We start from the raw sequence: 191,560 nt of genomic DNA, 5'->3' as shown, positions 1-191,560 counted from the left end.
CGTCGAAGGGCAGGGCGGGCGGGTCGCGCTGGTGATGATCGGCTTCACTGAAGCCGACCTTGCCCGGAACGGATTGTCAAAGGCCCTTGGCTCCGATCCCGTGATCTTTTGCCCGGGCGGACATGACGTCCACGGAGATCCGCGTGAGCTGGTGCTCGACGCTCTCGTGGCTGCGCTGCCGTTTCTCGCCGACACGGTTTCAGGCGTCGCCGTGGCCTCCTATTTTGCCGTTCGCAATCCCGAACACGAAATCGCGGTACGTGACGTCATCCGCGAGCGCATCGGGCTCCCGGTGACCTGTTCGCATGAATTGTCGTCGAAACTCGGCGGCCCGCGTCGGGCGCTGACCACGCTTCTCAACGCCCGGTTGATCTCGATGATCGATCGCCTTGTCGACGCCACGGAGGGATTTCTGGCAAGACGCGGGATCGTCGCTCCGCTCATGGTCGTGCGCGGCGACGGCGCGCTCATTACCGCAGAATTCGCCCGCGCTCGGCCGATCGAGACCATTCTGTCAGGACCAGCGGCAAGCCTGGTGGGCGCGCGGTACATGACCGGCATCGATGATGCGGTGGTGTCCGACATAGGCGGCACTACCACCGACATCGCAGTTCTGGATGGTGGCCGCCTGCGGCTCGATCCGGAAGGCGCCACCGTCGGCGGAATGCGAACCATGGTGGAAGCCGTCGCCATGCACACCTTTGGCCTTGGTGGGGATTCGGAAGTTTCGCTTCATGAGCAGTCGTTGGCTTCGACGATCGTGCTCGGGCCCCGGCGGCTGGTACCGCTGGCGCTCGCCGCGGTGAAACACGGCGATGCCATATGCCAAGGTCTCAACCGGCAATTGCTCAGTCCCAACACCAGCCGGCTGGACGGCCGCTTCGCATTGCGCACAGGTGTGCCCGAACGTCTAACCGCAGGCCTGACGGTTACCGAGACGCGGCTCTATGCTGACATTTCGGCAATTCCCGCCGCGCTCGACCGGCTGCTCGTATCGACGTCACAGGTCGCGACGCTCAATCGCCTCGTCGCACGTGGCCTGGTGCATATCGTCGGCTTCACGCCATCCGATGCAGCCCATGTGCTCGGCCGGCAAGGGAACTGGGATCCTGTCGCGGCTCGACTGGGCGCCGAATTGTTCTCACGCAAGCGCGACGGCCAGGGGCATCGTGTCGCCAAAGGCGCAGAAGCGTTTTCCGAGATGGTTCTTGCCTCCGTCACCCGGCGTTCTGCCGAAGTAATTCTTGAATCGGTATTTGCCGAGGACGGGCTGGAGGGCGGCGTCTCCGTTGCCAACCCGCTGGTTCAGCGGGCGGTTGGCGGGCGAGGCGGCATGGCGCGGCTGTCGATCGCGCTCGACCGGCCGGTGATCGGCCTCGGGGCGTCGGCTTCGCTGCACTTTGCCGGGCTGCCGCAATTGATCGGCAATGAATGCAGCATTGCCGAACACGCCGATGTCGCAAATGCGTTGGGCGCCGTGGTTGGACAGGTGCGAATGTCAGCGGAAGCGCGCGTCAGCCAACCGGAGATCGGGCTTTTCCGTCTCAATTCCGGCGAGCGGCTGGACGACTATGACACCGAGGACGAGGCGATGGCCGCAGCCGAAGCCCACATTCGAGTCTTGGCGGCAGGTCTTGCCGAGCGCGCCGGGACCGATCAGGCTCGGATCGAGATCGCACGCGACATAAGAGTTGCTACAATCGAAGGCGAGCGCAGTTTCGTGGAAGCCATCGTCGTCGCGACAGCCACCGGGCGGCCGCGAATCGCGTCGTGACATGCACGCGTTATTGTGGTGGAGCGTTGTCGAGTGACAATGCTCTGACAGTATTTTTTCCTGAGGCGGCGATCGCCTCGTCGAGATCGCGACCTTGCCAATGTTCATCCGCAGCCGCCCGTTCCGCACCTGCTGGACGATCTCGCTCAACTGGCCACGACCGGACTCGACGACGAAATCGACCGCCAAGCCATCCGCGGGCTGCGCCTCGGCTGGTCCGACGACGGTCACCAGCATACCTCGCCCCGGATCAGGGCTGCAGACCGCTTCTGGATGTTGCCACCGATGACATCGAACACCAGATCGATGCTGCCGATGTCTTATCGGTGCCTTCCACGACAATATCGGTACTGAATTGCTTTGTGATTTGCACGGCCGCGGTGTGCGCCTGCAGTTACAAGTCTATCGACACCGCTCCCATGGGATGTGTGCAGCAGGCGAGCACATATCCGGCGTCCTTCTCCTGTGCGCTGAGTCCGCCGAAATCAGCCATTTCCACGTCGCCGCTGACCTTCAGCACACGACAGGTCCCACAAATCCCTTGCTGGCAAGCGCTTGGCAGGTACAGACCAACGCTCCGAGCGATTTCGAGCAGGGTCTGTGTCGAACGGCATTGGTGGGTGACACCTGTGCGAGCAAAACGCACGGAAGCGGCCTGGGCTGTTTGCAACACCGGTGCAGGCTTCAGCAGGCCGCCAAAGCTCTCCTCATGATACCGACCAGGATCCAAGCCGATGCTGTTGAGGGCGTTCCGGACTGCGTTCATGTAAGGCTCGGGCCCACAGGCATAAACGGTGCGCTCCCTAATGTCGGGAGCAAACTTCAGCAACATGGACTCACCAACCAATCCAGTTGGACCGGCCCAATTATGCACAGCTTCGGCGCAGACGACATGGACGTGAAAATTGCGATGGTCCCGTGCCAGGTTGTCAAGCTCGTCACCGAAGATGATGTCCTTCGGCGAGCGTGCGCTATGAATGAAGCAGACATCCTTGTCGGAGCCACTGTCGGCGAGCGTGCGCAGCATCGACATCACCGGTGTTATGCCGCTGCCGCCGGAGAGGAAAAGCGGCCGGTCGCTCCGCAGGTCATCCCAGTTGAAGCTGCCGGACGGGCCGTCGATCTCTATTTCGCTTCCCTGTTCGAGATTGTCATGCAGCCAATTGGAAGCGAGGCCGCCGGGGACGCGCTTGACGGTTATCCTGAGGTCTCCCACCCGGGTTGGCGGCGAAGAGATCGAGTAAGTCCGGACGGCCGGAGCGCCGTCGATCACGAGGTTCAGAGTGATAAACTGCCCGGCTTTGAACTGGCCGGCCTGCCCGCGCTTTGGACAAAAGACGAAGGTCTTCACGTCGTGCGTCTCCTGAACGATGCCGCGACAGATCAGCGTGTGACGTCCGCTGACGCGGTCGGATCGGCAGGAGGGAGGGAAAGAAACGAGGGCGTTCATCATCTGGCTCCCATTAAGGGGCCAAGAATGCCAGCAGGCCTACGTTCGATACAGGAGGAACCTCAAGCATCTATGATCGACAATATCGATCAAGCTTCCAGCGACATGACCGCAAGATGAAGCGCGCGAATGCCTTTCTTTATGTTTGGCTCATGCCGGCGTCGCGCGAGAATTGCGGTGTAGACGGGCTGATGCAGAGTTGGAGCACCTTCCACAATGTGGGAGGGTTGCTCGGCGGCGAAGCGACGCGCATCGTCGGCGCGCATGTAGCAGGTGCCGCCTGCGCGCCTCAGCATATTGTCGGCCAGCGTTTCGGAGCCCATCGAAAGCCGGCACGCAGTCAGATTTGGCAACGCCTCGGCATGAGCCTTCTCGAGCGCAACGGTGTAACCCGGCCGGATGTAATTGTCCGGGCTTACATCGCTAAGCCGGCGTGCCTTGGTCGAGACCATTGTATATTCCTCGACCATCAGTTGGTCATATGTGATCTCGGGCAGGTAGCGTGGAGCATAAACAACAGCAATATCGAGGTTTCCCAGGCTCAGATCAGATATCATCTGCGGCGAGTAGTCGGATTCGACATGGATCGAGGACCGCGGCAAGACTTGCAGCAGCATTTCCAACCAACCCGGCAGGATCGAGCGGGTCATTCCAACCTGGGCAGCGATCCGAAGGCTGCCTTCGAATCTGTTAAAGGCGCGCACGTCGTGACGGGCCTGGGACCAGGTCGACAGCATTGACCGTGCGTAAACCTCAAACCGCCGCCCTGCCGCAGTCGGCTCGGCACCGGCGCGGCCGCGATGGAAGAGTTCTGACCCCACGGCGGCCTCCAGGTTCTTGACACGGGTGCTGACCGTCGATTGCGTCAGTCCGAGGCGCTCCGCCGACCGGTTGAAGTTTCGCGATTCAATGATGTCGAGAAACGTCTCTATTTGTTCCAACTGCATAGGCGAGCCATCGATTTTTGCGATCGTATCTAGCTGTTCATACGCTTGATCCGAGCACTATCAAAGCGGAAGTTCGGTGCAGAAGCCACGGTCTGTGACGGCCGCATCAAAGGAAGAGGGAAAAGTGTTCATAGTCGATTGCGATTGCCACAACTATTGGTCCAACGCGACGGTGCTGGAGCCCTACCTGTCCGGTGTCTGGAAAGACATGTTCATCGAGGGCGAGAAGACCGGCCCGGTCGGCGCTTTTCCGCACGGCCATCGCCCCTGGTTTCATCCGCAGGATTTCTCCCGCAAGGATGTGCGACCGAAGGTGGAGGCGGACAACTACCTGATCATGAAGGAGAAGCACCTCGATAAATACAATGTCGGAGTGGCAATCCTAACTGGCGACGAGCCCATCGAAGCGTCGACACTGGCAAATCCCTATTACGCTAGCGCGCTGGTAAGCGCCTACAACGACTACCAGATCAATGAATGGCTGCCGAAAGACAGCCGCTTCATGGGCTCCATCATCATCGCACCGCAAGACCCGCGCCTTGCGGCGGCGGAGATCCGGCGCCTCGGCGCGCATCCCCGGATGGCGCAAGTTCTGGCCTCCCAAGGCTCTGTGCGGCCGTATGGCGACCCGTTCTATCACCCGATCTTCGAGGCCTGTGCCGAGGTCAGTTTGCCGTTCGCCATACATCTTGGTGGACATGGTGGCATCAACTGGAACGCTGTCGCGCCAGCGCCCACCACTTTCTTCTGGGAGACCCATGCGATCCTGCACATGTCGGCCATGTCGCATGTGGCAAGCATGATTGCCCATGGCGTTTTTGAGAAATGGCCGGACCTCTACTTCGTGATCATCGAGTGCGGCGTCGCCTGGGTCCCGTCGGTCCTGTGGCGCCTGGATGCCGACTACAAAGCACTGCGAAAAGAGACGCCATGGCTGAAAATGCTGCCGTCGGAATATTGCCGGCGCAACATACGTTTCTCCACCCAACCGCTGGAGCAGCCTTCGAATATCAACCACCTCTGGGCGATCCTGGAGGCCATGGACGGGGAGAACACGCTGCTGTTTGCGTCCGACTACCCCCATTGGGACTACGATGACGTCAACACTTTGCACATCCCGCCGGAGTGGCGCCGCAAGGTGCTCGGCCAGAATGCGCTAGACGTTTACAAGCGCATTCCCCGCCCGCAAGCCGCTGCCGCAGCGTGACGACCTGAGATGGCTGAGAAGACGTATATTTGTCGCGCCGACGAGATCCAGGTCGGAACGCCGTTCATCGCCAAGGTGCGCAGCCTGTCGATCGGCGTGTTCCGGATCGGCGATAGTTTCCATGCGCTGCTGAATGTATGCCCGCATCGAGGGGCCCCCCTTTGTGAGGGGCCGCAATGCGGAACGACTGCTCCCGTCGAGCGAGCCGAATTCATCTATCACCGTGAGAATGAAATCGTTCGCTGTGCCTGGCACGGGTGGGAATTCGACATCAGGTCGGGCGCAGCATTGGTCAACCCGTCCGTTCGCGCGAGGACGTTCCCAGTCTCCGTCGAGGCAGGGAGCATATACGTGACGGCCTGAGCATGGAGACACCCTCTGTCTACAGAGCGGGTATCGGAATCTCAACGACCGCCTAATGCGCTTCATCGTTTTTGCTAATGCGGCACAATTTGGGATGGATTGCCTGCACGTTTCGCTAACTTGACCAATAAGCTGAGAAAAATCAGCGCAACTCAACTGGGGAACGATATGAAAAACCGACTTCTTGCACCATCTCTGGGCGTTCTATTGTTGGCGCCGGTATCGTCGGCGTTCGGTGCAGACGTGACTATGCCGGATCCAAACTATGCTACCGCAACGGCGGTCATGAACGTCATCAAGAACGCGGCCGAACAGGAGCTTGGGCTCGACGTTTCCACCGTCACCACCACCGCAGTCCCAGTCATTTGGGAAGCCATGGATCGCAACAAAGGGGAGGTCGACATCTGGCCAGATGTCTGGCTGCCGAACCAGCAGGGCCTGGTAGACAAATATGTCAAAGGCGCCGGCACGGTGAAACTCGCGCAGAACGGCTACGAAGCCAAGCAAGGCTATTGCGTCACCCAGGTCACGGTCGACAAATATGGCATCAAGGATGTCGCGGATCTCACCAATCCGGACAACGCCAAGATCTTCGACACCAATGGCGACGGCAAGGGCGAAATCTGGATCGGCGCGTCAGGCTGGCAGTCGACAAACATCGAAAAGGTGCGGGCCCGCGACTATGGATTCGCCGATTTCTTCGATCTCCAGGTGACCGACGAAGCGGTGGCCGCGGCATCGCTCGACCGGGCCGCGAAGGCAGACAAGCCATGGGTCGGCTACTGCTACGGCCCACACCAGAATTTCGCCCGCTACAAGCTTGCCTTTCTCACAGAACCGAAACACGACCCAGCCAAGTTCGTGATGCTGCAGCCGAGCGAGGATCCTCAATGGTTCGAAAAATCGAAAGTGTCGTCGGCATATGCTGACACCACCGTGCACATCGCCTATGCTGCTTCGCTGGCCCAGCGGCAACCGGAACTGACCGCCGCCCTGGATCGGATTACTTTCAATCCGGACGACATCAGCAAATGGGCCTATGCAATCATCGTCGACAAAAAGCCGGCAGGCGATGTGGCGAAGGAATGGATCAAAGCCCACCCCGACGACGTGGCGAAGTGGTTCGGTCATTGAAGTCCAGGGCCGGCATTGCAGGCTCTGAACCGGCCTGCACTGTTGCCCGGCCGCTCAAATCCGTGATCGGACGGGAGCGGTAGACGGTGGACACCGCACCGATCATTGCGCCGGGAGGACCCGGCCTGGCGGACTGCGGAGACGCGGCAAGCCATGGTGCCGCCATCATTTTGAAGGGCGTCTGGAAAATCTTTGGCGCCCGCGCGCCAGTGGCGATGATGGCGATTTTGCGCGACCGCCTGGACAAGGACGAAGTGGCCAGGCGCTTCGGATGTGTCGTGGGCGTCGCCAACGTCAACATTTCGGTTCGGCCGGGTGAAATCTTCTGCGTCATGGGCCTGTCGGGCAGTGGCAAATCGACATTGATCCGCCATATAAACCGCCTGCTCGAGCCGTCCGCCGGCGAGATTTTCGTCGACGGTGAAAACGTCATGGCCAAGTCGCCCGCTGAGTTGAGGGCATTGCGGTCTCGCAGGATCGCCATGGTGTTCCAGAGCTTCGGTCTGCTTCCGCATCGCACCGTACGCGACAACGTCGCGCTCCCGCTGGAGATCCAAGCCGCGACCAAGCAGCGGAGATTTGACGCGGCCGAGGCGGCACTTGCCAAGGTGAACCTGTCGGGCTGGGGGGATCGCTACTGCCATGAGCTCTCAGGCGGCATGCAGCAGCGCGTCGGCCTCGCCCGCGCTTTGGCTGCCGATCCAGCGATCCTGCTCATGGACGAGCCATTCAGCGCGCTCGATCCCTTGATAAGGCGGCAACTTCAAGACGAGTTCCTGGCCCTCTCGCGCTCGATGGGAAAGACAGTGATCTTCATCACCCATGACCTCGACGAGGCGATCCGGATCGGCGATCGCATCGCGATCATGAAAGATGGCGTCATCGTCCAGACCGACACGCCCGAGGAGATCGTCACATCTCCGAAGCACGACTATGTCGCGAAATTCGTCGCCGACATCTCGCGCCTGAAGGTGATCACCGCCGGGCGCATCATGGAGTCGGTCGAGAGTTTCAAGAGCCGGTCTCATCCGGAATTGGACGTCGAGCGGTTGCGCAGGGTGGATTCTCGAGAATCCCTGGCCGAACTCGTCGAACTCGCGGCACGGGATGCCGCACCGCTTGCTGTGACAGATCCCGGTGGGTCTGTCGTCGGCATCGTCGACAGGCAGATACTGCTTCACGGTCTGCGAAAGGGCGAAATCCGTGAACGCCCATGATCCTGTCGCTGTGCAATCGATAGAGCACGCCCAACCGGTAGAGGAAGGACTCGTACGAGAATTCGTCCTCCGCAACCCCGATTATTATATCGATGTGTTCGCCCGCATCCGGCGGGCTTCCGGTGCCGTCTGGCCGTTCAACCTGGCGGCCGCGCTGCTTGGACCGGTGTGGGCCGCTGCCCGAGGCATCACACTTCTGTTCTGGCTCATCTTCTTCCTGGAGACGCTTGCGGTAGTTCAGATCGGCGTCGGCGCGGCTGGCAACCTCGGCGCCGGGGAGCAAGCACGCGCCGAACGCGTCACCAAGCAGGCACAGGCGCGCGCGGAACAGGCAAAGGCCGCCGAGGCAGCGGGGGTGGACAATGCAGCTGGCCTGAAATCATCAGCGGCCGCTCTGGAGAAAGCTGCCAACACGGCCAGAATGCGGGCCGACGCCGCAAAGGCGAAGGCGCCGGTTGTAATTGGGTCCGGCATTGTCACTTTGCTCTTCGCCAGGTTGATCGCCGGTTTCCTCGCCAACCGGATGCTGGAGCGGCGCTTCGCGCGCTGGCGTTCGAACCCGACGCTTCAGCGCGGGCACAATCATCCGCTGGCGCTATGCGCCCTTGCCTTCTGCATCGCAGCCTATGGGCTTTCGGTCTATCGCTTCGCCGCGCCGACACCAGCCGTCTGGCTGACTGCCGCGCCCTCGAATCGCGAGTGGCAGGCCGCGTTGTCATCGGGTCTGGACAGCCTGATGGGAGCGGTGTCGCATCTCGGGGAGGGCTTTTTCGGCGGCATCACAGGCGCAATATCGTTGGTGCTCGATGCCTTGGCCTATGGACTGACGGGCATGCCCTGGCCAGTGACAATGGCGATCATTCTAGCCCTGGCCTGGCAACTGGCGGGGCCGCGCGTCGCCATCTTCACCGCGGCTGCGCTCGCCTATCTTGCCGTGCTTGGCTTTTGGGAAAAGAGCCTGGAAACAGTCGCCCTGTTGGGCACATCGGCCATTATCTGCCTCGCGATAGGAATTCCGCTTGGGATATGGTGCGGACGCCGACCGCGCGTCTATGCCGCCGTGCGGCCGGTGCTCGACTTCATGCAGACCATGCCGGCATTTGTCTATTTGATCCCGGTGATCGCATTGTTCGGCATCGGCAAGCCGCCCGGCGTCATCGCCACGCTGATTTTCGGTACTCCGCCAGTGGTGCGCCTGACTGCGCTCGGTTTGCAGGGTGTCCCGCCGGCCATTAGAGAGGCCGCGCAAGCCTATGGTGCAACAAGATGGTTTCTCCTGACCCGGGTCGATCTCCCGCTAGCGATGCCTTCCATCATGGCCGGCATAAACCAGACCATTTTGATGTGCCTTTCAATGGTGGTCATCGCTTCCCTGATCGGCGCCAAAGGGTTGGGAGAAGATGTCCTCAATGCGCTTCAATACGCAGCTGTCGGGCAGGGACTGCTCGCGGGCTTCGCCATACTTCTCTGCGCCATGATCATCGACCGTATCGTGCAAGGACGAACCAGATAAAGCCGTTTGGGAACGATCTTCTCGCGGAGCTCGGCCGGTCAACATTCCACGAACGGGCCATCAAAGATGCGGTACCGGCTCTAGAAATAAGCCTGGTCCGGCTCGCTGGCCTTGCGGTTGGCGATGAAGGCCTGGAGCGCTTCGTCGATCGCCGGATCGAGCCCCGGATCCTGGTAGTCGTCGAGCAGCCTCTTCCATTGCCGGTTGGCGCGTTGCGCGGCGTCGAGCCGGCCGTCCTCGTTCCATTGCTCGAAGGAATTGTTGTCGCTGCTGGTGGAGCGATAGAAGGCCGAGAGGAAATTGGACTGCGTATGCGCACTGCCCAGGAAATGCGATCCCGGCCCGACCGCTTCGATCGCCTCCATCGCCTGCGCATTGAGCGACAGATCGATGCCTTCGAACAGGCTGGCGACCTTGCCGCAGAGATCGGCGTCGATGACCGTCTTTTCGAAACCGGTGACCAGTCCGCCCTCGAGCCAGCCGGTGGCGTGGTTGATCACGTTGGCGCCGGCAAACATCGACATCAATATGCCCCATGTCGCTTCCTGCTCGGCCTGTGCGTCGGGAAGCTTTGAGGCCGACAGCGAACCGACGGTGTGGAACGGCACGCCGACGCGACGCGCCAACTGCCCGCAGGCGAGCACCATCTTGCCCGCTTCCGGCGTCCCGAATGTCGGCGCTCCACTCTGCATCGAGATCGTGCTGGCAAAGCTTCCCATCAGGCAGGGCGCGCCGGGGTTGATCAGCTGTACGAGGCTGAGACAGGCGAGCGCCTCGGCCAGCACCTGCGCCAGCGTGCCGGCGACCGTGCACGGGCTCATCGCGCCGGCCAGCGTCCATGGCGTGCAGGCGACCGGCTGGTTGTTGCGGGCGCAGACCTTCAGCGAACCCGACATGTTGGCGTCGAGCACCAGCGGCGCATTGGTGTTGGAGACGTTGTAGAGCACAGCGTTGTTGGCGACGAACTCCTCGCCGAAGACGATCTTGGCCATGTCGACCGCGTCCTGTGCTCGCCTCGAACCGATGAACGCGCCCATGAAGGCACGGTCCGAATGGCGGATGTGGGTGTAGAGCATGTCGAGATGACGCTTGTTGGCCGGCAGGTCGACAGGCTCGCAAACGACGCCGCCCGAATGATGTAGATGCGGGATCATCTGATGGATCTTCACCAGATCGCGGAAGTCCGCGATCGTGGCGTAGCGCCGTCCGCGATCGAGATCGTGGACGAAGGGCGGTCCCCACGACGGACACAGCACGGTGTTGTCGCCGCCGATCACCACCGTGTTGGCTGGGTTGCGAGCGTGCTGCTTGAATTGCGAAGGCGCGGTGGCGCGGATGATCGTGCGGCACATGCCGGGCTCGAAGCGAACCCTGGTGCCCTGCACGTCGGCGCCTGCATCGCGAAAGATGTCGAGGATCTCGGGATCGTCATGGAACTCCATGCCGACCTCCTTGAGCAGCCGGTCGGCATTCGCCTCGATCAGGCTCAGGCCTTCCTCGTCGAGGATATTGAACGTGCCGATCCGCCGGCTGATGTAGGGACGCCGCGGCGCCTGCTGGGCCAGGCGCTGGCCTTGCCTTCCCGCTCGGCCCCCGCTTCGTGGCGCTGGAGCGTCGATCATCGCGTCCTTGTCCATTTTCGTCTCCGTGATCAGGCAGGCATGAAGGCGGCCGGCGCATCGGCCTGAAGGCCGCGCAGCCGCAGATTGTCCGGATCGTAAGGCGCTTTCTTCAGCTCCCGCGCCGTCAGATCCCTGCCGAGGATCGAGACGGTCAGGCCTTCAGCCGCAACACCGGGTCGCAGATAGGCGAGCGCAACGGTCTTGCCGGTGCGGAAGCCGTGGCTGCCGGAGGTAACGACCCCGACCGGGCGCCCCGCCTGCATCACGGCGTGGGCGTAGAACGGCAGCCTCTCGCCGTCGTCATCGATCTCGAGCAGCAGCATGGACCAGGCGCTTTCGCCGATGCGCTCCAGCATCGCCTCACGGCCGACGAACGTCCGGTTGTCAGTCTTGACCAGCGCACCCAGCCCAGCCTCCAGCGGCGTACGTTCGGTGGTCAGGTCGGCGCCCCAAGCACGATAACCTTTTTCCAACCGCATCGCGTTGAGCGCGTAGATGCCGAACGGACGCAGGTCGAACTGCGTTCCGACCTTGGTGATCGCTTCGTAGAGCTTGCCGAACTGCGCCAACTGAACGTGCAGTTCCCATCCGAGCTCACCGGCATAAGAGACCCGGAGCGCTGCCGTCTTGATGCCGGCCACGCGGATGATCTGCGCGGAAAGCCAGGGGAATGCAGCATTCGATAGATCGGCTTCGCAGATCTTTCCCAAGAGGTCACGGGCACGCGGCCCCATCACGCCGAGCACGCCGCGCCTTTCGGTGACGTTGTCGATCGTCACACCTGGAAAGGCTGCGGCGCGTGAGCGTAGCAGACCTTCGTCATGTCGCTCCGCAAGTGCTGCGCTGGTCAAGTAGAACCCATCGTCGCCGAGTCGGGTCACGGTAAATTCCGACGCCACGCCGCCCTTTGCCGTCAGCGCGTGAATGAGCCCGATGCGGCCGTGACGTTCCGGTGGTCGGTTGGCGCCGAGCGAAGCCATGAAGGCGCTGGCGCCTGGTCCGCCGATCTCGAATTTGGAGAAGGCCGAAAGGTCGATGGCGCCGACGCTGGCCTGCACGTCACGGCACTCGCCGCGCACCGCGTCGAACCAGCCGGGCTTGCGGAAGGTCAGTGGCGGGTCACGGTCGGCGCCCTTGGCAGCGAACCAGTTCGGCCGCTCCCAGCCATAGGCGGCGCCCAGCACTGCCCCCTGGCTTCTCTGAAGTTCGAGCGCCGGCGTCGTGCGGCGCGGGCGGCCGGCCTCGCGTTCCTCGTTGGGATAGTGGATGCCGAATTGCAGGCCGAACCCTTCCACCGCCTTGTCGATGCGATAGTCGCGGTCGGCATAATTGCCGAAGCGGCGTGGGTCGATGGCAAGCGCATCCATTGGCGGTGATCCGTCGACGATCCAGTCGGCGAGAAAGCGACCGGCGCCGCCGCCTTCCATCACGCCCATGCTTGAGCCGGTGAGCAGCCAGGCATTGCCGAGGCCGAATGCCGGACCGACCAGCGGATTGGCATCCGGCGTGAAGGTGATCGGCCCGTTGACCACCGTCTTGATGCCGGCATTGGCGAGTGCCGGGACACGCTCCATCGCCAGCGCGATGATGTGCTCGACCCGATCCAGGTCTGGCGGCAGCAAGTCCATGCCGAATTCTGGTGGCACGCCATCGACCGCCCAGGGGTGAGCCGACTTTTCATAGGGGCCGACGATAAAGCCGTCGCGCTCCTGGCGCAGATACCAGCTTTCTTCCGGATCGCGGATGATCGGCAGTTCCTTGGCGCCGGCGGCGATCCGGTCGGCAATCTCGGGGACGGTATCGGTCACGACATATTGGTGCAGCATCGGCACCACGGGCAGGTCGAGCCCCATCATGGCGCCAATCTCGCGGCACCATGTGCCGGCCGCGTTCACCACATGCTCCGCGACAATGTCACCCTGTTGTGTGCGGACCAGCCACTCGCCCGATGGCTTGCGCTCGATTGCCAGGACCGGATTGTGGCGCACGATCTCGGCGCCGCGCGAGCGCGCGCGGCTGGCCATTGCGTTGGTCGCCAGCGTCGGATCGACATGACCGTCATTGGGCTCGTAGATCGCGCCTATGATGCCGTCGGTATGGCAGAGCGGATAGATCTGCTTGAGCTCATCGGGACTGAGAATGTGGAAGTCATGGCCGACGAACCGGCCAAGCCCCTGCACATGGCGGAATTCGTCCATGCGCTCCGGCGAGCGCGTAATGCGCAATGCGCCGCTTGGGTGGAAACCTGTCGGCAACCCGGTCTCGGCGGTCAGGATTTCGCGATAGAGCCGCACCGAATGCGCGCGCATCTCCATGATCGTCGCATTGTGGGCGAAATGCGTGCAGAGCCCGGCGGCGTGCCAGGTCGAGCCTGCTGTCAGCTCCTGCCTCTCGACGAGCATGACATCGCTCCAGCCGCGCTTGGCTAGGTGATAGAGCAGCGACACGCCCATGGCGCCGCCGCCGATAACGACCACGCGGGCCTGTTGTCTCATGAATTTTCCTCCGCGCTTACGCGCATGCGCGATCCGGTTGGGTCATAGGGTGGCTTGTCGAGTGGGCGCAGCCTGTAGCGCGCACCGGCCACCGCGATCTGGTAGTCGCAGGCAAGCAGCTGCGTTTTCGTCTCGCCTGGATCACAGGCAACGTAGCCCAGGCAAAGGCTGAGCCCCGTGCGAACGCCGAGGCCACCTGACGTCGTCAACCCGGCAAGTTTGCCGTCGCGATAGATCGGTTCGTCATGCAGCAGAAGCGGATTGTCGCCGTCGACGGCGAAATGCATGAGCCGGCGCTTCAGGCCATCGGCCTTCTGCTTCAGCAGGGCATCGCGGCCGATGAAATCATCCCTCTTCCAGGACACCGCGAAGGAGAGGCCCGCCTCCAGCGGCGTGTCCTTCGGCCCGATATCATGGCCCCAATGGCGATAGCCCTTTTCTAACCGGCAGCCATCCAGCGCGTAGTGGCCACAAAAGGTCAGGCCATGGGCGCCGCCCGCTGAGACGATCATGGCAAGCAGGCTCTCGGCGTGTTCGACCGGCACATAAAGCTCGAAGCCGAGCTCGCCGACAAAGCTGACTCGGGTCGCCCGCACATTCGCGGTGCCGATGTCGATGCGGCGCGAAGTCGAGAACGGGAAGGCTGCGTCCGAAAGATCGACGTCAGTCAGGCTCTGCAGCAGCGCCCGCGAATTCGGCCCCATGACCCCGAGAACGGCCTCCGCGGACGTGGCGTCGAAGACCGAGACGTTGAGACCAAGATCCTCAGCATGGCGCGCGATCCAGGCAAAATCTTTCTGTCTGGTCGCGGCACCTGAAATAACCCGGAAGCCGTGCTCGTCGACTCGCGTGACCGTCACATCGGCCTCGATGCCGCCGCGTGCGTTGAGCATCTGCGTATAGACGGCGCGGCCTTCGGGCCTGTCGACGTCCCCCGCGCACAGGCTTTGCATCAGCTGGATCGCGTCGCGTCCACGCACATCGATCTTGGTGAAGGGCGAAAGCTCGAACAGGCCAACGCCTTGCGCCATTCGCTCGGCTTCGGCCTTGGCCGGGCTCCACCATTTCTGAGCGCCGACGGAATAGCCGCGCGTCTCCGTGCCGCCGAACCAGAGCGGTCGCTCCCAGCCGGTCGGCGCGCCGAACACAGCACCCGCTTCGGCGAACGTACGGTGAAAGGCGGAACGCCGCACCTCGCGCCCGGCGGCGGCCTGCTTGTAAGGCCAATGCATGCGGAAGAGGTCGGCAACCGCTTCCTCCATCCTGGCGCCGACGAAAGAGCGCGCCGCGGCGGCGCGGTCGAAACGGGCGATGTCAAGCGCCCACAGATCGAGGCTGGGCTCGCCGTCGACGATCCATTCGGCCATGGCCTTGCCGGCGCCGGCCGACGACATCATGCCTGTCGAGTTGAAGCCGGCGGCGACATAGAAGCCGCGCAGATAGGGCGACTCGCCCATCAGCGGCCGCGTGTCGGGGGTAAAACTCTCCGGGCCATTCATGAAGTGCCTGATGCCGGTCTGCGACAGCGCCGGCAGGAGTTTCAGCCCGGCCGACATGAAAGGCTCGAACTGCTCCCAATCCTCGGGCAGTTCGAGGAATGGCCTGTCGCCAACCGGTCCGCGAACGTCGAAGAGCTTGGCGTTCGGCTCGAAGCCGCCCAGCACCAGCTTGCCCGAATCACCCTTGATGTAGATGCCTTCGTCGAGGTCGCGCAGGATGGGAAACGGATCCTGCAGGCCGGCGATCGGCTCCGTCACGACATACATGTGCTCGACGGCCTGCAGCGGCACAGGAACGCCGGCGAGCGCGCCGATATCGCGCGCCCAGGCGCCGGCACAGTTGACGACGGTCTCGCAATCGATGGTGGCGCCGGAGGCCAGCTTGACGCCAGCGACCCGGCCGTTGCGGGTCACGATGCCCGAACAGGCTAACCCCTCGAGGATGCGGATACCGGCGGCGCGGGCCCGTTTTGCATAGGCCGCACAGATATCAACTGGATTGGCCTGGCCGTCTTCCTCGACCCACAGCGCGCCCTCGACGCCATCGGTGACGATGCCGCGCACGTGCTCGGCCACGCCCGCCTGATCGACAATCCCAACGGTGAGGCCGCAGACATTGCCCAAATGCGCGATGCGCTTCAGTTCGTCCATGCGCTCCGCACGTCGCGCCAGCCACAGGCCGCCGGTGCGGCGGTAGCCGGACGCCTGGCCCGTCAGTTCCTCGAGGCGTGGAAACAGCTCGGTCGCATATTGCGCCAGCCTTGTCAGGTTGAGGCTGGCGCGTAACGGACCGACGATTCCGGCGGCGTGCCAGGATGTGCCGCTGGTCAGTTGGTGGCGCTCCAGAAGGACGACATCGCTCACGCCCAGTTCGGCAAGGTGATAGGCTATGCCGAGGCCAATGACACCGCCGCCAATGATCACGATGCGTGCGCTGCCATTCACCTTGTGGGATACCTTCGCTGGATTGGAACAGCGCGATCTTTTCCCGCTAAACTACTTGCGCTCAACCCAAATTTCGCAACATTAGGAAAACTTATGATGCTTCACGGGCGGAGTTGCGGGTGAAGAGCGGCAGTTTCGATTTCAACCTTTTCCGATCGATCGAGGTTTTCGTCGCCATCGTCGAGACCAGGCACGTCACCCAGGCGGCACAGATGCTGGGCATGACGCAATCGGCCGCTTCGCAGCATCTGAAGAACCTGGAAAGCGCGCTCGGCGTCAGCCTGATCGATCGCAATTTGCGGCCGATCGAGCTCACCAAAGCCGGCATCGCGCTGCATCGCCGCGCCGTTGCCATACTGGCCGAGGTCGAGGGCCTGCGCACCGACGCGCGGCGCGTCAATGCAGCACCGCTGCCGCTGTTGCGCATCGCGCTTCTGGCGTCGATCGCGACAACGCTGGCGCCGGCGCTTTCGGTCCTTGCCCGCAAGGGTTTCGGCATTCCCGAGCTCAGCCTGTTCGCGGGTTTGGCGACCGACCACGTCGCCTTGCTGCGGGCCCGCCGCGCCGACCTCGCCGTCACCTCCGGCGAGCTGTTCGAGATTGAGGGACTGACACGTTATCCTGTGATGACCGAAAAATTCCTGCTGGTGACGCCAAAGGGTTTTGCCGGCGATGTCGGTGACATCGTCAAGCTCTCCAAGAAGCTCGCCTTCGTGCGCTTCTCGCGCGAGACGCCGGTTGGCCTGCGCGTCGACCAGCATCTGAGCCGCCTGCGCATCGAGATCCCGCGTGCTATGGAAGGTGACCGCTCCAGCGTGGTGATGGCGCCGGTCGCGGCCGGCATGGGCTTTGCGATCCTGACGCCGACCCTGCTCATCGACGGGCTGGCGGAGGGTATGGAGATTGACGTCCATCCCTTGCCGTTCACCGGGCTGTCGCGCAACATCCTTCTGGTCGCGCGCGAGCGGGAGCTCGGAAACCTCCCCGAGGCTTTCGCCACGCGTACCGCGGAAGTGCTGACCAACGCGATCAGCACCCGCCTGCCTGGCCTTCCCGCCGACTGCTATGCCGTCGATCGCCCCTCGTCGCATGACTAATCAACTCCATCAGTTATCCTGATAAGGAGGTTTGGCGGTGTGCGCGCCGCGCATTCCGTGTTTTCAATCCAGGAGTTCGCAACACGGGAGACACGGCATGAACGCTCCGCACGTCCATTCCAACCTGGACATCGACTGGTCGACCGAGGCCATCGTCGATCGGCGGAACCGCTTCTATTCGGCCACGCAGCGCAAGTTCGTTCCTTACAAGGACCCGCTGATCCTCAAGCGCGGCAAGGGCCAGTATGTCTGGGACGAGAAGGATCGTAAATACATCGACCTGCTCGGCATGAACCTTTGCATCTCGGTCGGCCACGCGCATCCGCAGGTGGTCAAGGCGGCCACCGAGCAACTGGCGGAACTGACGCATTGCACGACGATGTTCTACCACCCGGTTCCGGCTCAGTACGCCGAGGAACTGGTGGCAACGATGCCGGCCGGTCACGATTGGGTCGTACATTTCACCAACAGCGGGGCCGAAGCGATCGATCTTGCGCTGCTGATGGCGCGCTCGCATACCGGCAACATCGACATGCTGGCGCTTGCCTCGAGCTATCACGGCGCCACTTTCGGCGCGCAGTCGGTGACCGGGATAGCGGGTTTTCGCCATCCCGTGCCCCAGCTTGGCGGGGTCACTTTCGTGGCCGAGCCCAACCAGTATCGCGGCATTCATGGCGAAGGCTTGCAGCCCTATCTCGACGAGGTCGAGCGCGCCATAGCGAGTTCAACCAGCGGCGGGCTGGCCGGCATGATTATCGAGCCGGTGCAGGGCTATGGCGGCATCGTGCCGATGCCGCCGGGCTACATTGCCGGCGCTGTCGAGCGTGTCCGCGCGGCCGGCGGTCTCTGTATCATTGATGAAGTGCAATCCGGTGTCGCCCGAACCGGCGATGCCTTCTGGGCGTTTGAATCCCATGGCATTGTGCCCGATATCGTCGTCATCGCCAAAGGTGTGGGCAACGGCATCCCGCTCGGCGCGGTCATCGCCAAGCGAGATGTCGCTGAATCCATGGCCGATAAATTTCTGTTCCACACCTATGGCGCCAATCCGGTGGCATGCGCGGCCGGCCGAGCCGTGCTAAAGGCCATAAAAGAGGAACGACTCCAGGAGAACGCCCGGGATGTCGGCGCGGTGCTCAAGGGTCGCCTTAACGACATGAAGGAGCGCTTTCCAATCATCGGCGATATCAGGGGCCGTGGGCTTATGCTTGCGATCGAACTCGTCAAGGACGGCGCGACGAAAGAGCCGGCGCCGGAGGAGACGCTCGCCGTTTTCGAGGAAACGCGCCGCAACGGGCTCGTCGCCAGCCGCTCGGGACCGTACCGCAATGTCATCCGCATGTGTCCGCCGCTTTGCTTAGCAATGTCCGATATCGAGGATGTCGTCGACCGCTTCGAAAAAAGCTTTGCGGCATTCAGCGGTCAATAACGGTTCCTGTGCTCGGAGGGGCACAAACCTTTGGCGGCGGCTGAGCAGCAGAGAGAATCATTCGGAAAGGACCGGGCCCGCCCAAACCGGCTCTGTCGACGTGCGGAGGCTGAGCTGTCAGAAACATGCTTGTTGGATTGAGGTCAGTTATCCTCTGGGAGCCATCCAGACTTGCTCGGTCATAGCAAGATCGTGAACACGGTCCGCTATCTGGGAGTCGATGTAGAAGATGCTCTCGAACTTGCCGAGGCAACTGAGGTGTGATCAAGAGCGGCTCCACTTCACGAGTGGAGCCGTGAACAATTTGCGCGTGCATCTCGGCCATTTGGCGCACGCTGCCAGTGGCTGAAAGCTGGCATTCGACGCATGCAGAGAAGGCTTTCTGCTCATCGTTCGTCATGTGATAGGGTGATTTCAATTCGATAGGAAGATCATCCTTATGGCTGCGTCGCCGCTCGTGAGGTCCCGCCGTAGCCGGTGAACAGACATGCACGCTTTCAACTATCCCAGCTGGAACAGGATCGTCTTCGACCGCAGCCGTGGCACGCCGTTGAACGAGCAACTTTTCGAGCAGTTGCGCCGCTGGATACGGGATGGCATCGTGGCGCCAGGAGCGCGCCTGCCGCCAAGCCGCGTCATGGCCGAGGAACTCGGGCTCTCGCGCAACACCGTTGTCCTCGCCTATGAGCGACTTGCCACGGAGGGCTATGTCGCACGTCGGATCGGCGCCGGCACCTTCGTCGAAACCATGCTGCCGGAAGACAATCACCCCCGAGCCGAGACGGCGGTCATACCGGTGTCAGGTCCAAATGCGCTCCCGGCACCCTCGCGCCGCGGCCAGGCGCTGCTCGACATGAACCTGCCAGCCGAACGCATCGAGACCTACGATCTCAGCGCCGGCGTGCCGGCGCTGAACGAGTTCCCCTATGACGAGTTCGCTCAGATCGCTAGCCGCCGCTGGCGCGAGCACGCCAGCGCCCACACCGGCTATGACTATTCGCGCGGCGCGCCACTGCTGGCCACCCGCATCGCGGGCTATCTGGCGGAGGCTAAAGCGATCAACTGTCGTCCCGAACAGATCATCGTCATCGGCAATACGCTGCAAGCGGCCGCTCTCGCGTCTCATGTTCTGCTCGACCGCGGCGACACCGTTCTGGTCGAAGATCCTTGCCACATGCCCGAGATCGCCACGCTGGAAGCCTTCGGCCTTGTCACCGTTCCCGCCCCGCTCGACAGGCAAGGCTTCGATACAGAAGCCGCCGGCGTGATGGTCCGAGAGGCGCGTATGGCCGTTGTCTCCCCGACCGAGCAATGGCCGTTCGGCTGCACGATGACGGCGGATCGCCGGCAAAAGCTGCTTGATTGGGCGGCGGACCGGCCCGGCTGGATATTCGAGGATGATTCCAATAGCGAGATCCGCTGGTCGGGCGAAGCGCAGACGACGCTCTACGCGCGCGATCCGCGGCGGGTCATCTATGCCGGCTCGTTCAACCGCATGCTGGCGCCCGGCCTGCGGCTCGCCTATTTGATCGCGCCGATACCGCTGGTCGAGGCGTTCGCCCTCGCCCAGCGTATTTTCTCCTTCTACGCACCGCTACCGGACCAGGCGCTGGTCGCCGACTTCATGGACCAGGGGCGACTCGCCTCGCACCTTCGGCGTATGCGCACCATCTACCGCGATCGCGCCGCCTGCCTGACACAATGCCTGCGCGCAAAGCTGCGAGACGGCTTCGACGTTCCCGACGTTCACGCCGGCCTACACCTGACCGTCCACGCACGCGAACCGTTTGACGACGTGGCCGTATCGCGAACACTGCTCCAGAAGGGGCTGGACTGCCCACCACTCTCGCGCTACGCACGCCGGGAAACCAAGCCGAAGGGTCTTGTGCTGGGCTTCGGCAACACGTCGGTCCGCCGCATCCCGCGTTGCGTCGACATCCTCGCGCAGACTATCCTCGAACACGGTTGACGACGCATTCACAGCCCACGGGACTGGAATTGGTCCGCTGCCCGTCGGCGAAATTGGCTCTTTGGGCAGCCGCGCTTCCGGGACAATCTCCGTGTCCAGCCGATCGGGAGGCAAGGGCACCAAGTGGACATGGACCAAAACACCGTTCTGCGGGCAAATAACATCCGTAAGAGCTTCGGCGCTCTGGAAGTCTTGAAAGGCGTCGACCTGGTCGCCCATGCCCATGACGTGATCACCATGATCGGCGCCAGCGGGTCGGGCAAGAGCACCTTCCTGCGCTGCATGAATCTTCTGGAAATTCCCGACGCCGGCACGATCGCGGTGGAAGGCGAGGAATTGACGCTGGATCGCAGTTCGGGGCGCGCGAAGCTGAATGCGCGCCAGATCAATCGCATCCGCAGCCGCATCGGCATGGTCTTCCAGAGCTTCAATCTGTGGAGCCAGCGCACCGTGCTCGACAACGTGATGCTTGCACCGATGAAGGTGCTCGGCCTGTCCAAACAGGAGGCCCGGCAGCGAGCCGGGGCCTATCTCGCCAAGGTCGGGCTGTTCGAGAAGCGCGACCACTACCCCGCGCATATTTCCGGCGGCCAGCAGCAGCGCGTCGGCATCGCCCGCGCGCTGGCGATGGAGCCGAAGCTGATGCTGTTCGACGAGCCGACCTCCGCGCTCGACCCGGAACTGGTCGGCGAGGTGCTCTCGGTCATGCGCACGCTCGCCGAAGAAGGACGCACGATGATCGTCGTCACCCATGAAATAGGTTTCGCGCGCGAGATCTCGCGCGAGGTGCTCTTTCTCCACCAGGGCATGGTGGAGGAGCGCGGCCCGCCGGGACAGGTTCTCGGCGATCCGCAATCGGCGCGCTGCCGGGCCTTCCTGCAGCGCGTTCTTTGAACAGGACAAACAACAGGGGAACATGATGAAAAAACTTGTCTTGGTGCTTGCGGCCGGCCTCGCCGCCTTCGCCACGCAGGTCTCGGCGCGCGACCTGCGCGTCGGCAGTGAATGCACATACCCGCCGTTCAACTACAAGGACGCGAACGGCGAGTTGCGCGGCTTCGACATCGATGTCGCGAAGGAAGTTGTCAAGCGCCTCGGCGCCGACGCCTCCTTTGTCTGCATGCCTTTCGATTCGCTTATTCCGGGCCTTGTCGCCGGCAAGTTCGATCTTCTCGCCGCGTCGATGTCGATCACCGACGAGCGCAAGAAGAGCATCGACTTTTCGATCCCGTACCGCTCCTCCACCGCCCGGTTCGTCGGTCCGGACGGAAGCGATGCCAAGCCGCTGACGGACGACGGCAAGCCCAACCCCGATGGTCTCAAGGGCAAGACCATCGGGATCGAGCGTGCCTCAACTTACGAGAACTACATGCGAGACAACTTTCCTGAGGCCACGATCCAGCTCTACGACACGGCCGACAACATGCTGCTCGACCTGACCTCCAAGCGGACCGATCTCGTCTTCGCCGGCCCGATCAAGCTCGCCAACGACTTCCTCAACAAGGACCGAGGCAAGGGTTACAAATTCATCGGTCCGGAGATCAAGGACGTGAAGTATTTCGGGCCAGGCGTGGGCATCGGCATGCGCAAGGACGATGCCGGCCTGCGCGACGAGCTCGACAAGGCGATGAAGGCCATGATCGACGACGGCACGTTCAAGACCATCAACGACAAGTACTGGTCGTTCAGCGTGCTGCCGGCATCGAACTAGGCCGAGCCGTACGGTTCATCGCCGGCCATTTCACCCGATGGCCGGCGTCTTTCTTCTTGCCACCGCAGGAGCGGCAGATGGACATTTTCCAGGGATGGGGTTTGGAGGTCGCGAGCGGGCTCATGACCACCGTCGAGGTCGCGCTGCTGTCGCTGGCGGTCGGCCTCGTTTGGGGCATTCTCGGCGCGCTGGCACAGCTCTCCTCGAACTGTGTGCTGCGCGCCATCGGCCGGGGCTTCACTCTGGTCGTGCGCGGCACGCCCGAACTCCTCATCATCCTCATCGCCTATTTCGGCGGCACGGTGGCCCTGACCGGCTTGGCGAAGATGATTGACCCCAGCATCCACTTTCTCGAAGTGCCGGCGATGCCGGCCGGCGTCTTCGCGCTCAGCCTGGTCTTCGGCGGCTACGCGGCCGAGGTGCTGCGCGGCGCCTATCTCGCCATTCCCAAGGGCGAGATCGAGGCGGCAGATGCCTTCGGCATGTCGGCCGCGACCAGCTTCATCCACATCCGCCTGCCGCTGATGTGGCGCTACGCGCTGCCCGGCCTCGGCAACAACTGGATCTCGCTCATCAAGGACACGTCGCTTATCTCCATCGTCGGGCTGGAGGAGCTGATGCGCATCTCCACCATGGCGACGCAGGTCAATGGCGAACCCTTCCGCTTCTACCTCGCCGCGGCGCTGATCTACCTCCTGCTCACCATACTGAACACCTCGATTGTCGACGCGCTGGAACGGCGTGCGACGCGCGGCGAGAGGAAGCTGGCGCGATGAACTTCGAGCTTATGGTCGAGAGCTTGCCGGCGCTGCTGTCGGCCACCGTCACGACGATCGAACTGCTCGTCGCCTCACTCTTCTGCGGCATGGCGGTGGCACTTCCCGTCGCCATCCTGCGCGTCAGCGGCCCGGCGCCGGTGCGCCTCCTGCTGCACTGGTACATTTACTTCTTCCGCGGCACGCCGCTCCTGGTCCAGATATTCCTTGTCTATTACGGTCTCGCCCAGCTCGACGTCGTTCGCGACAGCTTTCTGTGGCCATATCTGCGCCAGGCCTGGGTGTGCGCCATTCTGACCTTCAGCCTGAACACGGCCGCCTACACCGCCTACATCCTGCGCGGCGCCATCGAGGCGGTGCCAGCCGGTGAGATCGAGGCGGCGCGTGCCTGCGGCATGTCGACGGCGTTGACCTACCGCACGATCATCCTGCCGGGCGCCTTCCGCATCGCCCTGCCGGCTTACGGCAACGAGGTGGTCAGCATGCTGAAATCCACATCACTCGCCTCGACCATCACCGTCATGGAGCTGACCGGCGCCGCCAACACGATCGTCGCCCGCACCTTCGCGCCCTATGAGCTCTTCATCACCGCGGCGCTTATCTACCTCACCATTACCTACGTGCTCACCACGGCGTTGCGCGCCCTCGAATACAGGCTTTCACGACACACGCGTCCTCTGGACGAACCCGCAACCCCACTCATAGAGGGAGCCGACAATGCCGGCATCTGACCCCAAGACCTTTACGGCTTTCGCCGGTTCGCTGGCAGACGTCAGCCGGGCGACAATCCAGGAAGCGCTCAGCGAGCAACACGGCTTCGTTTCCAAGGGCGATGCAAGCCCTGTCACCGCGGTAGACCGGGAGGTCGAGGAGAGGCTGCGCGCGCGCATCCAGGAGGCGTATCCCGACCACGGCATCCTTGGCGAGGAATTTGGGTCCGTCGGCCTCGACGCGGAATGGGTCTGGGTCATCGATCCGATCGACGGCACCAAAGCCTTCATCACCGGCATTCCGACCTTCGGCACGCTGATCGCGCTGGCCCGCAACGGCGTTCCCATGCTCGGGGTCATCGACAATCCCGTCACCAACGAGCGCTGGCTGGGCGCCGACGGTTCGCCGACCACCCTCAACGGCAAGCCCGTACGCACGCGCGCCTGCCAGGACCTTAGCGAGGCCCTTGTCGGCAACGGCAACCCGGAATCCTTCGACGACAAGGATACGGCCGCCTACAAGAGGCTGCGCCGCCAGGTGCGCTGGAGCGTCTATGGCGGCGGTTGCCATGCCTATGGCCGCGTCGCCGACGGCGCGCTGGACATCAATGTGGACGGGGGGCTGGACGCCTTCGATTATTGCGCACTGATCCCGATCGTGCGTAACGCCGGTGGCGTCATGACCGACTGGCAGGGCGGCGAGCTGACGATCCGTTCCGGCCGCCGTTCCGTCGTGGCCAGCGCCACACCTGAGTTGCACAGAACTGTGCTAGGCATCCTGGCCAACGCGACCTCACCGGCCCGCGCGGCTTCCTGAAGAAGAGGAATCGTACACACATGCAGATCGAAGAATTCACCCTCGAACGCATCCAGTCGCTCTACGAGAACATCGTCGAGTACAACCTCTCCGATAGCGGGGTACACCCCTATTCGCTCAACGAACTGCTGAGCCCGGAGGAACGCGAAAAGGTGCTTGCCGCCGAACTCGGTTACGGCTGGACGAACGGTGCCGTCGTCCTTCGCGAGGCGATCGCGGCCACATACAAGAATCGTACGGCCGACGAGGTGATGGTCACCAACGGCTCGGCCGAAGCCAATTTTCTGATGGCGATGACGCTGCTGGAGCCGGGCGACGAGATCATCGTCGTCGTCCCCAACTACCTGCAGATCAGGGGATGGGCGAAGGCGCTCGGCGCGGTGGTACGTGATGTGCCGCTGCGCGAGGAACTGGGCTGGCTGCCCGATCCGGCCGACATCCGCGCGGCGATTTCGCCCCGCACCAAGGTCATCACGCTCTGCACGCCCAACAATCCGACCGGACGCGTGGTGCCGGCGGACCTGCTCGGGGAAATTGTGGCCATCGCACGCACCAACGGCATCTGGCTACATACGGACGAGGTCTACAAGGGAGCCGAATACGGTACCCTCGAGCCGCCGAGCAGCGTCGACCTTTATGAGAAAGCCATCGTCACCAGCGGCTTGTCGAAGGCGATGGCGATGCCGGGCCTGCGCATCGGCTGGCTGGTCGGCCCCGCTGCCGAGATCTATGCCTCCTGGCAGCGCAAGGACTATACCTCCATCACTACCGGCGCGGTCAGCGAACTGGTCGCGTCGATGGTGTTGCAGCCGGCGCGCCGCAAGGCGATCCTCGACCGCAGCCGGGACCTCCTGTCACGCAATGTCGACATGATGGTGCGCTGGGTCCGCGCCAACGAGGGGCTGGTCTCGCTGGCGCCGCCGCAGGCAGGCGGCATGGCATTCGTGCGCTATCACTTGCCGATAAATTCGACCGAGCTGGCGCATCGCGTCAAGGACGAGCAGGGCGTGCTTGTCGCGCCGGGCGACGTCTACGGCATGGACGGCTATTTCCGCGTCGGCATCGGCGCGCCGGCGCATGTCCTGGAAGGCGGGTTGGAACGTGTGCAGCTCTTCCTGCGCGGCCTTGCCCGCTCGGCGGCCTGAACGGAACGACCATGGCTAGGCCAGCCGCAAACATGCCGCTCATCCTCGACCGGGCGGAGATCCTGCGGCGGCTCGACCACGCCGCCGGTATTGCGGCCGTTCGCGAAAGCCTCGTCGCCTACAGCGCCGGGGCAGTCCAGCAGCCGCCCGTCGTCCACATGGGATTCGCGGCGGCGAACGGCGATTGCCATGTGAAATGCGCCCATGTATCGGGCGCGTCGATCTTCGTCGTCAAAGTCGCGACTGGGTTCTACGACAATCCGACCAAGGGCCTTCCAAGCGGCAACGGCATGATGGTGGCGCTGTCGGCCACGACAGGCGAACCGGTAGCGCTGCTGTTCGACCAAGGCATGCTGACCGACTGGCGCACTGGCTATGCCGGCGCGCTGGCGACCCGGCTGTGCTGGCCTAAGGGCGCGACGCGCCTCGGCATCGTCGGCACCGGAACCCAGGCACGCATGCAGTTACGCGCGCTGCGAGCGCTGGCTCACGGCGAGCCGCTTTCGGTCGCGGTATGGGGCCGCTCGCCAGCGGCGGCGGGACGCTTCGCCGCCGACGTGGCCGACCTTGGCCTCCAGGTATCGCCAGTCGGCTCGCTCGCCGACCTTTGTTCCGATTCACAAGTGATTGTCACCACGACGCCCGCGACCGCGCCGCTGGTGCGCGCTGAATGGATCGCGCCCGGCACGCACATTACAGCCATCGGAGCCGATGCGCCCGGCAAACAGGAATTGGAGAATACGCTGGTCGCGCGCGCCAACACGTTGCTCGCCGATTCGGCCCTGCAGAGCATCGACCATGGCGAGTTCGCTCATGCCATCGCGGCCGGCCTCGTCGAGCCAGAGCGGATCGGTGAGATCGGCGTATCGCTGCGGACTGGCTCATTGACGCGCAAGCCTGGTGACATCAGCATCGCCGACCTGACCGGCCTCGGCGCAGAGGACGCGGCAATCGCCAGCGCCATCCTCGCGAGCGCCGGCACAGCCGCAAACTCTTGACCCAGGACAGAACCATGTCGAACGAAGGTGACATCGCCGCCGCTGCCGCGCGGTCCGTGCGGGCGCATGCCCGCATCCGCGGCCACATCGCGAAGACGCCGCTGCTGGGCGCGTCCGCCGTCGGCGACGCGATCGGTAGCACCGTTTTGTTCAAATGCGAAAATTTCCAGTTCACCAACTCCTTCAAGGCGCGAGGCGCCTTCTCGAAGCTGACCGCGATGGACGATGCGACCGGGGGCCGGCCGTTCGTCACCGCCTCGTCCGGCAACCACGGCATAGCCTCCAGCTTCGCGGCGTCGCGCCTGTTCCGAAAATTGTCGGTCGTGCTTCCGCACAATGTCACGAAGGCCAAACTGGCGCGCATACGGTCCTTTGGCGTCGACGTGATCCTGCATGGCGACGAAAGCGGCCAGTCCGAGGCGCACGCGCGCCGCCTGGGCGAGGAGAAGGGACTCGTCTACGTATCTCCGTACAACGATCCCGACGTTGTTGCTGGCCAGGGCACGATCGGGCTCGAACTGCTGGAAGAGCATTCGCGTATCGACAATGTCTTCATCGCCATGGGCGGCGGCGGGTTGATCGGCGGCATCGGCGCCGTGATGAAGGCCTTCAGTCCGCGCACGCGGATCATCGGCTGCGCGGCCGCCAACAGCATGGCGCTGGCAGCGTCCATGGAAGCGGGCAAGGTGATCGATGTCGAGCACTTGCCGACGTTGGCCGACGGCGTCGCCGGCGGCATGGATGAGGATTCAGTCACGCTCGGCCTCGCCCGGTCGGTCGTCGACGATGTGGTCATCTGTTCCGAAGCCGAGATCGCCGGCGCGCTCGCCCGTCTCGCGATCGAAGAGCATCTATTGGTCGAGGGTGCAGCCGGCCTAGCGCTGGCAGGGCTGACGAAGCACCCGGAACGGTACCGCGGCCAAGTCAATGCGATCGTGCTGTGCGGCGGGAATTTCGACTACGACGAACTGACGGCCGCGATCGCGGCGGTGCGACCGACCTGAAAGGGAATTCCATGACGACTGGACGATGGGACATCGAGGCGGTGCGCGGGGCCTTCCCGGCGCTGGCGATCACCGACGACGGCAAGCCACGTATCTATCTCGACGCGCCGGGCGGCTCGCAAGTACCGGCACGCGTGGTCGAGCGCATGAGCGAGGTGATGCTGCGAAGCTGCGCCAACGAGGGCGGTGCCTTCCACACCTCGCGTGATAGCGACCGCATCTTGGTGGGAGCGCATGCAGCGGCGGCCGCCTTGCTCGGTGCACAGCCGGACGAGATCGTCTTCGGCCTCAACAGCACCTCGCTGATCTTCCATTTTTCGCGCATGGTGGCACGCGACTGGAAACCGGGCGACGAGATCGTGCTTACCCGCATGGACCATGATGGCAATGTCGGCCCGTGGATCATCGCAGCCGAGGAACGTGGCGTCACCGTCCGCTGGCTCGAGTTCGATACCGAAACCTTCGAATATCGCTACGACATGCTGGACGAACTGATCGGCCCGCGCACGCGTCTGGTTGCCTGCAATCACGCGAGCAACATTTTTGGCACCGTCAACGACGTTGCCCGTATCGTGGCTGCTGGTAAAGCTGCCGGCGCCGTCACCATGGTCGATGCCGTGCAGTCGGCGCCGCATTTGGCCCTCGACGTGTCGGCGATCGGCTGCGACCTGCTCGCATGCTCTGCCTACAAGTTCTTCGGTCCGCACGCCGGGGTCATGTATATACGGCCGGAGCTGCGCGACCGGCTCACGCCGCTCAAGGTGCGGCCCGCCTCCTTCGACATGCCGTGGCGCCACACCCCCGGCACTCCCTCCTTCGAGGCGCAGGCCGGCACGCAGGCGGCGATCGAGCACATCGCTTGGCTCGGCGAGCAGTGCGCCGGCGTCGACGTTGCCGCGCCGCTGCGCCAGCGCATCGTGGCGGGATTGGAGGCGGCGACCGACTACGAAGCCGGACTGATGGACCGGTTCCTGGCGGGTGTTGCCGGCATTCCCGGTTTCAAGCTCTGCGGCATCGCCAGCCGCAACCGGCTGGACGCCCGTGTGCCCACCTTCAGCTTCCGACTGGCCAAGAGGTCGCCGCAGGAGATCGCAGCCGCGCTGGCGGGCGAAAACATCTTCGGCTGGGCCGGCGATTTCTACGCTTATGAAGCCTCCGGCCTGCTCGGCCTGCGCGAGCAAGGCGGCGTCGCTCGGCTCGGCCTATCGCATTACACCACAGCAGACGAGGTCGACCAGGCCGTTTTGGCCGTCGCCCGGCTGGCAGCCTGACGGGGGAAAGCATGGACTACGCACGCATGGTGATCGAGAAGGAATCACCGGAGGAATACGGCTATGACCGCATTCGCTTCAACCTGTCGGAAAGCTCCGTACGAGACCGTAAGCTGTCCGATTTCCATCTCTCCGTCCCTGACCTGCTGCTGCCCTATGGCGAGCATCGCGGCGACCCTGAGCTTCGGGCGTTGGTAGCCGCGCAGGGCAAGGGCCTCGGCCCCAACAACGTTTTGGTGGCCGCCGGCGCCGCTGGCGCGCTGTTCATCATCGCCACCACGCTTCTATCGCGCGACGACCATCTTGTCGTGGTGCGGCCGAACTATGCCACTAACATCGAGACGCCGCGCGCCATCGGCTGCGGCATCACCTTTATCGACCTCAAATTCGACGATCGGTTCGGCCTCGACATCGATGCCGTCGCCAGCGCTCTGCGCCCGAACACCCGCTATGTCAGCATCACCTGCCCGCATAACCCAACCGGCACGATGATCGGCCGCCCTCAACTGGACGCGCTGATCGCCTTGGTCGAAAAGGCGGGATGCAGGCTACTGGTGGACGAAACCTACCGCGACCTGACCCATGGCGAGATGCTGCCCCCCGCCGCCTCGCTCAGCCCCGCCGCGATCAGTGTGGCTTCGCTGTCCAAGGCTTACGGCGCGCCGGGCATCCGCGTGGGCTGGATCATGACGCGCGACGTGCACTTGATGGAGCGCTTCCTGGCGGCGAAGGAGCAGATCGGCATCTGCGGCAGCGTCGTCGACGAGTGGATCGGCGCCCGCATCCTGGAAGGCCGCGACGCCTTCCTCGCCGCGCAGGCGCCAGTGCTAGCCGGACGCCTTGCCATCATGCGCGATTGGATTGAGAGCGACGAGCTGATCGAATGGGTCGAGCCCCAGGGCGGCGTGGTCTGCTTCCCCCGTTTCCGTCATGGTCCGGGATTCGATTTCGACGACTTTTACGCAGACCTGCTGGAAAGCTATGGCACCTATGTCGGTCCGGGCCACTGGTTCGAGATGCCGCGCAACCACATGCGTGTCGGCTTCCTCTATCCTCTTGAGGACGAACTGCGGGGTGGCCTGGCGGCGATCTCCGCAGCGATTCGCAAGCATTCTTCCCGGCAAAGGTCGTGACATATACGGCGATGTCCTGCCGCTGAAGGCGGCCGTCGCCGGGGCACCGGGTGAGGCCGACGCGCGCCCTTCGACGATGGCAGTAAGGTCTATCTGGAAATTCCTGTGCCGCATCGATCAGGGCGAGGCACCCCCGCTCTTCATCATCGGGCGGGCGGAGGCAGCCAGCGACAAAGCGGCGCCTGATCCTGGGCTGCAGATCACGCTCGCGCATCAACCGCTTGACCTTCTTGGGGCTGACGACGATGCCGCGCTGCCAGCGCCGCCTGCATGCGGCGATAGCCGTAAGCTTCGAAGCTGTCGGAGATTTGACCCATCGTCTCGACGAGCGCTGTGTCATCCACGGCGGTGTCGGGCTGATCGTAGTAGGTTGATCGCGCGCCATCAGCCGGCAATCCTGCTTGTTCAATTTGTCCGGTCCCAGGGGCGAACTCCAGATGGAAGGCGAATTTCCGCAGTCTTGGGTGCGATTCAGTCAGCTCGTGACATTCGTGAACGCGCGCAGCAAAGAGACCGTTTATTCTCGCGGCATCCCGAAACGGTCGCGAATTTTCCTTAACGGGTACCGCTTTTGACGATCTATCTACTCGCCATCCAGGGGCATAGATTGCAGGAAACAGCAGATACTCTCGGATCCGCCACTCTGCGTGGGCGGCTCTACGCACGGGCGAGATCATTTCGGGTCACTTAGTCAGGGTGCAGCGTGGGCTATTGCGTGAGTTTTCGAACCCCAAGTCGGCCAGGGGCGAAAGGAAAATACGCTATGGGCTGTGGCACAAAGAGAATGGATCGGCCACCTAAGAAGGCCGCGCGAGGGCCGTCCAGTGTGCGTGGCCCCAAATGTTAGTGAGCCGGACAGCGGCCGTTTAGCAGTACATGCAGAGCTCAGAGGCCGGGTGACAGTGAAGGGAAGTGGCCGCACCAAGGGGAGTTGTTCTACGAGCAACTCACAATGTCCTACTCACGCATTCGTGGCTGTCATTATCCCTGCCTACAACGCAGAACAATTTATCGAACGCACCTTGGCGTCGGTGATAAACCAGACCTACAGAAACATCGAAATAATAGTCGTTGATGACGGTTCGACTGATGAAACTGCATCAATCGTCCGCCGACTATCCAATGACGACCCGCGTATCAAGCTGCTCCAACAGAAGAACAGTGGCGTCGCGTCGGCGCGGAATACGGGGATACGTGCAAGCAAGGGCATCTATATAGCACCTATAGACGCCGACGATCTCTGGCACCCAACCAAACTCGAAAAGCAGCTGCGTGTTTTCGCTGCAGCAGGCAATGATGTTGGGCTTGTCTATACGCTTTACCGGACGATTGATGCCGATGATAAGGCGATCATTACGCCTAAGCGCATGCACCCGCACGGATGGGTATTCATGCAGCATCTCGGACAGAACTTTATCGGTCACGGAAGTTCGGCAATGTTCCGGCGCGATGTCTTACTCGAAATGGGTGGCTATTCCTCGCGACTGCGCGAAAACGGTGCGGAGGGTTGTGAGGACTTCTTCCTCCAATTGAGTATCGCCTCGAAATACCGATTCGATGTCGTCAAGGAGCACTTGGTCGGATACCGCCGAACGCCAGGAGCCATGTCGCAAGATTTCGTCCGAATGCTCATCTCGCGTCGGATGGTGCTCGAGAGCCTCTTTGCTCGCTGCAGCGAGATGGTGAGCCCGATCCTATCGGATGTGATGTTCCGTAACGATGTCGAGATCGCCAGGCTCGGGCTTAAAAGGCGCCGCTTTGCTGCCGTCGGCATGAACTTCGCCAGAGTGCTCTGGCGATCGCCCTCGCAGTTCGCGAAAGTCGTCGGTGCGACGCTTGCCATTTTCCGGCGCAAGGCGAAACAAGGAACCAAACTGGAACGCGAAGGCCGCAGCTCGGGGATCGGGAAACCGTTCTGGGACTACGCTGTCGATGAGCTTTTCGATCGCGGCGAGAATACCGATTACCGTGCCTTGCTCAACAATCTGGCTGCAATGGACAGCAAACTTGGACCCTGCGGAGGCTATTTGGCGCAGCATCCCGAACGAGGAACCTTTGCAATGCCCCAAGAGGGCAGCGGCTCAGACAGCCCGTTTCTCCTTAGAGGCTTGGAATGAAGAAGCTGCTGCTGTCGGAAGAGCAGATGTCGTCGGGCCGCAATTTGGCTCAGAGGGCAGAATGCACTTTTGAGCGGACAGTGAATGAACCGACGGTCAGTGTGACCGTGCTCATTGTCACCTACAATCACGCTCGCTACGTAGCGGCAGCGATCGACAGCGTTCTCATGCAAGATACGGAATCCGGTGTCGAGATCCTGATCAGCGAAGATTTTTCGACGGACGGTACCCGGGAGATCGTGGAGCGGTATGTATCCGATTATCCCGAAAGACTATCGGCGATCTATTCTGGCAGCAATTTGAGATCCAACGAGGTCGTTGCGAGAGGACTCCGGGTTGCGCGCGGGCGCTATGTCTCGATCCTTGATGGCGACGACCTGTGGACATCCAAGACCAAGCTGCGAGATCAGGTGGCCCATCTTGACGCGCATCCTGAGCTCTCGGCCATATTTTACAATGCGCTCGTGGCGCACGGCGACGAGATCACGTCGCGGCGGTGGACGCCACGGGATCAGAAGCCCTTAATCACACAAAGGGAAATTTGGGAAGGCAATCCCTTCGCCACTTGCGGCGGTATGATGCGAACCGCGTGCGTTCGGGATGTACCGTCTTGGTATGCAGATTTCTTTCCGATTACTGATTGGCCGCTGTATGTGCATTGCGCAAAGACAGCAGACCTCGCCTTTGTCGACGAGGTGGCAGGTATCTATCGTCTGCACCCGGGTGGGCTTGTATCGGCGCTGCCAAGCCCGCTCAGGCTTGATGCGATCGAGGGATTCTACCGGCGAATGGCGAATGTCATGGATGCCCGTGGGGCACAGTTTGCCCGTGGCGGCTGTTCCCGCTACTTTTACGAATGGTCGAAGCAGTATCTGAACGGAGGTGACTTGCCGTCGGCCAGATCGTGCTTCCTACGATTGCTGCGAAGCGGCACTGGCGGAAACAACGTGCCGAAACGCGATATCGCGCGGTTGGCACTGCTCCTGCTGAAATCCTCGGTGCTCGGGAGATGACGGCTTTCCGCAACTTCGAGAATCGCGATCCGGTCCCGTCATTGCCACAGGCGGCTGTTCGTCCGAAGTGGTCGGTGATGATCCCCGTCTATAATAGCGCCCGCTTTCTTGCCTCAACGCTGCAAAGCGTGCTCGCGCAAGCCCCTGACCCGGCTCATATGCAGATCGAAGTGGTTGACGATTGTTCGTCCGACGATCCGCAAAAAGTCGTGAACGAAATCGGGGGAAGGCGCGTCGGCTTTTTCCGCCAGCCGCAAAACCTCGGCCACATCGGCAACTTCCATACCTGTCTGAGCCGAGCCCAGGGGGAACTTGTCCATCTCCTGCACGGCGACGATGCCGTCCGACCAGAATTTTACGAATTGCTCGGTCGGGGTTTCGATGCGGATCCGAGAGTAGGAGCGGCGTTCTGCCGGACGGTCTTCATGGACGCCCACGGACAGGAGTTGTCGATCGAACCTGCAATGCAGTCAGTCTCCGGAAGGCTTGAGAATGCGGTGATCCGATTGGCGCTCGAACAGCGCATCATGACGCCGTCCATCGCGGTCCGACGCGCGGTCTACGAAGAACTCGGCGGCTTCGACCGGCGGCTGAAATGCAGCGAAGACTGGGAGATGTGGATACGCATCGCTTCTCGTTTTCCTGTCTGGTACGAACCGCAAGCCCTTGCGCTTTATCGGATGCACCCGCAATCGAACACAGGGCGCCATATCCGGAATGCCGCGGACATGGCCTACACGCGAATGGCGATTGATATTTTCAAGAGCTATCTTCCAAGCGAACTCGCGGACGATGTCGCCGCATCGGCTCGGCGGACTTATTCGCAAAGCGCTCTCGAAACCGGACGGCGGCTGCTTGGCTCTGGTGATTGGGCTGGATGCCTCGCGCAAATGAGTGAAGCCTTCCACCTCGATCCGTCGCTCAAGACAATTGGACGTATGCTGTGGCTCGTTGCGAAGCAGGGAGGCGAGATTGTCCGCCCAAATTGAAACTGTGCAACGGCAGCCGGCACGGCTGCGGCAAGGTGAGCCTGTCCGTCTCGTTTTGGCCGGATGTGGCGCCGTCACGAAGCTCTACTATGCGGAAGCGCTGTCGCGCCTTCAAGGCAGAGGCCAGATCGCAGTCGCAGCCATCTTTGATCCCGAAGCGAAATCCGCCGCGGTCGTACAGGCGCGGCTGCCCGGAGCGAAGGTTGCAGCCAGTTTCGACGGCCTTCTGGTTGTGGGCGCCGATGTGGCGATCATCGCTTCCCCGCCTCGATACCATCTTGATCAGTCGATGCAGGCGTTGCGGGCCGGCATGCATGTTCTGTGCGAGAAGCCGATGGCCACGAGCAGCTCCGACGTAGACCTTATCCTGGCGGTAGCGGCAGCCAACAATCTGCATGTGGCAACAGGCCTCGTCAGAAGGCAGTTCCCTGCCACCCGATCGATAAAGGCCATGGTCGAGGGCGGATTGATCGGAAAAATTCAAGGTGTCTGTTGTTTTGAGGGTGGCCCTTTCCAGTGGCCTGTCGCTTCGACGAGCTATTTCAGCCGCGCGGAATCCGGCGGTGGCGTGCTTCAGGACATAGGCACGCATTGCCTTGACCTCCTGACCTGGTGGTTCGGAGAGCCCCATGAAATCCACTACGCCGATGACGCAATGGGCGGCGTCGAGGCGAACTGCCTTGTCCGGTTAGGTTTTGGCGGCTTCGAGGCAACGGTCCGGCTGAGCCGTGATTGGGCTCGTCCGAACCTTTACCGTCTTGAGGGCGAACGTGGCTCGATTTCTTGGGCAGTCAATGAGACGGAGCTTGTAGAGATCGCCTTGAAAGGATGCCGCACGGCAGCCACCGCCTCCTTCACCAACACCGACGACCGGTCGCGCGATTTCGTCGACGCGTTCTGCGATCAGATTTCGGACTTGGTCGACACGGTCCGAAATGGAACCCTCCTTTCCGGGTCAGCCACAGCGGGGCGCAACGTGCTCAAGCGAATCGAGGAATGCTATGCCAGACGGAAACGGCTGGACATGCCTTGGCTCGGAGCAGAAGACTTTCGCCACGTCATTGCTTCCGCCGAGACCAGACAATGACCGGCACTGTTGCCGTGCTTGGCGCCAACGGCTTCATAGGTTGCCGGACAGTGGAGTTGCTGCATCTTTCCGGCTGGGCTGAGGTGAGGCCGATCGTTCGCAGGCCGAGTGCTTTCGCCAGCCTGTCCCGCTTTGCGATCGATGGAAGGGTGGCGGACGCGCATGACGTTCCGGCTCTTACTGCGGCCCTTCTTGGCTGTCAGTCCGTTGTTCATGCAGTTGCCGGTGATAGTCGCACGATCGTCGATGCCGTCGAGCCTGTCTATCTTGCCGCCGCCGCTGCGGGCGTCGTTCGCCTGGTCTACCTCAGTAGCGCATCCGTTCATGGCCAATCGCCGCTGCCCGGAACGGACGAAACGAGCGCGCTGCACGACGGCCAGACGGTCGAGTACAACAATGCCAAGGTTCGTGCTGAACGTCGTCTCGGGGAATTGTCACGGGACGGTGCAGTCCAGGTGGTGGTGCTGCGGCCCGGAATTGTCTTTGGCCCGCGCTCCAGCTGGACGGGGGGCTTCGCCAACGATCTCCTCGACGGCTCTGCCTATCTGGTGGATGGCGGCCATGGCATCTGCAACAGCGCTTATGTCGACAATGTCGTTCATGCGATCAAGCTTGCCATCGAAGTGCCCGAGGCGGCTGGGCGAACTTATCTGGTCGGGGACCGCGAAAGGATAAGTTGGGCAGATCTTTGCCGCCCGATAGCCGAGGCATTGGGCTTCGACCTGGCTGCGATTTCGGTTTCCGCGCCATTGTCATTCGCGCCGAACTGGACACAATGGCTGAGAGATGGCGACCTTTACCGGCGGCTTGTCCGAAGCCTCCCGAGACCCGTTCGTAGCGGACTAAAGGTAGGCTATGCCGAGTGGCGGAAATCAGGGCTCGATCAGAGGCCGCCTATGGCTCCAAAGATCAAGGTATCTGAAGAACGTGCGCTGTTGCACCGGTGTCGGGTGAAACTCCCGTCGGCCAAGGCCGAGCGCGAGCTCGGATACCAGCCGGTGGTCGGCTTCGAGGAGGCATGTCGGCGCTCAGTCGCATGGCTAACCTTTGCCGGCTACCCGACTGCGCAGAGCCAAGTGGGCGAAAGATGACCGTCAGACCCGCCGCAGCCTGTGTCTCGGTTGTCATTACGACCTATAACCATGCTCGATTTCTCGCGGAAGCGATCGACAGTGTCCGGAACCAGAGCGTGCGGCCCGATGAGATCATCGTTGTGGACGATGGTTCGTTGGACAATCCCGAAAATGTTGTTCGCCGGTATGTCGACGTCCACTACATCCGCCAAGAAAACCAGGGTTTAGCCGCTGCCCGCAATACGGGAATGAAGGCAGCACGTGGCGAATTCATCGCGTTCCTGGATGCCGATGACAGGCTGCGCCCGACGGCGCTCGCTACCAATCTTGCTTTGTTCCATGACAGTCCGGATTGCGCCTTTGTCTATGGAGCCTATTGCTACATCGATGAGGCCGGCGCAGTCAGGAATTCAGTTCCGCTGAGGCCGGTGGGAGAGGACCCGTATGCCGGATTCTTGACCGGCAACCTGATTGGAATGCATGCGACAGTGCTCTATCGGCGTAGCACATTGGAGGCTGCTGGCGGATTTGACCGATCCCTGCGGGCTTGCGAGGATTACGACGTCTACCTTCGCCTGTCTCGGGCAAACAAGGCCGCATGCACCCCGGAGTGTCTCGCAGATTACCGCAGGCACGCAACGAATATGTCCAACAGCAATCCGATGATGTTGCGCGCGGCGCTCAAAGTCCTTGGCCGGCAGAGGAATCTTGCGCGGACCAATCCAGACTGGACGGCCGCCTACCATCAGGGCGTCGAAAATTGGAAACGCTATTATGCGCACATGCAACTGGGACAGCTTAGTACAGCGGTTCGATCCCGTTCTTCGCTCGGCGGTCAGCTCCTGAACACCATTGCCGTTTCGCTCGCAGCGCCATTGCAGACCACCATGATGCTGCGGCAGCGTTTCAAGGGCTGGTCAAGTCGGCGCCGATCGGGCGTCCGGTTCGGTGACCTCAGCCGCCCGCTGCCCTTCAGTACAAATTTCGGTTTTGATCGCGGCAAGCCAGTGGACCGCCGCTATGTCGAGACTTTCCTCGCATCATGTTCGCTGAACATATCCGGCAGGGTTCTGGAGATCGGGGACAACGCCTATACGACCCGCTTCGGAGGCAGTCGAGTTGCCAGGAGCGACGTTCTAAACCGATATGAAGGCCACCCGCTGACGACCTTCGTTGGCGATCTGGCCAACGGCGACGACCTGCCGCTCGAGACATTTGACTGCATCGTGCTCACCCAGACCCTGCACCTCCTTTTCAACATGCCTGTCGCGGTTGCAACCCTATGGCGGATGCTGAAACCGGGAGGCGTGCTTCTGGTCACGGTCCCTTGGGTAAGCCCGATTGACCGAGGAGAATGGGGCGAGAGCTGGTTCTGGTCGATAACCCCGGCGGCGCTGGGCCGGCTTCTCTCAGACAGGTTCGGGGTGGAGAATGTCGAAGTCCGCCACTATGGAAACGCCTATTCGGCTACCGGGTTTCTCTATGGCTTGGCGGAGCATGAGCTGAATTCGGCAATGCTCGATGTGCATGACCCATGTTGCCCGGTGATTGTCGCCGCGCGCGCTTTCAGGCGACGAGCGGCGTGACAGTGCGTCAAGCTCTTAGCAAGCTCCTGCGACGGGGCCGATTGCTTGCCGGTTACAACCGGCCGCTCGTGCTGATGTATCATCGCGTCGGAGAACCACGCGTCGATCCTTGGGAACTCTCGGTCTCGCCACAAAATTTCGCACGCCAAATCGAAATCCTGACAAAGGCGCGCGATATTGTTCCCCTGCAATGGCTGGCACAACGGCTTCGGGACGGAAAGCCAGCGAGAAATGCCGCGGCAGTTACCTTTGACGACGGTTATGCGGATGTCGTGCAAAATGCCGTGCCGGTCATGCTACGCATGAACGCTCCTGTGACCGTCTTCGTCACTACCCACGCGCTCAGCGACCCCTCAGTGTTCTGGTGGGATATTCTGTCGCGCATCACTTTGGAAACGCCTGCTCTCCCGGAGAGGCTCGCGATCCAGATCGCAGGCCGAAACTATGATTGGCTCGTGACGGAGGACGCCACGCGCGCGAAATCGAATCTCGTCATCAGCCGCACGGCGCTCCATTTCGGCTTGCACGCACTGCTGAAGCCGTTGAGAGTACACGAACGGAGGAGGGCGCTGCAGCAGCTGGCAAGATGGGCAGGAACCGACGCCAGCCCCCGAAGGCGTGACCGCGCCATGACTCATTCGGAGCTGCGGCATCTCGCCGACACCGATGGCGTTTCGATCGGTGCCCACACCTGCACGCATCCATCCCTGCCGTTGCTGAAACGGGACAGTCTTGAACGCGAGATCTCTGCTAGCCGTCAACAATGCGAAGAGATTACAGGGCGGAGGGTGGCGGGATTCGCATACCCCTTCGGAGACTTCGACGACAGCACCGCCGAAGCGGTAAGATCTGCTGGCATGGACTATGCAGTAACCACCCTGCCGCGTGAAGCTGGGCTCAGGGTCGACCCTTTCCGACTGCCGCGGGTCACGGTCGCTGATTGGGGTGAGATAGAGTTCCGGCGCGCGGTCCTTTGCCATGGCTGACCATGCATGCCGAGAACCGCGCGTCACGGGAATCATCGTCGTGTTCAACGGCGAGAAATATCTCCGAGAAGCTATTGACAGCGTTGTAGGTCAAAGCTTCACCGACTGGGAACTCCTCGTCGTCGACGATGGCTCGACGGACCGGTCATCTGTCATCGTGCGCGACTATGCGCAGCGCTTGCCAGGCAAGGTGCGACTACTCTCCCATCCCGATAACGGCAATCATGGTATCAGCGCGTCGCGCAACCGCGGGCTGGCCGAGGCGCGGGGCGCCTATGTCGCGTTTCTCGATGCAGACGATACATGGCTGCCCGAAAAGCTGTCCGAACAAGTCTGCATCATGGAAAACGATCCGGCGCTCGGTCTAATCTACGGCCGGACGTTGATCTGGCATAGCTGGGCAAAGCTTGCTGGTCGTGCGGACTACTATTACCCGCTCGGAGTCGAACCGAACGCCCGATACGATCCGCCCGTGCTGCTGGAACTGCTGCTGCAGAACCAAGCCCAGACGCCGACAACTTGCAACGCCCTGATGCGTTCAAGTTTGTTGGCAACGCTCGGGGGATTCGAGAACAGCTTTCGCCTGATGTTCGAAGACCAGACATTCTTTGCGAAGGCGCTCGCATTCGCGCCCGTCTACGTGTCCGGCCAGACCTGGGCGAGATACCGCCAGCACGTCGAAAGCTGCTCTGCCGCTTCTGCCAGGGCAGGCGCTGACGAAGCCGCGCGTATCACGTTTCTCAGATGGCTGAATGGGGTGATGGCGGATCAGGGCGCCTCCTTCCGCATTCGTTCCGCAATCTGGAAAGTGCTCGCGCGCGAAACCTGGAAGACGAGCAAGCGAAGCATCGTAAGACGGCTGCAGCGATGACTTCCGTGCCGCGGGTGACGATCATAACCCCCTTCCTCAATGCGGCGTCAAATCTGGGTGAAGCGATCGCCAGCGTCCGGGCCCAGACGATTGCAGATTGGGAGCTCTTGCTGGTTGACGACAATTCGACGGACGACAGTATCAGGATCGCCAATGATGCCGCGGCAATCGATCCTCGAATTAAGGTGCTGCGCAGGCCTCCCGGATCCAAGCGTGGCGCCGCGGCAGCGAGAAACGCCGGAATAGCGGCCAGCTGCGGCGATTTGCTTGCCTTCCTGGATGCAGATGATTTGTACGAGCCGCATATGCTGCAGACGGTCCTGGCGGCAGCCGATGCCAACCCGGATGCCGCAATGATTTTCGGGCCGACCAAATGGTGGTACCCGGATGGAGCGCGCTCCGACTGGGTCGAGCCGACGGATGGACTTGCCGCACGCTTACATCAGCCCCCCCGGCTTTTGGGTCGGCTGCTGCTGATGCAGGACGGCCACGTTCCGTGTACCTGTTCCGTGCTCTTGCGGAGAAGCGCGGTTAGCACGGTTGGTGGCTTTGAGGAGCACTTTGAGCTCTATGAAGACCAGGCTCTGTGGGCGAAGCTATTCCTGCGATTCCCAGCCTTTATCACTCCTGTAACTCTCGCACGTTACCGGCAGCATTCCAGTTCGGCCTCGGCGATTGCCACTCAGCGAGGGCTCTACGATCGGATGGGGAAACACCCCGCCCGCGCCGCTTTTCTGGACTGGATCGCGGAGCATATGATGGAAAGTGGAACGCGGGATTTCCGCCTCCAATTGGCGCTGCGGCTGGCACGCGCGCCCTATGTCACGCCTGCAACGATCGGAAGCAAAGCCGAACGGCTTGCCCTGAAGATCATGATGTGGACAGCAAAGCAGCGGCGCAGGGTTTGGCGACAGCTTGCGCACGTGGCCAGGTGAAAACAGGCGTCACTTCCTGACCACCCATCGATGCGGGAAGCTGACATTGCCAAAGCCAGGCTGGGCGCTGACCGGTCGATCGTCGAGCAAACCGGGCATGACATCGAACACAGCGGCCGTCTCGACATGGTCTTCGACCACCCTGTCGTCCGCCACCAGCGCTACGTCAATCCTGTAGCGCCCTGGTCTCAGCATAAGGCTGTCCACATGTACCGTGTAGACTTCGCCGTGACGGTCATGCAGGGAATGCTCCCGGCTATCAAAGGAGGTCACAGGATCCCCCAGATCATCAATGATAGTCACAAGGCACTGCAATGTTTCGCGCGGCCCATCAACCTGAAGCCGAAAAGTTGCCGGCTGCCCGGACGCGACGGGACCCATTTCATTGAAAACTTCGATGCCGACCACACGGAGGCGGCCGCGCCCGGTGCGCGTGGATCGCACACTCAGATCGGTTCCTGCGCGGGCCTCAAGCGTCTGGAGATAATCCCGGACCACGTCCTGAGTCGGACCGTCCGCCTGGATCGTCCCGCCGTCGATAAGGATTGCGCGGGTGCAAAGTCGCTGCAGAACCGGCATCTGGTGACTGACGATCAGCACGGTGCGGCCTGTCCCGGCGATGCTCGCTGCCTTGGCGATGCATTTCTTCTGGAACGTGGCATCGCCGACGGCCAAGACCTCATCGACCACCAGAATGTCGGGATTGACGTGGGCGGCAATCGCGAAGGCCAGACGCAAGTACATGCCGCTTGAGTATCGTTTGACAGGCGTATCGAGAAACGGCTCGACCCCGGAGAAATCCACGATCTCGTCAAGCTTGGAATTGATCTCGATGCGCCGCATGCCGAGTATGGCCCCGTTGAGATAAATGTTCTCACGGCCGGTCAGTTCGGCATGGAACCCCGTGCCGACCTCCAGCAAAGCTCCCAGCCGTCCATGTATCGTCGCGCGGCCGGAAGTCGGCTCCACGATATTCGCCAGTATCTTGAGAATGGTGCTCTTTCCTGCACCGTTGGGACCGATCACGGCAAGGACTTCGCCTGCGTGCACCTCGAAGGAGACGTTTTTCAACGCCCAGAACGGCTCGTCCGCACCTTTGCGGTGGCTTGTATCGGCCTCCCCGCGAAGACCCCGCCTTTTGCTGGCGAGCGCGTCTCGCAGCGTGGGGAAACTGTTGTTCGCCACACCAAGTCTATACGCCTTGGAGAGATTGGCAGCCTGGATCACGATGTCGGTCATCACTCAGATCAGGTCCGGAAACGCGCGTTCGGATTTTGAGAAGATAGTCAGTCCGGCAACGAGAAGGGCTAGCGAGGAGAGCGTTGATATCGAGATCATGAGCCAGTCCGCAGGCGTGCCCAGCACGCTCCAGCGGATGGCCTCGACTGTCCCAACCATTGGGTTCAGACTATAAAGCGGCCGCCACAATTGAGGGACGAGATTGGCTGGATACACGATCGGGGTCATGAACAGAAGTATCTGAAGGCTGAACGGCAACAGATAGCCCACATCGCGAAAGCGAACGTTGATCGCCGACAATGCCACGCCCACTCCAGTCGCTGACGCAGCCATTACGAGCACGAACAGCGGCAAGAAGACTGCTTGTGGTGCCGGCCAGCTTCCGAATGCCAGCATGGCGGCGAACAAAAGAGCGAAGCCGACGAGCATATCGGTCAGGCATGAGGCCATCGTGGAGATGGGAATGATCAGACGCGGGAAATAGACGCGTTTCACCAGTTCCTGGTTTCTGACGAGGCTGCCCGTCATGCTGGCGACGGCTCGCGAAAAAAAACTCCATGGCACAAGCCCACACAGAACAAATAGCGGGTATGGCGCGCCGTTGGACGAAATGCCTGCGAGCTTGCCGAAGAAGATGCTGAAGACCGACATAGCAACGAGCGGCTGCAGCATTGCCCAAAGGATGCCCAGATAAGTCTGCCGGTATTTGACCTTGAAATCACGCCAGGCCAGGAAGAACACAACTTCCCGATATCGCCAAAGCTCGGAAGGTTCGAACAGTCCTCGCTTGCGGGACGGATCGATGATTGTCACGACAGCTGATTGCGCGCCTGTCCGATCTGACACGATGATGGCGTCCGCCTCCCTTGACAGCCCCATTGAGGCCTACATTTCCGCGCAGTGCAATCAGCACTTTTGATGGTGCCTGCCGTTCCACGAACCTCACCATTCGAGAGCGCAAGCAGCCGCCCTTAATGCTCGACCAGATCCTCCGGGGGCGCGAGATCGCGCCACATATCCCCGTTGTTCGATAAGAAGGAGGGCATTTCTCGCACACGGACTTTACGTTCGATCCGGATGCGAACGAACACCTGCCCGGGCCGTCTGAGTTTCTACCGCTACTCTCCCACCTGTGCTGGGTTTGTCGAGGATACATTTCCCATTGAACTTGTGGTGATGTTATGCCCATCGAAGATAGTCAGGCTACAGAAATCTGTCGTTTTTACAGTGTAGTGTATGCACTGCACCGCTGGTGACAGGGTCCTTAAGATGTGCCATTGTCCAATGGGGTGGTACTATTTGCGCGGATTAGGGTTGTTCGGGCGATGCGCGTTGCGCGAACCATCATTGCGTGGAGGGAGTGACATCTCATTGGCAATTCAGACGGCTTGACGAGTCAGCGTTCATAGCTCCTGAGCAAGCTGCAAAGCTTTGGGTCGGAAATGAAAAGTGTTCTTGTCGCGGGAGCAGCCGGGTTCATCGGATCCCACCTGGTTGATCGACTGTTGTTAAGGCAAGAAATCAATCGAATTGTTGCTGTTGACAATTTCTGGACTGGTACGCGTGCCAATCTGGATCATATCGCCGACCCTCGCTTGGTCGTGGTAGATGTGGCTGTTGAAGATTTTCAGCAGGGGAGCCTTTTTGACGAGATCTATCATCTCGCCTCGCCTGCTTCGCCTCCCTGGTATATGCAAGATCCGGTACGAACCATCTCGGCCAACGTAATAGGAACTATGCGACTTCTGACCCTTCTTCGCGCCGGGGGCCGCTTCTGTTTCACGTCCACGTCTGAGGTTTACGGCGATCCGCTGGTAACGCCGCAACCGGAAACTTATAGGGGCTCCGTTGATTGCACCGGCCCGCGTTCATCGTATGACGAAGGTAAGCGTTGCGCCGAGGCCCTGCTTTTTGAGAGTAACCGATTGAGCGGGCTCGACATTCGAGTTGCAAGATTGTTCAACGTCTACGGACCTAGGACTCGACCTGACGATGGACGTGCAGTATCAAATTTCATCACGAATGCGCTGTTCGGCAAACCTATAATCGTTTTTGGCGACGGCTTGCAGTCGCGGAGTTGGGGATACGTCAGCGATATCGTGGACGGCCTAGAACAATTCTTCTGGGGGGAGGAGCATGGTTATATTGGTCCCCTGAACATCGGAAACGATCGTGAGATTTCCGTTGTCGATGTTGCCCGTTACGTCGCGGGCTTGGTGCCAGGCACCAAAATCGTGCATGTTGATCCGATCCCCCAGGATCCGACGAACCGCTGTCCGGACTTAACCCTAGCGCGGAGGATCATCCCCGGCTGGGCCTGTCAAATACCTCTTGAAGAGGGTGTGCGCCTCACCCTGGATTGGTTTCGCCGCCAGCAACAGAACGACTTGTCCAGTGTGTCCTCGGACTCGATGGTTGCCGCATCGGTGTGAGTGGGATCCGCCCCGATAAAATGTGACCGAAAAAGGGGAGAAATGTGCTCGCCGCAATCCGGTTCCTTCGACCAACGTCGCGGTATGCTCACCGTCCAGTTCGATGCTGTGAACGCGCGCTTCCGCGCATCGTTCAGGGCCCACCGAAGGCGACATACAAGTGCGGAAGGCTCCTCCCGCGGCATTGCATGGTTCCCCGGCAACTCCTCCAACGCGTGGTCGGCAGCCTTATGGGTGTTCGAGCGGCGCGGATGGCCTGCACGCTCTCGCTCGGCGACGATCCGTGATGGTCACTCACATCTTGCGCTGGCAGGTAATAAAGCCCGTACGACCGGAAGGCTGGGCGATCAGAGGCAGTGGCATGTCTTGATCAGGAAGATTACTCCCACGGAGTAAGGCAGGGCTAAAAGCCCCAAGGCGATCCAGAAGCCGGGTTCGGCCATTGCGGCGAGATCTGACAGAAGTTGCTTCATGTCGCCTCAGTCCACGCCCCTGATCGCTCCGCATCGATCCACAAGGAAAGAGCCCGCTCTTGAGGGAGGGGGAAGCGGGCTCTTGGCTGGGGCTTATGACCCAGCAGCACGGCGGACTTGAATTTGTACTGCGCCGGCTGCTGTCCAAACCATAATCGGGCAGCTTTGTTCCCCCGTCGGTCGGCTATGGTCCTGGGCGCAGCCCGTGGTCCCGCCGAGGCGGCGGTCTATCTCAAAGCATAGAGATAGGCGGCGATGTCACGCGCTTGCTGCTCGGTGATGCCGGTGGAGGGCATGGCGGTGTGCGGATTAACGTCCCTTGCTGATCGTATCCAGCGGATCATGTTCTCCGGATTGTTAGCCAGCACGCCGCCAACATAGATCCTGTCAGATAGACTGGCGTCTAAGCGCGGGCCGACGTGGCCTACCGCACCGGGTACACCGGTGATGGTGTGGCAGCCGGCGCAGCCATTCGCCAGCATGATCGGTACCGCACGTGCACCGACGCCGCCGGTAGCGGCGTCCGCCTCTTGCTGCACCCGACGGGCTCGGTCGGCCCACAATGCGAGCGCGCCGCCCGCGACGACCAGCAGAATGCACACGGCGATGATCAATTTAGATGGGCCAGGGCGCATGCGCGACCTTCCTGGTTCCGCTCGTCGTTATCCAGAGGCCGGCCAGCAATAGCGCTGCCCCGCCATAGATAAGGCCGGCCGGGACCCACATAACGAGCCCGGCAAGCTGCTGGTCTTCGATCGGGCTTAAATTCCACACTGCCGCCCCGGCAGCATTCTCCGGGTACCAGAGCTTCGGCGATAGAAGAAGCAGGACGCCGAGCAGGCCGGTGTGCAGGGAGGTGAAGAAAAGATGCATCACGGCACTTCCATAGGCCTGCTGTTGGCCTTGGCGCGGCAGCAACGCCCACCAGAAGAGCAGGCCGGTGCCGAGGAAGCTCGCATGTTGCGCATAATGCAGCACGCCGTGCTCGAGCACTGCGTCAAACAGGACCGGAATGTGCCACACCCATATCGCGATCCCGTGAACAATCGTTGCGGTGACAGGCCGGCTCGCAAAGGTCCAGAGCGTTCGCAGCGATTTGCCATGCCCAACCATACCCAGGGCACGCCGAAAAGTTACGGGAAATGCCCACAGCAGAGCCGGAGCGGGGCAGGCAGTGACCAGCAGCGGCGCCGCCACCGCCATTAGCAACTCGTGCTCGATCATGTGCGCGACAAACAGCCGCTCGCCGAGAGCATGGATCGGACTGACCAACGCTGCCGTCAGTACGCTCCAGCCGGCGGCAAACAGCAGCGCCTGACGCATCCGTAGCGGACGGCCGCGAGTGCTGCGGCGCCACAGCCGCATCGCACCGGCCATGTAGATGAGCGCGACGGCCGTCAGCGGGACCGTGATGGGAAGCGCAAGTGTCCATCCGGCCTCGGGCGCGCCGGAGCCATAGCAGATCGAGGTGGAGAAGAGCGTGGCCAGGTTCATCGCAGACACTCGTCCAGGATAAGTGCGGCGCTTCCCTGCATGATGATGACCAGTGCAAACAGGAGAGCCGCCAGCATGCCGAGATCGGCGACGAAATGCTCGGTACCGCGCGTGCGTTCTGCTTTGAAAGCAGCGCCGCCTTGCCGCTTTGCCTGCCAGGACAGAGCACCGCCCAGAAGCGAGAACAAGGCGAGCAGCAACGCTAAGGGAAGCACGACCGGCACCTGGTGATTGCATTGCCAGGGAACCAGCGAGTAGTTCAGTTGCGTCGAGACCGCCCAAGCCAACGGGCCCGACAAAAGCCCACCCCAGGAAGTTCCCAACCGCACCGCGCGCATGTCAGCCGAGCCTCGGTACCCAGTAGATCAGCAGATAGATCGGAAGCCAGGTTGCGACCACGAAATCCCAATAGAAAACATTGTCGCCGACGTCGCCGAAGCGTCGCCCGCTATAGCCATGGCGCGTGAACATCAGCACCGTCAGCACGATCGTATCGCCGACATCTGTTATCAGATGCGTGGTGTGGAGCCCGAGCAGCACCCAAAGCATCGAGCCGTAGGCGTTCGTATCCCAGTAAACGTTCAAGGCCGGAAACTCGAACCAGCGCACAAGGAGCGGGGCGAGGCCGAGCAGCGACATGACAACCAGTCCGATCCGCACCGGCACGATGGCGCATTGCTTGGCATAGCGATCGAGGATGTGGTTCGGCACCAGGCTGGCGATCAGCAGCAGCGTGACGATCGTTCCTGGCCAATGGTTCGGCTGCGGTGCACTCAACGGCCATTCAGGCCAAGAGACCGCCAGGTAGAGATAGGCGGCTGCGGCGAGCGCAAAGCCGGTGCCCTCCAGAGCCATGAAAGCGAGCGTGCCCCACCAGGTCGGGCTGCGCGGACCATGCCCAAAGGTGGGGAGACCGGAAACATCTGTGACGGGACGCTCGTTCATTCCTCGTCCTCCGGATCACCTTTTGGCCAGAACCAGCCGATCAAGGTGACGGCGATTGGCAGGGCGCCCCACACGATGGCCCAGGGGGTGAAGATCGAATAGAGAAACGTGCCGCCTACGGCGAACGCTGCAAAGAGCGGCCAGATCGACGGTGTCGCCGATTTCTCGCGAATGTCGGGATGGGCTTCAGCGACTGTCGAGACCAGCAGCTCGCGCGCGTCGACGCGAAGCCCGGTCGCTACGGGAAGAGCGTCGCGCTCGGCCCAGAGTGGCTCCGCGTTGGTGACGACCGGAATGCGCGCGAAATTATAGCTCGGCGGCGGCGAGGGCGTTGCCCATTCCAGGGTGCCGGCCTCCCAGGGATTGTTGCCTGCCGCTGCGCCTTTCAACGCGCCATGCACAAGATTGAAGGTGAACAGGACGAAACTCAGGAAGAAGACCACCGCGCCTGCTGTTATGAACAGGTTGATGTTCCCCCAGCCAAGCTCGGCCGGATAGGTGTAGACCCGTCGCGGCATGCCCCACAGCCCCACGATGTGCATCGGGAAAAAGGCGGCGTTGAAGCCAATGAAGGCCAGCCAGAAATGCAAGCGGCCCAGGCGCTCGCTCATCATTCGGCCGGTGATTTTAGGAAACCAGAAATAGGCCGCACCCAGCAGCGGGAATACCGATCCGCCGATCAGCACATAGTGGAAATGCGCGACGACGAAGTAGGTGTCGTGCACCTGCAGATCCAGCGGCACGGAGGCCAGCATGACGCCGGTGAGACCGCCGATGACGAAGATGAAAAAGAAGCCGAACACGAACAACATTGGCGTGCGGATCACCGGTCTGCCGTCCCACATCGTTGCCAGCCAGCAGAAGATCTGTACGCCGTTGGGAATAGCGATCATCATGCTGGAAGCGGTGAAGAAGCTGGCGCCGAGCTTGGGCAGGCCTGTCGCGAACATATGGTGGACCCACAGGCCAAAGGACAGGAAGCCGACCGCGATCAACGACAGAACCATGCCGAGATGGCCGAACACCGGTCGGCGGGCGAAAGCCGGGATGATCGAGGAGACCATGCCGGTCGCCGGCAGGAAGATGATGTAGACCTCGGGGTGACCGAAGAACCAGAACAGATGCTGGAACAGCAAGGCATCACCGCCTTCGGCCGGGTTGAAGATGTGTGTGCCGACCAGCCTGTCGAGGATCAGGAATGTCGAGGTGATCATCACCGCCGGCATTGCGAAGACGACGACAAAGGAGGTGACCAGCATCGCCCAGACGTATAGCGGGATCTTGTCCAGCGACATGCCGGGAGCACGCTGCTTCAAGATCGTGACGATCGTCGCCACTGCCACAGCCAGTGAAGACACCTCGGTATAGGTAATCATCTGCGCCCAGACGTCGGCGCGCTTGCCAGGGGCGAATTCGGGACCGGACAGCGGCACATAGGCGAACCAGCCGACGTCCGGCGCCATGTTGAGAGCGAAAGACACCCAGGCGAACAGGCCGCCCGAAACATAGACCCAGTAACTGAACGCATTCAGCCGCGGAAACGCAATGTTGCGGGTGCCGACCATCAGCGGCACGAGATAAATGCCGGTCGCCTGCACGATCGGTACCGCGAACAGGAACATCATCGTGACGCCGTGCATGGTAAACAGCTGGTTGTAGAGGTCCGGCCCGATCAGCCCACGCTGTGGTCCCGAGAGCTGAACACGCATAGCCACTGCGTTGAGCCCCCCCATACACAGAAAGATAAAGGCAGTGATCAGATAGCGCCTGGCGATCACCTTGTGGTCGACGCTCGAAAGCGCGCCGACGATGCCGGGGGGCGTACGCCAGGTGCGCTCCAGCCGCCGCTGGAGATCGGCTTGCGCCATGCCGGTATCGCGCGGTCCGTCATGCTCGGGAGCGAGATCTCCCTTTGCTTGCGCCTCCGCCCGCAGGTCACGTCCGCTCGTCAGGTCGGCGCTGGTCATTTCAGCCCCTCGAGGTAGGCAATGATGGCATTGAGCTCGTCGCCATTGAGAGCCGTTACAGGCATGTGGGAGCCGGGCTTGATGCCTTGCGGGTCGGCGATCCAAGCGGCGAGATTGCCGCGGCTCATCGTCAGCGTTCCGGCTGCGAGAGTTTGCCGGCTGGCTATATGGGTAAGATCGGGCGCTACCGTGCCACCTGCGGGTGTGCCGCCGATCCTGTGGCACATCACGCAGGGCCGCTGGAGGAAAAGATCCGCGCCGGCCTTGGCTTCGGCATTGGTCGGAGCGGCGGCAGGCCGCAACTGGTCGTCCAGCCAGGCATCGAACTGCGGCCGCGGCTCGGCAATGATGAAGGTGCCCATGTTGGCGTGCTGCGCGCCGCAGAACTCAGCACATTGACCACGATAGACGCCTGGCTTGTCAGCCCTGATGTCCAGCACATTCATATGTCCGGGGATGAGGTCGAGCTTGCCGGCAAGGCTCGGCACCCAGAAGGAGTGGATTACGTCTGTTGAAGTCAAAAGAAGCCGAACCGGCTCGCCGGCCGGAATATGGATCTCGTTCGCCGTCGTCAGGATGCGGCTTGGCTGAGCATTCTCGTAGCGCACTTCCCACCACCATTGGTGGCCGATCACGCGGACCGTCAGCGCCTCGTCCGATCCGATCCCGGCAAGGGTCCGGTTGGCGAAGAAGCTCAGCAGGGTCAGCCCAATTAGGATCGCCGCAGTCACCCCAACCGCGGTCAAGACCACGCGCATTTTGCGATGTTCGGAAGCGAGGTCGAGCACGAGCGGATCTTTTCCTGTTCGAACTCGCTGGAACAGGGTGGCGACCAGCACGACCATCACCAGCATCCACACGGCCGCGCACAGGGCAGTGAAAAACCAGATCAACCAGGCGAGCTCGCCCGCGGCCGGGCCTTTCGGATCGAGAGCGGACTGCCAGCCGCTGCAACCTGAAAGCGCCAGGAGAGCGGCTGCGCAACTCGCTTTGGGAAAAAATCGTTTCACGGCGATTTCCCCAGCGTCGCGGCATCGGGGAGGCGATTTTCCGACGGATGGACCATCATGTCGTCGTTACGCTGCGGTGCGGCGGAGGAGGGGGCGTTGCCGCTCAGCGAACGTACGAAGGCTGCAAGCTCCCAAATCTGATCATCGGGTATCTTGTTTCGGAAGCTAGGCATGCCGTTAGGCCGCCCGTCCCGGATCGTTGCGTGGATACTCTCGATCGAGCTGCCGTAAACCCACTTCTCATCCATCAGCGCCGGTCCCATGCCGCCGCCGCCATTGGCATGGCACCCCGAGCAATTGAACCAGCTGAACAGGCGCTTGCCCTCGCTGAGATGAAAGGCGTTGGCCTCGAAGCTGGCAGCCTTGTTGTCGCTCGGGAGCGGCCTTTGGCCGCCTGGCTCCAGCGCAGTCACCGGCGTTGGCTGTTGGCCGGACCCAAGGGCCGATTGCGGACGTGTGTCGCGCTCTTCCCGCTGGCAAGCGGCAAGGGCCAGCATCGCCGACAAGAGCACGGTGAGGTTCCGCCTCATCGGTCCGCGCTCCCGCCGATATCAAGGCGCGGCACACCGTATCGGGCCAGGGTCGCGTCGATCTCAGCCTTGTGCTTGGCAAGGGCTGCATCCACTTCGTCGCGCAGCGCGTCGTCCCCGCGTCGGACGCCCATGGAGATGTCGTAGACCATTGGCAATTGAGGCCCGTCGATTCGAGGTGTCACGGGCGTGATGCGCAGCGGTGTCTTCTGCTTGGCGGCGAAATAACCGGCGAGCGGGCCCCAGACGACGGCAACATCGATCTCGCCGCTGGCCACCGCCTCGACAATGCGCGCGGGCGGGTTGGGAGCCGAATAGTCGCCATAGACTGGATAGCCGACGAGATGACCGACAATGCCGCGGCGGCCGAGTGCCTGGGCCGGTGGGGAGTTGGCCCCGTCATCGCCGATGAGCTGCACGCCGATGCGCAGAGTGCGCAGGCGTGGATCGTTGAAAGACGTGATCTCGGGACTGTCCCGCCGCGTCACGAAGACATAGGTCGAGCGGTAATAGGGAGCGGTGGCGCGGAGAATTTCGAGATTGGCGGGAGTGCCAGGTATGAGATCGCACAGGCCTGCCTTGAGCGTGTTGCGAACGAAACCGCGGCGTTGGGCCCACCAGGTATAGGAAAGTCTTGCATCTAGCTCTTTGGCGATGATCTGGGCAATCTTGTTTTCGAAGCCCTGTCCAGCGGCGTTGGAAAACGGCATGTTGTTAGGGTCGGCACATACCTTGAGTTCACGTGCGTCGGCGGCAACCGCGAAGAGCAGCGAGGCAAACGCTACCACCGCGACCACAAGACGCCCGTTCGCCTCGCGTCTTCGAACTGCCTTCAACTCGAAAGCATCAGGGGAGCCGGAACACATAGAGCGTGCCTCCCGCCGTGGTCGCGTTCTTCAGGTCTTTCATCGCATTGACGAAGCCGAGCGCGGCGGTAGCGTCGCGCGGGTCGAGGTCGCCCGATACGATCGCGCCGGCCCAACCGCCGACGCCCGACAGGATCGCGACGTATTGGTGCCCGTCGGGGCCGCGATAGGTGACCGGCTGGCCGATGATCCCGGACGAGGTCTTGAACTGCCAAAGCAATTCCCCTGTCCTTGCGCTCACAGCTTTGAACCAGCCCTCCATTGTGCCGTAGAACACGACGTTGCCGGCGGTGGCGACCGCGCCACTCCACACCGGAAAATTCTCTTTAAGGTTCCAAGCTGGCTTTGCGGCCGCGATGTCCCAGGCGGTGAAGGCACCGCGGTTGCCACCCGGGCCCGGGATCATGCGCACATTCATGCCGACATAGGGGGTGCCGGCGATGTAGTTCACCTCGAGGCCTTCTTCGTCCATGCACAGATTGTTGTGTGGGATGTAGAGCAGTCCTGTCTTCGGCGAGAACGCAGATGGCTGCCAATCCTTGAGCCCGGATGCTGTCGGGCAGATATCCCGGATCACCCTGCCGGTGCCGGTTTTCTTGTCCGGGTTTTCGATCAGGCGCCCGGTTTTCAGATCGACGCCCTTGCTGGAATTGACGGCCCCATAGGGTGTCGCCGACAGGACTTCCCCGGTGGTCCGATCCAGAATGTAGAGATAGCCGTTGCGCTCCGGGCGGACGAGCACTTTGCGCGGCTTACCCTGCCAATTCATATCGAGCAGGATCTGCTCGTTGATGCCGTCGTAGTCGTGCAGGTCGTGCGGGCTCCATTGGTAGAACCATTTCGCGGCTCCGGTATCGGGATCGCGCGCGAAAATCCCGGAGGTCCATTTGTTGTCGCCGGGCCGAAGGTCCGGATTCCACGGCCCTGGATTGCCGGTCCCGTGATAGATCAAGTTGAGGTCCGGATCGTAAGAGATCCAGCCCCACATGTTGCCGCCGCCGATCTTCCAGGCTTCCGGCGGCCATGTGGTCACGCCAAGGTCCTTGCCCTTGTCCATGTCGTAATGCGGCTTGAAATCCGGCCCGATCAGCACGTCCTTGTCCGGTCCGGTGCCGTAAGCCGTCCAGACGACATGTCCGTCGCCCGCGTCCAGCGCCTTGACCCAGCCGCGCACACCCATCTCGCCGCCGGAATTGCCGACCAGCACTTTGCCCTTCACCACAAGCGGCGCCATGGTTATGGTCTCGCCGATATTGATGTTGCCGACATGCGCGTTCCAGACCGGTTGGCCAGTGGCGGCATCCAGCGCGATCGTGTGACCATCCAGCGTGTTGAAGAAGAGGCGCCCGTCGGCGAAGACCGCACCGCGGTTGACGACGTCGCAGCAGGCAACGCCCTGCGCGGCAGGCTCAGGATTTGGCTCGTACTTCCATTTCATCGGCGCGCCCGGTTTGGAAAGATCGAGCGCGTAGACGATGTTTGGAAAAGGCGTCACGATATACATCGTGTTGCCGACGACGAGTGGCGCCGCTTCCTGACCCTTGTTCACTCCGGTCGAAAAAGTGAAGGCAACTTGAAGGTTCTTGACATTGTCCTCGTTAATGTCCGCCAGTTCGCTGTAGCGCGTCGAGGCATAATTCTTAGCCGGCATTGTCCATTGGCCGTCATCAGGTGGCGCGGCCGCGGCGGGCGGTGTGATGGCGGGTGTCACCGCGGACTGCGCGGCCGCGGCGTTCAGCAATGAGCAGCCTGCGGCCAGCACCAGCCACTTCAACGGCCTAAAGTCGAAACCGCGGCCCCTTTCCGCTCCTCGGCCGTCTGGTGTCGCAGATGCGTATTTCCCCGCCAGTTTCAGAGATCCCCTCATTTGCGGATCGAACCTCCCACTCCGGCGCCGAGTTCGGCCGCGACGTCCGCCTCGGTTCCCGCGCACAACGGATGACCCCAGCCGGAGGCGCTCTTTCCGCCAGGATCGAGATCGTAGACGATGGCGTCCTTGGCGTTGGGGTTGACGCCCGCCGGAACCTTGTCCAGGCCCAGGGCCGCACGCAGGCGCCAAGCGACATTGTGATCGGCGCAGGAGGAGTCGCCGCTGATGCCAAGCCCGCCGACAATCGTTTTGCCGTCGTAGAGAGCAAGGCCGCCGCCAAATGCCACGACGCCGCCGATCGGCTTGCCAATCAGCGGATCGCTCGCACTCCCAAAGGTCTTGCTGTCGCCGGCATAAGCGGCTGCCTGGTTGACAGGATTGGTAAGCTGCAAGCCGAACAAGGGGCCACCCGGCTGAACAGAAGCATATAGATTCGCCGTCGAGAGAGCCATCTGGGCAATGCTGAGCCCGTTGGCCGTGCTGGCCTTTTCGGCTGCGATCAGCCGGCTGCCGGGCCACTGCGCATCGCTGGTGGGGCCGCTGAAAGCAACGGCGCAAACTGTCCCGTCACGCGTAACGATCGCCGCCCATTCATTGGTCTCGAAGCCGCCATTGGCGGGGCCTCCGCTTGCTTTGACGTTTGCCTTGAGGGCAGCCAGGAGCTTGGCGTGGTCGGCGGGGCAGGGTAGCTGTGCCCAGGCCCTGCTTTGCAGCAATGCACAATTAACGAGTACCAGGAGGCTGAAAGCCAGGGAGGAAAGCTGTGGGCGACCCATGATCCGGAGCATTCGTTGAACACAATGTGGAAAGTGGGAGCGCTCACAGAGCAAGGAATCCCCTGGCAAACTGAGCTATGTTCCCACACTTTCAATGGAACTCGGACGAGGCCCCTATGTTCCTAGTTCCTGAAATTATGATGGAAGGCACAGACGTTGCGACCATGGGCAGCAGCTCATTCTGCCGCCGACCGTGAGCGGGCCGATATAGACATTGCCGGGCCAAACAGCTCGACCAGCTCCTCACCGCTCTCCGCACCTATGGATTTTCGACGCCTGAAGTGCAGACGCTATGCGCAAGATAACCGAACCGATGGACAGGCGGTTTTGCGCCCAGGCCACAGACCTGGAACAGCGTTATGGCATCATGTGGGCCTGATGCGCATCCATCGCTCCCATGTTCTGGCTGAGATGGTTCATGATCCACACCGAGCCCAAAACGACCAAGGTCACGATCAGCACACCGAAAGCGAGCGCGAGCACGTTGTTGGTGTTGTCAGGTCCTGTCGTCAGGTGCAGGAAAAAGACGAGATGGACGCCCATTTGTGCGATGGCAAGCACCGTCAGGGCCGAGATCACGGCCGGCTGGTAAATTAGGTCGGTTTGTGCCGCAATGAAGGACGCCACCGACAACAGGATCGCCAGGCCAAAGCCCAGCAGATAGCCGGAAAGGCCTCCCGCCACCTCGTGTTCCTCGCTGCGTTCTTCGCCTGGTGCGGAATCGCGGCGGTCAAGCATGTCCTCGTTCCGGCTGTCCATTTCGCTCATGATGACGCTCCCAGCAGATAGACCAGGGTGAAGATGGCGATCCAGATAATGTCCAGCGCGTGCCAGAACAGGCTGAAGCAGTGAAGCCGGCGCAATATGTCGGGACGAAAGCCTTTTATCCAGAGCTGCGCCATCATGGTGCCGAGCCAAAGCAGGCCAAGTCCAACATGGGTTCCGTGGCAGCCCACAAGGGCGAAGAACGCGGACAGGAAGGCGCTGCGTGATGGGCCCGCCTGCTCATTCACCATGGTCGCGAATTCCTGCACCTCCAGGAACAGGAAGGCCGCACCAAGCAGGCCGGTCACCAGCAACCAGAACTGGGCGGCGGCCATTGACCGGCGGTGGGTCGCGAGCATCGCAAGGCCGCCAGTGAAGCTCGAGGTGAGCAGCAGCGCCGTCTGTGCCGCGACGCGCGTCAACTCAAACAGCTCCTTGCCTGTTGGCCCGCCCGCCGCCGAATTGGACAGGACGGCATACGCGGCGAAGAAAGCCGAGAACATTATGATGTCCGACAACAGGAAGATCCAAAAGCCGTAGGCAACCGTGACGAACTTCGAGGCCGGGCCACCCTCGCCGTGGCCGGTCGCCGAGAATACGTGGTGGCCATGCCCTGCGGTGCGACCCAGCCGGTAGGGATCGCGCGTTGCGGTGCCGGCGGGGATGTCGCTCATGCCACACGCTCGCGTCTGCGCATCCAGGCACGCTGGGCTGCCTTTCGGTCAAGATCGATGCGGCCGACCTCGTCGGCAGGGATCTCGTAATCGCCATGCTCGCGCCAGGCGAATACAACGAAGGTGGCATAGGCCCCGATGAAGCCGACAACCGCCAACCACCAGATGTGCCAGATGAGCGCGAAGCCAATCAGAGTGCTGAAGAAGGCGGTGACGAAGCCTGTGGGGCTATTGCGCGGCATCTCGATCGCCTCGTAGTCCTCTTCGGTCTCCTGACTCTGCTCGTCCATTGCCCTTTGCTTGATGGTCCAGTAGGGCTCCTCGTTTTCGACATGCGGCAGCCGCGCGTAGTTGAAGACGGGCGGCGGCGAGGATGTCGACCATTCCAGCGAGCGCCCGTCCCAAGGGTCGCCGGTCTCGTCGCGCAACTCGTCGCGATGCCTGATCGAGACGACAAGCTGCGTGACCTGGCATGCGGCGCCGACGATCATCACCACGATTCCGAAGGCCGCCACGACAAGCCACGGCGCCCACATATCCATGTCGATATGCTGAAGGCGGCGGGTCATGCCGAGAAGGCCGACGATATAGAGTGGCACGAACACCAGAATGTAGCCGGCAAGCGTGACCCAGAACGCCGCCTTGCCCCAACCCTCATGCAGCCGGAACCCGAAGGCTTTCGGGAACCAGTAGGTGAAGCCGGCAAAGGCCGCGAACAGCACGCCCGAGATGATGACGTTGTGAAAATGCGCCACGAGAAAGAGCGAATTGTGCAGCATGAAATCGGCCGGCGGAACGGCGAGCAGCACGCCGGTCATGCCGCCGATGATGAAAGTGGTGACAAAGCCTAGCGCCCACAGCATTGGCGTTTCGAAGCGCACGCGCCCGCCATACATGGTAAAGAGCCAGTTGTAGATCTTGACCCCGGTGCCGACGGCGATAACCGAGGTGGCGATGCCGAAAGCCGCATTGACATCAGCGCCGGCGCCCATGGTGAAGAAGTGGTGCAGCCAGACCATGAAGGAGACGATGCAGATGAACATCGTCGCCGCAACCATCGAACGATAGCCGAACAGCGGTTTCGACGAGAAGGTCGAGAAGATCTCCGAATAGATCCCGAAGGCGGGAAGCACGAGGATGTAGACCTCGGGGTGACCCCAGGCCCAGATGAGATTGACGAACATCATCTGGTTACCGCCGGCTTCGTTGGTGAAAAAATGGAAGCCGAGATAACGGTCGAGGGTTAGCATGGCGAGGGTTGCGGTAAGGATAGGGAATGCGGCGACGATGAGCATGTTGGAGGCAAGCGAGGTCCAGCAGAACATCGGCATGCGCAGATAGCCCATGCCTGGCGCGCGCATCTTGAGGATGGTGGTCGCCAGGTTGACGCCCGTGAGCAGGGTGCCGACGCCGGAGATCTGGATCGACCACAAATAATAATCGACGCCGACGCCTGGCGAGTAGGTCGTCTCCGACAGCGGTGCATAAGGCAGCCACCCGGTGCGCGCGAACTCGCCGACGACGAGCGAAATGTTGACGAGCAGCGCGCCGGTCGCGGTCAGCCAGAAGCTCACTGAGTTCAGCGTCGGGAAGGCGACGTCGCGGATGCCGAGCTGCAGCGGGATGACGAAATTCATCAGTCCAATGACAAAGGGCATCGCGGCGAAGAAGATCATGATCGTGCCGTGGGCCGAAAAGACCTGGTCGTAGTGCTCCGGCGGCAGGTATCCCGGCCCGTGGATGGCGAGCACCTGCTGGGTGCGCATCATGACGGCGTCAACGAAGCCGCGCAGAAGCATCAGCGCCGCCAGCACGATATACATGACGCCGATCCGCTTGTGGTCGACGGAGGTTATCCACTCATGCCAAAGGTAGGGCCAGTAGCCTTTGATCGTTACCCAGATCAGAACGGCGGCGGCGGCCAGGAAGACGATCAGGGCCGCGCCGAGCGGAATAGGCTGGTCAAAGGGAACGGCCGACCAGTCGAGCTTGCCGAGCATCGTCATCCTCCTTCATCGTGCTGGTGAGCCATGGGCGGCGCTCCCGCCTTGGGCTCAGCTTTCGGGCTCACCTGCGGCTCTCCGGCGGCGGTTCCAGCAGGTCCCGGCCCCGGAGGTAGCGTCTGGTGCACGACCGCATCGAACAAGCCCGGCTGCACATGGCCGAACGAGGATGCCGGCGCGTTGATGCTTTGCCTGGCAAGCTGGCGATAGGCGCTGGCGTTGAGCACGCCGCCTCCGCCATGCAAGGAGGAGGCCCAACTGGCGAAGGCGTCAGCCGAGACTGCCCTGACACGGAAATTCATGTCCGAAAAGCCATCGCCACTGAAATGCGCCGACAGGCCGAAGTACTCGCCCTCGCGATCAGCCTGCAGGTTGACCTCGGTCTGCATCCCGTTCATGGCATAGACCATGCTGCCGAGCTGGGGCACAAAGAAGGTGTTCATGACGCTGGCCGAGGTCAATCTGAAACGCACCGGCATGCCGGTCGGAATAACCAGCTGGTTGACCGTTCCGACACCTTGATCGGGATAGAGGAACAGCCACTTCCAGTCGAGCGCCACGACTTGGATTTCGAGTGGCGGCCGGCTGGAGTCGATCGGCTTGCGAGGATCGAGATGGTACGATCCATAATAGATCAAGCCACCGAGGAAGAGGATGGTCAACGTCGGAATCGACCAGACGATGAGCTCGATCCGGCCGGAATAGGTGAACTCTGGATCATACCGAGCCCTGCGGTTCGAGGCACGGAATATCCAGGCGAAGGCAAGCAGCGCGACCAGCGTCGGAATGACGATGACCAGCATGACGGCCAGTGAGTTCAGGAGGATCGTGCGGTTCCCCGCGCCGACCGGTCCCTGCGGGTCGAGCACGCCTCCCGCGCAACCCGACAGGGTTACCGCCGCGAAAATCCAGAGAAGCGATAGGCCTCGACTACAACGGTGTAACACTGGAAAACATCTTAGCCAGCCGCCGTCCCGGGGATGAGTACCTGCATAACTGAGGCGCGGGCTGCTTGTTCCGCAAAGATGCGCTTTTGTCTCCAACGGCGAAGGGCGCTACGTCGAGATGACGGAGCGTCTCGCGCGCCCCATGCTCCGATCTCAACTTGTTCTACGTCAGCGTTACGGCAAGCTGGCGCCCGTGTGGTCGGCCTGCCTTGTCGGCCACGCAATTCGCCTCAACATTTCGCGAAAAGAGACTGCGCCTAACGTGCTGCAGGCTGGATGCTTCTCCTGCGGGAACGGACAGCAAATGTCCAACTCGGGGGTACCGCCGGTGCTACGGCGAACGCGAGCCCTACAAGATGCAACCCAACCTCGGGCGAGACGCCGTTGCGCGCTGGGACGTTTCGCGATCACGCAATATCGGTTGGCTTGGCTCTTAAAGGCTCCGCCCCCGTGTGCTCCTCCCCGGCGAGCTGTTGAGCCCGCGGCTCGCGATCCGCGTCGGCACGTCTCCGATTGCCTGCTATGTAGGTGCGATTTCAGGCAACCAACTCGAGCTGCCAGCATTGATTTGGGATAGTCTCGGGAGAAATGCCATGCTGCAATTCAACCTGCCTCGAGAAGTTGCAATCGGTGATGAAGTTGCCCTGACGAGTACGGTCATGGACATGCTTCCCAGTGGGCGCGCCAGGGTGAGCATCCCCTCCTATGATCGTCCTTATGCGATCGATGCGCCCCCCAGAACTCACGTCGGAGACAAAGTCGTTCTTGTTGGGGACGTCACTCGGGTCGATCCTGAAACCAACAAGCTGAGCGTACGGATTGACTGTGGCGGGGTGGTTACCGTCCACAAATCGGCGATCATAAGGCTCAAGAAAAATTGCGCGGCCCGAAATGGCTGACGCATCACCCTGCGACGTAAGGCTCGCCAACGAGGCCGAGCTCGCGGGATGGGATTATCCACGCCATCTCACCGCGCCAGCCTTACCGACGGGCTGCGCTCGATGAAGCTTGACCCCAACCCGCGCGCTGTATCGGCTACGGGAAGCCCTGTGCGACGAGCCGTGACAGGCATGATCGAGATAGGTCGCGACGCTCCGCGTCCCATATGGCGTGACTGGTGAGGGGAGATGCCACACTGGGTTCGCGGTACCTGGATTCTCTTGAAGGACGCCGTCACCGGCTTCATCGACGATAATGCGTTGAGCCACGGGGCAGCGGTGGCTTTCTACGCCACGACATCGCTGGCGCCGATCCTTCTGATCGTCGTGGCGATCGCCGGTCTGGCCGTGGGCAAGGATGCGGCCCAGCTCGCCCTGTCAACGGAGATATCCGGCGCGATGGGCGCGCAGAGTGCCGATCTACTCAAGGCGACGATCGAGACGGCTTCGCACCGATGGTCCGGGACGCTTGCCACGCTCATCGGATTGGTGACGCTCTTCTTCACTGCCTCCGGTGTTTTCGGTGAGATGCAACAGTCGTTGAACGAGATCTGGAAGGTAAAAGCCGACGGCCTGTCGCTTTCGCGCCTGGTGCGGGCGCGCGCGGCAAGCCTCGGCCTGGTTGCCGCGTTGGGCTTCATGCTGCTGGTATCGCTGGCGGCAAGCGCAGCGATCACCGCGCTGAGCGATGTCATCAATCACCACCTGCCGTTCGGCGAACTGGTGCTCAGCAGCGTCAACACCGTTGTCTCTTTCTTGCTAATTGGGCTGCTCTTCGCGGCGATCTACAAGGTCTTGCCGGATCGCACGCTCAAATGGCGCGATGTTGCCGTCGGTTCGGTGGTTACTGCGTTGCTGTTCACCATCGGCAAGTCGCTGATCGGCTGGTATATCGGCACCAGCGCGATAGCGACTTCCTACGGAGCGGCAGGCGCGCTTATGGTGGTGCTGCTTTGGGTCTATTATTCAGCGCAGATATTCCTCTTCGGTGCAGAAATTACGCGCGCTTACTCGGTCAGGCGCGGAAGCCGGCCAGACCTTGCGCCGGTAGTGGCGTTGAGCGGCGACAAGATAGACACGCCGCGCCGGCCTGAGGTGCATGACGGCGAGATCGCCGCATGGATTGTGGTAAGCAGCCTGATCACCGCGCTGCTCTCGCATTTGTCGCGGCGAAAGCAGGATTGACGCCGCGCGGGGGCACCGTTGGCATGGAAAGCCGCACCATCCGTGATGCGATCGCGTGCGTCGATGCTGATCAGGCGGGCGGAACGGAACGATCCGGCTGACGTTTGTGCCAAGGATCGGCGCGACAGGAGGACTGCATGGCGGCCCCACGAGCAGTTTGGAAAGGGTTTCTGAAAGTCGGGTCCGTGTCGTGCGGAGTGAAGCTTGTGGGTGCAACCAGCGAGGCATCGAAAATCCACTTCAAGATTTTGAATCGGAAAGATGGATTGCCCGTCAAGGCTGCCTATGTTGACGAAGAGACGGGCGATGTCGTCGATAGCGAAAACCAAGTCAAAGGCTACGAGGCAGACGCGGGCGATTTCATCAAGGTCGAACCGGACGAGATCAAAAAGCTAAAGATGACGTCTGAGCACACGCTTGAGGTCGACGAGTTTGTCGCCATCAAGGATATCGATACGCGCTACCTGGAAAAGCCTTATTACCTGATCCCTGCCGACGGTGCTTCCACCGAGGCCTTCTCCGTGCTGCGCGAAGCGATGGCCAAGAAGGGCGTGGCGGCGCGGTCCTGCGTGGTGCTGTACCAACGCGGGCGCGAAGTCGTGATACAGCCATATGGCAAGGGAATGCTGCTTACCGAGTTGCGGACCCATGACGAGATGATCTCGGAAGAGACCGTATTCAAAGACCTGGAAAGCCATGAATATGACCAGGAACTGCTCGAAATCGCAGGCCTGCTGATCGACAAAAAAGTGACCAAGTTTGATCCGTCGAAATTTGAAGACACCTACGAGGATGCGCTCATCGCGTTGATCGACGCAAAACGCAAGGGCAAGCAGCCGCCCAAACCGGTGCCCCCGCCCAAGGAGAACGTTATCGATCTGGCGTCGGTTCTCCGCAAGAGTCTCGCCAAGGAAGGCATCAAGGACCGCCCCAAAGCCAAAGCCGGACGCAAATCGGCATAGTCGCGGATCTGGTTGTCTGCTTTCTTCGAATTATGACCGAAAACGATCCTGTGCCGGGATCAGAAAAGATCGATTGGTCGCTCGGGCTCGGGGCTTCCGCCCGAGTCATTCGCGCGGTGCAGGGGCGCGTCGCCTTTAACCCCAAGATGCACGTCCCATCGACTGCGAAAAGGCGGGCTTTGCAGACAGGCGGTGACGGCTGCCGCCCCTCCAGTCAATAATGTGCTTCTTTTCACATGGAGATACTCACCGAAAGATACATTGATCAAATCATATTGTTCGATTTTGGGGTCGAAAGGGGAATCGCCAACATATGCACGTCGCAATAAGGAGAATTGGACGAGATGCAATTCATTGGGATAAATTGCACATAACGCAATGACTCGATGAATTGTAGGTTGAGCGGGCAACAAAGGCATTGCGAACATCTGTCGTCTTGTCTGTGATTTAACCATAGCTGGTACACGAAAAGGCAATTGGTGATCGCCGGGCCGGGCTAGCGCTATTCCTCCGCGGTTTGGAGATGGTGCGTCCGCTCCCGAATGTGCCCAGCGTCGCGATACAAGCGGCGTGAGTTGGATGTCCAAGAGAGGGCTTGCAGTGCACCAACGTGCATATCTCGACGAGTGTTGGTGTTGCCGGAACCGTGGTCGACTAGGCAGGGAGAACTCAGATGTACACTCATATCCTCGTGAGCACGGATGGCTCCGACGTCGCCAGGAAGGGCGTTGAGCAGGGGATAGCCCTGGCGAAAGCCTTGGCTGCCAAGGCGACAGTTGTCACGGTCACGGAGCCAATGCTGATTGACTATGGAACCGGATTTACCTCCGGGTCTATTCCTTCGCAGGAGGAGGTTGATAGTTTTGAGGCCGCGAGCAAGGAATTCGCAGGGCAAGTCCTCGATCAAGTCAGGGAGGCAGCCGACCGGATGGGGGTTTCCGCAGAATTTCTACATGTCCCGGATACCTACCCGGCCAAGGCGATCATCGACACCGCCAAGTCACGAGGCTGCGACCTGATTGTGATGGCTTCCCATGGCCGTCGTGGCATCAGAAAGCTTTTGCTGGGAAGCCAGACGTCGGAGGTTCTCGCGGATGGAAGTGTGCCTGTATTGGTCGTGCGGTAGCCAAACGAAACCGGAGAAGCGCCGGCTTCCTTTACGCTCAACCTTCCAGAGAGACGGTGTCCTGTGACGAGGATGTCTCCACGCGTCGGCCTCGGCATTTAGAGGTGCCGCGCAATGGCATTCATGATTGCCGCAGGCTAGACAACGATAACGCGGGCACCGTTGCGCACCGTTCCGAAGAGTTCAAAAATATGCTCGTTCAACATCCTGATGCAGCCGGATGATGCAGCTTTTCCAATGGTCCACGGCTCATTGGTCCCATGAATGCGATACAGCGTGTCCTGGCCATTGCGATACAGATACAGTGCCCGGGCGCCGAGAGGATTGTTTGGGCCTCCCGGAACGCGCTGCGGCAAGCTCGGATTACGGCGTCGCATCTTGGCGGTTGGGGGTCCAGATCGGCCATCGGGCTCTTCGTTCAACGATGGCCTCTCCACCCCATCTCTGTCCGTCCCGACCGACTGCGATGCCGAAACGGATCGCCCTGCCGGCGTCTTCGACATAGTACAGGAAGCGCTCCTGCTTGTTGATTAGGATTGTTCCGGCGGTTTCCCTACCCAAGTAAGGCACCGTTTGCCGACGGAATTGCTGGGGGATGCGCGTCTTGTCTACGAGAGGGATGTCAAAAGGGCTTATCCGGAATTCTCCCGATATACCCACTCTTTTGGGAAGCTTCCGCATGCCCGGACAGCGCCAGAAATGATATTCCCCCAACGATCACGGATCGTCTGCTCAAAGAATTCACCAAATGAACCTCCGAAATTTAATGACTTCTTGGCTGGCATTTTATGAGCTTCGATGAGCCTGCGCTATCGGGACAAACATTTCTGACATCGGCCTCTCCGCTGAGGGTGCAATCTCTTATGTCATACGAGCGCCCCGTCAGACTGCGTGGTGTTCCCGGCGGGCAGTTCGAACCGGCGTCCAATCTCCAGCTTCGCCAAGGAATGGGTTCACTCTTGTCTTCGACAAGATTACCTCAGCCGAAGACTCCAATCACGTAGTCGAAAGCTGATGGCTGAGAAGGCAATTGTTGGCCAGGAGGCTGTTCAGAGAAGGTTTGCCGTTGTTCGACCGCTCCGCCAACGGAGGGTGCTTGAGGCCCAGCCAGCCCGCCTCCCGCGCCTCTTTGGGCGAGATTCCGAACTCGCGCCTGAATGTCCGGCTATATGTCGAGGGATCCATGAAGCCCCACTCCTCCGCAATGCTCGAAATCGGGCGTCCATCCGCGATGTTTCCGAGCGCGTCCCTCGTTTTCAGCAGCCGCTGTCGCCGGATATAGTGCGAGATTCCTCCGGCTGGTTCGAAAATCCGATAAAGTCGAGAGCGTGAAATGCCGAGGTCTTGCGAGAGCTTTCCCGGTGTCAGATTCCGGTCGGCCAGATTGGCTATTATGATCTTGTTCGCGCGGGCCATGATGACCGCGTCGATCGGCTCCTGTGCTTCGAAAAAGTGATCCCGGGACGGGGAAATGCACGCGGCAAGCAGGCTGGTGGTCGCCGATGCGACATACGGGACGTCGCTTTCCGTGCGATGGGGGAAGGAATGATAGAGCAGCAGAACATAGTCGGCGACGAATGCGGCCATCTCGGGCCGGATATCGAGCGTGAAGGGTTGCGAGAAGGCGAAATCCCGCGGAAGGAATAGCGCAAGGACACCGTCATCCTCACCCTGGTCTTCATGGGGTGCACCCAGGCATTGCCAGCGCAGCTGTCCCATTCTTGGCGTGCCGCCGCCCGCGGGGATTGTCTGGGGCACCGAAAGAGCCCAGTGGTCGAACACCGGATTCTTTCTGCTGCGCCACCGCCGACGGTACCCCATCCCGGGGTATTCGATGAAAGCCAGCACGAGGCTCTCCAACCGCCACGCCCGCTCGCGCGCAGAGAACGAGCCGAACTCGTCTCGCAGCAATTCGACGTCGGCTATATTTGAGTGCCAACTCCGGAAAAGGTCGAATTGCTCGGGCGGTGGCGCCTGCGAGGTATCAACGTCTACGACGCATCTTAGAGGTTCTGGGGTCCCGATCGTTTCGCTTTCGCTGACAATTGATGGCTTGTCTTGCATTGAGGCAAACTCATTGCTTGAAAGAGGGTGACGGCAACCCCATGGAATTCTCGATCAAGAGACCAGACGTATCGGGCTCATCCCCGGCGGATGTAGCCGCGGCGAGATCGAGGTTATGGGACTTGAAATCCTGACACCCGCACCTGCTTGGGTGGTATAGAACCAGTCGACAAGAACATCTCGCCCAGCCAGCAGAATCGATGATGTGCGGACGTCGGCAGCGTGTATGGCAACTGCTCCAGCGATCGGCTCGCCAAGAGTATCGCTTCGTACTGTTACCTCCATCACAAGCTCCTATCGAGCTAGCAGATCAACAATGAACGATGTGCTTTTCGCAAGGAGACGGTCCTGACAATTAAAAATCCAGAGTGGAGTTATCGAAAATCGTGATGCTAATGACGAGGACACGGCCGAGCTTAAACGGTCATCGATTTTTGAAAAATATGCGAGGAATCCATAATATGGGTTTGACGTATATTTCTTGTAGCTTGTGGGATGATCTCCAGGCGCCCCGACCTCTGCCAGGAATCCGTCACTGTCTTGAAGAAAGGGACAATCCCAATGAATTGTTGATCAGAAGGTTGCTCAGGATGCCAGCATCCGCGAGGGGCTCATCCACAGTCAGCCAGGTCGAATGCTTGACGCCCTGCCACCCGAGTTCGCGCGCTTCCCTTGGAGAGATGCCGAACTCTGTTTTGAACATCCGGCTGTAGGTAGACGGATCTTGGAAGCCCCATACTTCGGCAATGCTGGAGATCGTTCGCCTGTCCGAACTGTCCGCTAGAGCGTCGCGCGTTTTCAGCAGCCGCTTGCGCCGCACATAGTTGGACACACCGCCCACCGGCTCGAAAATCCGGTAGAGACGGGAGCGTGAGACACCGACCGCGCGGCAGAGTTTGTTGGGCGTCAAGTCGGGATCGCTCAACCTCTCTGCGATACGCTTGGCAATCCGAGCGGCAGACACCGCGTTCACAGGCCCTTGCGCCTCTGCCAGATGATCTTTTGTCGGCATAAGAGCAGCCGCGGAAATGTTGGCAGTCGCGGTGACGATATGGGGCAGATCCGCTTCTCTCAAATGAGGAAGTGAGCGGTGCAGCAGAACGGCGTAGTGCGCAAGAAAATCCAGTGCCTCGTCGCTGGCTTCGATTTTCGATGATCTGGTTGCCGGCCATGTGCGGGGCAGAAACAGTGTGATGAACAGATCATCGTTGCTCACTCCAACATCGGGCAAGGCCAGACACCTCATGCGGGGCCGACGAGATATCATCTCGCCGGCAGCAGACTGCGAGAACGGCACGGACAGCATCCAGTGATCCAACAGGGACCGTCTGCGATGTTCCCATTGTATCTCGTAGCCGGAGCCTGGGATTTCGATGGAACTCAACGCCAGATCGCCCAACTGCCATACCTGATGACGAGCCGGGAACACGGCGTGCTCGGCCCGAAGAAGCTGTATTTCGGCAACCCCGGCAAACCATGATCGATAGAAATCAAACTGTTCGGCTGGGGGTGCCGACAAGCTATTTACGTCGATGGCGCATCTTAGAGGCTCATCCGCAAAAGGGTCGGTGGGAATGCCGGCAGCGGTTACTCTCGCGTCCATAACAAACTCCTGTCGTACATGAGACGCCGAAGTATAGGCAGCTCAAGAGGTCGGCAGGCCGTTTCCCGCAAGGAAACCGACAATAAAACACACCCTCAACCTGCCGCCGCGGATGAGATTGATTTTGAGGCAATCTTAAGCCGGAGATGCTCCCCTAGAGTGGGCTAGGAATCCCAAACGTAGACAATGCGTTTATTTCTCGTGGAAGCTGGGACAGCGTTTTCGCATCGTATTTACCCTTGCGACTATGGCCATTCTCATCGGCGCCGAGCGCGCCATGTGGAGTGACCTTGCGTTTCTCTTGCTTGCGACCAACCGGTCGGAAGGTTTGTTGCGGCCCCACTGAGGTCGCGCCATCAGAATCTCCTGACGGCCAACCAATTTCTATCCACTTTCCGACGGAGTGCCCGAAAGCTCTCGGATTGGGGTGGTTCAGCAGGCAACTAGGCCGAATGCGGGCTGCACATAGCTGTGATGAGGCCCTACGCGTAGGTGTGTCGTTGGCTTTAGGATTCGCCGACCGCGGGGGATCCGGCATTTCTGCCGACTGCCTCCGTCCACAGGAGCCGACGGCTTCATCGTCTTCCCATCCTGATCAAAATGCCTGAGGCACCGCGTTAACCAGCCTCGGATCGGCAGGTTTGAGCATCCCATCAGTCTGGTGCTGCGTGTCTCCAGAAGCGCCGACGCGCCTCACTGGGGGAGCATCCGAAGATTGACGTATAGGCTCCAGCGAAACGGCCCAGGTGCCAGAAACCAAAGCTCATGGCGATGTCGGTGATCGAGAGGCGATCGCCCTGCGTCAGGATAAGGCCGTGCGCGGCCCGAAGCCGCCGCTCCCGCTCGTAAGCTCGAGGGCTGACTCCCAGACGTTCCTGAAAGGCGCGCTCCAACATTCGCTCGCCAATGCCCAGTACCTCGCAAACTGCACTGACGGAAACAGGGCTATGAGGCTTTGCCTCCAGAATGGCCAGGGTGGCATCTACGATATCGCGCCGATCGCTGGAGCCGAGGGCGCGGGGGGATGGTTGCTCCGTGAGGGAAAGCACCCGCGCGAGCGCGGCGCCCGCTTCGCTCGCCGCAACGGCCAGGCCGGCACTTAGGTCATAGCCACGCTGTGCTGCAGCTTCCGCGAACCCGACGGTTCGCAGCAGCCTCTGCTGAAGCTCCAGCTCGGCTCCTGCCGTGAGGCGTTGCTCATGTATCCCTGGCATCAGCGCGGTCCTCTGGCCCAGGTGGGAGGCTGATGCCGTGCGCAGAGACTCGAGCGCGGACCCACGCAGACCGATCCGCATGAGGCGATAGCTTCCTGGCATCTCCAGCTTGAATTCTGTTCCCGGGCCGATGATCCGCAACTGCGGTACTTCACTCCGTTGTCCGTTGAAGGTCGTGCCTTCGCCCCAGAGGAACACCGCCCTCAACGCATCGTCATTGATCGCCCCGGACATGGCGATGCACCCTTGTCCCGCAAATCGAGGACGAACGCGTCGCCATAGTCTATCGTTGCAAGGCTCGATGCATGGCGCTGCTCGCCAATCTGCTGGATATGGAATTCCGCGTCGGGATCGGACTCGCGGGTGCGCGCGACCACGGAATTATACTGGCGGGCGTACCAGTTAGGAGCCTCCAACAACGAGGGCCTCTCCAAGTCTTTTGTCCGGACTGGAGTTGGACGCGATCGCTTTCGTCCAACTCGATAAGTCAAGCAACCGAGTCCGGCTTGTTTCTGCGGGCGATCTTTATAACCAGAAGAATGATTCCGATAGCAAAGAGAAGACAGCCAACCATGATGCTCGATGGAGAGCCATAGCGATAGCCCGATGCAAAAATGAGAAAGCCTATGAGCAAGAGGCCGATAGCTATCAATTTGTTTGCCAACAAGGCCTTGGTGTTTCCTTCCATTGTAGCAGCTCCTTAAAATTTGACGTTTCGAGGTGGTGTCGAGGGTCTTTCTGGCTTTCGCTCTATTCGGTCTTTTCTTCCGGCTCCCAGGAAGCCGACTGAACATTCGAGTCGAGCGCGAGGTGAGCGACGACGCGTTCGACTGATTGCGCATCATCACGGTTGCTGAACAACGTTGCTTCTATTCTCATGGCGTCGCCCTCATTGATGGGATGGCTGTTAAGGGAGCGTAGGCGGAGGAGGTTTGTATTGATGGTCTGAAGCAGAATCGATCTGAGCAAATAAACATTATCTCGTGAGCATACGATCTCTATAGTGTACGTGTATTCGACGGCAGGTTGTTCCTGAGAGTGCCTTCGAAAGAATCTTGAGAAATTAGGAAGAAGCGAATTGAGTATAATAATGAGCATTGCGGTTTCCGCGGCCAGCAGCAGAAAGCCAAAGCCTACGAAGACCCCGACAGAGCCAGTGCTCCAGATCGTCGCGGACGTACTCAACCCTCTTATGTTGGAACCGTCCCTGATGATCAGGCCGGCGCCAAGGAAGCCAATGCCGGTTACGACCTGAGCCCCCATTCTAAGATCGAGACCTGAGCCAAGAGCGCCCGGCAGCGAGGAGTATGCCGCCGCGCCCAGTGCGACCAGCGCGTGCGTCACAAGTCCTGTATATTGTTGCCGGTACTGGCGTTCCGCACCGATCAGCGCGCCGAGCAGCAACGCAAGCACAAGCTTCAGCAGGATTGATTGAGTTATCGCGACTTCAGCTTCCAAATGTTCATTCCGTCTGATTCAAAATGCAGGGGCTTTCATCACATGGCGCCGATCTCGGACGCCGGCTGCTGGGACACGGATTGCCGGGATGCCGACCGCTTCAGGATTGTGAGCGGCAGATGGAGAACGAGGGAGGCGTTATCGAAGATGATCTGCCGGGTCTCTTCGGCTTTGTCTTCGACCGGCATATCTTCGTTCACGATGAGACGGCGCAGCAGGGGCCCGGACCTCAACAGCTTCATCAGTGTTTCCGACGTTGCAAAGCCGCTGTGGCCGCCGCCGTCCACGTCGGAAATGTCGATAACCTGAATGTCCTTTTTCTGGAGGAGCGGGATATCGAAGCCACTGCCGACTCGTGGCTGGCCACCTGCAATGCGCCGCGACAGGCTCAAGGCGCGATCTCGCCGAGAGACAACGATCGTGAAGGGGTGCGGCAGTTGGGGTATGTCCCTGACTTGGCTGCTGAAGACATCTGGATCGATATCGGGCGCGGCAAGCAAGACGCCGCGGATTCTTGAGGTAACCGCCGCCTTACCTTGCAATACAAGGGTGCGAAGCGCCTCCATTACGACATACGCGCCCATGGAATGGCCGACGATGAAAACACCGCTAGCGTTCGATCGAGCTGCGATTTCGATCGTTTCGGCCAAGCCGTCCCGCGCCTGGAGAGCGCTATCGCGATCGAAAAGATAGGCGCCGATAGATCCCGCCGACGCCCAGGAGAAATGAACCGGAACCGAGGAGATGCGGTAGTCGTGGACGACTTGGGCATTACGAAACAGGCCTTCGGCAAAATTGTTGTTGTAGCCGTGCACGAAGATAAACACCTCGCGCTCCGAAGGCGGACGCTTCGCCAGCATCCCGTTCAACCGACCTGCGAAGGATGCTCTGTTCTCGAAGCGGACAAGATCACGAGCGGAAAAATGGCGCTTCGGATCGGGTGATGTCGATGACGTCTCGACGACGCCCGGCCGGTGTGTGGCCGGCACGACGACAGTCAACTGCGAAAAACTCAATGTCGGGGAACGATCCCGCGAATAGGGCGGTTCGGAGGTGGGGAACCTTGTGCGCGTGGTGGCAATCAGGAAGGAAATAGCCGACATTTCGTTGCTAATTTGTACAGGCGAGGCAAGGCCCGTCACGGCTCTTGGACCGGCGCAGCTTTGCACCAGCAACGCCAGTGAGATAACCAACACAAATCGTCCTGCGGGGTTCTGCATGCTGCTGGCCGCGCCGGCTTATCTTCGTAAACTCACCAGCCTTTGGCCATCCTTGTCCAACAGTTGCACTCGTCCTGTCTGTGGGGCTTCAAAACGATGGACGGACCCGAGTGCCTTCAGAAGACTGCGCTCTTGATCCATGAGGGGCTGATCGCAGATCATCCTGGACGAGCCGGTTTCCGAGATCGTCAGCGCTTCTCCGGTCAAGGCGAAGCCGCCAAAGAACCGATTGCACGAGCCATTCCCATGGATGCGTCCATCTGGCTCGAAGGCAAGGGTGGGTTTCGAACCCGCGACCGTGGTTTCTTCTCGAATTTCGTCCACGAGCCAATCTCCGTGAAGGAGGTCGCCCGGCTCTCCGGCGCAGCCCCCAAATTTCCGGTCGCCAAGGATGACGGTCGCGGTTTGGGGGTATGGCATTCCGCTCATGGTATCGACGCATATTTTGGCAGCGATGGTCAGCGCGAGTTGCCGGCCGTCTACCGTCGCCAGATAGGTGTCGGCGTCGCCTTGCCTTGTGGGACGCGGAGCCGGCTGAACTGTGAAGGTCTCGCCCCCTAAGGCGTTAAAGCTGAGCGCGGTGTCCGAGATGCTGATTTGCCAACCGGGTTCGTTGCCGCGTGCAGCCAACGAGGCAGCCTCCGCATTGCTCGTTGCGGTGGCGTACAGCGACAACACCGCGAGCGAAGCGGCCAACGGCAAGGATGAGCAGGACTCTGGACTCACGGTTGCAGCCTCCAGACGATGCGTCACTGAACTCGAAGGCCGCCCGGAAACCGGCCTCTGGGGGCAACTTCGCCAAATATTGCGCCGAATGTACTTGCATCCGGCCGTCAGTCCATCGCCGCGGTTCGGAGAACGAGTCCATTCGGCGAAGAAATGGACGCAAAGCCAAGAATTGAGATTCCAAGAACATAAATGGTTGCCGCGGGCCATCTCGACCGCCCTTTGGCGAGAACGAACCTCAATGTGATGGTTCGATGGTGTCGAGGCGTTCCGTACGATCTCCCGGACGCCGGGACGACAGATACTCGGTTGCTTTCTGGACGACAAAATAGACGGAGGGGATGATCAACAGGCCAATCGTCGTAGCCGCGGCCATGCCCCCGAAAATTGTGACGCCAACAGCCCGCCGCGCGCCCGCGCCGGCGCCAGTCGACACGACAAGAGGAATGATCCCGAGGATGAAGGAAACCGCGGTCATCATGACGGCCCGGAAGCGCTGCTCGGCCCCGATCCGCGCCGCCTCCATTATGCTTAGTCCCTCATCGCGCCGCTCCTTGGCGAATTCCACGATCAGGATGGCATTCTTCGCCGCCAGTCCGATCAGCAGCACGATGGCGATCTGCACGTAGAGGCTGTTCTGCAACCCGAAAACCTTCAATGCCGCTATGGCGCCGAAGAGAGCCGCTCCGAGCGAAAGGATGACGATCAACGGAAGCGACCAGCTCTCGTATTGGGCGACAAGGAAAAGATAGGCAAAGAGGAACGCCAGCGCAAAGACCAGCCCCTCCTGGCCACTGCCGCGGCGCTCTTGAAACGACAGGCCTGACCACTCGAAGCCATAGCCATTCGGCAACAGCTGGGCCACTGTCTTCTCCATCGCGTCCATGGCGCCGCCGCTGCTGCTTCCAGGTGCGGTAATGGCGTTTATGGGAGCGGCGACCGAGAGATTGTAACGCTGGATGGCGAATGGCGACAGGATCGTCGTCAACGACGCCAGATTGTTCAAGGGCACCATGGTGCCGTTCCGGCTACGCACATGCAGGTTCAAGATGTCTTCCGCATGGGCACGGAAATCGGCATCGGCCTGCAGATTGACCTGGAACACGCGGCCATTGAGCGTAAAATCATTTACGTAGCGCGATCCGAAGGCCGCGCCGATGGTGGAATAGACGTCCGACACGCTTACCCCAAGCGCTTCGGCGCGCGTCCTGTCGACATCGACATAGACCTGCGGGACATTGGCGCTGAAGGTGGTGGCGGCGCCGCCGAGCTCCGGCAGGTGATTGAAGGTACCGAGTAGGGCGCCGACGACCTGCGCGATCTCCTGCGGCGGTTGCCCTTCAAGCGCTTGCAGGCGAAAGTCCAGGCCACCGACCGAGCCGATGCCGGCAATCGCCGGCGGAGCAAAGACGGCGACGTTCGCGCCCGGGATTTGGGAGAACTTCATCCGCAGCGCCTGCAGGATGCCGGCTAGCTGCAGTTCGCTGGACGTGCGCTCGTCCCAGGGCTTCAGCGCCGCGACTGCCATTGCGCCGCTCGGCGAACTCGTCGACTGAAGGATGCTGAACCCCGCAACCGTGATGACGTCTTGCACGCCTCCGGTGTCGGTCAGAATCTTGCGCACGTCCTCCACGATGGCTTTCGTGCGGTCGAGCGAAGCGGCATTGGGCAACTGGATGTCGACGAACAGCGCGCCTTGGTCCTCGTCGGGCAGGAAAGTCGACGGTAGCCCGGTGAAGATCAGATAGGCGATGGCAAAACAGGCAAGCAATCCCGCCACCGGCACGTACCAATGCCGCACCAGAAACCCGACGAGGCGTCCATAGCCGTCTCGCGTCTCGTTCATGAATGCCGTGAACCAGGCCAACGGGCCACGCTTGAAATGGCCCATATCGCGCCGCAAAAGCAGTGCGGCCAGCGCCGGGCTCAGGGTCAATCCGACAAAGGAAGAAATCACCAGGGCCGAAGACAGCGTCACGGCGAACTGCCGGTAGAGCTGGCCGCCTATGCCGCCGAGAAACGCAGTCGGCGTCACCACGGCAAGCAGCACCAAGGTCGTGGAAATGATCGGCCCAGTGATCTGGTGCATCGCCTTGCGCGTGGCGTCGGCGACCGCGATGTCAGGGGTATCCTCCAGCACATGCTTGACGTTCTCGACGACAAGGATGGCATCGTCCACCACCAGGCCGATCGCCAGCACCAGCGCCAAAAGAGAAATCATGTTCAGCGAATAGCCGGCGGCAAACAGCACCGCCAAGGCGCCGAGCATGGAAACCGGGATGGCAAGCGCCGAGATGAACATGGCGCGCCAATCCTGCAGGAAGACGTAGGTGACTGCGAGAACGATCAGGAACGCCTCAAGCAGGGTTCTGGCCGTCAGCGAGATGCTGGCATTCACGAAGCGGGTCGCGTCGTAGACGATGTGATACTGCATGCCTTTGGGAAAGCGTGACGAGAGGCGCTCCAGTTCGGCGCGGACCGACGCCGCGGTCTGGATGGCGTTGGCGCCGGGCGACTGGTTGATCTGCATCATCGCCGAGGCGTGTCCGGCGAAGCTGGCGCTCGAAGCATAGCTAAGCGCGCCAAGCTCGAGCCGCGCGATATCGCGCAGGTAGACCTTGGCCCCCGCCGAGCCCGTGCGCACGACGATGTCCCCGAATTCCTCGACGCTTCTCAGCCGCCCCTGCGCGACCAGAGTGTATTGCAGCTCCGAGCCCTGCGCCTGCGGGGGGGCGCCGGCCTGTCCGAGCGTCGCCTGGATGTTTTGCCGCTGGATGGCGGCCGAGACATCGTCGGGCGTCAGGCTAAGCGCGTCCATGCGCTGCGGGTTGAGCCACACCCTCATCGAGTATTCCGAAGCCCCGGCGACCGAAGCCTCGCCGACGCCCCGCACGCGCGATATCGTGTCGGCGACGGTCGTGGTGATGAAATTAGTGATCGCCAGCGCATCGAGGCTGTCGTCCGGCGAATAGAAAGCGATGCCGAGGATAAAATCCGGCGAGCGGGCACGCACGGAGACACCTTGCTGCGCGACCGCTGCCGGCAGGCGCGAGATAGCCAGCTGAGCGCGGTTCTGCACGTTGATCTGTGCTGTCTCGGGATCGGTTCCGACCTCGAAGGTCACCGATAGCGTGTATTGGCCGGCATTGGAGCTGGTGGACGACATGTACATCATGTGGTCCACGCCATTGATGGCCGTCTCCAGCGGGCCGCCCACCACGTCGGCGATGACTTCCGCGCTTGCTCCCGGATAGGAGGCCGACACCGTCACCGTTGGAGGGGTGATCTGCGGATACTGCTGTATGGGAAGGGAAAACACCGCGATCCCGCCGGCGATCGAAATGATGATCGAGACGACGATCGCGAGCCGGGTGCGGCTGATGAAGAGGTCCGAGATCATTGCGTACCCTCTGCTTCGCGGGGGGTGACCTGCTGACCATCGGAAACGCGTTGCAGGCCCTCGACGACGATCGTTTCGCCGCCTTCCAATCCGCTCGTCGCCGCCCAGCGATTGTCGATGCGCGCACCGGTCGTGATCGCCTGCCTGGTCACGGTATTGTTGTCGTTGAGCACGAAGACGAACTTGCCCTGGCGGTCTTGAAGAACGGACGCCATCGGCACCATCGGCAATTTCCTGGCTTCTTCGTCGACGATTGTTAGCCGGACGAACTGGCCAGGCGCCAATATGTGGTCCGGGTTGGGGAACAGCGCGCGGACGGCGACGGTACCGGTCTGCTGATTGACCTCGTTGTCGATGAACTGCACCCGCCCCGGTGAAGCAAATTGTGTGCCGTTGGCGAGAGACAGACTCAGGTGGAATTTGTTCGCATCGATCTTCTGGCCCCCGGCGAGTTTCTGCCTGATGTCGACCAAAGTGCTGTCAGCGATCGAGAATGCGACGCGGATAGGATCGAGCTGGACGATGCGCGCCAATGATCCGGAGCCGGGCCCCACGAGATTACCGCGCGTCGCCAGGGAGCGGCCGATGGTCCCATTGATGGGAGACTTGATCTGAGCATAGGAAAGATTGAGTTCGGCCGTATTGAGGGCTGCATTGGCGCTTTGAACATCCGCCGCGGCGACATCGAACGCAGCCTGCGCGTCATCCAACGTGGCCTGAGCAATAGTCCTGCGGCTGAGCAGGTCCCTGGCGCGTGAGAGGCTTTGTCGCGCGGCGTTGCGGGTGGCTTCGGTCCTGGCCACTTGCGCCTGTGCGGACATCACCGCCGCCGACAGTTGATCCGGCTCGATTTCGAAAAGCAGATCGCCCTCCTTCACGTGCTGGCCTTCCGAGAACCTGATCTCCTTGAGCAGGCCGGACGCGCGCGCCTGAATGTCGGCCGCATCGATCGCCTCGACCTGCGCGTTGTATGTCAGCGGCGCGTTTGCCGGACCGGACTGGACCTTCTGCACGACCACTGGCACCGTCGCCGCGGTCTGCGCACGTGCCGCTCCCGCGAAGCCGGCCACGCCGACTAGCAATGCGGCCGCCACGACCCTGGCTCGAAAGTCAAAATTGCTTTTCATCATCGTCGGATCCTGCTCTCAAGACAAAATCTTCGTCCTGCGCACGCTCAGCGCAATGACGAGATACGCCAGTCCAGCAATCATCATGGAAAATCCGGCCACCAAGCCAGTCGGCATCTCTCTGACGATCGGCCACTTCAGCAGTATGGAGAAAGCAGCGAATATGGCCACGATTCCGGAAACGGCGAACCAATACCAGCCGCCGACTTTCCTGACTTCAGCGGCGATGATTAATTGAAGAACACCGTGGACAAATAGTACAAACGCTATGAACAGTGATATTGCGGCCGATGCTTTGATAGGATTGAAGTAAATCATGATGCCGCCGATGAGCTCGAAGAAGCCGGTCAGTTCCTGCCACACGAAGCCCACCCAACTTTTGATCCAGAGCGATTGGATGACCTTGATGACGCCGACTGCCATCAGGGCCACGGCGAACACGACGTTGGATGCGAAATTGGAAACGCTGGGAACTGCGACTGAAAACACGCCGCCCGCAAGCAGGAGGAGCCCAAAGAGCAGAAACCTGCGCCACTTGCCCTGCTCGATTTCGGCCCGTTCATATGGCGTTGCAGGTGGGTGATCCGATTTTTCTGGCATGTCCCCGTTCCATGCAGGTTCTAAATATCGATCTCGCACCCTGCGGGCAGAGAAGAGAGCCGAGAGCGCTCAATGGAAAGTATCAGGAAGAAGTCTGCCGGACGGAGCGTCAGGAGCCTGTCTGGTTGCCTCGCGGCGAGATTTCCCGATGACGACGACTGCCTAGTCGAGATTTTCTCGCGGCCTTGCTTCGTCAGGACCATGAGGCCGTGTCGGATTAACTGATTGCTGGGAAGTGAAGGCGGCATACGGTTTTCCGCTGACTCTCAAAGGGTGCTCTTGTGAAGCCGGCCGTCCTTCATGATGACGACGAAGTTCTTATTTGGATCCTCGATCAGCCGGATGTCGTCGAGCGGGTTGCCGTCCACGACTAAGAGGTCCGCGAAAGCTCCTTCTTCGATGACGCCGAGCTTGCCCGGATAAGGGTTGCGCAGATTGGAGAGTGCGAGCAGTTCGGCATTGCCGGAGGTGGCCATCTGCAGGACTTCGGCGTTCTTGTACCAGTTGGCCAAATGCGTGAGCATCATGCTCTGGCGCGGACCCAACGCAGGCGAGAACAGCACGTCGGAACCCCAGGCCGTCTTGATGCCATGCTTGCGAGCAAAGGCATATATCCTCGGCGTCCCTGAGAAAAGCTCCTGGGCGCGGTCGGCGCTAGGTCCCGTCAGCGGGCCGGTGTCCTCCGCCGTCAGGAAGGGCTGGGTGCTTAGCCATGTGCCCTTCTCGGCGATCATCGCCGCCGTGTCCTCGTCCATCAGATGCGCGTGCTCGATCGACTGCACCCCAGCTGCCAGCGCGCGTCGTATCGCGCGAGACGTATAGGCGTGCACGGTAACGTAGGTGCTCCAATCCTGTGCCACCTCGACGCCTGCCCGCAGCTCTTCTTCGCTGAAGGTGACGATGTCCAGCGGACTGCGGGGCGATGATACGCCACCGCCGCCCACCAACTTTATCTGTGACGCGCCTTGGAGAAGCTGCTCCCGGATCCGCATCTTCAGGTCGCCGATATCGTCGACGATGGCCGCTCCCCCCAGGAGTTCACCTTTGCTGAGCTTGCCGCCGTCGCGCGGAATCTCGCTTGGCAGGCGAAGATCGGCGTGGCCCCCGGAGGTCGTGATCATCGCGCCGGAGGGATAGATGCGCGGGCCAGGGATCAGCCCGGTGTCGATAGCCTGCTTGAAGGAGAAGGAGGGACCTCCCAGATCGCGTATGGTGGTGAAGCCGCGACTGAGCGTGCGATCCGCCTCGGCGGTGGACGCTGCGAAGATAATCCCCGGGTCGCCGTTAAGCAGGATGTTGACCGGGACCGCCGCGAAGATCGCATGCCAATGCGCGTCGATGAGCCCTGGCATGAGGACGCCATTGCGGCATTTGATGACGGTGGCGTCCTCCGGGGGAGGGGCGTTCGTCATATCGATTCCGGAAATCCTGCCGCCCTCCACCAGGATTTGCGCTCCGTCCTTCACCGTACCCGACTTGCCGTCGAATAGCCGGACTTCGCGAAACAGGATCTTGGAAGGGGGCGCGGCCGTCTGCGCGAAGGACGGCTTTGTCAGCACCCCGGCGATGGCGGCAGCCCCGAAACCGGAGAGAAAACTACGCCTGGAAAAGGCCTCCAGACGACGAGAGACTCGTTGAAGATCGGGATTGAGACAACCGCAACCAGAACTGTGAACGAGGTGACCGTACTTCGAGCCTAGCCGCAGCATGTCTTTTGCTTTCGGTTGAGCGACACTGACACCTGCCGGACGGCGCTTCGTGTCGCGGTTCTTGTCATTTCAGGTCCCGTTACTCGACCAACACATCGCCGCCGACAGGATTGGCGCTGTCAAAGATGAGGAATACGATCGGAGTCCCCGACTCCGCTGTTGCATCGGTCCGCCTGGCGCCGACTTCGCCGCCGAGAGGCACGGAGTATTCCGCGACGATTTCCCCGAAGGTGTTCCTTTGGACTGCAACTTTCTGTCCGGGCCGAACGGTCTCATTGAGTTCGACCAACAATTCGATGAAACCGCCATGCGTCGCGGTGACGGGAAACATGCCGTCCGCGACGAAAACGCTCGAATCCTTGCTGGTTCTGCCGATAGGGCCTGAAATTATTCCGTGGTGCTTGATGACGTTCATCGTTCCTTCGACGAACAGGGCGATCATGTCGTGATCGAAGATCCGCGGCTTGCCGATCTCGGGCGTGAAGGCGGGAATGCCGGCATCGATGAGGGCATTGGCGAGAAGACCTCGCTCGCCAAAGTTGTCGAAAATCTGATCGACCGGATAGAGTTCCGCCATCGCCCGCACTTCGGGGAGATCCATGCGTGCAAGGTGGAACGCCGTCGCGTCCATGCCCGTGGCGGCTGTATGAAAATCGATCCCGTAGTCGAGGTTTGACCGCAGAAGCCGGTTGAATATCAGGCCGGCGTGGCGCGTCGGCGCGTCGGGAGCGTCCTCGTTGCCAGGGAACAACCGATTGATGTCGATCAGGTCGATCCCGCGCCCCGAATTCGGCCATCTCCGTTCCATGCCTTCCATTGCGGGGCGCGAAATGTCGAGTACCGCCATCACCGATCCCGACATCGCGGCCGGATCGAGCTCACGCATTACGGATTGCACGGTTTGAATGGGGCTCATTTCATCGCCATGCACGCCGCTCATCAGCCCCAGTCGTTTGCCTGGGGCTGCCCCCTTGGCGACCATCACCGAGACGTACCAGTGCTGGCCCGTCGGCATCTGTACGCCCTGGAAATAAAAGCTGTGCTTGCCTGATTCCAGATCCGAGATGTCAAGCGAACTGATGACCTCCTTTCCGTCGATGACATCGCCGGTATAGACGGTCCCCGACGTCCCTGCGGGAGACGCGCTTGCAGGTGCCGAGCCCGTTTGCGCCTGCGCCGGCCCGGCCATGAGCGCAGCGGCAGCGCCGATGGTAGCGACCGATGCGATCATGAAGTCGCGACGTCCGAGGCCCTCGCTGGTTTCATGCGCCATGGCTGTGTGGTCCCTGCCGATGAGGATCATGCTGCAGATCTCGCGGTGACGCCTGCGAGGGCGGCTAGATCGTCCTTACCGATTCCCGTTGTGCGCGTGGTATCCGGGCATTAGTCCCACAAGACATTTCAGGGAGTACAGCCTCCAACAAGAAAAATGGACTGGTGGTCTATGATTGGGATGCCTTGCATACTGAGTTGAGAGCCACCACAACCGGTGTGATAAGCCTCGGATATCACGCAGCCACCTCCACAACTTCCGTCGGGTACAATTAAGCCCAGTTCGCGAATTCCTGGTGGATACCTCAAATGGGCCGGATGGCATGTTAACGATTGATTAACATGCTTCTATGCTGGTAGTAGACAGGGTATTACATCCACCTTCAACATTGCTTGCCGGAGTTGTATATATTAGAATGAACTAATGTTCTTGCAATAACCCGTGTTGCACCAACAAAGACGGATAGTTGCTATGGATGCTATGGTTCATGCCGCCGGGCTATCTGGAGGAGCAGGTGCCGAGAAGTCCCTGCAATGCGCCGTCGACATCGATACCTCCACGGCACCACCTGCTAAGCAATTCGACCTGTTTCGAACCTGGTATCAAGGCGTTGCCGACACTGAACTTATGCAAGAACGGAGCCATTCATTTCCAGCACATGAAACAGTGTGGGATCTGGGAACGTTGGCTGTCATGTTCCTCGAATTGCCTGGCAGTGGCTACCGCTGTCGCTGGCGGCATTTGAAAAACCCTTCGGTGGACAATTGGTATTTGAGCCTGCCCTTGTCCAAGGGCAGGCTTCCTGGAAGTTGGCAGGTCGTGAGAACGACCCTGCAATCTTTTGCAGAGCCCTACGAATGCGTGATGGAGAACGACGCCCTCCTTGCCGTTTTCCTGCCACGCGACCTGCCTTTCATCCAATCGTCCAGGATTGAAATACGTGAGGAGTCGAAAAGACTCCTGGCAGACTACATGCTTCTGCTGCACCGTTCCTTTTCCGATCTGAGGGCCGTGGATGTGTCGCACATTGCCACTGCCACCACCAATCTGCTGGCTGCGTGCGTGTCGCCATCACATGACCGCATCACCGAGGCGAAGCGTGTGATCGACGCCGTGATCGCCGAGCGCGCTGCCAAAATCATTGCACAAAGTTTGAATGATCAGTCCTTGGCATCCGACAGGCTTTGCCGCGAACTCGGTGTGTCCCGCTCTCGCCTCTACCGGATATTCGAACCGGCCGGAGGTGTTTCGAATTATATTCGCCACAAACGCCTGCTCAAGACACGCGATATACTTTCCGACAGCTTGGATGGGCGCCCGATCTCCGCCATTGCCGGGGATTGGGGCTTCACGGATCCGTCGGCGTATAGCCGGATGTTCAGGAAGGAATTCGGCATTACGCCAAAGGAGGCACGCGTGGAAGGCTGGCAAGGCGCCCAGGCCACGAGCTCGCAGCAGATCAGCCAGCCTGACAGCAGGGCGCACACGCTGAGTGGTCTTCTGCTGCGAAACAGCTTTGGGCCCTAGACTGCGATGGCGCCGGCAAGGATGCCGTAGATTGCCGCGACCGCGCCAAGTGCGGCGACGACGAACATCCCCATCTCGGCGGGAGTAAACACCCTCTGCCCCCGCTCCTTCCGAGCCATGACGAAGAGGATCGTGCCCGGTCCGTAGATGACGGCCGAGAGCAGCAGGTGCTTGGCGCTGGCGGCGTAGATGAGACCGGCCGTATAGATCAATGCTATCGCCGCCCTTGCGAAGTCGACACGCCGCGCTACGGGGTCGTTCTCGTAGCTCTCGCCGCCCCATGCGAGCTTGACCCCGTAAGCGGCGACAAGAAGATATGGGATGAGGATCATGGAACTGGTCAGCTCGAGAGCGAGCCTGAAGGCCTGTTGAGCAAAGAGCGTCAGGACCAGAAAAACCTGCACGACCGTATTGGTCAGCCAGAGCGCCCGCGACGGCACGCCATGCTTGTTTTTATACGCAAGAAAACGCGGCATTGTCTGGTGATGTGATGCGGTGAACAGGATTTCAGCGGCCAGCAGCACCCAGGACAGATAGGCACCGGCAACGGAGATCAGCAGGCCGAAGCTGACGAACTTGGCGCCCCATGGCCCGACCACCGCTTCCAATACGCCGGCCATGGAGGGATTGCGCAGCGCTGTCAGTTCAGGACGAAGCATGATCCCGTAGGAGGGAATGGTGACCAGCACAAGCAGACAGAGCACGCCGAGAAAACCAAGGAGCGTCGCGACCCCGACATCCCCGCGGTTGCGTGCGTAACGCGAATAGACGCTCGCGCCTTCGATTCCGACAAAGACGAATACTGTCACCAACATGGTCCCGCGAACCTGGCTCGCGATGCTGCCAACGCTGACTTCTTCCCCGCCCCAGAAATTGGTCGTGAAGACATCGGCGCTGAAGCCGTAGATAACGAAGATGATAAAGAGAAAGATCGGAATGATCTTGGCGTAAGTGACAATGGTGTTGATCGCCGCCGCTTCCTTGACGCCCCGCAGGATCAGCGAATGTACGATCCACAGAAGCATCGAGGAAATGACGATCGCCGTGATGGTATTGCCATCGCCGAACACAGGAAAGAAAAGCCCCAGCGTCGACTTTATCAGCACGAAATAGGAAACGTTGCCGAGAACGGCGGCAGACCAGTAACCGAGGGCCGAGAGGAAGCCGAGATAGTTGCCAAAGCCGGCCTTGGCATAGGCATACACGCCCGCATCGAGGTCCGGCTTGCGAACCGACAAGGTCTGGAAGACGAAGGCCAACATCAGCATTCCGACGCCAGCGATGGCCCAAGCGATCATGGCCCCGAACGGACCGGTCTCGCGACCAAAAGCCTGCGGCAAAGAGAAGATGCCCGCGCCGACCATCGAACCGACGACCATAGCCGTCAGGGTCCATATCGAGAATTTTTGCTGAACGGTCGAGTTCATTGAATTTGGATCAACAATTCCTTGGCGGACGGCGGTCCAGCGGCCTCATTGTTACGCCTGCAACCTATCTCGAATCTAGCGCCCACGTGATTGGCATAAAATCCCACTAGTATACCTGACGTCCAAAACCTTTGCCTTGGCTCGTTTAACCGGTTGCCGACATTCGCATTTACTGCTTCTGATCAGACCTAACCTTGCTGGACCGAGACGTGTCGGCGAGGCGTCTGATCGCGAACTCTGGTTCGCGCAGCCAGGAGAGCGGTTTATGACTTCAAACGAAAATCAGAAGCTTTCGCTGTTTGCGCTGACCAGCATGGTGGTGGGATCGATGGTCGGCGCGGGCATCTTCAATCTGCCTGGCCGGTTCGCGACTGCGACAGGTCCGTTCGGCGCAATCATCGCCTGGGCAATTGCGGGAACCGGCATGTACATGCTGGCGCGGGTGTTCCAGGCGTTGGCCGAGAAGAGGCCAGACATCGACTCAGGCGTCTTCGCCTATGCCAAGGCCGGCTTCGGCAACTACATGGGCTTCCTGTCCGCCTTCGGCTACTGGCTCGGTAGTTGCCTGGGCAACGTCTTCTATTGGGTGCTCATCGGCTCGACGCTGGGGCGGTTCTTTCCCGGGATCTTTGGGGACGGCAGCAGCGCCATCGCCATCATCGTCTCGTTGATCGGCATCTGGGCTTTCCACTTCATGATCCTGCGCGGCGTCGAGCAGGCGACCTTCATCAACACTGTCGTGACGATTGCCAAGATCGTGCCGATCCTGGTCTTCATCCTGCTCCTGATCTTCTTCTTTCATTTCGGGCAGTTCCGCGAGAATTTCTTCGGCGGCTTGGACATGCCGCCGAAGTCCCTGATCGCCCAGGTGCGCGACACAATGCTGATCACGGTCTTCGTCTTCCTCGGCATCGAGGGCGCCAGCGTCTATTCCCGCTTTGCCAAGGTGCGTTCCGACGTCGGTACGGCGACGATTCTCGGTTTCGTCGGCGTCACAGGCCTGATGGTAGCGGTCACGCTGCTGCCCTACGCGGCTCTGCCGCAATCGGCTGTCGCCGGTGTCCAGCAGCCGTCGATGGCCGGCGTTCTCGAAGCGGTCGTCGGTCACTGGGGTGCGGTCTTCATCTCGATCGGCGTTCTGATCTCGGTGCTCGGCGCCTATCTCGCCTGGTCCCTAATCTGCGCCGAGGTGCTGTTCGCGGCGGCGAAATCGGAGGACATGCCAAGGCTCTTCGCAGCGCAGAATGGCAACAAGGTTCCCGCTAACGCACTCTGGCTCACCAACATCGTCGTATCGCTCTTCGTGATCTCCACCTACTGGTCGCGGGACGCGTTCAACTTCATGCTCGACATGACGAGCGTCACCGCGTTGCTGCCCTACCTGCTCGTCGCTGGCTACGGCATCCTGCTCGCTCGTAGCGGCGTTGGCTATGAAAAGACGCCGGATCAGCGCGGCCGCGACCAGATCTTCGCCTGGATCGCGGTGATTTACACGGTCTTCATGTTCGTCGCCGCCGGGCTCAAATACGTGCTGCTTGTTGCCGTCCTCTTCGCGCCCGGAACTATCCTCTACGTCTGGGCGCGGCGCGAGCAGAAATTGCAGCTGTTCACGCTCGCCGAACTCTTCGTGTTCGCCGTCACGCTCATCGCTGGCCTGATCGGAGCCTACGGGCTGCTGACGGGCGCCATCGCACCTTGAACAGAAAGAAGGAAGGTCATGACAAACAATACTTCATTCGGCGTTCATTCAGAGGTTGGTCAGTTGCGCAAGGTCATGGTGTGCGCTCCCGGCCGTGCCCACCAGCGGCTGACACCCAGCAATTGTGACGCACTCCTCTTCGACGACGTGCTCTGGGTAGACAATGCCAAGCGCGATCATTTCGACTTCATGACCAAGATGCGCGACAGGGGCGTCGAGGTGGTCGAGATGCACAATCTGCTCGCCGAGACGGTCGCCATTCCGGAAGCCAAGAAGTGGATCCTCGACCAGCAGATCGTACCGAACCAGGTCGGCCTCGGCCTCATCGACGAGGTCCGCTCCTATCTCGACGGCCTCTCTAATCGCGACCTCGCTGAAACACTGATCGGCGGGCTGTCGACCTTCGAATTCCCGGAAAGCATCGGCGGCGAACAACTGGCGCTGATCCGTGACGCGGCCGGCGTCAACGAATATCTGCTGCCGCCTTTGCCCAACACGCTCTACACCCGGGACACCACCTGCTGGATCTATGGCGGCGTGACGCTGAACGCCCTTTATTGGCCTGCGCGCCACGAGGAGACCATCCTCACCACGTCGATATACAAGTTCCACCCGGACTTCGCCGGCAAGGTCAATGTCTGGTGGGGTGACCCGACCAGGGATTGGGGGCTTGCCACATTCGAGGGTGGGGACGTCATGCCTATCGGCAAGGGCAATGTGCTTATCGGCATGAGCGAGCGCACTTCGCGCCAGGCTATCAGCCAAGTGGCGGCGGCCCTGTTTGAGAAAGGAGCTGCCGAACGTGTGATCGTCGCCGCAATGCCTAAGCTGCGCGCGGCGATGCATCTCGACACGGTATTCACGTTTGCCGATCGCGACTGCGTGCTGATGTATCCGGACATCGTCAACGGCATTGACGCATTCTCCTATCGCCCTGACGGCAAGGGGGGCGTCGAACTCCACAAGGACAAAGGCAGTTTCATTGAGACGGTGCGTGACTCGCTTGGTCTCAAGAAGATGCGCGTCGTTGAAACCGGCGGCAACGACTACATGCGCGAGCGCACCCAGTGGGACAGCGGCGCCAACTTGGTTTGCGCCTCGCCTGGTGTCGTCTTTGCCTACGATCGCAACACGTACACAAATACGCTGCTGCGCAAGGAAGGCATAGAAGTCATCACTATCTCAGGCGCGGAGCTCGGCCGTGGCCGAGGCGGGGGTCATTGCATGACATGTCCCATCATTCGTGATGCGGTCGACTATTGATAGCAATCCGGCCAGGCTCGGTACAGGCGGCCGGTCGGCCCCCAAATAGTCTGAAGGCCATGCCTGTCGGACGGCCTCCAGCACATAAAGACCGTCTACCCCAGAATTGCTCATAGAGCGTTGGAGTCGCTCCCAATCCTTTAGGAACAATCGGCACATTGTTTGGACGGAATGCTCGTTGTTGGCGAGCGGATGTAAATGTACCCAGGAGATGAAATCATGAGAAGTATTATATTTGTTTCTGCTTTGGCTCTGATGGCTGCGGGTTGTACTGCCACGGAACAGCGAACAGCAGGCACGGCGCTGGCAGGAGCCGGAACGGGTGCGGTCATCGGCGGCCTTGCAAACGGCAGTCGAGGTGCCCTTGTAGGCGCGGCGGTCGGTGGCGGCACAGGGGCTGTGGTCGGCGCTGCGACGGCACCGCGCGCGCATCATCGCGAATGCTGGGTTCGTGATCGCTGGGGCCACACGGTTCGCGATCGTCAGGGTCGACCCATCACAGAACGTTGCTAGGCGCGATGCGTAAGATCAGCTTTATTCAGCATGAATCGAGCTGGTTGAGCGATATCGATGAACATTGGTCTGGGCGCTGAGCAAGCTTCCGGACCAATTTCGGAGTTGTCTGTAACGTCATCCAGCCGGCCGGGAACAGACTATACCATGGCGAAGCGAGCGCTCTTTGCGCCTACGTATATTCTGGCGGTTATCGCCGTCATATGGGCGCTGCAGGCCGCTGCCTCAATTTTCGCGCCAGTCGTGTGCGCTCTTTTCCTCATCGCGCTGGTGTGGCCATTGCAGCGCAACCTGCAGCGGCTTCTTCCAAAGCTGATCGCACTGGCGATAGTCGTCTGTGTCGTCGTCCTGGCATTCTTCGCCTTTGCATCGATCGCCAGTTGGGGTTTTGGCCGCATTGGCCGATCGGTCCTCGCCGACAGCGCCCGCTTTCAAGGACTCTACAGTCAACTCGCCGAGTGGTTGGAAGGGCACGGTGTCGTGATGGCCGGCGCCTGGGCCGAGCATTTCAATGTCGGCTGGTTCGTGCGGATAGCTCAAGGCGTGACCGCAAGGCTGAATACCGTGATCTCGTTCTGGATCGTTGTCGTCGTTTACGTGCTTCTGGGTCTTCTCGACGCTGAAGCGGCGGCTCGCAATGCTCGTGTAGCGCTGAGCGCCCAGGCGGCGGCCGCACTGATCAATGGCAGCAGTCAGGCGGCATCGAAATGGCGACGTTACATGCTGGTTCGGACATTGATGAGCCTTGCGACCGGTTCGATGGTCTGGGCGCTTTCGGCGGCTTTCGGACTGCGGTTTGCCGCCGAGTGGGGCGTTATCGCCTTCACCTTGAACTATATTCCGTTTATCGGGCCGTTCGTCGCGACATTCTTGCCGACGCTTTACGCGCTCGCGCAGTTCGGATCGCCACAGGCCGCCGTCTCGATTTTTGCCGGCCTCAACATCATTCAGTTCGTCATCGGCAGCTACATAGAACCGCGGGTTGCCGGTTACGTGTTGGCGATGTCGCCTTTTGTGGTGCTGTTTTCGGTCTTCTTCTGGTCGTTTCTTTGGGGTGTGTTCGGCGCGTTCATAGGTGTGCCCATCACCATCGCGCTGGTTACTTTTTGCTCGCAATCGTCGGCGACCCTTTGGATCGCTCAATTGCTTGGGTCCGCCGATCGGCGGAACGCGTGATTGCCGCCAGGAAATTCGATTGGCCGGGCCTCTAGCGACGTCCGGATCCCGCGCCCCGGACGAGGCCGATGATACAAACCGACAGGATGCCGCCAAGAAGGCCGGCAATGCCGACGCCAATCAGCACGCCGGGCGTGAGGGTGCCGACACCACGAGCGATGGCATCGACAGCATTTTCGACCTTGCCGAGGAAGTTTGCCAAGGCGGGAATCCGACCGGCCAGCCCTGTCAGGGCCAGTCCCCCCACGACGCCAGCCGCCGCGACAGATTTCCAACCCAGCGCAGCCATGCGCCAAAACCAGGCCGTAGCGAAAGCTCCGCCCGCGCCGCAGATGGCTTCAATCAAAAGCAGGACCGCTGTTCCAAGGCCGGACATGCTTGCATCGCCCACTTGCTATCCGGCCATCCATCACCCTTGCCGACCAGCAGAGTTCCGGTTTTGTGATGTTCCGCGACCGCGGTCAGGCGGTCGCGGCCGCGCCTTGGCCGGCCGTCGCCGAAGCGCGTTGAAGCGCATCGCGAAGAACCTGCTCCTTCGTCTCATCCAGCGATGTCTTAAGCACCACACCGCCAAAGGCCTGGATTTCCTTGAGCACCTTGTCTGCTGTCATCTCGTGCGCGAGCACGAACAGGGCAGCGTCCCCAGGCTGGATGCTGGCTGACAGATCGCGCATGAACGCATCGTTGATACCCACGTCCGTCAAAGCGCCGCCAAGGGCTCCGGAGGTGGCGCCGACCGCAAGCCCGATCAGTGGATTCAGGAAGAGAACACCGATAAGCAAGCCCCAGAAGCTACCGGATACAGCGCCTGCCGCCGTCGTATTCACAAGTTGATTGAGCTTTATCGCACCCGCCTCGGTCTTGGTGGCAATAACCGCGTCGCCAAGTTTAATAACGTATTCCTTTTGAAGTCCTATGAGCCGTTGACGTACCTCTTCAGCCTTGGCCTCGTTTGGATAGACGATGACGATCAGATCGGACATGGGACCCTCCTAGGCTAAGACTTTCCAAGGGCACGTAATACACATCCTAGAAGGTGAAAGATTGAGCCGGAAATCCGAATAGTGTGCAGCACGTCTCATTTTGCTTGCCTGTCCGACTGGCAAGCCTGCGGTCTCGACATTGGTTGTCGGCCGCTTCGTCCGTTGCGCTCAACTTTGTCGCGACGAATTCTCGTCCGGAGCCGCCCGAACTTCTCCTATGTGATCAGAGGCGCGCTGCTGGTCTCGAGGGGTGGCTGATCCCGATCATGCGGCATCGTGCGCATCGACGGGCCGTTCGCGACGTCCAGGACAAAATGAAACCCTACGCAAAAAGCTTGCCGCGCTTGGGAACCGTCGCGGCAGGACAGGAGCCAATGCCGCAAAGCGGGTAACGGTCACGGTGAAAATGGTTGGATCATCGGGTCGTATCCGTTGGCCGAAAGCCTGTAACGAGCCAGCCCAGGCCGTGAAGAACTAGGTCGATACCCATGAACGCCCCAATCACCCAAACCCCGGTCGATGGCCATCCGATGAGTATCAAGAAGCCAGCCGCGAGACCGAACAGGCCGGAAACAAGCATCATCCATCGGTCGGTGGACAGGTAGCGCAGGCTCAAAGACATTCTTCCGAGCCCAGATATCACGAGCACGACACCGAGCACCCATGTGAGGATGATAGATCCCAGCACCGGCAAGCTGATGAGCAGGCAGCCAAAAACGACGTACAGGATGCCGAGCATCGTCTGCCAGAGAAAACCACGCCACCCGCCGGCCCAGATGGCGAGGGCGATCTCGACAAAGCCGGCGCATACGATCGCAATTCCCAGGACAAGCGCGCTGATGGTCGTGGCCAGCGCCAGATCGCCCAACACGAAGATCCCTGCCAGGATAAAGACGATTCCGATCGCCGAGTTCGTCCACGCAGATCGTCTGGGTTGCTGGGTCTCGGACAACTGCGTCATTCCCTTGCCTCTCTGAGTCATCTACGAATGCGGTGGAAATCCACCACGCGGCCAGTACGGGCATTCAGCACTATTTCGAAAGTGCTGCCGCCAATGCGACGCGCGTGATAAACAAAATTGCGTCCCCGGCAGTCCACGCGACGCACGTCCCTGAAGCCTCTGCTCTGAATCAATCGCTGGCCTTGAGCGCAAGTAATCGCGCGGCCGTTGTTAAGGTTTGATCCGATATTTATATTTACGGTCACAGCTCCCGCTGGGGACACAGCGGCAAGAGGAATACCAAAGCCGAGTGCGGCACTTAACAGGGCAGCTAGTGCATATCTCCGCATATCTTTCGTCCTCTTTGGTGAATTAAGCCGACATCACGCGCATGCGAACACGTTGTCAATAATTCTGCATGGTGGCTCGGATATTTGGAGACACAATGCCTAGTTTCTGGATTCTTTGCATTTTATGCACTGCCGTCAGAGCGCGTGCGTTTTCGGTATTATTGTCGAAGCGCATCTCTTGGGATTAAAGCGTGTCGCGTCGAAACAGATTCAGGCGACTCGCTTTAAGTCTTTGTTTTGATGCATATCGTTGTCCCAGAACCGCTGCGCACTTCTGGGCGACATGCATTAACCGCTGGTTTGACGGATGGAGATTGTCATGGGTGCCATTGTTCCTGCCGCCGGCCGCGCCGAGGCACCAGGCGTCCAGAAACACTGCAATGCACGAGGAGCCGACGCGTATCTGGATCTCGAAAGCTGCGATGAAGTGCGCGACCGAACTGGATAGTCTTCATCAGTTTTCCTGAGGTGGGAGGCTCAACCGCCGGCGCATAGAGATGGCACAGCTCGGCCAACACCCCAGGACAGGCGTCCCTGTATGATGGTCAGCGTCCACTGACCGTTCGAATACGTCGTTCCTTCCGGTCCCTTGGAGGGCAGATCGACCTCGGCCGCGTCGTTGACGGATACAGAAGCGCGATCCCCGAGGAGACGCACTGCCAGACGCGTGCCGTCCTGGCACTCGTAGTGACTGACTGGGTAGGGATTGCCCACGCCGATCGACGTGCCAAACGCGGAATGCTTGAAGCTTACAATCATGATGGCGCTGATTGCCGCGATCGATAGATTTTTTAGCACAATAGTCCTCCCAACTGGCGCATCGACGTGGATGAAAACAGAGAACCATGTCTTCCCTGCGGACCTGCGACTTTCGGACCGAGATTCGTCGCATCGACCAGAACGCCGGACATGTATCAATTGATCGGCAAACGCCTTCGCGGAGATGCTCTTTGAACAGGCGGGATACTTCCGCTGGCTCACGCCAATGGCCCCGCCGGCCTTTGCCAGGCTCGCTTTTGCTCCCGTCCAAGCTTGCATTCAGCCGTTTCAACAAATCCCAGTAGGCTTCCTAGCACCAGCGAGCCCAGAGCGCACTCAGAAGGGCGAGATGCACTGCCGGCGTGGGCCATTGTAGGGCTGCCAGCTATTGTCCGAGACCCGGTAGGAGCGGTACCGCTGCGAGCACCAGTTCACATGGTTGTTCCAAGCGCTGTGATTGTGCTGGCGGGCAGCCGAGATCGCCATCCCGCCGAGCAGCATTCCGCCAATGAGGCCCGCGGCGACGGCGCCGCTATTGTTCCTCGAATGCCGGTGATGGCGTGGCGGACGCGAGGGCCGATAGTGGGGTGGCCTGTGGTGCGGTGGCCGTACTCCATGTCCCGGTCGATGGCGGGAAGGCCTCCTTAGGTCGATGTTCGTGACCGTATCGGAAGCCGACGGCCTTAGCGCTCCGACGGGCATTGCCCAGGTGGGGGCTGCCATGCTTGCGATGATCGCAGCGACGATGATGCGCCTCATATGCTTCTCCGTGGACTTCATCCCGCCGTGCGACCTGCTGCTGCGGATGGCATCAAAGCCAAGTAATTTAAGGCAGTACCTGGTTTTCTTGGAATATGCGGTGAATCCCAAACGTGGATCGAGCGTTTATTTCTTGCTTGCGGTATGAATGAGGCTAGTCGAACAGCATGTCTTTCCGCCAATGACGCCCGTCGCGACAGGCGCCACCAGTGTTGCTCGAATGCCGGTGGCGATGCGGGACGGAGGGCCAGTGGTATGGTAGCGGTGCGCCGGTCTTTAGCGAGCTAGCGACAGACCCTCTCGACGCCTCGCTTGGACGATAATCACCTCCTGGGGAGGCTCTCACCCTGCGGAAAATCACCGCCCGGAGCGGCCTCTTGGCGTCCCGGCGACAAAGGCGCGCCCAATGCCATGCGCGCTACCTTCAAATGGCCTGCCATGCAATCAACACATAGAGAACTCGCGATGAAATTCGATCTGAAATCGCCGCCCGGCAAGCCCCGGCCCAATGTCGCGTAAACTCCGAATAAATCGGAAGGCACATTCACTTTTTCTAGTGTCGATTTAGATTGTCGTGACATCGCAAATCCACCGAATTCGATGTCACAGAATTGAATAATAATCGAACGTGCAAGTTACAAATTTGCAATATTAGTGAAAATAACTATACATATCGTCTTTATAAATACTATGGAATGAAAATGACAAAACTTTCATGATATGGCAATGATGCCGTAATGTAGGTTCTTCTAACCATCCTGGCCAAGGATGCTCAGTGCATCTCACTCAAAAGGATGGAACCCCATGAATATTGTCCCCAATTCGCATTCCGGAACTCGTCGGCGCCTGGCGGCGGCTGTAGTGTCGCTGAGCGCTGTAGGCGCTGTAGGCGTCGGAGCTGTTGTTTCCGGCACTGCCCCCGTGCTGGCCGACGCGGTGCATGTCCAGGCGCCGCAGATGCCGAGCTTCGCCGATGTCGTCGAGCAGGTTTCGCCGGCGGTCGTCAGCGTCAAGGTCAAGTCCACGGTCCAGCCGGTCGCCGACGACGGTTCCGACGATCAGGATGGTTTCGAGAACCTGCCCGACAACCGGCAGCAGGGCGGCTTCAAACATGGTGACGGCAAGCCGCGCCCGGTGGCACAGGGTTCAGGCTTCTTCATCTCGGAGGACGGATATCTCGTCACCAACAATCACGTCGTCTCGGAAGGCTCGTCCTTCACCATCGTCACCAGTGACGGTAAGGAACTCGACGCCAAGCTGGTCGGCACCGATCCGCGGACGGACCTGGCTGTGCTGAAGGTCGATGGCGGCGGCAAGTTCACCTATGTCGACTTCGCCGACGACTCCAAGATCCGCATCGGTGATTGGGTGGTGGCAGTCGGCAACCCGTTCGGCCTCGGCGGCACCGTCACTTCCGGCATTGTATCCGCTCGGGGCCGCGATATCGGCGCCGGCCCTATGACGACTTCATCCAGATCGATGCTCCGGTCAATCATGGCAATTCGGGGGGCCCGACTTTCAATCTCAATGGCCAGGTGATCGGTATCAACACAGCCATCTTCTCGCCGTCGGGCGGCAGTGTCGGCATTGGTTTCGACATCCCGGCCTCGACCGCCAAGCAGGTCGTGGAAGACCTGATGAAGGAAGGCTCCATCAAGCGAGGTTGGCTCGGCGTCCAGATCCAGCCGGTCACCGCTGAAATTGCTGAATCCCTTGGTCTGAAATCCGACAAGGGCACACTGGTCTCGAACGCCCAGGACGCTGGTCCCGGCAACAAGGCAGGCATTGCCGCCGGTGACGTCATCACCCAGGTCGACGGCAAGGATGTCGCCTCGCCGAAGGAACTCGCCCGCACGATCGGCGCCTATGCGCCGGGAAAATCGGTCGATCTTACCGTATTTCGTGACGGCAAAAGCCGGACGATCAAGGTCGATCTCGGCACACTGCCGTCCAGCGACAAGCGGGCCTCCGGCGATGACGGCAAGCAGGTCGCGCCTGCCAAGGCCGACGCATTGGCCGATCTTGGCCTGACCATCACCAAGTCAGACGATGGCAAAGGACTGGTCGTCACCGATGTGGATCCCAACAGCGATGCGGCCGATCGTGGCATCCAGCCGGGCGATGTCATCACCGCCGTCAGTTCGGCCAAGGTGAACACCACTGATGACGTCTCCAAGGCCATGGCCGAGGCAGCCAAGGCTGGCCGCAAGGCCGTACTGATGCAGATCACCCGCGACGACTCGAGCCGGTTCGTCGCGCTGCCCGTGGGCAAGGCCTGACAGAAGGCGGCCTGGAGCCTGGCGGTTTCAGGGCGCCCGCCCCAAATGCCGCCGCGATAGCCGCGGAACATCCAGCAATTTCCCGCGGCGATGTCTGCCGCCAAGCCGCTGCGGGAACAAGGAGCCGAGCACGTCAGTCCGTCGTCGTGCCTCGCTCCTGGCGGCAGCGGGCTCCCTTACGCCCGCTGCCGTTTTCCGCCATTTACATCAGTGGCAAATCGACTGCGGCGTGAACCTAAACAGATGTCGGGGCTCGCGGTGTTTCTTCTGCTCACCATGTTCGTCAGCACGCCCACGCTCGGCACGGGCCGCACGACGAGACTCCAGGGAGTGGTCCATCTCGGCATACTCGCCATGTTCCTGCTGATTTCGGCCGTGCCCTGAAGCCCCAGCTAGCCGCCTCTGTCGGCCTGTGCTGCAACCTTGCTGGCAAGATGGGTTTTGAGGGCGGCGAGGTCCTGTCGCGACCAGTCCTTCACGCCCAACACCGCACTCCAGGCTTCCACATAGTCCTGCGGCGCGTAGACATGGCCGTAGCCGATCGGCGTGGTTGTCGCCACGGCCATATCGAGACCGAGCTGCAGCATGGTCACCACCGGGTACCAGCTCAGTTGCGGCGAGACGTCCGGCCCGCGCGGCGCCTTCATCCAATCCGGCTGCCGGTAGGCGTCGCGATAATCGAAGAATACGATCGGGTCGCTGGCATATTGCAGGTAGACGATCCTCAGCGGGCCCCAGGGCGTGTCGGGCGCCACCGCCGGGCCGCTTTGGTTCATGAACCGGACCAGGCTGCTATTGCGGAAGATCGGCAGCCACTGCGGCGAGCCGTTGTTGCGCGTATCGCTCACCGAGCGCCAGATGCGGCTTTCGAAGGGCGGGCCGCTCCAGAGTGCGCCGCTGATCGGATCGCTGAATATCTCGAACAGCCCGGCCGATCTTTCGGAGTTCATGGCGCCAAGGCTGAGCCCGTGCAGGTAAAGCCTCGGCCGCCACTGCTTCGGCAGGGTGGTCCAGTAGCCGTAGATTTCGAGGAACAGCGCCCGGGCCGTCTCGGCGCCGTATTCCGGCTGCGCCAGCAGCGACAGCGGACTGCTCAGATAGGAATATTGCGCGGCGACGCTGGCGACATCGCCGCGGCACAGATATTCGAGCGCATCCATCGAGGCCGGATCGATCCATCCGGTCCCGGTCGGCGTGATGACCACAAGCGTGGATTTGCTGAAGCCGCCCGCCCGCTTCAGCTCCTCCAGCGCGAGTTTCGCGCGGGCTTGCGCACTGTTCGCCGCTCCCAGCCCGACATAGACCCGGACCGGCTGTTGCGCCGGCCGGCCGGTGAAGGTCCCTATCTCGGCGGCGGCGGGACCGTCCGCGATGAACTCGCGGCCGGCGCGGCCGAGCTCGTCCCACCTGACCAGCGAGGCGGGGCTTCCGGTCCTGGAGGGTTCGCTCGGCTGCTGGCGCTCCGGTTCCATGAGTGCGTCGAACTTGGCGAACGAGGAATCGAGCGCGCCGAAGATCGCGCGGATCGCAACGTCGCTCACCAGCAACCAGATGAGCAGCACGGCGACAGCGGCGCCGGCGACATTCGCCAGGCGCCGGGGTATGTAGCGTCTCAGTGCCCCGGCGATGGCGCGCACCAGCCAAGCGACAAGGCGCGCCAGCGCGAGCACGACGATGAAGGTGCAAATGGCCAGGGCGCAGACATTGAGGGGATGAGCGCCATCGACAGCCGGCATGCCCATCACCGCGCGGATGGAGTTCTGCCAGGCACCGGATCGCCACAGCGCCACAACGGCAAGGCCGAGGCACGGGACCAGGATGATCGCCTTGGACAGCAAACGCGGCCGTGGCGGCAGTTCCGGAATCTCGAGATATTTCCACAACCACCGCAAGGCGACGCCAAGGCTGTAGCCGATGGCGAAGCACGCGCCCGCCAGTACGCCTTGCGTCAGGTCGGTGCGGGGAACGAGCGTCGGCGTCAGGGCGGCCGCGAAGAACAGCATGCCGAGGGCCATGCCGACACCGGAGAGCGATCGCCAGATACTAAGGAAACGAGTAGTTGTCACTTGGGTGTTACGCCTCGAGTTGGACCGCAGGATAACGTTGGCCTATGGTTTTTATATCTTCGGAGTCGCGCGTCCGCTATTGGCCTCCTAACCAGTCGGGCTCATGCCCTGGGTCAACATGCATCGACCCCTTTGCGGGACAAGACAGAGATACTACGCGTAGTAAAAACTAGTGCTCCCCCGGTTCCTTAGGTTCGCCAGACCATACCAGAGAATATGAAGGAAACGGGTTGCCGAACCGTCCGCTAACGTGTTGACTTCCTCTAGAAAACGTTGACCCTCCGGGGCCACCATTGTCGTTGCTTCGCGCTTCGACTGGCGAAGGTCCCTAGGGAAGAGATTGTCTCGTGGGTCAAGGCGGCGGCCGAAATCCTTGGCCTGCAGGATCTGCTTGGCCGCATGCCGCGGCAGTTGTCCGGCGGCCAGCGCCAACGTGTCGCCATGGGCCGCGCCATCGTGCGCGATCCAGCCGCTTTCCTGTTTGATGAGCCGCTCAGCAACCTCGATGCCAAGTTGCGTGTTAAGATGCGCGCCGAAATCAAGAAGCTTCACCAACGGCTCGGCCGAACAAGCATCTATGTCACGCATGACCAGACCGAGGCGATGACGCTCGCCGACCGCATCGTGGTGTTGAACAAAGGCCGGATCGAACAGATCGGCCGCCCCTCCGAGCTCTACGAGAACCCAGTCAATCTGTTCGTCGCAAGCTTTATCGGCTCGCCGGAAATGAACCTGATCGAGGGCCGCATCGACAACGGCGCATTTGTCGCCGATCAGGGCTTGCGCTTACCCTTGCCGGCGGATGCTCGGATGGGCGACAGAGATGGGGTAGTCTACGGGATTCGTCCGCAGCACATTTCGGTTGGTGGCAACCACTCTCAGGCGAGGGTGCAAGTGGTCGAACCGACCGGTGAGGCCCAGGAGCTTACATTAAGTGCAGGTGGAGTGGACCTCGTGGCCGAGGTGCGGGATCAGCCGCCCTTCAAACTTGATCAAGAGGTTGGGTTGGAGATCATCGTATCCAAGGTGCATCTGTTCGATGCTCGTAGTGGCACCAGGATTGCTTAGGGCGCGCTGACGGGCGAAAAAGCAGCCCATTCCATCGCGAAACCACCGGTGATCGCCGTTTACCCATCGGCCGTCACGGCAATCGCCCGCGGCGCTCCGGCATGACCAGGGATCTCGGCACCACGCGTTGTTAGGCCACAGAGGAACGGACCGCATCAGACATAGTGCGGGCGTCGTCCTCGTTGCACCCCGGGCCATTCCGTGCTCCGTTAGCGCAGCGCCGCCGTTGCGGGCACCAAGCTTGCCGGACCGGCCATATCGTCCACACCGTTCGAGGCAATCATATGACCCAGAATATGGAAACCGATCCCTTCAACGTCTCCATGCGCAAGTTCCTGAAGCAGGTCGGCGTGACTTCGCAGCAGGCAATCGAGAAAGCCGTCGCGGAGAAGGGCCTGAAAGGACAGGGCCGACTGACCGTGAGGGCCGTCATCACCTCGGAGCCGGCAGGCTTGCGCCATGTCGTCGAGGGCGAGATCGATCTTGGATGAGAGCTGCGGCTTGATCGGGGTCGGCGGCTATTTGAAGAACCGTATCTGCCCGGCCGGCGATGGATCGTATCCGCAAAGCTCGGCGGCGCGGCTGGCGAAGATTTCCTGCCGCAGGAAACGCAGGAGCGCCTGGATCGGTTGCTGGAAGTAGGTCCGCTGCCGCATCAGGAGATCGAAACTTTCCCAGGCCAATGGAACGAAATCGAGGCCAGCGGCGCGTGCGGCCGCGCGCGTGGCAATTCCGCAATCGGCCCTGCCAATGCGCACGGCAGCCGCGAGATCGGGTCCGGTCAGGCAGGGCGGCTCCAACCGGTTGACGTCGTCTTGTTTCGCGCCGGAGTCCGCCAGCAATTGCGTGAGCAGCATGTCCGCGCCTGCGCCGCGTTGACGAACCGCGATGCGTGCGCCGGTCGCAAGTACGTCGGTCAGGTTGTTGAGCGATTTTGGATTGCCTGGCGCGAGCAGCAGGCCTTGCTCGCGGCGGGCGAATCCGACCAGCACCGCATCGTAAAGCCGCGGCCTAGTCGCAATCGCGGCGACATTCGGGTCCGGGTCGGGGCTGTGGAAATGGATCGCGGCGACAGACACCTCGCCGCGCAGCAGGCGTGTCACGCCGGCTTCCGTGCCTTCCGTCAGAAAGGCCAGGCCGGAGCCTGATTGGCGGAGAGCCCATTCGAGCAGGTCGTCCTGGCTGCCACCGACGATCGGCGGCGGCTCGGATTGCGTCATTCCTGCGGGCCGGACCAACCCCGACATGACCCAACGGTCGAGTTCATGCCGTGGAAACAGCCACTTGCCCGCCACCTTGCTGCACGGGACACGCTCCTCCGCGATCAGCTCATAAAGCTTGCGCTCACCAATGCGCAGATAGTCGGCGGCTTCGGACGTCGTCAGCAAATCCATCCTGCATTGATATGCATATTCCTGTTCAGGTTCAAGGATTTGACAGTGACGGAGGAGTTGCAGGACATTGACACGGGACAGGACTGCGAGGAGCAATGTCGGAAGGGCTGGGCACATGGCAACTGATCGCGAGCGGCGACGCCACGCTGTTTGCCATCGTGCGCCTGTCGCTCGCCGTGAGCCTTTCGGCTGTCGCGATCGCCATGGTCGCAGGCCTGCCGCTGGGCGCAATTATCGCGCTGGCGCGTTTTCCCGGTCGTTCGGCGATCGTCGTGCTGCTGAACGGTTTCATGGGCCTGCCGCCGGTGGTGGTCGGGCTGACGGTCTATCTGCTGCTATCGCGATCCGGGCCGCTGGGTGAATTCGGCCTCTTGTTCACACCCGCCGCGATGGTCATCGCGCAGGCGCTATTGGTGCTGCCCATCATTGCCGCTCTGACTCGCCAAACGGTCGAGGATCTGTGGCGCGAGTACCGTGAGGAACTGACTGCGATGCAGGTCGGGCCGGCGGGCTTGGTCGCCACGCTTTTGTGGGACGGCCGCTTCAGCCTCGTCACGGCTCTGCTCGCGGGTTTCGGCAGGGCGGCGGCCGAGGTCGGCACCGTGATGATCGTCGGCGGCAACATTGATGGCTTCACCCGCACCATGACGACGGCAATCGCACTTGAAACCTCGAAGGGAAATCTGCCGCTCGCCATGGGGCTCGGCCTGATGCTGATTTTCCTCATCTTGCTGATCAACGCCGCCGCCTGGGGCGTGCGAGTTTGGTCCGAGCAACGGGCTGGCTAGGGATGCGGGCTGCTCAGAGCGATCTTCCACTTGTCTTCGATGACGTGTCGCTGGTCGCCGGTGCGACGACCATCCTGGACCGGGTGAACCTGACGATCGGGCCGCGCGCGCCGACTCTGGTCGTCGGCCCGAACGGGTCGGGCAAAACCTCCCTGCTGCGGCTCTGCATGGGGCTTGTTGCACCTTCTGCTGGAACCCTGACTTGGGGGGGGCGAACGTTTTCCCCGCCGACACGGCGTGCAATCCTGTTCCAGAAGCCGGTGATGCTGCGCCGCTCGACGGCCGCGAATGTCGCCTATGCACTGGCTCAAGCCGGCTGTCCGCGTCGGCTCCGGGCCCCGCGCGTGGAGGAACTGCTCGAGCGCGTCGGTCTTCTCGATCTCGCGGCACGTCCGGCACGGCATCTCTCCGGTGGCGAGCAGCAGCGGCTGGCCCTCGCCCGGGCCCTGGCGCGCCAGCCCGAAATCCTGCTGCTCGATGAGCCGACAGCCAGCCTCGATCCGGCGGCGACGCGTTTTGTCGAGCAGATCATCATCACGGCTGCCCAATCGGGCACGAAAATCATCATGGCGTCGCACCATCTCGGCCAAGTGCGCAGGATCGCGGCAGACGTCGTCTTTCTGCTCCGGGGGCGCGTTTGCGAGCATGCCGACGCCGACGACTTCCTTGACCGCCCCGCGACCCCGCAAGCCGCTGCCTTCGTGCGCGGCGAGCTCGTGCTTTGATCAACTGGACCGAGATTGAGATGCTGACCCGCCGAATATTCTCTGCGCTTGTGGTGCTTCTGATGCTAGCAGGCGGCGCGCCTGCCCAGGACCAGTCGATAGTCGTGGCGTCGACGACCTCGACGCAGGATTCCGGCCTGTTCGATCACATCCTGCCGCTGTTCGAGAAGAAAACCGGCATCGGCGTGAAGATTGTCGCTCAGGGCACCGGTCAGGCGCTCGACACCGGTCGGCGCGGCGATGCCGACGTGGTCTTCGTCCACGCCAAGGCGCAGGAGGAGAAGTTCATCGAGGAGGGCTTCGGGGTGAAGCGCTTCGACGTGATGTACAACGACTTCGTCCTCGTTGGCCCCAAGAGCGACCCGGCGGGCGTCAGCGGGACCAAGGACATCGCAGCCGCGCTGATCGCCATCAAAGCCAAGAAGGCGGCCTTCGTGTCGCGTGGTGACAGGTCCGGCACCCATTCGGCCGAATTGGGTCTGTGGAAGACGGCCGGCATCGACATCGAGGCGGCCAGGGGCCCGTGGTACAAGGAGATCGGGCAGGGTATGGGGGCGGCGCTCAACGCCGCGGCAGCCATGAACGCCTATACGCTTTCCGATCGTGGCACTTGGCTGTCGTTCAAGAATCGTGGCGAGTTGGACATCGCCGTCGAGGGTGACAAGCGGCTGTTCAATCAGTACGGCGTGATGCTGGTGAATCCTCACAAGCATCCAAGCGTCAAAGTGGAGGCCGGCCAGCGCTTCATCGATTGGCTGATTTCTCCGGAAGGCCAGAAGGCGATCGGAGAGTACAAGATCGACGGCCAGCAGCTCTTCTTCCCGAACGCGCAGCGCGGGCGTTCCTGAAGCTGGTTGCAAACAGGCTCGCGTCTGCTTCAATATCGCGCCATGACGAGAACGTTTTCTTCGACGGGCCCGCTGACTCTCCTGGAAGCGGCGCTCGACGCGCTGCTCCATGGTGTAATGCCCGTCACCCCCCGCTTGGTGCCGCTTGAACAAGCCTTGGGCTATGTCGCTGCCGGGATGCCGCCTGTCGTGCCGGCTCAGCCTGTGCGAGATATCGCTGCCATTGACGGCTGGGCGTGTCGCGCCCTCGACCTCGTGGGGGCATCAGCCTATTCGCCCTTAGTTTTGCCGGTCGCGCCGATCTGGGTCGAGACGGGTGAGGCCATGCCTGAAGATCGCGACTGTATGCTGCAGGCCGGCCTCGTCGATTGCAGTGGACCGATGATCCAAGCAGCAGCTGAAGCCGTGCCCGGTCAGGGTGTGCGCCGGGCGGGCGAGGATATGGCGGCGGCCCGCCCGCCAATGCTTGAGGGAAAGGCGATCGGCGTCGCCGACCTGCTGGTCGCCCGCAAAGTGGGACTGAGCCAGCTTGCCATACGGAGCCCGCGCGTGCGCGTGATCGATGTCGCTGCCGACAGCCACGAGACATTCTCCATGCGGCTCGTGGTCGAGAGTCTGAGTGCCTCGGGCGTTTCGATCGTCGGTATAGAGACCGTAGAGCGCGACGCGGCATCGATCATTGTCGCTCTTGATGGCGAGGCCTGCGATTTTCTGCTCCTGATCGGCGGTACTGGTGACGGCCACGCCGACGTGACCGCCGAGGCTCTGGCGCGGCGCGGGGTGTTGATTGGGCACGGCATTGCCTTACGGCCCGGAGGGACAACGGCAATAGGCCGGCTCGGCAAGACACCGGTGGTCGCATTGGCCGGATCGCCACACCAAGCTTTCGCCGGGTTCCTTGCGCTTGTCCAGCCAGTCCTGGACCGCCTGTCGGGCAGATCTGAACGGCCCGGCATCATCTTGCCGCTCTCGCGGAAAATCTCATCCGCGGTCGGACTTTACGAGCTCGTTCTGCTCGGGAAGGAAAGGGACATGTGGACGCCGCTCGCGGTCGGCGACTTTTCGCTGGACGCCATGCGGCTTGCCGACGCCTGGCTTGCGGTCCCGGGCGATAGTGAAGGGTATGCCGCCGGCACGCCCGTCTCCGCCTTTCCGCTCCGCAACTTTTGATCGAGTGAGCCGCTATGACGAATTCTCCATCATCGGCCCGGCAGAACAGCGGGCAGGAGCAGTTCCTGACGATATTGTCGCGCGAAGCTGCGCTGGCTCGCTTCGAGGCAGCGCTGTTTCCCCGCCCGTTGCCGACCGAGACGCGGACGCTGGCCGACGCGCTCGGGCTGGTTCTTGCCGAGGACGTGGCGGCGCCGGTCGACGTGCCGCCCTTCGACCGCTCCAATGTCGATGGCTTCGCGGTACGTGCGGCCGATCTGGCTGCCGCCTCTGAAACCCGTCCCGTTCGGCTTGAGCTGAATGCGGAAGCGATTGCCTGCGGCACGGTTCCGCAACTCCCCGTTCTGACCGAAACCGCCACGCCCATCGCAACCGGCGGGCCGCTGCCGCGTGGTGCGGACGCGATCGTCATGGTGGAGCATACCCATCCGGCGGGGTTGAGTGCCATCGAGGTGGGGCGCGGCATCTCGCCCGGCCAGTTTGTCTCCAATGCAGGATCCGACATGGCGCGAGGAGAGGTCGTGCTGCGCACCGGAACGCAAATCGGCTCGCGCGAAATCGGCATGCTCGCCGCGTGCGGAATCGCACAAGTGGCCGTGGCGCGCAGGCCACGCGTGGCCGTGCTCTCCACTGGCGATGAACTCGTTCAGCCGGGCGAGCCGCTGCGGGCGGCCGGCATCTATGACGCCAACGGACCGATCATCGCTGCGGCGGTCACTGAAAATGGCGGCGAAGCGCATTTTCTCGGCGCGTTCCCGGACGACGAGGCAACGCTTGAGACGGCTATGCGCGAGGCGCTCGCCACCCACGACGTACTGATCCTGTCGGGCGGCACGTCCAAAGGGGCAGGGGATGTCACGCATCGCATTATCGGCCGACTGGGCAAGCCCGGCATCATCGCCCACGGCGTGGCGCTGAAGCCAGGAAAGCCGCTTTGCCTGGCGGTGTGCGGGGGCAAGCCGGTCATCGTCCTGCCGGGATTTCCGACCTCGGCCATGTTCACCTTCCATGACATGGTGGTACCCGCCCTGCGGCGCATGGCGGGGCTGCCGCCGCGCGTCGATGCTCAGGTCACCGCAAGCCTTCCGTTGCGGGTTCCTTCAGAACTCGGACGGACCGAATTCGCGATGGTCTCCCTTGTGCAAGGGCAGGGAGGATTGACGGCCTATCCGACTGGTAAGGGCTCGGGAGCGATAACATCCTTTACCCAGGCGGATGGCTTCATCCGCATCGAGGCCCTGGCCGATCACGTGCCTGCCGGTGCCGACGTGCCGGTGACGCTGTTCACGCCGCGAGTCCGCGTTCCCGACCTCGTCGTCATCGGCAGTCACTGCGTCGGCCTCGATCTGGTCGTTGGCGAACTTTCGCGTCGCGGGATTTCGGTGCGCTCGCTTTCTGTGGGAAGCCTGGGCGGTCTTGCGGCGGCCAAGCGCGGCGAGTGCGATCTCGCTCCCATCCATCTCTTCGACCCGAAGACGCGGAACTACAACGCGCCCTTCCTCGGTGACGGTCTCGAACTCGTGCCTGGCTGGCGGCGCATGCAAGGTTTGGTGTTCCGCCGAGGGGACGAGCGCTTCGAGGGCCTCGGCGCGGAGGACGCGGTCCGTGCCGCGCTAGCCGATCCCGATTGCATGATGGTCAACCGCAACCAAGGCTCGGGAACGCGTATCCTGATCGATCAACTCCTCGGCGCGGAACGCCCGGACGGCTACTGGAACCAGCCTCGCACACACAATGCCGTGGCCGCGGCGGTGGCGCAGAAGCGCGCCGACTGGGGCGTCACCATCGCGCCGGTCGCGCGTGCGGCCGGGCTCGGTCTTATCCGGTTGACCGAAGAGCACTACGACTTCGCGCTGGTTTGCGCGCGAAAGGATCGGCCCGCGGTGCACGCGTTCCTCGAAGTTCTCCAGGCCGACGAGGTGCATTCGGCGCTGGAGCGCGCGGGGTTCAGCCGGCCGGGTTAACGGCAAGCAACGCGGCCAGCCGCTCGGCTTCGGCGAGGTCATCGACTGTGTTGGCGTTGAAGAACGGGTCCACCGGCTCTGCCGGCCAGGATACGGTGGCAAGGCCGTAGCGACTGGTCCACCGGTCGATCTTGCGCAGGCCCTCGTTGGTCAACGCATGCCGCAATTCGTCCCGCAGGGCGACTTTCCAGAGCCCGATGACCGGATGCGCCTGACCGCCGGACGCCGCCACCGCCAAATCCGCCCCCTCGGTCATGCGCGCCCGCTGGAGGCGTGCAACGAGATCGCGCGGCAGGAAAGGACAATCACCGGCGGCGCTGACCACCCACTCGACGTCGGGCCTGTTGTCCGCCGTCCAATCGAGCGCGGCGAGCATGCCGGCGAGCGGCCCAGGATAATCCTCGATCGTGTCGGCAACGACTGGCAGGCCAAAACGGGCAAAGCGAACGGGGTCGCCATTGGCATTAAGCACCAGCCCCTCGCATTGAGGTCCCAGCCGTTCGATGACATGCTCGAGCATCGTGCGTCCGCCGATCACGCGCGTCGGCTTGTCCCCGCCGCCCATGCGCCGACCCAGACCGCCGGCGAGCACGACGCCCAGCGTCATGGGCCGCTCAGTCGTCATGCTCGGCACCCTTGCGGCGGTGGCGCGGCGCTTCCTCATCGACCGAAGCGATATCCTGGTCGAAGACGATCCGCTCCTGGCCCGAAAGTGCGGTGAAGCGCTTGCCGCGCGCCCGGCCGACCAGCGTCAGCCCCACTTGGCGGGCCAGCGCCACGCCCCAGGCGGTGAAGCCGGAACGCGAAACCAGGATGGGAATGCCCATCCGAACCGTCTTGATCGTCATCTCGGAGGTCAGCCGCCCGGTCGTGTACATGATCTTATCCCCCGGATCGATGGCGTGGCGGTACATCCAGCCGGCGATCTTGTCGACAGCGTTATGGCGGCCGACGTCTTCCATATAGCAGATTGGCGTGCCCTCTCCGCAAAGGACGCAGCCATGGATCGCGCCTGCCTCCAGATAGAGCGACGGCATGGTGTTGATTTTGTGCGTCAGCTCGTAGAGCCAGGAGGTGCGAAGCTCAGCGGGCGGGAGCGTGATGTCTTCGATCGCCTCCAGCACGTCGCCGAAGGCGGTGCCTTGGGCGCAACCCGAAGTCTGCGTTCGCTTTCTGAGCTTCTGCTCGTAGTCGGTGTTGCGCTCGGTGCGAACGACCACGACCTGGAGGTCCTCGTCATACTCGACGTCCGTCACCACATCGGTGGGCAGAAGCATGTTCTGGTTCAGCAGATAGCCGAGCGCAAGATATTCAGGATAGTCGTTGACCGTCATCATCGTGACGATCTCCTGAGCGTTGAGATAGAGCGTCAGGGCACGTTCGATCGGTACGCGGACCTCTACCGCCGCGCCTGTATGGTCGATGCCCGCAACCAGCTCCGTCAGCCGTTGGTCTTGCGGATCGGGTGTGATGATAGCGTGTTCCGGTTGGCGTAGCATCAAAGGCATGGCAGTCTCCTGACGTCGTATTCTGGCTCGCGCCTGCGCTAGCTTGCCGTATCTTACAGGCTGTTCAACCGAAGCTGATTAAAAAAAGCCGGATTGATGCGATTACGAAGAAGCCGACACGCTCGTAGAGTGGGAATATAAATGGCGCAAATCTCGGATGACTGCTTCGCTTTCGGCGGACAGATGCGGCCCATCGACGAGACTGCCGCGCTGATCGCCTCGAAACTCAGCGCCGTACAGGAGGTCGAGACGGTCCCGCTCTTGCTGGCGGATGGGCGCGTCCTGGCAAAAAAGATGGTGGCATCGCTGCCGCTGCCGCCCTTCACGAATTCCGCGGTCGACGGCTACGCCGTGCGAGGGGCAGATCTGCCGCAGACCGTCGAGACGGCATTCGCCGTTGCCGGGAGGGTTCAGGCCGGCATGGCGGCGAATGAACCTGTGCAGCCGGGCCAGACGGTACGCATCTTCACTGGCGCTCCAATGCCCGACGGGGTCGACACGGTGTTCATGCAGGAAGACGTGAGCATCGACGGCTCCGGCAGGATCCTTCTCCCGCCCGGCCTGAAAAAGGGTGCCAATGTGCGCCCTGCGGGTGAAGATGTCGCATTGGGCGAGGCCGTCCTCCCGGCGGGCCATCGGATGCGGCCGCAAGATATAGCGCTCGCCGCCGCATTGGGGTTCACGGAACTCCAGGTTAGGCGCAGGATACGCGTCGCAGTGTTCTCGACCGGGGACGAAATCGTCGCGCCGGGAGACATGCGCGGACCGGCGCAGCTTTTCGACTCCAACCGTTTCATGCTGACGGCGATGCTCGCTCGACTCTGCTGCGACATCACCGATCTCGGTATCCTCGTGGATGACAGCAGACTGATCGCTGAAAAGCTGAGCGAAGCGGCATTAAGCCATGACCTGATCCTGACTTCGGGCGGTGTGTCGACGGGCGAGGCAGATTGCGTGAAGGCCGCCGTCGAGAGTGCCGGAACCCTGGTGTTCTGGCGCGTCGCGATCAAGCCTGGCCGGCCGGTCGCCATGGGGGTGATCGATGGAACCCCGCTGATCGGACTTCCTGGCAATCCGGTGGCGAGCTTCGTCACCTTCGCGCATATTGCCCGCCCGGCAATCCTCGCCCTTGCGGGAGCCCTCCAGCCACCGCCGACCCCGATCGCTATGCGGGCCGCCTTTTCCTATAGCAAAAAGCAGGGACGGCGGGAGTATGTGCGAGCAAGCGTACGCGCGGCCGCGGATGGATGCTACGAAGCGACGAAGTTTCCCAGGGAAGGCGCAGGACTGTTATCATCCCTGGTCGCGACCGACGGTCTCGTCGAGTTGGGAGAGGAGATAGTCCGTGTCGAGCCAGGTCACACGGTCCAGTTCCTCCCCTATTCCAGTCTTATGTGAGCGCCGTCGGATCGCGTCCTCGAAACGAGAGCCGCAACCCAGGCTCGATTGACGCGGCCAGGTCCCGTCGGGCATCATGCCGACCATGATAACCACGACGAAGTTGGATCTGACCGGGCTTAAGTGCCCTTTGCCAGCATTGAAGACTCGTAAGGCGCTGAAAGCCTTGAAGCCAGGCGAGCGGCTCGAGGTTCACTGCACGGACCCGCTGGCGGTCATCGATATCCCCAATCTGCTCAACGAAATGGGCGAGCGACTTGAAGCGACGGAACGCGACGGCGATCGCGTCGTGTTCATGATCGAAAAGACGCAGCCCGCGACGATGTGACGAGTTGCACCCCGTCGGCGGCGGTCCCAAGATTTGCGAGGCAATGCTTGCGCTGGTCGTGCAGGGGACATGTCGTGCCTCATAGTCGACATCCTGGTCCGCGGGGTATCGTTAAGAGGTAAGGGCGTTTCACTCGGGGAGGTGAGCACATGACGATCCAGGAACGACGGCCGCGTGATCGCGGACCAAAGGGCAGGCCGCTGGATGACGCCGCGCTCGCCGAGGTCCAGGCGCTCCTGGGCGCGCGCCAGCGACGGCGCGACTTGCTGATCGAATTCCTTCATCTGATCCAGGACCGATATGGCTGCCTGTCGGCGCGGCATTTGCGGGCGCTGGCGCAAGATATGCGCTTGTCGCAGGCCGAGGTCTACGAGGTGGCGACCTTCTACGACCATTTCGACGTTGTGAAGGAAGGCGAGATGCCGCCGGCGCCGTTGACAATCCGCGTGTGCGATTCAGTGAGTTGCATGCTGGCGGGCGCCGACACGCTCCTGGCCGAATTGCAAGCGGGCGCCGATCCAGCGGCGATCAGGGTCATGCGTGCGCCCTGCATGGGCCGTTGCGCTGGCGCGCCTGCCGCGCGTATCGGTGATCGCGAGGTCGACCAGGCAACCGCCGAGGGCCTGAGGCGCATGGCCGCGGCAGCGGAGACCGGTGTGAGCCTGCCCGATTATGTCGGGCTGGAGGCGTATCGGCAGGCGGGCGGCTACCAGCTTTTGCAGCGGGTACGGATTGGGGCGCTGACCACGGACGAGCTCATCGCCACCCTGGGCGATGCAGGCTTGAGGGGTCTGGGCGGTGCGGGCTTTCCCGCTGGCAAGAAGTGGCAGTTCGTGCGTTCCTATCCGGGCCCGCGTCTGATGTCGATCAATGGCGACGAGGGGGAGCCCGGCACCTTCAAGGACCGCATCTATCTCGAGCGAGATCCGCACCGTGCCTTTGAGGGTGCATTGATCGCGGCGCACGCCGTCGAGGCGGAACGGATCTATCTTTACATGCGTGACGAATACCCTGCGGTGCTCGCCATTCTTCGTCAGGAGATCGCCGCACTCGAGGCCACCGGCATCGTCAAGCCGGGCTTCATCGAGCTCCGCCGCGGCGCTGGTGCGTATATCTGCGGCGAGGAGAGTGCGATGCTGGAAAGCATCGAGGGCAAGCGCGGCATGCCGCGCCACCGCCCCCCCTACATCGCCGAGGTCGGCCTGTTCGGACGACCGACGCTCAACCATAATGTCGAGACGCTCTGGTGGATCCGCGACATCGTCGAAAAGGGCGCGCAATGGTTCGCTGCGCAGGGCAGGCCCGGCCACCCTGGCATCCGCTCATGGTCCGTATCCGGCCGGGTGAAAAATCCCGGCGTCAAGCTGGCGCCGGCCGGCGTCACGGTACGCGAATTGATCGACGACTATTGCGGCGGTATGGCGGACGGTCATGAGTTCAAGGCCTATTTGCCGGGTGGCGCCTCAGGCGGCATCCTGCCAGCAGCACTGGGGGACATTCCGCTCGATTTCGGCGGCGATCTGGCCAAGCAGGGCGCCTTCGTCGGGTCCCATGCTATAGTCGTGTTCTCGCGGGCCGACAATATAAAGCAGGTCACGCTCAACCTCATGAAATTCTTCAAACATGAGAGCTGCGGGAAGTGCACGCCTTGTCGCGAGGGAACCGAAAAGTTGGTGGCTATCTTGCAGGAGCAGGGCCCGATGCCGGAAGACAAGATTCGCGACCTCGAAGCCGTGATGCGCGATTCGTCGATCTGCGGCCTGGGCCAGGCGGCGCCCAATCCGATCAACCATCTGCTGACGCATTTCCGGAGTGACCTCTGATGGCCGAGAGCGTGGTATTCACCCTCAATGGGCAAACCGTGAGCGCCGCCCCTGGCGAGACTATCTGGGATGTCGCCAAGCGCCAGGGAACAAAGATTCCGCATCTGTGCCATGTCGACATGCCGGGCTATCGTCCCGACGGCAATTGCCGCGCCTGCATGGTCGACATCGAAGGCGAGCGCGTGCTGGCTGCCTCCTGCGTTCGCCAGCCTTCCGCCGGCATGGTCGTGAAAACCGATACCGAACGCGCCCGCAAATCGCGCGAGATGGTATTCGAGCTCCTCGCAAGCAACATGCGACCGGCGAGCGACGGTCCAGACAACCAGTCGGCATTCTGGCAATGGGCCGGTTCGATGGGGATTTCGGGCAGCCGATACCGTTCCAAGTTCACCGAGGAGGGGCTAGCGCCAGAATTCGACATCACCAATCCGGCCATTGCCGTCAATCTCGACGCGTGCATCACCTGCGGCGCTTGCGTGCGCGCCTGCCGCGAGGTGCAGGTCAACGACGTGATCGGCATGGCCGAGCGCGGCAATCACTCGATTCCTGTCTTCGATATGCACGATCCGATGGGCCTGTCGACCTGCGTCACCTGTGGCGAATGCGTCCAGGCTTGCCCGACTGGTGCGCTCTACGAGAAATCGCTGATGGACGAGACCGGCAAGACGCGTGTCGTCCAGGCGTTCGACAAGGTCGTCGATACGGTTTGCCCGTTTTGCGGCGTTGGCTGCCAGACGCAGGTCGCTGTCAAGGACAATAAAATCGTCCAGGTTGACGGCCGTAACGGTCCGGCGAACGAGAACCGGCTCTGCGTCAAGGGGCGCTTTGGCTTCGACTATGTGATGTCGCCCGAACGGCTGACGAAGCCGCTGATCCGTCGCGACGACGCGCCGAAGGCCGGCGACATTGATCTGCGCAGTGTCGACCCGCTGACAGTGTTCCGCGAGGCCAGCTGGGAAGAGGCGCTGGAGCGCGCTGCCAGCGGGCTGAAACGCATCCGCGACCAGCATGGTGGCAAGGCGCTGGCTGGCTTCGGCTCGGCAAAGGGGTCGAATGAGGAGGCCTATCTCTTCCAGAAATTCGTCCGGCAGGGTTTCGGCACCAACAATATCGACCACTGCACCCGGCTCTGCCACGCCTCTTCCGTGGCCGCTCTGATGGAGGGCGTCGGCTCTGGCGCGGTCTCGGCGCCTTTCATGGACGCCATGAAGGCCGAATGCGTGATCATCATCGGGGCGCGGCCGGCGACAAACCATCCAGTGGCCGCCACCTATTTCAAGCAAGCGGCAAAGCGCGGCACCAAGCTGATCGTGATGGATCCGCGCGGCCAGGAACTGATGCGCCACGCCAGCTATGCGCTGCGCTTCAAGCCGGGCAGCGACGTGGCGATGCTCAACGCGCTGCTGCACGTCATCATAGAAGAGAGGCTCTATGACGAGCAGTACATCCAGGCCAATGTCTCCGGCTTCGAGGCATTGAAGGCCAAGGTGAAGGATTTTTCGCCCGAGGCGATGGCTCCCGTCTGCGGCATCGAGGCCGGTGTGCTGCGCGAGGTGGCGCGCACCTATGCCAAGGCGGAGCGCTCAATGATTTTTTGGGGCATGGGCATTTCGCAGCACACCCACGGCACGGACAATTCGCGCTGCCTGATCGCGCTGGCGCTGATCACCGGCCATGTCGGGCGCGCCGGCACAGGCCTGCATCCGCTGCGCGGCCAGAACAATGTCCAGGGCGCCTCGGACGCGGGCCTCATCCCGATGTATTTCCCCGACTACAAATCGGTGGAGAATGCCGATATCCGCGGCCAGTACGAGAATTTCTGGGGCCAGACGCTCGACCCCAAACGCGGCTTGACCGTCGTCGAGATCGTCGACGCGATCCATGACGGCGAGATCCGGGGCATGTACATCATGGGCGAGAACCCGGCCATGTCCGATCCGGACCAGAGCCATGCGCGCGCCGCACTCGCCAAGCTAGAGCATCTGGTTGTTCAGGATATCTTCCTGACCGAAACAGCGTGGCATGCCGACGTGGTGCTCCCTGCCTCCGCGCATGCGGAGAAGCTCGGCACTTACACCAATACCAATCGGCAGGTGCAGATCGGCCGGCCGGCCGTCAACCTGCCGGGCGAGGCGCGGCAGGACCTCGATCTCATCATCGAGCTTGCCGGACGCATGGGGCTGGACTGGAACTACAGGCACGTTTCGGATGTCTTCGCCGAAATGGCGCAAGTAATGCCGTCGCTGAAGCACATTTCCTGGGAGCGCATCGAACGCGAGGAGTCCGTCGTCTATCCTGCCGATGGTCCTGATGTTCCTGGCAACGAGATCGTCTTCACCACCGGGTTTCCGACCGCGGATGGCCGCGGGCGCATCGTGCCCGCCGACCTCCTGCCTCCCGACGAGGTGCCCGACGACGAATATCCTCTGGTGCTAACCACTGGTCGCTTGCTGGAGCACTGGCACACGGGCGCCATGACGCGCCGCGCCGGGGTGCTCAACGCGATCGAGCCCTACGGCATTGCCGCGATGAATCCCTACGAGATCAAGCGCCGCGGCCTTGCGCAGGGAGACGTGATCAACGTGGAGACGCGGCGCGGCGTCGTCGAAGCCATTCTGCGGGCCGATCGAGAGGTCGCCGATGGCATGGTGTTCATGCCGTTCTGCTTTAACGAGAGCCCGGCCAACATGCTTACCAATCCTATGCTCGATCCTTACGGCAAGATCCCCGAGTTCAAATATTGTGCCGCGCGGATCGTGCCGGCATCGAGATCGGTCGAAGCTGCCGAATGACGTTTGGAAACTGCCCGCGGAGGTGGTGTTGGGCGATGGCTGACTTGAGGAAGTCCATTGTCCGACGGCCGCCGGAATAGTCGGGCAGGCCGTCGCGAAGGCTCGCGACAGGTGGGAGGGGCTCTGTCGGCGGCCAGATGTCAGCCATAGTTGTGCGGAACGCCTTCAACTCGGCGTTTTTCTCGCGAGGTTTGATTTGGCTGAAGGCGACGCGAGATGCGATCACCGGCCGACCAGCAGCAGCCTTCCGACGAGTGCTGCTGTTAGAGTATATCGTTAGGATAGATGCCCCAAAGGCGGGTTTGCCTGACGAAGCCTGCCAGCGAATTGACCGCGACCCTGCACCATTGGCCGTCGCAGCGCACCAGTTCGACAATTACTTCCGGCGCCAGCCATGCGGTAACGAGGCTGGAAACCGAAGGCTTCCCGCGCAGCGCGATCTTGTCCTTGCTCCATGGGGCGGTTACAGCGGTCCTTCGCCCCGAAAGAAGCGGACCGAAGACCCAGCCGGATGTTCCCTGCCAGTCTCGCACGCGCCGCCAGTTTCCATATTCCTGGTAGATTTCAAGCGGAATCCTGGGCCGGACATAAACCCATTCGACGTCATATTGGGTGCCCGGTCCGACCCGCATATTCACAGGAGAACTCTTCAACGACGCGAAGCGGGGCAAGGCAATCCCATTGGCGGCAGCTTGAGGGCCAGCCTTTGTGACAGTTGCAACACATAGTGCAGCGATGAGGCAACAACGAAGGACGCTACCCGTGACGAAAAAGCCGCAACCGGCGTCTTGATAAGTCGACGAGACGACGTTGCTCCGAGGCGCACAACCGCGGCGTCTCACAGCGAAGCCCCATGCGAAGGATTGAAGAGGGCTCGAGGACATCTTTCGATATTGCCGCGTGGTCCTGGTGAGACAACGTCGGGAGAGGCGAGTTGCAGCGTTCGCATGGGCGTTCGATCCCACCTACCGAGTGAGCGCGTAGCAATCGATTTTTTTGAGCGCCAGTCGCCCGCAAGCGCGCCACGCTTCCGACTTGTTATCGAAGCCGCCATATCGGGCGCGGTAGTACACATCGCCATCTTTTTCGAAGGCCTCGGTAAAAGCAGAAGTGTTCGAAAGCAGTTTTGGCGCTTTGCGAGCCGCGAGTGAAAGGATTTCACGAGCTGCGGCCTTGCTTGGCATCGATCCAATCTGGATGATCCATTGACCTTCTTGGGTGGAAGCGGTGCTGATCGGATCGATGGCATCGGCAGACAAGGCCTGCTCCCTGGACACATCGCCCATCGCCTCAGCGGCGAAAGCGGCTCGGGAATCGGCCACCTGGGCCGGCTTCCACGTCGGAGTGGGCACCGATGCGTTCGAAGCCGCGGAGGCGACCAATGCGCTTTCTCCGCCACGATCGATCCTGAACCGGTCCGGACCGTTGGAAGCCTTAGCCAGATAGCGGCTGATGAGACGCTTCATGCGTGCATCTCGGCTCCTGACCGTATGTCCGCCCATCACCACCGCGACGATGCTGCGGCCCTGCGCCTCGACGGAAGAAACCAGGTTGAAGCCCGAGGCATTCGTGTATCCCGTTTTGATCCCATCCACGCCCTTCACCCGGCCGAGCAGATGGTTGTGATTGCCGAAGCGCCGACCTTTGTATTTGAAGGATCGGGTGTTGAAGTAGGAATAATAGCCAGGGTGATGATCCCTGAGCGCCAGGCCAAGGCGTGCCATGTCGCGCGCCGTGGTCTTCTGGGCTGTGTCGGGCAGTCCGTTAGCGTTCCTGAACGTGGTGGAGGTCATTCCCAACTGTCGTGCTTTTTGCGTCATGAGACGTGCAAAGCCGACCTCCGACCCGCCGAGGAACTCGCCAATGGCCGTCGCGGCATCGTTGGCGGACTTCGTTACCAGCGCCAATATGACCTGTTCGACGGTGATCGTTTGACCCTGCTTCAGTCCGAGCTTGGAGGGCGCCTCGTTGGCGGCATTGGCCGACACCGGTATCGCCGTGCCTTTCGAGATCCTGCCGCTCTCGAGCGCGTCGAAGATGAGGTAGAGCGTCATCATCTTGGTGAGAGACGCTGGATAGCGCGGAGCGTCCGCATGATCTCTGTAGAGGGTCTTGCCTGTCTTGGCATCGATGACAATGCCTGAAAATCTGGAATTGGCCTGCACGGCGGAAGCAGAGGCGGCGCAAAACACGATGACGACCGAGATCCTCAAGGCGAATTTCAACAATGACGCCGGGAAGGCGACAAGCTTCTCCATTACCAGATACATCCGCCCGCCCGTCGCCGCTCCGTGTAAAATGTGGCCGGGCGAGCCGGCCATCGGATCACGAAGCTAGGCAGGCACCGTTACCAATTGGTTATCGCATTCTTAACGAGAGGCCTCAAATTGTCTCGGCTCTATCCCTCGATTCCGCACCAGATAAGGTCGGCCGCCGTGACGGTTCGCGGAACGCCGCACGGCTCGAGGCGCGCATCGATTGCGGCATCGACTACCAGGATGCTTCCGCGGAAGACAAGTCGATCTTGCTAGAAGATTCTATTCCACATCCTCAGGTCCGTACCCTAAGCGCTTGCTCCATCCTGTCGGCGATCTGTGTGACGATATAGGCAATCACCATGTAGATCACGACGGCAATCACGAAGGCTTCGAGATAGTAGAAATTCAACGCGGCGGTCAGTTGTGATTGCGCGAAGATATCGACAACCTCGATGGCGAATCCGAGTGAAAGCGCCTTCATGATAACCATCATCGAGGTTGTCAGATCGGGAATTGCTGTCAGGGCGACCTGGGGAAATAGCACCCGTCGAAACAATTGGCCCCTTGTATAGCCAAGCGAATAGGCTGCGTCTGCCTGACCGGTGTCAAAGGCGTTGAGGGCTCCTTTGATAATCTCGGCCTGGAACGCGGCGACACAGCCGGTCACCGCAATGACAAGGATAACCCAATTGGGCGTTTGGTGGGCGTTGAAGTCTATGCCAACCAATGAAAACAGAAACTGAAGCGCGGGGGGAAGACCGAAATAGGCGAGGAAGATCACGATCACCATCGGAACGCCCTTGAAGACGACCTTGTAGGCCATGACGAGCTCTCGCAGTGCGGGAATCCGTCTATATTCCACAAGCGCAAACAGGCTGCCGACCATCGTCGAGAGCACGAAGATCGTGAGGGCCATTGCAAGCGTTACGGGTACGGCGCCCAGAATTTCCCGCGAGTCCTGGAGCAGGATATCGGTCTCAAACATGGTCAAATACCCTTGTTAGGTCACACGCTCGCGATCAGTGTGTTCTTGATCTGAGCAGATGTCGTAGCCTCCGGTGCCTGCATCGGGGAACGAAGCTCGAAGAAGCGGACGATGAGCCATGCGATCAAGCACATCACCGAATAGATGACCGCCAGCACGAGATAGGTTTCGAACTGGTACTGATTATAGTCGCGCTCCATGATCAAATGCGCGGTCGCCATGACATCCGCCGCCCCGATGTACATCACCAGCGCAACGTTATGGATCAGGTAGATGACGGAGTTCCCGTAGCCCGGCAATGCGAAGTGCACTGCTTGTGGCCCGATGACGCGCGTGATTTTCTGGCGAAAGGTATATCCAAGACTGTCTGCCGCATCATGCTGGCCGCGATCGACGGCCAGATATGCAGGTCGCAGGACTTCTGACAGGTAGCCGCCGTGATAAAAGCTCAATGCCACCATCGCAGCGATCGTCGGCGAGAAAAAATCTTCGGAGCCGAACAGGATTACCAGCAAGGGAAGCCCGTAAAACGCAACGAACAATTGGAGGACGACGGGAACACTCCGGGCATAGGATACGTAGAGATCCGCCAGGTGACTGATCACTGGCACCCTGCGGACCCGGAGTGTTGTCGCAAGGAGAGCTAGGCAGAACCCAGCAATGAGGGCCGTAAAAGTGATGGCCAGCGTCAGCGGCAACGCCGAGAGCAACTCGGGAATCATAGCAGAAACGTCCACTTGGAACACTCCTTCTTGCAGTTCTGCCTCAACGCCGGCTATCCAGATGCAGCTGAGGACGCCTTGTTACTTCATGTATTTCACGATGTCCTCGCCGAACCACTTCTGCGAGAGCTTGTCGATCGTGCCGTCGTCCTTCAGTTCCTTGAGCACCTTGTTGACGTCCTCGGCCAGGATCTTGTTTTCCGCTGACCGGTGAATCAGCATGTACGTGTTGTTGCTGTAGACCGGATCGGATGCGACGATATCGAGCTTCTTGTTGTCGATGACCGCCTGCTCACCGAGGTTAGACGGTAGAACCAATGCGTCGAACTTGCCGTTCTGAACTTCATCCAGGCGGTTCGGGTAGGGGATCCCGGCGCTCGATGCCGTGACGTCGAGCTTATATTGCGGATTCTCTTTCTGCCAGTTCATGATGAACTTGTAGGTTCCGCCACCTGCCGTGGTCGGAACGATCCTCTTGCCGACCAGGTCCTTCATTTCCTTTATGCCGCTGTCTTTCTTGCTGTAGATTTTCATCAGACTGGCGCCCATCGGGTTCTCTGGAATGATGAATTGCTTCTCTCGCTCGGGCGACTTGTAGTAGCCACCTACGGCGATGTCGTACTTCCCGGTGGCAAGGCCGGTTTCCTGGGCGATGTCAGAGACACCTTCCATTTCGAACTTGTACTGCGGCAGCTTCGCATTGATCGCCCTCAGAAGATCGGGCTCATAGCCTTGCGGTTCGACGCCGATCGCGCCCCAGGCCAGCGGCTTGGACTCGGCAGACGTCGCGATCTTGACCGTCCGGACGGCCTGACCATAGCTGATCCCAGCGGTTGCGAGGGTAATTGCGATGCCACCAGCGACGGCCAGGACATAGCGGCGGGAAAAACCGGATGTGATTGCAGACATTTCTTGGGTTCCCTACTTGTTGAGCTATTGAAAAGCGAGTTCTGACTGCAGGAATTGAGCCAGTCGTGGACTGGAAGGCGCGTCGAAGATTTCAGCCGGACTGCCGTCGGCGGCAACCACGCCACGGTCCATAAAGACGATCCGGTTCGAGATGTTCTTTGCGAATTGCATCTCGTGGGTCACAAGCAGCGACGTGATCCCTGACGACGTGACATCCTTGATCACCTTCAAAACTTCACCGACAAGTTCAGGGTCCAGCGATGACGTAGGCTCATCGAAGAGGATGACGTCAGGCCGCACCGCCAGCGCGCGTGCGATGCCGGTGCGCTGGAGCTGGCCGCCCGAGAGCTGGGATGGATAGCTGTCTCGCTTCGACGAGAGACCGACCCGATCGAGCTCTCTGAGCGTGATTTCCTGCGCCTCTTCCCTGGATTTGCGCTGCACCACAACGAGCGGATCCATCACGTTCTGGAGGACCGTCATGTTCTTGAAGACGTTGAACTGCTGAAAGACCATCGCGGTCCTCAACCGGATCGCCTGGACAGCGGCCTTGTCGGCACGCTGGTAATCCATCCGAATCTGATCGAACGCGATGGTTCCTGACGACGGCTTGGCCAGATAGTTGATGCATTTCAGCAGCGTGGTCTTGCCGGTGCCGCTGGGGCCGATGATCGACACCACGTCGCCCCGCTTTACCGAGAGATTGACGCCGTTCAGGACCTGCGTGCTTCCGTAAGACAGCTTTATATCTTTGAGTTCAAGCATTGCTGGTTGGCCCTTCGGAAAGTGTGGGACGGACTGGCTTGACCGGATGCAACGTCATCACCCGCTCTCCGCATGGCCCAGGACATGCATCAGCCGGTTTGCCCAGCCGAAGATCGCTATGGCGTGGACGAGGTCGATGATCTCGGCATCATTCATGCCGACTGATCGCAGCGAGGCGACGTCGTCTGCCGTCGCTTCCGACGGCGCCGCCGACAGGCGGCGGGCAAAGTTGTAGATTGCCGCATCGCGCGACCCGAGCTTTTCAGGTTTGTCGAGATACAGCGCGGTGACCACTTCATCGCTCTTGGTCAGCTCTGCATGCCGGCGGGCGTGAACAACGGCACAGAATTTGCAGCCATTGACGATCGAGGCACCCAATGCGCCAAGCTCGCGGTCGGGACGGGCAAGCCCGCCCTCGACGTACATGATCGCGTTGAACAACACCGTGCGGGCAAGATAGCTCTCGGGATCATGCACAAGGGTGCGCACATATTCCGAAACTTTCTTGGCCGACGGCGTAACCTTCATCGCTTCGAGCTGTTCCGGCGTTGCCTCCGATAGCTCGACCGGTGCGATATAGGGATGCCAATTCAGCGGCTTCAGGCGCACCGAGGAAATCATGCCCGCCTCATCAATCGCAAGCCGGTTGCGACCCGAGTCTGGAAGTTGATGAAGGCAATCAATTCGGAGAGCGCAACGATCTGGGGATTGTTCAATCCGGCTTGGGCGAGCAGAGCAATGTGGCTCGCCTCCGCCTTTTTCGGCGTCAGGGTGATCAGGTCAACATGTCGGGCGATGGTCGCCAGGGGTTCATTCAAACCCGTTTCCCCCCAGGCCAAGGACAGAAGCTGCTCCGTGGGACCAAGCTGAGCCAGTTGCACGTCATATTCGGCCATCAGGACAGGATCGGCGTTCAGAGCTGCCATGCGACGGGCCAGAGCGACCCGCAAATTCGGCGCCAGCCCCTGATCGTTTGCCGGCTGCAGGACGGAGAGGCGACATTCCTCAGCCCCTCGCACGAATTCGGGCCGAAACCGCCGTGCAGCGAAAAGGGCATCGTCCGGTGAAAGACCCGCAGCCTTGTCCATTGCGTCGATCACAGTGCGGCCTCCTTATGCAACAAGGGTGTTGAATCGACCCATTCGTCGCCCAGAAGCTCCGGGGTGTCATAGGCGATCAGATTGGCGAAGTGGGTTTCGACGTCTTCGGCGAACAGCGACGCGGCAATGCCGCGGACCAGACGGTCGGCACCGGCGCTGACGGCCGGGATATCGCCGGAGACCTTACCATGGGTCAGCATGGCGGCGTCGTTGAAGCAGTGGACATGCGCCAGCATCGGGCAGGAACCGGGGACGCGCTCGCGGAATTCGAAGGCGGGGCCGAGATCCGGTGCCTCCAACATGCCTGCGCGCGGCGGCCCCATGTCCGGCGTATATCGACCATCCGACCAGGTGCGAATGTGTGGGGCGAGGGCAGCGAATTCCGGGCGACCACTGAAGTCATTTGAAAAGCCGGTCGCAGCGATCATGAAATCGTAGCGCACCGGTCCTTGCGTGGTTTCGACCAGAAGGCCTCCGGCATCTTCCTTTACCGCGACCACGCCGCAGTCGAGAAAGAAGCGGGCATTCGCATGACGAGACACGCGAAGCGTCGATGAACGCGGCGGCGGCGTCTGGGTCGAGGCGGTGTAGTCGAAGAATCTCCACTTCCAGGCGTCAGGCAAATGATACATGCCGAGGATGACACCCTGGCTGCCGATTCCGGTCAGCTTGTTGATGCGCGGCATTTCCTTGCGCCGGATCAACATGTCGACTGAACCGGCGCCCGCCTCGAGCGCCGTCGCGGCATTGTCCATCGAAGAGGCACCGGCGCCGATAACCGCCACACGCTTGCCCTTCAGTGCATCGAAATCGATATCGTCGGCAGAATGGGCCCAATAGGAGCGATCGATGCCCCTGAGGAAATCGGGCACGGCAAAACCGCCGAGACCGGACCGACCGGTGGCTAGAACGAGACGACGGGTGAGAACCCGGCCGGTTTCCGCGCCCTCGACATCGATCGCAATCAGATCGCCAACGGCTGCAACGCCTGTCATGCGCACGCTGTTGCGCACCGGCAGACCAAGAACGTTCCGATACCAGACCAGGTAGTCCATCCACTGGCCCTTGGGGATTTTGTCAAGCGACCGCCATGCCTCGACGCCCCATTGTGCCGTGAACCAGGCGCGGAATGTCAGCTGCGGCAGGCCGAGCGACGGACCGTGCAGCGTTTTCGGCGACCGGAGCGTTTGCATGCGGGCAAACGTTATCCATGGCCCTTCGAAGCCGGCCGGAGCCGCGTCATAGGCGACGACATTGGTTATCCCCGTCAGCACCAGCTTTGCGGTGGCAGCAAGTCCGCACATGCCGGCGCCGATCACAACGACGTCACGGACCGGCACGCCATCGCGCGAACGCGCGGGAACCCATGGCTTGGCAGGCAGTTCGAGAAAATCGAGGTCCTGAGCAAGTTGTGCTTCAAGCGCGGCTAGACCTCTCGGGGGGAGCGAACTGGGGGTGTGCTTCATATTCCCGTTCCGTGATTTGTGCCGGAGGCAGGATCGGTCACCAATTGGCCGGCCAGGGTCGGATCGAGTTTCTTGAAGCCAACGATCGACCGTTCAGCCACCGCCTCGACCGCATCCACCAACGCCTGCGCGACTGGACGAAGGGGGCGTTTTTCGCCAGCCACAACACCCCAATAAAAGAGGACGGTTACATCGATCGGGCGAATGACGACCCCAGGCAGGCCCACGCCATAGGCGGTGAGGGGGTCGATGACAGCCGCAACACCAGTCCGGCGTACGATCTGCAACGCGCCGTAGGCGGTATTCGTGCGGATTACTGGCCCGGTGTCGATGCCCCTGGCCGCCAACGCCTTGGAGACATGCAACTGGAAACGCAGCGGGTTGAGCAACGTGGCGACGCGGCGGCCGGCAAAAGCGGAAAGCGGTATGACATCTAGTTCGGCCAGCGGATCATCCTCCCGCACGGCAGCAACATCAGGCGCCGAATAGAGCCGCAGGACATCCAGACCGGGCGTATCGAGCGGCAGGCTTGAAAACCCGACCTCGGCACGTCCGCTGCGCACTTCCTGAGCGACGGTCGAGGGAAGGAACTGCCCGAGATGCGTCTCGTGCGGAAGCTCGGCACCTTGGAGTTCAGCCAAGGCCGTGGGGATCAAGCCGGTGCCGATCGCGGAGGTGGTGACGATCTGCAGGATTCGCCCTCTGCCGGCGGCGATCATCTTGGCCCGCGCTGCGAGTTCGGTGAAGGACATCAGCAGGCGTCGTGCTTCCTCCTCGAACGCGACTCCTTCTTCAGACAACTGCACCCGTCGACCGATCCGATGCAGCAATTCGAAGCCAAGTTCGGCCTCGAGCTCCTGAATGGTGCGCGTCACCGCAGGCTGGGAACGCCCGAGCATGTCAGCCGCCCTGGTGATACTGCCGCTGGCAGCAACCGCAAGGAAGGTCTGAAGGTCCCGGGTTTCCATGTTTCTCCTACATGCGTAATCCGTATGATTGACATCGTCTCATTCGTTTTTGATATATGTCAAGCGGAAACGAATGTTCGTTACGGGCTTTGTGCATATGCCGGCCTCAGCGCCAGAATCCGGGTCGGAGGCGGACAGGGACGTCAGACGCGGCTCCAGCTTGCGAAGCCTCCTGAAGAAAAGAATTCAGGTGACGGCGGCAAGGATTCTCGAACCACAAAGCCTGCGACAGGAGGAATATTATGCGCGTGAGTATTCTGGGCGCCGGAGCAATTGCTTATGGCCTTGCCGCCTATTTGGCAGGATCGGGGCATTCGCCAATGCTTTGGTCACCGTCGGGGCAGCGCACCAAGGGGTTGGCTACCGGCGAATTGTTGAAAGCGACGGGGGACATCGCGGCGACGGTACCGGTGCGCATCGCCAAGGATTGCAAGGATGCCATCGCCAACGCGGACGTGGTGGTGATTGCACTTCCGGCTTACGGCCACAGGATGGTGATGGATGCTGCCGCCCCCCATCTGATCGATGGAATTCCGGTCATCATCAGTTCGCATTGTTCGTTCGGGGCACTGTATCTCTCCAAGCGGTTGGCGGAGCGCAAGGTCAGCTTGCCGATCGTCCTTTGGGGCACAACACTGTTGACCGGGCGGCAACTCGGGCCAACCGAGGTCCATGTCACCACCATTCGCCAGAAGCTTGACGTCGCGACGCTGCCTTTCAAAGCTCAGGATGAAGGATACGGATTTTGCACGAGCCTATTTGGTGATCGTTTCGTCAAGCGCGACGGCATGCTTGCGATCGCGCTCAGCAACCTCAATCCGCAAAACCACTTGGGAATTGCCCTCCTCAACCTGACACGCATGGAAAAAGCCGAGCAATGGAGCCAGGGGGGAAACGTCACCCCTGCCGCTGGCCGCCTTATCGAGGCTCTGGATGCCGAACGGCTAGCCATCGCGGCCCATTTCGGTATCGCGGTTCGCACCGTCCAGGAGCATTTTTCATTGTCGTTCCATGTTCCGAAGGGAACCGTTTCGGAGATGAACCAGGAGATGGATCGTCAAGGCCGTGGCGGCTTTGGTCCGACAACAATCGAAAGCCGCTACATTCTCGAGGATGTTCCGTTCGGACTGCTGCCGACCGTATTGTTGGGTAAGATCACCGAGAAACCGGCGACGCTCCACGAGTCTGGAGTTTCGATATTATCGGCGGCTTACGGTCGCGATCTCAGGGGAGATAACGATATTCTTCCCGCGCTCGGCCTCGAGGGAATAGCAAAGGCGGATCTTGAAAACCTTTGCCGCACGGGGTTTTGAGTGCGCCCGCAGTCGATGCGGCATGATCACATTTAGGGGCACCGCGCTACGTCATCGCGTCGGTGCATTTTAACAGTGGTGCGCAGCGTCAGGGCGATGTCGCTGGCGCCGCGATCGCCAGAACCAGCCATGCAACCGTCGAAAGTAGCGTTCGGGACGCCGCGGGGAATCGAGCATCCCGAATTGACAATATCCCCTCCGGGGGGATAGCACTTCAGAATGAAAGAGCGTCCCCACATTCACGAGACCCATCCCGACATCGTCAAACGGCTGAAGCGGGCCGACGGTCATCTGAGGGGCGTTATTGAGATGATCGAAGCAGGCCGGCCTTGCCTTGACATTGCCCAGCAGCTTCATGCGGTCGAAAGGGCTGTTTCCCAGGCCAAGAAGACGCTCATCCAGGATCACCTAAACCACTGCCTGGAAGATGTCGTGGGGCCGCTGCCGCGTGAGCAGCGCCGCTCGATCGATGAATTCAAGGACATCACCAAATACTTGTGAGACACGCTCCATGATGGACGGCATTCGCGGCTGGTTCGGCTTCGGCCCGGCAGCTCAAGGCTTCGGCGGGCATGGCCATGACCATGGCGAGGGCGGACACGGCCACACGCATGGCGTGGTCGATCCCACAATCGCGACGACCACACGCGGCATCTGGGCGATCAAATGGTCGTTCGTGCTGCTAGCCCTCACAGCGGTGCTGCAACTGGTCATCGTATTCCTCTCGGGCAGCGTGGCGCTGCTTGCCGACACCATCCACAATGTCGGCGACGCGGTCACCGCCATCCCGCTGTGGATCGCCTTCATGCTGGCGCGGCGCAAGCCCAGCAAGACCTTCACCTACGGCCTTGGCCGGGTCGAGGACCTGGCCGGCATCATCATCGTCCTGATTATCCTCTTCAGTGCCATCGTCGCCGGCTATGAGGCGATCGACAGGTTGATCCATCCCCAAGCCATCAGCTTCCTCGGCGGGGTTGCCGCCGCCGGCCTCGTCGGTTTCCTGGGCAATGAGGCTGTCGCGGTATTCCGCATCCGCGTCGGCCGCGAGATAAACAGCGCAGCCCTGATCGCCGACGGCTATCACGCCCGCACCGATGGATTCACCAGCCTTGCGGTGGTGCTTGGCGCGGCCGGCGTCTGGCTAGGCTTCCCGCTCGCGGACCCGATCATCGGCCTTTTGATCACTGTGGCTATCCTGGCCATCGTCTGGCAGTCCTCAAAGGCGGTGCTGACACGCATGCTGGATGGCGTCGAGCCGGGCATCGTCGAGGAAATCCATCATGCGGCTGAACATGTGAGGGGCATCCAACGGGTCGCCCAGGTGCGGGCGCGCTGGATCGGCCACAGGCTGCATGCGGATATCGCCATCAAGGTGGCCGAGACAGCGAGCGCAAAGGATGTGGTCGGCATCGCGGAGGCTTTGAGAGGGGAGCTGTTCGACCACCTGCCGGCGCTCTCGGAGGCGAACATCCGTCTGGAAGGCGAAGGCGGATCCGTGGCGGGCGGTTCGGCCCACGCCGATCATGCGCCGGAGCCTTTCAAGGTCGTCAGCGACCTGGCAACGGGAACGCTCGAAATCGTCGATACGCCCGCTGGCGAGCGCTTGCGTCTCACCATCGACAGCCATGCCGACGATCTGGGGGCGACCGTGATCATCGACCGGTCCGAAGGTCCCGAGACGCTTTCGCTCGGGCCTGTCGCCGGCAATCACCACCGCCGTGAAAGCAGCGTCGCCCCCGCCGAGCCGCACGAGTTCGAGGCGAGGCTGATCCTGACCTCTAAGGGCAAGCAACAGGTCCTGCCGTTCAAGATGGTTGAGCCGGAAGGCCACCAACACTAGGACGGGGCAGACTTGCGCGACTTGACGCGTTCGCTCAATCGGTGTCGCGTGACGCGGGTCGATGACAGATCTCGCCGCTCACGCAGCTCTGTTCTTCTCAGCAAGGTCCGCCCCCGCTGGAGGTTGCCACAGGTTGGCCAAGTCCGAGCTCATTTAGGGTTGCGCCGCACAACGGTGCAGGAGCAGCACTGCCGGTTTGGCCAGCTAGGCTATTCGCAGACAGCGATCAAAGCCGCGCCTTGGTGCTCCGGGGTGTCGCCAACAACAGGCTGGTCTCGCTGCCGGTGATGCCGGGGATCAGGCGGATGCGCCGCAGCACGGCGTCGAATTCGGTCAGTGTCTGTGTCCCCAGTTCTATCACCAGGTCCCAGCGGCCGTTGGTGGTATGGATCGTCGAAACCTCCGAGAAGCCGCCAAGAGCGCGGATCACACGATCGGCGGCATGCCCTTCGATTTCCACCATCATGATGCCGCGTACACGCTGGTCGACGGCATCGGCTCGCAGGATGACGGTATAACCGATGATCGCACCGGCTTTTTCAAGGCGCTCTATGCGAGACCTGACCGTTGCCCGCGAGACGCTGACATCCATGGCAAGGTCCGAGATGCTGCGCCGCGCGTCATGCCGCAAAAGCGTGATGAGCTGTTCGTCAAGCTGATCCATGGCTCAGAATGCAATCAAATCATTCCATTTTGATAGCCCATTTCGACAAATTTGCCAATTTGATATGTTCATCCTGCCAGTTATCCGCGCTCCAATGAGGCATCGAAGACGCGCGAGGAAATACGGATGCATTGTACGATCGTCGGGGCACCGATCCAGGTCGGCTCGGGCCGGATGGGTTGCGAGATGGGGCCTAGTGCGCTGCGTACCGCAGGCCTGGCGGCAGCGCTCACTGAACTCGGGCATACGCTGGCCGACCTTGGCACCGTCGCCTCTGCCGATCTGCGCCCGATCAGCCACGGCAATGCCGCCTTGAAGGCGCTGCCGGAAATCGTCGCATGGACGGCGGCGATTACCGAGGCGGCCTATGCAGCCAGCGCCGGCGCCATGCCGATCTTCCTTGGTGGCGACCACAGCATTTCCGCCGGCACGCTGGCCGGTATCGCCCGCCGGGCGGCGGAAGCCGGCCGCCCGCTGTTCGTGCTGTGGCTCGACGCACATCCTGATTTTCACACGCTCGACACCACGACCAGCGGGAATTTGCATGGCGTGCCGCTGGCTTATGCCAGCGGGCAACCCGGCTTCGAAGGCTACTTCCCCAGCCTGGCGGCTTGCGTGGATCCGGCCCGTATCTGCACACTGGGCATCCGCAGCGTCGATCCGGCGGAGCGCGAAGCGCTACGCAAGGCGGGCGTCACCGTGCACGACATGCGGATGATTGACGAATACGGCATGGCCCCGCTGCTTCGCGCCTTTCTCGAGCGGGTCAGTGCCGAAAACGGCATGCTGCATGTCAGCCTCGATGTCGATTTTCTCGACCCTTCGATCGCGCCTGCCGTGGGCACCACCGTGCCGGGCGGCGCCACCTTCCGCGAGGCTCATCTGGTGATGGAGATGTTGCACGACAGCCATCTCGTCACCAGCCTCGACCTGGTCGAGCTCAATCCCGCACTCGACGAACGCAACCGCACCGCAACCCTTCTCGTGGACCTGACCGCGAGCCTGATGGGCCGGCGGATCATGGACCGTCCCACACGGAGTTATTGAACTGTGACCCCCCATCTGAACATCGTGCCCTTCGTCAGCGTCGATCACATGATGAAGCTGGTTCTTGCCGTCGGCATCGATCGCTTTCTCATCGATCTCGCTGCCTATATCGAAGAGGATTTCCGACGCTGGGAATTGTTCGACAAGACCCCACGCATCGCTTCGCACAGCATCGACGGCGTCATCGAACTGATGCCTACGAGCGACGGACAGCTCTACGGCTTCAAGTATGTCAACGGTCATCCAAAAAACACGCGCGACGGGCGCCAGACCGTGACGGCGTTCGGCGTGATGGCCGATGTCGGCAATGGCTATCCGATGCTGCTTTCGGAAATGACCATCCTGACCGCGTTGCGCACGGCGGCGACGTCGGCCGTCGCGGCCAAATACCTTGCTCCCAATGCGGCGGACTGCATGGCAATCATCGGCAATGGCGCCCAGTCGGAATTCCAGGCCATCGCCTTCAAGGCCCTGCTCGGCATCGACAGGCTTCGCCTCTATGACATCGATCGGTCGGCATCCTTGAAGTGCGCGAAAAACCTTGCGGGGTTCGGTTTCGACATCGCGATCTGCGCTTCGGCGCAGGAGGCGGTGGAAGGGGCTCACATCATCACGACGGTCACCGCCGACAAACGCTCCGCGACCATCCTGACGGACAACATGGTCGGATCGGGCGTGCACATAAATGCCGTCGGCGGCGATTGCCCCGGCAAGACGGAATTGCATCGCGATATTCTGCTGCGCTCCGCCATATTCGTCGAATACCCGCCGCAGTCGCGCATCGAGGGTGAAGTCCAGCAACTCGAGCCGGACCATACCGTGACGGAGTTGTGGCAAGTGATGACCGGCAAGGCCGTCGGCCGCCGGGATGCCAGTCAGATCACCTTGTTCGATTCCGTCGGCTTTGCGATCGAGGACTTTTCCGCGCTGCGCTACGTCCGCGACCAGCTTCAGCGCACCGGCCTCTACGAGGAGCTCGATCTGCTGGCGGACCCGGATGAGCCACGCGACCTCTTCGGCATGCTGCTGCGCGCCGACAAGGCCGCCCAGATCACGGCCGTATCCAGCTGAGTTTTCGCAGAACCTGCGGCCGAATGTCCGCCTCGCAATAGCTGCGGCGCCGAGCGGCGCGCGGCTCGATATCCTAAAGCGGTTCATCGTTCGATGGAAATGACGAAGCGCTCTATCACTTTTATGCAATTCTCCAGGGAAAGCGCTACACGCTTTTCCGGGAAGACCGCTCTACACTTTTCCTGGAATTGTTTTAGCTCTTCGGGCTCAAGCCCACTTCAAACCACTTCTTCGACATCTGCGCGAGCGTACCGTCCGCGGCCATCTCGCCGAGCGCCTTGTTGAGGATCGCCTGAAGCTCGGGCTCCTGCTTGCGGATGCCCAGGCAAACATTTGACGCCATGATGGCGCCGACGAGACGCGGACCGCTTGTGATCAGCGTGCCGTTGCTCTTTGCCGCGCGGTCCCTCGCGAAGACGACATTGTCGGTCAAGGCAGGCTGTTTCGTGGCTTGCGCGCCATTAGCAAGGCGGCGGGCGCTGGTGTGCGCCAGACGACTTGATAGGCTTCTACTACATTGCTGGCCGTGACACTGAGCCCGGGAAGCGCGATCCAGGCCGGCGGCTGGCGTTCGAGCAGGCCGAGAATTGTGGCAATGCCCGTAGCAACGCCCTGATCGTGAGGCAGTTGCGCGGCGATGCCCTTGATCAGGCCTCCACCAACGAGGTCCGTGGCGACGTCGTTGCCGAGGTCGACTGTCGTCACCGGAATAGCCTTGCCCGCATCGCGGATCGCCGCGACGGCAGCGATTGCCGGCACGTCCCAGACGGCAAACAGTCCGGCGAGCTCCGGATTGGCCTGCAGCAAGTCGGCGGTCGCGGCTCTCGCTTGCGACACGTCGGCAAACTTGCCGCGAACCAGCGTCAGGTCGGGACGTCGAGCAGCCATCCATTTTCGGAAAGCAATCTCGCGCTCATGCGTCGCGAAGAAATCGATGCCATAGGCCAGAACGCCGACCTTTCCGCCCTGTGGTATATGTGGCGCCAGGAGTTCTGCGCCGATCTGACCGAGACCGAAATTGTCGCTGGAAACAACGCTGACGTAATCCTTGCCGGGCAGCATGCCGGTTGGGGCATTGTCGAGCAGCAACAGCTTCTTTCCGGCCGCCGATATTGCACGATGCGCGTCGGCGGCACGGTTGCTGCCGATTGGAATGGAGACCACCGCATCCACGGCTTCGCCGGCCAGCCGTTTCAGTTCCGAAATTTGCCGCTCGATGTCGAAGCCGCAGTCGACGACCTCGACCACCGCCGCTCCGTAGCGGCCAAGCGTGGTGACGATCCCGGCCAATTCCTCCTTAGCCCAGTCGCTCTTGGTGGTGTGGAGAACGATGGCGACCGAGAAGCGCCGGTTGCGGGCGAGATCGGCGTCGGCATTCGACAACCCGACCTGGTCGGCTGGAACCGCCCGTTCGCCATGCGGCCCAAGGCCGGTGATCGCCATTCCTCAACCCTCCCCAGGTTCACGCGGCCCGGCCGACTTGGCGATGCTATGCAAGCGCTCCTCCCGGTGGCCGTGGCTTTGCCGGGCGAGCGCTGGTTCCGAGTGCGGCCCGCGCGAGAAAATCCTTGAATTCCGGATGCTCACGCGGTGAACCGAGCGTAATCCACCCCTGCAGAAATTTCGCATCGAACAGTGCTTCCGCAACGACTTGGGCGGCGCCGACCAGTCCGGCCGAGCCGCCCATCTGCGAACGGACGATGCGCAGGTCGCGGGTGACGATCGGATGCGACTGGCGATAGACCGCCTCGCGTACGGCTGCCAACAGTATGTCCCCGGTCTGGGCCACGCTGCCGCCGAGTACGATCAATGACGGGTTCAGCAGATTGGCCAATGGCGCCAGTACCTCGCCGACCGCACGGCCGCAACGCCCGAGAAGGTCGATACAGAACGGATCGCCCAATTGGGCGCCGTGGCCAGCGTCGGTGACCGTCACTTCGCCGGCGCGCGCAAGCATCTCGGCCAGATAGGGGCTGCTCCCGCTCTCGGCCGCCTGGCGGGCCTCGCGTCCGAGCGCTTCGCTGCCGGCAACAGCTTCGAGATTTCTGCCCTCGATGAAAGTATGACCGATCATGCCGGCAGCGCCCTGCGCGCCACGGTGCAACGCTCCCTCCGAAACCACGCCGGCGCTGATCGAGCGGCCGAGCTTGACGAAGATCATGTCGGCGAGGCCGCTGCCGGACTTCAGTTCGCCCATCGTCATCGTCTGGACGCCGCTTCGCACCCATACCGGCGCGCCGACAAGCGTGGCCAACTGCTCGACGAAAGGGAATCCATCCCAGTTCTGGAACGCATTCAGCGCCGGCGCGAACAGCCGCTGATCATCGCATTTCTCAACGGCTCCGGGCACCGCCAGCCCGATGCCCCAGATGCTGGCCTCACTGCCATGCTCTTCCAGCATCCAGGCAAACAGCGTTGCTAGCCGCTGGACCACCGGCTCGGGACCTGCGGCCAGTTCCACCGCTTCGTGATGTTCGGCCAGCAGGCGGCCGGACAGGTCTGATACACCGACTGCCAGCGAGGAATGATCGAGCACGGCGGCCAGGATCATGCCAATGCGCGGCCGGAAGCGGACATGGCGTGGTGCGCGTCCGCCGATCGCCGGGCCGAGTTCGCCTTCTTCTATCAGCCCTAGCCGAAGCAGCGTGGCGAGACGATCCGTGACGACGGCGCGCCCCAGTTCCGACTGGTTCTCTAGCTCCTGGCGGGTCGTTGCCGCCTCGGTCCGTATAAGGTTGAGCAGCGTGGCCAGGCTGCCATGCGCGGATTCGCTGGCACGCGGCCGGCCGGCGGCGCGGCGCGGTTGGTCCGACTGTACGGGGTCTGTGGCGCTGCGCTCGTCCATAGTCTTGCCGAGGCTCATCTCCCGATCTCTATCGCTGCCGGCTCAGGGTCATCACGCCGTTAGCCATGGGTACCGTGGCCTCATTTACGGATCAAGCAGGAACTTATGTATTTTACAAACAAAAGTATGCCGACTTTTGCATTTTAATGATTGACGAGCGGCGAAAGGCGGGCATAAGTATCAGCCAGGCTCGGAGGAGGGCTCCTAACGTCGACAGCCCTCGCGAAGGCGAAGGATGTCGCACGTCCGTTGTCCGAATTCTTCTCCAGCCAAAGATGCCGGCCCCGCGCTGCGCGCGGTGATGCATCGGCTACAGGCAGGGAGGATACGAGATGCCGGTGAAACTGGCCTATCACGCCAATTGCTGGGGTGCGCTCGGTGGCAACGCCGTCGGCGTCACTTCGATCACCCAGCTTACCTATCGCACCTTCGGTGACATGGAGCAGGCGATCCGCGACATTGGATCGGCCGGATATACCGGAACAGAACTCTTCGACGGCAATCTCCTCGACTATCAAGGACGCAATGGCGCGCTGCGCGCTGCCTTGGACCAGTCCGGCGTCGTGCTCGTGGCCGGCTACTCCGGTGCCAACTTTATCTTCGACGATATCCTTGGCGAGGAGTTGGCGCGGATCGAACGCGGAGCGGCTGCCGTGGCCGAACTCGGCGGCGAGCATCTGGTCGTCGGCGGTGGCGCCAAGCGAGCCAAAGGCCGGCAGCCAGATGATTTCAAGCGCCTCGGCGCGGCGCTCGACAAGGTCATCGACATCGCAGCCAAGGCGGGCTTGCGCGCGCACTATCACCCGCATCTGTCGACCATCGTCGAAGGTCCCGACGAAGTTCGCGAGATTTTCAAACATACCGCGATCGATTTCTGTCCGGACACCGCGCATCTGGCAGCCGCTGGCGGTGATCCGGCCGCGCAGATTCGCGAATTCAGCAAGCGCATCAGCTATGTGCATTTGAAGGGCTGGCAGCGCGATCCCTTCGCCTTCACGCCGCTCGACCGCGGCGACCTTGATATGGAGCCGATCATCCAGGCGCTCGAGGACACCGGATTTTCCGGCTGGATCGCAACCGAGCTGGATGCCTGGCCAGACCCCAAGCAAGGGGCGGAACTCAGCATGAAATATCTGAAGAGCGCTTTGAAGCAGAGTTGAACCGACAGGTACCAAGCCTGTCATCAGGGAGGAGACCCAAATGACACGTTTCAACACAATAGCCGGGACGTTCACGGCGGCATTGCTGGCCGCCAGCCTCTATACCGCAGCTCCCGCTTTCGCCGACCCCGATTCAGCACTCGCCGAACTGCAGAAGACAGTGCTCTCCAAGGGGCCGAACGGCGAAGCTCCAGCGTCGGCGGCGTCCGTCAATCTGACGCAGGAGGAACTGGCCAAGATCAAGGACATGAAGGCGACGGCGGCGATCGTCATGCACTATGGCGGCAATGACTGGTCACGCGCGCAGATCGCCGGCCTCAAAGACCAGTTTGGCAAGATGGGCATCGAGGTGATCGCCACGACCGATGCCGGATTCAAGCCGGAAAAGCAGGTCGCCGACCTCGAAACTGTGATGGCCCAGAACCCCAAGATCATCGTTTCGATCCCCACCGACCCGTCGGCGACGGCGTCCGCGTACAGGGCAGTTGCCGATAAGGGCGTGAAGCTGGTGTTCATGGACAACGTGCCGGCCGGCTTCGTCGCGGGCAAGGATTACGTCTCCGTAGTCTCGGCCGACAATTATGGCAACGGCGTCGCCGCAGCGCATCTGATGGCCAAGGCGCTGGGGGGCAAGGGCGACATTGGTCTGGTCTTCCACGCCGCCGACTTCTTTGTCACCAAACAGCGTTATGATGGCTTCAAGAAGACGATCGCCGACAACTACCCCGATATCAAGATTGTCGCCGAACAAGGCATTGGCGGCCCGGACTTCACCGGCGACGCCGAAAAGGCGGCATCGGCCATCCTCACTTCCAACCCTGCCATCAACGGCATCTGGGCGGTGTGGGACGTGCCGGCCGAAGGCGTCATCTCGGCGGCCCGCACCGCTGGTCGCGACGACCTTGTCATCACCACCTGCGACCTCGGCGAGAACGTCGCAATCAATATGGCGGGCGGGGGCTTCGTGAAGGGCCTGGGCGCCCAGCGTCCGTTTGACCAGGGCGTCACCGAAGCCCTGCTCGCAGGCTACGGTCTGCTCGGCAAGGAGGCTCCGGCCTTCGTCGCCTTGCCGGCGCTGCCCGTCACCAAGGACACGCTGCTCGAGGGTTGGAAAGCCGTCTATCACGCCGAGGCGACCGACAAGATCAAGGGCAGCATGTAGCGCGCCCTGCGGCCGGCGCACTCCCAGCGGCCGCACCTCTTCTCAATTCGACAGGAGACCATCATGACCAAGACGCTCAACGTGGCGATGATCGGCGGCGGCTTTATGGGTAAAGCCCATGCGCTCGCTTATGCGACGATGCCGATGTTCTTCTGGCCCGCCCCCGCCATCCCCGTGCGCAAGGTGGTGGTCGACATCACCGAGACACTGGCCGACGAAGGCCGCCGTCGCTACGGATTCGAGGAATCATCCGCTGACTGGCGTTCGGTGGTGACGCGATCCGACATCGACGTCATTGACATCGTCACCCCGAACGACAGCCATGCCGCGATCGCGATCGCGGCCGCTGAAGCCGGCAAGCACATCATCTGCGAAAAGCCGCTGGCGCGCGGCGGCGACGAGGCAAAGACCATGCTCGACGCGGTGAACAAAGCCGGCGTCATCCACATGGTTGCCTTCAACTATCGTCGCACGCCGGCAGTGGCGCTTGCCCGCCAGTACATAGAGGAAGGCCGCATCGGTAAGATTCTCAACTTCCGCGGCACCTATCTGCAGGACTGGTCGGCCGATCCGGATTCGCCTCTGTCCTGGCGCTTTCAGAAGAAGATCGCCGGGTCCGGCTCGATCGGCGACATCGGCACCCATGTCGTCGACCTTGCCCGTTATCTGGTCGGCGAGATCGCCGAGGTCAGCGCGTTGGTGCGCACCTACAACAAAACGCGACCGATCCAACGCGGCAATCTCGACAGGCTCGGCGCGGCAGAGAGGAATACCGATACCGAGCGGGCTGAGGTCGACGTCGACGACGAGGTGATGACGCTGCTGAAATTCGCCGACGGCGCGATCGGTTCGCTGGAGGCGACCCGCAACGCCTATGGCCGCAACAATTTCATCACTTTCGAGATCCACGGCACCAAAGGCTCCATTGCTTTCAACTACGAACGGCGCGACGAATTGCAGGTGATGTTTGCCGATGATCCTGCGGATGCACGCGGCTTCAGGTCCGTCTATTCCGGTCCGGCGCACCCCTATGGGTCGGGTCTGTGGCCAATCCCGGCGCTCGGCATCGGCTATTCCGAAACCAAGATCGTGGAGTGTTTCGATTTCTTCTCGGCTATTGTTTCGGGCAAGCAGCCCTTGCCCAATTTCGAGGATGGCTACAAGACCGAGCGGGTGGCCGACGCGCTGATCGAATCCGGCCAATCCGGCCAGTGGACCAAGGTCCGACCATGACAATCGCGGCGCCTGTTCATGCGGTGGAAATGAAAGGCGTCACCAAATCCTTCGGCGGCGTCAAGGCGCTGGTCGATGTCGACCTGCGGGTAGAGAAAGGCGAAATCCACGCATTGCTCGGTGGCAATGGTGCCGGTAAGTCGACCATCCTGAAAGTGTTGAGCGGCGTTCATGTGCCGGACACCGGTACCATTCTAGTCGATGGCAAGCCACTCGCCGAAATCTCGCCCGAAGCTTCAAGGCGGGCGGGCATCGCCATGATCTTCCAGGAAATGAGCCTCATCCCCACGCTGACCGTGGCGCAGAATGTTTTCCTGACCCGCGAAGCCAAGGTCGCGTTCGGCCTGATCGACGATCGCACCGCCGAAAAGCGCGCCAAGGACCTGTTCGACATGCTGCAGGTCGAGGTCGATCCGAAAGCGACGGTCGGCAATCTCGGCGCCGGCCAACGGCAGTTGACGGAGATCGTCAAGGCGATCTCGCAGAATGCGAAAGTGCTAGTCCTGGATGAACCGTCGACGGCGCTGGCGGTATCCGATGTCGAGCGGCTGTTTGCCTTCCTGCGCAAACTGAGATCGGAAGGCGTCGCCATCATCTATGTCTCGCACCGCATGGACGAGATAGCCCGCATCGCCGACCGCGCCACGATCTTGCGCGATGGCCGCAACGTCATCACCGCGCCGATGTCGGAACTGCCGATCGAAACGATGATTGAGCATATTGTCGGCAAACGCTCGCGCGGTCTGTCCGACGTGGTACGCGGCGAATCGAATGTCGGGGCGCCGCTGCTTGAGCTCGACGGTGTTTCAGGGGTGGAGAAACCGAAGAACGTCAGCTTCGTCGTCCACAGCGGCGAAGTGGTCGGCCTAGCCGGGCTGCTGGGCTCCGGGCGGTCGGCGATCGCGCGCGTCATCGCCGGCATAGATCCGATCGTCGAAGGCGAGATCCGCATTGCCGGCGAGCCGGTGGCGATCGCCAGACCAAGTGACGCCATCGAGGCCGGTGTGGCGCTGGTGCCGGAGGATCGGCTACGGCAGGGCGTCATCGCGGAGCATTCGGTCGCCTCCAACATGACGCTCGCCGTGCTCGGCCAGTTGAGCAGCAAGGCCTTTGTGTCGACGAAAAAGATGCGCGAGCTGACTGATCGCCAGATCGCCCAGCTGCGGATCAAGACTGCATCGCGCGACAGCCCGGTGCGCACACTTTCGGGCGGCAACCAGCAGAAGGTCGTCATCGGCAAATGGCTTTCGAGGAATCCGGAGATCCTGGTCCTCGACGAGCCGACCTCCGGCATCGATATCGGTTCGAAGTCGGAAATCATCCTGCTGGTTCGCCAGCTCGCCAACGCCGGCAAGGCAATCATCATGATCTCGTCGGAGCTGTCCGAGATGCTGTCGGCCTGCGACCGTATCATCGTCCTCTCCGAGGGGCGCGTCGTGAACGATGTCAGCCGCGCCGATCTCGACGATCCCTCGGCGCCAAAGAACGATCCGGTTGCGCGACTCCAGGCGGCCGAGCGCAAGCTGCAGATCGTCATCCAGAAAGCGCTGAGCAAGAGCCAGGGAGGAATACATGTCCACTAGTCAGGCTGCCGCGTCCCAGTCCTCGCTGGCAGCGAGGCTTGGGCTCACCAACTGGCGGCAGAACATCATCTACATCGGTTTCGTCGTCATCTTCATCATTTTCGCGATAACGTTGTTCGACAAGGGCTTCCTCAACCTCAACAACCTGCTCAACATCGTGCGGCAGACGGCGATGATCGCGGTGATGGCGATCGCCATGACCTATGTTCTGTCGGCAGGCGAGATCGACCTGTCCGTTGGTGCCGTCGCGGGTCTCGCCTCGGTGACGACGGCGATGGCGATCGACGCCGGCGGACCGATCACCGGTGTGATGGCGGGGCTCGCCACAGGCGCCGTCGTCGGCACCTTCAACGGCCTGTTGACGACGCGGGTCGGAATTCCATCCTTCCTTACCACGTTGGCTATGATGGGCATCGCTACCGGCACCGCAATGTGGATCAGCGATACGGCTGCGGTGCCGATCATCTCGAAGAGCTACTCCTGGATCTTCGGCGGCGGCAATGTCGGGCCGGTGCCGGTGCTGCTGATCTGGATGCTGGTGCTGGGAGCCGTCGGCCACGTCGTTTTGAGGCGAACGAGCTTTGGCCGCCGCGTGCTGGCCACCGGCGGCGGCGAGATCGCGGCGCGTTATTCCGGCATCGACACCAAGTCGGTCAAGTTCCGCGTGCTTACCATCTCGGCCATGGCGGCGGCGCTGGCCGGAATGCTCTACGCCGGCCGGCTGCAATCGGGGCGCTTCCAACTCGGCCAAGGCGACGAACTGTCGGTGATAGCCGCGGCGGTGCTTGGCGGCACCAGCCTGTTCGGCGGCTCCGGCACGGTGATCGGGACGATTGTCGGCGCGCTGATGATCGGCCTCATCAATAACGGCCTGATTCTGATGGGGTTGGAGTTCAGCCAGCAGCTAATCGCGCGCGGCGCCATCATCATCCTTGCCGTTGCACTCAGCCAGGGGAGGAAATGAGATGACGGTTCCCTATACGGTCATCGGCACCGTGGTTGCCAAACCCGAAACCCGCGATGAACTGCAAAGAATCCTGTCGGGCCTCGTCGAACCGACACGTGCCGAGGAGGGCTGCATCAACTACGACTTCCATGTCGACCCGGCTGACCCCTGCGTATTCATGTTTTACGAGAACTGGCGTTCGAAGGACGATCTCGACAGGCACCTCTCCATGCCACATCTGATGCCGCTGTTCGGGAAGCTCGACGACCTCGTTGCGCGGCCGGTGGATGTCCGTCAATTCGTCATGCTCAGCCAGCTGGCGCTGGCATCGCATGAGCGATCGTTTCCAACCCCGCACGGTGAGAGCAGATCCGATGGAGACAGGTAAAGCGCTCGGGACGCGGGTGACAGCTGAAAGTGCCAGCTTTTGACGGAACGCCAATGGCCTCAGCCGGAAACCAGGTTTGTCAGCATGGTTGCCGCCTCGGTGCCGGCCAAGCCGAGGTCGAGAACGCTGCTCATGTGATTGGCTCCAGGAAGGGCGGTCTGCGAGACCTGTAGTCCCTGCTCCTTCAGATGCCGCGTAAACGCCTCGGCCTGGCTGTGGAATGGCGGCGTTTCATCGGTGCCGACAGCGATCTCGACCGACACCGACGGATCGAAACGGCGGGTGAGCGGCGAGAACCTGGCTGCGTCCTCGTCCGTTATCGCGATCTCGGCGGCAAGGAAAGAGGTCTGAAGGGGCTTCAGGTCGTAGAGACCGCCAAGCAGCAACGCGCCTTTGATTGTCGAAGTCCGGCCGTCGTCATTGAAAAGCATCGTCGCAAGTTGGGCGCCGGCTGAATGTCCGCTCACGGTCAGGCGCTCGGTATCGCCGCCGTGATCGCCGATATGGTCGAGCACCCAGCTTTTGGCGCGCCGCACCTGGTCGACGATCGTGGCCATCCTCACAGCCGGCATCAGCGCATAATCGACGATGACCGCGATTGCGCCGGCGCGCGTCACCGTCTCGGCGACATAGGAATAGTCGCGCTTGGAGAACATGCGCCAGTAGCCGCCATGGATGAACACATGGACCGGCAGGCGGTCGCGCTTGCCCTCCGGAAAGAACAGGTCGATGGTCTCGGTGGCATCCGCTCCATAGGGGATATCGGCAACCATCGGCATGGTTGCCCGCACCTCCGTGCTGCGACGAACGATCTCGGCGACGATGTCGTCGAACTCGGCGACATGGTCGCGGATGCGGAAAGGATCATTCTGCATGGGCTGCCCGTTCACATGGTCACGGCGATGTACTTCGCCTCCATGAACTCGGCAATGCCGTGCTTCTGTCCGCCTTCGCGGCCAAGGCCGCTCTGCTTGACGCCGCCGAAAGGTGCCGCCGGATCCGACATCAGGCCGCGATTGAGCGCGACCATGCCCGTTTCGATCTTCGATGCCACGTGCATGCCCCTGGCCAGATCACGCGTGTAGATGTAGGCGGCAAGGCCGTATTCCGTGTCGTTGGCGCGCGCGATGACTTCGTCCTCGTTCTCGAAGCGGCTGATCGGGGCCACCGGACCGAATATCTCCTCCTGCGCCATCTCGGCATTCGCGGGCACGTCCCGAAGGACGGTCGGCGGATAGAAATAGCCCTTGTCGTCGGCGACCGCGCCGCCGCACAGGATCCTGGCCCCACGGCCGACCGCGTCCTTGACCAGCCGATCGATCTTCTCGACGGCCTTCCTGGTAATCATCGGACCGCATTCGGTGTCCGGGTCGGTGCCTGAACCGAGCTTGAGCGCGGCCATGCGTTGGCGCAGACCTTCGGCAAACGCGTCATGGATGCCGGCCTGCGCGTAGATGCGGTTGGCTGCCGTGCAGGCCTCGCCGGCGTTTCGCATCTTGGCGACCATCGCGCCGTCGAGGGCCGCGTCCAGGTCGGCGTCATCGAAGACGATGAACGGGGCGTTGCCGCCGAGTTCCATCGAGCATGAGATGACGTGCTTGGCGGCTTCGGCCAGCAGAACACGACCCACGCCGGTCGAACCGGTGAAGGATAGCTTCCGGACGCGCGGGTCGGCGAGCATGGCGGAGGTCACTGGTCCGGGGTTCGAAGTGGTGAGCACATTGACGACGCCGGGAGGCACACCCGCCTCCTCGTACAGCGCGGCGAGCGCGTAGGCGGTCAGGGGCGTCTCGCTGGCGGGCTTCAGAATGACGGTGCAGCCGGCGGCCAGCGCCGGCGCGATCTTGCGTGTCGCCATGGCGGCGGGGAAATTCCAGGGCGTTATGAGCACGCAGATGCCGATCGGATGATAATCGACGACGATCCGGTTGGCGCCTGACGGCGCCAGGCCGAACTCGCCGCTGATGCGCACCGCTTCCTCGGCATTCCAGCGGAAGAATTCAGCCGCATAGGCGACCTCGCCGCGCGCGTCGCGCAGCGCCTTGCCGTTCTCCAGCGAGATCAGCGCCGCCAGCGTATCGGACCGTTCGACCATCAATTCGAAACAACGCCGCAGTATTTCCGAACGCTTGCGCGGCGCGGTTGCGCGCCAGCCTGCCGCCGCCTTCGCAGCCGCCTCGACGGCAGCGGCGGCATCGGCAATCGTGGCGTCCGGGACAGCCGCAATCACGGCCTCCGTGGAAGGATCGATCACCTCAATGAGACGACCGTCGGAAGACGGTCGCCAGTGTCCGTCGATATAGAGGCCGTGCGAGAATGTGGTGTAGTCGAACATGTCCGGATCTTCGTTGAATTGCCCTTGGGGTATATTCATCTCATCACCTCTGGTCAGACTGAGCTTGCGGCCATGTCGCCGTCATAGGCGGCCCTCACCAGCCGCCGCATCGCGGCGATGTCGAAAGGACGAGGGTTGTTCTTGATCAGCCGATCGATGCCGAGCGCCTGCTCGGCGGTCCAGTCGATCTTGTCGTGTGGAAGACCCAGATCGGCCAGCGTGCGGGTGATGCCGATCGCCGCGAACAGCCGGGCCACCTCATCGATGGTGGCGCGCGCGGTCGCCTCGGCGCTCTTTGTCTCCGTCACCCCCAGAGCGGCGCCGACCGCCGCTATTTCGTCGGTCGCGGCGGGCAGATTGTAGCTCATCACGTAGGGAAGCATCGTCGCCACGCCCAATCCGTGCGGCGTGTGGGTAAGCGCGCCGACGGGATATTGCACGGCGTGGGCAGCCGCCGTTCCGGCCGTGCCGAAAGCGCAGCCGGCCGCCAGCGCTCCCATCATGACATCGGCGCGTGCGTCTTCGTCCGAGCCGTCCCTGTACGCCTTTTCGAGACTGCGGCCCAGGAGCTGGATGGCCAGCAGCGCGAAATGATCGGTAAGGGCGCTCTTGCCGACGAAGACATGCCGCTGCGGCAAGTGCGGATCGGCGCCGCGTTTGGCGGACGTAAAGGCTTCGATCGCGTGGGTGAGCGCGTCGGCTCCGGCAATTGCCGTGAGGGAGGGCGGGCATGTCGAGGTGAGTTCCGGATCGCAGAGCGCGACCGCGGCAATGAGATGGGGACTGGAAATGCCGACCTTAAGCGTCCGCTCCGGATCGGAGATCACCGCCACCGGCGTCACTTCCGAACCGGTGCCGGCGGTGGTCGGGACCGCGATTACCGGAAGCGTGGGGCCGGGCACCTTGAACTCCCCGTAGTAGTCCTGAAGCGACCCGCCGTGACTGATCAGCAGCGCGGCGCTTTTGGCCATGTCCAGGCAACTGCCGCCACCGATCCCGATCACCATGTCCGGCTTGAAGTCCTTCGCATGGGCGGCACAGACGGCAACGCTGTCACGAGGGACATCCGGGAGGATGCGATCGTACACGAGCGTTTCGATCGAGCCTGCTCTCAGTGCCGCGCTGATCTGCGCGAACATTGGCGTCCCGGCGAAACGCTCATCCGTGCAGATGAATGCGCGCCGGCCATATCTGGCGGCAATATCAGGCAGCGCGTGGCGCTGGCCTTTGCCGAAAAGAATCTCATGCGGCAACCGGGCTGCTGCAAATAGCGTCATGAACTGTGTCCTTCGAATATGGATTGGGGAACGGGGGATCGGAGATCACCGCTTGCCCAGCGTGCGTGGCGTGGTTCGGGCAAGGCACGGGCCAGAGCCGTCGTCGAGTTTTCCTGCCTCACGAAATATCCTCTATAAAATCGTATAGGATATAGGATTGAATTGCGCGGAGCATCGTGTTAGAGGTCGCCCCTGTCAAGAGGCAAAACATGCAGAATCCAGACCTTACCGTCGACAATGACGCTCGGTTGACAGGCCGCATTCAGCGCGCCAACAGCCTGTCGGGCGACGTCTACGAGGCGATCTTCCAGCAGCTGATGTCGCTGAAAATAGCTCCGGGATCGCGGATCACCGTCGACAACCTTGTCAAGGAGTTCAACGTCTCGCATACGCCGATCCGCGAAGCTCTTGGGCGGCTGGAAGGCGAGGGCCTGGTGGTGAAAACCCATCTGATCGGGTACCGGGCCGCGCCCCAGATCACACGGCGCCGTTTCGACGAACTCTATGAACTGCGCCTGCTGCTCGAACCTGCAGCCGCCGCCAAGGCAGCCGCTGCGCTCGACGAAGCCCGGCTGATGATTTTGCAGGAGGCGGCTGGCGTGATGGCCAGGCGCGTGAGCAAGGACGAACGCCTGCGTTATTCGAACTTCGCCCGCCAGGATGCCATCTTCCACGACAAGGTCATGGAGTTCGCGCAGAACGAGCTCATCCGCGAAACGCTGAACCACCAGCACACCCACTTCCACATTTTCCGCCTGATGTATCACTCGCGGGTCACCGAGGAGGCGCTCGACGAGCACGAAGCCATCCTCGCCGCTTTCGCGGCCAGCGATCCGGTTGCCGCCGAAAAGGCGATGCGCGTGCACATAGAGAATTCGCGGGACAGGCTCCTGCCTGCATTCGAGTAGGCCGCGATGTCAGTTGCCACTCGCATCGACGGAAGCGTCACCGCTTTGCCGCCGGAGCCCACACCGGCTGTGGCTCCGGTGCTGCGCGCGGAAGGGCTTTGCAAACAATACGGCCCGGTGACCGTGTTGTCGGACATCACGCTGGATATTTTCCCTGGCGAGATCCATGCCGTTATCGGCGAGAATGGCGCCGGCAAGTCGACGTTCATGCGCTTGCTTTCCGGTTACATCGAACCGACCGCCGGCAGCCTGTCCATGGCCGGTGACCGCGTGAGTTTCAGGACACCTCACCAGGCGCAGGCGGCAGGCATCGCGCTGGTGCATCAGGAAATCCTCCTGGCCGAAGCGCTCACGGTGACTGACAATCTCTTTCTCGGCCGCGAGCTCTCCAGGCGCGGAATCGTCGATGATGGCGCCATGCGCCGCATAGCGGCCGCGAAACTGGCCGAGATCGGTTGCGAGGTGTCGCCGACCGCGCTGGTCCGGGACATTTCGCTGGCGGATCGCCAGCTCGTGCAAATCGCCCGCGCGTTGCTCGACGATCACAGGGTCGTCATCTTCGATGAGCCGACAGCGGTGCTGACCGGTGGGGAGGTCGAGCGTTTGCTCGCCATCATCTTCGGGCTCAGGGCGCGGGGCATCGCCGTTCTCTACATCAGCCACCGCCTCGACGAGGTGCAGCGGCTGGCGGACAAGGTCACGGTCCTGCGCGACGGCAAGATGATCGGCACCTATCCCGGCCATGCGTTGAGCCAGGCCGACATGGCGCAGCTTATGGTCGGGCGCGAACTCGCCGCGCTTTATCCTCACAAGCGCGAGGTCCAGACGAGCCGGCCCATGCTGACCGTCAGAAACGCGACTGTTCCGGGTTATGCACGGGACGTGTCCTTTACCGTTCACAAAGGCGAGATTCTTGGCTTCGCCGGAATGATCGGGGCGGGGCGAACCGAGTTGTTCGAAGGCATTGTGGGGCTTAGGCCGGCGACGGCTACGATCGAGCTCAACGGGTCGCCGATACAGATACGTTCGCAGCGCGAGGCCATAGAGGCGGGCATCGGCTATCTGACGGAAGATCGCAAGGGCAAGGGCCTGCTTTTGCAGGAGCGGCTGGCGCCGAACCTGACTCTCTCGTCGCTTGACCTTCTGCATCCGGGACTGCTGGTTCTGCGCGGTCGCGAATCCGAGGCGCTCGCCCGGGCCGTCTCCAGCTACGACATCCGGGTGAAGAGCCACAACGCCAGGGCAGGGCAGCTTTCAGGCGGAAACCAGCAGAAACTTCTGCTGGCCAAGGTGCTTCTGACCAATCCTTCGGTCGTGATCATCGATGAGCCGACGCGCGGGATCGACATCGCCAACAAGGCGCAGATCTACGCCTTCATCCAGGAACTCGTGGGCCAAGGCAAAGCCTGCATCGTCATCTCGTCGGAGATGCAGGAACTGGTCGGCATCTGCGACCGCGTCCTGGTCATGCGCGAAGGCAGGATCAGCGGCGAGGTCTCGGGCGAAACGATGATCGAAAGCAACATCGCGCTGCTGGCGACCAGTGACAAAGGCCATGGCACGGCCCAAGGAGGAAGACAGTGACGGCGCTTACCCATTCCATGTCTGCCCGAAGCGACAGGCAGCACCATTTCTCGTGGACGGATGCCGGCCCTTTCCTCGCATTGTTCGCACTGCTGGTGGCGGGATTCCTCATCAATCCGGATTTTCTTTCCGCGACAAACCTGGGCAACGTGATCACGCGCAGCGCTTATGTCGCCATCATAGCCGTCGGCGCCACATTTGTGATCTCATCAGGCGGGCTCGACCTTTCGGTCGGCTCGATGGTCGCCTTCATCGCCGGCGTCACGATCATGTTCATGAACATGATGGCCCCCAGCCTCGGCCTTTGGGCCATCCCGGCAGGCATGGTGATAGCAGTCGTCGCGGGGCTTCTATGCGGCCTCGCGAACGGTCTCATCGTCACGGTCGGAAGGATCGAGCCGTTCATCGCCACGCTCGGCACAATGGGTATCTTCCGCGCACTGATCACCTATATGACCGATGGCGGCACGATCCCGATCGATCGCTCGCTGCGGGACGCGTACCGGCCGGTCTATTTCGGCGCCGTCGCGGGCATTCCGGTGCCGATCCTTCTGTCGGCGCTCGTTGCGGTGGTCGGCGCATTTGTCCTCTACAAGACCAAATATGGCCGCAAATGCGCGGCGGTGGGCGCGAACGAGGACGTCGCCCGCTATTCGGGCATCTCGGTCGTCAAGACGCGCACCATTGCCTATGTCATCCAGGGTGCATGCGTGGCGGTCGCCGCCATCTGTTACGTGCCTCGTCTGGGAGCCGCCACCCCGACCACCGGACAGCTTTGGGAGCTGCAGGTGATAACGGCCGTTGTCATTGGCGGAACGGCGCTGCGGGGCGGCAAGGGCCGCATCTGGGGCACCATCGCCGGTGCGGTGATCCTGGAACTGATCGCCAACCTGATGGTGTTGTCGGATTTCGTTTCCGAATACCTCGTCGCCGCGGTGCAGGGCGTCATCATCATCATCGCCATGCTCGTGCAAAGATTTTCGAAATAGCTCGTCTTCGGACCGGACGGGCGCCTGTTGTGTGGTCCATATCTCTGGGAGGTATTTATGTTTAGCAGGAAATGGGTTGCCGTTGCGGCAGTCGGCGCACTGATGGTGGCCGGCCAGGCGCTTGCAGCCGACAAGAAGGTGGTCGCGGTGTCGATCCCGGCGGCGGATCATGGCTGGACGGCCGGCATCGTCTATCACGCGCAGGCCGCCGCAAAGGAAATCAACGCGGCCTTCCCGGATGTCGAAGTCGTCGTGAAGACGTCGCCCTCGGCGGCCGACCAGGTAAGCGCGCTGGAGGATCTGTCGGCCAGCCGCAAGATGGATGCGCTGGTGATACTGCCCTACACCTCCGAGGAACTGACCCAGCCGGTGAAAGCCATCAAGGAGATGGGTACGTTCATCACCGTCGTCGACAGGGGATTGACCGACCCTTCCATCCAGGACCTGTATCTTGCCGGCGACAACATCGCGGTTGGCACCAACACGGCGAAGTTCATGATCGACAAACTGGGCGGCAAAGGTGACGTCGTCGTGCTGCGCGGCATTCCCACCGTCATCGACGACGAGCGCATCAAGGGCTTCGAGGATACCATCAAGGGCACCGGCCTGAAGGTGCTCGACATGCAGTATGCCCACTGGAACAGCGACGAGGCCTTCAAGCTCATGCAGGATTACCTGGCCAAGCACCCGCACATCGATGCGGTCTGGGCCAATGACGACGACATGCTTCTCGGTGTGCTCGAGGCCGTCAAGCAGTCCGGCCGAACCGATATCAAGCTAGCGCTCGGCGGCAACGGCATGAAGGACATCGTGAAGAAGGTGATAGACGGGGATGCGATGACACCGGTCGAGACGCCGTATCCGCCGGCGATGATCAAGACCGCTATCTACATGACCGTGGCCAACTTGATCGGTCAGGCTCCGGTTCGCGGTGCCGTCAAACTCGACGCCCCGCTCATAACCCAGGCCAACGCCAAGGAATATTACTTCCCCGACTCCCCGTTCTGAGGCCCGCAATCCGAATGAGGCAAGGCGCGTGATGCGCCTTGCATGCCAACAACAGAGAGGAAGAGCTATGCCAGGCAAGAAGATATTGATGCTGACCGGTGAGTTCACCGAGGAATACGAGATTTTCGTTTACCAGCAAGCGATGGAAGCCGTCGGCCACACGGTCCATGTCGTCTGCCCCGACAAGAATGCGGGCGACCTGATCAAGACCTCGCTGCACGATTTCGAGGGCGACCAGACCTACACCGAAAAGCTCGGACACTACGCGTTGATCAACAAGACGTTCTCGGATGCGGAAAAGCAGCTCGACCAGTACCACGCGGTCTACTGCGCGGGCGGACGCGGACCGGAATACATCCGCACCGATAAGCGGGTGCAGACGATCGTTCGACACTTTCACGAGACCAAGAAGCCGATCTTCACGATCTGCCATGGCGTGCAGATCCTGATTGCGGTCGACGGCGTCGTGCGCGGCAAGAAGGTCGGCGCGCTGGGCGCCTGCGAGCCGGAAGTCACTCTCGCGGGCGGTACCTATATCGACCTCTCGCCGACGGAAGCCTATGTCGATGGTACGATGGTGTCGGCCAAGGGATGGACGGCGCTGGCCGCCTTCATCCGTGAGTGCCTGAAAGTGCTCGGCACGGAAATCCGCCACAACTGAGCCGCTAACCAAGGCGGAGGCCGGCGCGCTGCCGTGGCGTGTCGGCCTCCACCAGTGATGCCGAGACCTTCGCCGATGCGGACAACTATATCGACCGTCGTGCAAAAGGTATGCGCGCGGTGCGTCCTGCCGGTTTAGCGGCCGCTGCGCCGGACAGGTCCAGCTTTTTCCTTACGCAATCGCGAGCGGAAAAACGTTACCCACTTTCCTGGGGTTGCTTCAAGGCGCGGCGGCAATCCAGTCGGCAAGGCTGCGGGCGAAGCTTCGCGGCACGATCAGGTCGCAGCTGCTCTCGCCTGTTCGCAGATAGAGCGCCGGCACGTGATGGACGGACGTCTGTACGGCACGGCCGGGAGCCGAAGCGGCGGACGACCAGTCGACCGGCATGCAGGCAGAGAGAATGTCCTGAAGACGCGCACCCTCCATCCTGAATCGCACCCGGCCTTCGCCGAGCAGAACCGAGCAGCCCAATTCAGGATCGATCGCAATGGCCGGCGGTTCCGCACCTGTCTCGACGATCAGCCAAAGACGGCGGGGGGTGATCCTGACGATGAGGGCGCCAGCATGCCGAACCGTCTCGCCGACGTCGGCAGGGAGCCTCGCGCCCAAGGCCTGCGAGACGCTCGTTTCGAATCTTGTCAGCGTTTCTTCCCAGCCCTCGATCTGAACGATCGGGCAATCGGAGGCCCACAGGTTGAAGTCCTTCGACAGCACAGGCTCAACCATGCATGCGCTCTCCCTTGGGATCTAGGAAAACAGAAGGCACGACGCGGGCGCGAACCGTCTCTGTCCGCATCGGGTAGACCGCGGTGATCTCGTCTCCTTCGGCCGCGGCATTGCCGGCGAACAGCGCCAGTCCGACATAGTGGCCGAGTTCCGGGCTGAAGGTAACCGAGGTGATCCGACCGCGCCCGTGGCCGGTGACGGCATCGCCAGGCAGGAACAATATGGCGCCTCCGCGCAGCCGCTTGCCGTCCTCGATGCATTCCAGCCCGATGAGGCGCTGGCGGTCGGGTGCCTGAAAGGCCGGACGACGACGCAGGACGTCGCCGACGAATCCGCCGCGTTTGCCGGCCATGCGCCCGAGGCCGAGATCGTCGAGCGTGGTGCGGCCATCGATCTCGGGCCCGGCGACGTGGCCCTTTTCAACGCGCAGCGCACCAAGCGCCTCGACGCCATAAGGTTTGAGGCCGAACGGCGCGCCTGCTTCGATGAGACGGCTCCAGGCCTGTTCGCCGGCGCTGGCGCCGACATAGATCTCGTAGGCGCGCTCGCCGGAATAGCTGAGGCGGATAACGCGCAGGGCCCGTCCGTCGAACCCGGCTTCGATGACGCCCATATGCGGCAGCGTCTCGTTGGAGACATCGAGCGTCGGAAAGGCGGCGGCAAGGACATCGCGGCTTCGTGGCCCGGCGGTCGACATCGCCGCCCACTCGTCGCTTACCGAAGAGACCGCGACACGCAAATCCGGCCAGGCGGTGTCGAGCAGGAATTCCAGCCGCGACAGGACATCGGCGGCCCTGGCGGTAGAGGTGGTCATGAAGAAGCGATTTTGCGACAAGCGCGTGGTGGTGCCGTCGTCGAAGACGACGCCGTCGTCGCGCAGCATGACGCCGTAGCGCGCGCGGCCAACGGGAAGCTTGGCGAAACCGTTGGCGTAGACACGGTCGAGGAATATGGCCGCGTCCGGCCCCTGCACGTCGATCTTGCCGAGGGTGGAAATGTCCATCAGCCCGGCGCCGCCGCGCACGATCCGCATCTCCGCGACATAGGCTTCATTCACGTCGCGTCCGGCATCGCGATAGAAATACGGACGCATCCAGAGACCGACCTCGAGCATCTCGGCACCGTTTGCCAGGTGCCAGTCGTGCATCGGCGTGCGACGGACCGGCTTAAAGTGATGACCGACGGCGCGACCGGCCAGCGCGCCGATCGCGACCGCCGCGTAGGGCGGGCGAAAGGTCGTGGTTCCGGTTTGCGCAATCGTCGCCCGGCGCAGCGCCGCCATGGCCGAAAGTGCTGCGAAATTGCTGGTTTTGCCCTGGTCGGTCCCCATGCCGAGCGTGGTGTAGCGCTTCAGGTGTTCGACCGATTCATAGCCCTCGCGATGGGCGAGCTCGATGTCCTTGGTGGTCACATCCATCTGTAGATCGACGAAGGCCTTGCCGCGCCCCGCGGAAGAGATCGCACGAAAGGGAGCGGCCGGGGCCCCTTCGAGATCGAGTTCATCCGGCGCCGGCATGGCCGCCGGTTTTCCACAGAAGCATGCCGCTTCGACGCCGGCGCGGTGGCCGTCCTCGATCGCGTCGGCGGTCGAGAAGCGCCCCATCATCGCGCCGGCGCCGAACTGGCCTGCCGGAAAGCCGCCCGGAACGAAGCCGTCGATGTCGTCGCGATAGACGGGCCTGACGCCAAGATGCGAGGTGAGATGCACGGTCGGCGACCAGCCGCCGGAGACGCAGACGAAATCGCAGGCGATTTCCGATTTGGCGCTCGGGCCGGCAAGCCGTACGGCCTTCACCGCATGGCTGCCGCGCAGATCGGCGATCCGGGTTCCGGAGCGGATCTCTACGTTCAGGCGTCCGGCTTCCGCCGCCAGACCGGCGGGCGGAGCGCCGCGCTGGTCCGCGACCGTCACTCGCGCGCCGGCGGCGGCGAGGTCGAAAGCAGCGCGATAGGCACCGTCGTTCATCGTGGCCACGAGGATATTCTTCCCCGGCAGCACGGCGAAGCGGTTGAGATAGGTCCGGGCGGCGGACGCCAGCATGATGCCTGGCCGGTCGTTGTTGGAGAACACCAGCGGCCGTTCGATAGCACCGGCCGCAAAGATGATCGAGCCGGCGCGAAGCACGATGAAAATCTGCCGAGCAGCGCCTTGCGCGACCTGGCCGTCATGCCTCTCGATCAGCCCCAGCGTGTTGCCGTCATAGGTGCCGAACGCCATTGTCTTGCGCATCAGGGTGACGTTGGGCTGGCCTGCAAGCTCCGCCTCGATCTTTGTCAGCCAGGCTGCCGCCTTGCCATCGGTGCGCTCGGCAAGAAGTTGGCCACCGAGCAGAAAGTCCTGTTCGACGAGGACGACCCTGGCGCCGCTGGCTGCCGCGGCGCGCGCCGCCGACAGGCCGGCAGGGCCGCCGCCGACGACTGCAACATCGGCAAATGCATGCCGGGTCTCGTAACGGTCGGGATCGGGTTCGGGGCCGGCCCGGCCCAATCCCGCGGCTTTACGGATGAAATGCTCGTAGAACATCCAGGCGCGGCGGGTCGGACCCATGAAGGTCTTGTAGTAGAAGCCGGCAGAAAGAAGGGGCGCAAACAGGCCGTTGACGCTCTGCACGTCGAAGGCAAGGGACGGCCAGCGATTCTGGCTTTCGGCAGTCATACCTTCAGCCAGTTCCAGTGTCGTGGCCGGAAGGTTCGGTTCGCGCCGTCCACCGCTTCCGAGCGTAACCAGCGCGTTGGGTTCTTCCGGGCCGGCCGAGAAGATGCCGCGCGGCCGATGGTATTTGAAGCTGCGGCCTGTCAGCATGAGCCGATTGGCAAGCAGCGCGGAAGCAAGCGTATCGCCTCGATAGCCGCCCAGCTCGCGGCCGTCGAATGTGAAGCGGAGCGGCTGCGTGCGGTCGATGCGGCCGCCGGCGGCCAGACGATTTCCAATCATTTTCATGCTGGCATTTTCCTGGCGAAGCCGACCGATGCGATAGCGTGGTTCCTCGTGTCGCGCTCGATGACCAGCCATTGCCGGCAGCCGGTCACATGCTGCCAGAATTCACGGTGCGGTCCCGCCGGGTTCTTGCGCACGTAGACATAGCGATACCACGCCTCCGGATCGGGATCGTCATGCGCCGGACGCACCGCGGAAGCGTCGCCGCCATAGCGGAACTCGTCATGGTCGCGCAGGCCGCAGCATGGGCAGTCGATGCGAAGCATTTCTCTCGTTCTCTATTGCAGCCAGGCCGAGGGGCCGGCGCCGGCTTCGTCGAGCGTGTGGCCGGTCCGGAAACGGTCGAGCGCGTAGGCGGCGGTCAGCGGATGCGGCTTGCCGGTGGCCAGCATATGGGCAAAGCACCAGCCGGAGGCCGGCGTCGCCTTGAAGCCGCCATAGCACCAGCCGCCATTGAGATAGAGCCCTTCTATCGGGGTCGGGCAGATGATCGGACTGGCGTCCGGCGTCATGTCCATGACGCCGCCCCAATGGCGCAGCAGCCTGACACGCGAGATGCAGGGCATCAGGGCTATCGCCGCCTCCGCCACTTCGCCCACGACGCCGAGATTGCCGCGCTGGGCGTAGGAATTGTAGCCGTCGAGATTGCCACCGAAGACCAGCCCGCCCTTGTCCGACTGGCTGACATAGAAATGGTCTGCGCCATAAGCGACGACGTGATCTACCAGCGGCTTGAGCGGCTCGGTGACGAAAGCCTGGAGCACGTGGCTTTCGATCGGCAGTTCCAGGCCGGCCCTGGCGGCGAGGAGCGAAGTATGGCCTGCGACGGCGAGGCCGACCTTGCCGGCGCCGATGCGGCCCTTGCTGGTCTCGACACCGACGATCCTTTCGCCGTCGCGGACAAAGCCGGTCACCTCGCAATTCTGGATGATGTCGACCCCGTGGCCGTCGGCAGCGCGCGCATAGCCCCAGGCGACGGCATCATGGCGGGCGGTGCCTGCGCGGCCTTGCAAGATCGCACCATGGATCGGAAATCGCGCGGTTTCGGAGAAATCGAGATAGGGTACCAGCCGGCGCACAGCGTCGCGGTCGAGTATGTCGGCGTCGATGCCGTTCAGACGCATGATGTTGGCGCGATGGCTGAATGTGTCGAGTTGATCGGCCGAATGGGCAGTGACGATCTGGCCGCGCTGCGAAAACATCACGTTGAAGTTCAGCGCCCGCGACAAGCCTTCCCACAGCTTGACCGAGAATTCGTAGAACTGGGTGTTGCCGTCGAGCAGGTAGTTGGAGCGGATGACGGTGGTGTTGCGGCCGACATTGCCGCCGCCGACATAGCCCTTTTCCAGAACGGCGACATTGCGGATGCCGTGGTTCTCGGCGAGGTAGAAAGCCGTCGCAAGGCCATGCCCGCCGCCACCGACGACGATCACGTCATAGGCGGGCTTCGGCTCGGCCGCGCGCCAGGCGCGCCGCCAGTTCTTCTGGCCGGAAAGGGCATTGCGGAAAATCGAAAACGCCGAATAGCGCGCCATGTTCATGGTCTAGCGGACGATCGGGCCGGCCGGGGTGCGGGTCAGCACTTCGGCCCCCGCATCGGTCAGCAGCACGGTGTTGGAGATGAAATGGTCGCCGCGGCCGGTGCCCATCAGCCAGGACAGGATGTGGAAGCTCATCCCGGTCTCGATTTCGAGATCGGAATCGTGCCTGAGGCCCGTCACCGAATTGCCGCCGGTCCATGAGGGCGGCTGGCCGATGCCGACGAGATAGCCGCAATGATGGCGGCGATAATGCGACAGGCCGGCCTCGTCGGCGACGCCTTGCCAGGCGGCGTAGACATCGCGCGCCCAGGCGCCTGGCTCGAGCGCCCTGACGACGGCCTCGAATGCCTTGGCCGTGACCTCGGCCATGGCGGCATCTTCGTCCTTGATGTTGCCGATGCGGATCAGCCGGCCAAGCGGCGCGTGATAGCGCGAGACACAGCCCGACAGTTCGACGAAGACCGGCTCGCCGCTGCGATAGATGCCGTCGCCCCAGGTCGTGTGCTCCTCGCCGAGCCGGGCGGCGGGCCGGATGAACGGGCCGAAGCCCGGCGCGTGGCCGCCGGCGCGCACCATCGCCGCCACGCATTGGGCGGCAACCTCCTGCTCGGCGGCGCCGTCGGAGATGGCAGCGATGGCGGCACCTGCCCCAGCATCCGTGACCTTGGCGGCGCGGCGCATCAGCACCTGTTCCTCGGCGCTCTTCACCAACCGCATCTTGTCGACCAGTCCCGAGACGTCGCTCCACTTGGCGTCGGCCTGCGCCTCAAGCTTGAGGGCGAGGCCGTGGCTGAGGCCGGAGGTCCAGTTTTCGATGCCGATCCGTTTGCCGGCCAGGCCGAGTTCGGAAATGACGCGCGCGGCGAGGTCGGCCGCGGTCTCGCTGTCGGAGTGACCACGGAATTCTGCTGCCTTCACCTGATTCTCGATCGTTACCTTCTCCATCGACCGGGTGACCAGGATAGGGCGCCGGTCGAGCGTGACGATCAGGAGGTGCGGCGCGAAATAACCCCAATGGTCGAGGCCGGTGAGGTAGAAAACAGTCTCCGGCGAGGCGAAGACGGCGGCGTCGAGCTTGCGCTCTGCCAATGCCGTGCGAACTTTCGACAAGCGGCCGGCGATCTCGGCTTCGGAAAAGGGATTGCGGTCCATTGAGGTGTCCTTGAGTTGCCGGTCCTGGGCTGATGGTCAGTCGATGACGATGGGATCGGGGGCCACGTCGCAGAGCCGCTCGCCGCCGCCTTCGGTGACGCTGGGGTCCTGACAGATGATGAGATCGAAGCCGGCCTTGCCATGCGTTGTCTCACGTCGGCCAGGCGCTGCGCGTATTCCGCCTTGCTGAACCCGCCCGACGCGTCCAAAGCCGTTTTCCTTCCTGCCCTCATCCAAATGCGGTTCGTATCCGCATCGAGAAAGCACATCTTAATTGTGCACAACTTGCGCATCACAAAGCCGCACAATCAAGCTCTATGGCGATTTTTCCAGATTCGTACAGTGCGTCTTGCGATATGTCCAGATGAGTTGTATACGTCTTAGTGCGCTTGACGCGATGGTGGAGAAACGTCGTTCGAGCCGACAACTATCGAAGAAGAAAAGGGGAATGCATGTTCACGTCACAGATATCCCGCCGCGCGCTCGTGAAAGCCGCAGCCTGTCTTGCGCTCGCCGCGACCGCATTCACGTCACTGCCGGCCCATGCCGAAACGACGCTGGAACGCGCCAAGAAGGACGGCTATATCCGCGTCGGCTTCGCCAATGAGGCGCCGTTCGGTTTCGCCACGCCTGACGGCAAATTGACCGGCGAAGCGCCGGAAGTCGCCAAGGCGGTGCTCGCCAAGATGGGCATTGCGCAGGTCGACGGCGTGCTGACCGAATTCGGCTCGCTCATTCCGGGTCTCAAGGCCGGCCGCTTCGACATCATCGCCGCCGGCATGTTCATCAATCCCAAGCGCTGCGCCGAGATCAATTTTTCCGAACCGTCCTATGGCATCGGCCAGGCCATGCTGGTCGCGAAGGGCAATCCGAAAGGCGTGAAGGACTATTCGAGCATCAAGGACAATCCCGATCTCAAGCTCGCCGTGATGGCGGGCGCCGTCGAGGGGGGATATGCGAAGGACGCCGGCGTTGCCCAAGGACAAGTCGTTTCCTTGCCCGACCAATCCAGCCTGGTCGCGGCGGTCCAGTCTGGCCGTGCCGATGCTGCCGCGCTAACCGCGCTCTCGATCGCCGACATGGCCAAGAAGGCCGATGGCGTCGAATCGACCAAGCCCTTCGGTGAAGTTGCCGGCAAGTCGGTGAAGGGCCATGGCGGCTTCGGCTTCCGCAAGGAGGACACCGATCTGCAGGAAGCGTTCAACGCCGAACTGAAGAAGTTCCTCGGTACGCCGGAGCATATCGCGCTGGTCGAGCCGCTCGGCTTCGGCAAGGATTATCTGCCGAACAAGTCGACTGCAGAGCTCTGCAAGGGCGAATAAATTCCCAACTGCTGGGCGGCGTGAAAACGCCGCCCTCTTTTTTCCTCGGAGAAGCAGATGGGTATCCGCACGCTCGTTGCCATGCTGGTCGTTTCGCTGGCCGTGATCGCGGCGCTGGCGACGCAGGAGACATACAGGCTGTTCCTACCGGGACTATTGCAGGGTGCCGTCCTGACGATCGAGATCGCCGTCCTCGGCAGCCTGCTGGCGGTCGTGATGGGGGTGCTCGCCGCGCTGGCGCGCATGTATGGTCCAGCGCCCCTCAGATGGCTGGCGACGGTCTATGTCGAAATCTTTCGCGGCACCTCGGCGCTGGTGCAATTGTTCTGGCTGTTTTTCGTGCTGCCGCAATTCGGGGTCACGCTCGACGCGTTTCCCGTCGCGGTGCTGGCGCTTGGCTTGAATGTCGGCGCCTATGGATCCGAATGCGTGCGCGGCGCAATCCAGTCGGTCGCGCGCGGCCAATGGGAGGCGGGAACGGCGCTCAACATGAGCCGCGCGCAAATGCTGCGCCGGATCATCCTGCCCCAGGCCTTCGTCGCCATGATCCCGCCCTGGGGCAATCTGTTCATCGAGCTTTTGAAATCGACGGCGCTGGTTTCGCTGATCACGCTCACGGACCTCGCCTTCAAGGCGCAGCAGATGAACCAGAACACCTTCAAGACCATTCCTATCTTCACGCTGGTGCTGTTGATGTATCTCGCCATGTCGCTCACCGTTTCTATCGGCATGCGGCTTCTCGAAAGGCGGGCCTCGCTCGGTCTGGCGCGGGGGAGGGCGGCGTGATCTGGGATTGGAGTTTTGCCGCCGAGATCCTGCCGGTGCTCGCACGCGCCGCCGTCGTTTCGATCGAGGCGACGCTGCTCGGCTTCGTCATCGCGGCTTTGCTCGGGCTGGTCCTCGCGGTAATCCGTATCGCGGTGCCCTGGACCGGCTGGACGATCTCGGTGCTGGTCGAACTGATCCGCTCGACGCCGCTGCTCATCCAGATATTCTTCCTCTATTTCGTCTTTCCGAAATTCGGCGTCGTGCTCGACGCATTCACGGCCGGCGTTCTGGCCATCGGCATTCACTACGCCGCCTATTGCTCGGAAGTCTACCGCGCGGGCTTCGACAACATCCATCGCGGCCAGTGGGAAGCCTCGATCGCACTCAACCTCTCCTCCTGGACGACCTTTCGCGACATCATCATCCCGCAAGCGATACCGCCGATCGTGCCGGCGCTCGGCAACTATCTCGTCGCGCTGTTCAAGGAGACGCCGCTGCTGTCGGCCATCGCCGTGCTGGAACTCATGCAGACGGCCAAGATCATCGGCTCCGAGACTTTCCGCTACACCGAACCGATCACGCTGGTCGGCCTGTTCTTCCTGGCCATGAGCCTGGTTTCGGCCGCGCTCATCCGTGCCCTCGAACGCCTGCTCAACCGAAGGACCGCGCGATGACCGAACAACCGATGGTCCGTTTCGACAATGTCTCGAAGCGTTATGGCGCGCTCACCGTGCTCGACGGGCTGAACCTCGAAATCGCGCGCGGCGAGAAGGTTTCCGTCATCGGACCGTCCGGTTCCGGCAAGACCACGGTCTTGCGCATGCTGATGACGCTGGAGACGATCAATGACGGCGTCATCTGGGTCGAAGGCGAGCCACTGACGCATATGAAGCAAGGCGGAAAGCTGGTGCCCGCCAATCTTGCCCACATCCGCCGCATCCGGGCGAAGATCGGCATGGTGTTCCAGTCTTTCAACCTGTTTCCACACATGACGGCGATGGCCAATTGCATCGAGGCGCCGATGACCGTGCTTGGCATGAAGCGGGCCGATGCCGAGGCACGGGCGGCCGAGCTTCTCGACATGGTCGGGCTGTCGCAGAAGAAGGATCATTATCCTTCACAGCTTTCCGGCGGCCAGCAACAGCGCGTCGCCATTGCCAGGGCGCTGGCGATGCGGCCCAAGATAATGCTGTTCGACGAGGTGACGTCCGCGCTCGATCCGGAACTTGTCGGCGAAGTGCTGCAAGTGATAAGGCAAATCGGCCGCGAGCATGATCTGACGATGCTCATGGTCACCCACCAGATGGGCTTCGCCAAGGAATTTTCCGATCGCGTCTGCTTCTTCTATCAGGGCAAAATTTGCGAGCAGGGGCCGCCGGCAGAGCTTTTCGGCGCACCCAAGAATGAGCGGACGCGACAGTTCCTGCACGCCGTCCTGGAGGCTGGATGACGCTTGATACGGATGCCTCGGCCAAGACCGTGCCGCCTTCGCGTCCGCTTTCGGCGCGCGAACGGTTCGAACGCATCTACCTGATCCTGCGCGACCGTATCTGCCTTCTCGATTATCCGCCGGGGAGCCGGCTCTCCGAGGAAGAACTCGCCCAGGAATTCGAGATCAGCCGCACACCGGTCCGACGTGTGCTGGCGCGGCTCGAGGCCGAAGGGCTTGTGCAATCGATCCACGGCGTCGGTACGATCGTTACCGACGTCGACATCGAGGAGTTGCAGCAGGTCTATCATCTGCGACTGGAACTCGCGCTGCTTGTCGGCAAGCTTTCGCCAATTCCCCGAACGGCGGTCGACCTCGATCGCATCCGAGCGCTCATCGCGCGCTGCGATTCCGATATGCTCAACCCGGATCAGCGTGCCTTTCTGCAGCTGAACATGGACTTCTTCACTGAACTATCCGGCATGACCGGGAACCAGCCCCTGCGCGAAATAAGCGAAAGACTGTATTTTCAGGTTGCGCGCGTAGTCCTCAAGATGATGCCGCAACTCGGCCTTGTGGAGGAGTTCACGGCCTTCCGGCGCGAAATGGAGGAAGTGCTGGCCGCGGCGGAAATCGGGGATTGGGAATCGATCGGGCACATCAGGCGAGCCCATATCTCGATGAGCTTTCGGCGCATGGTGCGCCATGCCGGCCGACATGATGAATTTGACGGCAAGACCTGACGGTCGTCCTTTGTCATGGTGACGTAGCTTGCGGCGCCGAGAAGCGCTGCTGCTCCGTCCTCTTATTTAGGGTGCCGCCGTTCAGCCACGGCATCAGGCACCACCACCAGCTTGCCGACGAAATCCTTGGCGATGAAATCGGCTTGGGCGCGGTGGAAATCGGAAAGCCTGTAGACGCCGCCGACCAGCGGCCGGATCTTGTCTTCCTCGATATAGCGCACGATACGGCGGAAATCCGCACGTGTGCCCTGGCTCGAGCCGTGGAGCTGAAGCTGCTTGAGATACATGGTCCTGAGATCGAGCTGGACGACCGGGCCGGCGATGGCGCCTGCGGTGGTGTAGCGGCCCTCAGGCCTCAGGATGCGCAACAGATCGTTGAAGATCGCGCCGCCGACAAGGTCGGCCACGACGTCGATGGGCTGGCCGCCGGTCACCTTGGCCACGGCTTGCGGCAGGTCGGCCACGCCACGGGTGATCACGGCTTCGGCGCCGATGTCGAGCACTGCCTGCTCCTTGCCGTTGCCGACGACGGCATAGGGAATGGCTCCGCGCGCCCGCGCCAATTGCACGATGCCGGAGCCGACGCCGCCCGAGGCGCCGGTGACCAGCACGCGTTCGCCGGCCTTGAGCCCTGCACGTTCCAGCATCTGCTCGCCGGTGAGATAGGCGCAGCAGAAGGTGGCGAGTTCGAGGTCGCTCAAGTCGGTGTCGACGACATGGGCGTTCTCGGCCGGCACAGCCTGGTATTCGGCGTAACCGCCGTCGCGGCCGTGGCCCATATAGTCGATGTCGGCGAGCGAATCGTCGTCGCGATTGTAGATCGAGAAATCGACCATCACTCGCTCGCCGATGCGATCCGGCGAGACGCCTGCGCCAACGGCGGCGATGGTGCCGACCGTGTCGGTGCCCTGGATGCGGGGGAAGGTCAGCGTGTTGCCCTGACGCCGCCATGTCGACACGGCCCCTGCGTCCTCCTCCGTGCCATAGGCGCCCTGGCGCACCCAGACGTCGGTGTTGTTCATGCCGCAGGCGGTGACCTTGACCAGCACTTCGCCGGCGGCGGGCACAGGCACTTTCACGTCGGTGCGGTAGACGAGCTTTTCCGGGCCGCCGTGGCCGGTAAGCTGCACGGCCGCCATGGTGGCGGGGAGGGTGGGATGAGAGGTCATCGCGTTCACTTCCGAATACTTTGTACGTTGGCGCTGCCCCTCACCTTTACCCTCTCTCCGTGAACGACGAGAAGGTGCCGGCAGGCGGATGAGGGGCAGCGCCGATCTCGACAATTAGAGATTGGCGAACATGCTCCTCACGGCATCGGCGGTCTTGGCCACCACGGTGTCAGCCTCCTCGCGCGTCAGGCAAAGCGGTGGGGCGAAGCCCAGAATATCGCCCTGCGGCATGGCGCGGCCGATGACCCCGCTTGCGGCGAGGGCCGTGGCGATCTGCGGTCCGATCTTCTGCGCCGGATCGAAGAACACACGGTCGTCCTTGTCGGCGACGAACTCGACCGCCGCCAGCATGCCGTCACCGCGCACCTCGCCGACGTTTTTGTGGCCGCCGACGGCCTTGGCCAATTCCGCGCGGAAATAGGCGCCGGTCTCGCCGGCATTCCTCACCAGATCCATCTCATCGATCAGTTCGAGGTTGGCCACACCCGCGGCGACGCAGATCGGATGCGCCGAATAAGTCCAGCCGTGACCGAGCGAGCCGAGCTTGTCGGAGCCCTGCACCAGCACCTGCCACATCTTGTCGGCGACGATGACGCCCGACAGCGGCGCGTAGGCGGAGGTCAAGCCCTTGGCGATGGTGATCAGGTCCGGCTTGATGCCGTAATGGTCGGAGCCGAACATGGTGCCCAGCCGGCCGAAGCCCGTCACCACTTCGTCGGCGACCAGGAGCACGTCGTACTTCTTCAGCACCGCCTGGATTTTCTCCCAGTAGCCGGCGGGCGGCGGCACGATGCCGCCAGTGCCGAGGATCGGCTCGCCGATGAAGGCGGCGACGGTCTCGGGGCCTTCGGCCAGGATCATCTCTTCCAGCTTGTCGGCGCAATGCTGCGAGAACTGCTCCTCGCTCATCGAGCGGTCGGCGCGGCGGAAATAATAGGGCGCCTCTGTGTGCAGGATCGGCGCGCGCGGCAAGTCGAAGGCATTGTGGAAAAGATCGAGCCCGGTCAGCGATCCCGTCATGATGCCGGAGCCGTGATAGCCGCGCCAGCGCGAGATGATCTTCTTCTTCTCCGGGCGGCCAAGCACGTTGTTGTAGTACCAGATCAGCTTGATGTTGGTTTCGTTGGCATCCGAACCGGAGAGGCCGAAATAGACCCTCGACATGCCCTTCGGCGCACGGTCGATGATCATCTTCGACAGCGTGATCGAGGCCTCGGTGCCGTGGCCGACATAGGCGTGGTAATAGGCGAGGTTCGTGGCCTGGGCGGCGATGGCGTCAGCGATCTTCTGGCGGCCATAGCCGACATTGACGCAGTAGAGGCCGGCGAAGGCATCGATACTTTTTCTGCCGTTGCTGTCCCAGACGGTGACGCCTTCACCGCCGGCCATGATGCGCGTCGGCGATTCACCGCGCGCGTGGGTGCCCATATGCGTCGAGGGATGGAAGAAGTGATCACGATCCCAGGCGGCGAGTTCGTTGGACTGGTCGAGCATTCTTTTGACTCCTTGAGGAACGTGGACGCGGCTTAAGCGACGTCCAGGCAAAGATATTTGAGATCGGTGAAAGCTTCGAGCCCCTGACGCGAACCCTCGCGGCCAATGCCGGACTGCTTGACGCCGCCGAACGGGATCGGCGCACCGGTGATCTTGACGCGGTTGATGGCGACCATGCCGTAGTCCAGCGCCCTGCCCAGGCGCTGCTGGCGGGCGCCGTTCTCGGTCACGACATAGGCGACCAGACCATATTCGGAGGCGTTGGCGCGCGCGGTCACCTCGTCCTCGCTGTCAAACGGCGTCACGGCTGCGACCGGACCAAACGTTTCTTCGCGCATGATCAGTGCCTCGTCAGATACGTCAGCCAGCAGCGTCGGCTGGTAAAACAACGGGCCGGCCTGGTGCCTTCTGCCGCCAACGAGGCAGCGGGCGCCATGGGCGAGCGCGTCGGTGACCTGCTCCTCGACCTTCTTGACGGCGCGCTCATGCATCAGCGGGCCGATGTCGCTTTCGTCGGCAAGGCCATTGCCGGTCCGCAGCGCCTCGATGCGCTTGGCGAAGGCGGCGCAGAAACGATCGTAGATCGGCCGCTGGACATAGATGCGGTTGGCCGCGAGGCAGTCCTGGCCGGACGTGGCGAATTTGGCGTCGACGGCGATGCGCACGGCCTTGTCGAGATCGGCGTCGGCAAAGACGATCAGCGGCGCGTGGCCGCCAAGCTCCATAACCAGCCGCTTCATCGTCGGCGCGCTCTGGGCCGCGATCAGCCTGCCGATCTCGGTCGAACCGGTGAAGCTCATGGCGCGCACGCGCGAGTCCTCGCACATTCGCCCGACTATGATCGACGCCTTGCCAGTGACGACGTTGAAGACGCCGGCGGGCAGGCCGGCGCGCTCGCCGAGTTCGGCCAGCGCCAGCGCCGAGAGCGGCGTTTCCGAAGAGGGGTGCGCGACGATGGTGCAACCGGCGGCAAGGGCCGCAGCCGCCTTGCGGGTCAGCATGGCGGACGGGAAGTTCCACGGCGTCACGACGCCGACGACGCCGAGCGGCTCGCGCCGCACCGTCATTTCCGCCTTCGCCAGATGGCTAGTTACGCTTTCGGCGTTGAGGCGCTTTGCTTCCTCGGCATACCATTCGACGAAAGAGGCGGCATAATCGATCTCACCGAGCGATTCCTTCAAGGGCTTGCCCTGTTCCAGCGTCATCAGCAGAGCGAGATCGTCTTTCGCGGCAATGATGAGGTCGAACCATTTGCGCAGGATTTTCGAGCGCTCCTGCGGCAACAGCGCCCGCCAGGCAGGGAAAGCGCGCGCCGCCGCATCGATCGCACTTGCCGTCTGGCGGCCATCGAGCGCGGCGACAAAGGCCACCGTGGCGCCGGTCGCCGGGTCGGTGACCTCGAAGCTCTCCGCCGCCTCGCTTGCCGTCCAGTGCCCGTCGACATAGGCAAGCTCGCGCAGCAGCCGGCGGTCGGCGAGGCGGTCGAGCGCCTCATGGCGGTGCGAACGGGCAAAGTGCGCGGACATCATCGATTGCTCCCGATTGGGGTGATGCCGCAAGACTAGGGGCGTCGGCGCGAAGGATGAGGCTGTTTAGGTGCAGCTATATAGAGAGATTCTCTCTATTCGGCTGGGGAGCAGGACGATCTGTCTAGCCGCAGGGGTGGGGCGGGTGCTTTCGCGCATTCTCCGAGCGTACGGTGCCAGATGAACGCTGGTTTCGATCTCAGGACTGCACCGGCAACAGATCGGCAAGCGGTAGCACGGTCTCGTCCTTCACCGTCTTGATGACGATGTAGGTGAAGTAGCGATCGATGCCGATTTCGCGTTCGAGCAAGGCATCGACCAGCCGCTGATAGGTATCGATATCGCGCGCCATCACCTTCAGAACGTAGTCGACGCCGCCGCCCACCGACCAGCAGGCTACAATCTCAGGTATGTCGCGGATGACACGCTCGAAGCGGTCGAAATCGGCCTGGCGATGGCTGGCCAGCGTCACCTCCATCAGCACGGTGGCGACGGGTGCGACGACGCGCATGGCAATCGAGGCATGATAGCCGGAGACGATGCCGGCCTTTTCCAGCTTGCGCAGCCGCATCCAGCACGGCGTCGGTGACAGGCCGACCTTGTCGGCCAGCGCCAGCTTGGTGATGCGCCCGTCACGCTGGATCGCGTCGAGGATTCTGAGGTCGATCGGGTCGAGTTTCGCGGCGGCCATCTGTATCCACTTTTTGGTCCGCCGTACCATGACGGCGCATTATTTCGATTGTCAATTGCACTGATTTCGATCTCTAATAAGTCATGACATTGTGGCAACCTGATCCCGCGCTCATCCGGCGGCCCGCCTACCAGTCGCTGGCCGACCAGTTCGCACGCGCCATTCATGACGGGAGGCTCGCAAACGGCGCGCGGCTGCCGACGCATCGCCGGCTGGCCGACGAGTTGAAGCTGTCGGTGCAGACGGTCAGTCGCGCCTATGAGGAACTGATTCGCCGCGGCCTGATCTCGGGCGAGATCGGCCGCGGCAGCTTCGTCCAGACGCAGCGGCGCGAGCCTGAGCCGCCCTATCTGCCGGAGCGGCTGGGCGAAGTGATCGATCTCTCGATCCTGAAGCCGGTCTGCGAGCCGATGCATCTGGAGCGGCTAAAGCAGGCGCTGGGCTGGCTGGCCGACAACCTGCCGTCGAGTTCGGCGCTGTCGTTCCGGCCCAACATGGTGTTTCCCCGTCACCGCGCCGTGGCGGTCGAGTGGCTGAAGCTGTGCGGTCTCGATGCCTCGCCGCAGAATATCAGCCTGACCAATGGCGCTACCGCCGGCATGACGGTGGCGCTGATGAGCGTGGCGCCGCCCGGCTCGACCGTCGCCACCGAGGCGATCGGCCACCATACGCTGGTGCCGCTCGCCCGCTATCTCGGCTTCAACCTCGAAGGCCTGCCGATAGACGGCAATGGCCTTATCCCGGAAGCGCTGGACGAGGCCTGCCGGATCTCCGACATCCGCGCCGTGTTCGTGCAGCCTTCGGTGATCAACCCGACGGCGACGCTGATGGATGCGGAGCGGCGCGAGCAGATTGCGGCGGTTGCGCGCAGGCACGACATAGCCATCATCGAGAACGACGTGCTGGGGCCGCTGGTCGAGGACCGGCCGCCGCCGGTCGCCGCCTTCGCGCCTGAACGCACGCTCTACGTCACGTCCTTCACCAAGATCGTGGTGCCGGGCCTGCGCATCGGCTATCTCGCCGCACCCGACCGCTATGTCGCCGCGGTCGCCAACCGGCATCTGGTTTCCAACTGGATGGCGACGCCGCTGGTGGCGGAAATCGCCACCAAATGGGTGACCGACGGCACCGCGATGGAACTGGTGCGCTGGCAACGCACAGCATTGCGGCGACGCCAGGACATCGTCGCCGAGGTGCTGGCCGGCGTCGACTATCGCACCCGGCGCGACGGACTGCATGTCTGGTTGCAGTTGCCGGCCGACCGTGCCGAGGAGAGCTTCGTCGCCCAGGCGCGCCTGCAAGGCGTGGCGATCGCGCCCGGCGCTTCCTTCCGCATCTCGCAAGCGCCCTGGCAACCGGCGGTGCGCATCTCGCTGGGTTCGACCACCGAGGGGGAACTGCGCGCCGGCCTCGGCGTTGTCACCAAGCTGCTGCTTGGCGACCCCGAGCATCTGCTGCTCGCAATCTAGCGAGATGTGCCGCTATCCAGACGATGCCGACCGCCAAAGGCGTCCCCGGTGCTGTCATTTTCGGTTCGACTTGATTTCGATCTCGGCACATTGCTAGGCACTGAATGCCCAAGAATTGTGCGGGATCAGAATAATTGTCATGATATTATTTTCCCGATTGACATGATTTGGCGGGTTCCGCATCGTTAAGGGCATAGGCTTCTCCAGCACGGGAAATTCGTTTGTCCGCATCCGCGCCTATCATCAAGGTCGATGGCATTTCGAAAAGCTTCGGCACCTTCAAGGTGCTGGACGGCCTGTCCATGCAGGTCATGCCCGGCGAGAAGCTGGCGCTGATCGGCCCGTCCGGCTCGGGCAAGACGACGATCCTGCGCATCCTGATGACGCTGGAGCGCATCGATGGCGGCCACATCCAGATCGACGGCGAGCATCTCTATCACATGGAGCGAAACGGCCAGCTGCTGGCCGCCGACGAGCGGCATCTGGCCAGGATGCGCCAGAAGATCGGCATGGTCTTCCAGCTGTTCAATCTGTTCCCGCACAAATGCGTCATCGACAATGTCACGCTGGCGCCGATGCTGACCAAGGGCACGCCGCGCGCTGCCGCCGAGAAGCGGGCGATGGAATTGCTCGACATGGTCGGCATGGCCGACAAGGCCAAGGCCATGCCGGCACAGCTTTCGGGCGGCCAGAAGCAGCGCGTCGCGATTGCCCGCGCGCTGGCGCTGTCGCCCCGGATCATGCTGTTCGACGAGGTCACCTCGGCGCTCGATCCCGAACTGGTCGAGGAGGTGCTCAACGTGATGCGCAAGCTCGCGGCCGAAACCGACATGACGATGCTGCTCGTCACTCATGAAATGGGCTTTGCCCACGACTTCGCCGACCGGGTGCTGTTCTTCGACCGCGGCCGCATCGTCGAGGAGGGCAAACCCGATGAGATTTTCCGCCATCCCAAACAGGAGCGCACGCAAGGTTTCCTGAAGAAGATCATCGCGGCCGGACATCGCGTCTGACCGCCATGCCAGAGGCGGCGACACCGTCCGCAAGGGCGGTATTGCCGTCCTGAAATGACTGCAACCAAGAACACAAACATGGAGTTGGGAACAATGAAAAAACTTGGCATTCTGGCCGGCGTCGCCGGTCTTGCGCTGACCGCGGTGCTCGCGGCCTCGAACATCGGATCGGCCGACGACAGCAAGCTCGAGCAGCTGAAGGCGCAAGGCTTCGCCCGCCTCGCCATCGCCAACGAGCCGCCCTACACGGCGGTCGCCGCCGACGGCAAGGTTTCGGGCGCCGCGCCCGACGTGGCGCGGGAAATCTTCAAGCGGCTGGGCGTCGCCGACGTCGCCGCCTCGATCTCGGAATATGGTGCCATGATCCCCGGCCTGCAGGCCGGCCGTTTCGATGTCGTCACCGCCGGCCTGTTCATGAAGCCGGAGCGTTGTGCGGCGGTTGCCTATTCCGAGCCGGTGCTGTGCGACGCCGAGGCGATGCTGGTGAAGAAGGGCAATCCGAAGGGCTTCAAGAGCTATGAGGATGTCGCCAAGGACACCTCCGCCACCATCGGCGCGCCCGGCGGCGGCACCGAGGAGAAGCTCGCGCTCAACGCCGGCGTGCCGCGTGACCGCGTCATCGTCGTGCCCGACGGCCAGAGCGGGCTGAAGATGGTGCAGGACGGCCGCATCGACGCCTATTCGCTCCCCGTCCTGTCGATCAACGATCTGATGAAGAAGGCCAATGACCCGAGCCTCGAAGTCATAGCACCCGTGCAGGGCGCGCCCGTCTATTGCGACGGCGCCGCGTTCAAGAAGGGTGACGAGGCGCTGCGCGACGCCTTCGACGTCGAGCTCGCCAAGATGAAGAAGTCGGGCGAGTTCGCCAAGATCATCGAGCCCTACGGCTTCTCGGCGGCGGCGGCGATGTCGACGACGCGCGACAAGCTCTGCGCGGCGAAATAAGCGCTTTTCCCTTCTCCCCGTCCACGGAGAGAAGGTGGCTGAAGGGCCGGATGAGGGGCAGCGCGCGTTTTTGCGAGCTTGGAGCCGCCTCTCATCCGCCTGCCCGTCCTTCGCGGCAGCTGCGCTGCAGCTAAGGAGGGTGAACCTGCATCTTCTCCCCGTGAGAGGGGGAAGTTGTTAAGACCAAACGTTGGAAGCCTCTGATACATGACCCAGTGGTCCGGCTATCTCGGCCTGATATTGCAGGGAGCGCTTGTCACCATCGAGCTGACGCTGATGGGATCGGTGCTGGCCCTCATCATGGCCTTCCTGGCCGGCATGGGGCGGCTGTCGCGCTTCTTCGCGTTGCGGGCGCTCGCCACCGCCTATATCGAATTCTTCCGCGGCACATCGATTTTCGTACAGCTGTTCTGGGCCTATTTCGTGTTGCCCCTGGCGGGCGTCGAGCTCACTCCGCTGCAAGCCGGCGTGCTGGCGCTGGGCCTCAATGTCGGCGCCTATGCGGCGGAAGTGGTACGCGGTGCCATCCAGTCGGTCGGCGCCGAGCAATACGAGGCCTGCACGGCTCTCAATCTCGGCCGCTGGCAAGGCATGCGCCATGTCATCCTGCCGCAGGCGCTTCTGGTGATGCTGCCGACCTTCGGCAACAACGCCATCGAACTGCTCAAGGCGACATCCGTCGTCTCGCTGATTTCGCTCGCCGATCTCACCTTCCAGGCGCAGGTGGTGCGCTCGCAGACCGGCAGCACGCTGATGCCGTTCACCACCATCCTGGTGATCTATTTCGCGCTCGCGCTCGTCATCTCCTGGGGCGTGCGGTCGCTGGAGCGGCGCATGGCGCGCGGCCTCGACGGAGTGCGCGTCTGATGGATTGGGCCCTGTAATGGATTGGGACTGGGATTTCGTCCGGCAGATCCTGCCGACGCTGATCGAGGGGGTGAAGATCACCATCCTGGCGACGGTGCTCGGCTCGGTGCTGGCGGGAATCGTCGGGCTGGGCATCGCACTGGCCCGCCGCTCGCCGAACAAGATGATGTCGCGCACGGTCGGCTGGGCGGCCGAATTCATCCGCGGCACGCCGCTGCTGGTGCAGCTCTACTTCATCTTCTACGTGCTGCCCGATTTCGGCATCCTGCTGCCGCCGCTGGTGGCCGGCGTCATCGGGCTTGGGCTGCACTACGGCACCTATACGGCGGAGGTCTATCGCGCCGGCATCGAGAACGTGCCGCGCGGCCAGTGGGAGGCGGCCAAAGCCTGCAATCTCAGCGCTCGCCAGACCTGGACCCACATCGTCATACCGCAGGCAATCCCGCCGATGATCCCGGCGCTGGCCAATTATTTCATCGCCATGTTCAAGGAGACGCCGCTGCTGTCGGCGATCACCGTGCTGGAGCTGATGAACCAGGCCAAGAGCGTCGCCAACACCTATTACCGCTATGTCGAGCCGATGACGCTGGTCGGCGCCTTCTTCCTGATCATCAGCCTTTTCTCGGTTATGCTGCTGCGCTGGCTGGAACATCGCTACGGCAATATCGAAAGGTAGTTCCCATGAAGCCGCTTCCCGAAATCAGGCTGATGCCGACAAGGCCCGCACTCGAGGTGCGCCCGTTGGAAAAGCGCGTCGGCCTGATCATCCTGGCCACCGACCACACCAGCGAGCCGGACTTCCGTCGCATGGTGGCGAGTGAGAGGATCGGCATCTATGTCGCCCGCATCCCCTATAAGAATCCGACCACGCCTCAGAATCTGCGCAAGATGCAGCCCGAACTGACGGCTGGCGCGGCGCTGATCCTGCCGGACGAACCGCTCGATGCCATCTGCTACTCCTGCACGTCGGCCTCCGTGGTGATCGGCGATGCCGAGATCGAGGCGGCGATCCAGGCGGCCAAGCCTGGCGTGCCCGTGGTCACGCCGCCGATGGCGGGCGTGCGCGGACTGAGGGCTCTGGGCGCGAAGAGGATCAGTATTCTCACCCCCTACACCGTCGAGACGAGCCGGCCGATGGCGGCCTATTTCGCCGAACGCGGCTTCGAGATCGCCAGCTTCACCTGTCTCGGCTTCGAGGATGACCGCGAGATGGCGCGCATTGCGCCGGCAGCCCTCGTCGATCTGGCGCGCGAGGCGACTGACCCGCAGGCCGAGGCGTTGTTCGTGTCCTGCACGGCGCTGCGCTCGGCGCTGGCGGTTGCCGCGATGGAACAGGCTATCGGCCGCCCGGTCGTCACCAGCAACCAGGCGAGCGCGTGGAATTGCCTGCGACTGTGTGGCGATGATGTGCCGCGTCCGGAGTTCGGGCGGCTGACGACCTTGCCGCTTGGACAGTAAGGTCATGTCCTGCATGCACGAGCGACCCATGACGCACGCCGTCGCCCTTTCAGACATCCGCGCCGCGCGCCAACGCATCACCGGCAAGGTCGAGCCGACACCGGTCGTGCCGTCCGAGAGCCTGTCGGAGCGGCTCGGCCTTCCCGTTCACCTTAAGCTGGAGCACCGCCAGACCACGGGCAGCTTTAAGCTGCGTGGCGCCTCGAACGCCATTGCTTCGCTCAATGCCGAGCAGCGGGCACGCGGTGTTGTCGCGGCCTCGACCGGCAATCACGGCCGCGCACTCGCCCATGCCGCCAGGCTCGAAGGCATGCGCGCGGTGATCTGCATGTCGCGGCTGGTGCCTCGGAACAAGCTCGATGCCATCCGCCGCCTCGGCGCGGAAATCCGCATTGTCGGCGACAGCCAGGACGACGCGCAGCAGGAGGTCGGGCGGCTGGTGGGGCAAGAGGGTCTGGTGATGCTGCCACCCTTCGACCATCCCGACATCATCGCCGGGCAGGGCACGCTCGGGCTGGAGATCATGGAGCAGGTTCCTGACGCCGCTCTGGTGCTGGTGCAGCTCTCCGGCGGCGGGTTGGCCTCCGGGATTGCCGCAGCGGTCAAGGGCGTCAGGCCGAGCACAAAGGTCGTCGGCATCTCGATGGCGCGCGGCGCGGCGATGAAAGCCAGCCTCGATGCAGGGCGCCCGGTGCAGGTGGAGGAACTGCCGACACTGGCGGATTCGCTCGGCGGCGGCATCGGCCTCGAAAACCGGCTGACCTTTTCCATGTGCCGAGACCTGCTCGACGATGTCGTGCTGCTTTCCGAGGACGAGATCGCCGCCGGCATCCGCCATGCCTATGAACAGGAGCGCGAGGTCGTAGAGGGCGCCGGCGCGGTCGGTATCGCTGCGCTGCTTGCCGGCAAGGTGAAGCCAAACGGACCGGTGGTCGTTCTGCTTTCCGGTCGTAATATCGATATGAGCCTGCACAGAAAGATCGTTTGCGGCGAAGTAGTTGCGGAGCGCGCCTGATGAACCGGATGACCATCCTTACCGAGAAAGAACTACGCGAGATCGTAGCTCTCGATCTCGACGCCGTCGCTTGCGTCGAAAACGCCTTCCGGGCGCTCGCTACCCTGCCGGTGGCGATGCCGCCGATCCTGCGGCTCGACATCCCCGAGCATCGCGGCGAGGTCGACGTGAAGACCGCCTATGTGCCTGGCATCGATGGCTTCGCCATCAAGATCAGCCCCGGCTTCTTCGACAATCCCAAGCTCGGCCTGCCCAGCGTCAACGGCATGATGGTGCTGCTGTCGGCAAAAACCGGTCTGGTCGAGGCGTTGCTGCTCGACAATGGCTATCTCACCGACGTCCGCACCGCAGCCGCCGGGGCGGTCGCCGCAAAACACCTGTCGCGGCCGGACTCATCCATTGCCGCCATCTTCGGCGCCGGCGTGCAGGCCGGATTGCAGCTTGAGGCGCTGCGCCTGGTGCGGCCGATCGAAGAAGCCCGCATCTGGGCGCGCGACGCGGCCAAGGCGCAAGCCGCGGCCGGCGCTTTAAGCGAAAAACTGGGCATCGTGGTGCGCGCAGAACCGGATGCGGCCAAGGCGGTCGCCGGTGCCGACATCATTGTCACCACCACGCCCTCGACCGAACCATTGATCAAGGCCGGCTTCGTCTCGGCCGGCCAGCACATCACCGCCATGGGCTCGGATGCCGAGCACAAGAACGAGATCGCACCGGCAATCCTGCGCATGGCCGATCTCTATGTCGCCGACAGCGCAAGGCAGACGCGCCGGCTCGGTGAATTGCACCATGCCATCTCCGCCGGCGTGATGGCGGTGGACGCGGAGGTGGCCGAACTCGGTCAGATCATCGCCGGCGAACGGCATGGCCGGCGCGCGGCGGACGACATCACCATCGCCGACCTGACCGGCACCGGCGTACAGGACACCGCGATCGCCACGCTAGCCCGTGACCGGGCCCGGGTCGCGAAAGCCGGAACCATTTTTGAAAGTTGATGCTGGCCGCAAGAGCATGATCCGGAAAAGTGGGAACCGGTTTTCCGAGGAGATCATGCTCAAACAAAAAATTACCTGGAGCCAGATTCAACGGAAGTTGAAGCGGGTTCCAGGGCCCAACAAACGAGGACCAACAAAATGCAACCGAATTTGAAATTCTCGCGAAGCGAGTATGCGGATCGCCTCGCCAAGACGCGGAAAGCCATGGCGGCGAAAGGCGTCGATCTGCTTATTGTCAGCGACCCCTCCAACATGGCCTGGCTCACCGGCTATGACGGCTGGTCCTTCTACGTGCATCAGGCCGTCATCGTGCCGCCGTCGGGCGAGCCGGTCTGGTATGGCCGCGGTCAGGACGCCAACGGCGCCAAGCGCACCGCCTATCTCGCGCATGACAACATCGTCGGCTATGCCGATCACTATGTGCAGTCGACCGAGCGCCATCCGATGGATTTCCTGTCGAGCGTGCTTGCCGATCGCGGCTGGGGCAAGCTGACCGTCGGCGTCGAGATGGACAATTACTGGTTCTCGGCCGCCGCCTTCGCCTCTTTGCAGAAGCACCTGCCCAATGCCCGTTTCGTCGACGCCACCGCGCTGGTCAACTGGCAGCGCGCTGTGAAGAGCCCGACCGAGATCGACTATATGCGCAAGGCCGCCCGCATCGTCGAGGCGATGCACCAGCGCATCGTCGACAAGATAGAGGTCGGCATGCGCAAATGCGATCTCGTCGCCGAGATCTATGATGCCGGCACGCGTGGCGTCGACGGCATCGGCGGCGACTATCCAGCGATCGTGCCGCTGCTGCCGTCGGGCGCCGACGCCTCGGCGCCGCACCTGACCTGGGACGACAAGCCGATGAAGTCGGGCGAGGGCACGTTCTTCGAAATCGCCGGGTGCTACAACAGGTACCATTGCCCGTTGTCGCGAACAGTGTTCCTCGGCAAGCCGACACAGGAATTCCTAGATGCGGAGAAGGCGACGCTCGAAGGCATGGACGCGGGGCTCGCGGCAGCCAAGCCCGGCAACACGTGCGAAGACATCGCCAACGCCTTCTTCGCGGTGTTGAAGAAATATGGCATCGTCAAGGACAACCGCACCGGCTATCCGATCGGCCTTTCCTATCCGCCGGACTGGGGCGAACGCACGATGAGCCTGCGCCCCGGGGACCGCACCGAGCTGAAGCCCGGCATGACCTTCCATTTTATGACCGGCCTGTGGCTGGAGACGATGGGGCTGGAAATCACCGAATCCATCCTGATCACTGAGACGGGCGTCGAGTGCCTGGCCAATGTGCCGCGCAAGCTGGTGGTGAAGAATTGAAACCGATGTCCGACCTTCGTCCGTCGCCGGTCTCGCCCTCGGTCGATTTCGATCGCGACGGCGCACAGCACGGTTTCCTGCGCCTGCCCTACAGCCGCGACGATTCGGCGTGGGGCTCGGTGATGATCCCGATCTGCGTCCTGCGCAACGGCAAGGGGCCGACGGCCCTTCTGACCGGCGGCAATCATGGCGACGAATATGAAGGGCCGCTGGCGCTCTATGATCTGGCGCGCACGCTCGATCCCGCCCAGGTCAGCGGCACGGTCATCATCGTGCCGGCGATGAACTATCCGGCCTTCCGCGCCGGCACGCGCACCTCGCCGATCGACAAGGGCAACATGAACCGCAGCTTTCCAGGCCGGCCAGACGGTACGGTGACGGAAAAGATCGCCGATTATTTCCAGCGGGAGCTGCTTCCCCGCGCGGATATCGTGTTCGACTTCCATTCCGGCGGCAAGACGCTGGACTTCGTGCCGTTCTGCGCCGCCCATACGCTGCCGAACAAGGCCCTGGAGCAGAGGGCCTTCGCGGCGGTCGAAGCCTTCGCGGCGCCGTTCTCGATGAGTATGATCGAAATCGATGCCGTCGGCATGTACGATACCGCCGCCGAGGACATGGGCAAGGTGTTCGTCACCACCGAGCTCGGCGGTGGAGGCACGTCGAGAGCCGAGACGGTGCGGATCGCCCGGCGCGGCATGCTCAACGTGCTGAGGCATGCCGGCATCGTTGCCGGTGCGGTCGAAAAGACGCCAACCCAATGGCTCGACATGCCGTCCGGCGATTGCTTTGCCTTCGCGGAGGAAGACGGCATGGTCGAGACGATGGTCGATCTCGGCGAGCCCGTCGACAAGGGCGCGGTGCTGGCACGCATCCATTCCACCGGCCGCACCGGCATCGCTCCCCAGGAGATCCGGGCAAAAATGTCGGGCATGTTGGCGGCGCGGCATTTCCCCGGCCTGGTCAAGGCCGGCGACTGCGTCTCGGTGGTTGCCGCATTGGTCGATTGACGGAAGGGCCCGCCCGCCTTCAGGCAAGTTCGGGCCTATCCCGCATTTTTCCATCCTGGATCCAGATAGCGGCCGGCGAGCCAGCCGGCCGCGCACGGCTCCGGCCGGCGCGCTGCGGAGGCGCGTGCCTTGCCAGGGCCTCAGACATCCAAAGCCACCGTCATCGAAGAGGCGATGGCGCGACGACTTGTTCCGGCGCGAACTCGGGTATCAAAGAGTATGACTTTGCTGCCATACTCGCGATAAAGAGGGTGTCGGAATGCAACAAAAATGGGATTTCTGGATCGACCGCGGCGGCACGTTCACCGATGTTATCGGCCGTGATCCCGAGGGCGGCCTGCATCCGCGCAAGCTTCTGTCCGAAAATCCCGAGGCCTATGCCGACGCAGCCATCCAGGGCATTCGCGACCTTCTCGGCCTGCGCCCCGGCGAGCCTATCCCCGCCGGGCTGATAGGCGACGTAAAGATGGGCACCACGGTCGCCACCAACGCGCTGCTGGAGCGCAAGGGCGACCGCGTGCTTTTGCTCATCACCAAGGGATTTCGCGATGCGTTGAGGATCGCCTATCAGGCGCGGCCCGACATCTTCGCCAAGGAGATCATCCTCCCCGAACAGCTCTACGAGCGCGTCATCGAGGTCAACGAGCGCGTGCTTGCCGACGGCTGCGTCGAACGGCTGCTCGACATCGCTGCCTGTCGCCCGGCGATCGAACAGGCAAAGGCGGACGGCATCGATGCGGTCGCCATTGTCTTCATGCACGCCTGGAAATATCCCGATCACGAAAAGGCCGTCGCTAAGGTCTGCCGCAAGCTCGGTTTCGGCCAGGTTTCGGTCAGCCACGAGGTGTCGCCGCTGATCAAGCTGGTCGGCCGCGGCGACACCACCGTGGTCGACGCCTATCTGTCTCCGATCCTGTCGAGATATGTGCAAAAAGTAGGCCAGGAACTCGGCGTTCTCTCCCCCCTCGAGGGGGAGATGTCGGCGAAGCCGGCAGAGGGGATCGCCGCAGAAGGTGCGACCAAGACGTCGAACCTAGTCGATCCGCCGCCCGGTGGCTTCGCCGCCACTCTCCCCTCGAGGGGAAGGGAAAATCCCCGCCTGATGTTCATGATGTCTTCTGGCGGGCTCACCGCTGCGGACCTGTTCCAGGGCAAGGATGCGCTGCTGTCTGGCCCGGCCGGCGGGGTCGTCGGCATGGTCGAGACGGCCAGGCTCGCCGGCTTCGAAAAGGTGATCGGTTTCGACATGGGCGGCACCTCCACCGATGTCGCCCATTATGACGGCGAATATGAGCGCGCCTTCGATACCGAGGTCGCAGGCGTGCGCGTGCGCGCGCCGATGATGCGCATCCACACCGTCGCGGCCGGCGGCGGCTCGGTCCTGCACTACGAAGCAGGCCGCTTTCGCACCGGCCCGGACTCCGCCGGCGCCAATCCAGGCCCCGCCGCCTACAGGCGCGGCGGCCCGCTCGCCGTCACCGACGCCAACGTCATGCTCGGCAAGCTGCAGCCGGATTTTTTCCCTGCCATCTTCGGCCCCGGCCAGAACGAGCCGCTCGACGCGGAGATCGTGCGCCAGAAATTCACCGCGCTCGCAGCTAAAATCGGCGACGGCCGCTCGGCCGAAGCGGTGGCCGAAGGGTTCGTCACAATCGCGGTGGAAAACATGGCCAACGCCATCAAGAAGATCTCGGTGCAGCGCGGCTACGACGTCACCGAATATCTTCTGAACTGTTTTGGCGGCGCAGGCGGCCAGCACGCCTGCCTGGTCGCCGACGCACTCGGCATGGAGGCGGTGCTGATCCATCCGTTTTCCGGCTTGCTGTCGGCCTACGGCATCGGCCTGTCTTCGGTCTTTGCCTCACGCCAGCAGGCCTTGCTTGCACCGCTCGCGGAAGAATCGAGGCCGGCAATCGAAGGCCTGATCGCGGCCTTGCAAACCGCCGTTGTCGCGGAACTCGCCGCACAAGGCATCGCCGAGGACGCGGTGACCGCCAGACCGGCGTTGCAGATCCGTTATGACGGCACCGACACCGCACTTCCGGTGCATTTCGACCATGGCTCGATGTTGCGGGCGAGGGCCGATTTCGAGGCTGCCCACAAGGCGCAATTCGGTTTCGTCTATGAGGACAAGCCGATGATCGTCGAAGCTGTGAGCGTCGAGGGGACGGAGGCGGGCGGCGAGCAGAATACCGAAGCCTATGCGCAGGCGGGGCAGCCATCAAAAGCCAGAGCCGAGGAGGTCCGGCGGATCTATACGGAAGGAAAATGGCACGAAGCCGACGTCTGTCGGCGCGAGGCGTTGCGGCCGTCCGATCGGGTCGCTGGCCCCGCACTGATCATCGAGCCCAACCAGACGATCGTCGTCGAGCCGGGCTGGCAGGCCGAGATCACGGCCAGGAACCACGTGCTGATGCGGCGCACCAGCAAGAAAGGCCGGCAGGCGGCACTTGGCACCGAGGCCGATCCGGTGATGCTGGAAGTGTTCAACAATTTGTTCATGTCGATCGCCGAGCAGATGGGCGTGACGCTGCAGAACACCGCCTATTCCGTCAACATCAAGGAAAGGCTGGATTTCTCCTGCGCCGTTTTCGACCGGAACGGCGCGCTGGTCGCCAACGCGCCGCATATGCCGGTGCATCTGGGCTCGATGGACCGCTCGGTCGAGACCATCATCCGGCTGAACTCCGGCGACATTCATCCCGGCGACGTCTTTGCGCTCAATGCTCCCTATAATGGCGGCACGCATCTGCCCGATATCACGGTGGTGACGCCGGTTTTCGAGGAAGAGCAGCCGATTTCCCCGACAAGAGGGGAGATTGGCCAATCGCCCAAGATCCTCTTCTGGGTGGCCTCGCGCGGCCACCACGCAGACATCGGCGGCACCGCGCCGGGCTCGATGACGCCACTTGCCACCACGGTCGACGAGGAAGGCGTGCTGTTCGACAATTTCCGGATCGTCGATCGCGGAAAATTCCGCGAGACCGAGCTGCAGACGCTGCTCACCGATCACCGCTATCCGGCCCGCAATCCGCACCAGAATATCGCCGATCTCAAGGCGCAGCTCGCCGCCAACGAAAAAGGCGTGGCGGAGCTGCGCAAGATGGTGGCGCATTTCGGGCTCGACGTCGTCGAAGCCTATATGGGCCATGTGCAGGACAATGCGGCCGAAAGCGTGCGGCGCGTGATCGAGCGGCTGCCGGATACATCGGCCTATGAATATCCCACCGACACCGGCCAGGTGATCAAGGTGAAGATATCGGTCGACCGGCAAAAGCGTGAGGCGACGGTCGACTTCACCGGCACGTCGCCGATGATGAAGAACAATTTCAACGCGCCAGAGCCTGTCGCCCGGGCCGCGGTGCTCTATGCCTTCCGCGTCATGGTCGAGGACATGATCCCGATGAATGCCGGTTGCCTGAGGCCCATCAACATCATCATCCCGGACGGCTCGATGCTGAAACCCGCTTATCCCGCCGCCGTCGTCGCGGGCAACGTCGAGACCTCGCAGCACGTCACCAACGCGCTGTTCGGCGCCATGGGCGCCATGGCCAATGCGCAAGGCACCATGAACAATTTGACCTTCGGCAACAGCAAGTACCAGTATTACGAGACGATCTGTTCCGGTTCGCCCGCCGGCGAGATGAATTCCGGCCGCGGCTTTGCCGGCACGTCGGGCGTTCACACCCATATGACCAATTCGCGCCTTACCGATCCGGAAATACTGGAGCTGCGGTTTCCGGTGATGCTGGAGGATTTCCACATCCGCGAAGGCTCCGGCGGCAAGGGCAGGTGGAATGCCGGCGACGGCACGAAGCGCACCATCCGCTTCCTGGAGAAGATGGAATGCGCCATCCTGTCCTCGCATCGCAACCGGCCGCCGCAAGGGCTGGGCGGCGGTGGCGATGGCGAGGCTGGCTCGACCAAGGTGCGCCGCAAGGACGGCACGGTCGAGGTGCTGAAAGCCTGCGACCAGACGGTGCTTCAGGCCGGCGACGCCGTCATCGTGACAACGCCGACGCCCGGAGCGTTTGGAAGGCCGGAGCCAGAGCCGTCCAACGTTTGATAGAATCGCGGAACCGCTCTATCCGTTTTTCGGATCCGCATTTCCCTTGCCTTTCACACCGGGCCTTCGCCATGCCAAGCAAATCCCGATTGAAGACACTGGCGCCCGATGGACTCGGGCCGACCGTCACCGTCGGCGAGATCCTGGTGGAGATCATGGCCACAAGCCGTGGCAGCGGCTTTCTCGAGCCCATCGAGCTGACCGGACCCTATCCGAGCGGGGCGCCGGCGATCTTCATCGACCAATGCGCCAGGCTTGGCGGGCGGGCCGGTATCATCGCCTGCGTCGGCGACGATGATTTCGGCAGGATCAATGTCGAGCGCCTGCGCCGGGACGGTGCGGATGTCTCGGCCATCGCAGTCAGCCCCGATTATCCGACGGGCACCGCCTTCGTGCGTTACCGCGGGGACGGTTCGCGCGACTTCGTCTACAATATCGGCAAATCCGCCGCGGCGCTGGTCGAGTTGACCCCTGAGGCCAGGGTGCTGCTGGCGCGTTCAGGCCACCTGCACGTCATGGGCACCGCACTCAGCATTCCCGCCATTTGGCAGGTGCTCGACCATGCCATCGATGCCGTCAAGGCGCGTGGCGGAAGCATCTCGCTCGATCCCAATCTTCGCAAGGAACTGCTCGGCCATGGCCAGACGCGCGAGCGCTTCGCACGGCTTCTCGACATTGCGGATCTGATCCTGCCGTCGGGTGAGGAACTCCACACCGCTTCGGGCAACGACAATGAAGCCGACGCGCTCGCCTCGCTGTTTGCCCGCGGCGCCGGCGAGGTCGTCGTCAAGCGGGGCGCGTTGGGCGCGTCCCTGTTCGGCGCCGACGGCAGCCGCGTCGAGTCGCCCGGCTTCCTGGTCGAGGAGATCGATCCGACCGGCGCGGGCGACTGTTTTGGCGGTGCCTACATCGCCTGCCGCAGGCTCGGCATGCCTGCCGTGACCGCGCTCGATTACGCGAATGCGGCAGGCGCGCGCAACGTCACGCGGCAAGGCCCGATGGAAGGAGCCGGTACGCGCGCCGAACTCGATCTGTTCATTGCCAACACGCCGAGGCGACGCCCGTGACCGATCCATTGCTGAAACTTGCAAATTCCCGGCGGCGGGGCGCGGCGGAAGGCATCACCTCCGTCTGCTCGTCCCATCCGGTCGTGATCCGGGCCGCAGTGCGCGACGCCGCGCTGTTCTCGCGGCCGCTGCTGATCGAGGCGACCTGCAACCAGGTCAACCAGTTCGGCGGCTATACCGGCATGCAGCCCGCTGACTTCGTCGCGGCGGTGACCGCTATTGCAGGCTCCGAAGGCCTTGCGCCCGAGCGGGTCATCTTCGGCGGGGATCATCTCGGTCCCAATCCATGGCGAAAGGAAGATGCCGGCGCGGCCATGGCGAAGGCCGAGGACATGGTGTCCGCCTATGTCCGGGCCGGTTTCCGCAAGATCCATCTCGATGCCTCCATGGGATGCGCGGGCGAGCCGGCGGCGCTGGATGACGCTACGATTGCCAGGCGCGCCGCCCGCCTGGCGCGCAAGGCCGAGGACGCCGCCAGCGGGACCGACCGGCCACTCTACGTGATCGGCACCGAGGTTCCGCCGCCGGGCGGAGCGGATCATCTCATCGGCGAAATCAGCCCCACAAGCCTGTCCGCGGTCCAGCACACACTGGCGGTGCATCGGCAGATCTTCCACGAGAACGGCCTCGCAGACGCCTTCTCGCGGGTCATCGCCGTGGTGGTGCAGCCGGGCGTGGAGTTCGGCAACGAGAACGTGGTCTTCTACGATCGCGCCAAGGCGCTGCATCTGCGCGAATTGCTCGACCAGGAAGCGGGCCTGGTCTACGAAGCCCATTCCACCGACTATCAGACGCAAGCGGCCCTACGCGAACTGGTCGAGGACGGCTTTGCCATCCTCAAGGTGGGGCCGCAGCTGACTTTCGAACTGCGCCAAGCGCTCTATGGGCTGGACCTGATCGCCTCCGATCTGTTGCCCGACTACGGCGCGCGCCCGCTTTATCAGACCATGGAAGCGCTGATGACGGCCGATGCCAAGGACTGGCACAGCCACTACCACGGCTCTGCGGCGCAACAGCGCGTGCAGCGGCACTATTCGCTGTCGGACCGCATACGTTACTACTGGAACCATCAGGAGGCGATGGAAGCTGTCCAGCGATTGACGGCCGCCTTGTCGGGCAAGGCCGTGCCGGTGACGCTGTTCCATCAGCATCTGCCCGCGCTCGACCGCTTTGCCGGGCAGCCGCTCGATCCGGAGGCGGTGTTGGTGGCCGCGGTTCAGCAGGCGCTGGAGGGCTACCGCTTCGCCTCCAGCGGTTGAGCGGCCGATAGCCAGGGGACGCAGTTCGGTCATTTCGACGACTTGTCGGCTTACTTGCTTGAGGTGTGCCTGCACCGGGGTAATAGTCGCGACGGAATGGCGAGGAGGAGGATATGACGCTGAACTTCGACCCAAGGGCGAAGGCCGCGACGCTCTACCATGGCGAATTCCGGCCGATGTTCATCGGCGGCAAATGGGTCGCTGCGCAGTCCGGACAGGAGATGCAGGCGCTCAACCCGGCGACGGGGCAGGTGCTGGCGACGGTGCCGCGCGGAGGCGCCGCCGACATCGACGCGGCGGTGGCGGCTGCGCGCACCGCTTTCGAAGGTCCGTGGTCCGGATTTTCGCCTTACGAACGGCAGTGCGTGCTGCTCAGGATCGCCGATCTCTTCGAGAAGAACTGGGAAGAGCTCTGCGTCTCCGACACCCTCGACATGGGGCTGCCGATCACGCGCACGCTCGCCAACCGGCGCCGGGTCATCGGCATGCTGCGCTTCTATGCCGGGATGGCGACCGCGCTGCATGGCGAATCAATCGACAATTCGATCCCGGGCGAGATCGTCACCTTCACCCGGCGCGAGCCGGTGGGCGTGGTCGGCGCCATCATTCCCTGGAACGCGCCGACCGCCGCGTCGATCTGGAAGATCGCGCCGGCGCTGGCTACTGGCTGCACGATCGTGCTGAAACCTTCCGAGGATGCATCGCTGACGCCGCTTTTGATCGCGCGGCTGATGCAGGAAGCGGGCGTTCCCGACGGCGTTGTCAACATCGTCACCGGAACCGGGGCCGAAGCCGGCGCGCGGCTTGCCGAACATCCCGACGTCAACAAGATCGTCTTCACCGGCTCGACGCTCACCGGCCAGGCGATCGCCCGGGCGGGTGTTGCCAATCTAAAGCGCGTTTCATTAGAACTCGGCGGCAAGTCGCCGCTCATCGTGTGCCGCGACGCCGATATCGACAAGGCCGTTCCGATCGCGGCGATGGCTGTCTTCGTGCATTCGGGCCAGGTCTGCATCGCCGGTTCGCGGCTGTTCGTGGCGCGCGAAATCCATGACGAGTTCGTGCGCCGGCTCGCTGACTTCGCCGGCAGGCTGCGCATCGGCCACGGCATCGAAGCCGAAACCGAAATGGGGCCGCTCATCAATGCGCGGCAGGCCGGCAAGGTTGAGGGTTACATCAAGGCGGGCAGCGAGGAGGGCGCGGAACTGGTCGCCGGCGGATCGCGGCTGACCGGCGGCCTCTATGACGGCGGCAATTTCATCGCCCCAACCGTCTTCGGCGCGGTGTCCGACACGATGACCATAGCGCGCGAAGAGATCTTCGGGCCCGTTATCTCGGCAATGCCCTTCGATACGCTTGACGAAGCCGTCGCCCGCGCCAATGCGACGCCCTATGGGCTGGCCGCCGGCATCTTCACCACCCATCTCGGCACGGCGCACAAGCTTGCCCGCCGGGTCAAGGCGGGTTCCGTCTGGGTCAACATGTACCACGCCATCGACCCCGCCGTGCCGTTCGGCGGCATGAAAATGTCCGGGTATGGCCGCGAGGGCGGCATCGAACATCTGCACGAATATCTGGAGACCAAGTCGGTGTGGATCCAGACCGACTAAGGCTTTTGTCGGTTTGTCAGGCGAGCCGGCCTGCGCCGCCGGTTCTCACGCTGCCGCTCATGCACGCCGGCTGCAAATCAACCGGCGCCCGTTCTCAGGAACTTTTCTTTATCCGGCGATTTTTGGATATAAGATGAAATCCGGTTGGCCAGGAAGGTGTTGTCGATGACGACGAAACGCTTCGCGATCTGCGCTCTCGCCCTTGTGATGGGCTGCGGCATCGTCTCTTCGGCGTCCGCCGGGGCCAGGCACCGCCACCACCAGGGCGAACCCGAACGCTATGTTCCCGCTGACGGCGATATTATTGACATACTGTTCGGCGGCCCGCGCTACTATGACCGGCAGCTTGTCACGACGGCCGCCGGCGCCTGTTCCTACCACCGGGTGGGGCCGGATGCGAATGCGCTGAACAAGATCAACGATCACCATTGCGGAAAATAGCGGGCCGACCGCTCCGCAAGCAGGCTCATGACGCTTCCCATCCGGGAAAGCGGTCCGGCCGCAGCCATGTCTGGGCTGGGCTGCCATTGCCGGAAAACACGGCGTCAACCAGCCAGCGCGCGGTGGCGGGGGCGGCATGCATGCCGATGGAACCCATGCCGCCATGCACGAACAGGCCCTCGACGGCCGTCCTGCCAGCGACCGGCAAGCCATCGGACAGCATCGGGCGGTTGCCGGGATAGACGTTCCTGACCTGCGGCGCGCCGAGGCCCGGCAGCATGCGCAGCGTGCGGCTGGCGATCCGGCTCGCCATGTCGGTGTTGCGGACGAGATCGCGGAAGGCCGGCTGGACGGAGGCGCCAAGCCTGGCATCGCCGCCGCCCATGGGGTTGAGGCAGATGGCTTCCACCGCCGGCTGGTCGTCGCGCTGCGCGGCGACATCGGCAAGGCCGTCGAGCCTCATGCGCCGGCCGAGCTCTTCCTGATCCGGCCAGGTCAGTTCCTCGACGATCCAGGGCAGCTCGAAGTCGAGTTTTCCCAACTGGATCAACCAGCCGCGGCCGGCGGTGAAGGGCAGGCCGGGCAGCGGTCCGTCGCCGACGGTGCGGCGCAGAAGGTCCGACATCCACAATCCGTTGGCGATGAAGATGAGATCGGCGGGAACGATCCCCTGGTCGGTCAAGATACCCTGGACCTTGCCGCCCCTGGAGAAGATCTGGGCGACGCGCAGGCCGGTGCGGATCGTCGCGCCGGCCTCACGGGCGGCGTGGGCGAAGGCATGTGTCGCGCCCATGGGTTCCAGCGTCCATGCACGGCCGACGGAATAGGCGCCTGCCACGTTGAAGCCGACACGAGGGTGGTCGCGCGCCAGTTCCTTGCCCGTGATCTTTTCCATTGCCACGCCGGCTTCCCTGTAGCGGTCGGCCACGGCGGCAGCCGCCTCGAAACTCGCCTCGTCTTCGGAAATCAGCAGATGTGCGATGGCGGCGAATTCGAAGGGAACGGGTCCGTCGGCAAGCTCGGCATAGATCGCGACGCTGGCGTCCAGCAGTTCGACGACCTCTTTCTGCGGGCCGGTGAGCAAGGTGCCGGTGTTTCGTCCTGAGGACTCGGCGGCGATCATGCTCTGCTCGAGGATCGTCGTCTTGAGACCGTGGCGGGCCAGTTCATAGGCGAGCGTGCAGCCGGCGATGCCGCCGCCGATGACCACGGCATCCATTGGTGTCTGGACGCGAGTCGAGTTGAAGGACATGGAGCGCAGCCTCCTCCCAATGAAAGCATCTCGTATACTCGTATACGAGATGCTTTTCAAGTATGCCGCCCACGACTGCCGCAAGTGCCGCCACGATATCGTCTTCGGTCCGAGCCGGGCGCAGGCCAGTCGGCGATTTCCTCAGCAAAGGCGGGTAGCCTATTCAACGACTTGCGGCTGGATCCGCAAGTTCGGCACGAATCTCCGCACCATGTTCGTCGCGTGCCGGACTTTTCGCCGGTGCCTTTGCCGTCCGTTTGGAAAAACGGGGGGCGGAGGCAGCTTGGAGGGCGCCATTCTCGACCAACCAGGAGCCGCGTGCGGCCATGTGCGGATGCAGCGCCGCCTCATGCGGGCTGAGCACAGGCCCGACGCAGGCATCCGTTCCCTCGAACAATTTCATCCACTCGTCTCGGGATTTTTCGGCAAAGATCGCTTCCAGCCGGCTGCCGAGCTCGGGCCAGAGGCCGCGGTCGAACTGAGCGGCGAACTGCGGATCGCCGCCCAGGCCAAGCCTGTCGAGGAACAGCGCATAGAATTTCGGCTCGACGCACTGGACGCTGATGAAGCCGCCATCTGCCGTGCGGTACACGCGGCACCAATGCGGTCCGTCCAGAAGACTCCGGCCACGCTCGGCGGCAAGCACGCCGGATGGTGCGAGCGACATCAACAGGTTCATCATATGGGCCGAGCCGTCGACGATCGCCGCGTCGACGACCGTGCCTTCACCACCGGCGCGGGCGTTCATGATGGCGGCCAGCATGCCGATCACCAGATAGAGCGCGCCGCCGCCTATGTCGCCGACCAGCGTCGGCGGCGCCATTGGCGGCTCGCCCGGCAGGGAAGCATACCAGAGTGCGCCCGACTCGCCGGTATAGTTCATGTCGTGGCCGGCGGTGCGGGCGAGCGGGCCTTCCTGCCCCCAGCCGGTCATGCGGCCATAGGCCAGGCGAGGGTTGGCGGCCAGACACACATCTGGACCAAGCCCGAGACGCTCCATCACGCCCGGCCGGAAGCCCTCGATCAGGCCGTCGGCGGTGGCGATCAGGCGCATCAGCACGGCAACGTCCTCGGCATCCCTGAGGTCGAGCGCGATAGAGCGCTTGCCGCGATCGAGCAGCGAGCGCTCGGGAAGGCCCGGCACGGATGCATGCTTGCGGTGGACGACGATCACGTCGGCGCCGAGATCGGCGAGCAGCATGCCGGCAAAGGGCGCCGGCCCCAACGCCTCGATCTCGACGATGCGGATTCCCCTGAGCATCCCACCCTCCACGGCATTCAAACTTTCGGTAAGGCACACTTTTGGTGTCACGCAGGGGCGACGGTGTGTAACCCTGCTCTTTTGGCATTGAAGCACGTGTCGCCGGTATATACGTCAGGGCCATGAAAAAAATCGGTTTCCTGTCATTCGGGCACTGGACGCCCTCGTCGCAATCGCAGGTGCGCTCGGCGTCGGACGCGCTGTTGCAATCCATTGATCTCGCCGTCGCGGCCGAGCAACTCGGCGCTGACGGCGCGTATTTCCGCGTCCACCATTTTGCCCGACAGCTCGCCTCGCCATTTCCGCTGCTGGCGGCGGTCGGCGCCAAGACCAGCCACATCGAGATCGGCACGGCGGTCATCGACATGCGCTACGAGAATCCGCTCTACATGGCGGAGGACGCGGGTGCCGCCGACATCATCGCAGGCGGGCGCCTGCAGCTCGGCATCAGCCGGGGCTCGCCCGAACAGGTGATCGATGGCTGGCGCTATTTCGGCTACGCGCCGCAGGAAGGCAAAAGCGACGCCGACATGGCGCGGCATCACGCCGAGGTCTTCCTCGACACGCTGCGCGGCGAGGGCTTCGCCCAGCCCAATCCGCGGCCGATGTTTCCCAACCCGCCCGGCTTGCTGCGCCTGGAGCCGCATTCTGAAGGCCTGCGCGAGCGCATCTGGTGGGGTGCCGCCACCAACGCCACTTCGGAGTGGGCGGCGAAGCTGGGCATGAATTTGCAGAGCTCGACCCTCAAATTCGACGAAAGCGGCAAGCCCTTCCATATCCAGCAGGCCGAGCAGATCCGGATCTATCGCGAGGCCTGGAAGGCGGCCGGCCATGAACGCGAACCGCGCGTCTCGGTCAGCCGCAGCATTTTCGCGCTGGTCGACGACCGGGACCGCGCCTATTTCGGGCGCGGCAATGAGGGCCGCGACCAGATCGGCTTCATCGAGGAGAACACGCGGGCGATCTTCGGGCGTAGCTATGCCGCCGAGCCGGACGTGCTGATCAAGGAGTTGGCCGAGGACGAGGCGATCGCCGAGGCCGACACGCTGCTGCTCACCGTGCCCAACCAACTCGGCGTCGACTACAACGCCCATGTCATCGAGGCGATCCTGACCCATGTCGCGCCGGCGCTGGGTTGGCGCTGACAGCCGAGCCGTGTAACCATCGCTGCTGCGGACAGTTCAGGAGGTTCACTGCATGGCGAAGAAGGCCTTGATTGCCTGGGGTGGGTGGGAAGGCCATACGCCCCAGCGCAGCGCCACTGTGGTGCGCGACATGCTGGAGCGCAATGGATACAGGGTCACGCTCGGCGAGGGCACGGGGATGTTTGCCGATCCGGAGCTGAACTCATTCGATCTCATCGTGCCCGTCATCACCATGTCGAAGATCGAAAAGTCCGAGCTGCAGAATCTGACGTGCGCGGTTCGACAGGGAACGGGACTCGGCGGTTTCCACGGCACGATGGGCGACAGTTTCCGCAACGAGCCGGACTATCAGTTCATGACCGGCGGCCAATGGGTCGCGCATCCCGGCGACATCATCGACTATCGCGTGGTCATCACCAAACCGGACGATCCGATCACGAGAGGCATTAGCGACTTTGCCTACCGGTCGGAGCAGTACTACATGCATGTCGACCCGAGCAACGAGGTGCTGGCGACGACCACCTTCACCGACGAGCATTTCCCGGGCATCGGCGGCGTCGACATGCCGGTTGTCTGGAAGCGAAGATATGGCGCAGGCAAGGTCTTCTACAGTTCGCTCGGACACACGGCGGATGAGTTCGCGATGCCGGAAATGGCTGTCATCGTCGAGCGTGGTTTGCTCTGGGCCGCGCGGGGGTAGCTGCCCACTGAAACCGCGACAGCCTACCAATCGGCGACGCGATCGCCGCCTGTGAATTGCGCGCTCTTGCCGGTGTATTCGAACAGTTCGATCTTCACGCCGTCGGGGTCGCGCAGCCAAGCCTGATAGGTGTCGTCGCAGGCGAGTTTTTTCGCGGTGACCTCCACGCCCCTGGACGCGATATGCGTGATCGCGGCGTCGATATCCTCCACCTCCAGGCAGAAATGGTTGATCTGGTTCGTCTCGCTGAACCGCGCACCCTCTTTGTGAAAAACCTCGATATGGCTGCGGCCGCCGCAATTAAGGTAGAAACCGAAAATCTTTCCGTCGCGCAGGAAATTGAACTGGATATCAATGCCCAGGACATCCTCGTAGAAGCGCCGTGTCTCGTCCAGATCATTGGCGAAGATGCAGACATGGGCGAGTTGTTTGACCTTGATCATGGCTGGCTCCTCATAATTTCGCAGGTTCACATAGCCCGGCGCGAAATTGGCCCGCGTGGGCTCATCGTCATTCAATCCCGCCGGTGACCACATAGGCGCCCGCGCTGCGTCCATCCCGCAGCCGCATCACCGCCGTGACGATCGAGCCGTAGGGGCCGCGCCAGACGCTGTGGATCCGTTGATGCTCCGCGGCCGGGACAAACGCCCGGCCGGTCAGACGCGCGCCGGCTCGGCGCATCGCGACGGCATCTCCGTTGACGTGCACCTTGATGCAAGCGTGCTCCGTCTCGGTTGCGTCGACGGGGAGGTCGAGCGTGATGACGATCTCGTCCTGATCGCCGCTGTCGCGCGTCTCGGCCGCAAGCTTGATTGCGAGCGCGGGCGCCTCGCCATTGCCGGCTTGAGTGGGCCGGCGCGAAAACACGTCATCGGCCAGTTCGGGCGTGCGCGGCGGGCGTGTGCGGCGCCGCGTGGAGCGCTCGTAATCGCCGGCTATGCGCAACAGCCTTTCATCGTCATAGGCCTTGCCGGCGAAGGTCAGGCCGACCGGCATGCCGATGTCGGCCATGGTGCCCATCGGCACGGTAACGGTCGGGATGCCGAAATGCCGCCACACCAGATTGCCGTTGGCGACCCAGGTGCCGTTGCGCCAGGCAAGCGCGGCGGAGGCCTCAGTGATGTCGGCATCGGCGGGCCCGACATCGGCGACGGCAGGCAGCACGACGGCATCAAGCCTGTTCGCGTCCAGCCAGTCCTCGAAATCGAGCCGCCGCGTCGCTTCCAGCCCTTTCAGCCCGTCCTCCATCGTCGGAATGGCCCGGAACGGCGTGACGCCTGATTTCGCGCGCTCGACATACTGTGCCAAGTCGAAACCGCCTTCATAACGGTCGGGCAGCGTGCCCGGTGGCTGCGGAAAGATTTTCGGGCCGTCGACCGAAACGAGATCGGGAATGTTCAGATCGGCGTTCGCGCGCAAAAAATCATCCCAGGCTGAGATGCAGAGGTCCCAGATCTCGCGATCGGCGAAGTCCGGCGGCACCAGAGCGCGGTCGACCATGGTGCGCGCGCCGGGGCGATCGCGCTCGTAGTTGGAGACGACAGGAAAATCGACCTCCATCACCTCGGCTCCAAGCCGTCTCAGGTCCGCCGCCGCTTGCTCCCAGAGATCAAGCACGGAGGCGCGGGTTTCGATCGGCCGGTCGGCGCCGCTGTCGCGGCCGATATACATTTTGGGCACGCCAAGCCGCATGCCTTGCAGCGACCCCGCTAGCACCAGATCGGTATAGCGCGGCGGTCGGATTTCGGAACTCTTCGGCAGCGCGATCCAGGGCTGCGCGCGCCAGAAATCGCCCCGCGTCTCGGGATCGTCGGCGACGATCACATCCAGCAATTCGAGCATGTCGGGCACGCTGCGCGTGTGCGGCACGACGACATCCATGGTCGGCACCAGGGGCCAGTTGCCGCGCACCGAAATGACACCGCGCGACGGCGTGTAGGCTACCAGCGCGTTATTGGTGGCCGGCGCACGGCCGGACGCCCAGGTTTCTTCGCCAAGCCCGAAAGCGCAGAAGCTCGCCGCTGTCGCGGTGCCCGAGCCATTCGAGGAGCCGGACGCGAAGGCGGCGGTCAGGTAATCGGCATTGTAGGGGCTTTCGGCGCGGCCATAGACTCCGCGCTGCATGCCGCCATTGGCCATTGGCGGCATGTTGGTGAGGCCGATCAGCACCGCGCCGCCAGCGCGCAGCCGGGCGACGGTGAAGGCGTCCTCGTTGGCGATGAGATGCTCGAAGGCCGGAGAGCCGGCGGCAACGGTCAAGCCAGATACCTTGTAGCTGTCCTTGGCGGTGTAGGGGATGCCATCGAGCGGGCCGAGCGTCTTGTCCAGACTGCGGCGCCGGTCCGAAGCCGCGGCTTCCTCGAACATATCAGGATTGAGAACCGGCACCGCATTGAGGCTGATGCCGTGCCGGTCGAAATGCGCGATGCGCCTGAGATAAGCACCGACAAGTTCGACGCTGCTCACCGTGCCATCGTCGAGTGCGCGCCGCAACTGTTCGATCGTCGCTTCGACGATGTGAAAGCTGGCATCGGTCATCTTCTGGCCCCTGGCGATCGTTTCCAGGCATGGATGAGCGAGGCCGCCGGCTTCGGCAAGGGCCAATCGCGATTGACGGTGGTCCTGGCGCGGGTCAGGCGCGGTGCCGCGGTTGCATATCCAGGTTGGCAAAAAGCGGCTGACCGATGCAACCTCTAATAGAGACGGCGCGTCAGGTGCCCTCTGGAATGGCGAGGTCCGGATCCGGCAACGAGGAGTTGCGCCTCTGGTGTAGTCCTTGGGCAACTATTCGCCAAATAGTGAATATCCGCCCCTCAAGGCGACTTGCAAGCTTAAGCTGAAGCTCGCAGAAGTTGCGGCAGAAGCATGCATTGAAGAAAACTCATGCCGACGCCCCAGCATGAAAGGAGGATCATGCCTGACCAGAATGCCCTGATCCGCGTTGCCATTGGGCGGCTGCTCTCCGAAAAAACCGGGGTTGCCGCCCTTTCAATGAAGGAAAGCATTGACGAATTGCTGGAGCGAACCGGCGAGACGGTGACCGAGGACAGCCTGCAGGACCTGCTGCTCGAGATGGCCGAGGTCCGTGGAATGACGGTCGTTCTCGACGTTTAGCGAGCCATGCCACCACAGCCCGCGCGTGGCGTGCCGGCTCGCCCCGATCGGCCATCCGGCCTATTTCACCCCAGCAAGTTGCGCGCCGTGCGCATGAAGATCTTCGACCCGATCGGGATCAAATCGTCGGGGAAATCATAGTCGGGATTGTGCAGGGCAGGGTGGCGCTCGCCGGCGCCGAGGAAGAACATGGCCGACGTCGCGCTGTGGCCGAACAAGCCGAAATCCTCCGAGGCGCGCATCGGCAGGGCTTCTTGCGTGTGCGCGACGCCCTCTTCGTCGAGGGCGCGTTGCAGATGCTCCACCGCGTCCGGCGCGTTGACGCTGGCGACGAAGATCTCGTGGTAGTCCCAGCTTGCGGACAGGCGATGCTGGCCCGCGATTTTCGTGACCAGCGCTTCCGCGGCGGCGCACAGATCCGCCATGCGCTCGTCGCGCCTGGTGCGCAGCGTCGCCCATACCTCGGCATGGGCGGGCGCGATGCCGAACACGGCCTCGCCCATCTCGGCGTGGGTCACGGTGACCATGCCGAAATCGTCGTCGGCGAAAGTTCCGCGCCCGAGCGCGGGCAGGGCAGGCATCAACGCGCTGATCGCCGGCATCGGCGAAATTCCGGTCTCGGGCATGGAGGAATGCGCGGTCTTGCCCTCCAGCACGATGCGCATGCCGCGCGAGGCGCAGTTGACCACGCCGGGCTTGAGCCGCACCTCGCCGAACGGCACGCCGGGCAGATTGTGCAGCGAAAAGGCGAAATCGGGCGCGATCTCGCCGAAACGGGGGTCGGCGACGACCCCGGCGGCGCCATTGCCGGTTTCTTCCGCCGGCTGGAACATCAGCACGACGCGACCGCTTGCAGGCCGCTCGCGCCCGAGCTGGCGTCCGAGCGCCGCCAGGATCGCGGTGTGTCCGTCATGGCCGCACATATGCGACTTGCCCGGCACGCGCGAGGCATGCGGCACGCCAGACAGTTCTTCGATGGGCAGCGCGTCGAGTTCCGAACGAAACAGGACGGTTGGTCCGTTTTTGCCGCTGTCGTAGACGGCCGCGACACCATGCCCGCCCAATCCGGTCAGCACCTTGTCGGGATTGGTATCGGCGAGGAAGTCGATGACGGCTTTCGCCGTCTTTTCCTCCTCGTTCGAGATTTCCGGCTGCTGGTGCAACTTGCGCCGCCATTCGGTCAGCTCGACGATGTCCCGGTTGGTGAGAGTCATGATTTTGGCCTCCGCTGTATCGCTCACGACGCGCCCGATCGACCGGGCGCGTCGGAAGGATAGCTAGCGGCAAATGGCTGAAACCGCCACCGTCTGGCCTATTGATTTATCTCGGGCTCGACGAGTTTTGCCAGGTTCCGCAGCGACTCCTGCCAGCCGAGATAGCAGGCCTCGACCGGGATGACGTCGGGAATGCCGGCCTGGGTGATGTCGATCTCGGTGCCGACAGATACTTTTTTCAGGGTGACGGTCACCTGGATCTCGCCCGGCAGATTGGGATCGTCGAACCTGTCGGTGTAGCGCAGGCGCTCACCGGGAACGAGTTCGAGATACTCGCCGCCGAAGGCATGGCTGTCGCCGGTGGTGAAGTTGCGGAACGACATCTTGAACGTGCCGCCCACCTTGCCCTCGAAGTGATGAACCGTGCAGGTGAAGCCGTTCGGCGGCAGCCACTTCGCCAGCGCGTCGGCCTCGACGAAGGCGCGATAGACTTTTTCCGGGCTGGTGGTGAGAACACGGTGCAAACGTACGGTGCCGGGCATATCATATCCTTTCATAATGCCTGTTCGATGCCCCAAGGACGAGCGGGGCCCGGCCAGTCCGACACCGGCTCCTGGAATTTTTTCAGAGCCTCGGCCGCGGCCTGCGCGACTGGCTTACGCCAGTTCAGCCTGGGTTGGGACTCGATTTTGCGGCGACTGGCCCAATCGTCGAAAATGACGAACCGGATAGCCATTATGAGGAGACTGTTTATAACGGTCGCTGAGATCGCTGTGACCAAGGGGAGACGATGCGCTACATACGTCCACTTTCAATCGAAGATGCCGTTGGCCACTTGGCCGGATCGGCCGGAACGGCGGCCATTCTCGCCGGAGGCAGCGACCTGCTGGTGAGGATGAAGGGCGGCTTCATCGAACCCGAACTGATCGTCGACATCAAGGCGATCGCGGCCTTGAGCGAAATCAGGGAAACGGCCGACGGCTTCAGCATCGGTGCGGCGGTGCCCTGCGCGGTGCTGGGAGAGAACGCGGCCCTGAAGAAGGCCTGGCCCGGCGTCGTCGAGGCGGCCAGGCTGATCGGCTCGAAGCAGGTGCAGGGACGCTGCACCATCGTTGGCAATCTGTGCAACGCCTCGCCGGCGGCCGACAGCGTGCCGGCGCTGGTGGCCGCCGGCGCCAGGGCGGTGATCGTCGGTCCCGCGGGCAGGCGCACCATTGCCGTGGAAGCCGTGCCGACCGGACCGGGCAAGACGTCGCTCGCCAAGGGCGAGATCATCGAGGCGATCCTGCTCGACAGCCAAGCGCCGCGTTCGGGCGACGCCTATCTCAGGTTCATCCCCCGCACCGAGATGGATATCGCGGTGGTCAGCGCCGGCGTGAACCTGACGCTCGACGAGCAAGGTGTCGTCAAGGCGGCCCGCGTGGCGCTGGGCGCCGCCGCGCCCACGGTGCTTCTGGTGCAGGAGGCCGCCGAGGCCCTCATCGGCAGGACGCTGGACGAAGCCGCGCTCGAGCGGCTCGCCAAGGTCTGCTCCGGGGCCTGCCGGCCCATCGACGACAAGCGGGGCACGATCGAGTTCAGACGAAAAGTCGCGGGCGTGCTGGCCAGGCGGGCCGCCACGTCAGCCTACAAGCGTGCAGGAGGCAAGTGATGGCCGGTGTAGCAGTTTCAACCACAATCAACGGCGACAGTGTCGAGTATCTCTGCCAGCCCGACGAGACGCTGCTCGACGTGCTGCGCGACCGGCTCGGGCTGACCGGCGCCAAGGAAGGCTGCGGCACCGGCGATTGCGGCGCCTGCAGCGTCATCCTCGACGACCGGCTGGTGTGCTCGTGCCTGGTGCTGGGCGCGGAGGCGCAAGGGCGCCGCGTGGAGACCGTCGAGGGCATGGCGCATGGCGACCGGTTGCATCCGCTCCAGCAGAAATTCCTGGAGCATGCCGCGCTGCAATGCGGCGTCTGCACGCCGGGCTTCCTGATCGCGGCGAAGGACCTTTTGGCCAAGAACCCCGACCCGACCGAGGAGGAGATCCGCTTCGGCCTCGCCGGCAACCTGTGCCGCTGCACCGGCTATGACAAGATCGTGCGCGCCGTCCAGGACGCCGCAAGCGTGATGAAGGGAGCCTGACGATGAATTTCGATCCGCGTTTTTCCAATCGCAATTTCGCTTCGGTCGGCACGCGTCCCATCCGTCCCGACGGCGTCGACAAGGTGACCGGCCGCGCCCGCTACGGCGCCGACTTCAACATGGCCGGCCAGCTGGTCGGGCGCGTGCTGCGCAGCCCGCACGCGCACGCCAAAATCAGGAAGATCGACACTTCGAAGGCGGAAAAGCTCGCCGGCGTGAAGGCGGTGATCACCGCGGCCGACCTGCCGGACCTCACCGACGGCGATGCCGCCATGTACGACATCCTCGACAATTGCATGGCGCGCACCAAGGCGCTCTATGACGGCCATGCGGTGGCCGCTGTCGCCGCGATCGACGCCCGCACCGCCAGGCAGGCGCTGAAGCTGATCGAGGTCGACTACGAGGTGCTGCCTCATGTCACCGATGTCGACGAGGCGATGCAGCACCACGCGCCGCTGATCAACGAGACCGTCTTCACCGAGGGGCTGGAGGAAAAGCCGGTCAAGCCGTCCAATGTCACCAAGCGCAGCCAGTTCGGCCATGGCGACGTGCATCAGGGCTTTGGCCAGGCCGACTTCATCGTCGAGCGCTCCTTCAAGACCGAGCAGACGCACCAGGGCTATATCGAGCCGCATGCCTGCGTGGCCAATGTCAGCTCAGACGGCACGGCGGACCTGTGGGTGTGCACTCAAGGGCATTTCGTCTATCGCCAGCATTGCGCCCAGCTGCTGGGCATGGAAGCCTCGAAGCTGCGCGTCACCTCCTCGGAGATTGGCGGCGGCTTCGGCGGCAAGACCCATGTCTGGGCCGAGCCGGTGGCACTCGCTCTGTCGCGCAAGGCCGGCCGGCCGGTGAAGCTGGTGATGACCCGCGACGAGGTGTTCCGCGCCTCGGGCCCGACCAGCGCCACCTCGATCGACGTCAAGATCGGCGCCCGCAAGGACGGCACGATCACCGCCGCGGAAGCGACGCTGCGCTACACAAGCGGCCCCTATGCCGGCACCTGGGCCGAGATCGGCGCCATGACGGCGTTTGCCTGCTACCGGCTGGAGAACGTCAAGACCGTCGGCTTCGAAGTGCTGGTCAACCGGCCGAAGACCGCGGCCTACCGCGCGCCGTCGGCGCCGATGGCGGCCTTCGCGGTGGAAAGCGCCGTCGACGAGCTCGCCAAGGAGATCGGCATGGACCCGGTCGACTTCCGCATCAGGAACGCCGCGCAAGAAGGCACGCGGTCGTCCTACGGCCCGGTCTACGGCCCGATCGGCATCGGCCCGACGCTGGAGGCGGTGAAGAACCATGCCCACATGAAGGCGCCGCTCGGCCCGAACCAGGGCCGCGGCATGGCCTGCGGCTTCTGGTTCAATTTCGGCGGCCAGACCTGCACCGACCTCAACATCGGCATGGACGGCTCGGTCTCGCTTGCCGTCGGCACGGTTGACGTGGGCGGCTCGCGCGCGTCGCTGTCGCTGGTGGCGGCGGAGGAGCTCGGCATCGATTATGCCCAGGTCAAGGCCGTCGTCGCCGACACGTCCAGTCTCGGCTACAACGACATGACCGACGGCAGCCGCGGCACCTTCTCCTCCTCCATGGCGACCATCTCGGCCGCCCGCAACGCCATCAAGGTGCTGCGCGAGCGCGCCGCGCAGATGTGGGACATTTCCGTCGACGACGTGGTCTGGGAACAGGGCCATGCGGTGGCCAAGGGCGAGAAGCACGGCAATCTCGGCAAGCTGTCGCTGAAGGAGATCGCGGCGCAATCCGGCAAGACCGGCGGGCCGATCGCCGGCCATAGCGAACTCGTCGCGGACGGCGCCGGCGTCTCCTTCGCCACCCATATATGCGACATCGAGGTCGACCCCGACACCGGCTCGACCAGGGTGATCCGCTATACCGTGGTGCAGGATGCCGGCAAGGCGGTGCACCCGACCTATGTCGAGGGCCAGTACCAGGGCGGTGCTGCGCAAGGCATAGGCTGGGCGCTCAACGAGGAGTATATTTACGGCAAGGACGGGCGGCTGCAGAACCCCGGCTTCCTCGACTACCGCATCCCGGTCTGCTCCGACCTGCCGATGATCGACACGCAGATCCTGGAAATCCCCAACCCCAACCACCCCTATGGCGTGCGCGGCGTCGGCGAAACCTCGATCGTGCCGCCGCTGGCGGCGATCGCCAATGCGGTGTCGAACGCGGCCGGCGTGCGCATGACGCACATCCCGATGTCGCCGCCACGCATCCTGGCGGCGATCGAGGCGGAACGGGAAGGCTGATGGTGCAAGTGACGCTCTGGGGGGCGCTTGCCGCGACCGCCGGAGGCCAGAGCAAGGTCGAGGTCGAGGCCAAGGACATAAGGGAGCTGTTCAGGAAACTGGCTGAACAGTATCCCGGCCTCGAGCCGTTGATCGACCGGGGGATCGCGGTGGCGATCGACGGGGTGATTTACAGGGATACGTGGGGGAAGAAATTGCCGCCGGGGGCGGAGATTTTATTGCTGCCGCGGTTGGCTGGGGGG

172 protein-coding genes and 4 pseudogenes are annotated in these 191,560 nt (G+C 62.3%); 97 read left to right on the top strand and 79 right to left on the bottom strand.

Features of this window, described 5'->3' with window-relative positions:
- On the top strand, positions 1–1,774 hold a 1,774-nt coding region (locus FJ951_RS22165; RefSeq protein ID WP_140517495.1), incomplete at its 5' end, for a hydantoinase/oxoprolinase family protein.
- Between the two features lie 10 nt (positions 1,775–1,784).
- Here the strand turns inward: FJ951_RS22165 and FJ951_RS28895 are convergent.
- The 3 genes and pseudogenes from FJ951_RS28895 to FJ951_RS22150 all read right to left on the bottom strand — a co-directional run.
- A pseudogene (locus FJ951_RS28895) lies at positions 1,785–2,094 on the bottom strand (zinc-binding dehydrogenase); the annotation flags it as partial.
- 74 nt (positions 2,095–2,168) lie between these two features.
- On the bottom strand, positions 2,169–3,224 hold the full coding sequence (locus FJ951_RS22155; protein WP_181172266.1) for a hybrid-cluster NAD(P)-dependent oxidoreductase: 1,056 nt from the start codon (positions 3,222–3,224) through the stop codon (positions 2,169–2,171).
- An 89-nt stretch (positions 3,225–3,313) separates the two neighbouring features.
- Positions 3,314–4,171 carry a LysR family transcriptional regulator gene (locus FJ951_RS22150; RefSeq protein ID WP_140517493.1) on the bottom strand — a complete coding sequence of 286 codons (858 nt, stop codon included), beginning with the start codon at positions 4,169–4,171 and terminating at the stop codon, positions 3,314–3,316.
- 124 nt (positions 4,172–4,295) lie between these two features.
- On the opposite strand from FJ951_RS22150, the gene FJ951_RS22145 reads away from it, so the two are divergent.
- The 5 genes from FJ951_RS22145 (at position 4,296) to FJ951_RS22125 (ending at position 9,605) form a co-directional block, all read left to right on the top strand.
- Positions 4,296–5,378 (top strand): amidohydrolase family protein, encoded by a 1,083-nt coding sequence (locus tag FJ951_RS22145; RefSeq protein WP_140517492.1) that lies wholly within the window; start codon positions 4,296–4,298, stop codon positions 5,376–5,378.
- Between the two features lie 9 nt (positions 5,379–5,387).
- Positions 5,388–5,741, top strand: a complete 354-nt coding sequence (locus tag FJ951_RS22140) for a Rieske (2Fe-2S) protein (RefSeq protein WP_140500687.1) — start codon at positions 5,388–5,390, stop codon at positions 5,739–5,741.
- Between the two features lie 120 nt (positions 5,742–5,861).
- Positions 5,862–6,875, top strand: a complete 1,014-nt coding sequence (locus FJ951_RS22135; protein ID WP_140517491.1) for a glycine betaine ABC transporter substrate-binding protein — start codon at positions 5,862–5,864, stop codon at positions 6,873–6,875.
- Between the two features lie 86 nt (positions 6,876–6,961).
- Positions 6,962–8,092: a betaine/proline/choline family ABC transporter ATP-binding protein gene (locus FJ951_RS22130; protein ID WP_348641797.1), complete on the top strand. Its 1,131-nt coding sequence runs from the start codon at positions 6,962–6,964 to the stop codon at positions 8,090–8,092.
- Complete coding sequence (locus FJ951_RS22125; RefSeq protein ID WP_210239748.1) at positions 8,079–9,605, top strand: ABC transporter permease subunit; 1,527 nt, start codon at positions 8,079–8,081, stop codon at positions 9,603–9,605. The genes FJ951_RS22130 and FJ951_RS22125 overlap by 14 nt, the downstream gene beginning before the upstream one ends.
- Before the next feature lie 80 nt (positions 9,606–9,685).
- On the opposite strand, the gene FJ951_RS22120 is transcribed toward FJ951_RS22125, so the two are convergent.
- From FJ951_RS22120 to FJ951_RS22110, 3 genes are read right to left on the bottom strand one after another with little or no spacing between them, the layout of a single operon-like run.
- Positions 9,686–11,242, bottom strand: coding sequence for a trimethylamine methyltransferase family protein (locus tag FJ951_RS22120; RefSeq protein WP_224684688.1), 1,557 nt, complete (start codon positions 11,240–11,242; stop codon positions 9,686–9,688).
- Between the two features lie 14 nt (positions 11,243–11,256).
- Positions 11,257–13,722, bottom strand: coding sequence for an FAD-dependent oxidoreductase (locus FJ951_RS22115; protein WP_140517490.1), 2,466 nt, complete (start codon positions 13,720–13,722; stop codon positions 11,257–11,259).
- Entirely contained in the window at positions 13,719–16,166 is a 2,448-nt protein-coding gene (locus tag FJ951_RS22110; RefSeq protein WP_140517489.1) for an FAD-dependent oxidoreductase, read from the bottom strand. The genes FJ951_RS22115 and FJ951_RS22110 overlap by 4 nt, the downstream gene beginning before the upstream one ends.
- A gap of 119 nt (positions 16,167–16,285) precedes the next feature.
- On the opposite strand from FJ951_RS22110, the gene FJ951_RS22105 reads away from it, so the two are divergent.
- From FJ951_RS22105 to FJ951_RS22045, 14 genes and pseudogenes are all read left to right on the top strand, one after another.
- Positions 16,286–17,263, top strand: coding sequence for a LysR family transcriptional regulator (locus FJ951_RS22105; protein ID WP_140500683.1), 978 nt, complete (start codon positions 16,286–16,288; stop codon positions 17,261–17,263).
- A gap of 97 nt (positions 17,264–17,360) precedes the next feature.
- Positions 17,361–18,692, top strand: a complete 1,332-nt coding sequence (locus FJ951_RS22100) for an aspartate aminotransferase family protein (protein ID WP_140517488.1) — start codon at positions 17,361–17,363, stop codon at positions 18,690–18,692.
- A 171-nt stretch (positions 18,693–18,863) separates the two neighbouring features.
- Positions 18,864–18,956, top strand: a pseudogene (locus tag FJ951_RS28890) (integrase); the annotation flags it as partial.
- Between the two features lie 223 nt (positions 18,957–19,179).
- The gene (locus FJ951_RS22095) at positions 19,180–20,661 is read left to right on the top strand and encodes a PLP-dependent aminotransferase family protein (RefSeq protein WP_140517487.1); all 1,482 of its coding nucleotides are present in this window, start codon (positions 19,180–19,182) and stop codon (positions 20,659–20,661) included.
- Between the two features lie 129 nt (positions 20,662–20,790).
- Positions 20,791–21,555, top strand: a complete 765-nt coding sequence (locus FJ951_RS22090; RefSeq protein ID WP_140500680.1) for an ATP-binding cassette domain-containing protein — start codon at positions 20,791–20,793, stop codon at positions 21,553–21,555.
- A 25-nt stretch (positions 21,556–21,580) separates the two neighbouring features.
- Positions 21,581–22,372, top strand: coding sequence for a transporter substrate-binding domain-containing protein (locus FJ951_RS22085; RefSeq protein WP_181168452.1), 792 nt, complete (start codon positions 21,581–21,583; stop codon positions 22,370–22,372).
- Between the two features lie 77 nt (positions 22,373–22,449).
- Positions 22,450–23,148 carry an ABC transporter permease subunit gene (locus FJ951_RS22080; RefSeq protein WP_140517485.1) on the top strand — a complete coding sequence of 233 codons (699 nt, stop codon included), beginning with the start codon at positions 22,450–22,452 and terminating at the stop codon, positions 23,146–23,148.
- Complete coding sequence (locus FJ951_RS22075) at positions 23,145–23,879, top strand: ABC transporter permease (protein ID WP_140517484.1); 735 nt, start codon at positions 23,145–23,147, stop codon at positions 23,877–23,879. The genes FJ951_RS22080 and FJ951_RS22075 overlap by 4 nt, the downstream gene beginning before the upstream one ends.
- Positions 23,866–24,675: a histidinol-phosphatase gene (gene hisN / locus FJ951_RS22070; RefSeq protein WP_140500676.1), complete on the top strand. Its 810-nt coding sequence runs from the start codon at positions 23,866–23,868 to the stop codon at positions 24,673–24,675. Before FJ951_RS22075 ends, hisN begins: the two co-directional genes overlap by 14 nt.
- 20 nt (positions 24,676–24,695) lie before the next feature.
- On the top strand, positions 24,696–25,820 hold the full coding sequence (locus FJ951_RS22065; protein WP_140500675.1) for an aminotransferase class I/II-fold pyridoxal phosphate-dependent enzyme: 1,125 nt from the start codon (positions 24,696–24,698) through the stop codon (positions 25,818–25,820).
- Between the two features lie 11 nt (positions 25,821–25,831).
- The gene (locus FJ951_RS22060; RefSeq protein ID WP_140517483.1) at positions 25,832–26,818 is read left to right on the top strand and encodes an ornithine cyclodeaminase family protein; all 987 of its coding nucleotides are present in this window, start codon (positions 25,832–25,834) and stop codon (positions 26,816–26,818) included.
- A 14-nt stretch (positions 26,819–26,832) separates the two neighbouring features.
- A complete protein-coding gene (locus FJ951_RS22055; protein ID WP_140517482.1) occupies positions 26,833–27,822 on the top strand; it encodes a pyridoxal-phosphate dependent enzyme in 990 nt (329 codons plus the stop codon).
- 11 nt (positions 27,823–27,833) lie between these two features.
- Positions 27,834–29,093: a cysteine desulfurase-like protein gene (locus FJ951_RS22050; protein WP_140500672.1), complete on the top strand. Its 1,260-nt coding sequence runs from the start codon at positions 27,834–27,836 to the stop codon at positions 29,091–29,093.
- Positions 29,094–29,119: 26 nt separating this feature from the next.
- Positions 29,120–30,226 carry an aminotransferase class I/II-fold pyridoxal phosphate-dependent enzyme gene (locus tag FJ951_RS22045; RefSeq protein ID WP_246671767.1) on the top strand — a complete coding sequence of 369 codons (1,107 nt, stop codon included), beginning with the start codon at positions 29,120–29,122 and terminating at the stop codon, positions 30,224–30,226.
- A gap of 200 nt (positions 30,227–30,426) precedes the next feature.
- Here the strand turns inward: FJ951_RS22045 and FJ951_RS22040 are convergent, their stop codons facing one another.
- Positions 30,427–30,903, bottom strand: a complete 477-nt coding sequence (locus FJ951_RS22040; RefSeq protein ID WP_140517480.1) for a hypothetical protein — start codon at positions 30,901–30,903, stop codon at positions 30,427–30,429.
- Positions 30,904–31,197: 294 nt separating this feature from the next.
- On the opposite strand from FJ951_RS22040, the gene FJ951_RS22035 reads away from it, so the two are divergent.
- From FJ951_RS22035 to FJ951_RS21995, 9 genes are read left to right on the top strand one after another with little or no spacing between them, the layout of a single operon-like run.
- Positions 31,198–32,343 (top strand): glycosyltransferase family A protein, encoded by a 1,146-nt coding sequence (locus FJ951_RS22035; RefSeq protein WP_181165248.1) that lies wholly within the window; start codon positions 31,198–31,200, stop codon positions 32,341–32,343.
- Positions 32,340–33,356 carry a glycosyltransferase gene (locus tag FJ951_RS22030; RefSeq protein ID WP_140517478.1) on the top strand — a complete coding sequence of 339 codons (1,017 nt, stop codon included), beginning with the start codon at positions 32,340–32,342 and terminating at the stop codon, positions 33,354–33,356. The genes FJ951_RS22035 and FJ951_RS22030 overlap by 4 nt, the downstream gene beginning before the upstream one ends.
- A complete protein-coding gene (locus FJ951_RS22025; RefSeq protein ID WP_140517477.1) occupies positions 33,353–34,345 on the top strand; it encodes a glycosyltransferase in 993 nt (330 codons plus the stop codon). Before FJ951_RS22030 ends, FJ951_RS22025 begins: the two co-directional genes overlap by 4 nt.
- A complete protein-coding gene (locus FJ951_RS22020) occupies positions 34,329–35,432 on the top strand; it encodes a Gfo/Idh/MocA family oxidoreductase (protein WP_181172265.1) in 1,104 nt (367 codons plus the stop codon). Before FJ951_RS22025 ends, FJ951_RS22020 begins: the two co-directional genes overlap by 17 nt.
- Positions 35,429–36,523, top strand: a complete 1,095-nt coding sequence (locus FJ951_RS22015; RefSeq protein ID WP_181167683.1) for an NAD-dependent epimerase/dehydratase family protein — start codon at positions 35,429–35,431, stop codon at positions 36,521–36,523. Before FJ951_RS22020 ends, FJ951_RS22015 begins: the two co-directional genes overlap by 4 nt.
- Positions 36,520–38,091, top strand: a complete 1,572-nt coding sequence (locus FJ951_RS22010; protein ID WP_140517474.1) for a glycosyltransferase — start codon at positions 36,520–36,522, stop codon at positions 38,089–38,091. The genes FJ951_RS22015 and FJ951_RS22010 overlap by 4 nt, the downstream gene beginning before the upstream one ends.
- Before the next feature lie 41 nt (positions 38,092–38,132).
- Positions 38,133–39,077 (top strand): polysaccharide deacetylase family protein, encoded by a 945-nt coding sequence (locus FJ951_RS22005; protein WP_181165251.1) that lies wholly within the window; start codon positions 38,133–38,135, stop codon positions 39,075–39,077.
- On the top strand, positions 39,070–39,948 hold the full coding sequence (locus FJ951_RS22000) for a glycosyltransferase (RefSeq protein ID WP_140500663.1): 879 nt from the start codon (positions 39,070–39,072) through the stop codon (positions 39,946–39,948). The genes FJ951_RS22005 and FJ951_RS22000 overlap by 8 nt, the downstream gene beginning before the upstream one ends.
- Positions 39,945–40,883, top strand: a complete 939-nt coding sequence (locus FJ951_RS21995) for a glycosyltransferase (protein ID WP_181172264.1) — start codon at positions 39,945–39,947, stop codon at positions 40,881–40,883. The genes FJ951_RS22000 and FJ951_RS21995 overlap by 4 nt, the downstream gene beginning before the upstream one ends.
- A 9-nt stretch (positions 40,884–40,892) precedes the next feature.
- Here FJ951_RS21995 and FJ951_RS21990 read toward each other — a convergent pair whose 3' ends face one another.
- Positions 40,893–42,122, bottom strand: a complete 1,230-nt coding sequence (locus FJ951_RS21990) for an ABC transporter ATP-binding protein (RefSeq protein ID WP_140517472.1) — start codon at positions 42,120–42,122, stop codon at positions 40,893–40,895.
- A gap of 3 nt (positions 42,123–42,125) precedes the next feature.
- Positions 42,126–42,935 (bottom strand): ABC transporter permease, encoded by an 810-nt coding sequence (locus tag FJ951_RS21985; RefSeq protein WP_181168455.1) that lies wholly within the window; start codon positions 42,933–42,935, stop codon positions 42,126–42,128.
- Between the two features lie 629 nt (positions 42,936–43,564).
- Here FJ951_RS21985 and FJ951_RS21980 point away from each other — a divergent pair.
- A complete protein-coding gene (locus FJ951_RS21980; RefSeq protein WP_140517470.1) occupies positions 43,565–44,554 on the top strand; it encodes an NAD-dependent epimerase/dehydratase family protein in 990 nt (329 codons plus the stop codon).
- Positions 44,555–45,254: 700 nt separating this feature from the next.
- Here FJ951_RS21980 and FJ951_RS21975 read toward each other — a convergent pair.
- The 14 genes from FJ951_RS21975 to cyoA all read right to left on the bottom strand — a co-directional run bounded on the left by FJ951_RS21975 (position 45,255) and on the right by cyoA (position 58,874).
- Positions 45,255–45,641 carry a c-type cytochrome gene (locus tag FJ951_RS21975; protein WP_246671766.1) on the bottom strand — a complete coding sequence of 129 codons (387 nt, stop codon included), beginning with the start codon at positions 45,639–45,641 and terminating at the stop codon, positions 45,255–45,257.
- 1 nt (position 45,642) lies between these two features.
- Positions 45,643–46,521 (bottom strand): cytochrome c oxidase assembly protein, encoded by an 879-nt coding sequence (locus FJ951_RS21970; RefSeq protein ID WP_140517467.1) that lies wholly within the window; start codon positions 46,519–46,521, stop codon positions 45,643–45,645.
- A complete protein-coding gene (locus FJ951_RS21965) occupies positions 46,518–46,859 on the bottom strand; it encodes a hypothetical protein (RefSeq protein ID WP_140500656.1) in 342 nt (113 codons plus the stop codon). Before FJ951_RS21965 ends, FJ951_RS21970 begins: the two co-directional genes overlap by 4 nt.
- Position 46,860: 1 nt before the next feature.
- On the bottom strand, positions 46,861–47,466 hold the full coding sequence (locus tag FJ951_RS21960; RefSeq protein WP_140500655.1) for a cytochrome c oxidase subunit 3: 606 nt from the start codon (positions 47,464–47,466) through the stop codon (positions 46,861–46,863).
- A complete protein-coding gene (gene ctaD, locus FJ951_RS21955; RefSeq protein WP_140517465.1) occupies positions 47,463–49,433 on the bottom strand; it encodes a cytochrome c oxidase subunit I in 1,971 nt (656 codons plus the stop codon). Before ctaD ends, FJ951_RS21960 begins: the two co-directional genes overlap by 4 nt.
- Positions 49,430–50,443, bottom strand: coding sequence for a cytochrome c oxidase subunit II (gene coxB, locus FJ951_RS21950; protein WP_140517463.1), 1,014 nt, complete (start codon positions 50,441–50,443; stop codon positions 49,430–49,432). The genes ctaD and coxB overlap by 4 nt, the downstream gene beginning before the upstream one ends.
- Positions 50,440–50,973 carry a c-type cytochrome gene (locus FJ951_RS21945; RefSeq protein WP_140500652.1) on the bottom strand — a complete coding sequence of 178 codons (534 nt, stop codon included), beginning with the start codon at positions 50,971–50,973 and terminating at the stop codon, positions 50,440–50,442. Before FJ951_RS21945 ends, coxB begins: the two co-directional genes overlap by 4 nt.
- Complete coding sequence (locus tag FJ951_RS21940) at positions 50,970–51,839, bottom strand: substrate-binding domain-containing protein (RefSeq protein ID WP_140517461.1); 870 nt, start codon at positions 51,837–51,839, stop codon at positions 50,970–50,972. The genes FJ951_RS21945 and FJ951_RS21940 overlap by 4 nt, the downstream gene beginning before the upstream one ends.
- A complete protein-coding gene (locus tag FJ951_RS21935; protein ID WP_263486167.1) occupies positions 51,820–53,580 on the bottom strand; it encodes a methanol/ethanol family PQQ-dependent dehydrogenase in 1,761 nt (586 codons plus the stop codon). Before FJ951_RS21935 ends, FJ951_RS21940 begins: the two co-directional genes overlap by 20 nt.
- Before the next feature lie 122 nt (positions 53,581–53,702).
- Positions 53,703–54,539, bottom strand: coding sequence for a heme-binding protein (locus tag FJ951_RS21930; RefSeq protein ID WP_246671764.1), 837 nt, complete (start codon positions 54,537–54,539; stop codon positions 53,703–53,705).
- A 303-nt stretch (positions 54,540–54,842) separates the two neighbouring features.
- A complete protein-coding gene (cyoD, locus tag FJ951_RS21925) occupies positions 54,843–55,253 on the bottom strand; it encodes a cytochrome o ubiquinol oxidase subunit IV (protein WP_140517457.1) in 411 nt (136 codons plus the stop codon).
- The gene (cyoC, locus tag FJ951_RS21920) at positions 55,250–55,924 is read right to left on the bottom strand and encodes a cytochrome o ubiquinol oxidase subunit III (protein WP_140517455.1); all 675 of its coding nucleotides are present in this window, start codon (positions 55,922–55,924) and stop codon (positions 55,250–55,252) included. Before cyoC ends, cyoD begins: the two co-directional genes overlap by 4 nt.
- Positions 55,921–57,924 (bottom strand): cytochrome o ubiquinol oxidase subunit I, encoded by a 2,004-nt coding sequence (cyoB, locus tag FJ951_RS21915; protein WP_181172263.1) that lies wholly within the window; start codon positions 57,922–57,924, stop codon positions 55,921–55,923. Before cyoB ends, cyoC begins: the two co-directional genes overlap by 4 nt.
- Positions 57,925–57,926: 2 nt before the next feature.
- Positions 57,927–58,874, bottom strand: coding sequence for a ubiquinol oxidase subunit II (gene cyoA, locus FJ951_RS21910; RefSeq protein WP_140517451.1), 948 nt, complete (start codon positions 58,872–58,874; stop codon positions 57,927–57,929).
- 593 nt (positions 58,875–59,467) lie between these two features.
- Here cyoA and FJ951_RS21905 point away from each other — a divergent pair.
- From FJ951_RS21905 to FJ951_RS21890, 4 genes are all read left to right on the top strand, one after another.
- A complete protein-coding gene (locus FJ951_RS21905; RefSeq protein WP_140500644.1) occupies positions 59,468–59,773 on the top strand; it encodes a preprotein translocase subunit YajC in 306 nt (101 codons plus the stop codon).
- A gap of 228 nt (positions 59,774–60,001) precedes the next feature.
- The gene (locus FJ951_RS21900; protein WP_140517449.1) at positions 60,002–60,997 is read left to right on the top strand and encodes a YihY/virulence factor BrkB family protein; all 996 of its coding nucleotides are present in this window, start codon (positions 60,002–60,004) and stop codon (positions 60,995–60,997) included.
- 137 nt (positions 60,998–61,134) lie between these two features.
- Positions 61,135–61,959 (top strand): Ku protein, encoded by an 825-nt coding sequence (locus FJ951_RS21895; RefSeq protein WP_140517447.1) that lies wholly within the window; start codon positions 61,135–61,137, stop codon positions 61,957–61,959.
- A 673-nt stretch (positions 61,960–62,632) separates the two neighbouring features.
- Complete coding sequence (locus FJ951_RS21890) at positions 62,633–63,085, top strand: universal stress protein (protein WP_140499425.1); 453 nt, start codon at positions 62,633–62,635, stop codon at positions 63,083–63,085.
- A 137-nt stretch (positions 63,086–63,222) separates the two neighbouring features.
- Here FJ951_RS21890 and FJ951_RS28885 read toward each other — a convergent pair whose 3' ends face one another.
- The 13 genes from FJ951_RS28885 to FJ951_RS21825 all read right to left on the bottom strand — a co-directional run bounded on the left by FJ951_RS28885 (position 63,223) and on the right by FJ951_RS21825 (position 79,479).
- Positions 63,223–63,462 (bottom strand): L,D-transpeptidase, encoded by a 240-nt coding sequence (locus FJ951_RS28885; protein ID WP_246671769.1) that lies wholly within the window; start codon positions 63,460–63,462, stop codon positions 63,223–63,225.
- Positions 63,463–64,081: 619 nt separating this feature from the next.
- Complete coding sequence (locus tag FJ951_RS21880; RefSeq protein ID WP_140517445.1) at positions 64,082–65,149, bottom strand: helix-turn-helix domain-containing protein; 1,068 nt, start codon at positions 65,147–65,149, stop codon at positions 64,082–64,084.
- Between the two features lie 532 nt (positions 65,150–65,681).
- Positions 65,682–66,752 (bottom strand): AraC family transcriptional regulator, encoded by a 1,071-nt coding sequence (locus tag FJ951_RS21875; RefSeq protein WP_140499421.1) that lies wholly within the window; start codon positions 66,750–66,752, stop codon positions 65,682–65,684.
- Between the two features lie 653 nt (positions 66,753–67,405).
- The gene (locus FJ951_RS21870; protein ID WP_140517443.1) at positions 67,406–68,200 is read right to left on the bottom strand and encodes an AraC family transcriptional regulator; all 795 of its coding nucleotides are present in this window, start codon (positions 68,198–68,200) and stop codon (positions 67,406–67,408) included.
- Between the two features lie 253 nt (positions 68,201–68,453).
- On the bottom strand, positions 68,454–68,654 hold the full coding sequence (locus FJ951_RS21865) for a hypothetical protein (RefSeq protein WP_140517441.1): 201 nt from the start codon (positions 68,652–68,654) through the stop codon (positions 68,454–68,456).
- A 62-nt stretch (positions 68,655–68,716) separates the two neighbouring features.
- The gene (locus tag FJ951_RS21860; protein ID WP_181165254.1) at positions 68,717–69,424 is read right to left on the bottom strand and encodes an MgtC/SapB family protein; all 708 of its coding nucleotides are present in this window, start codon (positions 69,422–69,424) and stop codon (positions 68,717–68,719) included.
- Positions 69,425–69,462: 38 nt separating this feature from the next.
- The gene (locus tag FJ951_RS21855) at positions 69,463–70,644 is read right to left on the bottom strand and encodes an alpha/beta fold hydrolase (RefSeq protein WP_140499415.1); all 1,182 of its coding nucleotides are present in this window, start codon (positions 70,642–70,644) and stop codon (positions 69,463–69,465) included.
- An 18-nt stretch (positions 70,645–70,662) separates the two neighbouring features.
- Positions 70,663–71,274 carry an META domain-containing protein gene (locus FJ951_RS21850; protein WP_181172262.1) on the bottom strand — a complete coding sequence of 204 codons (612 nt, stop codon included), beginning with the start codon at positions 71,272–71,274 and terminating at the stop codon, positions 70,663–70,665.
- A gap of 334 nt (positions 71,275–71,608) precedes the next feature.
- The gene (locus FJ951_RS21845) at positions 71,609–74,770 is read right to left on the bottom strand and encodes an efflux RND transporter permease subunit (protein WP_140517437.1); all 3,162 of its coding nucleotides are present in this window, start codon (positions 74,768–74,770) and stop codon (positions 71,609–71,611) included.
- Positions 74,767–75,840, bottom strand: a complete 1,074-nt coding sequence (locus FJ951_RS21840; protein ID WP_246671763.1) for an efflux RND transporter periplasmic adaptor subunit — start codon at positions 75,838–75,840, stop codon at positions 74,767–74,769. The genes FJ951_RS21845 and FJ951_RS21840 overlap by 4 nt, the downstream gene beginning before the upstream one ends.
- Positions 75,841–75,915: 75 nt before the next feature.
- Positions 75,916–76,497, bottom strand: coding sequence for an HdeD family acid-resistance protein (locus FJ951_RS21835; RefSeq protein ID WP_140499407.1), 582 nt, complete (start codon positions 76,495–76,497; stop codon positions 75,916–75,918).
- A 266-nt stretch (positions 76,498–76,763) separates the two neighbouring features.
- Positions 76,764–78,206, bottom strand: coding sequence for an amidohydrolase family protein (locus FJ951_RS21830; RefSeq protein WP_140499405.1), 1,443 nt, complete (start codon positions 78,204–78,206; stop codon positions 76,764–76,766).
- A gap of 79 nt (positions 78,207–78,285) precedes the next feature.
- Positions 78,286–79,479 carry a succinylglutamate desuccinylase/aspartoacylase family protein gene (locus tag FJ951_RS21825; RefSeq protein WP_140517505.1) on the bottom strand — a complete coding sequence of 398 codons (1,194 nt, stop codon included), beginning with the start codon at positions 79,477–79,479 and terminating at the stop codon, positions 78,286–78,288.
- Positions 79,480–79,950: 471 nt separating this feature from the next.
- Here FJ951_RS21825 and FJ951_RS21820 point away from each other — a divergent pair, with 471 nt between their 5' ends.
- Entirely contained in the window at positions 79,951–81,006 is a 1,056-nt protein-coding gene (locus tag FJ951_RS21820; protein ID WP_140499403.1) for a helix-turn-helix domain-containing protein, read from the top strand.
- On the opposite strand, the gene FJ951_RS21815 is transcribed toward FJ951_RS21820, so the two are convergent.
- Positions 81,003–82,433: a basic amino acid/polyamine antiporter gene (locus tag FJ951_RS21815; RefSeq protein WP_140517435.1), complete on the bottom strand. Its 1,431-nt coding sequence runs from the start codon at positions 82,431–82,433 to the stop codon at positions 81,003–81,005. The two genes, FJ951_RS21820 and FJ951_RS21815, sit on opposite strands and share 4 nt — an antisense overlap.
- A gap of 265 nt (positions 82,434–82,698) precedes the next feature.
- Between FJ951_RS21815 and FJ951_RS21810 the strand changes: the two genes are divergently transcribed.
- From FJ951_RS21810 to FJ951_RS21795, 4 genes are all read left to right on the top strand, one after another.
- A complete protein-coding gene (locus FJ951_RS21810; protein ID WP_140517433.1) occupies positions 82,699–84,132 on the top strand; it encodes a basic amino acid/polyamine antiporter in 1,434 nt (477 codons plus the stop codon).
- 18 nt (positions 84,133–84,150) lie between these two features.
- Positions 84,151–85,395 (top strand): arginine deiminase, encoded by a 1,245-nt coding sequence (gene arcA / locus FJ951_RS21805; RefSeq protein WP_140499398.1) that lies wholly within the window; start codon positions 84,151–84,153, stop codon positions 85,393–85,395.
- A gap of 198 nt (positions 85,396–85,593) precedes the next feature.
- A complete protein-coding gene (locus tag FJ951_RS29115) occupies positions 85,594–85,908 on the top strand; it encodes a YMGG-like glycine zipper-containing protein (RefSeq protein WP_348641017.1) in 315 nt (104 codons plus the stop codon).
- 57 nt (positions 85,909–85,965) lie between these two features.
- Entirely contained in the window at positions 85,966–87,084 is a 1,119-nt protein-coding gene (locus FJ951_RS21795) for an AI-2E family transporter (protein ID WP_348642801.1), read from the top strand.
- Between the two features lie 31 nt (positions 87,085–87,115).
- Here FJ951_RS21795 and FJ951_RS21790 read toward each other — a convergent pair whose 3' ends face one another.
- The 5 genes from FJ951_RS21790 to FJ951_RS28875 form a co-directional block, all read right to left on the bottom strand.
- Entirely contained in the window at positions 87,116–87,460 is a 345-nt protein-coding gene (locus FJ951_RS21790; RefSeq protein WP_140517429.1) for a hypothetical protein, read from the bottom strand.
- A gap of 85 nt (positions 87,461–87,545) precedes the next feature.
- Positions 87,546–88,067, bottom strand: coding sequence for a DUF1269 domain-containing protein (locus FJ951_RS21785; RefSeq protein ID WP_140517427.1), 522 nt, complete (start codon positions 88,065–88,067; stop codon positions 87,546–87,548).
- A gap of 415 nt (positions 88,068–88,482) precedes the next feature.
- The gene (locus FJ951_RS21780) at positions 88,483–89,028 is read right to left on the bottom strand and encodes a DUF308 domain-containing protein (protein WP_181167676.1); all 546 of its coding nucleotides are present in this window, start codon (positions 89,026–89,028) and stop codon (positions 88,483–88,485) included.
- A gap of 806 nt (positions 89,029–89,834) precedes the next feature.
- Positions 89,835–90,395, bottom strand: coding sequence for a hypothetical protein (locus FJ951_RS28880; protein ID WP_224655847.1), 561 nt, complete (start codon positions 90,393–90,395; stop codon positions 89,835–89,837).
- Positions 90,396–90,452: 57 nt separating this feature from the next.
- A complete protein-coding gene (locus FJ951_RS28875) occupies positions 90,453–90,602 on the bottom strand; it encodes a BA14K family protein (protein WP_224618859.1) in 150 nt (49 codons plus the stop codon).
- Positions 90,603–90,768: 166 nt separating this feature from the next.
- On the opposite strand from FJ951_RS28875, the gene FJ951_RS28870 reads away from it, so the two are divergent.
- The 4 genes and pseudogenes from FJ951_RS28870 to FJ951_RS21755 all read left to right on the top strand — a co-directional run.
- Positions 90,769–91,023 carry a hypothetical protein gene (locus FJ951_RS28870; RefSeq protein ID WP_224655846.1) on the top strand — a complete coding sequence of 85 codons (255 nt, stop codon included), beginning with the start codon at positions 90,769–90,771 and terminating at the stop codon, positions 91,021–91,023.
- A gap of 620 nt (positions 91,024–91,643) precedes the next feature.
- Positions 91,644–92,513, top strand: a pseudogene (locus FJ951_RS29110) (trypsin-like peptidase domain-containing protein).
- A complete protein-coding gene (locus tag FJ951_RS29105; protein ID WP_348642802.1) occupies positions 92,420–93,154 on the top strand; it encodes a PDZ domain-containing protein in 735 nt (244 codons plus the stop codon). The pseudogene FJ951_RS29110 and the gene FJ951_RS29105 overlap by 94 nt, the downstream one beginning before the upstream one ends.
- Positions 93,155–93,412: 258 nt before the next feature.
- Positions 93,413–93,538 (top strand): annotated as a pseudogene (locus FJ951_RS21755) (ionic transporter y4hA); the annotation flags it as partial.
- Between the two features lie 8 nt (positions 93,539–93,546).
- On the opposite strand, the gene FJ951_RS21750 reads toward FJ951_RS21755, so the two are convergent.
- Entirely contained in the window at positions 93,547–95,169 is a 1,623-nt protein-coding gene (locus FJ951_RS21750) for an alpha/beta-hydrolase family protein (RefSeq protein ID WP_140517423.1), read from the bottom strand.
- Between the two features lie 324 nt (positions 95,170–95,493).
- Here FJ951_RS21750 and FJ951_RS21745 point away from each other — a divergent pair, with 324 nt between their 5' ends.
- Entirely contained in the window at positions 95,494–96,288 is a 795-nt protein-coding gene (locus FJ951_RS21745; protein WP_281405594.1) for an ATP-binding cassette domain-containing protein, read from the top strand.
- Between the two features lie 284 nt (positions 96,289–96,572).
- Positions 96,573–96,779: a DUF6494 family protein gene (locus tag FJ951_RS21740; RefSeq protein WP_140499366.1), complete on the top strand. Its 207-nt coding sequence runs from the start codon at positions 96,573–96,575 to the stop codon at positions 96,777–96,779.
- A 27-nt stretch (positions 96,780–96,806) separates the two neighbouring features.
- Here FJ951_RS21740 and FJ951_RS21735 read toward each other — a convergent pair whose 3' ends face one another.
- Positions 96,807–97,682 (bottom strand): helix-turn-helix transcriptional regulator, encoded by an 876-nt coding sequence (locus FJ951_RS21735; RefSeq protein ID WP_140517421.1) that lies wholly within the window; start codon positions 97,680–97,682, stop codon positions 96,807–96,809.
- 95 nt (positions 97,683–97,777) lie between these two features.
- Between FJ951_RS21735 and FJ951_RS21730 the strand changes: the two genes are divergently transcribed.
- The 5 genes from FJ951_RS21730 to FJ951_RS21710 all read left to right on the top strand — a co-directional run bounded on the left by FJ951_RS21730 (position 97,778) and on the right by FJ951_RS21710 (position 103,177).
- Positions 97,778–98,470, top strand: coding sequence for an ABC transporter permease (locus FJ951_RS21730; RefSeq protein ID WP_140499362.1), 693 nt, complete (start codon positions 97,778–97,780; stop codon positions 98,468–98,470).
- 2 nt (positions 98,471–98,472) lie between these two features.
- Complete coding sequence (locus FJ951_RS21725) at positions 98,473–99,195, top strand: ATP-binding cassette domain-containing protein (RefSeq protein WP_140517407.1); 723 nt, start codon at positions 98,473–98,475, stop codon at positions 99,193–99,195.
- 62 nt (positions 99,196–99,257) lie between these two features.
- Entirely contained in the window at positions 99,258–100,043 is a 786-nt protein-coding gene (locus tag FJ951_RS21720) for an extracellular solute-binding protein (RefSeq protein ID WP_224519050.1), read from the top strand.
- 42 nt (positions 100,044–100,085) lie between these two features.
- Positions 100,086–101,213, top strand: coding sequence for a molybdopterin-binding protein (locus FJ951_RS21715; protein WP_140517405.1), 1,128 nt, complete (start codon positions 100,086–100,088; stop codon positions 101,211–101,213).
- A gap of 14 nt (positions 101,214–101,227) precedes the next feature.
- The gene (locus FJ951_RS21710; protein WP_140517403.1) at positions 101,228–103,177 is read left to right on the top strand and encodes a molybdopterin biosynthesis protein; all 1,950 of its coding nucleotides are present in this window, start codon (positions 101,228–101,230) and stop codon (positions 103,175–103,177) included.
- On the opposite strand, the gene mobA is transcribed toward FJ951_RS21710, so the two are convergent.
- Positions 103,161–103,802, bottom strand: a complete 642-nt coding sequence (mobA, locus tag FJ951_RS21705) for a molybdenum cofactor guanylyltransferase MobA (protein WP_181169971.1) — start codon at positions 103,800–103,802, stop codon at positions 103,161–103,163. The two genes, FJ951_RS21710 and mobA, sit on opposite strands and share 17 nt — an antisense overlap.
- Positions 103,792–104,676 (bottom strand): formate dehydrogenase accessory sulfurtransferase FdhD, encoded by an 885-nt coding sequence (locus tag FJ951_RS21700; protein ID WP_140517502.1) that lies wholly within the window; start codon positions 104,674–104,676, stop codon positions 103,792–103,794. Before FJ951_RS21700 ends, mobA begins: the two co-directional genes overlap by 11 nt.
- 150 nt (positions 104,677–104,826) lie before the next feature.
- On the opposite strand from FJ951_RS21700, the gene glp reads away from it, so the two are divergent.
- The 4 genes from glp to fdhF all read left to right on the top strand — a co-directional run bounded on the left by glp (position 104,827) and on the right by fdhF (position 111,026).
- Positions 104,827–106,083, top strand: a complete 1,257-nt coding sequence (gene glp / locus FJ951_RS21695; RefSeq protein WP_140517401.1) for a gephyrin-like molybdotransferase Glp — start codon at positions 104,827–104,829, stop codon at positions 106,081–106,083.
- A gap of 85 nt (positions 106,084–106,168) precedes the next feature.
- Positions 106,169–106,411 (top strand): sulfurtransferase TusA family protein, encoded by a 243-nt coding sequence (locus FJ951_RS21690; RefSeq protein ID WP_140517500.1) that lies wholly within the window; start codon positions 106,169–106,171, stop codon positions 106,409–106,411.
- A gap of 149 nt (positions 106,412–106,560) precedes the next feature.
- Positions 106,561–108,234 (top strand): NAD(P)H-dependent oxidoreductase subunit E, encoded by a 1,674-nt coding sequence (locus FJ951_RS21685; RefSeq protein ID WP_140517399.1) that lies wholly within the window; start codon positions 106,561–106,563, stop codon positions 108,232–108,234.
- Complete coding sequence (gene fdhF / locus FJ951_RS21680; RefSeq protein WP_140517397.1) at positions 108,234–111,026, top strand: formate dehydrogenase subunit alpha; 2,793 nt, start codon at positions 108,234–108,236, stop codon at positions 111,024–111,026. Before FJ951_RS21685 ends, fdhF begins: the two co-directional genes overlap by 1 nt.
- Before the next feature lie 263 nt (positions 111,027–111,289).
- On the opposite strand, the gene FJ951_RS28865 is transcribed toward fdhF, so the two are convergent.
- The 10 genes from FJ951_RS28865 to FJ951_RS21630 form a co-directional block, all read right to left on the bottom strand.
- A complete protein-coding gene (locus FJ951_RS28865) occupies positions 111,290–111,664 on the bottom strand; it encodes an SH3 domain-containing protein (RefSeq protein ID WP_281405101.1) in 375 nt (124 codons plus the stop codon).
- A 327-nt stretch (positions 111,665–111,991) separates the two neighbouring features.
- Positions 111,992–113,284: a D-alanyl-D-alanine carboxypeptidase family protein gene (locus FJ951_RS21670; RefSeq protein ID WP_140517393.1), complete on the bottom strand. Its 1,293-nt coding sequence runs from the start codon at positions 113,282–113,284 to the stop codon at positions 111,992–111,994.
- Positions 113,285–113,576: 292 nt separating this feature from the next.
- Positions 113,577–114,269, bottom strand: coding sequence for an amino acid ABC transporter permease (locus FJ951_RS21665; protein WP_140499342.1), 693 nt, complete (start codon positions 114,267–114,269; stop codon positions 113,577–113,579).
- A gap of 20 nt (positions 114,270–114,289) precedes the next feature.
- Positions 114,290–115,006: an amino acid ABC transporter permease gene (locus FJ951_RS21660; RefSeq protein WP_140499340.1), complete on the bottom strand. Its 717-nt coding sequence runs from the start codon at positions 115,004–115,006 to the stop codon at positions 114,290–114,292.
- Between the two features lie 66 nt (positions 115,007–115,072).
- On the bottom strand, positions 115,073–115,900 hold the full coding sequence (locus FJ951_RS21655; RefSeq protein WP_140517391.1) for a transporter substrate-binding domain-containing protein: 828 nt from the start codon (positions 115,898–115,900) through the stop codon (positions 115,073–115,075).
- Between the two features lie 24 nt (positions 115,901–115,924).
- Positions 115,925–116,665, bottom strand: coding sequence for an amino acid ABC transporter ATP-binding protein (locus FJ951_RS21650; RefSeq protein WP_140517389.1), 741 nt, complete (start codon positions 116,663–116,665; stop codon positions 115,925–115,927).
- 57 nt (positions 116,666–116,722) lie between these two features.
- Complete coding sequence (locus tag FJ951_RS21645) at positions 116,723–117,286, bottom strand: peroxidase-related enzyme (RefSeq protein ID WP_140517387.1); 564 nt, start codon at positions 117,284–117,286, stop codon at positions 116,723–116,725.
- The gene (locus tag FJ951_RS21640) at positions 117,283–117,765 is read right to left on the bottom strand and encodes a hypothetical protein (RefSeq protein ID WP_140517385.1); all 483 of its coding nucleotides are present in this window, start codon (positions 117,763–117,765) and stop codon (positions 117,283–117,285) included. The genes FJ951_RS21645 and FJ951_RS21640 overlap by 4 nt, the downstream gene beginning before the upstream one ends.
- Positions 117,762–119,231 carry an NAD(P)/FAD-dependent oxidoreductase gene (locus tag FJ951_RS21635; RefSeq protein ID WP_140517383.1) on the bottom strand — a complete coding sequence of 490 codons (1,470 nt, stop codon included), beginning with the start codon at positions 119,229–119,231 and terminating at the stop codon, positions 117,762–117,764. Before FJ951_RS21635 ends, FJ951_RS21640 begins: the two co-directional genes overlap by 4 nt.
- Positions 119,228–120,199, bottom strand: coding sequence for a LysR family transcriptional regulator (locus FJ951_RS21630; protein WP_140517381.1), 972 nt, complete (start codon positions 120,197–120,199; stop codon positions 119,228–119,230). Before FJ951_RS21630 ends, FJ951_RS21635 begins: the two co-directional genes overlap by 4 nt.
- A gap of 242 nt (positions 120,200–120,441) precedes the next feature.
- Here FJ951_RS21630 and FJ951_RS21625 point away from each other — a divergent pair, with 242 nt between their 5' ends.
- The 3 genes from FJ951_RS21625 (at position 120,442) to FJ951_RS21615 (ending at position 123,352) form a co-directional block, all read left to right on the top strand.
- Positions 120,442–121,512: an NAD/NADP-dependent octopine/nopaline dehydrogenase family protein gene (locus FJ951_RS21625; protein WP_140517379.1), complete on the top strand. Its 1,071-nt coding sequence runs from the start codon at positions 120,442–120,444 to the stop codon at positions 121,510–121,512.
- 219 nt (positions 121,513–121,731) lie between these two features.
- The gene (locus FJ951_RS21620) at positions 121,732–122,013 is read left to right on the top strand and encodes a metal-sensing transcriptional repressor (protein ID WP_140499324.1); all 282 of its coding nucleotides are present in this window, start codon (positions 121,732–121,734) and stop codon (positions 122,011–122,013) included.
- A 10-nt stretch (positions 122,014–122,023) separates the two neighbouring features.
- Positions 122,024–123,352 (top strand): cation diffusion facilitator family transporter, encoded by a 1,329-nt coding sequence (locus FJ951_RS21615; protein ID WP_140517377.1) that lies wholly within the window; start codon positions 122,024–122,026, stop codon positions 123,350–123,352.
- Positions 123,353–123,578: 226 nt separating this feature from the next.
- Here FJ951_RS21615 and FJ951_RS21610 read toward each other — a convergent pair whose 3' ends face one another.
- Positions 123,579–124,016, bottom strand: a complete 438-nt coding sequence (locus tag FJ951_RS21610) for an Lrp/AsnC family transcriptional regulator (RefSeq protein WP_140499320.1) — start codon at positions 124,014–124,016, stop codon at positions 123,579–123,581.
- A gap of 126 nt (positions 124,017–124,142) precedes the next feature.
- On the opposite strand from FJ951_RS21610, the gene rocF reads away from it, so the two are divergent.
- Together rocF and FJ951_RS21600 are read left to right on the top strand one after the other, a co-directional pair.
- Positions 124,143–125,063 carry an arginase gene (gene rocF / locus FJ951_RS21605; protein ID WP_140499318.1) on the top strand — a complete coding sequence of 307 codons (921 nt, stop codon included), beginning with the start codon at positions 124,143–124,145 and terminating at the stop codon, positions 125,061–125,063.
- Positions 125,064–125,066: 3 nt separating this feature from the next.
- Complete coding sequence (locus FJ951_RS21600) at positions 125,067–126,134, top strand: ornithine cyclodeaminase (RefSeq protein ID WP_140499316.1); 1,068 nt, start codon at positions 125,067–125,069, stop codon at positions 126,132–126,134.
- A gap of 193 nt (positions 126,135–126,327) precedes the next feature.
- On the opposite strand, the gene FJ951_RS21595 is transcribed toward FJ951_RS21600, so the two are convergent.
- From FJ951_RS21595 to FJ951_RS21585, 3 genes are read right to left on the bottom strand one after another with little or no spacing between them, the layout of a single operon-like run.
- Positions 126,328–126,567 (bottom strand): transporter substrate-binding domain-containing protein, encoded by a 240-nt coding sequence (locus tag FJ951_RS21595; protein ID WP_181167255.1) that lies wholly within the window; start codon positions 126,565–126,567, stop codon positions 126,328–126,330.
- On the bottom strand, positions 126,564–127,577 hold the full coding sequence (locus FJ951_RS21590; protein WP_140499314.1) for a substrate-binding domain-containing protein: 1,014 nt from the start codon (positions 127,575–127,577) through the stop codon (positions 126,564–126,566). The genes FJ951_RS21595 and FJ951_RS21590 overlap by 4 nt, the downstream gene beginning before the upstream one ends.
- Positions 127,578–127,623: 46 nt before the next feature.
- Positions 127,624–128,997 carry an ROK family protein gene (locus tag FJ951_RS21585; RefSeq protein ID WP_224519041.1) on the bottom strand — a complete coding sequence of 458 codons (1,374 nt, stop codon included), beginning with the start codon at positions 128,995–128,997 and terminating at the stop codon, positions 127,624–127,626.
- Positions 128,998–129,311: 314 nt separating this feature from the next.
- On the opposite strand from FJ951_RS21585, the gene FJ951_RS21580 reads away from it, so the two are divergent.
- The 6 genes from FJ951_RS21580 to FJ951_RS21555 all read left to right on the top strand — a co-directional run bounded on the left by FJ951_RS21580 (position 129,312) and on the right by FJ951_RS21555 (position 135,451).
- Positions 129,312–130,139 carry a sugar phosphate isomerase/epimerase family protein gene (locus FJ951_RS21580; protein ID WP_140499312.1) on the top strand — a complete coding sequence of 276 codons (828 nt, stop codon included), beginning with the start codon at positions 129,312–129,314 and terminating at the stop codon, positions 130,137–130,139.
- Positions 130,140–130,179: 40 nt separating this feature from the next.
- Entirely contained in the window at positions 130,180–131,301 is a 1,122-nt protein-coding gene (locus FJ951_RS21575) for a substrate-binding domain-containing protein (protein ID WP_140499310.1), read from the top strand.
- Between the two features lie 63 nt (positions 131,302–131,364).
- Positions 131,365–132,534, top strand: a complete 1,170-nt coding sequence (locus FJ951_RS21570) for a Gfo/Idh/MocA family oxidoreductase (protein ID WP_140499308.1) — start codon at positions 131,365–131,367, stop codon at positions 132,532–132,534.
- Complete coding sequence (locus tag FJ951_RS21565; RefSeq protein WP_224680599.1) at positions 132,531–134,117, top strand: sugar ABC transporter ATP-binding protein; 1,587 nt, start codon at positions 132,531–132,533, stop codon at positions 134,115–134,117. Before FJ951_RS21570 ends, FJ951_RS21565 begins: the two co-directional genes overlap by 4 nt.
- Positions 134,107–135,081 (top strand): ABC transporter permease, encoded by a 975-nt coding sequence (locus FJ951_RS21560; RefSeq protein ID WP_140499306.1) that lies wholly within the window; start codon positions 134,107–134,109, stop codon positions 135,079–135,081. Before FJ951_RS21565 ends, FJ951_RS21560 begins: the two co-directional genes overlap by 11 nt.
- A gap of 1 nt (position 135,082) precedes the next feature.
- Entirely contained in the window at positions 135,083–135,451 is a 369-nt protein-coding gene (locus tag FJ951_RS21555) for a putative quinol monooxygenase (RefSeq protein WP_140517375.1), read from the top strand.
- A gap of 59 nt (positions 135,452–135,510) precedes the next feature.
- On the opposite strand, the gene FJ951_RS21550 is transcribed toward FJ951_RS21555, so the two are convergent.
- From FJ951_RS21550 to FJ951_RS21540, 3 genes are read right to left on the bottom strand one after another with little or no spacing between them, the layout of a single operon-like run.
- On the bottom strand, positions 135,511–136,326 hold the full coding sequence (locus tag FJ951_RS21550) for an alpha/beta hydrolase (protein ID WP_140517373.1): 816 nt from the start codon (positions 136,324–136,326) through the stop codon (positions 135,511–135,513).
- An 11-nt stretch (positions 136,327–136,337) separates the two neighbouring features.
- A complete protein-coding gene (locus tag FJ951_RS21545; RefSeq protein WP_140517371.1) occupies positions 136,338–137,825 on the bottom strand; it encodes an NAD-dependent succinate-semialdehyde dehydrogenase in 1,488 nt (495 codons plus the stop codon).
- 14 nt (positions 137,826–137,839) lie between these two features.
- The gene (locus tag FJ951_RS21540; protein WP_140499298.1) at positions 137,840–139,063 is read right to left on the bottom strand and encodes an iron-containing alcohol dehydrogenase; all 1,224 of its coding nucleotides are present in this window, start codon (positions 139,061–139,063) and stop codon (positions 137,840–137,842) included.
- A 209-nt stretch (positions 139,064–139,272) separates the two neighbouring features.
- On the opposite strand from FJ951_RS21540, the gene FJ951_RS21535 reads away from it, so the two are divergent.
- The 5 genes from FJ951_RS21535 (at position 139,273) to FJ951_RS21515 (ending at position 144,213) form a co-directional block, all read left to right on the top strand.
- Complete coding sequence (locus FJ951_RS21535; protein ID WP_140517369.1) at positions 139,273–139,971, top strand: GntR family transcriptional regulator; 699 nt, start codon at positions 139,273–139,275, stop codon at positions 139,969–139,971.
- Positions 139,972–139,977: 6 nt separating this feature from the next.
- Positions 139,978–141,555, top strand: coding sequence for a sugar ABC transporter ATP-binding protein (locus tag FJ951_RS21530; RefSeq protein ID WP_140517367.1), 1,578 nt, complete (start codon positions 139,978–139,980; stop codon positions 141,553–141,555).
- 17 nt (positions 141,556–141,572) lie between these two features.
- Positions 141,573–142,544: an ABC transporter permease gene (locus FJ951_RS21525; protein WP_140499447.1), complete on the top strand. Its 972-nt coding sequence runs from the start codon at positions 141,573–141,575 to the stop codon at positions 142,542–142,544.
- Between the two features lie 57 nt (positions 142,545–142,601).
- A complete protein-coding gene (locus FJ951_RS21520) occupies positions 142,602–143,552 on the top strand; it encodes a substrate-binding domain-containing protein (RefSeq protein WP_140517365.1) in 951 nt (316 codons plus the stop codon).
- 67 nt (positions 143,553–143,619) lie between these two features.
- Positions 143,620–144,213: a DJ-1/PfpI family protein gene (locus tag FJ951_RS21515; protein ID WP_140499290.1), complete on the top strand. Its 594-nt coding sequence runs from the start codon at positions 143,620–143,622 to the stop codon at positions 144,211–144,213.
- Positions 144,214–144,432: 219 nt separating this feature from the next.
- On the opposite strand, the gene FJ951_RS21510 is transcribed toward FJ951_RS21515, so the two are convergent.
- From FJ951_RS21510 to FJ951_RS21485, 6 genes are read right to left on the bottom strand one after another with little or no spacing between them, the layout of a single operon-like run.
- Positions 144,433–144,939: a sarcosine oxidase subunit gamma family protein gene (locus FJ951_RS21510; protein WP_246671762.1), complete on the bottom strand. Its 507-nt coding sequence runs from the start codon at positions 144,937–144,939 to the stop codon at positions 144,433–144,435.
- The gene (locus FJ951_RS21505) at positions 144,932–147,880 is read right to left on the bottom strand and encodes a sarcosine oxidase subunit alpha family protein (protein WP_348642800.1); all 2,949 of its coding nucleotides are present in this window, start codon (positions 147,878–147,880) and stop codon (positions 144,932–144,934) included. Before FJ951_RS21505 ends, FJ951_RS21510 begins: the two co-directional genes overlap by 8 nt.
- The gene (locus FJ951_RS21500; protein WP_140499288.1) at positions 147,877–148,143 is read right to left on the bottom strand and encodes a sarcosine oxidase subunit delta; all 267 of its coding nucleotides are present in this window, start codon (positions 148,141–148,143) and stop codon (positions 147,877–147,879) included. The genes FJ951_RS21505 and FJ951_RS21500 overlap by 4 nt, the downstream gene beginning before the upstream one ends.
- A gap of 12 nt (positions 148,144–148,155) precedes the next feature.
- A complete protein-coding gene (locus FJ951_RS21495; protein WP_140517363.1) occupies positions 148,156–149,412 on the bottom strand; it encodes a sarcosine oxidase subunit beta family protein in 1,257 nt (418 codons plus the stop codon).
- Positions 149,413–149,421: 9 nt separating this feature from the next.
- Positions 149,422–150,570: a Xaa-Pro peptidase family protein gene (locus FJ951_RS21490; protein ID WP_140517361.1), complete on the bottom strand. Its 1,149-nt coding sequence runs from the start codon at positions 150,568–150,570 to the stop codon at positions 149,422–149,424.
- A gap of 36 nt (positions 150,571–150,606) precedes the next feature.
- Positions 150,607–150,807, bottom strand: a complete 201-nt coding sequence (locus tag FJ951_RS21485) for a hypothetical protein (protein WP_140517359.1) — start codon at positions 150,805–150,807, stop codon at positions 150,607–150,609.
- 215 nt (positions 150,808–151,022) lie between these two features.
- On the opposite strand from FJ951_RS21485, the gene ehuB (FJ951_RS21480) reads away from it, so the two are divergent.
- From ehuB (FJ951_RS21480) to FJ951_RS21460, 5 genes are read left to right on the top strand one after another with little or no spacing between them, the layout of a single operon-like run.
- Positions 151,023–151,892, top strand: coding sequence for an ectoine/hydroxyectoine ABC transporter substrate-binding protein EhuB (ehuB, locus tag FJ951_RS21480; protein ID WP_140517357.1), 870 nt, complete (start codon positions 151,023–151,025; stop codon positions 151,890–151,892).
- 57 nt (positions 151,893–151,949) lie between these two features.
- Positions 151,950–152,678, top strand: a complete 729-nt coding sequence (gene ehuC, locus FJ951_RS21475) for an ectoine/hydroxyectoine ABC transporter permease subunit EhuC (RefSeq protein WP_140517355.1) — start codon at positions 151,950–151,952, stop codon at positions 152,676–152,678.
- Entirely contained in the window at positions 152,675–153,334 is a 660-nt protein-coding gene (gene ehuD / locus FJ951_RS21470) for an ectoine/hydroxyectoine ABC transporter permease subunit EhuD (RefSeq protein ID WP_140499281.1), read from the top strand. The genes ehuC (FJ951_RS21475) and ehuD (FJ951_RS21470) overlap by 4 nt, the downstream gene beginning before the upstream one ends.
- The gene (gene ehuA, locus FJ951_RS21465; RefSeq protein ID WP_140499280.1) at positions 153,331–154,110 is read left to right on the top strand and encodes an ectoine/hydroxyectoine ABC transporter ATP-binding protein EhuA; all 780 of its coding nucleotides are present in this window, start codon (positions 153,331–153,333) and stop codon (positions 154,108–154,110) included. Before ehuD (FJ951_RS21470) ends, ehuA (FJ951_RS21465) begins: the two co-directional genes overlap by 4 nt.
- Complete coding sequence (locus FJ951_RS21460; RefSeq protein ID WP_140517353.1) at positions 154,107–154,832, top strand: GntR family transcriptional regulator; 726 nt, start codon at positions 154,107–154,109, stop codon at positions 154,830–154,832. Before ehuA (FJ951_RS21465) ends, FJ951_RS21460 begins: the two co-directional genes overlap by 4 nt.
- 62 nt (positions 154,833–154,894) lie before the next feature.
- On the opposite strand, the gene FJ951_RS21455 is transcribed toward FJ951_RS21460, so the two are convergent.
- From FJ951_RS21455 to FJ951_RS21440, 4 genes are all read right to left on the bottom strand, one after another.
- Entirely contained in the window at positions 154,895–156,010 is a 1,116-nt protein-coding gene (locus FJ951_RS21455; RefSeq protein WP_140517351.1) for an alcohol dehydrogenase family protein, read from the bottom strand.
- 105 nt (positions 156,011–156,115) lie between these two features.
- The gene (locus FJ951_RS21450) at positions 156,116–157,495 is read right to left on the bottom strand and encodes an aspartate aminotransferase family protein (RefSeq protein ID WP_140517349.1); all 1,380 of its coding nucleotides are present in this window, start codon (positions 157,493–157,495) and stop codon (positions 156,116–156,118) included.
- A 32-nt stretch (positions 157,496–157,527) separates the two neighbouring features.
- Complete coding sequence (locus tag FJ951_RS21445; protein ID WP_140517496.1) at positions 157,528–159,021, bottom strand: NAD-dependent succinate-semialdehyde dehydrogenase; 1,494 nt, start codon at positions 159,019–159,021, stop codon at positions 157,528–157,530.
- A gap of 199 nt (positions 159,022–159,220) precedes the next feature.
- On the bottom strand, positions 159,221–159,712 hold the full coding sequence (locus tag FJ951_RS21440; RefSeq protein ID WP_140517347.1) for an Lrp/AsnC family transcriptional regulator: 492 nt from the start codon (positions 159,710–159,712) through the stop codon (positions 159,221–159,223).
- A gap of 83 nt (positions 159,713–159,795) precedes the next feature.
- Here FJ951_RS21440 and FJ951_RS21435 point away from each other — a divergent pair, with 83 nt between their 5' ends.
- The 15 genes from FJ951_RS21435 (at position 159,796) to FJ951_RS21365 (ending at position 178,238) form a co-directional block, all read left to right on the top strand.
- Complete coding sequence (locus FJ951_RS21435) at positions 159,796–161,181, top strand: PLP-dependent aminotransferase family protein (RefSeq protein WP_140517345.1); 1,386 nt, start codon at positions 159,796–159,798, stop codon at positions 161,179–161,181.
- A gap of 221 nt (positions 161,182–161,402) precedes the next feature.
- Complete coding sequence (gene ehuA / locus FJ951_RS21430; protein WP_140499274.1) at positions 161,403–162,194, top strand: ectoine/hydroxyectoine ABC transporter ATP-binding protein EhuA; 792 nt, start codon at positions 161,403–161,405, stop codon at positions 162,192–162,194.
- A 93-nt stretch (positions 162,195–162,287) separates the two neighbouring features.
- Positions 162,288–163,139, top strand: a complete 852-nt coding sequence (gene ehuB, locus FJ951_RS21425; RefSeq protein ID WP_140499273.1) for an ectoine/hydroxyectoine ABC transporter substrate-binding protein EhuB — start codon at positions 162,288–162,290, stop codon at positions 163,137–163,139.
- Between the two features lie 207 nt (positions 163,140–163,346).
- A complete protein-coding gene (gene ehuC, locus FJ951_RS21420; RefSeq protein ID WP_140517343.1) occupies positions 163,347–164,006 on the top strand; it encodes an ectoine/hydroxyectoine ABC transporter permease subunit EhuC in 660 nt (219 codons plus the stop codon).
- Positions 164,007–164,022: 16 nt separating this feature from the next.
- Complete coding sequence (ehuD, locus tag FJ951_RS21415) at positions 164,023–164,682, top strand: ectoine/hydroxyectoine ABC transporter permease subunit EhuD (protein ID WP_140517341.1); 660 nt, start codon at positions 164,023–164,025, stop codon at positions 164,680–164,682.
- Positions 164,683–164,687: 5 nt separating this feature from the next.
- Positions 164,688–165,464, top strand: coding sequence for an ectoine utilization protein EutA (eutA, locus tag FJ951_RS21410; RefSeq protein ID WP_140517339.1), 777 nt, complete (start codon positions 164,688–164,690; stop codon positions 165,462–165,464).
- A gap of 28 nt (positions 165,465–165,492) precedes the next feature.
- Entirely contained in the window at positions 165,493–166,479 is a 987-nt protein-coding gene (gene eutB / locus FJ951_RS21405) for a hydroxyectoine utilization dehydratase EutB (protein ID WP_140517337.1), read from the top strand.
- Positions 166,479–167,471, top strand: coding sequence for an ectoine utilization protein EutC (eutC, locus tag FJ951_RS21400; RefSeq protein WP_140517335.1), 993 nt, complete (start codon positions 166,479–166,481; stop codon positions 167,469–167,471). Before eutB ends, eutC begins: the two co-directional genes overlap by 1 nt.
- Positions 167,472–167,609: 138 nt before the next feature.
- Positions 167,610–168,788, top strand: coding sequence for an ectoine hydrolase DoeA (gene doeA, locus FJ951_RS21395; RefSeq protein WP_140499261.1), 1,179 nt, complete (start codon positions 167,610–167,612; stop codon positions 168,786–168,788).
- A 5-nt stretch (positions 168,789–168,793) separates the two neighbouring features.
- Complete coding sequence (doeB, locus tag FJ951_RS21390) at positions 168,794–169,795, top strand: N(2)-acetyl-L-2,4-diaminobutanoate deacetylase DoeB (RefSeq protein WP_140517333.1); 1,002 nt, start codon at positions 168,794–168,796, stop codon at positions 169,793–169,795.
- Between the two features lie 259 nt (positions 169,796–170,054).
- The gene (locus FJ951_RS21385; RefSeq protein WP_140517331.1) at positions 170,055–173,861 is read left to right on the top strand and encodes a hydantoinase B/oxoprolinase family protein; all 3,807 of its coding nucleotides are present in this window, start codon (positions 170,055–170,057) and stop codon (positions 173,859–173,861) included.
- 71 nt (positions 173,862–173,932) lie between these two features.
- Positions 173,933–174,928, top strand: coding sequence for a sugar kinase (locus FJ951_RS21380; RefSeq protein WP_140517329.1), 996 nt, complete (start codon positions 173,933–173,935; stop codon positions 174,926–174,928).
- Positions 174,925–176,187, top strand: coding sequence for a D-tagatose-bisphosphate aldolase, class II, non-catalytic subunit (locus FJ951_RS21375; protein ID WP_140517327.1), 1,263 nt, complete (start codon positions 174,925–174,927; stop codon positions 176,185–176,187). Before FJ951_RS21380 ends, FJ951_RS21375 begins: the two co-directional genes overlap by 4 nt.
- A 113-nt stretch (positions 176,188–176,300) precedes the next feature.
- Positions 176,301–177,797, top strand: a complete 1,497-nt coding sequence (locus FJ951_RS21370) for an aldehyde dehydrogenase family protein (protein WP_140517325.1) — start codon at positions 176,301–176,303, stop codon at positions 177,795–177,797.
- 165 nt (positions 177,798–177,962) lie between these two features.
- Complete coding sequence (locus FJ951_RS21365; RefSeq protein WP_140517323.1) at positions 177,963–178,238, top strand: hypothetical protein; 276 nt, start codon at positions 177,963–177,965, stop codon at positions 178,236–178,238.
- A gap of 25 nt (positions 178,239–178,263) precedes the next feature.
- Here FJ951_RS21365 and FJ951_RS21360 read toward each other — a convergent pair whose 3' ends face one another.
- Together FJ951_RS21360 and FJ951_RS21355 are read right to left on the bottom strand one after the other, a co-directional pair.
- A complete protein-coding gene (locus FJ951_RS21360) occupies positions 178,264–179,490 on the bottom strand; it encodes an FAD-dependent oxidoreductase (protein ID WP_140517321.1) in 1,227 nt (408 codons plus the stop codon).
- A gap of 163 nt (positions 179,491–179,653) precedes the next feature.
- Positions 179,654–180,751 (bottom strand): CaiB/BaiF CoA-transferase family protein, encoded by a 1,098-nt coding sequence (locus tag FJ951_RS21355; protein WP_140517319.1) that lies wholly within the window; start codon positions 180,749–180,751, stop codon positions 179,654–179,656.
- Positions 180,752–180,873: 122 nt separating this feature from the next.
- Here FJ951_RS21355 and FJ951_RS21350 point away from each other — a divergent pair, with 122 nt between their 5' ends.
- Entirely contained in the window at positions 180,874–181,896 is a 1,023-nt protein-coding gene (locus tag FJ951_RS21350; protein WP_140517317.1) for an LLM class flavin-dependent oxidoreductase, read from the top strand.
- A gap of 52 nt (positions 181,897–181,948) precedes the next feature.
- Complete coding sequence (locus tag FJ951_RS21345; protein ID WP_140517315.1) at positions 181,949–182,596, top strand: ThuA domain-containing protein; 648 nt, start codon at positions 181,949–181,951, stop codon at positions 182,594–182,596.
- 23 nt (positions 182,597–182,619) lie between these two features.
- Here FJ951_RS21345 and FJ951_RS21340 read toward each other — a convergent pair whose 3' ends face one another.
- Positions 182,620–183,039, bottom strand: a complete 420-nt coding sequence (locus FJ951_RS21340; protein ID WP_140499242.1) for a VOC family protein — start codon at positions 183,037–183,039, stop codon at positions 182,620–182,622.
- A gap of 67 nt (positions 183,040–183,106) precedes the next feature.
- Entirely contained in the window at positions 183,107–185,134 is a 2,028-nt protein-coding gene (locus FJ951_RS21335; RefSeq protein ID WP_140517313.1) for an amidase, read from the bottom strand.
- Positions 185,135–185,509: 375 nt separating this feature from the next.
- On the opposite strand from FJ951_RS21335, the gene FJ951_RS21330 reads away from it, so the two are divergent.
- Positions 185,510–185,710, top strand: a complete 201-nt coding sequence (locus FJ951_RS21330) for a hypothetical protein (protein ID WP_140517311.1) — start codon at positions 185,510–185,512, stop codon at positions 185,708–185,710.
- Positions 185,711–185,775: 65 nt separating this feature from the next.
- Here the strand turns inward: FJ951_RS21330 and FJ951_RS21325 are convergent, their stop codons facing one another.
- Complete coding sequence (locus FJ951_RS21325) at positions 185,776–186,924, bottom strand: amidohydrolase (protein ID WP_140517309.1); 1,149 nt, start codon at positions 186,922–186,924, stop codon at positions 185,776–185,778.
- 98 nt (positions 186,925–187,022) lie between these two features.
- On the bottom strand, positions 187,023–187,466 hold the full coding sequence (locus FJ951_RS21320; protein WP_140499234.1) for an SRPBCC family protein: 444 nt from the start codon (positions 187,464–187,466) through the stop codon (positions 187,023–187,025).
- A 248-nt stretch (positions 187,467–187,714) separates the two neighbouring features.
- On the opposite strand from FJ951_RS21320, the gene FJ951_RS21315 reads away from it, so the two are divergent.
- The 4 genes from FJ951_RS21315 to FJ951_RS21300 all read left to right on the top strand — a co-directional run.
- Entirely contained in the window at positions 187,715–188,575 is an 861-nt protein-coding gene (locus FJ951_RS21315) for a xanthine dehydrogenase family protein subunit M (protein ID WP_140517307.1), read from the top strand.
- Positions 188,575–189,051 (top strand): (2Fe-2S)-binding protein, encoded by a 477-nt coding sequence (locus tag FJ951_RS21310; protein ID WP_140517305.1) that lies wholly within the window; start codon positions 188,575–188,577, stop codon positions 189,049–189,051. The genes FJ951_RS21315 and FJ951_RS21310 overlap by 1 nt, the downstream gene beginning before the upstream one ends.
- 2 nt (positions 189,052–189,053) lie before the next feature.
- The gene (locus tag FJ951_RS21305; RefSeq protein WP_140517303.1) at positions 189,054–191,318 is read left to right on the top strand and encodes a xanthine dehydrogenase family protein molybdopterin-binding subunit; all 2,265 of its coding nucleotides are present in this window, start codon (positions 189,054–189,056) and stop codon (positions 191,316–191,318) included.
- Positions 191,318–191,560, top strand: a 243-nt coding sequence (locus FJ951_RS21300; RefSeq protein WP_140517301.1) for a MoaD/ThiS family protein, incomplete at its 3' end; no start/stop codon positions are given. The genes FJ951_RS21305 and FJ951_RS21300, both read left to right, overlap by 1 nt.

Source organism: Mesorhizobium sp. B2-2-3 (genome assembly GCF_006442405.1).
In the GTDB taxonomy this organism is placed as follows: domain Bacteria; phylum Pseudomonadota; class Alphaproteobacteria; order Rhizobiales; family Rhizobiaceae; genus Mesorhizobium.
The sequence above is the reverse complement of the archived record's forward strand: the minus strand, read 5'-3'. Positions and strand labels throughout refer to the sequence as shown.

Excerpts from the sequence above, each read along its gene's own strand:
- FJ951_RS22155 (WP_181172266.1), bottom strand. The coding sequence starts at position 3,224 with ATGAACGCCCTCGTTTCTTTCCCTCCCTCCTGCCGATCCGACCGCGTC.
- FJ951_RS22150 (WP_140517493.1), bottom strand. The coding sequence starts at position 4,171 with ATGCAGTTGGAACAAATAGAGACGTTTCTCGACATCATTGAATCGCGA.
- FJ951_RS22140 (WP_140500687.1), top strand. The coding sequence starts at position 5,388 with ATGGCTGAGAAGACGTATATTTGTCGCGCCGACGAGATCCAGGTCGGA.
- FJ951_RS22120 (WP_224684688.1), bottom strand. The coding sequence starts at position 11,242 with ATGGACAAGGACGCGATGATCGACGCTCCAGCGCCACGAAGCGGGGGC.
- FJ951_RS22115 (WP_140517490.1), bottom strand. The coding sequence starts at position 13,722 with ATGAGACAACAGGCCCGCGTGGTCGTTATCGGCGGCGGCGCCATGGGC.
- FJ951_RS22100 (WP_140517488.1), top strand. The coding sequence starts at position 17,361 with ATGAACGCTCCGCACGTCCATTCCAACCTGGACATCGACTGGTCGACC.
- FJ951_RS22095 (WP_140517487.1), top strand. The coding sequence starts at position 19,180 with ATGCACGCTTTCAACTATCCCAGCTGGAACAGGATCGTCTTCGACCGC.
- FJ951_RS22090 (WP_140500680.1), top strand. The coding sequence starts at position 20,791 with ATGGACCAAAACACCGTTCTGCGGGCAAATAACATCCGTAAGAGCTTC.
- FJ951_RS22085 (WP_181168452.1), top strand. The coding sequence starts at position 21,581 with ATGAAAAAACTTGTCTTGGTGCTTGCGGCCGGCCTCGCCGCCTTCGCC.
- FJ951_RS22080 (WP_140517485.1), top strand. The coding sequence starts at position 22,450 with ATGGACATTTTCCAGGGATGGGGTTTGGAGGTCGCGAGCGGGCTCATG.
- FJ951_RS22075 (WP_140517484.1), top strand. The coding sequence starts at position 23,145 with ATGAACTTCGAGCTTATGGTCGAGAGCTTGCCGGCGCTGCTGTCGGCC.
- hisN (WP_140500676.1), top strand. The coding sequence starts at position 23,866 with ATGCCGGCATCTGACCCCAAGACCTTTACGGCTTTCGCCGGTTCGCTG.
- FJ951_RS22065 (WP_140500675.1), top strand. The coding sequence starts at position 24,696 with ATGCAGATCGAAGAATTCACCCTCGAACGCATCCAGTCGCTCTACGAG.
- FJ951_RS22060 (WP_140517483.1), top strand. The coding sequence starts at position 25,832 with ATGGCTAGGCCAGCCGCAAACATGCCGCTCATCCTCGACCGGGCGGAG.
- FJ951_RS22055 (WP_140517482.1), top strand. The coding sequence starts at position 26,833 with ATGTCGAACGAAGGTGACATCGCCGCCGCTGCCGCGCGGTCCGTGCGG.
- FJ951_RS22050 (WP_140500672.1), top strand. The coding sequence starts at position 27,834 with ATGACGACTGGACGATGGGACATCGAGGCGGTGCGCGGGGCCTTCCCG.
- FJ951_RS22045 (WP_246671767.1), top strand. The coding sequence starts at position 29,120 with ATGGTGATCGAGAAGGAATCACCGGAGGAATACGGCTATGACCGCATT.
- FJ951_RS22040 (WP_140517480.1), bottom strand. The coding sequence starts at position 30,903 with ATGATCTCGCCCGTGCGTAGAGCCGCCCACGCAGAGTGGCGGATCCGA.
- FJ951_RS22030 (WP_140517478.1), top strand. The coding sequence starts at position 32,340 with ATGAAGAAGCTGCTGCTGTCGGAAGAGCAGATGTCGTCGGGCCGCAAT.
- FJ951_RS22025 (WP_140517477.1), top strand. The coding sequence starts at position 33,353 with ATGACGGCTTTCCGCAACTTCGAGAATCGCGATCCGGTCCCGTCATTG.
- FJ951_RS22015 (WP_181167683.1), top strand. The coding sequence starts at position 35,429 with ATGACCGGCACTGTTGCCGTGCTTGGCGCCAACGGCTTCATAGGTTGC.
- FJ951_RS22010 (WP_140517474.1), top strand. The coding sequence starts at position 36,520 with ATGACCGTCAGACCCGCCGCAGCCTGTGTCTCGGTTGTCATTACGACC.
- FJ951_RS22000 (WP_140500663.1), top strand. The coding sequence starts at position 39,070 with ATGGCTGACCATGCATGCCGAGAACCGCGCGTCACGGGAATCATCGTC.
- FJ951_RS21995 (WP_181172264.1), top strand. The coding sequence starts at position 39,945 with ATGACTTCCGTGCCGCGGGTGACGATCATAACCCCCTTCCTCAATGCG.
- FJ951_RS21990 (WP_140517472.1), bottom strand. The coding sequence starts at position 42,122 with ATGACCGACATCGTGATCCAGGCTGCCAATCTCTCCAAGGCGTATAGA.
- FJ951_RS21980 (WP_140517470.1), top strand. The coding sequence starts at position 43,565 with ATGAAAAGTGTTCTTGTCGCGGGAGCAGCCGGGTTCATCGGATCCCAC.
- FJ951_RS21970 (WP_140517467.1), bottom strand. The coding sequence starts at position 46,521 with ATGAACCTGGCCACGCTCTTCTCCACCTCGATCTGCTATGGCTCCGGC.
- FJ951_RS21965 (WP_140500656.1), bottom strand. The coding sequence starts at position 46,859 with ATGCGCGCGGTGCGGTTGGGAACTTCCTGGGGTGGGCTTTTGTCGGGC.
- FJ951_RS21960 (WP_140500655.1), bottom strand. The coding sequence starts at position 47,466 with ATGAACGAGCGTCCCGTCACAGATGTTTCCGGTCTCCCCACCTTTGGG.
- ctaD (WP_140517465.1), bottom strand. The coding sequence starts at position 49,433 with ATGACCAGCGCCGACCTGACGAGCGGACGTGACCTGCGGGCGGAGGCG.
- FJ951_RS21945 (WP_140500652.1), bottom strand. The coding sequence starts at position 50,973 with ATGAGGCGGAACCTCACCGTGCTCTTGTCGGCGATGCTGGCCCTTGCC.
- FJ951_RS21940 (WP_140517461.1), bottom strand. The coding sequence starts at position 51,839 with ATGTGTTCCGGCTCCCCTGATGCTTTCGAGTTGAAGGCAGTTCGAAGA.
- cyoD (WP_140517457.1), bottom strand. The coding sequence starts at position 55,253 with ATGAGCGAAATGGACAGCCGGAACGAGGACATGCTTGACCGCCGCGAT.
- cyoC (WP_140517455.1), bottom strand. The coding sequence starts at position 55,924 with ATGAGCGACATCCCCGCCGGCACCGCAACGCGCGATCCCTACCGGCTG.
- cyoB (WP_181172263.1), bottom strand. The coding sequence starts at position 57,924 with ATGCTCGGCAAGCTCGACTGGTCGGCCGTTCCCTTTGACCAGCCTATT.
- FJ951_RS21905 (WP_140500644.1), top strand. The coding sequence starts at position 59,468 with ATGCTGCAATTCAACCTGCCTCGAGAAGTTGCAATCGGTGATGAAGTT.
- FJ951_RS21900 (WP_140517449.1), top strand. The coding sequence starts at position 60,002 with ATGCCACACTGGGTTCGCGGTACCTGGATTCTCTTGAAGGACGCCGTC.
- FJ951_RS21895 (WP_140517447.1), top strand. The coding sequence starts at position 61,135 with ATGGCGGCCCCACGAGCAGTTTGGAAAGGGTTTCTGAAAGTCGGGTCC.
- FJ951_RS21890 (WP_140499425.1), top strand. The coding sequence starts at position 62,633 with ATGTACACTCATATCCTCGTGAGCACGGATGGCTCCGACGTCGCCAGG.
- FJ951_RS28885 (WP_246671769.1), bottom strand. The coding sequence starts at position 63,462 with ATGCGACGCCGTAATCCGAGCTTGCCGCAGCGCGTTCCGGGAGGCCCA.
- FJ951_RS21880 (WP_140517445.1), bottom strand. The coding sequence starts at position 65,149 with ATGCAAGACAAGCCATCAATTGTCAGCGAAAGCGAAACGATCGGGACC.
- FJ951_RS21875 (WP_140499421.1), bottom strand. The coding sequence starts at position 66,752 with ATGGACGCGAGAGTAACCGCTGCCGGCATTCCCACCGACCCTTTTGCG.
- FJ951_RS21870 (WP_140517443.1), bottom strand. The coding sequence starts at position 68,200 with ATGTCCGGGGCGATCAATGACGATGCGTTGAGGGCGGTGTTCCTCTGG.
- FJ951_RS21865 (WP_140517441.1), bottom strand. The coding sequence starts at position 68,654 with ATGGAAGGAAACACCAAGGCCTTGTTGGCAAACAAATTGATAGCTATC.
- FJ951_RS21855 (WP_140499415.1), bottom strand. The coding sequence starts at position 70,644 with ATGCAGAACCCCGCAGGACGATTTGTGTTGGTTATCTCACTGGCGTTG.
- FJ951_RS21845 (WP_140517437.1), bottom strand. The coding sequence starts at position 74,770 with ATGATCTCGGACCTCTTCATCAGCCGCACCCGGCTCGCGATCGTCGTC.
- FJ951_RS21835 (WP_140499407.1), bottom strand. The coding sequence starts at position 76,497 with ATGCCAGAAAAATCGGATCACCCACCTGCAACGCCATATGAACGGGCC.
- FJ951_RS21830 (WP_140499405.1), bottom strand. The coding sequence starts at position 78,206 with ATGCTGCGGCTAGGCTCGAAGTACGGTCACCTCGTTCACAGTTCTGGT.
- FJ951_RS21825 (WP_140517505.1), bottom strand. The coding sequence starts at position 79,479 with ATGGCGCATGAAACCAGCGAGGGCCTCGGACGTCGCGACTTCATGATC.
- FJ951_RS21820 (WP_140499403.1), top strand. The coding sequence starts at position 79,951 with ATGGATGCTATGGTTCATGCCGCCGGGCTATCTGGAGGAGCAGGTGCC.
- FJ951_RS21815 (WP_140517435.1), bottom strand. The coding sequence starts at position 82,433 with ATGAACTCGACCGTTCAGCAAAAATTCTCGATATGGACCCTGACGGCT.
- FJ951_RS21810 (WP_140517433.1), top strand. The coding sequence starts at position 82,699 with ATGACTTCAAACGAAAATCAGAAGCTTTCGCTGTTTGCGCTGACCAGC.
- arcA (WP_140499398.1), top strand. The coding sequence starts at position 84,151 with ATGACAAACAATACTTCATTCGGCGTTCATTCAGAGGTTGGTCAGTTG.
- FJ951_RS29115 (WP_348641017.1), top strand. The coding sequence starts at position 85,594 with ATGTACCCAGGAGATGAAATCATGAGAAGTATTATATTTGTTTCTGCT.
- FJ951_RS21795 (WP_348642801.1), top strand. The coding sequence starts at position 85,966 with ATGAACATTGGTCTGGGCGCTGAGCAAGCTTCCGGACCAATTTCGGAG.
- FJ951_RS21790 (WP_140517429.1), bottom strand. The coding sequence starts at position 87,460 with ATGTCCGGCCTTGGAACAGCGGTCCTGCTTTTGATTGAAGCCATCTGC.
- FJ951_RS21785 (WP_140517427.1), bottom strand. The coding sequence starts at position 88,067 with ATGTCCGATCTGATCGTCATCGTCTATCCAAACGAGGCCAAGGCTGAA.
- FJ951_RS21780 (WP_181167676.1), bottom strand. The coding sequence starts at position 89,028 with ATGACGCAGTTGTCCGAGACCCAGCAACCCAGACGATCTGCGTGGACG.
- FJ951_RS28880 (WP_224655847.1), bottom strand. The coding sequence starts at position 90,395 with ATGCAAGCTTGGACGGGAGCAAAAGCGAGCCTGGCAAAGGCCGGCGGG.
- FJ951_RS28875 (WP_224618859.1), bottom strand. The coding sequence starts at position 90,602 with ATGGCGATCTCGGCTGCCCGCCAGCACAATCACAGCGCTTGGAACAAC.
- FJ951_RS28870 (WP_224655846.1), top strand. The coding sequence starts at position 90,769 with ATGTTCGTGACCGTATCGGAAGCCGACGGCCTTAGCGCTCCGACGGGC.
- FJ951_RS21750 (WP_140517423.1), bottom strand. The coding sequence starts at position 95,169 with ATGGCCCTCGGCATGCTGTTCTTCGCGGCCGCCCTGACGCCGACGCTC.
- FJ951_RS21740 (WP_140499366.1), top strand. The coding sequence starts at position 96,573 with ATGACCCAGAATATGGAAACCGATCCCTTCAACGTCTCCATGCGCAAG.
- FJ951_RS21735 (WP_140517421.1), bottom strand. The coding sequence starts at position 97,682 with ATGGATTTGCTGACGACGTCCGAAGCCGCCGACTATCTGCGCATTGGT.
- FJ951_RS21730 (WP_140499362.1), top strand. The coding sequence starts at position 97,778 with ATGTCGGAAGGGCTGGGCACATGGCAACTGATCGCGAGCGGCGACGCC.
- FJ951_RS21725 (WP_140517407.1), top strand. The coding sequence starts at position 98,473 with ATGCGGGCTGCTCAGAGCGATCTTCCACTTGTCTTCGATGACGTGTCG.
- FJ951_RS21720 (WP_224519050.1), top strand. The coding sequence starts at position 99,258 with ATGCTAGCAGGCGGCGCGCCTGCCCAGGACCAGTCGATAGTCGTGGCG.
- FJ951_RS21715 (WP_140517405.1), top strand. The coding sequence starts at position 100,086 with ATGACGAGAACGTTTTCTTCGACGGGCCCGCTGACTCTCCTGGAAGCG.
- FJ951_RS21710 (WP_140517403.1), top strand. The coding sequence starts at position 101,228 with ATGACGAATTCTCCATCATCGGCCCGGCAGAACAGCGGGCAGGAGCAG.
- mobA (WP_181169971.1), bottom strand. The coding sequence starts at position 103,802 with ATGACGACTGAGCGGCCCATGACGCTGGGCGTCGTGCTCGCCGGCGGT.
- FJ951_RS21700 (WP_140517502.1), bottom strand. The coding sequence starts at position 104,676 with ATGCTACGCCAACCGGAACACGCTATCATCACACCCGATCCGCAAGAC.
- glp (WP_140517401.1), top strand. The coding sequence starts at position 104,827 with ATGGCGCAAATCTCGGATGACTGCTTCGCTTTCGGCGGACAGATGCGG.
- FJ951_RS21690 (WP_140517500.1), top strand. The coding sequence starts at position 106,169 with ATGATAACCACGACGAAGTTGGATCTGACCGGGCTTAAGTGCCCTTTG.
- FJ951_RS21685 (WP_140517399.1), top strand. The coding sequence starts at position 106,561 with ATGACGATCCAGGAACGACGGCCGCGTGATCGCGGACCAAAGGGCAGG.
- fdhF (WP_140517397.1), top strand. The coding sequence starts at position 108,234 with ATGGCCGAGAGCGTGGTATTCACCCTCAATGGGCAAACCGTGAGCGCC.
- FJ951_RS21670 (WP_140517393.1), bottom strand. The coding sequence starts at position 113,284 with ATGGAGAAGCTTGTCGCCTTCCCGGCGTCATTGTTGAAATTCGCCTTG.
- FJ951_RS21665 (WP_140499342.1), bottom strand. The coding sequence starts at position 114,269 with ATGTTTGAGACCGATATCCTGCTCCAGGACTCGCGGGAAATTCTGGGC.
- FJ951_RS21655 (WP_140517391.1), bottom strand. The coding sequence starts at position 115,900 with ATGTCTGCAATCACATCCGGTTTTTCCCGCCGCTATGTCCTGGCCGTC.
- FJ951_RS21650 (WP_140517389.1), bottom strand. The coding sequence starts at position 116,665 with ATGCTTGAACTCAAAGATATAAAGCTGTCTTACGGAAGCACGCAGGTC.
- FJ951_RS21645 (WP_140517387.1), bottom strand. The coding sequence starts at position 117,286 with ATGATTTCCTCGGTGCGCCTGAAGCCGCTGAATTGGCATCCCTATATC.
- FJ951_RS21635 (WP_140517383.1), bottom strand. The coding sequence starts at position 119,231 with ATGAAGCACACCCCCAGTTCGCTCCCCCCGAGAGGTCTAGCCGCGCTT.
- FJ951_RS21630 (WP_140517381.1), bottom strand. The coding sequence starts at position 120,199 with ATGGAAACCCGGGACCTTCAGACCTTCCTTGCGGTTGCTGCCAGCGGC.
- FJ951_RS21625 (WP_140517379.1), top strand. The coding sequence starts at position 120,442 with ATGCGCGTGAGTATTCTGGGCGCCGGAGCAATTGCTTATGGCCTTGCC.
- FJ951_RS21620 (WP_140499324.1), top strand. The coding sequence starts at position 121,732 with ATGAAAGAGCGTCCCCACATTCACGAGACCCATCCCGACATCGTCAAA.
- FJ951_RS21615 (WP_140517377.1), top strand. The coding sequence starts at position 122,024 with ATGATGGACGGCATTCGCGGCTGGTTCGGCTTCGGCCCGGCAGCTCAA.
- FJ951_RS21610 (WP_140499320.1), bottom strand. The coding sequence starts at position 124,016 with ATGGATCAGCTTGACGAACAGCTCATCACGCTTTTGCGGCATGACGCG.
- rocF (WP_140499318.1), top strand. The coding sequence starts at position 124,143 with ATGCATTGTACGATCGTCGGGGCACCGATCCAGGTCGGCTCGGGCCGG.
- FJ951_RS21590 (WP_140499314.1), bottom strand. The coding sequence starts at position 127,577 with ATGGCGATCACCGGCCTTGGGCCGCATGGCGAACGGGCGGTTCCAGCC.
- FJ951_RS21585 (WP_224519041.1), bottom strand. The coding sequence starts at position 128,997 with ATGAGCCTCGGCAAGACTATGGACGAGCGCAGCGCCACAGACCCCGTA.
- FJ951_RS21580 (WP_140499312.1), top strand. The coding sequence starts at position 129,312 with ATGCCGGTGAAACTGGCCTATCACGCCAATTGCTGGGGTGCGCTCGGT.
- FJ951_RS21575 (WP_140499310.1), top strand. The coding sequence starts at position 130,180 with ATGACACGTTTCAACACAATAGCCGGGACGTTCACGGCGGCATTGCTG.
- FJ951_RS21570 (WP_140499308.1), top strand. The coding sequence starts at position 131,365 with ATGACCAAGACGCTCAACGTGGCGATGATCGGCGGCGGCTTTATGGGT.
- FJ951_RS21565 (WP_224680599.1), top strand. The coding sequence starts at position 132,531 with ATGACAATCGCGGCGCCTGTTCATGCGGTGGAAATGAAAGGCGTCACC.
- FJ951_RS21560 (WP_140499306.1), top strand. The coding sequence starts at position 134,107 with ATGTCCACTAGTCAGGCTGCCGCGTCCCAGTCCTCGCTGGCAGCGAGG.
- FJ951_RS21555 (WP_140517375.1), top strand. The coding sequence starts at position 135,083 with ATGACGGTTCCCTATACGGTCATCGGCACCGTGGTTGCCAAACCCGAA.
- FJ951_RS21550 (WP_140517373.1), bottom strand. The coding sequence starts at position 136,326 with ATGCAGAATGATCCTTTCCGCATCCGCGACCATGTCGCCGAGTTCGAC.
- FJ951_RS21545 (WP_140517371.1), bottom strand. The coding sequence starts at position 137,825 with ATGAATATACCCCAAGGGCAATTCAACGAAGATCCGGACATGTTCGAC.
- FJ951_RS21540 (WP_140499298.1), bottom strand. The coding sequence starts at position 139,063 with ATGACGCTATTTGCAGCAGCCCGGTTGCCGCATGAGATTCTTTTCGGC.
- FJ951_RS21535 (WP_140517369.1), top strand. The coding sequence starts at position 139,273 with ATGCAGAATCCAGACCTTACCGTCGACAATGACGCTCGGTTGACAGGC.
- FJ951_RS21530 (WP_140517367.1), top strand. The coding sequence starts at position 139,978 with ATGTCAGTTGCCACTCGCATCGACGGAAGCGTCACCGCTTTGCCGCCG.
- FJ951_RS21525 (WP_140499447.1), top strand. The coding sequence starts at position 141,573 with ATGTCTGCCCGAAGCGACAGGCAGCACCATTTCTCGTGGACGGATGCC.
- FJ951_RS21520 (WP_140517365.1), top strand. The coding sequence starts at position 142,602 with ATGTTTAGCAGGAAATGGGTTGCCGTTGCGGCAGTCGGCGCACTGATG.
- FJ951_RS21515 (WP_140499290.1), top strand. The coding sequence starts at position 143,620 with ATGCCAGGCAAGAAGATATTGATGCTGACCGGTGAGTTCACCGAGGAA.
- FJ951_RS21510 (WP_246671762.1), bottom strand. The coding sequence starts at position 144,939 with ATGGTTGAGCCTGTGCTGTCGAAGGACTTCAACCTGTGGGCCTCCGAT.
- FJ951_RS21505 (WP_348642800.1), bottom strand. The coding sequence starts at position 147,880 with ATGAAAATGATTGGAAATCGTCTGGCCGCCGGCGGCCGCATCGACCGC.
- FJ951_RS21500 (WP_140499288.1), bottom strand. The coding sequence starts at position 148,143 with ATGCTTCGCATCGACTGCCCATGCTGCGGCCTGCGCGACCATGACGAG.
- FJ951_RS21495 (WP_140517363.1), bottom strand. The coding sequence starts at position 149,412 with ATGGCGCGCTATTCGGCGTTTTCGATTTTCCGCAATGCCCTTTCCGGC.
- FJ951_RS21490 (WP_140517361.1), bottom strand. The coding sequence starts at position 150,570 with ATGGACCGCAATCCCTTTTCCGAAGCCGAGATCGCCGGCCGCTTGTCG.
- ehuB (WP_140517357.1), top strand. The coding sequence starts at position 151,023 with ATGTTCACGTCACAGATATCCCGCCGCGCGCTCGTGAAAGCCGCAGCC.
- ehuC (WP_140517355.1), top strand. The coding sequence starts at position 151,950 with ATGGGTATCCGCACGCTCGTTGCCATGCTGGTCGTTTCGCTGGCCGTG.
- ehuA (WP_140499280.1), top strand. The coding sequence starts at position 153,331 with ATGACCGAACAACCGATGGTCCGTTTCGACAATGTCTCGAAGCGTTAT.
- FJ951_RS21460 (WP_140517353.1), top strand. The coding sequence starts at position 154,107 with ATGACGCTTGATACGGATGCCTCGGCCAAGACCGTGCCGCCTTCGCGT.
- FJ951_RS21450 (WP_140517349.1), bottom strand. The coding sequence starts at position 157,495 with ATGCTCGACCAGTCCAACGAACTCGCCGCCTGGGATCGTGATCACTTC.
- FJ951_RS21445 (WP_140517496.1), bottom strand. The coding sequence starts at position 159,021 with ATGTCCGCGCACTTTGCCCGTTCGCACCGCCATGAGGCGCTCGACCGC.
- FJ951_RS21440 (WP_140517347.1), bottom strand. The coding sequence starts at position 159,712 with ATGGCCGCCGCGAAACTCGACCCGATCGACCTCAGAATCCTCGACGCG.
- FJ951_RS21435 (WP_140517345.1), top strand. The coding sequence starts at position 159,796 with ATGACATTGTGGCAACCTGATCCCGCGCTCATCCGGCGGCCCGCCTAC.
- ehuB (WP_140499273.1), top strand. The coding sequence starts at position 162,288 with ATGAAAAAACTTGGCATTCTGGCCGGCGTCGCCGGTCTTGCGCTGACC.
- ehuC (WP_140517343.1), top strand. The coding sequence starts at position 163,347 with ATGACCCAGTGGTCCGGCTATCTCGGCCTGATATTGCAGGGAGCGCTT.
- ehuD (WP_140517341.1), top strand. The coding sequence starts at position 164,023 with ATGGATTGGGACTGGGATTTCGTCCGGCAGATCCTGCCGACGCTGATC.
- eutA (WP_140517339.1), top strand. The coding sequence starts at position 164,688 with ATGAAGCCGCTTCCCGAAATCAGGCTGATGCCGACAAGGCCCGCACTC.
- eutB (WP_140517337.1), top strand. The coding sequence starts at position 165,493 with ATGACGCACGCCGTCGCCCTTTCAGACATCCGCGCCGCGCGCCAACGC.
- eutC (WP_140517335.1), top strand. The coding sequence starts at position 166,479 with ATGAACCGGATGACCATCCTTACCGAGAAAGAACTACGCGAGATCGTA.
- doeA (WP_140499261.1), top strand. The coding sequence starts at position 167,610 with ATGCAACCGAATTTGAAATTCTCGCGAAGCGAGTATGCGGATCGCCTC.
- doeB (WP_140517333.1), top strand. The coding sequence starts at position 168,794 with ATGTCCGACCTTCGTCCGTCGCCGGTCTCGCCCTCGGTCGATTTCGAT.
- FJ951_RS21385 (WP_140517331.1), top strand. The coding sequence starts at position 170,055 with ATGCAACAAAAATGGGATTTCTGGATCGACCGCGGCGGCACGTTCACC.
- FJ951_RS21380 (WP_140517329.1), top strand. The coding sequence starts at position 173,933 with ATGCCAAGCAAATCCCGATTGAAGACACTGGCGCCCGATGGACTCGGG.
- FJ951_RS21370 (WP_140517325.1), top strand. The coding sequence starts at position 176,301 with ATGACGCTGAACTTCGACCCAAGGGCGAAGGCCGCGACGCTCTACCAT.
- FJ951_RS21365 (WP_140517323.1), top strand. The coding sequence starts at position 177,963 with ATGACGACGAAACGCTTCGCGATCTGCGCTCTCGCCCTTGTGATGGGC.
- FJ951_RS21360 (WP_140517321.1), bottom strand. The coding sequence starts at position 179,490 with ATGTCCTTCAACTCGACTCGCGTCCAGACACCAATGGATGCCGTGGTC.
- FJ951_RS21355 (WP_140517319.1), bottom strand. The coding sequence starts at position 180,751 with ATGCTCAGGGGAATCCGCATCGTCGAGATCGAGGCGTTGGGGCCGGCG.
- FJ951_RS21350 (WP_140517317.1), top strand. The coding sequence starts at position 180,874 with ATGAAAAAAATCGGTTTCCTGTCATTCGGGCACTGGACGCCCTCGTCG.
- FJ951_RS21345 (WP_140517315.1), top strand. The coding sequence starts at position 181,949 with ATGGCGAAGAAGGCCTTGATTGCCTGGGGTGGGTGGGAAGGCCATACG.
- FJ951_RS21340 (WP_140499242.1), bottom strand. The coding sequence starts at position 183,039 with ATGATCAAGGTCAAACAACTCGCCCATGTCTGCATCTTCGCCAATGAT.
- FJ951_RS21335 (WP_140517313.1), bottom strand. The coding sequence starts at position 185,134 with ATGACCGATGCCAGCTTTCACATCGTCGAAGCGACGATCGAACAGTTG.
- FJ951_RS21330 (WP_140517311.1), top strand. The coding sequence starts at position 185,510 with ATGCCTGACCAGAATGCCCTGATCCGCGTTGCCATTGGGCGGCTGCTC.
- FJ951_RS21325 (WP_140517309.1), bottom strand. The coding sequence starts at position 186,924 with ATGACTCTCACCAACCGGGACATCGTCGAGCTGACCGAATGGCGGCGC.
- FJ951_RS21320 (WP_140499234.1), bottom strand. The coding sequence starts at position 187,466 with ATGCCCGGCACCGTACGTTTGCACCGTGTTCTCACCACCAGCCCGGAA.
- FJ951_RS21315 (WP_140517307.1), top strand. The coding sequence starts at position 187,715 with ATGCGCTACATACGTCCACTTTCAATCGAAGATGCCGTTGGCCACTTG.
- FJ951_RS21310 (WP_140517305.1), top strand. The coding sequence starts at position 188,575 with ATGGCCGGTGTAGCAGTTTCAACCACAATCAACGGCGACAGTGTCGAG.
- FJ951_RS21305 (WP_140517303.1), top strand. The coding sequence starts at position 189,054 with ATGAATTTCGATCCGCGTTTTTCCAATCGCAATTTCGCTTCGGTCGGC.